At 42.9% G+C, this 230686-nt stretch carries 198 protein-coding genes, 6 tRNA genes and 2 pseudogenes (1 of these 206 cut by a window edge); 86 read left to right on the plus strand and 120 right to left on the minus strand.

Annotated elements, in window-relative coordinates:
- Window positions 1-94: 94 nt before the first annotated feature.
- Window positions 95-1630 (minus strand): type II secretion system ATPase GspE, encoded by a 1536-nt coding sequence (gene gspE / locus JMY06_RS00005; RefSeq protein ID WP_201615452.1) that lies wholly within the window; start codon window positions 1628-1630, stop codon window positions 95-97.
- A 274-nt stretch (window positions 1631-1904) separates the two neighbouring features.
- On the opposite strand from gspE, the gene JMY06_RS00010 reads away from it, so the two are divergent.
- Together JMY06_RS00010 and JMY06_RS00015 are read left to right on the plus strand one after the other, a co-directional pair.
- A complete protein-coding gene (locus tag JMY06_RS00010) occupies window positions 1905-2741 on the plus strand; it encodes a thiazole synthase (RefSeq protein WP_201615453.1) in 837 nt (278 codons plus the stop codon).
- Window positions 2742-2899: 158 nt separating this feature from the next.
- Window positions 2900-4294: a WS/DGAT/MGAT family O-acyltransferase gene (locus JMY06_RS00015; protein ID WP_201529236.1), complete on the plus strand. Its 1395-nt coding sequence runs from the start codon at window positions 2900-2902 to the stop codon at window positions 4292-4294.
- Window positions 4295-4405: 111 nt separating this feature from the next.
- Here JMY06_RS00015 and JMY06_RS00020 read toward each other — a convergent pair whose 3' ends face one another.
- The gene (locus JMY06_RS00020; protein ID WP_201529238.1) at window positions 4406-5233 is read right to left on the minus strand and encodes an inositol monophosphatase family protein; all 828 of its coding nucleotides are present in this window, start codon (window positions 5231-5233) and stop codon (window positions 4406-4408) included.
- Between the two features lie 370 nt (window positions 5234-5603).
- Complete coding sequence (gene dxs, locus JMY06_RS00025; RefSeq protein ID WP_201615454.1) at window positions 5604-7697, minus strand: 1-deoxy-D-xylulose-5-phosphate synthase; 2094 nt, start codon at window positions 7695-7697, stop codon at window positions 5604-5606.
- Between the two features lie 612 nt (window positions 7698-8309).
- Between dxs and ribA the strand changes: the two genes are divergently transcribed.
- The 3 genes from ribA (at window position 8310) to JMY06_RS00040 (ending at window position 10887) form a co-directional block, all read left to right on the plus strand.
- Window positions 8310-8984 carry a GTP cyclohydrolase II gene (gene ribA / locus JMY06_RS00030; protein WP_201615455.1) on the plus strand — a complete coding sequence of 225 codons (675 nt, stop codon included), beginning with the start codon at window positions 8310-8312 and terminating at the stop codon, window positions 8982-8984.
- A gap of 107 nt (window positions 8985-9091) precedes the next feature.
- Complete coding sequence (gene hemF / locus JMY06_RS00035; protein WP_201615456.1) at window positions 9092-10078, plus strand: oxygen-dependent coproporphyrinogen oxidase; 987 nt, start codon at window positions 9092-9094, stop codon at window positions 10076-10078.
- Window positions 10079-10416: 338 nt separating this feature from the next.
- Complete coding sequence (locus tag JMY06_RS00040) at window positions 10417-10887, plus strand: c-type cytochrome (protein WP_201615457.1); 471 nt, start codon at window positions 10417-10419, stop codon at window positions 10885-10887.
- A 283-nt stretch (window positions 10888-11170) separates the two neighbouring features.
- Here JMY06_RS00040 and JMY06_RS00045 read toward each other — a convergent pair.
- The 3 genes and pseudogenes from JMY06_RS00045 to JMY06_RS00055 form a co-directional block, all read right to left on the minus strand.
- Window positions 11171-11404 (minus strand): annotated as a pseudogene (locus JMY06_RS00045) (mechanosensitive ion channel domain-containing protein); the annotation flags it as partial.
- Between the two features lie 116 nt (window positions 11405-11520).
- Complete coding sequence (gene gloA, locus JMY06_RS00050) at window positions 11521-12084, minus strand: lactoylglutathione lyase (RefSeq protein ID WP_201615458.1); 564 nt, start codon at window positions 12082-12084, stop codon at window positions 11521-11523.
- A 204-nt stretch (window positions 12085-12288) separates the two neighbouring features.
- Complete coding sequence (locus tag JMY06_RS00055) at window positions 12289-12927, minus strand: carbonic anhydrase (protein ID WP_201615459.1); 639 nt, start codon at window positions 12925-12927, stop codon at window positions 12289-12291.
- Window positions 12928-13342: 415 nt separating this feature from the next.
- Here JMY06_RS00055 and potA point away from each other — a divergent pair, with 415 nt between their 5' ends.
- The 4 genes from potA to JMY06_RS00075 all read left to right on the plus strand — a co-directional run bounded on the left by potA (window position 13343) and on the right by JMY06_RS00075 (window position 17462).
- On the plus strand, window positions 13343-14650 hold the full coding sequence (potA, locus tag JMY06_RS00060; RefSeq protein ID WP_201615460.1) for a spermidine/putrescine ABC transporter ATP-binding protein PotA: 1308 nt from the start codon (window positions 13343-13345) through the stop codon (window positions 14648-14650).
- Complete coding sequence (potB, locus tag JMY06_RS00065) at window positions 14650-15537, plus strand: spermidine/putrescine ABC transporter permease PotB (protein WP_201529254.1); 888 nt, start codon at window positions 14650-14652, stop codon at window positions 15535-15537. The genes potA and potB overlap by 1 nt, the downstream gene beginning before the upstream one ends.
- Window positions 15537-16397: a spermidine/putrescine ABC transporter permease PotC gene (gene potC / locus JMY06_RS00070; protein WP_227672080.1), complete on the plus strand. Its 861-nt coding sequence runs from the start codon at window positions 15537-15539 to the stop codon at window positions 16395-16397. The genes potB and potC overlap by 1 nt, the downstream gene beginning before the upstream one ends.
- A 174-nt stretch (window positions 16398-16571) precedes the next feature.
- Complete coding sequence (locus JMY06_RS00075) at window positions 16572-17462, plus strand: LysR family transcriptional regulator (RefSeq protein ID WP_201529256.1); 891 nt, start codon at window positions 16572-16574, stop codon at window positions 17460-17462.
- Between the two features lie 166 nt (window positions 17463-17628).
- On the opposite strand, the gene JMY06_RS00080 is transcribed toward JMY06_RS00075, so the two are convergent.
- The 4 genes from JMY06_RS00080 to JMY06_RS00095 form a co-directional block, all read right to left on the minus strand.
- Window positions 17629-18003, minus strand: coding sequence for a CrcB family protein (locus tag JMY06_RS00080; RefSeq protein WP_201615461.1), 375 nt, complete (start codon window positions 18001-18003; stop codon window positions 17629-17631).
- A gap of 106 nt (window positions 18004-18109) precedes the next feature.
- The gene (tsaD, locus tag JMY06_RS00085) at window positions 18110-19171 is read right to left on the minus strand and encodes a tRNA (adenosine(37)-N6)-threonylcarbamoyltransferase complex transferase subunit TsaD (protein WP_201615462.1); all 1062 of its coding nucleotides are present in this window, start codon (window positions 19169-19171) and stop codon (window positions 18110-18112) included.
- Between the two features lie 194 nt (window positions 19172-19365).
- On the minus strand, window positions 19366-19956 hold the full coding sequence (locus JMY06_RS00090) for a c-type cytochrome (RefSeq protein ID WP_201615463.1): 591 nt from the start codon (window positions 19954-19956) through the stop codon (window positions 19366-19368).
- Window positions 19957-20080: 124 nt separating this feature from the next.
- Entirely contained in the window at window positions 20081-20470 is a 390-nt protein-coding gene (locus JMY06_RS00095) for a hypothetical protein (protein ID WP_201615464.1), read from the minus strand.
- A 408-nt stretch (window positions 20471-20878) separates the two neighbouring features.
- On the opposite strand from JMY06_RS00095, the gene rpsU reads away from it, so the two are divergent.
- The gene (gene rpsU, locus JMY06_RS00100) at window positions 20879-21094 is read left to right on the plus strand and encodes a 30S ribosomal protein S21 (protein ID WP_201529266.1); all 216 of its coding nucleotides are present in this window, start codon (window positions 20879-20881) and stop codon (window positions 21092-21094) included.
- A gap of 256 nt (window positions 21095-21350) precedes the next feature.
- Entirely contained in the window at window positions 21351-21800 is a 450-nt protein-coding gene (locus JMY06_RS00105; protein ID WP_201615465.1) for a GatB/YqeY domain-containing protein, read from the plus strand.
- A 71-nt stretch (window positions 21801-21871) separates the two neighbouring features.
- Here JMY06_RS00105 and JMY06_RS00110 read toward each other — a convergent pair whose 3' ends face one another.
- The gene (locus JMY06_RS00110) at window positions 21872-23521 is read right to left on the minus strand and encodes a M48 family metalloprotease (RefSeq protein WP_201615466.1); all 1650 of its coding nucleotides are present in this window, start codon (window positions 23519-23521) and stop codon (window positions 21872-21874) included.
- A 482-nt stretch (window positions 23522-24003) separates the two neighbouring features.
- Here JMY06_RS00110 and JMY06_RS00115 point away from each other — a divergent pair, with 482 nt between their 5' ends.
- The 4 genes from JMY06_RS00115 to thiS all read left to right on the plus strand — a co-directional run bounded on the left by JMY06_RS00115 (window position 24004) and on the right by thiS (window position 26352).
- Window positions 24004-24492, plus strand: coding sequence for a sulfurtransferase TusA family protein (locus tag JMY06_RS00115; protein ID WP_201529272.1), 489 nt, complete (start codon window positions 24004-24006; stop codon window positions 24490-24492).
- Window positions 24493-24775: 283 nt separating this feature from the next.
- Entirely contained in the window at window positions 24776-25639 is an 864-nt protein-coding gene (rpoH, locus tag JMY06_RS00120; RefSeq protein WP_201529284.1) for an RNA polymerase sigma factor RpoH, read from the plus strand.
- A gap of 50 nt (window positions 25640-25689) precedes the next feature.
- Window positions 25690-26064 (plus strand): DUF423 domain-containing protein, encoded by a 375-nt coding sequence (locus JMY06_RS00125; RefSeq protein ID WP_201615467.1) that lies wholly within the window; start codon window positions 25690-25692, stop codon window positions 26062-26064.
- 87 nt (window positions 26065-26151) lie between these two features.
- Window positions 26152-26352 (plus strand): sulfur carrier protein ThiS, encoded by a 201-nt coding sequence (gene thiS, locus JMY06_RS00130; RefSeq protein WP_201529276.1) that lies wholly within the window; start codon window positions 26152-26154, stop codon window positions 26350-26352.
- A gap of 349 nt (window positions 26353-26701) precedes the next feature.
- Here the strand turns inward: thiS and hpf are convergent, their stop codons facing one another.
- Together hpf and rpoN are read right to left on the minus strand one after the other, a co-directional pair.
- The gene (gene hpf, locus JMY06_RS00135; RefSeq protein ID WP_201529885.1) at window positions 26702-27082 is read right to left on the minus strand and encodes a ribosome hibernation-promoting factor, HPF/YfiA family; all 381 of its coding nucleotides are present in this window, start codon (window positions 27080-27082) and stop codon (window positions 26702-26704) included.
- A 378-nt stretch (window positions 27083-27460) separates the two neighbouring features.
- Window positions 27461-29098 carry an RNA polymerase factor sigma-54 gene (gene rpoN, locus JMY06_RS00140; protein ID WP_201615468.1) on the minus strand — a complete coding sequence of 546 codons (1638 nt, stop codon included), beginning with the start codon at window positions 29096-29098 and terminating at the stop codon, window positions 27461-27463.
- Window positions 29099-29524: 426 nt separating this feature from the next.
- Between rpoN and JMY06_RS00145 the strand changes: the two genes are divergently transcribed.
- Entirely contained in the window at window positions 29525-30388 is an 864-nt protein-coding gene (locus JMY06_RS00145) for a nitrilase-related carbon-nitrogen hydrolase (protein WP_201615622.1), read from the plus strand.
- A 29-nt stretch (window positions 30389-30417) separates the two neighbouring features.
- Here JMY06_RS00145 and JMY06_RS00150 read toward each other — a convergent pair whose 3' ends face one another.
- From JMY06_RS00150 to JMY06_RS00165, 4 genes are all read right to left on the minus strand, one after another.
- Entirely contained in the window at window positions 30418-31437 is a 1020-nt protein-coding gene (locus JMY06_RS00150; RefSeq protein WP_227672082.1) for a tyrosine recombinase XerC, read from the minus strand.
- A gap of 48 nt (window positions 31438-31485) precedes the next feature.
- Complete coding sequence (gene dapF, locus JMY06_RS00155; protein WP_201615469.1) at window positions 31486-32379, minus strand: diaminopimelate epimerase; 894 nt, start codon at window positions 32377-32379, stop codon at window positions 31486-31488.
- Window positions 32380-32601: 222 nt separating this feature from the next.
- Window positions 32602-33987 carry a diaminopimelate decarboxylase gene (gene lysA, locus JMY06_RS00160; protein ID WP_201615470.1) on the minus strand — a complete coding sequence of 462 codons (1386 nt, stop codon included), beginning with the start codon at window positions 33985-33987 and terminating at the stop codon, window positions 32602-32604.
- Between the two features lie 53 nt (window positions 33988-34040).
- Entirely contained in the window at window positions 34041-34439 is a 399-nt protein-coding gene (locus JMY06_RS00165; protein ID WP_201615471.1) for a lipoprotein, read from the minus strand.
- 688 nt (window positions 34440-35127) lie between these two features.
- On the opposite strand from JMY06_RS00165, the gene JMY06_RS00170 reads away from it, so the two are divergent.
- The 8 genes from JMY06_RS00170 (at window position 35128) to JMY06_RS00205 (ending at window position 43240) form a co-directional block, all read left to right on the plus strand.
- The gene (locus JMY06_RS00170; RefSeq protein WP_201615472.1) at window positions 35128-36363 is read left to right on the plus strand and encodes an acetate/propionate family kinase; all 1236 of its coding nucleotides are present in this window, start codon (window positions 35128-35130) and stop codon (window positions 36361-36363) included.
- 138 nt (window positions 36364-36501) lie between these two features.
- Window positions 36502-38649, plus strand: a complete 2148-nt coding sequence (gene pta, locus JMY06_RS00175) for a phosphate acetyltransferase (protein WP_201615473.1) — start codon at window positions 36502-36504, stop codon at window positions 38647-38649.
- Window positions 38650-38833: 184 nt separating this feature from the next.
- A complete protein-coding gene (locus tag JMY06_RS00180) occupies window positions 38834-39703 on the plus strand; it encodes a nicotinate-nicotinamide nucleotide adenylyltransferase (protein WP_201615474.1) in 870 nt (289 codons plus the stop codon).
- A 116-nt stretch (window positions 39704-39819) separates the two neighbouring features.
- The gene (rsfS, locus tag JMY06_RS00185; RefSeq protein ID WP_201615475.1) at window positions 39820-40233 is read left to right on the plus strand and encodes a ribosome silencing factor; all 414 of its coding nucleotides are present in this window, start codon (window positions 39820-39822) and stop codon (window positions 40231-40233) included.
- Between the two features lie 214 nt (window positions 40234-40447).
- Complete coding sequence (locus JMY06_RS00190; RefSeq protein WP_201615476.1) at window positions 40448-41218, plus strand: MOSC domain-containing protein; 771 nt, start codon at window positions 40448-40450, stop codon at window positions 41216-41218.
- Between the two features lie 59 nt (window positions 41219-41277).
- On the plus strand, window positions 41278-42147 hold the full coding sequence (locus JMY06_RS00195; RefSeq protein ID WP_201615477.1) for an N-acetylmuramoyl-L-alanine amidase: 870 nt from the start codon (window positions 41278-41280) through the stop codon (window positions 42145-42147).
- A 129-nt stretch (window positions 42148-42276) separates the two neighbouring features.
- Window positions 42277-43023, plus strand: coding sequence for a type 1 glutamine amidotransferase (locus tag JMY06_RS00200; protein WP_201615478.1), 747 nt, complete (start codon window positions 42277-42279; stop codon window positions 43021-43023).
- Window positions 43024-43048: 25 nt separating this feature from the next.
- Window positions 43049-43240, plus strand: coding sequence for a hypothetical protein (locus JMY06_RS00205; RefSeq protein ID WP_201615479.1), 192 nt, complete (start codon window positions 43049-43051; stop codon window positions 43238-43240).
- 235 nt (window positions 43241-43475) lie between these two features.
- Here the strand turns inward: JMY06_RS00205 and JMY06_RS00210 are convergent, their stop codons facing one another.
- The 4 genes from JMY06_RS00210 to purL form a co-directional block, all read right to left on the minus strand.
- The gene (locus tag JMY06_RS00210; protein ID WP_201615480.1) at window positions 43476-45266 is read right to left on the minus strand and encodes a DUF2326 domain-containing protein; all 1791 of its coding nucleotides are present in this window, start codon (window positions 45264-45266) and stop codon (window positions 43476-43478) included.
- A complete protein-coding gene (locus tag JMY06_RS00215) occupies window positions 45266-45505 on the minus strand; it encodes an ABC-three component system middle component 8 (protein WP_201615481.1) in 240 nt (79 codons plus the stop codon). Before JMY06_RS00215 ends, JMY06_RS00210 begins: the two co-directional genes overlap by 1 nt.
- Entirely contained in the window at window positions 45498-46448 is a 951-nt protein-coding gene (locus JMY06_RS00220; protein ID WP_201615482.1) for an ABC-three component system protein, read from the minus strand. The genes JMY06_RS00215 and JMY06_RS00220 overlap by 8 nt, the downstream gene beginning before the upstream one ends.
- Window positions 46449-47000: 552 nt before the next feature.
- On the minus strand, window positions 47001-51017 hold the full coding sequence (gene purL, locus JMY06_RS00225; protein ID WP_201615623.1) for a phosphoribosylformylglycinamidine synthase: 4017 nt from the start codon (window positions 51015-51017) through the stop codon (window positions 47001-47003).
- A 432-nt stretch (window positions 51018-51449) separates the two neighbouring features.
- Here purL and JMY06_RS00230 point away from each other — a divergent pair, with 432 nt between their 5' ends.
- A complete protein-coding gene (locus JMY06_RS00230) occupies window positions 51450-51944 on the plus strand; it encodes a pyridoxamine 5'-phosphate oxidase family protein (RefSeq protein ID WP_201615483.1) in 495 nt (164 codons plus the stop codon).
- A gap of 265 nt (window positions 51945-52209) precedes the next feature.
- On the opposite strand, the gene pgsA is transcribed toward JMY06_RS00230, so the two are convergent.
- The 6 genes from pgsA to acs form a co-directional block, all read right to left on the minus strand.
- A complete protein-coding gene (gene pgsA / locus JMY06_RS00235) occupies window positions 52210-52890 on the minus strand; it encodes a CDP-diacylglycerol--glycerol-3-phosphate 3-phosphatidyltransferase (protein WP_201615484.1) in 681 nt (226 codons plus the stop codon).
- A 498-nt stretch (window positions 52891-53388) separates the two neighbouring features.
- Complete coding sequence (locus JMY06_RS00240) at window positions 53389-54162, minus strand: abortive infection family protein (protein ID WP_201615485.1); 774 nt, start codon at window positions 54160-54162, stop codon at window positions 53389-53391.
- A gap of 267 nt (window positions 54163-54429) precedes the next feature.
- Window positions 54430-55956 (minus strand): acetyl-CoA hydrolase/transferase family protein, encoded by a 1527-nt coding sequence (locus tag JMY06_RS00245; RefSeq protein ID WP_201615486.1) that lies wholly within the window; start codon window positions 55954-55956, stop codon window positions 54430-54432.
- 654 nt (window positions 55957-56610) lie between these two features.
- A complete protein-coding gene (locus JMY06_RS00250; protein ID WP_227672083.1) occupies window positions 56611-57453 on the minus strand; it encodes a hypothetical protein in 843 nt (280 codons plus the stop codon).
- A complete protein-coding gene (locus JMY06_RS11725; RefSeq protein ID WP_227672084.1) occupies window positions 57432-57806 on the minus strand; it encodes an NAD(P)-binding protein in 375 nt (124 codons plus the stop codon). The genes JMY06_RS00250 and JMY06_RS11725 overlap by 22 nt, the downstream gene beginning before the upstream one ends.
- Window positions 57807-57974: 168 nt before the next feature.
- Window positions 57975-59939, minus strand: coding sequence for an acetate--CoA ligase (gene acs, locus JMY06_RS00255; protein WP_201615487.1), 1965 nt, complete (start codon window positions 59937-59939; stop codon window positions 57975-57977).
- A 234-nt stretch (window positions 59940-60173) separates the two neighbouring features.
- On the opposite strand from acs, the gene JMY06_RS00260 reads away from it, so the two are divergent.
- Window positions 60174-61451 carry an NAD(P)/FAD-dependent oxidoreductase gene (locus JMY06_RS00260; protein WP_201615488.1) on the plus strand — a complete coding sequence of 426 codons (1278 nt, stop codon included), beginning with the start codon at window positions 60174-60176 and terminating at the stop codon, window positions 61449-61451.
- Window positions 61452-61606: 155 nt separating this feature from the next.
- On the opposite strand, the gene JMY06_RS00265 is transcribed toward JMY06_RS00260, so the two are convergent.
- A complete protein-coding gene (locus JMY06_RS00265) occupies window positions 61607-62713 on the minus strand; it encodes an alkene reductase (protein ID WP_201615489.1) in 1107 nt (368 codons plus the stop codon).
- A gap of 253 nt (window positions 62714-62966) precedes the next feature.
- On the opposite strand from JMY06_RS00265, the gene JMY06_RS00270 reads away from it, so the two are divergent.
- The 4 genes from JMY06_RS00270 (at window position 62967) to JMY06_RS00285 (ending at window position 67340) form a co-directional block, all read left to right on the plus strand.
- Window positions 62967-64124, plus strand: a complete 1158-nt coding sequence (locus JMY06_RS00270) for a hypothetical protein (protein WP_201615490.1) — start codon at window positions 62967-62969, stop codon at window positions 64122-64124.
- A 151-nt stretch (window positions 64125-64275) separates the two neighbouring features.
- On the plus strand, window positions 64276-65295 hold the full coding sequence (locus JMY06_RS00275; RefSeq protein WP_201615491.1) for a lipoate--protein ligase: 1020 nt from the start codon (window positions 64276-64278) through the stop codon (window positions 65293-65295).
- A 106-nt stretch (window positions 65296-65401) separates the two neighbouring features.
- The gene (locus JMY06_RS00280; RefSeq protein WP_201615492.1) at window positions 65402-65818 is read left to right on the plus strand and encodes a VOC family protein; all 417 of its coding nucleotides are present in this window, start codon (window positions 65402-65404) and stop codon (window positions 65816-65818) included.
- A 151-nt stretch (window positions 65819-65969) separates the two neighbouring features.
- Complete coding sequence (locus tag JMY06_RS00285; protein WP_201615493.1) at window positions 65970-67340, plus strand: HEPN domain-containing protein; 1371 nt, start codon at window positions 65970-65972, stop codon at window positions 67338-67340.
- Window positions 67341-67395: 55 nt separating this feature from the next.
- On the opposite strand, the gene JMY06_RS00290 is transcribed toward JMY06_RS00285, so the two are convergent.
- Window positions 67396-69597 carry an NADPH-dependent 2,4-dienoyl-CoA reductase gene (locus JMY06_RS00290; protein ID WP_227672085.1) on the minus strand — a complete coding sequence of 734 codons (2202 nt, stop codon included), beginning with the start codon at window positions 69595-69597 and terminating at the stop codon, window positions 67396-67398.
- Between the two features lie 303 nt (window positions 69598-69900).
- Between JMY06_RS00290 and JMY06_RS00295 the strand changes: the two genes are divergently transcribed.
- On the plus strand, window positions 69901-71565 hold the full coding sequence (locus JMY06_RS00295) for an AMP-binding protein (protein WP_201615494.1): 1665 nt from the start codon (window positions 69901-69903) through the stop codon (window positions 71563-71565).
- A 194-nt stretch (window positions 71566-71759) separates the two neighbouring features.
- On the opposite strand, the gene JMY06_RS00300 is transcribed toward JMY06_RS00295, so the two are convergent.
- The 4 genes from JMY06_RS00300 to hemA all read right to left on the minus strand — a co-directional run bounded on the left by JMY06_RS00300 (window position 71760) and on the right by hemA (window position 76038).
- Window positions 71760-72179, minus strand: coding sequence for a DUF6691 family protein (locus tag JMY06_RS00300; RefSeq protein WP_201615495.1), 420 nt, complete (start codon window positions 72177-72179; stop codon window positions 71760-71762).
- A gap of 95 nt (window positions 72180-72274) precedes the next feature.
- Window positions 72275-72712, minus strand: coding sequence for a YeeE/YedE family protein (locus JMY06_RS00305; RefSeq protein ID WP_201615496.1), 438 nt, complete (start codon window positions 72710-72712; stop codon window positions 72275-72277).
- A gap of 188 nt (window positions 72713-72900) precedes the next feature.
- Complete coding sequence (locus tag JMY06_RS00310; RefSeq protein ID WP_201615497.1) at window positions 72901-74037, minus strand: aminotransferase class V-fold PLP-dependent enzyme; 1137 nt, start codon at window positions 74035-74037, stop codon at window positions 72901-72903.
- Between the two features lie 621 nt (window positions 74038-74658).
- On the minus strand, window positions 74659-76038 hold the full coding sequence (gene hemA / locus JMY06_RS00315; protein WP_201615498.1) for a glutamyl-tRNA reductase: 1380 nt from the start codon (window positions 76036-76038) through the stop codon (window positions 74659-74661).
- Window positions 76039-76631: 593 nt separating this feature from the next.
- On the opposite strand from hemA, the gene JMY06_RS00320 reads away from it, so the two are divergent.
- The 10 genes from JMY06_RS00320 to JMY06_RS00365 all read left to right on the plus strand — a co-directional run bounded on the left by JMY06_RS00320 (window position 76632) and on the right by JMY06_RS00365 (window position 85827).
- Window positions 76632-78524, plus strand: a complete 1893-nt coding sequence (locus tag JMY06_RS00320; protein ID WP_227672086.1) for a tetratricopeptide repeat protein — start codon at window positions 76632-76634, stop codon at window positions 78522-78524.
- Between the two features lie 189 nt (window positions 78525-78713).
- Window positions 78714-79370 carry a lipoprotein insertase outer membrane protein LolB gene (gene lolB, locus JMY06_RS00325; RefSeq protein WP_201615500.1) on the plus strand — a complete coding sequence of 219 codons (657 nt, stop codon included), beginning with the start codon at window positions 78714-78716 and terminating at the stop codon, window positions 79368-79370.
- Between the two features lie 101 nt (window positions 79371-79471).
- Complete coding sequence (ispE, locus tag JMY06_RS00330) at window positions 79472-80497, plus strand: 4-(cytidine 5'-diphospho)-2-C-methyl-D-erythritol kinase (protein ID WP_201615501.1); 1026 nt, start codon at window positions 79472-79474, stop codon at window positions 80495-80497.
- 150 nt (window positions 80498-80647) lie between these two features.
- Window positions 80648-80723 (plus strand) — tRNA-Gln (locus JMY06_RS00335).
- 270 nt (window positions 80724-80993) lie between these two features.
- Window positions 80994-81069 (plus strand) — tRNA-Gln (locus tag JMY06_RS00340).
- A 97-nt stretch (window positions 81070-81166) separates the two neighbouring features.
- Entirely contained in the window at window positions 81167-82114 is a 948-nt protein-coding gene (locus tag JMY06_RS00345) for a ribose-phosphate pyrophosphokinase (RefSeq protein WP_201615502.1), read from the plus strand.
- Window positions 82115-82611: 497 nt separating this feature from the next.
- The gene (locus JMY06_RS00350) at window positions 82612-83301 is read left to right on the plus strand and encodes a 50S ribosomal protein L25/general stress protein Ctc (RefSeq protein ID WP_201526322.1); all 690 of its coding nucleotides are present in this window, start codon (window positions 82612-82614) and stop codon (window positions 83299-83301) included.
- A gap of 161 nt (window positions 83302-83462) precedes the next feature.
- Window positions 83463-84044: an aminoacyl-tRNA hydrolase gene (gene pth, locus JMY06_RS00355; protein ID WP_201615503.1), complete on the plus strand. Its 582-nt coding sequence runs from the start codon at window positions 83463-83465 to the stop codon at window positions 84042-84044.
- A 215-nt stretch (window positions 84045-84259) separates the two neighbouring features.
- Window positions 84260-84640 carry an aspartate 1-decarboxylase gene (gene panD, locus JMY06_RS00360; protein WP_201526320.1) on the plus strand — a complete coding sequence of 127 codons (381 nt, stop codon included), beginning with the start codon at window positions 84260-84262 and terminating at the stop codon, window positions 84638-84640.
- Window positions 84641-84813: 173 nt separating this feature from the next.
- Window positions 84814-85827, plus strand: coding sequence for a calcium/sodium antiporter (locus JMY06_RS00365; RefSeq protein ID WP_201615504.1), 1014 nt, complete (start codon window positions 84814-84816; stop codon window positions 85825-85827).
- A 39-nt stretch (window positions 85828-85866) separates the two neighbouring features.
- Here JMY06_RS00365 and JMY06_RS00370 read toward each other — a convergent pair whose 3' ends face one another.
- The 3 genes from JMY06_RS00370 to JMY06_RS00380 all read right to left on the minus strand — a co-directional run bounded on the left by JMY06_RS00370 (window position 85867) and on the right by JMY06_RS00380 (window position 87092).
- Window positions 85867-86535 carry an RDD family protein gene (locus tag JMY06_RS00370; protein ID WP_201526412.1) on the minus strand — a complete coding sequence of 223 codons (669 nt, stop codon included), beginning with the start codon at window positions 86533-86535 and terminating at the stop codon, window positions 85867-85869.
- 202 nt (window positions 86536-86737) lie between these two features.
- Window positions 86738-86814 (minus strand) — tRNA-Arg (locus tag JMY06_RS00375).
- A gap of 189 nt (window positions 86815-87003) precedes the next feature.
- Window positions 87004-87092: transfer RNA gene (locus JMY06_RS00380), tRNA-Ser, on the minus strand.
- Between the two features lie 375 nt (window positions 87093-87467).
- Here JMY06_RS00380 and JMY06_RS00385 point away from each other — a divergent pair.
- Window positions 87468-88265, plus strand: coding sequence for a hydroxymethylpyrimidine/phosphomethylpyrimidine kinase (locus JMY06_RS00385; RefSeq protein ID WP_201526316.1), 798 nt, complete (start codon window positions 87468-87470; stop codon window positions 88263-88265).
- Between the two features lie 166 nt (window positions 88266-88431).
- Here JMY06_RS00385 and JMY06_RS00390 read toward each other — a convergent pair whose 3' ends face one another.
- The 5 genes from JMY06_RS00390 to ppx form a co-directional block, all read right to left on the minus strand.
- A complete protein-coding gene (locus JMY06_RS00390) occupies window positions 88432-89001 on the minus strand; it encodes a YggT family protein (RefSeq protein WP_201526314.1) in 570 nt (189 codons plus the stop codon).
- 150 nt (window positions 89002-89151) lie between these two features.
- Window positions 89152-89982: a pyrroline-5-carboxylate reductase gene (gene proC, locus JMY06_RS00395; RefSeq protein WP_201615505.1), complete on the minus strand. Its 831-nt coding sequence runs from the start codon at window positions 89980-89982 to the stop codon at window positions 89152-89154.
- A gap of 231 nt (window positions 89983-90213) precedes the next feature.
- On the minus strand, window positions 90214-91791 hold the full coding sequence (tilS, locus tag JMY06_RS00400) for a tRNA lysidine(34) synthetase TilS (RefSeq protein ID WP_227672087.1): 1578 nt from the start codon (window positions 91789-91791) through the stop codon (window positions 90214-90216).
- 111 nt (window positions 91792-91902) lie between these two features.
- Window positions 91903-92706 (minus strand): acetyl-CoA carboxylase carboxyltransferase subunit alpha, encoded by an 804-nt coding sequence (locus tag JMY06_RS00405; RefSeq protein WP_201526310.1) that lies wholly within the window; start codon window positions 92704-92706, stop codon window positions 91903-91905.
- A 257-nt stretch (window positions 92707-92963) separates the two neighbouring features.
- Window positions 92964-94493 carry an exopolyphosphatase gene (gene ppx, locus JMY06_RS00410; RefSeq protein ID WP_201615626.1) on the minus strand — a complete coding sequence of 510 codons (1530 nt, stop codon included), beginning with the start codon at window positions 94491-94493 and terminating at the stop codon, window positions 92964-92966.
- Window positions 94494-94912: 419 nt separating this feature from the next.
- Between ppx and JMY06_RS00415 the strand changes: the two genes are divergently transcribed.
- A complete protein-coding gene (locus tag JMY06_RS00415; RefSeq protein ID WP_201615506.1) occupies window positions 94913-95347 on the plus strand; it encodes a DUF962 domain-containing protein in 435 nt (144 codons plus the stop codon).
- A 106-nt stretch (window positions 95348-95453) separates the two neighbouring features.
- Here JMY06_RS00415 and hemL read toward each other — a convergent pair whose 3' ends face one another.
- Both hemL and JMY06_RS00425 read right to left on the minus strand, forming a co-directional pair.
- The gene (gene hemL, locus JMY06_RS00420; protein WP_201615507.1) at window positions 95454-96755 is read right to left on the minus strand and encodes a glutamate-1-semialdehyde 2,1-aminomutase; all 1302 of its coding nucleotides are present in this window, start codon (window positions 96753-96755) and stop codon (window positions 95454-95456) included.
- 143 nt (window positions 96756-96898) lie between these two features.
- On the minus strand, window positions 96899-97252 hold the full coding sequence (locus JMY06_RS00425; protein ID WP_320157839.1) for a zinc ribbon domain-containing protein YjdM: 354 nt from the start codon (window positions 97250-97252) through the stop codon (window positions 96899-96901).
- A gap of 310 nt (window positions 97253-97562) precedes the next feature.
- On the opposite strand from JMY06_RS00425, the gene JMY06_RS00430 reads away from it, so the two are divergent.
- Window positions 97563-98288, plus strand: coding sequence for a folate-binding Fe/S cluster repair protein (locus JMY06_RS00430; RefSeq protein ID WP_201526401.1), 726 nt, complete (start codon window positions 97563-97565; stop codon window positions 98286-98288).
- A gap of 547 nt (window positions 98289-98835) precedes the next feature.
- Complete coding sequence (locus JMY06_RS00435; protein ID WP_201615508.1) at window positions 98836-99039, plus strand: CsbD family protein; 204 nt, start codon at window positions 98836-98838, stop codon at window positions 99037-99039.
- Between the two features lie 549 nt (window positions 99040-99588).
- Here the strand turns inward: JMY06_RS00435 and JMY06_RS00440 are convergent.
- Window positions 99589-100296: a ZIP family metal transporter gene (locus tag JMY06_RS00440; RefSeq protein WP_201526303.1), complete on the minus strand. Its 708-nt coding sequence runs from the start codon at window positions 100294-100296 to the stop codon at window positions 99589-99591.
- Window positions 100297-100824: 528 nt separating this feature from the next.
- On the opposite strand from JMY06_RS00440, the gene JMY06_RS00445 reads away from it, so the two are divergent.
- The 3 genes from JMY06_RS00445 (at window position 100825) to JMY06_RS00455 (ending at window position 102738) form a co-directional block, all read left to right on the plus strand.
- On the plus strand, window positions 100825-101478 hold the full coding sequence (locus tag JMY06_RS00445) for a PepSY domain-containing protein (protein WP_201615509.1): 654 nt from the start codon (window positions 100825-100827) through the stop codon (window positions 101476-101478).
- A gap of 245 nt (window positions 101479-101723) precedes the next feature.
- Window positions 101724-102074 (plus strand): hypothetical protein, encoded by a 351-nt coding sequence (locus JMY06_RS00450; protein WP_201615510.1) that lies wholly within the window; start codon window positions 101724-101726, stop codon window positions 102072-102074.
- A 286-nt stretch (window positions 102075-102360) separates the two neighbouring features.
- A complete protein-coding gene (locus JMY06_RS00455) occupies window positions 102361-102738 on the plus strand; it encodes a hypothetical protein (protein WP_201615511.1) in 378 nt (125 codons plus the stop codon).
- A 106-nt stretch (window positions 102739-102844) separates the two neighbouring features.
- Here JMY06_RS00455 and JMY06_RS00460 read toward each other — a convergent pair whose 3' ends face one another.
- From JMY06_RS00460 to JMY06_RS00470, 3 genes are all read right to left on the minus strand, one after another.
- Window positions 102845-103156, minus strand: a complete 312-nt coding sequence (locus tag JMY06_RS00460) for an NGG1p interacting factor NIF3 (protein ID WP_201615512.1) — start codon at window positions 103154-103156, stop codon at window positions 102845-102847.
- 96 nt (window positions 103157-103252) lie between these two features.
- Entirely contained in the window at window positions 103253-103930 is a 678-nt protein-coding gene (locus JMY06_RS00465) for a DNA-3-methyladenine glycosylase (protein ID WP_201526287.1), read from the minus strand.
- A gap of 240 nt (window positions 103931-104170) precedes the next feature.
- Window positions 104171-104410: a hypothetical protein gene (locus JMY06_RS00470; RefSeq protein ID WP_201526285.1), complete on the minus strand. Its 240-nt coding sequence runs from the start codon at window positions 104408-104410 to the stop codon at window positions 104171-104173.
- 546 nt (window positions 104411-104956) lie between these two features.
- On the opposite strand from JMY06_RS00470, the gene JMY06_RS00475 reads away from it, so the two are divergent.
- A complete protein-coding gene (locus JMY06_RS00475) occupies window positions 104957-105337 on the plus strand; it encodes a tetratricopeptide repeat protein (protein ID WP_201615513.1) in 381 nt (126 codons plus the stop codon).
- A gap of 47 nt (window positions 105338-105384) precedes the next feature.
- On the opposite strand, the gene JMY06_RS00480 is transcribed toward JMY06_RS00475, so the two are convergent.
- The 5 genes from JMY06_RS00480 to JMY06_RS00500 all read right to left on the minus strand — a co-directional run bounded on the left by JMY06_RS00480 (window position 105385) and on the right by JMY06_RS00500 (window position 109672).
- Window positions 105385-105654 (minus strand): hypothetical protein, encoded by a 270-nt coding sequence (locus tag JMY06_RS00480; protein WP_201615514.1) that lies wholly within the window; start codon window positions 105652-105654, stop codon window positions 105385-105387.
- A gap of 138 nt (window positions 105655-105792) precedes the next feature.
- The gene (gene purC, locus JMY06_RS00485) at window positions 105793-106506 is read right to left on the minus strand and encodes a phosphoribosylaminoimidazolesuccinocarboxamide synthase (protein ID WP_201615628.1); all 714 of its coding nucleotides are present in this window, start codon (window positions 106504-106506) and stop codon (window positions 105793-105795) included.
- A gap of 119 nt (window positions 106507-106625) precedes the next feature.
- Entirely contained in the window at window positions 106626-106949 is a 324-nt protein-coding gene (locus JMY06_RS00490; RefSeq protein WP_201526277.1) for a hypothetical protein, read from the minus strand.
- A gap of 128 nt (window positions 106950-107077) precedes the next feature.
- Window positions 107078-107983, minus strand: coding sequence for a 4-hydroxy-tetrahydrodipicolinate synthase (gene dapA, locus JMY06_RS00495; protein WP_201526276.1), 906 nt, complete (start codon window positions 107981-107983; stop codon window positions 107078-107080).
- A 315-nt stretch (window positions 107984-108298) separates the two neighbouring features.
- Complete coding sequence (locus JMY06_RS00500) at window positions 108299-109672, minus strand: Do family serine endopeptidase (RefSeq protein WP_413786876.1); 1374 nt, start codon at window positions 109670-109672, stop codon at window positions 108299-108301.
- Window positions 109673-110369: 697 nt separating this feature from the next.
- Here JMY06_RS00500 and JMY06_RS00505 point away from each other — a divergent pair.
- Window positions 110370-112712, plus strand: coding sequence for a cation:proton antiporter (locus JMY06_RS00505; protein WP_201615516.1), 2343 nt, complete (start codon window positions 110370-110372; stop codon window positions 112710-112712).
- Window positions 112713-112840: 128 nt separating this feature from the next.
- Here the strand turns inward: JMY06_RS00505 and tmk are convergent, their stop codons facing one another.
- Complete coding sequence (gene tmk, locus JMY06_RS00510) at window positions 112841-113536, minus strand: dTMP kinase (protein ID WP_201615517.1); 696 nt, start codon at window positions 113534-113536, stop codon at window positions 112841-112843.
- Window positions 113537-113610: 74 nt separating this feature from the next.
- Window positions 113611-114966 carry an endolytic transglycosylase MltG gene (gene mltG / locus JMY06_RS00515; protein WP_201615518.1) on the minus strand — a complete coding sequence of 452 codons (1356 nt, stop codon included), beginning with the start codon at window positions 114964-114966 and terminating at the stop codon, window positions 113611-113613.
- Window positions 114967-115130: 164 nt separating this feature from the next.
- On the opposite strand from mltG, the gene JMY06_RS00520 reads away from it, so the two are divergent.
- Window positions 115131-115895, plus strand: coding sequence for a DpnI domain-containing protein (locus JMY06_RS00520; protein ID WP_201615519.1), 765 nt, complete (start codon window positions 115131-115133; stop codon window positions 115893-115895).
- 10 nt (window positions 115896-115905) lie between these two features.
- Here the strand turns inward: JMY06_RS00520 and JMY06_RS00525 are convergent, their stop codons facing one another.
- Window positions 115906-116475: a hypothetical protein gene (locus JMY06_RS00525; RefSeq protein ID WP_227672089.1), complete on the minus strand. Its 570-nt coding sequence runs from the start codon at window positions 116473-116475 to the stop codon at window positions 115906-115908.
- A gap of 138 nt (window positions 116476-116613) precedes the next feature.
- Between JMY06_RS00525 and JMY06_RS00530 the strand changes: the two genes are divergently transcribed.
- Window positions 116614-116811: a DpnD/PcfM family protein gene (locus JMY06_RS00530; protein WP_227672090.1), complete on the plus strand. Its 198-nt coding sequence runs from the start codon at window positions 116614-116616 to the stop codon at window positions 116809-116811.
- A gap of 4 nt (window positions 116812-116815) precedes the next feature.
- Here the strand turns inward: JMY06_RS00530 and JMY06_RS00535 are convergent, their stop codons facing one another.
- Together JMY06_RS00535 and JMY06_RS00540 are read right to left on the minus strand one after the other, a co-directional pair.
- Window positions 116816-117826 (minus strand): aminotransferase class IV, encoded by a 1011-nt coding sequence (locus tag JMY06_RS00535; RefSeq protein ID WP_201615520.1) that lies wholly within the window; start codon window positions 117824-117826, stop codon window positions 116816-116818.
- Between the two features lie 28 nt (window positions 117827-117854).
- Window positions 117855-118535: a hypothetical protein gene (locus JMY06_RS00540; RefSeq protein WP_201615521.1), complete on the minus strand. Its 681-nt coding sequence runs from the start codon at window positions 118533-118535 to the stop codon at window positions 117855-117857.
- A gap of 591 nt (window positions 118536-119126) precedes the next feature.
- Between JMY06_RS00540 and aroE the strand changes: the two genes are divergently transcribed.
- The gene (gene aroE, locus JMY06_RS00545; RefSeq protein ID WP_201615522.1) at window positions 119127-119969 is read left to right on the plus strand and encodes a shikimate dehydrogenase; all 843 of its coding nucleotides are present in this window, start codon (window positions 119127-119129) and stop codon (window positions 119967-119969) included.
- 23 nt (window positions 119970-119992) lie between these two features.
- On the opposite strand, the gene JMY06_RS00550 is transcribed toward aroE, so the two are convergent.
- On the minus strand, window positions 119993-121087 hold the full coding sequence (locus JMY06_RS00550; RefSeq protein WP_201615523.1) for an FUSC family protein: 1095 nt from the start codon (window positions 121085-121087) through the stop codon (window positions 119993-119995).
- Between the two features lie 421 nt (window positions 121088-121508).
- Here JMY06_RS00550 and JMY06_RS00555 point away from each other — a divergent pair, with 421 nt between their 5' ends.
- Window positions 121509-123329, plus strand: a complete 1821-nt coding sequence (locus JMY06_RS00555; protein WP_201615524.1) for an acyl-CoA dehydrogenase C-terminal domain-containing protein — start codon at window positions 121509-121511, stop codon at window positions 123327-123329.
- Between the two features lie 195 nt (window positions 123330-123524).
- Entirely contained in the window at window positions 123525-123989 is a 465-nt protein-coding gene (locus JMY06_RS00560; protein ID WP_227672091.1) for a hypothetical protein, read from the plus strand.
- A 40-nt stretch (window positions 123990-124029) separates the two neighbouring features.
- On the opposite strand, the gene JMY06_RS00565 is transcribed toward JMY06_RS00560, so the two are convergent.
- Both JMY06_RS00565 and ybaK read right to left on the minus strand, forming a co-directional pair.
- Window positions 124030-124404, minus strand: coding sequence for a 5-carboxymethyl-2-hydroxymuconate Delta-isomerase (locus JMY06_RS00565; protein ID WP_201526243.1), 375 nt, complete (start codon window positions 124402-124404; stop codon window positions 124030-124032).
- A 132-nt stretch (window positions 124405-124536) separates the two neighbouring features.
- Window positions 124537-125013 carry a Cys-tRNA(Pro) deacylase gene (gene ybaK, locus JMY06_RS00570; protein ID WP_201615525.1) on the minus strand — a complete coding sequence of 159 codons (477 nt, stop codon included), beginning with the start codon at window positions 125011-125013 and terminating at the stop codon, window positions 124537-124539.
- 188 nt (window positions 125014-125201) lie between these two features.
- On the opposite strand from ybaK, the gene plsB reads away from it, so the two are divergent.
- Entirely contained in the window at window positions 125202-127982 is a 2781-nt protein-coding gene (gene plsB / locus JMY06_RS00575; RefSeq protein WP_201615631.1) for a glycerol-3-phosphate 1-O-acyltransferase PlsB, read from the plus strand.
- Window positions 127983-128100: 118 nt separating this feature from the next.
- Here plsB and ettA read toward each other — a convergent pair whose 3' ends face one another.
- Window positions 128101-129762: an energy-dependent translational throttle protein EttA gene (ettA, locus tag JMY06_RS00580; RefSeq protein WP_201615526.1), complete on the minus strand. Its 1662-nt coding sequence runs from the start codon at window positions 129760-129762 to the stop codon at window positions 128101-128103.
- 441 nt (window positions 129763-130203) lie between these two features.
- Between ettA and JMY06_RS00585 the strand changes: the two genes are divergently transcribed.
- From JMY06_RS00585 to JMY06_RS00605, 5 genes are all read left to right on the plus strand, one after another.
- Window positions 130204-131397, plus strand: a complete 1194-nt coding sequence (locus tag JMY06_RS00585; protein WP_201615632.1) for a flavin reductase family protein — start codon at window positions 130204-130206, stop codon at window positions 131395-131397.
- Window positions 131398-131654: 257 nt separating this feature from the next.
- The gene (locus tag JMY06_RS00590; protein WP_227672092.1) at window positions 131655-133112 is read left to right on the plus strand and encodes a fatty acid desaturase family protein; all 1458 of its coding nucleotides are present in this window, start codon (window positions 131655-131657) and stop codon (window positions 133110-133112) included.
- A gap of 169 nt (window positions 133113-133281) precedes the next feature.
- Window positions 133282-133575 carry a GNAT family N-acetyltransferase gene (locus JMY06_RS00595; protein ID WP_201526226.1) on the plus strand — a complete coding sequence of 98 codons (294 nt, stop codon included), beginning with the start codon at window positions 133282-133284 and terminating at the stop codon, window positions 133573-133575.
- A 265-nt stretch (window positions 133576-133840) separates the two neighbouring features.
- Window positions 133841-134134: a GNAT family N-acetyltransferase gene (locus tag JMY06_RS00600; protein WP_201615527.1), complete on the plus strand. Its 294-nt coding sequence runs from the start codon at window positions 133841-133843 to the stop codon at window positions 134132-134134.
- Between the two features lie 363 nt (window positions 134135-134497).
- On the plus strand, window positions 134498-134791 hold the full coding sequence (locus tag JMY06_RS00605) for a 4a-hydroxytetrahydrobiopterin dehydratase (protein ID WP_201526222.1): 294 nt from the start codon (window positions 134498-134500) through the stop codon (window positions 134789-134791).
- A 115-nt stretch (window positions 134792-134906) separates the two neighbouring features.
- Here the strand turns inward: JMY06_RS00605 and JMY06_RS00610 are convergent, their stop codons facing one another.
- Window positions 134907-135062, minus strand: coding sequence for a DUF1328 domain-containing protein (locus JMY06_RS00610; protein ID WP_201526219.1), 156 nt, complete (start codon window positions 135060-135062; stop codon window positions 134907-134909).
- Between the two features lie 390 nt (window positions 135063-135452).
- Between JMY06_RS00610 and JMY06_RS00615 the strand changes: the two genes are divergently transcribed.
- The 3 genes from JMY06_RS00615 (at window position 135453) to JMY06_RS00625 (ending at window position 138832) form a co-directional block, all read left to right on the plus strand.
- Entirely contained in the window at window positions 135453-136796 is a 1344-nt protein-coding gene (locus JMY06_RS00615) for a saccharopine dehydrogenase family protein (protein WP_201615528.1), read from the plus strand.
- Window positions 136797-137176: 380 nt separating this feature from the next.
- Window positions 137177-138025: a hypothetical protein gene (locus JMY06_RS00620; protein WP_201615529.1), complete on the plus strand. Its 849-nt coding sequence runs from the start codon at window positions 137177-137179 to the stop codon at window positions 138023-138025.
- Between the two features lie 396 nt (window positions 138026-138421).
- A complete protein-coding gene (locus tag JMY06_RS00625; RefSeq protein ID WP_201615530.1) occupies window positions 138422-138832 on the plus strand; it encodes a hypothetical protein in 411 nt (136 codons plus the stop codon).
- Window positions 138833-139097: 265 nt separating this feature from the next.
- On the opposite strand, the gene JMY06_RS00630 is transcribed toward JMY06_RS00625, so the two are convergent.
- A complete protein-coding gene (locus tag JMY06_RS00630; RefSeq protein WP_201615531.1) occupies window positions 139098-141656 on the minus strand; it encodes a Tex family protein in 2559 nt (852 codons plus the stop codon).
- 369 nt (window positions 141657-142025) lie between these two features.
- On the opposite strand from JMY06_RS00630, the gene ompR reads away from it, so the two are divergent.
- Window positions 142026-142796: a two-component system response regulator OmpR gene (ompR, locus tag JMY06_RS00635; RefSeq protein WP_227672093.1), complete on the plus strand. Its 771-nt coding sequence runs from the start codon at window positions 142026-142028 to the stop codon at window positions 142794-142796.
- 306 nt (window positions 142797-143102) lie between these two features.
- Here the strand turns inward: ompR and JMY06_RS00640 are convergent, their stop codons facing one another.
- From JMY06_RS00640 to ubiG, 4 genes are all read right to left on the minus strand, one after another.
- Complete coding sequence (locus JMY06_RS00640) at window positions 143103-143369, minus strand: DksA/TraR family C4-type zinc finger protein (protein ID WP_201526208.1); 267 nt, start codon at window positions 143367-143369, stop codon at window positions 143103-143105.
- A 181-nt stretch (window positions 143370-143550) separates the two neighbouring features.
- Window positions 143551-144363, minus strand: a complete 813-nt coding sequence (locus JMY06_RS00645; RefSeq protein ID WP_201615532.1) for a YciK family oxidoreductase — start codon at window positions 144361-144363, stop codon at window positions 143551-143553.
- 65 nt (window positions 144364-144428) lie between these two features.
- Window positions 144429-145139: an HAD family hydrolase gene (locus tag JMY06_RS00650; protein ID WP_201526204.1), complete on the minus strand. Its 711-nt coding sequence runs from the start codon at window positions 145137-145139 to the stop codon at window positions 144429-144431.
- Window positions 145140-145204: 65 nt separating this feature from the next.
- On the minus strand, window positions 145205-145963 hold the full coding sequence (ubiG, locus tag JMY06_RS00655; protein WP_201526202.1) for a bifunctional 2-polyprenyl-6-hydroxyphenol methylase/3-demethylubiquinol 3-O-methyltransferase UbiG: 759 nt from the start codon (window positions 145961-145963) through the stop codon (window positions 145205-145207).
- A 444-nt stretch (window positions 145964-146407) separates the two neighbouring features.
- On the opposite strand from ubiG, the gene JMY06_RS00660 reads away from it, so the two are divergent.
- Window positions 146408-147028 (plus strand): thiol:disulfide interchange protein DsbA/DsbL, encoded by a 621-nt coding sequence (locus JMY06_RS00660; protein ID WP_201615533.1) that lies wholly within the window; start codon window positions 146408-146410, stop codon window positions 147026-147028.
- Between the two features lie 231 nt (window positions 147029-147259).
- On the opposite strand, the gene yjgA is transcribed toward JMY06_RS00660, so the two are convergent.
- From yjgA to mazG, 8 genes are all read right to left on the minus strand, one after another.
- The gene (gene yjgA / locus JMY06_RS00665) at window positions 147260-147772 is read right to left on the minus strand and encodes a ribosome biogenesis factor YjgA (protein ID WP_201526198.1); all 513 of its coding nucleotides are present in this window, start codon (window positions 147770-147772) and stop codon (window positions 147260-147262) included.
- 157 nt (window positions 147773-147929) lie between these two features.
- The gene (gene rapZ / locus JMY06_RS00670) at window positions 147930-148883 is read right to left on the minus strand and encodes an RNase adapter RapZ (RefSeq protein WP_201526196.1); all 954 of its coding nucleotides are present in this window, start codon (window positions 148881-148883) and stop codon (window positions 147930-147932) included.
- A gap of 67 nt (window positions 148884-148950) precedes the next feature.
- Window positions 148951-149826: a pantoate--beta-alanine ligase gene (gene panC / locus JMY06_RS00675; protein ID WP_201615534.1), complete on the minus strand. Its 876-nt coding sequence runs from the start codon at window positions 149824-149826 to the stop codon at window positions 148951-148953.
- A 101-nt stretch (window positions 149827-149927) separates the two neighbouring features.
- Window positions 149928-150728 (minus strand): 3-methyl-2-oxobutanoate hydroxymethyltransferase, encoded by an 801-nt coding sequence (panB, locus tag JMY06_RS00680; RefSeq protein WP_201615535.1) that lies wholly within the window; start codon window positions 150726-150728, stop codon window positions 149928-149930.
- A gap of 50 nt (window positions 150729-150778) precedes the next feature.
- On the minus strand, window positions 150779-151333 hold the full coding sequence (folK, locus tag JMY06_RS00685) for a 2-amino-4-hydroxy-6-hydroxymethyldihydropteridine diphosphokinase (protein ID WP_201615536.1): 555 nt from the start codon (window positions 151331-151333) through the stop codon (window positions 150779-150781).
- 20 nt (window positions 151334-151353) lie between these two features.
- Window positions 151354-153759, minus strand: a complete 2406-nt coding sequence (pcnB, locus tag JMY06_RS00690) for a polynucleotide adenylyltransferase PcnB (RefSeq protein WP_201615537.1) — start codon at window positions 153757-153759, stop codon at window positions 151354-151356.
- Between the two features lie 205 nt (window positions 153760-153964).
- Complete coding sequence (locus JMY06_RS00695) at window positions 153965-154342, minus strand: ComEA family DNA-binding protein (RefSeq protein WP_201615538.1); 378 nt, start codon at window positions 154340-154342, stop codon at window positions 153965-153967.
- On the minus strand, window positions 154326-155261 hold the full coding sequence (gene mazG, locus JMY06_RS00700; RefSeq protein WP_413786873.1) for a nucleoside triphosphate pyrophosphohydrolase: 936 nt from the start codon (window positions 155259-155261) through the stop codon (window positions 154326-154328). Before mazG ends, JMY06_RS00695 begins: the two co-directional genes overlap by 17 nt.
- A 243-nt stretch (window positions 155262-155504) precedes the next feature.
- On the opposite strand from mazG, the gene JMY06_RS00705 reads away from it, so the two are divergent.
- Complete coding sequence (locus JMY06_RS00705) at window positions 155505-157010, plus strand: phosphomannomutase CpsG (RefSeq protein ID WP_201615539.1); 1506 nt, start codon at window positions 155505-155507, stop codon at window positions 157008-157010.
- A gap of 147 nt (window positions 157011-157157) precedes the next feature.
- Here the strand turns inward: JMY06_RS00705 and JMY06_RS00710 are convergent, their stop codons facing one another.
- From JMY06_RS00710 to sdhC, 13 genes are all read right to left on the minus strand, one after another.
- A complete protein-coding gene (locus JMY06_RS00710) occupies window positions 157158-158561 on the minus strand; it encodes a UDP-glucose/GDP-mannose dehydrogenase family protein (RefSeq protein ID WP_201615540.1) in 1404 nt (467 codons plus the stop codon).
- Between the two features lie 69 nt (window positions 158562-158630).
- The gene (gene pgi / locus JMY06_RS00715; protein ID WP_227672094.1) at window positions 158631-160280 is read right to left on the minus strand and encodes a glucose-6-phosphate isomerase; all 1650 of its coding nucleotides are present in this window, start codon (window positions 160278-160280) and stop codon (window positions 158631-158633) included.
- 4 nt (window positions 160281-160284) lie between these two features.
- Complete coding sequence (locus JMY06_RS00720; RefSeq protein ID WP_201615542.1) at window positions 160285-161175, minus strand: UTP--glucose-1-phosphate uridylyltransferase; 891 nt, start codon at window positions 161173-161175, stop codon at window positions 160285-160287.
- Window positions 161176-161283: 108 nt separating this feature from the next.
- On the minus strand, window positions 161284-162312 hold the full coding sequence (gene galE, locus JMY06_RS00725; RefSeq protein WP_201615543.1) for a UDP-glucose 4-epimerase GalE: 1029 nt from the start codon (window positions 162310-162312) through the stop codon (window positions 161284-161286).
- 122 nt (window positions 162313-162434) lie between these two features.
- A complete protein-coding gene (gene sucD / locus JMY06_RS00730; RefSeq protein ID WP_201526171.1) occupies window positions 162435-163310 on the minus strand; it encodes a succinate--CoA ligase subunit alpha in 876 nt (291 codons plus the stop codon).
- A gap of 129 nt (window positions 163311-163439) precedes the next feature.
- On the minus strand, window positions 163440-164606 hold the full coding sequence (sucC, locus tag JMY06_RS00735) for an ADP-forming succinate--CoA ligase subunit beta (protein WP_201526170.1): 1167 nt from the start codon (window positions 164604-164606) through the stop codon (window positions 163440-163442).
- A gap of 159 nt (window positions 164607-164765) precedes the next feature.
- Entirely contained in the window at window positions 164766-166217 is a 1452-nt protein-coding gene (gene lpdA / locus JMY06_RS00740; protein WP_201615544.1) for a dihydrolipoyl dehydrogenase, read from the minus strand.
- Between the two features lie 304 nt (window positions 166218-166521).
- Window positions 166522-167763, minus strand: coding sequence for a 2-oxoglutarate dehydrogenase complex dihydrolipoyllysine-residue succinyltransferase (gene odhB / locus JMY06_RS00745; protein WP_201615545.1), 1242 nt, complete (start codon window positions 167761-167763; stop codon window positions 166522-166524).
- A 185-nt stretch (window positions 167764-167948) separates the two neighbouring features.
- Entirely contained in the window at window positions 167949-170828 is a 2880-nt protein-coding gene (locus JMY06_RS00750; protein WP_201615546.1) for a 2-oxoglutarate dehydrogenase E1 component, read from the minus strand.
- 1086 nt (window positions 170829-171914) lie between these two features.
- A complete protein-coding gene (locus JMY06_RS00755) occupies window positions 171915-172625 on the minus strand; it encodes a succinate dehydrogenase iron-sulfur subunit (RefSeq protein ID WP_201526157.1) in 711 nt (236 codons plus the stop codon).
- Window positions 172626-172822: 197 nt separating this feature from the next.
- Window positions 172823-174673: a succinate dehydrogenase flavoprotein subunit gene (sdhA, locus tag JMY06_RS00760; protein WP_201526155.1), complete on the minus strand. Its 1851-nt coding sequence runs from the start codon at window positions 174671-174673 to the stop codon at window positions 172823-172825.
- A gap of 326 nt (window positions 174674-174999) precedes the next feature.
- Window positions 175000-175386: a succinate dehydrogenase, hydrophobic membrane anchor protein gene (sdhD, locus tag JMY06_RS00765; protein WP_227672103.1), complete on the minus strand. Its 387-nt coding sequence runs from the start codon at window positions 175384-175386 to the stop codon at window positions 175000-175002.
- A 20-nt stretch (window positions 175387-175406) separates the two neighbouring features.
- Window positions 175407-175793 carry a succinate dehydrogenase, cytochrome b556 subunit gene (sdhC, locus tag JMY06_RS00770; protein WP_201526151.1) on the minus strand — a complete coding sequence of 129 codons (387 nt, stop codon included), beginning with the start codon at window positions 175791-175793 and terminating at the stop codon, window positions 175407-175409.
- 1042 nt (window positions 175794-176835) lie between these two features.
- Here sdhC and gltA point away from each other — a divergent pair.
- Window positions 176836-178131: a citrate synthase gene (gltA, locus tag JMY06_RS00775; RefSeq protein ID WP_413786874.1), complete on the plus strand. Its 1296-nt coding sequence runs from the start codon at window positions 176836-176838 to the stop codon at window positions 178129-178131.
- A 124-nt stretch (window positions 178132-178255) separates the two neighbouring features.
- Here gltA and JMY06_RS00780 read toward each other — a convergent pair whose 3' ends face one another.
- Together JMY06_RS00780 and JMY06_RS00785 are read right to left on the minus strand one after the other, a co-directional pair.
- The gene (locus tag JMY06_RS00780) at window positions 178256-179230 is read right to left on the minus strand and encodes a hypothetical protein (RefSeq protein ID WP_201615637.1); all 975 of its coding nucleotides are present in this window, start codon (window positions 179228-179230) and stop codon (window positions 178256-178258) included.
- Between the two features lie 165 nt (window positions 179231-179395).
- The gene (locus JMY06_RS00785) at window positions 179396-179920 is read right to left on the minus strand and encodes a type IV secretion protein Rhs (RefSeq protein WP_201615547.1); all 525 of its coding nucleotides are present in this window, start codon (window positions 179918-179920) and stop codon (window positions 179396-179398) included.
- Between the two features lie 265 nt (window positions 179921-180185).
- Here JMY06_RS00785 and JMY06_RS00790 point away from each other — a divergent pair, with 265 nt between their 5' ends.
- Window positions 180186-181475 carry a replication-associated recombination protein A gene (locus JMY06_RS00790; protein ID WP_201615548.1) on the plus strand — a complete coding sequence of 430 codons (1290 nt, stop codon included), beginning with the start codon at window positions 180186-180188 and terminating at the stop codon, window positions 181473-181475.
- A 419-nt stretch (window positions 181476-181894) separates the two neighbouring features.
- Window positions 181895-183010: a bifunctional 3,4-dihydroxy-2-butanone-4-phosphate synthase/GTP cyclohydrolase II gene (ribBA, locus tag JMY06_RS00795; RefSeq protein ID WP_201615549.1), complete on the plus strand. Its 1116-nt coding sequence runs from the start codon at window positions 181895-181897 to the stop codon at window positions 183008-183010.
- Between the two features lie 156 nt (window positions 183011-183166).
- Here the strand turns inward: ribBA and JMY06_RS00800 are convergent, their stop codons facing one another.
- The 7 genes from JMY06_RS00800 to JMY06_RS11735 all read right to left on the minus strand — a co-directional run bounded on the left by JMY06_RS00800 (window position 183167) and on the right by JMY06_RS11735 (window position 189173).
- Window positions 183167-183628, minus strand: coding sequence for an acyl-CoA thioesterase (locus JMY06_RS00800; RefSeq protein ID WP_201615638.1), 462 nt, complete (start codon window positions 183626-183628; stop codon window positions 183167-183169).
- 93 nt (window positions 183629-183721) lie between these two features.
- Complete coding sequence (locus JMY06_RS00805; protein WP_201615550.1) at window positions 183722-184648, minus strand: hypothetical protein; 927 nt, start codon at window positions 184646-184648, stop codon at window positions 183722-183724.
- Between the two features lie 103 nt (window positions 184649-184751).
- On the minus strand, window positions 184752-185666 hold the full coding sequence (locus tag JMY06_RS00810; RefSeq protein ID WP_201615551.1) for a uroporphyrinogen-III synthase: 915 nt from the start codon (window positions 185664-185666) through the stop codon (window positions 184752-184754).
- A 63-nt stretch (window positions 185667-185729) separates the two neighbouring features.
- Window positions 185730-186779, minus strand: a complete 1050-nt coding sequence (gene hemC / locus JMY06_RS00815; RefSeq protein WP_201615552.1) for a hydroxymethylbilane synthase — start codon at window positions 186777-186779, stop codon at window positions 185730-185732.
- A 123-nt stretch (window positions 186780-186902) separates the two neighbouring features.
- On the minus strand, window positions 186903-187640 hold the full coding sequence (locus JMY06_RS00820) for a LytR/AlgR family response regulator transcription factor (RefSeq protein WP_201615553.1): 738 nt from the start codon (window positions 187638-187640) through the stop codon (window positions 186903-186905).
- A 504-nt stretch (window positions 187641-188144) separates the two neighbouring features.
- Window positions 188145-188831: a histidine kinase gene (locus JMY06_RS11730; protein ID WP_227672095.1), complete on the minus strand. Its 687-nt coding sequence runs from the start codon at window positions 188829-188831 to the stop codon at window positions 188145-188147.
- Window positions 188832-188870: 39 nt separating this feature from the next.
- Window positions 188871-189173: a hypothetical protein gene (locus JMY06_RS11735; RefSeq protein ID WP_227672096.1), complete on the minus strand. Its 303-nt coding sequence runs from the start codon at window positions 189171-189173 to the stop codon at window positions 188871-188873.
- Window positions 189174-189271: 98 nt separating this feature from the next.
- Between JMY06_RS11735 and argH the strand changes: the two genes are divergently transcribed.
- From argH to JMY06_RS00840, 3 genes and pseudogenes are all read left to right on the plus strand, one after another.
- Entirely contained in the window at window positions 189272-190780 is a 1509-nt protein-coding gene (gene argH, locus JMY06_RS00830) for an argininosuccinate lyase (RefSeq protein WP_413786875.1), read from the plus strand.
- A gap of 281 nt (window positions 190781-191061) precedes the next feature.
- Window positions 191062-191358, plus strand: coding sequence for an oxidative damage protection protein (locus JMY06_RS00835; protein ID WP_201528681.1), 297 nt, complete (start codon window positions 191062-191064; stop codon window positions 191356-191358).
- Window positions 191359-191511: 153 nt separating this feature from the next.
- A pseudogene (locus JMY06_RS00840) lies at window positions 191512-191760 on the plus strand (phosphomethylpyrimidine synthase ThiC); the annotation flags it as partial.
- A gap of 141 nt (window positions 191761-191901) precedes the next feature.
- On the opposite strand, the gene JMY06_RS00845 reads toward JMY06_RS00840, so the two are convergent.
- A complete protein-coding gene (locus JMY06_RS00845) occupies window positions 191902-192792 on the minus strand; it encodes a fructose bisphosphate aldolase (protein WP_201615554.1) in 891 nt (296 codons plus the stop codon).
- Window positions 192793-192994: 202 nt separating this feature from the next.
- Complete coding sequence (locus tag JMY06_RS00850) at window positions 192995-193882, minus strand: EamA/RhaT family transporter (protein WP_201615555.1); 888 nt, start codon at window positions 193880-193882, stop codon at window positions 192995-192997.
- Between the two features lie 322 nt (window positions 193883-194204).
- On the opposite strand from JMY06_RS00850, the gene JMY06_RS00855 reads away from it, so the two are divergent.
- From JMY06_RS00855 to JMY06_RS00865, 3 genes are all read left to right on the plus strand, one after another.
- Window positions 194205-196109 carry an ABC transporter ATP-binding protein gene (locus tag JMY06_RS00855; RefSeq protein WP_201615556.1) on the plus strand — a complete coding sequence of 635 codons (1905 nt, stop codon included), beginning with the start codon at window positions 194205-194207 and terminating at the stop codon, window positions 196107-196109.
- Window positions 196110-196178: 69 nt separating this feature from the next.
- A complete protein-coding gene (locus JMY06_RS00860; protein ID WP_201615557.1) occupies window positions 196179-197096 on the plus strand; it encodes an alpha/beta fold hydrolase in 918 nt (305 codons plus the stop codon).
- 55 nt (window positions 197097-197151) lie between these two features.
- Window positions 197152-197850 (plus strand): alpha-ketoglutarate-dependent dioxygenase AlkB family protein, encoded by a 699-nt coding sequence (locus JMY06_RS00865; protein ID WP_201615558.1) that lies wholly within the window; start codon window positions 197152-197154, stop codon window positions 197848-197850.
- A gap of 36 nt (window positions 197851-197886) precedes the next feature.
- Here JMY06_RS00865 and JMY06_RS00870 read toward each other — a convergent pair whose 3' ends face one another.
- The 5 genes from JMY06_RS00870 to JMY06_RS00890 form a co-directional block, all read right to left on the minus strand.
- Entirely contained in the window at window positions 197887-198078 is a 192-nt protein-coding gene (locus tag JMY06_RS00870; protein WP_201615559.1) for a hypothetical protein, read from the minus strand.
- A 59-nt stretch (window positions 198079-198137) separates the two neighbouring features.
- Complete coding sequence (locus JMY06_RS00875; protein WP_201615560.1) at window positions 198138-199160, minus strand: NADP-dependent oxidoreductase; 1023 nt, start codon at window positions 199158-199160, stop codon at window positions 198138-198140.
- 135 nt (window positions 199161-199295) lie between these two features.
- Window positions 199296-200057 carry an endonuclease/exonuclease/phosphatase family protein gene (locus tag JMY06_RS00880; RefSeq protein WP_201528697.1) on the minus strand — a complete coding sequence of 254 codons (762 nt, stop codon included), beginning with the start codon at window positions 200055-200057 and terminating at the stop codon, window positions 199296-199298.
- A gap of 231 nt (window positions 200058-200288) precedes the next feature.
- Window positions 200289-201104, minus strand: a complete 816-nt coding sequence (locus tag JMY06_RS00885; RefSeq protein ID WP_227672097.1) for a glutathione S-transferase N-terminal domain-containing protein — start codon at window positions 201102-201104, stop codon at window positions 200289-200291.
- A gap of 245 nt (window positions 201105-201349) precedes the next feature.
- Window positions 201350-202462 carry a hypothetical protein gene (locus JMY06_RS00890; RefSeq protein ID WP_201528699.1) on the minus strand — a complete coding sequence of 371 codons (1113 nt, stop codon included), beginning with the start codon at window positions 202460-202462 and terminating at the stop codon, window positions 201350-201352.
- A 585-nt stretch (window positions 202463-203047) separates the two neighbouring features.
- On the opposite strand from JMY06_RS00890, the gene JMY06_RS00895 reads away from it, so the two are divergent.
- The 4 genes from JMY06_RS00895 (at window position 203048) to JMY06_RS00910 (ending at window position 207585) form a co-directional block, all read left to right on the plus strand.
- The gene (locus tag JMY06_RS00895) at window positions 203048-205237 is read left to right on the plus strand and encodes a M3 family metallopeptidase (protein WP_201615561.1); all 2190 of its coding nucleotides are present in this window, start codon (window positions 203048-203050) and stop codon (window positions 205235-205237) included.
- Entirely contained in the window at window positions 205237-205494 is a 258-nt protein-coding gene (locus JMY06_RS00900) for a YheV family putative metal-binding protein (RefSeq protein WP_201615562.1), read from the plus strand. Before JMY06_RS00895 ends, JMY06_RS00900 begins: the two co-directional genes overlap by 1 nt.
- A gap of 504 nt (window positions 205495-205998) precedes the next feature.
- Complete coding sequence (locus JMY06_RS00905; protein WP_201615563.1) at window positions 205999-206499, plus strand: M48 family metallopeptidase; 501 nt, start codon at window positions 205999-206001, stop codon at window positions 206497-206499.
- 372 nt (window positions 206500-206871) lie between these two features.
- A complete protein-coding gene (locus tag JMY06_RS00910) occupies window positions 206872-207585 on the plus strand; it encodes a VIT family protein (protein WP_201615564.1) in 714 nt (237 codons plus the stop codon).
- Window positions 207586-208224: 639 nt separating this feature from the next.
- On the opposite strand, the gene JMY06_RS00915 is transcribed toward JMY06_RS00910, so the two are convergent.
- On the minus strand, window positions 208225-209226 hold the full coding sequence (locus JMY06_RS00915) for a phosphatase PAP2 family protein (RefSeq protein ID WP_201615565.1): 1002 nt from the start codon (window positions 209224-209226) through the stop codon (window positions 208225-208227).
- Window positions 209227-209280: 54 nt separating this feature from the next.
- Here JMY06_RS00915 and JMY06_RS00920 point away from each other — a divergent pair, with 54 nt between their 5' ends.
- A complete protein-coding gene (locus JMY06_RS00920; protein WP_201615566.1) occupies window positions 209281-209829 on the plus strand; it encodes a manganese efflux pump MntP family protein in 549 nt (182 codons plus the stop codon).
- 365 nt (window positions 209830-210194) lie between these two features.
- Window positions 210195-210557 carry a DUF3817 domain-containing protein gene (locus JMY06_RS00925; RefSeq protein ID WP_201528714.1) on the plus strand — a complete coding sequence of 121 codons (363 nt, stop codon included), beginning with the start codon at window positions 210195-210197 and terminating at the stop codon, window positions 210555-210557.
- A gap of 196 nt (window positions 210558-210753) precedes the next feature.
- Here JMY06_RS00925 and pnp read toward each other — a convergent pair whose 3' ends face one another.
- The 15 genes from pnp to tpiA form a co-directional block, all read right to left on the minus strand.
- On the minus strand, window positions 210754-212856 hold the full coding sequence (pnp, locus tag JMY06_RS00930; RefSeq protein ID WP_201528716.1) for a polyribonucleotide nucleotidyltransferase: 2103 nt from the start codon (window positions 212854-212856) through the stop codon (window positions 210754-210756).
- Between the two features lie 653 nt (window positions 212857-213509).
- Window positions 213510-213776 (minus strand): 30S ribosomal protein S15, encoded by a 267-nt coding sequence (rpsO, locus tag JMY06_RS00935; protein WP_201528718.1) that lies wholly within the window; start codon window positions 213774-213776, stop codon window positions 213510-213512.
- A gap of 297 nt (window positions 213777-214073) precedes the next feature.
- A complete protein-coding gene (locus tag JMY06_RS00940; protein ID WP_201528720.1) occupies window positions 214074-214253 on the minus strand; it encodes a hypothetical protein in 180 nt (59 codons plus the stop codon).
- Between the two features lie 126 nt (window positions 214254-214379).
- Complete coding sequence (locus tag JMY06_RS00945) at window positions 214380-214547, minus strand: hypothetical protein (RefSeq protein WP_201528722.1); 168 nt, start codon at window positions 214545-214547, stop codon at window positions 214380-214382.
- A gap of 97 nt (window positions 214548-214644) precedes the next feature.
- On the minus strand, window positions 214645-215172 hold the full coding sequence (locus tag JMY06_RS00950; RefSeq protein WP_201615567.1) for a type 1 glutamine amidotransferase domain-containing protein: 528 nt from the start codon (window positions 215170-215172) through the stop codon (window positions 214645-214647).
- A 301-nt stretch (window positions 215173-215473) separates the two neighbouring features.
- On the minus strand, window positions 215474-216526 hold the full coding sequence (gene truB, locus JMY06_RS00955; protein ID WP_201615568.1) for a tRNA pseudouridine(55) synthase TruB: 1053 nt from the start codon (window positions 216524-216526) through the stop codon (window positions 215474-215476).
- 9 nt (window positions 216527-216535) lie between these two features.
- The gene (locus JMY06_RS00960; RefSeq protein WP_201615569.1) at window positions 216536-216955 is read right to left on the minus strand and encodes a ribosome-binding factor A; all 420 of its coding nucleotides are present in this window, start codon (window positions 216953-216955) and stop codon (window positions 216536-216538) included.
- A 236-nt stretch (window positions 216956-217191) separates the two neighbouring features.
- Window positions 217192-219918 carry a translation initiation factor IF-2 gene (gene infB / locus JMY06_RS00965; RefSeq protein ID WP_201615570.1) on the minus strand — a complete coding sequence of 909 codons (2727 nt, stop codon included), beginning with the start codon at window positions 219916-219918 and terminating at the stop codon, window positions 217192-217194.
- Between the two features lie 163 nt (window positions 219919-220081).
- Entirely contained in the window at window positions 220082-221566 is a 1485-nt protein-coding gene (gene nusA, locus JMY06_RS00970; RefSeq protein ID WP_201615571.1) for a transcription termination factor NusA, read from the minus strand.
- Window positions 221567-221798: 232 nt separating this feature from the next.
- A complete protein-coding gene (gene rimP, locus JMY06_RS00975; protein ID WP_201615572.1) occupies window positions 221799-222299 on the minus strand; it encodes a ribosome maturation factor RimP in 501 nt (166 codons plus the stop codon).
- Window positions 222300-222854: 555 nt separating this feature from the next.
- Window positions 222855-222931 (minus strand) — tRNA-Met (locus JMY06_RS00980).
- A 129-nt stretch (window positions 222932-223060) separates the two neighbouring features.
- Window positions 223061-223145 (minus strand) — tRNA-Leu (locus JMY06_RS00985).
- A gap of 263 nt (window positions 223146-223408) precedes the next feature.
- Window positions 223409-223717, minus strand: coding sequence for a preprotein translocase subunit SecG (secG, locus tag JMY06_RS00990; protein ID WP_201528736.1), 309 nt, complete (start codon window positions 223715-223717; stop codon window positions 223409-223411).
- Window positions 223718-224122: 405 nt separating this feature from the next.
- Entirely contained in the window at window positions 224123-224656 is a 534-nt protein-coding gene (locus tag JMY06_RS00995) for a DUF2058 domain-containing protein (RefSeq protein ID WP_201615573.1), read from the minus strand.
- Window positions 224657-224930: 274 nt separating this feature from the next.
- Window positions 224931-225770, minus strand: coding sequence for a triose-phosphate isomerase (gene tpiA, locus JMY06_RS01000; protein WP_201528740.1), 840 nt, complete (start codon window positions 225768-225770; stop codon window positions 224931-224933).
- A 330-nt stretch (window positions 225771-226100) separates the two neighbouring features.
- Here tpiA and pilB point away from each other — a divergent pair, with 330 nt between their 5' ends.
- The 4 genes from pilB to coaE form a co-directional block, all read left to right on the plus strand.
- Window positions 226101-227810: a type IV-A pilus assembly ATPase PilB gene (gene pilB / locus JMY06_RS01005; RefSeq protein WP_201615574.1), complete on the plus strand. Its 1710-nt coding sequence runs from the start codon at window positions 226101-226103 to the stop codon at window positions 227808-227810.
- A gap of 280 nt (window positions 227811-228090) precedes the next feature.
- Window positions 228091-229314: a type II secretion system F family protein gene (locus tag JMY06_RS01010; RefSeq protein WP_201615575.1), complete on the plus strand. Its 1224-nt coding sequence runs from the start codon at window positions 228091-228093 to the stop codon at window positions 229312-229314.
- A gap of 41 nt (window positions 229315-229355) precedes the next feature.
- Entirely contained in the window at window positions 229356-230246 is an 891-nt protein-coding gene (locus JMY06_RS01015; RefSeq protein WP_201615576.1) for a prepilin peptidase, read from the plus strand.
- A 184-nt stretch (window positions 230247-230430) separates the two neighbouring features.
- On the plus strand, window positions 230431-230686 hold the 5' portion of the coding sequence (coaE, locus tag JMY06_RS01020; protein WP_201615577.1) for a dephospho-CoA kinase. 446 nt of this gene lie beyond the right edge of the window; 256 of the gene's 702 nt are visible here — the first part of the coding sequence; its start codon is at window positions 230431-230433; its stop codon lies off the right edge, out of view.

Below are 230686 nucleotides of genomic sequence, written 5' to 3' on the forward strand. Positions count from 1 at the left end.
GACAGTTATGAAGCTGCTGTGATTCTAGCCTGTGTCTTTATTTGGCTGCCGCTGATTTGAATTCTATACAGACCCTAACCTCTATCTACTCGAACTAACCAAAGAAAGCGTCATCAAGTATGGCGCTTTCTTTGGTCACCCGTAACACTTCCTCTAACGTCGTGCGTCCTGCTATGACTTTATGCAGCCCGTCAGCACGAATCGATGGCGTTTGCTTGCGTGCGTAAGCTTCCAGCTCATATTCAGCAGTATTACTATGAATCATGCGCCGCAAGGTATCGTCAACCGGAACCACCTCGTATATCGCCGTCCGGCCTTTAAAACCTGATTGATTGCATTTATCACAGCCGACCGCTCTAGGTAGTTTAATCCCAGTGCCATTAACAGTATCAGCGTCAATATTAATTTCAGTAAATAACTTAACCTGTTCAGGGTCAGCTTGTTCCCAAGTATGACAGTGCGTGCATAGCGTACGTACGAGCCGCTGAGCCACGACGCCAATCAATGAGGATGATAATAAGAAGGGCTCGATGCCCATGTCTTGTAGACGAGTGACTGCCCCAATCGCAGTGTTAGTATGTAGAGTCGATAATACCAAATGTCCTGTTAGCGACGCTTGTACGGCAATCTCAGCGGTCTCTATATCTCGAATTTCACCAACCATCACTACGTCTGGATCTTGGCGGAGCATCGCCCGCAGACTTTTGGCAAAGGTCATATCGACTTTATTATTTACTTGGGTTTGCCCAATACCATCGAGCTGAAACTCAATCGGATCTTCGGCGGTCAGAATATTGCGCGTTTGATCATTCAAGTCAGTTAATGCCGCATAAAGAGTGGTGGTTTTACCAGAACCAGTAGGCCCCGTGACTAAAATAATACCATGGGGACGATAGATTAAACGTTTAAGCTCATTATAATCGTTATCTGACAGTCCCAAATAAGTCATATCGAGATGACCGGCTTGTTTATCGAGCAAGCGCATCACCACCCGCTCACCGAAGCTTGATGGTAAGGTAGATACTCGCACATCGACTTCGCGTCCTGCCAGCCGTAGGCTTATTCGCCCATCTTGCGGCACACGTTTTTCGGCGATATCGAGCTTAGCCATCACTTTAATACGTGAGACTAACAACGGGGCCAATTGACGCTTGGGTGTGATAATTTCTTTGAGTTCACCATCCACGCGAAAGCGCACAACCAAACGTTTCTCAAAAGTTTCGATATGAATATCGGAGGCATTGAGACGAATGGCTTCGGACAATAGCGCATTAATCAGACGAATAATGGGCGCATCGTCTTGCTGATCCATCAAGTCTTCAGTTTCAGGAACGCTATCCGCTAAACTATCGAGGTCAGGATGGTCCTCTAACCCAGCGGCAATATGCTGCGACTCGCCGGTATTACCAGCGTAAGCAGCGTTCATGCGTTTTTCAAAATCGTCTGGACTGACGCTATCATAGCTGGGCACACCGCGCACCCCTTGCTGCTGCAAAAACCGCACTGCCTCATTAATAGCCGATAATGGTGTGATTTTCGTTAACACCAAGGTCGGTGGCAATTCAGGATCAATCGCCAAAACAATCAAAAGCTGATGGCGTTTTGCAAAACTATACGGCAGTTGCATCATAAAGACGACCTGATAAACAATGCCTAATAAAGAATACCTTTAAAAAGCGTCACAAATATAAAATAAAAGTGCTGAATGCTTAAATAATTAATCTGAAAAAAGAGTGACAGTAAGCCTCTGTGAGTTTGTTATAATAACATTTTGTTTTGTTTGATAAGCAAAGCTTTTGCGCTATTCTACGATTTGAAAATCGTGTATTGTTATTATCCATCAAGGCCGAATTTTTACTGCTCACTCTATCTTTTATAGTCCGCCCGTTATTAGGATGCCAAATATGTCACAAGTCACGACCCCAGCCGCTACCGATGCTAACGACCCAATTTCTCTGACTAATGATACTTTTACTGTTGGTAGCCGTACCTTTTCGTCGCGCCTATTGGTTGGTACGGGTAAATATAAAGATATGACTGAAACTGGAACTGCGATTGCCGCTTCAGAGGCAGAAATTGTGACGGTTGCTATTCGCCGTACCAATATTGGTCAGAATAGCAACGAGCCTAATTTGCTCGATGTCATCTCGCCGGATAAATATACGATTTTGCCAAACACCGCTGGCTGTTTCGATGCCGAGAGTGCCGTGCGCACTTGTAAGCTTGCCCGCGAGCTATTAGGCGGTCATAACCTAGTTAAGCTTGAAGTCTTAGGCGACGAAAAAAGTCTTTATCCTAATATTATGGAAACCCTTAAAGCGGCAAAAGTACTGGTTGACGATGGTTTTGAGGTGATGGTTTACACCTCGGACGACCCTATTGTCGCCCAAGAGTTAGAGAGTATGGGCTGTGTGGCAATCATGCCATTAGGCAGTCTCATTGGTTCCGGCCTTGGCCTTATTAATCGCCATACGCTAAGTCTCATTATCGAAAATGCTAAAGTACCCATATTGGTTGATGCCGGAGTGGGTACAGCCTCAGATGCCGCGATAGCTATGGAACTAGGCTGTGACGGGGTGCTGATGAACTCGGCGATTGCCAATTCCCAGAACCCAGTACTGATGGCGCAAGCAATGAAGCATGCGATTTGGGCTGGACGTCAAGCGTTCTTAGCCGGACGGATGCCCATGCGCAAAATAGCACAAGCCAGCTCACCGCAAACCGGATACTTTTTTCAATAAAAATTATTAGAAAGCTTTTTAATCAAAATTTTAGTAAACAATAATAGACAGTTAGTAGTGAATTAATAAGATAGACTTAACTTAACTGCTGTTCATATCGATGTGCCGCCATAATGGCGGCCTACAACGCGCAGCTTATTGACTTTAAAGGACACGCCATGCGATTGTTGACGGCAGTCGACCAGTTATTCTTACTGCTGGAATCCCGTAAGCAGCCTATGCATGTTGGCGGCTTATTTTTGTTTGAATTACCAGCAGATGCACAAGGCGCGAATAGCGATTTTGTTTATCAGTTGGTTCAGCAGATGCAAACCTCTAAGGTGCCGCCAAGCTTTCCTTTCAATCAGGTGCTCGACCGTCTGATATTCTGGAAGCAAGATGAGGATTTTGATGTCGAACATCATTTTCGTCATGTTGCTCTGCCTAGGCCGGCGCGCGTTCGCGAATTGCTAATGTATGTGTCAAAAGAGCATGGGCGCCTGCTGGATCGTGCGATGCCATTGTGGGAATGTCACGTTATCGAAGGCATCCAACCAGAAACCATAGGTAGCCCTGAACGTTTTGCGTTATATTTTAAGATTCATCACTCACTGGTCGATGGCATTGCTGCCATGCGCCTGATTCAAAAGTCACTCTCGCAATCACCCAACGAACCGATGACCCTGCCTGTTTGGTCGCTAATGGCTCGCCATCGTAATCAAGTCGATGCGCTGATTCCAGCGGGACGTTCGGTAACGCGTATTATTAAAGAGCAGCTGTCTACTATTAAGCCAGTAGTTACCGAGCTGCTTGACAATATTAAGCATCATGGTGATGACGACTATGTCGGTACCTTTGATGCACCTATGAGCGTCCTGAATCAACGCATCTCAGCCTCACGGCGTATAGCGGCGCAATCGTATGACATGCAGCGCTTTCGTGATATTGCTGATGAGCTTGACGTTAATATGAATGACGTAATTCTAGCGGTCTGTGCCGGAGCTATACGGCATTATCTGCTAGCGATGAACGCCCTACCCAACAAGCCTTTAATTGCTTTTGTACCGATATCACTACGCAGTGATGATAGCGCGACGGGCAATCAAATCTCGTTTTTATTGGCTAATTTAGGGACGCATTTGGACAATCCGATGCGCCGATTGCAATTAATTCATAGTAGTATGAATAGTGGCAAGCGCCGCTTTCGACGTATGAATCAGGCACAAGTGATTAACTATAGTGCTGTTGCTTATGCATGGGAAGGTCTGAATGTCTTAACTGGTTTATTCCCCAAAAAACAAGCCTTTAATTTGATTATCTCTAACGTACCGGGTTCTAAAAAACCACTATATTGGAATGGCGCACCGCTTAAAGCTCTATATCCAGCCTCAATAATAGTAGATGGGCAGGGTATGAATATCACCCTCGCTACTTATTTAGATAAAATTGAGTTTTGTATTACCGCTTGTAGCAGGCTGCTACCGCATGTGCAAGATATACTGATGTTAATTGAAGAAGAGCTGAGTGTGTTGGAAAACATCAACGAAGAGAAACGGTTAGGTTTTCGTGAATAGTCAAACGAGATAATTATAAATACCTAATAAAAACTCAGTAACCGCCCGATAAAAAAGGCTGACTCCAATATGAAGTCAGCCTTTTTTATTGATAAGATTTGCAAAATTAAATTATACTGCATCACGCCATGTCGGTACGACCACTTGCATCAATGGTTTTAATAATTTTACGTTACAGGCAAAGATAGATCCAGTGGTCATAGAATCATGAGCGCCTTTATGATCGACGACCACGCCGCGCGCTTCGGTAACGATGAGCTCACCAGCAGCAATATCCCACGGCTTGATTGACATCTCAAAGTAGCCATCAAAACGACCGGCAGCCACATAGCATAAATCTAGTGCCGCTGACCCCAAACGACGAATTTGACCACCCTGTTCAGAAACCTTTAGCAAACTTTCAAAATGCTCTTTGGCGTAAGAAACCACTTGGCCATTGCGCATGCGTTCTAGCGGATGACCGGTAGTGAAAAGACCGCCATCAATGGTTTTGCGTTCGCTCACTTGCATACGGCGGTTGTTTAAGCGCGCGCCTTTACCGCGACTGGCAGAGAACATCTCATCGCGGACGGGATCATAGACCACACCATGTTCGGTCACGCCTTTATACTGCACCGCAATTGAGACACAAAACTGCGGTACGCCATGAACGAAGTTTTTAGTCCCATCCAACGGATCAATAATCCAGCACCAGTCAGCATCTTCGCCACGACCTTCTTGCATTCCAAACTCTTCACCTAGGAAAGAATGATTTGGGTAGCTGGCTTTTAGCGTCTCAATGGTCAGCTCTTCGCTGAAGCGATCGATGCGCGTCACTAGACCGTCAAGCCCTTTTGACTCAATATCCAGCTCGATTTTGTGGCGGTTTTGATGCGCATATAAAATCTCTTTACCGACTTTTTCGGCAGCACGCGCTGCGATGACGACCATGGGTTCCATAAATAACCTATCTGCTGAATGAATGAAGCGAATGAATAGTACGGATATTTCTGCTAAAAATACTAGGTTTAAAAATATTAAGGCCATTATACAAAAAATATGGCTTTTAAAAAAATAACATAAAAATAAAAAATACGGTCATGCTGCCCACACAATCCAACATCGTTGGTCGTCACCACAAATTACGCAAATTGTAAAAAAAATGAGCACCTACGGCAAGCAGGCGTTATTACTATAAATTCTTTATTAGAACCAGTTAAACTAAAACCAGCTTTATTAACAATGGCTTAAAATAGTTTTGAAACTGTTTTTAAAAGTTACTCTAATCACTTGAAGTAACTTTTTTAGAGTGCATTGATTCAAGACAAATTTACGTTAATAACCGCTGTAATTGTGCCAAAACTCCAACAACGTCTAGGCCGCAATCAGCTAGCTGCTCTGCTTGCGAGCCATGGGATGCAAAGCGATCAGCGATACCAATATTGCAAATTTCTGGACGATTACGTTTGAAGCCAAGTGATTCATTGAGTAAATATTCATTCACCGCACTGCCCGCGCCGCCCATAATCATATGCTCTTCTAAAGTGGCGATATGAGTGACACCTTGTGTTAATAATTGCTCTATCAAGCTGGTATCTAACGGCTTCACCCAGCGCATATTAACGACTTGAACTTGACAGCCAGTTGCGCTGACTGTGTTGTCTGCTTTGATATTATCATCAGTCGTCAATACTTCTAACAAAGCTTCAGCCGCTTGCTGAGCGGTTGCGACCATCGTACCAAACGCTAATAAAGCCAGCTTCACAGGAGCGTTATCGGCACCTAATACTGATTCTACAACAGCTTGGCCAATCTTATAATTCTGGGCAGGTTGTTCAATAGTCGCCCCAGTACCCGTACCGCGTGGATAGCGTACCGCCGTGCTGCCTTTATATTCGTAACAAGTATTTAGCAATTGATAACATTCATTTTCGTCTTTTGGTGCAGCAATCAGCATATTGGGCACGCAGCGTAAAAAGGCAAAATCGAACACTCCAGCATGAGTCGCGCCATCTTCACCGACCAAACCAGCACGATCAATAGCAAACATCACATCTAAATCTTGCAGAGCAACATCATGGATAAGCTGATCATAACCGCGCTGTAAAAAGGTCGAATAGATGGCGACCACTGGTTTAATGCCTTGGGTTGCCATGCCGCCTGCTAACGTGACTGCATGTTGTTCAGCAATCGCTACATCAAAAAAGCGCTCCGGAAATTGACGGGCAAACTCAATCATTCCCGAGCCTTCTTCCATAGCTGGAGTGATGGCCAACAGCTTATCATCTTCTGCTGCTTTATCACATAAAAACTGCCCGAATACTTGCGAGTATTTTAAGGCTGGCGCCGCTTTCGGTTCAGTGCTAATAGGCTGATTAATAGACGACGCGTTTTCATCAATCGGTAACTTACTGATGGCATGATAACCGACAGGATCAAGCTCTGCTGGCGCAAAACCTTTACCCTTGGTGGTATAAATATGTACCAAAACTGGACCATGAACCTGCTTGGCTAATGACAATACCCGCAAGAGCTCAGGAATATTGTGACCATCAAAAGGGCCAAAATAGGTAAAACCAATAGCTTTAAATAAATTATCTTCTAGCTGCGGTACATCACGCTGCTCACGGTGCCGTTTACGTCTATTAAAGGCCTGCATAATCGGACGCTGACGTAATACTGGCGCGCCTGATTCCGAGATATCAACTTGATACCCAGATTCCCAAAGCATTGCTAAATGGCGTGAAAACCCACCGATAGAGCAGGATATCGACATGTCATTATCATTCAAAATCACTAATAAATTAGCGTTTTGCTGTACCGCATCATTCATCGCCTCAAAAGCCATGCCGCCGGTCATTGCGCCATCGCCAATTACGGAAGCCACAGTTTGCTCGCGCCCTTGATAGCGCAGCGCCAAACTCATGCCTAAACCTGCAGAAATAGCAGTGGATGAATGACCAACGCCAAAAGTATCATAGACAGATTCTGCACGTTCAGGGAAGGCCGTTAGACCGTCTTTAGCGCGGATGCTACTAAGATTATCTCGGCGGCCAGTCAGCACTTTATGGGCATAGGCTTGATGCCCGACATCCCAGACAATTTGATCAAGCGGTGTATCTAACAGGTAATGTAGCGCAATAGTCAGCTCGACCACGCCAAGATTGGCCCCAAAATGACCGCCACTTTGACCCGCTGAATACAATAAGAACAGGCGCAGTTCATCCGCCAAGGTTATCAGCTGCTCGATGGTGAGCGATTTTAGGTCGTTGGGGGCATCAATAGCATCCAGAAGAGGTATATTAGGACGCGTGCGCGGTATCACCGTGTAAGTCTGTTGCAAGCCGGATAGGTGCGCAGCAGAATCGGTAGCTGATGGCGTTGATGACGACCAAGACTGTGAGGAATGAGTTGACTGCTGCATAAACCGTACTATACCTACCAATCTGATGACAAGGTGACACCTTATCATATCCTGATGCGCCGTTATCGTCTAGATATGGCAGCATTTAATATTCTACAGCATTAGCTTAGCGGCTAAAATTATAGCCATTGGCTCGCGATGTAGGGATGATGATATGCTTACCACATCAGCGCTAATCGTTCATATTATGCACTATCGTTGTGCACTAATATCCGTGATATAGTGACGATACAGTAATGTAAGGGGAAAGACTTGTCACTGTATCCGTTAAAATAGTATGGCATAATAACATTTTTTTTTAACTATCGTTGAAATCATCGTGCGCTATGTGTGAACTTTATGTGTTTTTATCACAAACTCTATCAACGCGCTCGGTTAATGGAAGTTATGTTTATCAATGCTATCTTAGCAAGGTTATAAAAACTATAACATTAATAAATAATTATAAAATTGAAAAGCTAGACTACTAACCCTATAAATATAAGCAGCCATAAATACCAATTATCATAACTACTAATTATATAGCTATCAGCACGTGGTTTTTAAAACGTAGCTTCGATAACTATGACCATACCCTCTACCGCCACGATAATCGGCCTATGCAGGACATTAATGTCATATCAATTTATTACCAGTGCCACGTTGCCCACTCGTCACGGCGAGTTTGATATTCATATGTTTGAAAATGAAGACGGTAAAGAGCATGTGATGCTTACCGTCGGCCTGTCTGTGGCTGACCCTATATTAGAGGCAGATGCCGCGCTCAATGGTCAGCAGCATAACAAGTCGGCGCATCCTATTCCGCTGGTACGTATTCACTCTGAATGTCTAACGGGCGATGCCTTTAGCTCATTAAAATGCGATTGCGGCCCGCAGCTCAATGCTGCCATGCAAGCCATACAGGAAGATGGTTGCGGCGCTATTCTTTATTTGCGCCAAGAAGGTCGCGGTATTGGCTTGACCAATAAGATTCGCGCCTATGCGCTACAAGATCAAGGCCATGATACCTTAGATGCTAACTTGATGTTAGGGTTTCCGGCCGATGCGCGCACGTATGATATGTGCAGCGCCATGCTGGCTCACGTGGGCGTCACCGAGGTGCGGCTGATTACCAATAATCCAGATAAAGTCGCTTATTTAAACGAGCATGGTATTCATGTGGCCGAACGCGTGCCGCTATTGGTTGGGGTCAATGATATCAATGCCGGTTATATGGCAACCAAGCGTGATCGTATGGGACACCTACTGGATAAAGATATTCATACAAAAGCCCATCATAATAAGTAAGACCAACAGAGTCATTTATTCCTATTATGAATAGCGGTTAGTTATGAATAGCTGCTATAAATGACCCTGTTAAACAACCAACACAATCCATTATAATAGATATTTTTATGAGCATTCCTGATATAAATAACAATACCAATGCTGGCAACTTAACGCCCTGTGAAAACGATATCATGCGCGTACGTGAGTTTTTAGTAGATTTGCAAGCGCGTATTTGCCAAGCATTAGAAGCCCAAGAAGCTGATGGCGGCGGCAATGCAACCTTTGTTCCTGATGATTGGGAGCGCCCCGAGGGTGGCGGCGGTCGTTCATGCATTTTAGCCAATGGCGAGGTTATCGAAAAAGCAGGGGTTATGTTCAGCCATATCCATGTCCATAATTTGCCCGCCTCAGCAACTGCCCGTCATCCTAATATTGCGGGACGCCGAGCGCAAGCGATGGGCGTGTCTTTAGTCGTCCATCCCAAAAACCCTAACGTTCCGACCAGCCATGCCAATGTCCGACTGTTTGTCGCAGAAGCAGAGGGTGAAGATCCCATTTGGTGGTTCGGCGGCGGCTTTGACTTAACTCCCTTTTATCCCGTACTGGCCGATTGTGTGCACTGGCATCAAGTTTGTCATGACCTCTGCGCGCCGTTTGGTGACACTGTTTATCCTGACTTTAAACAATGGTGTGATGAGTACTTTCATCTGCGCCACCGTGATGAGCAGCGCGGTATTGGCGGGCTGTTTTATGATGATGTAAATTTTGAGAGTCGCGGCTGGGACTTCGACACCTGCTTTGACTTTATGAAAGCGGTCGGTAATGGCTATCTTGATGGTATTATTCCGATTTTTGAGCAGCGTAAAGAGGCCCCTTATACAGACGAGCAGCGTGAATTTCAGCTCTATCGCCGTGGACGTTATGTCGAATATAACCTCGTTTATGACCGTGGAACGCTATTCGGTTTACAGAGTAACGGGCGTATCGAATCCATCTTAGTTAGCATGCCACCCCTTGCCAGCTGGCACTATCGCTTTGAGCCGGTCGAAGGTACAGCAGAGTTTGAGCTGACCTATTACTATTTGAAACCGCGAGATTGGTTGACTTTATAGTCTTTATTGGCATAATGTTAGTCTAGATGTTAGACATCTGTTGTAATATATCTTATATTTGCGCTCGTTTTACATCGGTCAGCAAATGCGTTATTTAGCACTGTGATGAATCTATGATTGCCATATAAACATCATGATATTTACAGTGTAAATTAATTAACAATACTAGTTAGTTAATAGTAATAATGAATTAATAATATCAATTAGCTTTATAGATTAATAAAGGTCGGCTGTAATAGCTGACCTTTATTTATGTAATTTCCCAGCATATTCTTATGACTCCTAGCCTTTAGCTATGGAGAGTACATAGTAATAACCAAGTGTAAAGGAGTTCTCGTATGGCACAGGTTCACATCAGTAAATCATTAAAATCAATCTTTGGCATCTCAATGATGACTGCTGTAATAGGTCTAACAGCCTGTACGCCTACTCATCCAGATGTTAAGGCGCGTCAAGATATCATGAAAAACTATGGTGATGCCATGGAAGTTATGGGTGGTATGGTTAAAGCACCGGACACTTTTGACGCAGAAGAATTTCAAGAACAAGCGGCATTCTTAGCAGGAGAAGCCAAAAATCCTTGGAGCCATTTTGAGAATAAAGAAGCGGTAGGTAATGCCACCGATGCCGTTTGGGTAGACGTTGATGGTTTTAAAGCAGACGCTGATAAATTCCAACAAGTAACCGCTGAGCTTAACAGTACGGCGCAGATGGCAACTAGTGCTGACGACATCGAGCCGGCCTTTGGCGCAGTTGGTAAAAGCTGCAAGTCATGCCATGACGACTTCCAAGTTAAAAAAGATGACTAATATTGTCTAATAAATCTTTATTAAATAAGAGTCAGAAAAATAAAAAAACCGCCAACTCAGTTTGAGAATGGCGGTTTTTTATGGGCTAAAATTTATTAATGCTTTAATGCTTTAATGCTTTAATGCTTTAATGTTCAATTCTTCAATAAAAGAAGCAACTTAGACAATCACTTATAGCTATCAACCTACTTCATACTGGTATTTGTAAGAGTATCAGTATCAGCTTCTTGGTTATTAAGCTGTATCACTATCGCTTTTATCGAGGGATCGCTTAAATCTATGCTTTTACCGCCTCAATATCATCCTTATAACCAATGCCCACGTCAACTTGCAGGCGATGCTGCTTATAAGCGGTATTGACCGTCAATACTGAGGTATAAAAATCTGAGTTAGGGATAGCCTCTTACCGACCATCATAAGTTTTAATGGTGGTGGCACGGATTTTAATATCCTCAACCGTACCTTCATACTCGCCTGAAACGATTCGATCGCCAATACGAAACGGCTCTGAAATCAGCGGCCATTGCTAATTCTGCTTCAGAGATGGGCATGCAGTCGTTATTCCCTCAACTTTAATGGTTTGGCTTTTCTGATTTAACCTTGCTCGTTAAATCAGAAAACTTTGGCTATTCACTAACTCATCAAATCCGCTTGTACAATCTCAATCCAGTAGCCATCAACATCTTTAATAAAGGCGATATTTTTCATACTGCCGTCTTCTGGACGTTTTTTAAACGTGACATTATTGTTGTCAAACCAAGCAACCGCCGCATGTAAATCTGGCACGCTAAAGCAAATATGGCCAAAACCCTGAGGGTCTTGGTTACCATCATGATAGCTAAAACCATCTTGATTCTCAGTACCATAATTATGGGTCAGCTCTAAAATACCGCGCTGACGGAAGGTATAAATGGCCAAATCTTCACCAGCTGGTAGATTATCGCGCTCATCATCCGTCAACTTCGCTAGAAAGTACAAATCAAATTCCATCTCAGGGAATTTTTTAATGGCAAGTAAGGTCATACCTAGAACGCCGGTATAAAACTCTAACGACTTTGCTGGATCTTTTACCCGTAACATGGTGTGATTAAAAGTAAAACCACTGGTTTGCATGGCAATAGGCTGAATACCAGATGCCTTGATACTATTAGCCGGTTGCGGACTGATTGCGGTTGAGTTCGATGTGGAATTAGACATAAATATCATTATCCTGTTCATGAGAGTGTGTTAAATAAAGTAAATGCCCAGCTTTAATGATAAAGCCGCTTTATCATTATATTAATACAAGCAACGATATTAGCAGCAATATTAACAATATCAAATCGATAACACGACAGCTGTCTATCGTCATCATAATAACAAAAGTTTTACTGTTAGGGTTTTATACGAGGACTGATTTTATTAGCTGTCTAAAAAACGCACCTTACCAGTATCCACATCATACTCTGCACCGACGATTAATAACTGACCACTGCTAGTTAAGTCCTCTAAAGCACGCGAGCCATGTTTCAGCTGACTGACTGACATACGCACATTAGCACGAATGGAGCGGTCAATCAGCTCATCAGCATCGACATCGTGGCCATTGGCAGTGGCAAGCTCATGCAGGTTATAAACGCTTGGACGAATGCGATCGACGATAGATTGTAGATTGGGTGAGTAATATTTTTCTGGCTTAATTAAGGTTTCTACACAAGCGGTGACCGCACCGCAATGCGAATGCCCAAGTACCACTACTAATTGAGTATTAAACTTTTCGGCAGCAAACTCAATTGAGCCGATTTGGGAGGGCGCAACCACATTACCCGCCACTCGAATGACGAATAAATCACCTAAACCTTGATCAAAAACGATTTCTACTGGCACGCGTGCATCCGAGCAGCCCAATATAATGGCAAGCGGATCTTGATCATTAACCAGCCCGGGGCGGCGTTGCATTGATGGGTCAGAATTGGACAGACTATCTACATAGCGCTCATTGCCTTCTTTAAGCAGTGTCAGCGCTTCTTGTCCTGTTTTTGGGCGAGTGTCTTCAGTCATGAGAGCTCCTTAGTATTACTGGATGATAAAATATTTAAGATGCGTGTTTTAAAGTGCATATGAGCTAAGTCTTTTTTAGCGCTAAAATGATTGTATAGCAATCAGCCCAAAAATTTGATAAAAAATTTAATTTTAATATCCCCTTAATAGCTCGTTAACAAAACCGCTTTTTGCAGATGATAGTTAATGGTTATATCTTGCAGAGCAAATAAAGGCTATAAAAACCCGACAACACAAGGTATGAGCCACGTAACTGGTAACGAGATTGCACTAACTTGAGCGGGCGATTTGTTATAATACGCAGCTTCACGACCGCGCTTATATTTATGACAAAATGCTTCTTTATAAAACAGCTTGCCTAAAACTTGGGTATCAATAGCTACACTGTCATTTTGGTATTTTAGGGAATCATCTCATGACCGACTCGCCCGCAAACTTGCGTACAAGCCTTAAGGCTTCTCACGCTGGCTCTACCATTAAAACTAATAACAATAGTGCTAGCACCGTGCCCACCGATGTACTTCTTCAACTGAGGGGTATTAAAAAAACCTACGATGAAACTGATGTATTGACTGATATTAATCTTAATATCAAGCAAGGTGAGTTTTTGACTTTATTGGGTCCTTCAGGCTGCGGTAAGACCACTCTACTGCGCTTGATTGCAGGCTTTGAGCAATCAAGCGCAGGCTCGATTTATTTAGATGGAGTACAAATGGCGGGACTGCCTGCGGATAAACGCCCTGTAAATACAGTGTTTCAGCAGTATGCGTTATTTCCCCATATGACGGTGGCGCAAAATGTCGCTTATGGGCTTAAGCTTAAAAAAGTACCCAAAGATGAGATTCAAACTCGAGTGCGCGATATGCTAGCACTGGTTCAACTGGGGCATTTAGCCAATCGCAGGCCACAAGACTTGTCCGGTGGTCAGCAACAGCGTGTCGCGATTGCCCGTGCCGTTATAAATCGCCCTAAACTATTATTACTGGACGAGCCGCTATCGGCACTTGATTATAAGCTGCGCTTGCAAATGCAATCAGAGCTGAAGCGTTTACAACGTGAGCTGGGCATTACCTTTGTATTCGTCACCCATGATCAAGAAGAAGCGCTATCGATGTCAGATCGTATTGCCGTGATGAAAGACGGCAAGTTTCAGCAAATTGGCACACCCATTCAAATTTATGAAACGCCTGCCAATTTATTTACCGCCAAGTTTATTGGTGAGACCAATTTATTTAAAGCAGAAGTAAAAGGTGTCAATCCTGACCAGCCAGATCTTGATGGACAGGTGACTAATGGCCGCATTGAAGTCGAAGTCTGCGAGGCGCAAGCGCAAGATGGTCCGACAACCTTACGTAATTTGCGCCGGCCTGATTTTGCTAATGATGTAAGAGTCGGTGATATTGTTAATTTATTATTACGCCCTGAAGATTTGCGCATTTATGACCCTGACGATAGCATTCAAGCCGGACTACTTGGTCGCGTCATCGAAAGTAATTATAAAGGCAGCACGTTGGACTCTATTATTGAATTGAATAACGGCCATATTATCAAGGCATCTGAGTTCTTCGATGAAGATGATCCGAGCTTCGATTATAAAATGGATGAAGCGGTCAAGGTCACTTGGGTCGATGGCTGGGAATGGGTACTGCCAGAAGATGGCTCCATTGATGATGAAGCAGGCCATGAATTGAATAGCGCAACGGTCCAAAAGGATGTGAGTTAATGGCACGCGCAAGCTCAACACACTTAAGCAATAAAAGCCCCTTTCGAACGGCGACGCTGTGGCTGATCTGGGGTTGGCTGCTCATTTTCGCCTTATTACCCAATATATTGGTAATAATAGTCAGCCTTTTGACTCGCGATAGTAGCGAATTTATTAGCTTGCCGGTTAGTATCGACAGTTATGTGCGCATAATCGACCCGCTATACTTTGAAGTGTTTGTCCATTCATTATGGATGGCAGGAATCACGACAGTTATTTGTCTACTACTCGGCTACCCGTTTGCATGGCTGGTATCAAAGACCAAAGCCCGTTGGCAGCCATTATTAATGTTGCTTTTAATATTGCCATTTTGGACCAACTCTTTAGTCAGGGTTTATGCGCTAAAGTTATTGTTTGCTACTAACGGTTTGATCAATAAAGCCCTGTTAGCCATCGGCATTATTGATACCCCGATTGATATGTTATATACCCAAGGCGCGGTGATTGCTGGTCTAACTTACTTGTTGTTTCCCTTTATGGTGTTGCCGTTATATGCCGTATTTACTGACTTGCGCAATGACATGCTGCTGGCCTCGCAGGACTTGGGCGCTTCAAGGACGCAGACGTTTTGGCATGTAGTGCTACCGTTAACCACACCGGGAATTATCTCTGGAATATTATTAGTATTGCTACCCGCAATGGGTATGTTCTATGTGGCGGATATTTTAGGCGGCTCACGCAATTTATTGGTTGGTAATATTATCAAAAACCAGTTCTTAGATGCCCGCGATTGGCCCTTTGGGGCAGCAGCTAGCGTGTTACTAACGCTGGCTATGGCCGTATTATTATTTGCTTATCGGGCCAGTAGCCGCCGTATTGGCAAGACTGACTTCAATGAGGTGGCCTAATGTCTGACTCTCATAACAGCCACATTATCAAAAACAAAGCGCCGCACACGCCTAAAACCTCAAACTCTAAGCAGTTTATTAAACAAAACATCAAGCTTGGCAGTATTGCAGCCAAAGGCTATCTAGGTTTGATTTATACCCTATTATATTTGCCTATTATTGTCTTGGTAGTCATGTCTTTTAATGAGTCAAAAACTGGCTATAACTGGGGTGGTTTTAGCTTAAAGTGGTATGAATCACTATTTAAAAACCAAGCAATGTTGGATGCTTTTTGGCATTCAATCGTTTTAGGCTTAGTCGCGGCTACGGTTTCAGCTTTCATAGGTACCTTGACGGCGCTGGCCTTACATCGCTATAAATTTCGCGGTAAAGGGTTACTTAACGGCTTATTATTTGTGCTGATGATGTCCCCTGAGATTGTGCTGGCGATATCACTATTGGCATTATTTTTATTAATTGGTCTGCAGTTAGGCTTTGTGTCGTTATTATTAGCGCACATTACTTTTTGCCTACCTTTTGTGGTTATCACTGTCTTTGCGCGGTTGAGTAGCTTGGATGAACAGCTGATGGAAGCCGCCCGGGATTTGGGTGCAAGCGAATCGACGATGGTACGCACAGTTTTAATTCCGGTGATATTGCCGGCGGTGCTGGCAGGTTGGTTATTGGCCTTTACCTTATCGCTTGATGATGTGGTAGTCTCCACCTTTGTGACTGGGCCTAGCTATGAGATTCTGCCGCTGCGTATCTATTCAATGGTACGAGTCGGACTCAAACCTGAAGTCAATGCTATCGGTACGCTATTATTAGCGGCGTCGTTAATATTAGTTATCATCTCGCAGCTGTTATTACGTCGACGCTAGTTTCTTATTAAATCGCTGCCAGTTATTAAATATTACTAATTATTAAATCGATGCTAATTGTTACTTACTTATTAAATAGCTACTAATCTTTGAGTGAAAATCAGCATAGTATTAGTTATAATGAATTTTATTCAACTTCAACATTCTTTTGCAACTTAGTGGTTAACCTCTATTATGCTTGAACTCCGTCATCTTAATACCTTAACTGCGCTGCGGGCGCATGGTTCGCTCGCTGCTGCTGCCGATGAGCTGCATGTCACGGCCTCGGCAGTCTCGCATCAGCTTAAGGAGCTGGAAAACTACTACGATATCAGTCTGGTTAATCGTCGGACCCGTCCGCTATCCTTTACGCCTGCTGGCAAAACTGTACTCGCATTGGCCGATAGTATTATGCCGCAAGTCACTCGTACTAAAGCCAATCTCAAGCGCTTAGCCCACGGGCAAGCTGGCAGAATGCGCTTGGCATCTGAGTGTCATAGCTGCTTTGACTGGTTAATGCCGATACTGAATCAATATCGCCGTGAGTGGTCGGATGTGGAGCTGGACTTTGCTACTGGTTTTGAGCCTGAGCCGCATCATTTATTGATGGAAGGTGATATTGACCTGCTGATTACTACCAGTAATTTACCGATAGACGGTATTAGCTATCAGTCGCTATTTGAATACGAAAGCCGTTTGGTGCTCTCGCCGCTGCATAATTTAGCGGAGCAAGCATTTATATGCCCAGAAGACTTGCGCGATGAAACCTTGATTGCCTATCCGGTCGAAGCCAAGCGCCTTGATATTATTGCCAACTTTATGACCCCAGCGCAGGAAACCTTTAAGCGAATTCGTACTACTGAGCTAACAGCTATGCTGATTCAATTGGTTGCTAGTGAGCGCGGAGTGGCGGCATTACCAGATTGGGTAGTCGCTGAATACGAGAAGAAAGGCTGGGTAGTTTCTCGACCGCTAGGTGACGGCGTCCATTGTCAGCTGTATGCCGCAACCCGTGCCTCGAGTAAGGATACGGCTTATATGCAAGGCTTTGCGAGTTTATTAGAAGGAATCGTTAAGCCTTTGTAGCTACTAATCATAGTTAATATAGTTGGTCTACTCTAAAACAGATAGAGCGCAGCTGTGAGAGATTTTCAAAGTATCGAAAAGTGGCGCAGCTACACGGCAAGCAAGAAAATTTCGCCAGCCACGAGTCTTGTAGCTTAATTTTGTCCCTACTTTTATGATGATAGAATCAAAAAACCAGCCTAAACAAAAAAATCCCCGCAGCAGTTGCTAATAACGTCAGTCCTACATGTAGTCCGACTAAGCTTAACCCTGATAGCATACGCCCGTCGTCGATTAAGCTATAGACTTCAACACTAAAGGTACTAAAAGTGGTCAGTCCGCCGCAAAATCCAGTAATAAAAAACAGTTTTCCATTGAGTGATACTGTCCCGCTGCCCATACGCTCAAACCAAACCAGCGCCAGTCCTATTAGCAGGCCGCCTAAAATATTGGCACCGAGTGTTCCAACCGGTATCCAACTATGTAACAAGTTAAAGCGCCCTAGCCACGCGCGCAGACAAGCACCGATTGCGGCTCCTAAGCCGATAGCCAACCATTGCATGATGTCATCCTTCTTTTAATAAAGACTGTTAATGAGTGCTGTCAATAAATGTCATTTTAAATCAGCAGTATTTCTGATAAGCAGGTATTACTCATCCGTAACGCCATTATAGCGCTGGTAACTCGGTCATCGGCCAACGCGGTACACAGCTGACAGCCAAATCATCTGACTGCCCTGCTTGCAAGCGCTGGAAACCCGCATAGGCAATCATCGCGCCATTATCGGTACATAAGGCTGGAGGTGCATAGTGTACGGTCGCATTTATCTTTGTCAGCTCCGTCTCTAACATTTCGCGCAAATGGCTATTAGCACTAACCCCGCCAGCAATCACCAAACGGCTCATACCTACTTGCTTAAGCGCTTTGACGCATTTCTTCACTAAAGTATCGACCATCGCATGCTGAAAACTGGCAGCAATATCGGCACGCACTTGCGGATCACTATCGGAACCCGTACCTGAGCCTATACCTGAACCAGGGGTATCTTTAATAAGATTATGTACCGCAGTCTTCATGCCACTAAATGAGAAGTCTAAACCGCGATGCAGCATGGGCCGTGGTAAATTATAAGCATTTATATTTCCAGTTTCAGCAAGCTTGGCAATATTAGGGCCGCCCGGGTATTCTAAGCCGAGCATTTTTGCCGCCTTATCAAAACACTCTCCTGCCGCATCATCAATAGATTCGCCCAATATTTCATACTGACCCACGCCTTGGGCAGCAATAAGTAATGTATGACCGCCAGACACCAATAGCGAGACAAAAGGAAAAGCAGGTGGATTAGCACCCATCAACGGTGCCAGTAGGTGCCCTTCCATATGGTGAATACCAATCGCAGGAATACCCAAGCCATAAGCCAAACTGCGTCCAAATAATGCGCCAGTCATCAGCGCGCCAATCAACCCTGGGCCTTTAGTGTAGGCAACGGCATCAATCTCATTTTTACTAATGCCGCATTGCTCTAACAGCTCATGAAATAAAGGTACCAGCTTACGAATGTGATCGCGACTGGCAAGCTCAGGAACCACCCCACCGTAAAGGGCATGCAGCTCTATTTGTGAATACAGCACTTGCCCAAGCAAACCTTTATTGTCGCTATTTATCAGCTCGCTATCAAAAATCGCCAGACCGGTCTCATCACAAGAGGTCTCTAAACCCAATACTTTCATGCTTTTGCCTTTATGTCGTCGTTATCGCTCATCTTAAAAAAAGCAGTGATTTATTATAGCCTTGACAGCCTTGTAGTTACTCACAAAGCCCATCAACAAAGTTTATCCGTGTAGTGGCTTGCAAAACCACCCACAAAAAAACCGCCATTGTGAACCACAATGACGGCTAGTTTAGCAAATTTCAATAGCTAATATTAGCTGACAGCTGCAACCATATAGTCAACCGCTGCATGAACTTGGGCTTCGCTAACATCAGCGTTGGCTTGTGCTGGCATCTTATTAAAGCCTTTGGCTGAGTGCATGTGGAGCGTGTCGATATCTTTGACAAGATGTGGTGCCCAATCTTCCTTATTACCAAGTTTCGGCGCTTCTAGTAGGCCAGTGGCATGACAGACGTGACATTGTGTCTCATAGAGCTGTTTACCAGCATCAGCTGCCAATACTTCTGGTTCAGCGGCAGCATCAGTCTCTACCACGTCCCCGTCATTTGCTGGCATCTCTGGAGTTTCTACTACAGGGACGGTTTCTTCAGCAGGTGCTGGTACGGCATCTACTGTAGGTTCTTCTACTTCTACCACTGTGGTTTCTGTTTCACTGATAGGAGCAGCAGCCTCGTCAGCAGCAGTATTGTCACCGCCACTACAAGCGCTCAGGGCCAATACTGCGCTAAGGCCTAGTGTTGACCAAGTTAGTTTACCTAGTACATTTAAGCCAGTATTAGAGACTTGCTGTCCATCATTACTTTTAAGCGATTTTTTATTCATAGCCTGTTGATTGTTACTCATTGTCATTCCTTTGCCGGTTAGGTTAGCATTTTTTTAATCGTTCTTTTTTTGTCCCATGCTTACTGTTTGTTAATACTCATATTATTAGTACTCATACATTTTATTGCGTCATCAATGCTCTCTGCTATTGACTTACTGTGGGTTCAGCATCTGCTGTATCCATTTCTTCGTCTGCTTTCTCGGCAGTGTCAGTTACTGGTATATCGGTTGCTGTATTATCATTAGCCTCTGGCATGTCAGTGGCTACGGTATCATCTTCAGCAGTCACGGTCGTCTCTGTGTCGGCATCTGCTGCCATCGGAGCCGTTTCTGGAAACTCCATGTCTTCAGCTTCAGGGCCATTTTTACGGGCAAGCTCAGCTGCAGCGTCGACCCGATCGACTGCCATGACTTCCCCTGATTCGGATTCTGCTTCTTTATCACTGCTACAGGCGCTAACGCTCACACCAAGTGTAACTGCAAACACTGCCCATAATGCTGTACGTAATGAGGTGTTTAATGCTGTTTTTTTCATCCCAATATCCTTAATAAAACTGACAAAAAAGCGTAAAGATGCCTACTGCTGTGAAAATTAAATTATCATAGCATAAACTCAAACCAATACGTTATAGACAGTCAGGGTTTTTTATAAGTTATTTTTTACTCATTTAGCACAAATTTATCGACAGTATACTGAACTATTTGCTATAAAAACACATCGATGAGCCCATCATCTTAGATGGCTAAAGTCTACTCTATATCCTGAACAAACACATTAAAGGCTTTGACTTTACTGACATTTTTCATTATAATAACTGCCCTTGTACTACCGCACAAGATTATCCTAGTTTGAGCTGATGTCTGTAATTTTGAGGTATTGCGACTACATACTAATATACAGCCAAGCTAATGCCCTTGTATCTCATCCCCAAAAGGAGTCTTCATGCCTGCAGTTAAGGTTAAAGAGAACGAACCAGTTGATATCGCTATCCGCCGTTTTAAGCGTGCTTGCGAAAAAGCTGGTGTTTTATCAGATGTTCGTAAACGTGAATTTTATGAAAAACCAACGCAAGAGCGTAAGCGTAAAAAAGCCGCTGCCGTAAAGCGTTATAAGAAAAAATTACAACGTGAAACTATCCGTACCACACGTCTGTACTAAAATTAATGATGTGAAATTAAGTATTTAAAAGCTTAATTTCAATCCTCATTAACAGAAATGCACCAAAATTTTGAAGCTTATCCGCCCTATATATACCAACGCCGCTGCTATCCATTGATATCAGCGGCGTTTTTTATGCTACAATTTTGACTATCAGCAACTTCTATTTGCGACTGTTCAGTATACTTTAATTAAGAAAATATCATTAACCAATTTTTATTTAGAACTTTTTTATTAATAAGGAAGAATAATAATCATGAGCCCACTTAAACAAAACTTAGCAGACACTATCATAAAGTCTATGAAAGCCCGTGAGATTGAGCGCGTTAAAGTCTTACGTAACGTCCAAGCAGTCATCAAACAAATCGAAGTTGATCGTCGAGTAGAGCTTGATGATGCTGATGTCTTAGAAGTATTACAAAAGCAGCTCAAGCAGCGTCATGAATCATTGACGATCTTTACCGAAAATGACCGTGATGACTTAGCAGCCAAAGAGCAGTTTGAGATTAATATTATTAATGAATTCATGCCCAAGCAAATGGATGATACTGAGCTTGCCGCTTTAGTGAATGCAGAAATTGCTGAGCAAGGCGCAAAATCCATGCGTGATATGGGCAGTGTAATGGGCGTTCTAAAAACTAAAACTGCTGGTCGTGCAGATCCAGCGATTATCTCAAAGTTAGTAAGAAAAGCGCTACAACCTTAAAAACTGAGCCATTTGCTTAAGACTATAGATTCTTAAAGCTTAAGCCACTTAAAAGCATAAAGCACAACCGCCTAAGGCTTAAAGTCTTTGGCGGTTTTTACGTCTTTAATTTCCTGGGTTATGTTTGCTAATAGCGGACGGGCGCTACTGGCTTGAGCGCTAGTTTGCAACTGCTCGGTCAGCTTTTTAGCTTGGATAAGCGATATCAGCGCGGCATCATAACGCCCATTCCATAATTGGTCATGGCTGCGATAACGTAGTGCATTAATAGTAGCAATACGCGCCAGCTGCGGTGAAGTCGAGGTTTTGGCAAGTTTTTCATTGGCCAGTTGTAAGCTTTGCCAAGCATAACGGTCACTGGGATGCTGCAAAGTGAGTGGTTTTAACAATATTTGTGCTTGGGTTGGCTGATTGCTATTGGTCAGTGCCTCGGCTAAATATAAGCGCAAATCGCGACGTTCAGGATAAAGACGCTGCTGAGCTGCTAATACTTCGGCAGCTTGTTGCCATTTATTTTGCTCGCTAAGTACTTGGCTATGCGTAATAGACAATAGCGGCTCCAATGCTTGCATTTGCGAGTTCGGCAAGGCTTGCAGCTGCGCCATAATAGAACTGGCCTCATCAAAACGCTGCTGCTGCCCATACCAATGCATTAGTGCCACTTTTGCACCAACACTGTTCTTCGCAGCAGTGGTCAGCTCAGTTTGTGAGGCATGCTTGCCGGTAATTTGTATCCGCCAATAGAGTAAGTCAAATAATGCTTGATGACGCTGCTGCTTCGCAAGCGATAGTGTAGGATAGCGTTGTGCACGGCTTTGGGCTTCACTAAGGCGCTCATTGCTTAAAGGATGCGAGCGCACAAAGCTGGGCAAAAACCGATTTTCGACTTGATTGAGCTGGCTTTGTTTATTCATCGTCGCAAAAAACCGAGGCATCGCTCGTGGGTCATAGCCAGCTTGGGTCATAATCTGCATTCCCACTCGATCCGCTTCGCGCTCATTACTACGACTAAAGGCCATGTTGTTGTTCATAGCAGCAGTCTGACTGCCCATCATCACCGCCGCTGCTGCATCGCCACCACTATTAACGGCTGATGCGGCAATCGCTGCCAGCATACCACCGATTTGTATTAATAGCGCTTGGCGACGCTCATCCGCTCCATGTTCATAATGGCGCTGACTGATGTGCGCGACCTCATGCGCCACTACGCTTGCCAGCTCATCCATACTGCTTGCCGCCAATATCGTGCCGGTATTGATACCAATGACCCCGCCCGGTGCTGCAAAAGCATTGATACTGGGATTATCGATAATGACCATCCCCAGTGGTGCTTGCTGCCGTGCTTGCGCATTAAGCCGCCACGTCATCTCTTTTACGGTCTCTTGGACCCAAGGGTCGTGCTCCATCTTGGTACGGCCATTGATGTTTTGTAGCGACCACTCACCGATGAGTTTATTTTGATATTGATCAGCAAAGCTCAACCCTTGGCCATCTAAACTTGGCAGCACCAATTCTTCTGCATCCGGCTGCCGCCATAAACCGGTCATAGGACTAGGGCTGGTATCAGATGTCGACGCGTTTGCCATCAAAGACGCCGCCTGACTGTGGTTGCTGGCGCTGCTGAGCATAAGCGCTGAAGCACTCAATAGTAATACTCCAGCATAGCGGTGCGCCTGCCGTGGGTACAACGACGTTCGGGCGCTTGAGCTTAGTCTATCCATGAAATGCCTATTGGTTAAGGGACCATGCTGCTGATTAAGAGGGTGCTAATGGTTACAGATATTAGAATAGTTGAATTAAATATAATCTTATTTTCGACTATACGAGCTTGATTGCATGAGGTCAATTTTAGTGTGGTTTTGAGTACCAATATCTAGGTGACCGTCACTTTTATGCAACATTGTTTTATAAGCCTCATGATCTTATCAAGCCTAACGCATATCTCTTAAATATTCATAGGTATGGTAACGACATTCAGGCTTGCAATATATGACGGCAACATATGACTGCAATTGCTTGCCGCTGATTTGTTATAATAGACAAACCATCTCCATACTATTTACTTTTAATACCGTTATGAAAATAGCTGTTTTAAGAAGCTATTTCTTTAAAAATTGTCGTTCTAACAACTACTGTTCTAAAAAACGATTACTTTTAACAGTAACGTTTAAAAACTGAATATTAAGCCTCCAAGGATTTCATTATGTCCGCTGACCCTCACTCGACAATTACTTTGCACGCCCCTGCTCATATCTGTTTGACGCAGACATTACCTGAGGCGACAAAAACGACTATTACCTCTCTACTGAGTTTATTACCAGCGGACTGCATTGGTGCTGTAAAAATAATTGACAGTGTCCAGCTAGACGATAATGATGTGCTGGCGACATCAGCTATTCACATTAAAAGTATAGTCGACGGTCGCGGACTGGCTTGCCCAATGCCGCTACTAAAAACCAAAGTGGCATTGCGCGAGGTTAATATCGGCGAATCACTGTATGTGGTCGCAACCGACCCCAATTCGCAAGCTGATATCACCGCATTTTGCCAGCAGACTCAGCAACCAAATACTGCTCAAAGCCTGTCATTAGTGCTCAATCAAACCACTGCTGGCCTTAAAAATAATAGACTGCCTGCTCATACGTCCGATACAATATTTCACTTCATCATTACCAAAACCGATAGCAACTAAGTGGCGCTATCCTTTACAATTAAGACCATCAGATTTTTCATCGATAATTTTGCTTATTTATTCCATTTAAATCAAGGTCAAGAATATGGCTACTGACTCGACGACAACCAAAACGACAAAAGCGACAAAAGCGCAAGACAAAGGTAATGACAGTCAGGACAAAACTACTCCTGCTGCTGCAACCAACCCAGCCCGTGAAGCTGCACTGAAGGCTGCGGCACAGCGTCCACCTTATGATGCTAGTGCGCTAGAAGATACTAGCACGCGCGATTTAGTACCGGCTATGCCCACGCATCTGTCTGCGCCTGGGGTAAATGTGGGCGCGTATATCAATACGGTACATCAAATACCCATTTTGACCCCCACCCAAGAGCAAGAGCTGGCGCATCGCTATTATGATGAAGGCGATGTTGAGGCGGCGCGTTTGCTAGTGATGTCACATCTACGTTTTGTGATTCATATTGCCCGCAGTTATTCAGGCTATGGTTTACCGCAAGCGGATTTAATCCAAGAAGGTAATCTGGGCTTAATGAAAGCGGTCAAACGCTTTGACCCCAATAAGGGTGTGCGCTTAGTGTCCTTTGCGGTGCATTGGATTAAGGCGGAAATTCACGAATTTGTGATTCGCAACTGGCGCATTGTCAAAGTTGCGACTACCAAGGCGCATCGTAAATTATTCTTTAATCTACGTAGCCTTAAAAAGACCAATAATCAGCTGACCTTAGAAGAAGCGGATGCCATTGCCAATGACTTGAATGTCACGCGCAAACAAGTGCTGGAGATGGAGTCGCGCCTTACCTCTTATGATGCCTCGTTTGAGACCCAATCGAGTGATGACGACGACGGGCGTTACGCGCCGCAGCTCTTCTTAGAAGACGGTATCGATCCTGCCGAGATGGTAGAAGAATCCGACTGGGAAGAAAATAATTCTTCAGCACTGATAGCAGCAATGGATACTCTAGATGATCGCTCACGAGATATCGTCGAGCAACGCTGGCTTACTGAGCAAAAATCTACCTTACACGAGCTGGCAGCAGTCTATTCTATCTCTGCGGAACGGGTACGCCAAATCGAGAAAAATGCCATGGATAAAATTCGTGATGCCATGACCATCGATAGTGTGATTTTGCCGGATGACATTCAATAAATGGGCAGTCAGTAGGCAATAGCGGACTATTAAGAAAATAAGGTTTGATAATGATCAATTGGATAGGTATTGCAGCGATTAATCTTGCCATTGCAGTAGGCTTAGGAGCATTTGGTGCCCATAGTATTAAAAATATAGCCAATGCTCAGCAGCTTGAATGGTGGCACACCGCGACGCTATATCTATTTATCCACGCGCTGGGGTTATTACTGGTAGGTTTACTAATTCGCCTTAATGTTGCCTCGCAAACGACCGCATGGCTATTACAAATTGGCGTTATTATCTTTGCGGGTAGCCTATATGCTATGACCCTTGGCGCGCCGCGTTGGTTTGGTGCTATCACGCCTATTGGCGGCGTTTTAATGATTGCCGGCTGGATATGGTTGGCAGTCACTACTTTTCGACTGGGTAATCAAGCGAGCTAAACGAAAATATCATCATTAGTTGATTAAAAACTGTCAATAAAGGAATTACTAATAAAAGATCGCTACAATAATCAGGGAGCAAGTATTATGAGTCTCGTTAGTGTCAATGGAAAAACCTTACAGACTACCCATCAGAGCGTGCAATTGGTGGTTAATGAGCTGGGGCTAAGTGCCGGGCGTTATGCCGTTGAAGTTAATGGTGAGCTTATTCCTAAAAGCGAGCTTGGACAGTTACGTATTGTCGACGGTATGATTATAGAAGTCGTTCAAGCGGTTGGTGGCGGTTAATGTTTAATTATTTTTGAGCAATCCTAATTTTAAATAGTTCTATAAAATAAAAAGAACCGCAAGCGCATGATACGTTTGCGGTCCTTTTTATTATTGATGCTCCATTATCTATATTTTCTTATTGGTGGCTAGCTTTTAATAAATCTAACAATAATGGTTAGTCTGATAGGACAGTAATTATAGGTCTATTATTATAGTTATTGTTAATCACTATCGCTATCAAACTAGCCAAGAGGTTAAAGAGCTAAATGCTATGTTGTAAAGTTTAACTAATCCTTATATTGGCTGATTGTCCAATAACGCTGGCTACCTAATTTATTGAACTGGTTCATTAAACTACTGTATTAAATTAGGACACTGGCTCGATATCAGCAACTTCATTGTCTGCATAGCGTCCGTCACGACCAGCCCCTTGAATTTTCTTACGCTCTTGACGGGTTTTATATTTGCGCACTTGTCTCTCAAGTTTGTCCGCCATCTCATTAATGGCTTTATACATATCATCGTCAAATGCTTGAACGAACATTTCTTGGCCTGATACTCGCATGATGGCTTCTGCTTTATTGCTCTTTTTACCACCATCGCTGGCACCACTATTATCCAGCGACAAAATCACTTGAATACTTTGTATCTGATCAAAGTGACGTCCTATTTTGGTTAATTTGTCATGGACAGCGGTGTTCATGGCTTCAGTTACGGTGATGTGGTGTCCACTGATAGAAACATTCATATTATTGTCCTTATAGTTATCTCTGAAAGTACAACCGATGATTAAGAATTCCCATCTTAATTACCTTACCTTATCAATAGCTCTGTTCGATTTGACACATTGTTAATGATATATCCTGTCATTATTATGTACGACTGTCATAGATAAACCGATTGGCAGTTATTATTGATATGCCTCTAATTTGTCATGAAAGTACGGTAGTGGCAAGACAGTAAAATGTAATTAAATGTAATTAAAGCTAGGTCTGCTTATACAACTCTATATAATCAGGAATTTTTATTTTTTATATATGAGTTTAGGTATAATGATGTTACAGATGAACAATTAGAATTATTGATGAACGCTCAAAGCTTGTAATATACGTTCACTTTTTAAAATCTAATATTTCTGTTTGCGCTGGGTTGACGAATTAATGTTCATGGCTTCGCGATATTTGGCAACGGTACGCCGCGCGATATCGATACCATCAGCAAATAGAGTAGCTTGAATACGGCTATCGGACAGAGGTTTTTTAGGGTTTTCGTCGGCTATTATCTGCTTAATCATCGCGCTAATGGCCGTGGAAGAGATATCGCCGTCACTGCTATTAACATGCGATGAAAAGAAGTGCTTAAGTGAAAATAAACCTTGCGGAGTCAAGATAGTTTTACTGGTGGTCAGGCGCGAAACGGTGGACTCATGCAAGTCCACTTCTTCTGCAATGTCCTTTAGAATAAGGGGCTGCATAGCGGTTGCCCCGTGTTGCAAATACTCTTGCTGATAGCGCACTATGCTGGTTGCAACCTTTAGTAAGTTTCGATTGCGCTCCTCAATACTGCGGATAAATAACCGCGCATCGACGAGATTATCACGCAAATATTGATTGTCAGGGCTGTCATCACCGCGTTTGACCAAGCTTGCATATTCCTTATTGACCCGCAGTTTGGGCAAGGTCTCAGGATTGAGGCGCACATGCCAGCCGTCCTCTTGGCCTTGCGCGCTGTTAGCGCTATCGCTACGACGTATCGGCGACACTAACACGTCCGGAATATCATAGCTGGCAGGCGGCTGGGTGTAATCAGGCTGGCTACTCTGAAAAGATAAGCCCGGCGCAGGATTTAGGGTGCGCAATAACGTCAGCGCTGGGGTAATGTGCTCAGGGAGCAGTCCAGTAGCAGCAGTTAAGGCTTTAATATTATTGCTGACTAAATGCTCGCTTGCTGATAGTAAAGCTTGTGCATATGCTAAATATGGGGTATCAGGGTTAAGTTTAGACAATTGAATAGCAAGGCATTCGTTCAGATTACGAGCGCCTACCCCTAGTGGATCACAGGATTGAATAACACGTAGCACCGCTCTTATCTCATCATGCTCAACGTAGCTGTCCCATTGATAAAAGCTGGCCATAGTCTCAAAGCTTTGCAGTAACTCATCAATATCTAGCTGCACAAAGCCCATATCATCCATAGAATCCATCAGATAATTGGCAATAAGCATATCAATATCAGATAAATGCTTAAAGTTGAGCTGCCAGCGTACATGGTCTTGAATGCTAGCGCTGGTACTGCCTTGATAGCTGTCAAGCTCGTCGCTATCTACACGGGCAGCGCTAGAGAATGCTTGCGTATTAAAGCTATCACTATCAAAACTATCTGACCCAAAGTTGCTGTCCAATGAGCCGTCATTATCGACCGCATCGTTATTAATATTAGTCTGCTGTAATCTATCTAAACTATCGCTTGATATATCATCATAATCAGCATCGCTGCTAGTGTTAGTCTTTACATCGGCTTGCGCATTGCTATTCCACATCTCAAGGGTTAAAGGCTCAGTTTTCTCAACGGATAGATCATCATTATGGTCGTCAGCCTCATCGTCTTCAATACGCTCAAGCAGCGGATTACTGTCCAGTTTTATCTGAACTTCTTGTGCCAGCTCAAGACTAGAGAGCTGCAACAACTTGATAGCCTGCTGCATCTGCGGAGTGAGCTTTTGCGAGGTGTTCAGCGTGGCGGCTAACCCGAACGACATACTCATGATTTGTGGTTTATACTCCGATATTTTATAGCTTTTGTTATTATTAATCTTTTAATTATTGCTAATTTGATTGTACAAAGTTGCCATTACTACTTATATTGTTATTCATAATAGTGAGCAAGACAGCATCCAGACATGACCCTATCATTCTTTATAGTAAGGTTGCCATGATAATTTACAGCGATAATTTATATCATATTATATTTTATACGCCATAGCGATATTCTTATATTTTATCAACAGAAGTAGGCAGATATATAAGCGCGCTACTAAATCCTTAAAAATTGTCATGTTAATATCTGATAGTAGAGCTACCATTAATAGCCCTTTAATAAAACTCTACTAATGCTAACCAAGTATTACTGAGACTATATATCACTATATTACTGAAACCCTACACTACTGAGAGCATATATGAAAAATCAGATGACCATTGCCGCCGTACAGATGAATAGCCAACAAGATGTCGAGGCCAATCTTGCCACTATTAAAGCAGCGATTAGCGATGCGAGCGCGCAAGGAGCTAGCCTTGTTGTGCTGCCGGAGAACTGTTGCAGTATGGGTGAGCAGCGGGCAACCGCTGAGCGTTTTGAGGCCTTATCAGCGACTTTGGCAGACTATGCTCGCACATATGGGGTATATGTCCTTGCCGGCTCACTGCCATGCCCTTATCGTCCTGATGGCCTTATCATTCCCGACGGTCGTATGCGTCAAGTTAGCCTGCTGTTTGCCCCAGACGGTATGCAAGTAGCCCGTTATGACAAGATTCATTTATTTACCGCTACGGTTGCTGACAAACAAGGCAGCTATAACGAGGCGGCGACCTTTGAGCCTGGCACGCAGACGGTGGTTACGCCAATTGAGGTAAACGATGCGGTTTGTCAATTGGGCATGATGGTATGTTTTGATTTACGTTTCCCAGCGCTGGCTCAACGTTTGCGTCAAGCAGGTGCCGATATGTTAAGCGCTCCTTCTGCTTTTACTTATTTGACCGGTCAGGCGAATTGGTCGCTACTCTTACAGGCACGAGCTTTAGACAGTCAATGTATGGTCATTGGGGCGGCGCAAGGCGGTGAGCATATCTATAAAACCGGCAATCCACGCCAAACGTGGGGCCATGCCGCGATTACTGCTTTTGATGGAAGTGTGGTTAATAGCTATGAGGAGAGTGCGCTTCAAGGTCAAGCGGCGACTAAAAATTACGCGCTCGTATTAGCATGCTTAGATAAATCAGCACAACGGCAAGGACGACAAAAGATGCCTATTTTTCAGTGCCATCGCTTGGCATGATTTAGCTTTTATACTTTGAACGTTCAAAATTAATCGTTGTCGTTATCTTTATTATTGTGGTTCCTCTGTGAATGCATTGCCCGTGGATGGGCGCGGTCATAGACTTGGGTAAGTTTGGCAAAGTCGACGTGAGTGTAAATCTGCGTGGTACTGATATCACTATGCCCCAGCATTTCTTGTACGGCGCGTAAATCACCGCTGCCAGATAACATGTGCGAAGCAAAGCAATGACGTAATAAATGCGGATACATATTTTGGACAATACCCGCCCGTGTTGCCGCAACTTTTAGGCGTTGCTGGACCGCGCGGGTTGATAGCCGCGTACCCAGCTTTTCGCTGATAAATAAAGCAGCATCGCACTGCTCGACCCATAAGTTACGATGCGGAAGATAACGATTGATAGCAGCGGCTGCTTTAGCCCCTAAAGGTATCAAGCGGGTTTTATTACCTTTGCCAGTGACCCGTACCCGCAAATCAGATAGGTCAACATCTGCCATATCAAGCGCTACTAACTCACCCACGCGTAGACCACTGCTATACAGGAGCTCAAACATTGCTTTATCACGTAGCCACAATCGTGCCTGCTCTGGCGTATCCGGCATCGGCTGATCCAGCAATTGGGTGAGCAAGTCAATATCAGCGATTGAGGGCAAAGGTCTAGGACTGCGTTTAAGTTGATAACCAGTAGTAGGATTGATACGTGCCAGCCTCTCCTCAATCAGCCAGCCATAAAAATGACGAATAGCGGACAGTTCTTGCTGGACGCTGGCAAGAGCTAATTTATCCTCATCAAGACGCTGACTGATATGCTGCGCTAATTGGCGTTTATCACAGCGCGTCCATGTCAGCTGCTTGCCGCGCAGAAACAATGCCAACTGATTTACCCCAGCAAAGTAGGCCTCTAGAGTATGCTTAGAATGATTGCGAATCGCCAACACCTGTAGCCAGCGCTGTAATGGTGTGAGTAGCTCAACTAGCGCTGTATCCACCTCTGTATTTGCAGCCGCTAGAGTCTGAGCTTCTTTAGCATTATTAGTAGTAATAGACACAGCATTTACCTAAGATTAAATTACCTAGCATCCAAAAGCGTCGCATCTTTAGCTCGCAGCATTAGCATTAGGCTTAATTCCTGCCTGCGCCATCAAGCCATCTGGACTGAATACCCCTTCATAAACAAAAGCGGTCGGACCGGTCATCATCACGGAATAACCCGGCTGCCAGCGCACCATCATACTACCACCATACAACTGCGCGCGCACATCTTCACCCTCATCGAGCCAACCTTCGCGCACGCCAACGGCAACTGCTGCACAAGCGCCGGTGCCGCAAGCTTGTGTCTCACCCACGCCACGCTCATAAACACGCAAACGAATATGACGCTGATTCATCACTTGCATAAAGCCGACATTAACGCGCGCCGGAAACGCCGGATGCGATTCAATCGCCTTACCCAGTTTTTCAACATCCGCATCGAGCACGTCATCGACTTTAATAACGGCATGCGGGTTACCCATATTGGCAATATAAAGTTGCACTGGTGTGCCAGCGACATCTAGATGGTAAGCATTTTGAATTTTGGTAATGGCTTTGGGGGTAAATGGAATCTCAGCCGGCTCAAATTTAGGCTTGCCCATATCGACTTCTACCCAGCCGTAACGGTCGGTGGTCAAAGAGATAATGCCACTGGCCGTCTCAACCCGCAAACGTTGCTTAAATGACAGCTTTCGCGCTTGCACAAAACGGGCAAAACAGCGCGCGCCATTACCGCACTGCTCAACCTCGTTTCCATCGGTATTAAAAATGCGATAACTAAAATCAACATCAGGACGCATCGGTGGCTCAACCACCAATAGCTGATCAAAGCCAATACCCAAATGACGATCACCCAATAGTTGCACCAACTCTGTGGTCAAGTCCAAGCGCTGGGTTACCAAGTCGATGACCATAAAATCATTGCCCAGACCATGCATTTTAGTAAATTCTATTAGCATATCCCTTTATCCTATTCTATTATTATGTGTCAGTTATAGTAGCACGCTGACTGTTACAAAGATAACTATCAGCACCGCTTTAGCTCATGTATACGGATAAAAATCACCCATAAAAAACCCATCGTCATGACAACAATGGGTCCTTTATTAATCATCAAAATATGAGCGGTTACTATTGTTAAGTAACGCGGCTACTTTTTATATAAGTTGCTTCTATTTTCACTATTGTTTATCGTTTTGCCACAAGCTCTCGCCAGCATATAAGTCTGCAATCGTTTCACGTTTACCTATCAGCTGATGGCAATTGCCAGCGACCATCACCTCGGCGGCACGCGGACGTGAATTATAGTTGCTACTCATCGCAAAGCCATAAGCGCCTGCCCCGGTTATCGCTAAAACATCACCAGTTACTAACGACAATAGACGGTCTTTTGCCAAAAAATCACCGGTTTCACAAATAGCGCCGACGATATCCCATGACTGCGTGCCCTCAGTATCGATACCATCACTCGGTAATACTTCAGGAATCACTGCCATCTCCGCTTGATACAGCGCCGGACGAATCAAGTCATTCATCGCCGCATCAACGATAGCGAAGTTTTTATGTTCGGTCGGCTTAAGTACATCAACACGGGTCAATAATACCCCAGCATTGGCCACCATACTACGACCAGGCTCAAAAAATACTGGCAAGCCCAGCTCAATTAGTTTTGGCAGTAATGCTTGCGCAAACTCATCAATAGTAACTGGGGTCTCATCGATATAACGCACGCCTAAACCACCACCCAAATCCACATGACGCAGCTCAATGCCTTTATCACGTAAGCTATGAATAAGCTCAACAACTTTGTCCAAAGCCGCAATAAAGGGCGCAACCTCGGTTAATTGCGAGCCAATATGACAGTCAATACCGATAATATCAATATGCGATAGCGTTGCGGCATGTTCGTATACAGCTAGAGCTTTATCGTGAGCAATACCAAATTTATTGTCTTTAAGGCCAGTGGAGATATACGGATGAGTCTGGGCATCGACGTCTGGATTGACACGAAGCGATATCGGTGCAGGCTTATCCAGCTGCTTTGCTATCGTATTGATTAAGGTCAGCTCACTTATCGATTCAACATTAAAGCAGCTGATACCTTGGGTGAGTGCAAACTCAATATCGTCGCGAGTTTTACCAACCCCTGAGAACACCACCCGACTCGCTTGCCCACCCGCTGCCAAAACTCGCATCAGCTCACCGCGCGAGACAATATCGAATCCAGCGCCTGCCTGCGCAAGTACGCCCAATACTGCAAGGTTAGAGTTAGCCTTTACCGCATAGCAAATCTGATGCTTAACCGCAGCAAAGCTATCGCTATAAGCGCGATATACATCCAAAATCGCTTGCTGTGAATACACATAGCATGGCGTATCGTAGCACTTCACCAGTTCGCTAATACTGACAGACTCCATATATAACGCCTCGTCGCGATATTGCAGCGCCGGCAGATGGGCGGTTAACGCTTCAGGATCGATATATAACCCCTGTTCAGTTTGGGTGGTTACTGATTCGCCAGTTACGGTTTGGACAGTCTCGCAATCTTGCGACTTAGAATTATTCATATAGGTTTCTCTAATTTAATCAAGTTATCAAGGTTAAAATGTATGTGTACTTATTAATAATCGTTCGGGCCGTCACTGATGTCAGGTAACACCTGCTTTTGTTCCAAGTAGCGCGTCTTTTGGTAATCGTCATCATCGATACCCGCAAAGGCAGCGTCTTGTGGATTACTGGTGCTGTCTAGCACCTCTGAGGCGACATCAGATGTGACGTTCGGACCACTGCTACCTGCTAGATATAAGGTGCCTTTTTGACCACAGCCCGTGATTCCTATTATGACCGCACCACCAATTAGTAGCGTACCGATAATGCGGTAGCGCGCCTTAGTAATAAGTGTTGGAACACGGATACTGGCAATATTATCAGCATTATCAAAGCCGATATCATTGGTTTGAGTATTATCTATAGATAATTGAGTGCCATAGTTATCGGCAAGCTGAGGAGTAATTAGCATAAGGACAAACAACCTTGCAACAGTATGGTGGTAATAAAGAACGATAAGAAAGACCGTTTAAGAGCGTTAATTAATATCTCAAAAAAAATAGGCGACTTAACCTAAATTATGGCTTAGCGTCAATAAGACAATTTGCCGCTGTCGGCATCGATTGAATCATAGCATTAATCGATAAAGCTGTGCGCGTCTGCCCTTTATTTAACCGATAATTTAAGTCACCTTTAAATCCATAGCTTTAGTAATAAGAACTCCATTTATATTCCCATATGCGGTAATATTGAGACGAATCATCTCATTTATTGCGAATCTGACAAACTTTCTTACAATTTAGCTGGCGCTCTATTGTGCCTTTATAGCAACGGATAATTAGCAATAACAGCATCTTGACGGTTGCTACTGTTAAACCTTATAGTTAGTATGGTTTAATCATGAGAAAATGTTACCTTACAGTCAGACTCCTCGTCTGTTAAGGACTACAAGCATAATCCTCATAGTGAATATAGAGGAGTGAGATTTATAAACAGTTACATAACAATGTCAGGCTCTATTAATAATGTGCTATTTTCAACATTATTAATAGATAAAAAATGCAAACTATCATGGGACTAGAGCAGCGGGTTTTTGTTTGTTCAATCGCTGTTAATCCGTTATGATTTACTACTTACTACACATAATCTAAGGATAGAGCATGAGCGACAGCGTAAGCACCCCCACCTTTAGTGACCCTACCACTGACCACTCTCAACTGGTTAATCCTACTTTGGTTTTGAACTGCGGCTCCTCTTCAATCAAATACGCGCTGATCAGCGAAGATGAAACCACTCGTATTACTGGCCTTGCAGAAAACTTGGGCCTCGATACTGCTCGTATTAAACACACCACTTTAAATGGCGAAAAACTTGAGATTGCCATTCCTGGTGGTCGTCATGAATTGGCCTTACAAAAAATCCTTGCCTTACTTGAACAATATCACTTCGTTGCAGTTGGACATCGGGTGGTTCACGGTGGCCGTGAATACTCAGAAGCCGTGCGCGTCAATGAGCATGTGTTAGAAGAAGTGAAACGCCTAAAAATTCTAGCGCCGCTACACAACCCTGCTAACGCTTTAGGCATCGAAGCCGTTCAAGCTATTTATCCTGATATCCCGCAAGTCGTGGTTTTTGACACTGCCTTTCACCAAACCATGCCCCCTGTCGCCTATCGCTATCCGATTCCAAAAGCTCTGTATACGGAAGAAAAAATTCGTCGCTACGGTTTCCATGGTACTTCGCACGCCTACGTATCAGAATGTGCCAGCCAAATAACTGAAGCCAAAGGGCCGCATGGCTGGCTGACCGCGCATTTAGGTAATGGTTGTTCGGCCGCCGCTGTTTATGATGGCAAAAGCTTGGATACCAGCATGGGTCTAACGCCACTTGAAGGCCTGATGATGGGCACGCGTAGTGGCGATGTAGATCCTGGTCTACATATCCATCTAAAGCGTCTCCTTGGTATGAGCCTAGAAGAGATCAATGACATGCTCAATCACGACAGTGGTCTACTCGGTATCTCAGGGTTATCAAACGACTTGCGTACCATTGAGCAAGCCGCTGATGAAGGACATAAAGATGCCTTACTGGCCATCGAGATGTTCTCCTACCGTGCCGGTAAATACCTTGCTAGCCTCAGCTGTGCGTTACCTGAATTTACCGGTATTGTTTTCACTGGCGGTATCGGCGAAAACTCAGCGACTACCCGTACGCGTATCTTAAATGTGATGCGTCACTTCGGTATCAAGTTCGATGCTGATGAAAATACGGCTCTTGTTGGCGGCGCAGAAGGTAGTTTCCACAGTAAAGACAGCAGCATTGAGCTGTGGGTTGTCCCAACCGATGAAGAGTGCCAGATTGCCAAAGAAACGCGTCAAACCTTGGGCTTGAAATAACTGAGCTTGGAATAATTAGGCTTAAAATAAGAATTCAATGTAAAAAAAGGAATGCTGCTTGTAAGTGGCATCCCTGATTTAAACAGTACCTTATTTAAGCAATACCCCTCAAGGATATAATAAACAGCAGGATACGCTATGCAAACTATTTTACTTGTCCCAATCAGCCGTGGTATCGGTGTGACCTCAGCCGCGCTAGGGTTAATTCGTGCCTTCGATTATAACGGTATCAAAGCCGGCTTTATGAAGCCATTTTTGCAAGACGATACCCTCGATAAACAAAACAGCTTAGACAGCTCAAGCGCGCTGATCATGCATGCTTTTGGTCTTACGCCGCCCAAGTCTATCAATCGTCAACGCGTCGAGCGTATGATTGGTGATGGCAATCTTGATGACTTGATGGAAGAAGTGGTCATCAACTACCACACTATAGATGGCGACCAAGATGTCATCATTTGCGAAGGCTTAGTACCAACAACCGAAGCGTCGTATGCCTCCCAGATTAACCGTGCCATCGCCCATGCTTTAGATGCCAAAATTATCTTTGTAAGTACCGTTGATACTAAAAATCCAGCACATTTAGCGGATAAAATCGACATGCACGCCCGTGAGTTCGGTGGTATGGCCAATGAGCGTACTCTAGGCTGCATTTTGATGCGGGTTCAAAATGTGCCGAATACCTTTGAGAACCAGCCTGTTGCTCCCGGTGAAGCAGTGGTGAGCTTAGACAAAGGCTTTATGCAAGAAGCCCAACGTCTGTCACCCCACTTCAATACTGAGCAGTTCCGCTTAATTGGGGTGGTACCGTTCAGCGATTCGCTATCCGTGCCACGGACATGGGATATCGCCGCCGAGCTTGACGCCACATGGCTGAACGTCGGTGAAGCCAAAACCCGCCGTATTAATCATATCAGCTTAACCGCGCGTTCAATAGCACGCGTCGATGAAGTGTTCAAACGCGGCACGCTTCTTGTAGTACCCGGCGACCGTGATGACTTATTATTAGCCGCCGCCTTAGCTTGTATTAACGGTATTCCACTTGCCGGCTTAGTATTAACCGGTGGCGTTGCCCCTAATGCTACTGTCGCTGAATTATGGCAGTCAGCACTTAAAACGGGCGTCCCAGTGATGAGCGTTGAGTCTGATAGTTTTGAGACTGTTCAAAGCCTCATGCACATGAGTTCTGAGATCCCAAGTGACGATATTGAGCGTGCCCAAGAAGTCACTCGTTACGTGGCCGCACACTTAGACCTGAGCTGGATTAAAGAATATTTTAGCCATGACTATACGCCGCGCTTATCACCTGCCGCCTTCCGTCATCAAGTGGTTAAAAAAGCCCAAAATGCTGAAAAGCGCGTGGTATTACCAGAAGGTTCTGAACCGCGTACCGTAGAAGCTGCTTGTATTTGCCAAAGTCGTGGTATCGCCGATTGCGTGCTACTGGCCAAGCGTGTTGACGTCGAACAAGTCGCCAAAAATCGCGATCTAGTGTTGCCTGAAGGTCTAGAAATCCTTGATCCTGACTCTCTCGATATGAGCAAATATATCGCTGCCGTGGTTGAGCGCCGTAAAGGTAAAACCACCGAAATTGCTGCTGCTGAAAAGCTTAAAGATACTGTCTTTTTAGGGACGGTGATGCTTGAGATGGACGAAGTTGATGGATTGGTCTCAGGTGCCATTCACACTACAGCGAGCACTGTACGCCCAGCCTTCCAGTTGATTAAGACCGCGCCGCAGTATTCCTTGGTATCTTCTATCTTCTTTATGCTATTGCCTGAGCAAGTGGTGGTCTATGGTGACTGCGCCATTAACCCTGACCCAACTGCTGAAGAATTGGCTGAGATTGCGATTCAGTCTGCCGAATCTGCCGCCGCCTTTGGCATTGAGCCCAAAGTTGCCATGATCAGCTATTCAACCGGCGCTTCAGGAACGGGCGCTGATGTCGAAAAAGTCACTCGTGCGACTCACATCGTCCGTGAGCGCATGCCAAATCTCGCCGTCGATGGCCCATTGCAATATGATGCGGCCTCAGTCATGAGCGTAGGGAAACAAAAAGCCCCAGACTCACCCGTTGCTGGGCAAGCCAACGTGTTTATTTTTCCAGACCTCAACACCGGTAACACCACTTATAAAGCGGTGCAACGTAGCGCCAATGTAATAAGTGTTGGTCCGATGCTGCAAGGCTTGAACAAGCCTGTTAACGATTTGTCACGCGGCGCACTGGTCGATGATATTATCTACACCATCGCCCTAACTGCCATCCAAGCGGACAGCGACGAGGTTTAATACTATAAGTTAAGTGCTCAGCTCCTTTAATATCGAGCGCTTCGCTTAAAATTTTACCTTATACTTAGCCGACCGTCGTACAATTATGATGGTCGGCTTTTTAATGGCTGGCTGTTGATGACAAGTGCACGCGCGCGCTCTACAATAGATACTCAGTTTGCTTATTAAAGGGTGTTCTATTTCAATGTCTACCGCACCTGCTATCCGCGCCTATCTTGGCGGCTCCTTTAATCCGGTGCATAATGGTCATATCCAAATGGCGCTGCACGTTTATGACTGCCTTGCGCCTATCGCTACCAAGCAACAGTGCCCGCTACATATCTCATTGCTACCCAATGCGCGCTCACCCTTTAAAAAACACAGCACGGATCCGGCCTTCCGTTTAGCAATGTTAGAGTTAGCTATTAAAGGGACGCCGCTACAAATCAGCGAGCTTGAGCTTTGGCAAACGCCGCCAGTCTATAGCATCGATAGTGTGCACGCGCTTCGTCAACGCTATCCTAATGATACTCTGATATTTATCATGGGAATGGACAGCGCACGCAGTTTGGAGAAGTGGAAAGACGGTTTACAATTGACTAATTATGTGCATCTTTGGATATTTAGTCGGTCTAATAGCTCTGATTCATTGCAACCTAAGCAAATAATTAATAACAGCGATAACACTGATGAAAGCGATAACACTCAGAATCTTTCTGCACAAGATATTACCGCTTTATGTCAGGAGCTACCGAGTCAGCTGCAAACACAAGTGACTGACAAATTGATAGATTTAGCGCAGCCGGTAGCTTATCCATTAAATCTGACTTTCAAAGACAGCAAACCCTTGAAAGACTATCAGTATTTGAAAGCCTCTCATCCCTTGAAAAACAGGCCTCAAGGACGCATTTATATAGACTCGCGACAAGTGACTGCGGTATCGAGTACTAATATCAGACAACAACTACGAACAGGCAGCCGCATTGCCAATAACAGGGCCAATTTCCCAACTAAATTATTAAATCCTACAGTTTATCAATATATTATCGCCCATCAGCTATATTCTGCTGTCTAATTCCGTTAAAATCGCCCTATCGGTGTCATTTTGCATTTAATGTGCTCATTCACGGCCAGTTAATGTAGAGCGACCATTTATACCTTTATTATCGATTATTGAAGAGACCACTATTTATGATTACAACCATGACTGACGAACGCCTAGCAGAGTGCCTAGCACTGGTAAAGACTGCTCTAGACGATATGAAAGCCAAGAACATCACCGTTCTTGATGTAGAGGACTTAACTGACGTAATGGAACGTATCGTTATCGCTGACGGCACTTCTAAACGCCACGTACGCGCAATGGCCGATAGCCTTGGCGCTGAAGCAAAAGAAGCTGGCTTTATACCACTTGGTCGTGAAGGCGGTAGTGATTCTGACTGGACCTTGATCGATTTAGGGGCAGTAGTCATACATATGATGATGCCAGCAGCCCGCGAGTTCTATGACTTAGAAGGTCTATGGTCATCACCTGAACAGCTGGCTGAGCTAGTCGCAGTCCCACGTGAAAAGAAAACAGCCGGTCGCCGTAATAAAAACAAATAAGACTGTCTATTTGAACTGCAATTTATTAAAACTGCAATGCTAGACCAAAAAGGCCGGATTAAATATCTGGCTTTTTTTATTTTTGCATTTCAAAAGATAGGTTGGATAATTTTAATGGGGCAAATAAGCTGAAAGTCGCTAATGATTGCGCTAAGATAATGCTACTATTTGAACACTATTTATTCATTAAAATAACTACCGACTAGGATGTCTAATGAGTTCAGGATTAAATAAGCCGTCAGAGCAAAAGCTCAAAACCGACACTACTGACTTTAATAAAGCCCTACCCTTGCATATCGCTACCTTAATCGATGTCCGTGCAGGTAAGGCGATGCCATTCGCCCGTGAGCAAATGAGTGCCATTGATAAAGCACCAATTAAAGCACCGGTTACCGTTAACTTTATGGGACTGACTACTGATGAGCAAGCTGACCGTAGACATCATGGTGGCCCCCTCAAAGCGGTGCATCAAATGCCTACCGCTACTTATGGGAAGGTTAACGCAGAGTTTAATCTCAATGTTCGTATCGGTACCTTGGGAGAAAACCTTATCTCTGAAGCCGTCGACGGTCTACCAGAAATGGACGAAACCACCGTCTGTATTGGTGACGTTTTTCAATACGGTAATGAAAAAGTAGATGGTAGCGCTAGTGTGCAGTTACGACTCGTCCAACCGCGTCGACCTTGCTATAAAATTAATGACCAAATCGGGCAATTTACTAAAGTGCCCAACATAGCCTCGTGGATTACTAAACAAGGCATCGCAGGCTGGTATTTTGAAGTGGTGCGGGATGGGATAATTAGTGCTGATTTGCCTGTGTATTTGATCGAACGCCCCTATCCATTTGCCACTCTTGATGTGCTTTGGCAGCTGTCTAATTCAAAAGACAAATTTGATGCTGAAATTATCGAGCCATGGCTGACGATTGAGTGCTTAGAGGACAGTTGGAAGAAGGTATTGGCGAAGAAGGTTAAGCAGGTTTGAGTCTATAACCCTAAAACTTATCGCATATTTTGTATTATTTATTTTACATTGAGCATTTCATGGCAAAAAATACCACCTCTTTAGCGCTAGCATTATGCTTAACCATGCCTCTAATCGGCTGCGTAGCAACCATAGAACCACGTTATGTTATCGACAGCGAAACCTATCAAGCGACTGGCAAAAGTGAGCGGATTAAGTTTATCATCTTGCACTATACTGTCAGCGATAATGAACGCTCAATCAAACTGCTGACTACTGGTAACGTGAGCGCTCATTATCTTATTTTATCTGACGACGATGATAAAATTTATAGCTTAGTACCTGAAAGTGAACGCGCTTGGCATGCCGGTAATGGCGAATTTGCTGGGAGAACCATCTTAAACGACACTTCTATTGGCATAGAGATCGTCAATGATGGTATTAAACCAGAGTATAGAAAGGCGCTTAAACAAGGCGTCCAAGACTACCATCCTTACGGGCACTATGTAGAATTTGATGAGTTACAGATTAAAAAAGTTGCCCAGCTAGTACAAGATCTAGCATTGAAATATAAGATTTCACCAAAGGATATTATTGGGCATTCTGATATGGCGCCCTCGCGCAAAACCGACCCAGGTGCAAAGTTTCCTTGGCAACGCCTGTATGAGCAATATGGTATTGGCGCTTGGTATGACGAGCAAGATAAGCAGTTTTTTATGAATCAGGATGAGTTTGACGCAGCAACGATACCGGAAATAAAGCAAGAATTTAGAGACTACGGATATCGAATCAATGATACCAACACGTGGGACAAGAAAAGCCATGATGTCATTTATGCGTTTCAGCTACATTTCAGTCCACAGCATTTGACCGCGACCATGGATTTGGAAACCTATGCTATTTTAAAGGCATTGAATAAGAAGTATGCTGGTACAGATAATTTTTATTGAGTGGCGTAAGGTGTGTTAGTTTTGCCAAATTCTAGTAGAGAATGCAGACAAGACCTAAACTACTCTACGCTATTAATAAGCGACTTCTAATCCTAAGCTATTTCTAAGCAAAGGTAACACAGGTATCCCATGACTCTACGCATCCACGCCCTATTCCATACGGATTATGAAGACCTTAGTTTCATCAAACAGTGGGCAAATAGCCACCATCATCAGATTAGTTATACTCGGTCTTATAATAATGATTTATTGCCAGAGCCCGACAGTTTTGATTGGCTAATAGTGATGGGTGGGCCAATGAGTGTCCATGATGATGAAAAATATCCTTGGTTAGTAGATGAAAAACGTTTGATTAAACAAAGTCTTGATAATGGAAAAACGGTTATCGGAATTTGTTTGGGTGCGCAACTTATCGCGCATTGTTTGGGTGCTACTGTCCAGCCGTCTAGCGTAAAAGAGATTGGTTGGTTGCCCATTCGGTTGACGGAAGAAGGTCAGTCACATCCTTTATTACAAGATTTGCCAAAGCAAGCTTTTACCGTATTTCATTGGCACGGTGATGGTTTTGACTGTCCACAAGGCGCAACCGCTATTGCCACTTCGGAGGCATGGGTCAATCAAGGATTTATTTATCAAACACCGCTACATAAAGAGCTTGGCACTTGGATTATGTGCTGGCAGTGTCACTTTGAAGTAACTAAAGAAAGTCTCGTCAAGATGGTAGCGAATGGACATGATGCTATACAGAGTGGCCTTATCGACTATCCCAAAACCGTACAATCAGCTGATGAGATAATAAAGGGTGGTAATAAGTATATTAAAGACAGTAACGCAAGGTTAGCAACCATGCTAAATCGCATAGCAAAAGATAGCTGAAACTAAATAATAAGAGGAATCAACTATGAGTAACTCTCAAAAAGAAAACCTTGAAAACTATTTGAGCGAAAAGGCCAAACAAGATCAAGAGAGCGAGCAGCAACCTAAGCCAAAATCTGCGTATGAAACATGTGTTTTAGCTGAAAGTGCTAAGATACATGAGTTAATAGCTGAATCGCAAAGAGAGGCTAAAGAACGTTCGTTAGAAGATGAGTAACTATATAAAAATATATTTTAAACGAGGGTTCCGCATCAACTTGCTTTAAGTTGAGCAACTGCCACATTGCTTTTTCATAAAAATAAATTGAGTTGTATAGGGTGGGTTAGTTTTGTCAAATTCTCATAGAGAATGAAGGCAAAGTATAACCCACCGTTCGTATTGTTATTTTTATACATTTAGGGTAGGTTACGCTATTACTAAAATATTTTGTACATAAAAAATATAGCAATAATTACCAAGCAGGCATTTTGAATAATCTACCATTTTTTCCATCATCATGAAATGTTAAAACAATCTCTTTATCATTGAATGGATTTTGAGGAAAACCTGAAGTTTCAGAGCTAATTGTAGTAATAATAATTTGGATTCCTAAACTGCTATACTCACGAAGAACTTCTAGCAAAAGCTTCCTTTTCCTATCATCAAGCACTTCAAGCGCTCCATCAATATAGAGGAATTTAGGATAATTTTTATCAAGGTATGCACGGGCAACAGCTAAGTCAAAGGCAATACATAAAAACTTCCCATAAGTATTCCCATCACCTTCACTAGTATTATTACCTTGGAAATCTTGATAAGTAGCATCAAATTCAAAATTACCGTTTTTATTTAGATAAACAGTAATTGAACCCTCTTTATTAAAGACTTTGGATATGATTTCGTTAAAATAAATACGTACGTTTGAAAACACACTGTCTGTAACTTCATTAACTTCCGTTAAATTAACCTGCATATCATCTTGAATGCTATCGAGTTCAGTTTCTAAAGCTCTTTTACCTTTAGTAAGAGATTGAATTTCATCTATATTTTCTTTCTGTTTATCTAAAAATGCAATTTCTGCTTGAACTCTTGCTATCTCTTTATTGGATTCTCTAAATTTGGTAACCAATTTTGTTTCAGATAAGAAACTCAAATGGTTAGCTCGTTCAAGATTAAGTGACTCTAACTGATCTTCAATGAATACTAACTCTGATTGTAGCTCTGATAATTCTTCTTTTAGAAATTTTTTTCTTTCTTTAGTAATCGCCTTATTAAAATCAATTAATTGGTTAAAATCTTTACTGACTTCTTCAGGGAATAATATATTGGCTTCTTTAAAAAGATTTTCTATTTCACTAGTATTAAATTTTATACTAACAGTATTCAGAGATTCATTTATACGGTGAATGTTATTTTTGATACTATATTCCCGCATGTTCAGGTTAGCAATCTCATTATCAATACTATTAACTAATTGCTCAATTTTTTCTTGGTCAATTTCGTCAAAGTTGAAGTTATCAATGAATTCTTGCAATTTCGTCAATTCTTTTTGACGCAATAAAAGCTTGTTATCAATTTTACTAAGCTCTTTGGTCACATTGTCCATATCAGATAACGAAATTGCTGAAATCTTATCTTTCAGCTTATTAACTTCAGCTAGCTTCTCGTAATGTTGCTTTGCTAAATCTCCATCGAAGCCTAGTAGGTCTGCCATATAAGGCTTCCAATATAAGTCTTTACCAGCCTCTTTGTTTAATTTGAATACATTCCTAAAGTCTTCTTGAGTTCTAACTAAGTAACCAATGATCTTTCGATAAGGATACTGGCTTAATATATCGAAATGCAACCAACCCTCAAGTAAAACTTTCGCATTATCTATAGCCACATCTCCATGGCTCCATAAGTTATCAGTCAATGAAGAAAAGTCTTGCTGTTTTTCGTTATGTTTTTTGAAAAATATTCTTGTATTTTCTTTTATACTTCGCCTTATAGTGAGATAAGAACCATCGGCAAGTTCAAGCTCTAAGAAAAAAATAAACTCTGCGAATCGTTCTTCATGCTTGAATAAGAATTGCTTAGGATGCCGCTTAGCTAAAAACATGAAGTCTAATAATTTAGCTAAAGTGGTTTTACCAAGATTGTGTGTATCTAACTCATATCTTTCAGGGTGTCTAATATCACCATACACAACGTTAAACCCATTGTTAAAAACGATAGGTTCAAAAATAGTATTTTGGTTGCTGTATAGTTTGGATAATTTCATTATTTTTTCTCAATATACTCAATTGAGTCAGTTTTTGCCTTATACTCAATCAAGCCAAGCAAAAACAAAAGATTTAGTGTGGGCATAAAAAGAAACTCACCACTAGTAACTTTGTCTTTTATAAGCTGAAACAAATCAGAATAACCAATTACTCGCTTCTTACGTAGTTCTTTCAACATAATAAAACTAACATAAATTACAGTTTTGTCAGGGTGGCTATGTTTTGTAGGTTTAATCATCGTTTGACTTCCCTATGTCGCAATTGAAATACATATAGAAAACTAGTATCCGAGTTAGTCTTTTATTTACTTTCAAAATATAGTCTCTGTCAATTAGCAAAGCTACTAATTCATTAAAGACTTCATCAAAATACTTCAATTCTCTTTGGCGAGGAATAATAAATGTCTGCTGAAACTCTTCTATAGCATTTTGATATAAGTTTTGTAAATTTGTATTTTGAGGGTCATTCAGGAACTCTTGAACCTGAAAAGCATAACTCATATAACTTTTGCGTAATGACTTAGCAAACTCATCACTCATATTATTTATTTGATTTTTTTCTTCATAACTCGTTCTATTGACGGGTCTAAAATCTTTATGTTTAACACTGATATCGAAAACATTAGCAAAGTGTGGGATGATTTCGGCTAAATCGTCAGGGCGTATTATAGGAGACATTGTCAATGGTGATAATTTCACCATCTCGACTATATATCTGTATCGACTCAACCAACTGTTCAGGTCATCAATACCAAAAACGCCAATATTGCCGATATCTAATCCTGTATTTTCAGATATATATTTTTTTATTTGTGGTTCAGCACCCCCTGTTAGCTTCCTATTTGCAAACAGCATATAGTTATCAAGCTCATTTTTATCTATAAGCTTCTTTATTTTAACCACCTCTTCGCTAAGAGTAGCACCTTTAGAGCCTTCACTAAAAAAACTTGAGTCAAGAAAATGTTGGTTTATACCAGAAGTATGTTTAGCTTGAATAATTGTTATACCTGTCCAAGGCTTACTTCTACTGGGATATTCATTTGCTGTGCCTACAAATTTTCCATCACGCCCACCGTCAGGACCGGGAGCAAAACCTTGAGTTGCTTCTCCTAATGTTTCTTTACAAATTTGAACCGCAAGAACTTCAAAGTCCAGTTCATTCATGTCTTGATATTGGTACATAATCGCTCTTACTTTGATACTTATTTGTTTATTATAGTCTAATAATACTTGTTTTTCTCTAGCAACTTTCTTACAGGGTTAAGTGGCTTTTAATGTAAACGTAGCTCTCCAATTTTGACTCTGCTCCTGCCCTTCGACGAGGGACGGACATAGCCATTAAAGAGCGATTAGCTTTGCCCCGCATATTTGTCTCCTTCTAAAGAACTCCAATATTCAGGCTCATCTTTTAGTATTTAATCTTTTTTGGTAAAAGTTATATATATATTCAAATAAACTAGTGTAGCACCTAGCCCTGAGAGTTTCTGAATCTAAACTTAATAAGATTATCACAGATTTAATCTGGCTCAATGTACGTGTTACTAGAAACTTACTATATCACTCATCAGGTGTGCACGTGGAGCAAGCGACGATCCAAACAGTAGCCAGCGCCTCGCCCAGACTGGCAGATACAAGCGGAAGGCGGGAATCAGCTCCCCTACCTTAAAAACCCAAAATTCAAACCCAAAAAAGGTGAGCCAAGCCCACCTTTTTTTTATCTAAAACAATTACTTTTTAACGAACCCAAGCCCGCGCATTACGGAACATCCGCATCCACGCGCCGTCTTCGTCCCAGACCGCCGGTTTCCAGCTGTGATTGTACGCACGTAATGTACGCTCAGGATGCGGCATCATAATCGTGACGCGACCATCAGTGCTACATAAACCAGTGACACCGCCGACCGAACCGTTTGGATTGAGCGGATACGTCTCAGTTGGCTGACCTTGACTGTCTACGTAACGCATGGCGAGTTGACCATGTTTTGCCATGCCATCGATTTCTGTAGCATTAAGTGTGGCAAAGCCTTCACCGTGGGCAACAGCGATCGGTAAGATACTGTCTTGCATGCCTTTAAATAATATCGATTTAGTGCGCTCAACTTTTACGTTGACCGTACGCGCTTCAAAGCGAGCCGATTTATTCGCGATAAAGCGTGGGAAGTTCTCCGCACCAGGGATTAAGTCTTTGAGCTGTGCCATCATTTGACAGCCGTTACAGACGCCAAGGGTAAAGGTTTCTGGACGCGAGAAGAAGCGTACAAACTGCATGCGCAAATCGTCATGGAACAGGATAGAGTTCGCCCAGCCCGAGCCTGCGCCCAATACATCACCGTAGCTAAAGCCGCCACAGGTCACCAACCCTTCGAAGTCGCGTAGATTAATACGGCCTTTTAGCAAGTCGCTCATATGGACGTCTACTGCTTCAAAGCCTGCTTGGGTAAAGCCTGCTGCCATTTCTAACTGACCATTAACACCTTGCTCACGCAAGATAGCGACTTTTGGTTTATTGGCACGGCTATTTAGATAAGGCGCTTCAATCGCTTGGCTCAAATCAAAGTTTGGCGTGGCAATCAGACCTTGATAGCTGCTATCAGTAATCAAGTCATATTCTTGTTGTACGCACGCAGGATTGTCACGGCGACGGGCGATTTGATAGCTGACCTGACTCCACTCTTGCTGTAATTTGCCACGGCTAAAGCTTAGGGTTTTATCACCCATTAACGTTGGGGTTTGGATAAGTAAACTTTCTTCTTCAGAGCTCTGACCGACTAGGCTCAGCATATCGCTAACATTAAACTCTTCTGCCAATTGCATCAATGCTGGCACGTCTTCTGGCATAACTTGAATAACCGCGCCTAACTCTTCACTGAACAGTTGACCTAATAAGTTGTCATCGGTTAATGACAGCTTGATACCTTGACGACTGGTGAATTGCATCTCAGCGATAGTGGCAAGCAAGCCGCCATCACCGATATCATGATAGGCACTGATAACATCTTGTGCGTTACCGGCTTGGATAAAGTTAAAGAAATCAACCAAGTCGCTCGGCTGCGTTAAATCTGGGCAGTCGTTACCTAATTGGCTAAGCGTTTGCGCAAGGATTGAACCGCCTAAACGCAATTTCCCTTTGGACAAATCAATTCGATAAAACGCGCTATCGCCATTGATTAGCTCAGGGGTTAGGGTTTGCGCGACATCAACTACTGGCGCAAAGGCGGTAATGACCAAGCTCATTGGCGAGACAATTGATTTGTCTTGTGCGCCTGCTTCTGCACTATTATCCGTCCAATTGGCACGCATCGATAGCGAATCTTTACCCACTGGAATAGCAATACCGAGTGCCGGACATAATTCTTCACCAATCGCATGTACCGCATCAAATAATGCGGCATCTTCTACATCATCACCGCAAGCCGCCATCCAGTTTGCTGACATCGTAATGTCTGACAATTGCGCAATACACGCGCCAGCAATATTGGTAATGGCTTCACCAACCGCTAATCGTGCAGAAGCGGTTGGGCTAATCAAGGCGACCGGCGTACGCTCACCGACACTCATGGCTTCACCGCTCATCGGTTGCCCATCAAGATTGAGCAAGCTAGATGCCGTTACCGCACAGTCAGCGACGGGTACTTGATAACGACCAACATATTGATCACGCACTACCATACCGGAGATAGAACGGTCACCAATGCTAATTAGGAACGACTTGCTAGCAACGGTAGGATGACGTAAGACGTCAGTAATAGATTCAGCTAGATTAACCTCACCAAGTTCCAACGCTGGCAAGGTTGACTCTTGACGGCTAAAGCTACGCTTCATTTGCGGCGTGCCACCAAGCAATACTTGCATCGGCATATCGACTGGCTGTTCAGCTAGCAATTCATCATCGACGATTAGCTGACGCACATCAGTTGCGGTACCCAAGATGGCATACGGGCAGCGCTCACGCGCACAAATAGCATCGAACTGCGCTTCGCTTTCAGGATGAATCGCTAGCACATAACGCTCTTGCGCTTCATTCGACCAAATTGCCATTGGCGACATGCCAGCCTCTAACGAAGGAATGCGACGTAGGTTTAGATGCGCGCCCATTTCATGGTCATTAACCAATTCTGGCATGGCATTTGATAAGCCGCCTGCGCCGACATCATGGAGCGAGACAATTGGGTTACCATCTTTACCAGCATTACTAACATCGACATCATTACCCGCTAGTGCCCAGCAGCGATCCATCACTTCTTGACAGCGACGTTCCATCTCAGCATTATCACGCTGTACCGAGGCAAAGTCTAAGCCTTCATCTAATGAGCCACTATCGACTGAAGATGCGGCACCACCACCCAAACCAATTTGCATCGCTGGGCCACCAAGGACGATTAATAAATCACCTTGCTGAATACTGTTTTTTTCAATTAGGTTGCGTTTGATATTGCCATAACCACCCGCCAGCATAATTGGCTTATGATAACCACGCATTTGACTACCATCTTTTGCCGCTGAGGTATCAAGCTGGAAGCTACGGAAATAACCGCATAGACTCGCGCGACCAAACTCATTTGAGAAGTTGGCACTTCCTAAAGGCGCTTCCGTCATAATCTCAAGGCTGGTGGCCATACGCTCGGGCGTACCATAATCTTTTGTGCTTACATTGCCTGACTGCTCCCACTTTTCTGCTAGCTCAGGAATATGGAGATGCGAGACATGGAAACCAGTTAAGCCTGCTTTAGGCTTACCGCCACGACCGGTTGCGCCTTCATCACGAATCTCACCACCAGCGCCAGTAGCTGCACCCGCATAAGGAGCAATCGCCGTTGGGTGATTATGAGTTTCAACTTTCATTAAGATATCGATTTCTTCTTGATGGAAGCTATATGGATGCGCTGACTGCTCATTCTTGGCATCTTCAGGAACCGGACAAAAACGCCAGCCTTCAGACCCGGCCATAACCGCCGCGTTGTCTTTATAAGCCGACAAAATACCTTGTGGATTTTTCTGATAAGTATTCTTAATCATTTGGAATAATGATTTGGCTTGTACTTCGCCATCAATCGTCCACTGCGCATTAAATATTTTATGACGGCAATGCTCAGAGTTGGCCTGCGCAAACATCATTAGCTCAACATCAGTCGGATTGCGTTTCAGCTCATCGACATAGGCATTCATTAAATAGTCAATATCTTCGCTAGATAATGCAAAACCAAATTCTATATTAGCTGATTCTAGAGCTGTACGCCCTTCTTCCATCACATCGATATGATTCAATGACGCTGGCGGTTGGTCGTCAAATAATTTACTAGTTTCTGTTAAGTCATAAGATAAGCTTTGGGTCATACGGTCAAATAATAACTGCTCGCCCACTTTAGGTAGCTTCTTATTAACCTGAATATCAGCCACATTATCTGCAAGCGTTAAGGTATAAACAATCACCCGCTCAACCCGATTAATCTTAATCTCACAGTTATTAAAAATATCGGTCGCTTTACTGGCCCACGGCGATATCGTGCCAAAGCGTGGTCCAACTATCACTTGTAATTGATTGTTTTGCGGTGCATCAAGTTCGAGACTAGCCTCAACACCTAATAGATCCAACGCCTTTTTATGCTCATCACCCTCTAATTCCCGTGATAGCACATAGACTTGCTGAGTGCTAATCTGGGTAACATTTAGATTGGTTTTTTGCTGAAACTGACTGATGAGTTGCTGCGTCTGAAAATCGGTCAAAAACGGTTGTCCGGCGATGGTCATCATAAAGGCATATTCCATGGGATTAGACAAAAGAGGCATCACTGCCATACAAAGTAAAGAGTCTGCGCATTATAACAAGAAGACCTCTAATAAGCAGGTATAAACCACTATAAATCCTCCCTTTTCTTATCTACTTAACACTTAAAATTTATAACATAGACACGCTTCCATCGATAACAATCGACACATTTGACTAGCATCCGTACACAACTGCTTTCCGTTTTACCTAACCCTCGTATACCTTACAAACATTCACACCCTATTACTGGTAACCTATATAACTATGTTAGCAAATCTCGCTATTCTAGAGAACGTTAATTACCAGCCGAATTTATTCATTTTAAATTAAAGTATAAATTTACAAAATCAAGTTACTGTAATAAGTAGTTATAATAATTTTTCTAACCCCAATTCACCATCACAAGGATAGTCATTATGAGTAATCAAAAAAGTATCGATAAGATTCAAGAAGTCATAAAAGACGTTAAATTTGCCATGATGAGCACAGTTAATAAAAAAGGTGATATTCACGCTTGGCCAATGACTACGACTGAAACGAGCCTTGGTACCAAAGAGATCTGGTTCATTGGTGATAAAACCTCAGATGTGGTGAAAGATATTCAGGATAACAAAAAAGTAGGCCTGTCTTACGCGACGCAAGATGCGAAAAACTATGTCTCTATCAGTGGTGATGCAGAGCTATCGACAGACAAAGACAAGCTAGATGAGCTGTGGTCAGCGATGGACAGCGCCTTTTTTGAAGAAGGTAAAGACGATGAGGATGTTCAACTTATTAAGGTTGTGCCTCATGGTGCAGAATGTTGGATCAGCGGTAGTTCTACAGTAAATATATTCAAAATGGCGGCAGCAGCGGTACAAGAAGGCAAAACGGCTGAAGATATCGGCGAAGTATTCTCAGTATCTTTATAGAGTAAGAAGATTATCTACACTTTTGTCCGATGAATACGACTGAAACGAGCATTAATGCTAAGGAGGTTGGGTTCATTGGGTATAAACCCTCTAAATGCGTTGAAAATATCAAGAAGCATCCAGAAGTGAACAATGCAGAAATAGTATTTCATGATAAAAAAAATAATAGCATAATATGTTAACAACGAATAAAAGACCTATGAAAAACGCCAGTAGCGATAAGCCTACTGGCGTTCTTTTAATATTTAATGTTAATCTTTTAAAATTAACCGCTTTGCTTCAAATAGGGCCACGCTGCTTTCAGGTAAATAAACATCGACCACAATGTTAGAATAACTGCTGCTACCATCAAACCATAACCAATGAGCTCAAGTGACTCCCAGTTTAGTAACAGCACCGTGATAGCAATCATTTGAAAAACAGTCTTTAACTTACCAACGTAAGATACCGCCACACTGGTACGATTCCCTAATTCTGCCATCCATTCGCGCAGTGCTGACACCGCAATCTCACGTGAAATAATGACAATCGCCGCTATCGCCATAATGATATTTGGATGCCACTGCACTAAGATAATTAGCGCGGCTGCCACCATGAGCTTATCAGCGACAGGATCCAAAAACTGCCCAAAGGCTGACACCACCTTAAACTTACGGGCAAAATAACCATCTAGCCAATCGGTAATCGCTGCAATTATAAATACGCCAGTTAACAATAAATGCCGTAGCAAGCTATCGCTAAACTCACTCATTCCTACCCGTGCGATGACGTTATCCGAAATCGGAGGCATGCCAATACCCATTGCTGGCGGCCAGTAGGCAATCGCCACGAATAGCGGAATCATTAAGATACGCGCAATGGTGAGGTTATTGGGTAAATTAAAAATACTTTTATTGTTTTGCGCAGGTTGTGAGTCTTGCGCGTGCAGTTGTGTGCTCTCGGTCATGAAAAACCCAGTTTAATATAGACTTGAGGATGGCGGTTAGCTTAGCATTTTTCAGCCATGCCGTCATGCCATCTCTGTATGTTCATCGATACTGATAATACTTTATAAAACAAGTTATTTTCTCTTCTAAAACCATACTAGGAGTACTGCCATTAGTATTAGTAATTCTCCTAAAAGCTATACATATCGGGACCTATAAAAGGTGGCTATGTTAGATTGAATATCTCTCGAAGAGTGACACTGTATTAAAACTTTCTTTAACGTAATATCATGTAACTAAGCTGACTCAATAGGAATTACTTCCGCTATGATGGATATATCGAAATACACGTGTATACTAAAATTTATAAGTAGCTATAAAAAAGTATCGAATCAATATCAATTCCTCTCATCTCGGCAATTAATAATAATCCCTGTATTCGTAATTTAACTATATAACCTGTTTTCCTCAGCCCACAGTTTCCTCCTCTGTGGGCCTTTTTTTGCCCGTTAAACAATTCATGATCCCCTGCCTTTATAACTTTCAGTGTAACTAGACAATAAGAAGTGTGACATCGCACCAGCCAAATTTACTGAAAGTTCCGCATGTCTAGGTTTTGGCTTGATATTTACTACACCTTGTCCGTGAGCATCACCAACATTGTTACGTAGCTGGCCTAAGCCATTCACTATACCTGAACAACCGCCAAGGATTTGTTTAAACACTAGGTTTGTCTCGTATTGACTAGCTGACATTTTCAGCAATTTAGAGGTTAGCTTGTACAGTTCTGACAAATCAGAGTTCTTATCATATAGAGCCTTTTCAATATCTAGAATATGTTTACAAACAGACTCAATGAGACTTCTAGAGAGAGTAATTGCACCTTCTGGATCATTAGCTTTACGCTCTATAGCTTTCTTCCACATATCATCTATATATCCAGAGTCGATAATCTCAATAGACTTTTCGAAGGCAGGACGCATTCCTGTTTTGTCAAACTCTATCGCATTGATTAAAGCTGAAAACTCGCTATAAATAAAACTTCTGCGCTCTGCATAAGAAGCGTATTTAGCTTTAATCATTTGCCAAAACTGATTTAAATCTCTCGCATGTTTTACAAAGTCAGGCACTAAGCTACTAAATTTTGAGTTTAGAACCACTCTTCTCAAAACAACATAATCGCTATCAGTACAATTACCCCCAGTAGCCCTAGAAATCAAAATATTCTGAAGCCCTTTTGATTGATCATAAAGCGTCGGTAAATCGCTTAGAATATTATTTTTTACATCCATTACCATTCCTATTTTTTTATCAATTTATGAAATTAGAAAGTATTCGCATTGAGCAAAATGCTTGGGATTATAGTGCACATTGGAAGATTGAATAAGGGCTATAGCAGATAAGGACATAGGGTGCGTTTTACACACCATTTGACTTACTCTAAGTTTTTGGCGCATGGAGTGCGCCCTACTAAGCTAAAAGATACTATCACCACAAAGAAATGCCCCTTACCTGAATAACAGATAAGAGGCGCTTTATTTTACCTTATAGCTATAAGCTTATTTTATGCGCATATCGCCGGTTTCAACGTAACGCTGATGCCATGACAACGCTTCGTTGAGCATATGAGGCGTTTGCATGCCAGCCGTTTTGGAGGCGCGATCAAAATAATCTCGCAGCATCGGACGATAGTCTGGATGCGCACAATTATCGATAATCGCTTTGGCACGTTGACGTGGGGCAAGACCGCGCAGGTCAGCTAAACCTTGCTCAGTCACAATCACCATCACATCATGCTCAGTATGGTCAACGTGGGATACCATCGGTGTGATACAAGAGATAGCGCCATCTTTGGCCACTGATGGCGATACGAAGAATGATGTGTAAGCATTACGCGCAAAGTCGCCTGAACCGCCCAAACCATTCATCATGCTAGTGCCCATGACGTGGGTTGAGTTGACGTTACCATAGAGATCACACTCGATCATGGCATTGATCGCAAGTACGCCTAAGCGACGCGACACTTCAGGGTGATTGGTGATCTCTTGTGGACGCAAAACAATGCGGGCACGCAGCTCTTCAATATTGGCATTAAACAGATCAAGTGCATCTGGGCTTAACGACAGCGCAGTGGCAGACGCCATGGTCATTTTTCCAGACATAATTAGATCTAACATACCATCTTGTAACACTTCAGTATAACCCGATAAGTTCTCAAATGGGCTGTTTTCTAGTCCTGCCAATACCGCATTGGCCACGTTACCCACACCAGATTGTATCGGTAATAAGTTAGCTGGCAGACGGCCTTTTTTGACCTCATCATGGAAAAAGTCAATGATATGGTTGGCAATTTTGTTGGAGTTTTCATCCGGATCAGCGAACTTGCTATTACGATCTGGCGAGTCGGTTAAGACAATACCCACAACTTTATCTAAATCACAAGTCAAGTACGGATCGCCAATGCGCCCGCCTGGGGTAACCAGTGGAATTGGTTTGCGATTCGGCGGCATACCAATATCATTATAAACGTCGTGCATGCCCTCAAGCATTAAGCTTTGTTGGCTGTTGACTTCTAAAATGATCTTATCGGCATTATTTAACCACGCGTTGCTAGTGCCAATTGAGGTCGATGGTATAAGGCGTCCATCTGGCAAAATACCTGCCACTTCAACGACAGCCATATGCATATCGCCATAAAACCCAATGGTACTTTGTTGGGCGACATGTGATAAATGCATATCAAAATATAAGGCTTCACCAGCATTGATTTGTTTACGAAGCGCAGGTTCTGATTGATAAGGGGTGCGCCATTTGATGCCATTGGCATCAGCCAACACACCATCACACTCAGTAGCAGTAGAGGCGCCAGTTAACAAGCCAATTTGAAAATCTTCACCGCGCGCGTGGGCAGCTTCCATGTGTTTGGCAAGCGCCGCTGGTATGGCTTTGGGGTAACCTGCTCCGGTGAACCCACTCATACCGACATTCATATCGTTTTTGATAAAGGAGGCCGCTTCATCAGCAGACATGATTTTATTGCGCAAACCTTCGTGAAGTACGCGCCCTTCATGGTTAATTGAACTCATACTGTTTCTCCTAGTAACTTCCATATTAAAATTAATCCTCATTGCAATGAGGAAAAGTTTAAACGAGACTGTATTTGCAGTTTCGTTTCAGAGTTTTGAACCATTTTATAATAAAAAACCCCAGACCTGAGGTACTTGGCGTGAGCACTATTATAACGATACTGGTGGTCTCAACAACCATTTTTTTATATTGGCTTGGGTATCGTAAATTACCCTAACAGCTCATAAAATATGCTGAACAAGTTTAGCGAGATTATAATTTTAAGCAAGCGTGTCTATCAACTACTTATCAAAGGAGCCTTGTAGCGTTTCAATAGGTTATAGACAACGTGTTTGTTCACGTTGCTATTGGCGCTAGTACTGCTCTATCAGAACTGCCAAAACGATGTCAACGGTTGAAGCTTTGGGGTAAGCTGATCACATTCTATTAGCTCGCCTCATGTTGGACCGTATTATAAAGCAGTTAATCTTTTTTAGCTCTTACGTTTTCAATTATGAGCGATAAAGCCATGACTGCGAGACGCATAAAGGCTGTGGTATTTGCAGTTGGTAAATAGTGGGCGGACTGGTCTGCTGCTTTTCTGCTTTCATCATATAGAGCCAGCCATAAAAAATTGCTACTAAATACCCAATGTTTAATGACAGGCTAATTTATTAGTTCAGAGTAGCCGTTATCGCTTGCACCGTATCTGCCGCCATCTGATAGCAGCTTTCGATATTACCTTGCCCACACCAATCGCCACTAACGATCCATTGATGACTATTATCCACTAAGATGCCCAGTTCTTTATCGGTTTCATTATTATTAACGGTTGCGGCATAACGCCAGCGGTGACAGTCTATTTGGCTGGGTGCAGTATCGCTATTCCACTTAAGGGCTTGCTGGGCCGCTTCTAACAACTTTTCTTTTACCGTTTCGATATCATCATCAACATTCTTTTGTGACCAGTCATTACGCGCATGAATGGTGATGCTAGGTAGCAGGTCACCATGCGCGGGTTTATGATGTTCAATAAATATTCTATCGAGTGGCGAGTCATTTACATAAGCCACATCCCATATTGGCGTGGCTGTACTTTTTAAAATATCCGGTAGCTGTTCAATACTATCCCAACCGAGCATCAGTGTATAACAGGCCTGCATTTGCGGTTTACAGATTTGCGCTTGTTTAGTGAAGCCGCTATCTGCCATCAGTTCTACTGCTTGCTGATTTGGCACGGTACAAACCACCCAGTCAAACCAGCCTAAACTTACACCAGTTTCGTCAAACAGTTCAGTTTTTTTGTCGGTAGTATTCTTTGATTTACTAAGTGGCGCGACATGGGTTTTAAACTTAACTGTGGTCAGACGTAAATTATCCGCCAACGCTCGCCCCCAACTGGTCATTTTTAAGGTGCTGATATAACGCGCATGAGTGGTATTCCATTGCTCTTTTTGCTTAATACTGGGCGATTGCTGCTTGTCATTGGCAGGCGTTAACTCAACCACTTGCACCATGGCTGCAATAAACCTGACTCTAGCCACGGCTTAATAAATTGCGAAAAGCTATCAGACTTGGCGGTAAAAAACTGCGCGCCAAACGCCCATTGCCAGTTTTTATTAGTCCGCTCATTAGTACGATAACGGGTGGCCAAACGACCCACGCTACGTGATTTTTCAAAGATTGTAATCTGTGGCAAGCTTGATTTACTTTTTTGCTGAGCTGATAGTTGGTTACAAGCTTGCTCTAACAATGTGGCGGTAAATAAGCCGGTTAAACCACCGCCAACGATTGCTATTTTCGATGCCGTCTGTGGTGTGTTTTTATTATTAGAACTGTTATTAGAGTCGGATACGGAGTGATCAGTCATAATGACAATGTGCCTGAAATATGGGTAAGTAATTAGAAAAGAGGTAGGTCTGTTAAATAAACGTCATGTTAATAAATATTTTTATAATAGACCTTCAATAAAAAGTCATGCTATTTTTAATAACATGACTTTTTTGGAAGTTTAACAATGATTACTTATTAGGAACTATCAACAGGCCTTACGTTCCGCCTTAACCACCTCAATAATTTTATTAATCACTGAGCTATCTGCCAAAGTGGACAAGTCGCCAAGGCCAACATATTGACCCGCAGCAAGGTTACGCAAGATACGGCGCATAATTTTACCGGAACGAGTTTTGGGTAAAACGTCAACGATATAGATAGCATCCAGATTGGCAATTGGGCCTATCTCAGAATGGACGTGTCGATTTAGCTCCAACTTCAGATGGTCGCTGACCACCTCTCCTGACTTAAGAATAATAAAAGCAGCGATACCTTCGCCTTTAATGTCATGCGGCATCCCAACGACCGCCGCTTCAACGGTAGAGGGATGCGCATCAATTGAGCTTTCGACTTCAGCAGTACCTAGCCTATGCCCGGAGACATTGAGTACATCATCGACGCGGCCCGTAATCCAGTAATGGCCGTCTTCGTCGCGCTGGACGCCATCACCGGTAAAGTAACTGCCAGGATACTCAGTAAAGTAGGTCTCCAAAAAGCGCTCATGATCGTTGTAGATGGTGCGCATCTGTCCCGGCCAACTGTTACTAATCACTAGATTGCCGTGAGCAGGGCCTTCAAGCGCAGTGCCGTCGGTATCCATGACGTCCGGCTTGATGCCATATAGTGGATTCATCGCAGCGCCCGGCTTCAGTGCTACCGTACCTGGTATAGGTGCCAGCATGATGCCGCCTGTTTCGGTCTGCCACCACGTATCGACAATCGGACACTGACCACGGCCGACGACATTATAGTACCAATCCCATGCTTCCGGATTGATCGGCTCACCGACCGTACCGAGCAAGCGCAGGCTTGAGCGCTTCGATTCACGGACAAAGGCGTCACCCTCTTTCATCATCGCCCGAATAGCGGTAGGCGCGGTATATAAAATACTAATATTGTGCTTATCAACAATGTGCCCGACTCGCGCCCACGTTGGATATTCTGGCACGCCCTCGAACATGACCGTCGTCGTGCCATTAGCGAGGGGCGCATACGTGGCATAGGTATGACCGGTAATCCAACCGACATCAGCGGTACACCAATAGATGTCATCTTCTTTGATATCGAATACATCACGGAAGGTGGATAGCGCGTAGGTGATATAGCCACCAGTGGTGTGTAGCACGCCTTTGGGCTGACCTGTCGAGCCCGAGGTATATAATAAAAATAGCGGATCTTCAGCGTTCATGACTTCTGGTTCGCACTGCTCGCTTTCACCGTCGACTAAAGTATGATACCAAACATCACGGCGACCGCTCATCGGCACTGAGTTGCCAGTACGATGTACTACGATGACATTTTCGACACTATCGGTGCCTTCCATATCTAGCGCTCGGTCAACGTTCGCTTTTAACGGAGTGCGCTTATTACCACGCAAGCCTTCATCGGCAGTAATGACTAGCTTAGACTGGCTATCAACGATACGGTTGCCGAGACTTTCCGCAGAAAAGCCGCCAAACACTACCGAATGTACCGCACCAATACGGGTACAGGCCAGCATCGCCATCATGGCTTCTGGTATCATCGGCATATAAAGAGAGACTCGGTCGCCTCTTTTGATACCTAGTTTACGCATGGCGTTACCGAGGCGGCAAACCTCAGCATGTAATTCTTTAAACGAGATAATTTTATGTAGGGAAGGATGATCGCCCTCCCAAATAATAGCGGGCTTATAAGGATTGGTTTTTAAATGCCGATCTAAACAGTTGACCGAAATATTCAGCTCACCGTCTTCGAACCATTTAATACGGAAGTCATCTAAATCATAATTAATATCACTAATTTTGGTTGGCTTTTTTATCCAGTCGATAAGCTCAGCACGTTTGGCCCAAAAGTCATCATTGTCCTCATAGGAGGCGACAGACTGTTTATAGTCACGGGCGTATTGCTCAGAGGTAGTATTAGCAGCAGCGACAAATTCAGCTGCAATAGGAAAAGATTTCTGGGTCATGATAATTTCCTTTTTTAATTATTATTACCTGCATGGGCTGACGATAATAATAGCTAACAGTCAATAACTGCAAGCGATACAGACGTATAGGGTGTCATCTTCCATAATGAATGACTCCCAATTCTAGTTTGACAAATAAGAGCAGCTGATGCAAGGCATCAAGCGCTAATTACAACATTATCATTTATAATAGCTCTCTTGTATAACAAATGCCTTCTATAAACCGGAATCGCTATGAGTAATCCCCATACCCATTATGATGTCATTATTATTGGTGCAGGCGCGTCAGGACTATACTGCGCGCTGACTGCCGGTCGCCGTGGTCGCCGTGTACTGGTGCTGGATCATGCCAATAAAGTCGGCAAAAAAATCCTAATGTCAGGGGGTGGACGCTGTAACTTTACCAATTATTTCGTTGAGCCTGAACATTTTATCAGCGCCAATCAACACTTCTGCAAATCCGCGCTAAGCCGCTACCCGAGTTGGGAATTTATTAGCATGGTTGAGCAGCATAAAATCGCCTACCATGAGCGTGAGCACGGCCAGCTATTCTGCGATGATTCTGCGCAAGATATTGTCACTATGTTGCTTGATGAATGTGCAGCGGCTGGAGTACAAGTAAGGCTTAATACCCAAATTGAGCAAGTTGAAGTTAATAAAAGTGATGACAATCATAATAAAGCACGCTTTCATTTATTGACGGGCAAAAAACTCAGTAAGAAAGAAACGGCAAATAACGCAAATGCACCTCAGACTAACTATAGCTGCGAGTCATTGGTCATCGCGACTGGTGGTTTATCTATCCCGACCATGGGCGCTAGTGGCCTTGGTTATGAATTAGCACAGCAGTTTGGGCACACTTTAGCATCTATAGATCCCAGCCTAGTGCCGTTTACGTTTACGGATAAAACAGGCGATCTGCTTCGAGCTTTAGCGGGCATTAGCTTACCGGTAATTGCTAGCAATACGCGCACCTCATTTAAATTACCCTTATTATTTACCCATCGCGGTTTGTCTGGTCCTGCCATGTTGCAGCTGTCCAATTATTGGCAAACGGGTGAGTATATCGAAATCAATCTGCTTCCTGACACCGATATTACAGCATTACTGCTCGACCATAAAAAATCGCATCCAAGACAATTAATTCGTACTGTTCTAGCAGATTATACCGATAATGCCTTGCCCAAAAAATTACTGACTGCCCTACAAACAACTTTATGGGAGGATATAAAAGATACTGAACTGGCCAATATTAAAGATGAACGCTTAATCGCACTTGGAGCCGCTATTAATGGTTGGCAACTTAAACCGTCTGGCACTGAAGGCTATCGCACGGCGGAGGTGACACGCGGCGGGGTCACAACCGATGAAGTGTCATCTAAGACTATGCAAAGTAATCATCAAGATGGCTTATATTTCATTGGTGAAGTTCTTGATGTTACGGGATGGCTTGGTGGTTATAACTTCCAATGGGCTTGGGCCAGCGGTTTTGTTTGCGGTGAAGTGGTTTAACTGCGTTTCGTTTATCCTAAAAGACTCACAATAAAAAGCCACCTCACTAATAATAGCAAGGCGGCCTTTTTATTGGATATTATTGATGCTTTAATAGCCATGTCTAAGTAACTACTTCTAAATAACTTCTTAGATGGTTGTCTTTAAAATATCAACTATTGAGCTTTATCCATAAACGGATAATCAGTATAGCCTACCGTGGTGCCACCATAAAAGCTCTCTGGATGCTGCTCATTAAGCGGTGCATCTTGGCGGATACGCTCAGCCAAATCAGGGTTGGCAATATAATCACGACCAAAAGCCACGGCATCAATATAACCTTCTCGAATATTTCGTTCAGCTTTCTCAACGCTATAACCACCCGCTGCGATAATCATCTGATCAAAAGCTTTACGGACACGCTGGCGGAAGTCGTCGCTATAAGGCGTACCCCCTGCCCAATCGGGCTCAGATAAATGCAGATACATGATACCGCGTTTATTCATTTGCTCGAATAACCATATATTTTCATCTTCATGATAGCCAGCTTCAACATTATTAAAAGTACCCAGCGGAGACACTCGAATACCCACATGATCGGCGTCCCAAGCCCCAACGCAGGCATCGATAACTTCTAACATCAAGCGCGCGCGATTGTCGCGACTGCCACCGTACTCATCATCACGCTGGTTGGTATGTTCCGCCCAGAATTGATGTAGGAGGTAGCCATGAGCACCATGAATCTCGACACCATCAAAACCTGCCTCATGAGCATTTTTGGTGGCATGAGCAAAGTCAGCCGCGACTTGCTTGATCTCATCAATAGTCGCGGGGCGCGGCGTAGTGGCATCAACCCGAATGGCTTGATTTCTGCTGTCGCGAAGCGAGGTACGAATGCCTACATTAACATTGGAGGCAGAGATGGGCGCTTTACCATCAGGCTGCACACTTTTATGCGCGACAAGGCCAGTGTGCCAAAGCTGTAGTACAATTTTGCCACCTTTAGAATGGACATTATTGACAATCACTTTCCAAGCAGTCATCTGATCTTGGGTATGAACGCCAGGCGCGCCAGCATAGCCTTTTGCTTGAAAAGATACTTGCGTGGCTTCTGCGATAATCAAGCCTGCACCAGCACGTTGCGAGTAATATTCACCTGCTAATGCCGTTGGCACGTCGCCTGGTTCGACCGCACGCAGGCGAGTCAAAGGTGCCATAATAATGCGGTTGTTTAAAGTTTGAGTACCCATTTTCAGGGGTTCAAATAATAGATCGTGTGCCATGGTGTGCCTTATGTAAACTTGGTATTTACTTGGTTTATTACTATGTATAAAACATATTAGCGCTAGAAATCTTGCTTAAAAATGCCAGCAAATATGCTTTCATCGTTTTCCTTTATAGGGGATAGGTAGGCTTATTCAAGTAAATTTCACAAACAAAAACACCGATATAGCATGATATCGATATTTATAATACTCATTGTTCAAGTACTCTTATAACCGTATTAAGCTAATAAGATAATTTAAAGGATCCACTATGCAAAAGACCACCTTAGCACTCATGATGGGAGCAAGCCTATTATTTGCTATGAGCGCTTGCCAGCCTCCAGCGGATATGCCAGAAACATCAGACAACTCAGACACAACAGTATCAACGTCCACGCAAACTGTAAAACAGCCAAACACACAACCATTAATAGAAGCAAAAACGCCAAGAGCATTAACTAATGCATTGGTAGAATTGTCCGAAAAACAGCTAACAAATAAACTGGTTTGCACCAAGCTCAGTAATGCTATGAAAGACATTGATGATAAAAGTAAAATTGAAGATATTCATGCTATCCAACGACAATTAAATGCTTGCTTGCCAATTGCTGATAACGTCGAAATACTGCAATGGCTGAAGGAATATCAAGCGCTGTACGGACGCTTTTTGGGGTCTACTGATTATATGGACAACGAAGGCTTTTACGATGCAGTAGATACCATGGAACAAGGCAAAAGATTATCCGTTAAGCAACTAAAAGCCCTGAGCCCACGTAGACGATATCTCATTGAACTGGTGCAGAGTAACGCTGACGTTAGCGTGCTGGATGTAGGCGAAGGCATGTTTATGTTTCATCATGACCTAAAGGCGATGGCAGGCCTATTTATCCCCTATCTACCCAACGACCAAGCCAAGTTTATTCAGCGTATGGCAATAGACAATCAAGATATCTTTTGGAATGATGCGGCGGTTGCGGTCTCTTTTAACGAAGTGGTTGCACGCGCTGTGTTTTGGGAGAATTATATCCAGCGCTACCCAAAAGGTTATTTTAGCCAAGATGCCAAATATTTATTAGATCTGTATCGTTATGTCCTCTTTTTTGGTTCAGACAATACTCAATGGACAGACGACGCTATTCATGAGTTTTTGGAGCCCGAATACAAGCGAATGATAATGCAATTAACTAAGCGCCCTAATAGTATCTTGGCTCAAGACGCTCAAAAGTTTCTTAAATTTGCCGTGCTGTCCGATAGCGAGCGTCAGAAAAAGTACCCCGTGCCAAGTAAAGATGATAATGGCTATAAGATAGACGATTGGGCAATTCCACGCTATCAGCTAACAGAAGCGCTGCCAATACCTTCACCATGGGAAAATAATGATAGAAACTGCTTACGTAGCGTGATTTGTGTAGATTATAACGTTGAATAACGGTGTTGATTGCCACAAGCCAATCGTCCGTTAATAGCGTGAATGCAATAATAATAAATTTATGCCTGATACACTGTTGCTTGCTTGCATCGCATCGCATTACACATCAGTAAGAATGAATGTATTTAATCTAAAAAGGACGAATAAATAAATGAAACTACGCATCTTAAAGTCTGCTGTGACTAACCCTTGGTTTAACCTTGCGACCGAGGATTGGATATTCCAAGCGCTTGGCTCTGATCAAAAAGCCCCTGATACGCACACGCTATTCTTATGGCGTAATGCGGAAACTGTGGTCATTGGGCGTTCGCAAAACCCTTGGGTAGAATGTAAAACCGATAAAATGGCCGAAGACAATGTCTTTCTAGCTCGGCGTCAAAGTGGTGGCGGGGCTGTATTTCATGATTTGGGCAATACCAACTTTACCTTTTTATCGCCTAAAGAGGGCTACGATCAAACAGCTAACTTTACCATCATTATCAATGCGCTAAAAAAATTAGGCATAGACGCCACGCTGTCTGGCCGTAACGATATGCAAGTTGGTGATCGCAAGATATCAGGCAGCGCCTTCAAACATACAGCTGACCGAAGCTTCCATCACGGCACTTTACTGGTGAACGCCGACATGCAAAAGCTTGGCGATTATCTCAATCCGCACCCATTAAAATTAAAAGCAAAAGGTATCAAGTCCGTCCGCTCGCGTGTCGCAAACTTAGTTGAATTCAATGAAGACATTACTCACGACACGCTCTCTACAGCGATCATCGAGGCATTTTGTGAGTACTATGGGCAAGAAGCTAATGTAGAAGAGTTGGATGAAGCCAGTCTCGCCAAGCAGCCTACTCTGAATAAATACTATCAGCAAATGTCAGACTGGGATTGGCGCTTTGGCAAAACCCCTGAGTTCTCGCATCGTATCGAAACTCGGTTTGATTGGGGAATGATTGATTTACATATGGATGTGAAACAAGCAGTGATTGAAGAAGTGGTTATTTTCTCTGATGCGTTAAATGTTGAGTTGATTGATACCTTAAAAGAGTCACTGACAGGAATTAAATATAATAAGGGTGATATCAGAGCTAAGCTTGATGGGTTGAAACAAGCGCAACCTGATTTGGCAGCGCAAGTTGATGATTTTTGTGGCTGGTTGGTTGGCGAGATGGAGAGTTAGGGTTTTTGGGTTTGTTGGAATATGAATTTTTCCGTAGTATCGTAAATATAAATTAAAACTTCACAGCTAAATCTTTTTAGACAATAATAAATTATAAGGGTTTTTTATGAAATACTTACACGCCATGATTAGAACCAATAAACCAGAGGACACCTTATTCTTTTATTGTGAGCTTATGGGATTGAAACTTCTTAGGAAGAAGGATTCTGAAGCAGGTAGATTCAGCTTGTACTTTTTAGCGACTCATGAAGGCGCTCCAGAGATTGAGGTTACTCATAACTGGGACGAGAAAGAGTATACCAACGGCGACAACTTTGGGCACTTTGCCTTTAGAGTCGATAGCATATATGAGCAATGCGAAAAATTTATGCAAGCGGGTGTCGATATATTAAGACCGCCTAGAGATGGGTATATGGCTTTCGTTAAAGACCCTAACAATATCTCAATTGAGCTACTGCAAGATGGTGAGCGATTAGAACCTATTGAACCTTGGATTTCGATGGAAAATATTGGGAGTTGGTAAGTAGGTAAGGCTAGATTAAGCTTCTTAAGCTTTCATAAGTATTAAGGGTTAAACGCAACCTACCGTTAGATATCTAAAGATTTGGTATATTACGCTTGAGCTAGTCCGCCCTACATTTGATTACTTTATTAAATTTTTAAGAGTTTAATTTATGAGTGCATCTAAACAAAACACTGAAGACTTTAAGTTTATTATTAATGAAGCAATAAGGTTAATTCAATTAAGAAATCAATCCTATAAATTATATAAAAATGACTTTGATAGCGACTTCCACTTAATGACAGCTGCTTTAGATCCACCTCGGGATATTGTTGAAATAAACCCTCAACAAAGGCAGTTTTTACTTTCATCAAAAGCACAAAAAAAACTGCGAAATATTGCCACTAGACAAATTAAATCAAATGGCTTACTTAATGCTATTACTGTAAACGAATTCACTCTTGATATTAGAGATTCAATATATATACATATAAAAAACTCTGGAAAACTTGACTCATCTGGATTTTCATCACTACTATCTAAAGCTCGTAAAAGAGCAAACAATAAAATGCAGGAAGTAACATACTTCTTTCCTTTTAATGCACCTAGCCTCAGTCCTGAAAAAGAGATACAGATAGGTAGTGTAAAAATAATTCACAAAGATAGTATTTACGCAAAAGTCAGCGATAATAGTAACTATGATCTCTTCGTAAATAATAATAATAGAAACAGCTTTAATTGCCTGCTCAGTATTACTATACCAAAGTGCTCGAATAAAATTAGTAAAAATCGAGCGCAAAATACTGCGGAATTTATATTTGGTGTGATTAAGGTTTTCACTACTTCTTATAAGCTTAAAGCTAATCAGATAAACTTAATTAGCCACCCTACTAAAAGTAATATTAACCATTATATTGCTAACAAGAATGATGACTACTGGATTGGTGGTTCATATTCATTTGGCGAAGATTTACAAGATTTCTGGAAATTTTTTGAAGAAGATTTAGAAAAAGATTTAGGGCTCGTGATTAAAAAACTTACATTGCAAGCAGTATCCCCTAGTAATAAAGAGTGTTTGGCAGACCGTTTAATTGATGCTTTTTATTGGTTTGGTGATGCTTCTAGAGACACTAACAGTAGCGCCCAAGTTGTTAAGCTGGTCACAGCAATGGAAAGGTTAGTAACTGTGAAAGATAAAGAGAAAAATGAAGGTATAACAGAAAACTTTTGTCGCAGAGTTTCTTGCTTAATTGCTATATATCATAATGAAATTAACGAGTGGTATAACAAAGCCAGAAAGGTATATAACTTAAGATCAAATTTTGTTCATGGGTCAAAAAGCATTTACAAGACTTATGAAACAGATCTAGGTTTTGACCCGTTTCAACTTGCGTGTCCAACTATACTTTCTGCATGCATACTATTTTACAAGATAGGTTTAGAACTTAGCCCTTATGAAGAAAAATTAAAAAACATATATTTTGAATTATCTGAAATATGTGAAAATGAGAAATACAAAATGAAAAAAAATATTAATTTATAGAATTATAATGATGGGTTAGGCAGCTGCTAACCCACCCTAAACTTTAATCTATCTACTAAATCCCCGCCGCAACCTCCGCGCCATCACGAATCGCACGTTTGGCATCCAGCTCAGCCGCCAGTTTTGCGCCACCAATAAGATGATATTGCGCGTCAGGTGCATCACCAACATTTGGCATCAGCTCCACCACTGACTCCTGACCGGCACAGACCACCACGCTATCGACTCGTAACAGCTGACTTTGACCTTGGTTATTGGTTATCCAAATGCCCTCGGCTGTGATTTTTTCATACTGCACCCCCGATACTTGGATAACACCATGCGACTTAACATGGGCGCGATGTACCCAGCCAGTGGTTTTATTGAGACCTCTGCCCAAACGTCCTTTGGTACGCTGTACCAGATACACTTGCCGAACGGGCGTAATCGCTTCAGGTTTAATTAAGCCACCCTCGCTTTGATAATTCAACTCTTCGGTCACGCCCCACTCTTCACGCCATTCGCTAACTGATTGGGCTTTTGGACGGTAGCTTGGGTCTTTTAGGGTTTCAGGTGCCAGCTCATCTAACGCCTGACCATGATTAGCGGTGAGATACTCACTAACATCAAAGCCAATACCGCCAGCACCAATCACTGCAATGGTATTACCAACAGATTTTTGCCCTGATAGCAGCTCTGCATAGCTCATCACTTGTGGCATATCAGCGCCCTCTAACGTACCCGCTAGACTTCTGGGCACCACACCAGTAGCTACGATGACATGGTGGAACTTGCCAGCTTCAAGCAGTGCTTTATCGACCTTAGTATTCAGCTTAACCTCAACGCCTAAATGCTCAAGCTCATTAATATAGTAGCGAATGGTCTCAAAGAATTCTTCTTTACCAGGGATAACTTTGGCATAGTTAAACTGTCCACCCAAGATATCTTTGGCCTCAAATAAAGTCACTTCATGTCCGCGCAAAGCTGCCACATGTGCTGCTGACATTCCCGCTACTCCGCCACCGATAACGGCCACCTTTTTAGGCTTTTTAGTCTTCTTATAGACCAATTCAGTCTCGTAGCAAGCTTGTGGATTGACCAGACAAGTGGAGCGTTTACTCTCAAAAGTATGATCGAGGCACGCTTGGTTACAGGCGATACAAGTGTTAATACGGTCGGCTTCACCATTTTTAGCTTTATTAACCCAATGTGGATCGGCTAGGAATGGACGCGCCATTTGAATCAAATCTGCTTGGCCACTAGCGACAATTGCTTCTGCGGTGTCCGGCATATTAATACGGTTGGCTGCCATTACCGGAATGCTAACGTGCTTTTTTACCTCAGCGGTGAAATCCACAAAGGCGGCACGCGGCACGCTAGTGACAATCGTTGGTACGCGCGCTTCATGCCAGCCAATACCAGTATTGATAATAGTCACGCCAGCGGCCTCTAACGCTTTAGCAACGATGATGACTTCATCCATGACGTTGCCGTCTTTGACCAAATCAATGACTGATAAGCGAAATAGGATAATAAAATCCTCACCAGCAGCAGCGCGAACGGCTTTGACAATATCAACCGCCAGCTTCATACGTCCTTCAATATCACCGCCATAAATATCTTTGCGCTTATTCACATGGCGTGATAAAAACTGATTAAGCAGGTAACCTTCAGAGCCCATAATCTCGACGCCGTCATAACCGGCTTGCTCGGCTAAACGTGCAGCACGTGCAAAATCATCGACCGTCTGTTCGATATTTTTAATGCTCATTTTGCGCGGTTTAAACGGTGAGATTGGTGATTTAATCGGGCTGGCTGATACCACAAATGGGTGGTAGCCGTAACGTCCACTATGCAAGATTTGCATGATCATTTTGCTATCATATTTGTGCGCCGCGCGAGTGACGCGTTGGTGGTTGATGACATCCAGCTTACTATTCATTGTGCCGCCGGCCGGTAGCAACCAACCTTCACGATTAGGCGAGATACCACCAGTAATCATCATCGCCGCGCCGCCTTTGGCACGCTCAGCGAAATAGGCAGCAAGCTTGCCGTAGTTATAAAATCGGTCTTCTAAGCCAGTATGCATCGAGCCCATAACTACGCGATTCTTTAAGGTGGTAAAGCCTAAATCTAATGGTTGGAACAAATGCGGGTAGCTTTCGGATACTTTCTCAGATTCGTTCTCGTAGGTATTGGCAGCATTATTAGTTTCAATACGCTCGCTATTTTCAATACTTTTTTTTGCTTGGCTGGCGGTATTCAGGGAGGCAATCATCTCATTATCCTTATGAATCTATGGGTTATTATTCTAAAAACAGCTCAAAAATCAGTATTCGTTCTATCGTAACATAACGGCTTTATTAGCAGCTACGCAGACAGGCGACTGATGAGTGGGCACTATATTATTAGGGTCTATTGCTAAGCAAACTTATAATGTCCCAAAGTTAAATAAACCTCACAAATCAGACTTATTTCTTTGATGCCTTTGCTTATAATGGTTAAGCGACTAAGTAAACTGCTATAGTTATAAAGTGGCTAGAAAGCAATTAGAACCAAAATATGATAAAGGACTATCTCTATGACCGACTTCCATACGGGACTTGGCAAAAATCCTGCCAACTATCAACCGCTGACTCCTATTGATTTTATTATCCGTAGCGCACAAGTTTATCCTGATAAGACCGCTATTATTTACGATGACTTTGAGCATAATAACCTGACCCAAACTTGGCAGCAGACCTATACGCGCTGCCGACAATTGGCGGATGGCCTACGTAAATTGGGTATCGATAAAAATGATACCGTCGCAGTCATGATGCCCAATACTCCAGCGATGGTTGAGTGTGCCTTTGGCGTGCCGATGTCAAGTGGGGTTCTTTGCACCCTAAATACGCGGCTCGATATTAATGCGCTGACCTTTTGTCTGCAACACTCTGAAGCCAAAGTCTTAATCATGGACAGTGAGTTTGCGAATCTTGCGGAGATTATCGATGAGACTTTCCCTAATTTAATCGTTATCCATGCGACCGATGCCGCGGTTGATATTGAGCGTTTTGGACAAATGAGCTATGAAGAACTGCTTGCCAGCTCTGACAGTTTAGATAATTGGGAGAAGCCATTAGACGAATGGGATGCCATATCACTCAACTATACTTCTGGCACTACTGGCACCCCCAAAGGCGTGGTCTATCATCATCGCGGTGCGGCACTGAATGCCGTCTCAAACATTTTAGATTGGGATATGCCTAAACACCCGATGTATCTGTGGACGCTGCCTTTATTCCATTGTAATGGCTGGTGCTTTCCGTGGTCTATCGCCGAGCGTGCCGGCGTTAACGTCTGCCTGCGTAAGATGGATGCCGATTTAATTTTGCAGCTGATTGCCAAGTATAAAGTCAGTCATTATTGCTCAGCGCCTGTGGTGCACAACATGCTTGCGAGTGGTAAACCTGAGCTTAAAGATGCTATCAATCACGAAGTCAAAGGTTGGGTTGCCGGAGCCCCGCCATCAGAGACGATGCTGGCAGCAATGGAAGATATGGGCTTTAATATCACCCATACTTACGGCCTTACCGAAGTATATGGACCAGTGACTATCTGCGCTGAGCAAGAAGAATGGCGCGATCTTGATATTGCCGAACGTGCGCAAAAGAAATCTCGCCAAGGCGTAACCTCGCATTTAATGACCGGTTTTGATGTGTTTAAACAAGGAACAATGGAACCAATAAAAGCCGATGGCGAAGAAATGGGCGAGTTAGCCCTACGCGGTAATATGGTGATGAAAGGTTACCTCAAAAGCCGCAAAGCTACCGAAGCCGCATTTGCTGGCGGCTGGTTCCGCACGGGTGATTTGGGCGTTAAATACCCGGATGGCTATATCAAAATTATGGATAGACTAAAAGACGTCATCATCTCCGGCGGTGAGAACATCTCTAGTATTGAAGTCGAAAATATCTTATATAAACTATCTGAAATTCAAAGTTGCGCCGTGGTTGCCGCACCCGATGATAAATGGGGCGAAGTGCCAATTGCCTTTATTGAGATTTATGACGGCAGTACCTTACAGCGCGAAACGGTTATTGAACATTGCCGCCAACACTTAGCGGGCTTTAAAGTGCCCAAGCATATTATCTTTGCCGAAATACCTAAGACCAGTACGGGTAAAGTGCAAAAATTTGAGCTGCGCCAAGCCGCCAAATCTTTGGCACATGAAACGTCTAAAGCCTTGCGTCAGCCAAAATAAATAGCTCGTCAATATCTTTTAATAAAGAGCTGGTCGATATAGATTTAGTAAAGATAAGCGAGCGACTTTGAGAGCTTGTGAACAACGGAGTCAAGCGCTCTTTACTAAATCTTTATTCTTAAGAAATAATTTTTATATTTAATAAATTATAAAAATATCAGTATATTCACATTCAAGTTTTCTCAGTCTCTTTATTAATCAAGCTTCGGCTCAAGCCACTGATATATCACCATACCAACCACCATCGCAGGAACGAACACATAGGCTTGCCACTGTCCAGTACCGAGCAATACTATCCCTGGTCCTGGGCAAATACCGACCAAGCCCCAACCAATACCGAATAGTATCGCACCGATTAATAGCTTTTTATTAATGGTCGTACTGGTGGGCATGTCAATTGGGGTACCAATCCAGCTGTTGCGCTGACGCTTAGCCAGTTGCACACCAACGATGGCCACCATTAATCCGCCGCCCATGACTAGCGCTAATGAGATATCCCAAGCCCCAAACACGTCAAAAAACCCTTGTACTTTAGCAGGGTCAGTCATGCCCGATATCAGTAAGCCAAACCCGAATAATAACCCTGCCACTAACCCAATTATATTTTTTAGCATTGTCGTCTCTTATTGTCATTGTCTTTTATTATTAATATTAAAATCTGTTGTAGAAGATTTTTTATTATCAAAATACGCTATGTATCAGTAAGCGTTTAAATCAGCCCAAGCACATGCCGGCCAATATAAACGGTGATAACGCCAAACAGCATAAAGGTCACCGTCGCCGCCATTGAACGTGGCGACAAGCGCGCATTACCGCAAATACCATGACCACTAGTACAACCTGAACCTAAACGCGTACCAAAACCAACCAGCAAGCCCGCACCAATTAATAATGGTAAGGAGCTGGTCATTTGCATGATAGGAAGCGGTGCAACCAGTCTGTATAACAAGGGCGAGACAATAAGTCCGAGTATAAAGAGGACTTGCCATGGCTCTACCCGTTTGGGTTTGAGTAGGCTGGCACCAATACCGCTGATACCCGCAATGCGTCCAATACCTAATAGTAAGATGACGGTCGCCACCCCCAACATCAAACCCCCGACTAACGAGATCGAGGTAAATGCCTGCCAGTCTACTTGTATACTCATAATGGATTACCTAGCCTAATTTTCATCAAGTATTGATTTAAAATTCTATTTATAAAAATACATTATATAATAAAGTATAATAAAAAGGTAAAAAAATACTGAACCCAGTATTTATAACAGGGGCTCAGTATTTTTCTTAGTACTAGTTGTCTATATTATTCAGCAAATTATCTGCCAAATGAATAAGCTTATTTTGCCAATACTTTTTCAAGTACTGATTCAAAGCGCTCAACGGCACCGTCAACATCAGTCAATTTATCTAAGCCAAATAGACCTAAGCGGAAAGTTTTGAAGCTCTCAGGCTCGCCACATTTAAGCGGAACACCGGCTGCGATTTGCATGCCAAGCTCAGCGAACGCGGTACCTTTATGCATGTCATCACGACTGGTATAAGAAACCACAACACCTGGGGCTTTATAGCCTTCAGCTGCAACGCTCTCAATACCTTTGTCTTCTAGTACTTTACGGATACGTTTGCCCAATTCCCACTGCGCGTCACGTAGTTTCTCGAGGCCAACTTCTTTGGCTTCATTAATAGTGTCACGGAACTGACGTAGGCTATCAGTAGGCAACGTTGCATGATAAGCATGACCGCCATTCTCATAAGCGCGCATGATGTTTAACCACTGCTTAAGATCAAGACTGAAGCAGTCTGACTCAGTGCTGTCTACTTTCTTAACAGCCGCGTCGCTTAACATAACGAGACCGGCACAAGGTGTGCTGCTCCAGCCTTTTTGCGGGGCACTGATCAGGACGTCAATACTAAGATCTTTCATATCAAGCCAGATACAACCTGATGCGATAGCGTCAATAACGAGCAAGCCACCAACGCTATGTACTGCTTCGCCTAGGGCTTTGATGTAATCTTCTTGTAGAATAATGCCCGCTGAAGTTTCAACGTGTGGTGCAAAAACAATCGCTGGCTTAGTTTCTTTGATTTTAGCAACGGCTATTTCAATATCAACTGGTGCAAATGGTTTTGGCGCATCTGTTTCTTCAGTGCGATCGGCAGCCAATACAGTAGAAGATTTAGCAATATTGCCTTTATCAATGATTTGCGTCCAGCGATAGCTAAACCAACCATTACGGATGATTAGGCAATCTTGGTCTTTAGCCAATTGGCGGGCAACCGCTTCCATGCCATAAGTACCAGAACCTGGGACAATAGCCACGGCATCAGCGTTATAAACTGATTTTAGGTTGCTAGATAAGTCATTCATCACTTTCTGGAAAGCTTTTGACATGTGATTTAAAGAGCGGTCAGTATAAACTACTGAATATTCTGATAAGCCTTCTGGATCGATATCTTGACGTAATGCTGACATAGGACATTCCTTGTTTGTTGTTGGATTATTTAGAGGGTATTACTAGTTGGGCACAGCTAAAATCTGAATATAACCATACGAAGTGACACAAAGACACTGGATATTGTTATAGGTACTACTAGCTATCGTTACTGCTAAGGGTGTTGCTAGAAGATACTACTCGGGTATTACTAGAAGGTACGACGTGGGATTGACGATATAGCACTTTATCCTAGCGCTATTGCCGTTAGTAAATGTATGTCTGATGCAATATTGCATATGACATCAGCGTCGTTATAGTTGCTGCACGGCGGCAGGCAGAGGATAACGGGCTGGTTTAGCTAATGTCCATTTTTTAACTAATATAACTTTTAATTAATCTAGATTTTCGACTGCTACTTGCAGTTTGACGACATTAAATACAATGCTAGTAGCTGACAACAGTTATAACATGACTAGATATTTCAGTTGATAGCAGACTTAATTAACAAAAACGATAAGACAAGTAAGCGCTTTTTGCTGCTTATCTTATCGTTTTATGGCCACATAAACTTTAGCTACATGAACCTAAATTTATAGACTCAGACCAATCATGACCACTTGATATTAACATTGATTCTCAAAGTTAACAATGGTCTGTTGCTATTTGCGCCGGCGATAAGCGTCATGTAACCCTGAGACCACAAAATTAAGCAAGTCACTATCGCCCTCGCGTGCCGCCTTACGCATGAGCTTCGATGGTGCGTGGCTTAGCGTCTGGGTCAGACGCCGCGATAATTCAGTAATGACTTCCTCAGCACCGACCTCACCTCGCTCAAGCTGGGCAATGGAGGCGTTCAATAGCTGCTCTACTTGCTCGTGAGTACGCATGCGATATTGCTGAATATCAGTACCCACTTGGCGTACCTGAAAGCTGCGTTCCATCTCAACCACTAACTGGCTCACCAACAGTTCGGCATCAACCGCTGCTTGCCTGCGCTGCTCGAGGTTGCCGGCGATAACATGCTGCAAATCATCAACTGAATAAAGATAAACGTCATCCATCCGGCTAATGGTCGAATCAATATCGCGCGGTACGGCCAAATCAATCATCAGCATTGGCTGATAACGGCGACGTTTAAGCGCTTGCGCCGTCATATTTTTATTAATCAGTATGTCCATACTGCCGCTACAGCTGCTGATAATGTCCGCCTCTGCCAAAACTTGCGGCAGATCTGCTAGCGAGCAAACATCCACCTGCCGGTTAGGTTGACGCAGCGCAGCAGCTAGAATCTCGGCGCGCTCAGGACTACGGTTGCAGATAATAATCCGCCCAACCCCAAGCCCTGCGATATGAGTAGCCACTAAGCGATTCATCTCGCCTGCAGCCACCACCAATAAGGTACGACTGGGTAGATTATCAAAAATCTGCGTCACTAATTTTGCAGCAGCAAAGCCTAGTGATACCGCATGTGCACCCACATTAGTTTCATTACGCACCCGCTTGGACGCCGCGAATACCTGATCAATAATCCAGCTCAATTGACTGCTCAATGCGTGCTCAGACTGCGCCAAATGTACAGACTGCTTAATCTGACCGAGTATCTGCGGCTCACCTAATATCATTGAGTCCAGACCTGCTGCTACCCGTAACCAATGGGTGAGCGCATGGGTGTCACGGTGCACATACAGATACGGATCAATCTCAGCGAGCGGTAACTTTTTAAAGTCAGCCAACCATGTCTTAATATGAGTGATATGGTCATTCATTGCCGCGGCCGTAACTCCGAAGCTTGCCGTGATATCAGTTTTATTACTCGCTTGAGTGCTCTTAGACTGGCCATTAGCGGCTGGGAGGTTATCAGCTTGCGGTACCAGCGCATAGATTTCAGTACGATTACAGGTCGACACAATCACACTGCCATCAGTAAAACCTTTGAGTTGCCCAAGCGCGGCATTCAAATCCTCACCCACAAACGCCAGTCGCTCACGTAGAGCGACTGGTGCGGTTTTGTGATTGACCCCAATGACCACTAATCTCATTATTGATAGACCATAAACATAACGCTCACTTACTTGCTATGCCGCCGCTTTGTCGTTAAAAACAGATTCTAAAATTTGTTTTCAGGAAAACTTTAAAAGTCATTAGAAATCCTTGTTAACAACAGCTTTCAGCGCACGGCCAGCAGACACAAATTATTGCGTCATTCATGCGGCGTTATAGATTCGAATAGGTTAAAAAACAGATACGGTAAATATAAAACCGCCTATTATATCATTGTTACGGGTTTTATTTAATACTCACCGTAGCGCCCCTGTGCTAATTGTCTGTATTTGGGCTAACGCGCTACAAATCAACACCGATTTACTAACGATTACCAATCTTATAGTGATAGGTGTAACATGAGTGGTGTTGTTTACTAACGCTGTCCACTTCTATAATACTTTTGTTGCATATCAAATAAGCTGTATCTTAGTAAGATTAGAACTCTATAACGTCTTCACAATAATGGCTTTATAGCAACCAGTATCTTTATGGGCGAACAACATTATCTATGACTTTTTTTGGCTTTCAGTTCCACTTTATTCCTATACATAAGCGCCAGTCTAGCTCTCAAATTTTATTGCCAGCTATTATGAATAGGCTGCGACTACGCCGCAAGCGAGCATTATTGTTGGCCGCCTTTCTGTGCCTTGGTACACCTGCCCACGCGCACCTACTTAGTCCGTTGTTTGATGCTTTATTGCCTGATAGCTTATCATCTAATAGACCCTCATCGAAAAATTCAAAACTACAAACTAGCACTACTCAGAATAATAGCGTGAGTGAGACAACCGACAACAACAATTTTTACCGCAATAATGATAAGGCACAAACCGCAGGACAGCTGGTAAATGTGAAGGGCTTGCCAGCTCTCACAGTATTAAAGCCTATGCTGAATGAACCTAGCCTCTATGCGCTGTTAGATGCTGAGTTTGCCGCTGCTCGCGGTAATGATCGTCGTGCCGTTGCTATCTATAAACAACAGTCATTTAAAGAAGATGCCACCGTTGTCTTTGAGCGAGCGCTAGGTTTATCGCTGCGCAATGAAGATATCGACAGCTCGCTACAGTTTGCTAACACTTGGCTAGACCAAAATCCTGACCATGTCCCCGCGTGGTTTTATGTGGCGCATTTAGCTTTAAAGGCGCATAACTATAGCTTAGCTGGCGAGACCTTAAATCGTATTTTACGTTATGATCCACGCGCAGATTTGAGTGAAATATTAATTGGTATTTATCCTAATACCGACAGTGATCAGCGCGAGCTGCTTGCCGCCCTGCAACCTATTGATAGTGAACAAAACGCCTCATTGTCGGTACTAAAAGCCGGACTACTCTATCAATTTAATGAACCAGAAGTAGCACTCGTGCATATTGAGCGCGCCTTAGTGCGGCAGCCGGATTATGTGCCTTTTATCACTTTAAAAGCAGATATCTTACGCAAAATCGAACCGCCGCCAACGGTCCTTAATTATGTCAACCAAGCGCGTTTGCGTAATCCAGGTAGCAAAAACCTCTATCTATATGAGATTCGCTATTTGCTCGATCTTAAACAAAGTACAGAGGCGTGGGAGCTGTTACTTGAGGCGCATAATCGTTTCGACGATGATTCTGAGATTACTTTATTAGCTGCGCTGGTGAGTTTAGATATTGAAGAGTATCGCAGTGCAGATCAACTGCTTAATATGCTGGCAAAAAATCCCAACTATCTCGATCAAGCTTATTACTACTTAGGCATTAGTGCTGAGCGTCAGCAGCGCTTTGAGCAAGCCAAATACTACTTAAATGGCGTCATGCAAGAAGATTTGGTGCTGGCAGCGCGTAAAAAAGTCGTTGCTTTTGAGCTGCTTAATAATAACGTCGATGCCGCTCTAGCAACCCTACAGACTTTGCGCCAGCAATTTGAAGTCTTTGCCCCTGAAAGCTATGTATTACAAGCGGATGTTTTATGGCAGCAAGGCGAGGCGGATGAAGCCCTGCGTCTACTCACTCGTGCCAGCCGCAAATATCCTAACAGCGAGGTGATATTATTTGCTCGTGCCCAACTGCTTGATGACGTAAAGGATTATGTGATCAAGCGTACCTTACTCAATCACTTGCAGGCGCTAGACCCAAGAAACTTATCTTATCAGCTGAGTTTCGCGCAATTATTATTATCCAATGACCGCAGCTCTGAGCAAGGATTAAACTTGGCAACCGCCATTATACAGATTCACTATGATGACCCGCGCTATGCTAATGAGTTGCATCTGCAAGCGTTAAATGTGCTGGCCAGCAGTGCCTTGGCTAACGACGAATACGCCCAAGTTATCAACTATCTACAGACGCCGTACGATGTATTACCAACGCTGCGTTCAGGCGAATTGTTACTACGTGCCTATCAAGGTTTGGGCGACAGTGACAGAGTCGAGGCGCTATTGGCTGATTTACAGCAACGCTTCTCATTTGGACAGCATAATGTTAATGACCGGATTCAGCTGTATTAAATAGCGTTTACTAATGATTATTTATTAGTAGTTATCTATTAGTGATTATCTATTAGTGATTATCAATTATACAAGCGACTGGTAAGAAAACAATAACAGGCCATAACTGAGTAACAAAAAACGGTTAAGCTAAGCTGTTAAAAATTAAGAATTAGAAACTTTTAGATTTGCACATTTTGAGGAAAAACCATGTCAGCTATACATACGAGCCTACATAGAATCACAAATAAAACTACGAAATTAGCCACGTTTGGCGCGCTTACGGCGATGCTGGCATTTACCGCCGGTTGTCAGTCGCTACCGGGCACCACTGCCACCAGCAAGCCTACGCCTACTGTCCAAGCCCAGAAACTCGATAACTTTAATATTAACGGTAAAATCGGTGTCACTATGCCAAAAAGCACACCTGCAGATACTGGTACTGATGTTGGTACTGAAGGCGGCAGTGCCTTTTATGCATGGGGTCAACAAAACGAGCGTTTTGCCATTGAATTGATAGGTGCACTGGGTATTGGTAAAACCAATATTGAATATGACGGCCAAACCGCAACTTTGGTCAGTGAAAAAACCGGTACTCTTACCGCTAATAATCCTGAAACTTTGCTACAAAAAGCCACCGGCTGGCAAGCGCCTATCTCACAAATGCCGTATTGGATTTCTGGTCGTTCTGCCCCATCAGATAGCGCCCCACAAGTCGATGCCCAAAACCGTCTAATCAGCTCAGTCAATGGCGCATGGACTGCAAACTTTACTTATAAAGGCAACGATAAGCTGCCTAATAAAATCAGCGCCGTACAGTCCCAAGGTCAAAAGGTGGTCATGACCATCAATCACCAAAACCGATAAATAAATCACTATTTCATTAAATACTAGTTATGTATAAACACTAATTACTTATAAAAATTGACTGCTGATAAAGACTAAATTGCTTATAAAGACCGCTATTTATGACTGAGAATACGACTATTTTACACGCCCCAATCACCCGCTTATCACCGGCAAAGATTAATTTATTTTTGCATATTACCGGTAAGCGTGCAGATGGCTATCATAATCTGCAAACGGTATTTCGCTTGCTTGATTGGGGTGATTATTTGCATTTTTTGCCAACAGCATGGATAAATCTAAAAAATTTATCGACACTAAATACTAGTCTCGAGCAACAAGCAGCCACGCTATCGAACACACTGGCAGACAAGCTATGCGCTCAATTAGTAACGCTGGCCGGTACCAATAATATTACTGATAGCATAGATGATAATTTAATTATTAAAGCCACCCGCGCGCTACTTACGTATGTTATTCAGCAGCGAAAGCTCCCCAGCCAATTGCAGCAAGTCACTATCACTCTTGATAAGCAACTGCCAATGGGAGCAGGTTTAGGCGGCGGCTCGTCCAATGCAGCAACTACCCTCCTCGTATTAAATGAGCTTTGGCAACTGGATTTTAGCAATGAGCAACTGCGTGCGCTTGGCGCGACACTGGGCGCTGATGTGCCGATATTTATCTTTGGCCGCGATGCCATTGCGATGGGTATTGGTGAGCAGCTGACGCCGATTGAGTTGCCTGATCAGCATTATTTGTTGTTAACGCCTAGCGCGCATATCAATACCGCACAGTTATTTGCCCATCCTCTATTGAGCCGCGATATTAGGCCGCTTAGTGCTACGATTATTAACGAGCAATCCGCGCACTATACTCAAATGTTGAGCGCCCCTTATCATAATGTCTTTACCCCTATCGTTGAAAATCTAGCACCAGCAGTGACACAGGCATTACAGTATTTACGCGAATTAGAGCCGCAAGCCTTAGCAGTCGCTCGAATGACCGGTTCGGGTAGCGCAGTATTTTTGCCGTTAAACGCTGGTACTTCAAACAAACGTACTGCGGATAATAGAGAACTTTTAATAAAATGGGTCAAAAATGCGCCCTGTCAGGCTTATATTGTTAATAATTTGCGCCTTTCAATGTAAACGACGCAATGTAAATAGTGGACAGTGGTAGGTTTCATGCTATTAATTTGCTAGAATAGCGTCAGCATTAACTTATTATGAATAAAAGCTAGAAAAAAGCGCAAATGACTTGCAAAAGCAAATTATTTACTTATAATAGGTCGCCATAATAGGGGTATAGCCAAGTTGGTAAGGCATCAGGTTTTGATCCTGACATCCGTTGGTTCGAGTCCAGCTACCCCTACCATATTTTTAGTTTGTATTGCGTATAATGCAACTATTGATAAAATATGATTGTTTTTATCAAAATCATGTTTATTGAATAGTTAGTTTTCTTATAGCAATTGACAATCACCATCCTGCTTCAGTATAGTTCGCAACGAACACCGTTAGGAAAAGTTATTTTTAAATGTTTTTATCATTTTTAGATAACTCAAAAGGTAATAGTACCATTACGATATTTATATCTAACCATATTAATATCTAACAAGGGTACTCATTACAGCCTACACAGTATAGGGGTATAGCCAAGTTGGTAAGGCATCAGGTTTTGATCCTGACATCCGTTGGTTCGAGTCCAGCTACCCCTACCATTTTCCTAGAGTTACGTTCACCACACTTTTCTTAATTTGAGCAGTTTGACACTGCTTAGCGGTCGCTGCTTGAGTCAATCAATAGGACACTTCAGTCATGCCTTATTTGGCGATTTTTACGGGCAATGCCCACCCTGAATTAGCGAAAACCGTAGCCGACCACCTCCACATCCCTCTTGGTAAAGCTGACGTCGCCCGTTTTTCTGATGGCGAAATTGCTGTGGAAATTAGAGAACACGTACGCGGTAAAGACGTGTTTATCATGCAGCCTACCTGTGCACCGACCAACGATAATTTGATGGAAATCATGATGATGGCCGACGCATTGCGTCGCTCAAGTGCTGGGCGTATCACCGCAGTGATGCCCTACTTTGGTTATGCCCGTCAAGACCGTCGTCCCCGTTCTGCCCGTGTGCCTATCTCTGCTAAAGTCGTCGCTGATATGCTCAATATCGTCAGTATTGATCGAGTCATGACTGTTGATTTGCACTCAGATCAGATTCAGGGCTTCTTTGACATCCCAGTTGATAATATATATGCCACCCCTGTTCTGCTTAATGATCTTAAAAAACAGGATTATGACAACATTATGGTGGTCTCGCCTGACGTTGGTGGTGTCGTTCGTGCCCGCGCAATGGCCAAGCAATTAGGCGATACCGACTTAGCTATTATTGATAAACGCCGTGCGCGTGCCAATGAGTCACAAGTGATGAATATCATCGGTGACGTTCGTGACCGCGATTGCGTCATTGTTGATGATATGGTCGATACCGCAGGTACGTTATGTAAAGCTGCTCAAGCGCTAAAGGACAGCGGTGCACGCCGCGTGATGGCTTACATTACTCACCCTGTTTTATCCGGTAATGCGCTTAAAAATATCAGCGAATCAGAACTAGATGAAATTGTTGTCACCGATACCATTCCTTTATCTGCTGCGGCAAAAGCTTGTAGCAAAATTCGCCAAATTTCTATTGCGCCAATGCTCGCTGAGAGCTTACGCCGCATTAATAACGAAGAATCTATTAGCGCTATGTTTGATGCATAAGCATTTGAATTGTAAGTATTGAACTGCTTAAATTAGTATTGAACGGCTTAAATAAATAATGTAGCTCATCATCTATATATAATAACTGTTATTAGCATTAGCTGTTAAAACCTAGCATTAAGACCTAATCGCAATATTAAGGTCCTGATGCTAGGTTTTTTTGTAAGCCTTTATTATTACACCAAAACCACGTATAATGCGCGCCTATACTTGCCATTTATTCTATTTGAATAGAGTGAGTATTATCAAAGGTGCTGAGCACGCTAAATAATAATGTCGCCAATGCTATTAATATCAGTCATCGTATTGATACTCTTGTGCACATTCTGTCGTCATTTTAATTTAGCAGATAGCTTTTATGATGGTTATTATTAGTAGTTATTTCTATTTATAGTTTATTGCTATAAATCATCGCTATCATCATGCATTAGTGGATTGGTCGCAAATCCACTTTTTTACTATCAGACCCGTCATTTATCTTTTATAGGATTATATCCATGAGCACTAATCATTTTGCATTAAACGCTGTTGACCGTTCTACAGTCCAGCAAGGTAAAGGTGCGAGCCGCCGCCTACGCAAGCAGAACCTTGTTCCTGCTATCATTTATGGTGGTAACGAAGAGCCAACCGCCATCGCTCTCAAACTTAATGAGTTGGTAAAAGCGCTTGAATTCGAAGCCTTCTTCTCACATATTTTGACCGTTACTGTTGATGGCGAAGAACATCAAGCCGTTATCAAAGACTTACAACGCCATCCAGCCAAAGGCTTTCCAATGCATGCTGACTTCCAGCGCATTGTAAAAGGTCAGAAAATCAACATGAATGTCCCTGTGCATTTCACTGGTAGAGAAGACGCTCCTGGTACTGAAAAAGGCGGCATTCTATCTACGCTCGTATCTGACATCGAAATCGTTTGCTTACCATCAAATCTACCTCAATACCTACAGGTCGATGTATCTGGTATGGAAATCGGTGATCTATTCCGTCTATCGGATATCAACTTACCTGAAGGCGTGGTTATCTTTGATCTTGATATGGAAGATGCGCACGATCGTACTATCGTTAACATGCAGCCACCAACGGTTGAAGAAGTCGACGAAGATGCTGACGACGTTGATGCTGCTGAAGTTCCAGCTAGCGAGCAAAGCGACAAGGCTACTGACGACGCAGACAAAGACGCCGAATAATTAGTCCATTAGTTTTGGCTTTGGTATTTATATCAATAAGCTATTTATGTTAAAAAACAGCAGGGGATAAATGTCTCCTGCTGTTTTTGTAAGTGCGGTTTGTGAATATCAACGCAAAAAGTGTTATCCCTTTATTTATTAAATTAAAGCAGAGTACAATCATGTCCCTAAAGCTTATCGTTGGTCTTGGTAATCCTGGTCAGGAATATATGTTTACACGCCATAATGCTGGATTTTGGTTGGTGCATCATTTAGCGCAGCAGTTTAATATTACACTGAGCCCTGACAAAAAATTCCACGGGGTAACAGGACGCGGACAGATTCACGGTCATGATATCCGGCTCTTGTTACCACTGACCTTTATGAATAAGTCTGGTCAATCGGTCGTACCTATGGTTAATTTTTATAACATTGATAACGACCAGTTGCTGATTGCTCATGATGAGCTCGATATTCCTGCTGGTAGCATCAAGCTTAAGACTGGCGGTGGTCATGGTGGTCATAATGGCCTGCGTGATATTACTCCGCATATTGGCAATGACTTTCATCGTCTGCGCGTGGGTATTGGTCATCCAGGGCATAAGTCTAAAGTCAGCGGTCATGTGCTCTCCAAAGCCTCACCTAATGAACAAATCGCAATTGATAGCGCGCTTACTGCCGCCTTTGAATCGCTACCGCTATTGTTAGATGGTGATGTCGAACGCGCCCGTACGCAAATTAATGGCTTTAAACTACCGGATTAACACGGTATGATAGCCACTGTTTTACTATCGAGTCTGTTCTTAATTAATAGTAAATCACAATAGTAAGTGCTGCTAGCAAGTTTAGGTAAATGGCTCATGCTGGGCTATTGATGGCTTTATTTAGCCTTCTATTTCATCTATTATGGCCCATTAATTTTTCAATCCAGTTACTTGATACCAAGTACTTAATATTAGTTACGCTAAGGAAGCAATCTATGCTACTTAATATGCTTAAATGCAAATTGCACCGTGCCCGCGTCACGCATGCTGAGCTCCATTATGAAGGCTCATGCGGTATCGACGGCGATTTATTAGACTTAGCCGGTCTACGTGAAAATGAGTCTATTGACATCTATAACGTTACCAATGGCAAGCGTTTTCGAACCTATGCGATACGTGCTGAAGCTGGCTCTGGCATTATCTCGTTAAATGGCGCAGCTGCGCATATGGCCGACTTAGGGGATATCGTGATTATTTGCGCTTATGCCCATTTTGACGAAGCCGAGGCAGACACTTACTTGCCAAAACTGGTCTATTGTAACGAAGACAATACCGTTAAAGACACGGCCAATGTCATTCCGGTACAAGTTGCCTAACTTTAAACGTTAAACCTTAAAGTTTCTTTTAGAGCTACATGAATATAGCTGCATAAATACAACGACATAAAAAACTGATACTAATACGAAAACTGAGGTCATATTGGCGCTCAGTTTTTTTATGGCTTTTAATATCGTACGTGAACAGTTTTTATTAAAAAAGGAACACTCTAATGTGGTTGGCAGCTATTGCAGTACTGATTGGACTTGCAATTTTAGTTTGGAGTGCGGATATTTTTATTGATGGGGCGACCGCTTTAGCAAAAAATCTACGCGTACCAAGTTTCTTGATAGGAGTGTTGATCTTAGGATTGGGGACTTCTGCGCCTGAGATGGTGGTGTCAGTGTTAGCAGCGTTAGAGGGTAGCCCAGATTTGGCGTTAGGTAATGCTTATGGCTCTAATATTATCAATATTGCGTTAGTATTGGGGGTAACAGTATTTATTAGCCCCATTATCATTCATGAAGGCATCGTCAAGCGCGATCTGCCCCTACTAGCACTAATCACCGCTTTAGCAGCATGGCAGCTACGTGATGGCGAGTTGAGTCAAGCCGACGGCATACTATTATTAGTAGTGTTGGTGATAGTTCTAGGTATTCAAATTACGCTGAGTCTACGCGAAGGTAATTCAGCAAATGGTATTCAGCATAAAGATAATGGCATTGTAGAAAACAGTCTGATAGATAAAACAGGTTCTGCGTCTGCGCAGACAACACCAAGCTTAGCACGGGGACTAGTCAGCTTGTTCATAGGTATGCTGATGTTAGTACTAGGATCGCGGGCTATCGTTTGGGGCGCAGTCGAGCTGGCAACCCTTTGGGGTTTAAGCGAGCTGATTATTGGTTTGACTATTATCGCTGTTGGGACGTCCTTGCCTGAGCTGGTATCGAGTTTATCAGCTGCCCGTAAAGGCGAGCACGATATGGCACTCGGTAATATCATTGGCTCTAATATCTTTAATACCTTGGCGGTAGTAGGGCTGGCGGCGCTTATCGAACCAATTACCGCCAACCCAATGATCTTAGCGCGCGATGTTTTAGCGGTAGTATTGCTAACCTTATTACTGGTTGCAATGAGCACCTTTGCCTTTGTGACTAAGCGCCAATTCGGCCGAACATCTGGGGCTACCTTGATACTCTTCTTTGTGGGTTACACTGTATGGCTGATACAAACGGCCAATATGTGACCAGCGATTAAGTCGCTTTTGTTTATTATAATTAATCTGTTATTTCTGCTGTTTTTTACGGTTTTTAAAGCCACTCCATAATCCTTCATGCTCAACTTTAGGTATTTTTAAAGTAATGGTGTTGGATAACATATCTTGCACTGCCAAGCCGCGACGGTTGAACAAGCAGAAAACATAGTTAAATATAAAGCCAAAAAATACGCTCGTTAATAATACAGCACGTGAGCCGCCAATCAAGCTACCTATGATACCGCACAATAACGGCATCAAGCATGCTGCTAAAATACGTTTAAATGACTGCCCCCAAGTTAATAAGTGACCCGCATTATTGACTGTCTTCAGTCGCCACGTTTGCATCCCTAATGTCTGACCACCTCGACGCCAAAACATGCCATAAAACCCTACTAGCGTCAGAATAAATGATGGGGTCATAATAAAGTTCTGATACCACGTTGGCAGCGCTTGCGCCTGTGCTGAATCGGTACCCGTTTGCATCGTCAGTAATGTGCCAATGACTGTCAGCACCGTCCCTACCAAGAACAATAACGCCAATATCAACATCCCATCATAAACAATAGCGATAACACGCTCCATCGGCTTAGCAATCGTCGGCTCTTCGACTTCAGAGTTGCGATTAGATGGCGCTCTTCGTTGGGATTTAGACTTCACAGCAGCTTTTGGTGTAGCTTTCGGCGTGCTTTTTGACATACTTTTTGGCATGATACAAGCTCATAGCAGGCGGAGAATAGTGCTGCTATTGTACCGTAATTTGGCACCTTAGCGTATCTTATCCGACCTGAGTAACTAGTCAACGACTACAAAAACGACAGACATAAAAAAACCGCCAAAATGTCATAAGACAGGCGATTAAGTTAGTATACAAGTATTGGCATATAAGTAATAATGCAAATGGTGCGCCTGGAGAGATTCGAACTCCCGACCCCTTAGTTCGTAGCCAAGTGCTCTATCCAACTGAGCTACAGGCGCGTATTTTGCAAATCATTTACTGCATGTTTAACAATAACATTTACAGTAAATTAGGTTAGCTATTATATAGACAATACAGACGATGTCAATATTTTTTATTCATTAAATTAGGATAATTTCTAATCTAGCTACTAAATTATATTTGCCATCAAATTACTATATAATTAATCCAGCAATAACCAAATATAATGGAGGTGAAGGAGGGATTCGAACCCTCGATACGCGAAACGTATGGTTCCTTAGCAGGGAACTGGTTTAAGCCACTCACCCACTTCACCAAACGATGTAAGACTTTTTGTGTTCCAAAGATTTTATCTTTACAAGAACGGTATCAATGCTAATGATACGTCTTATGTCGTGGGCAAGTAGTATAACAAAGCCAAAATAAAATGCAAGCATCGGATGTGGTTTTTATCTCTTTTTTAGCATATTTTTATTCATCGATTATTATAATCATTAAATCTTAGCCATTTTGATAGACGGACAAGCACTGATGGTTTGCTTATTAGTGACCTATTAAGCCTGTATAAGTTAAAAGAGATATGAGCAAAAGCCTACTGTTATAGCTTTTTGAGCTTAGGGTGGCTATAGTGATTGGCAGTTATTAAAAGCAACATTCAGCATGGATAAGAAAATATAAAAAAGGAGATTTTATGCGACCGGTAGTATTGTGTTTTTCAGGATTAGACCCCTCAGGCGGTGCAGGGCTGCAAGCAGATATTGAAGCGATTGGTCAGGCCGGCGCTCATGCAGCGGTCGCCTGTACCGCTATCACCGTACAAAGCTCGCAGCAGGTATTTAGTTTTGATGCCTGTACCGCCAAGTTGGTCGCAGCGCAAGCGACGACGGTACTCGATGACTTACCAGTCAGCGTCATTAAGTCAGGCATGCTTGGCACAATTGCTAATATAGCAATGTTGACGCGCTTATTTGCTGAGCAAACTATTCCCAAAGGCACGCCTTTTGTGCTTGATCCCGTGTTAGTAGCTAATAGTGGTGGCTGTTTAGGCGATGAGCGAACCTTGGTAGCAGCGTTCAGAAAATTGCTGCCTTATGCGACCTTAATCACTCCCAATACTCACGAGCTGCGGGCATTAAGTGGTGAGCAAGATCTGCATATTGGTGCGCAAAAGTTATGTGCACAAGGGACACGGTCAGTATTAGTCAAAACGTCACATGATTTTGATAGCGGTGATATTGAGCAGTATTTATATATAGATGGCGAGATGGTCCATCCAAGTATCTTGCCCCGCTTAGACGGTGAATTTCATGGTTCAGGCTGCTCACTTGCCAGCTTTATCGCTGGGCGCTTAGCCATGGGTGATGATTTGATTACAGCCGTTATAGCAGCAGATAGCTGGATTACCCAGACATTAATGGCCGCTGATACCCCGCACCCTGGCGATGCCAGCGCACAATTAATACCCAATCGCTTTGTAAAAGTAAAATAAGCTTAGAAATATAGCGCTCATAAGTTTAATAAAGTAAAAAAAAGACGCGCTATCCTTAATGATAGCGCGTCTTTTTTGGTCAAGATTTTATTTAGAGGGCTATCATTTAATCAAGTGGTATTTAACCTAACCTCTCTTAAATTGGCCTAACCTACCTTAAATTAGTCTAACCTAGCATCGGCATAAGGCTTGAAGCCAAACCACTGATAAGAATTTCAAGCAAATAAAAGGCAAAAAATGCGACCATAGGTGATAAATCAAGCATCCCTAGATTTGGCGTGATACGGCGAAACGGTGCCAAAATCGGCTCGGCTAGACGCATGATGATACCGACGATAGGGTGCACAGAGTTAGTAAACACCACAATCCAACTGACAATGATAGACCCTATTACTAAATAGCGGCACATGCGTAAAAAGTCTAAAACCAGACTTACTGAGCCGGTGAAGAATAGGGGAACAGGCGCGATACCTCTGTGGGTCAAAGCTGCCTTACCGGCGATATCAATCAGTCGAATCAAAAACATCAGTACAATCGCCGCAATGCTGATGCGGCCTTGGGCAACCGTCGGGAAAATACGCCCAAACACATCCACAATATGCGTGGCCTTGTAAGCAGGGCTTATCATCGGATCGCGTGCGTCCATTCCCGCAAACTGCAGCATGAAACGGATAAACACCAGCAGCATAGCGAAGGTGGTAATCAAATCAAAAATTTGTAATAACGTATTGTTCATGAAGCGCTACTCAATTTGCCTGTGTTAATAAATATTAATAATAGCCAGATTAACAATGGCCAGATAATCCACACCAGCATTGCTACCACTATTAACCTTTTATAATGACAACCACTATCATCACCGTGGTAGGTTATTTTATTATGACGTTTATTTCATCTCTTCGCTGAGCGCTTGGCTACGGTCGTAACAGGCTTGCATGGCCTCGCTGATTTGACGACCAATCTCATTACTCTGCATCGACTCAATCGCTGCTTGGGTCGTACCTTTGGGTGACATGACTTTGCGGCGTAACTCGCCCGGACTATCATCACTACCGATAGCCATTTTTGCTGCGCCCAATACGGTTTGCATGGCGAGCGCTGAAGCTTGTTCTTGGTCTAAACCTAAGGCGACTGCGCCATCAATCATCGATTCAATAAAGTAAAAGACATACGCCGGCGCAGATCCTGACACTGCAGTTACCGCATGCATTTGCTCTTCATTATCGACCCACATCACCAAACCTGAGGCTTCCATCACTACCGTCGCCAGCTGTTTTTGTGCCTCGGTGGTGTCGTCAGTACCATATAGACCGGTTGCACCCATTTGAATCATTGCAGGTGTATTAGGCATCGCACGCACGATATTGCGATAGCCACCCAGCATGTCGGATAACAGGTCAGTCGATAAGCCAGCAGCTACTGAGATTACCAGTTGATTGTCTAAAGCATCCGCAAACTCACTGACTACTTTTTTCATCACTTGCGGCTTGACCGCGAGTATGACCACATCAGCATCGATAACAGCCGCTTTAGGGTCAGCAGTTGCATCAACAGTATTCATCTGCTGAGCTGTGAACTGCTGACGCGTCTCTATGCTGGGCGCTGACACAGTAATTAGCTCAGGTTTAACGCCGCAGCTAATAAGCCCGCTAATCAAAGCCTGCGCCATGTTCCCACCACCAATAAAACTTATTTTTTTATTATCTAATACTGACATTGTTGTCCTCTATTGGCAAAATTCAAAGGTCTTCAAAGTAACATAAAGGTATTTAAAAGGACACTTAGTTTACCATACTGCCACTGATACCGTTTGACATATTGATGACGCTGAAAGTAACGTTAACCACGCTATATGGTTAGGCTAAGCCTTTAAGTGAGGATAGAATTATTAGATGTTTAACAGAGCTTAGTAGGAAGGATGTTTTGGCACTATTAAGTCTCGTTCTGCTTAATCTAGTACTTGTAGAATACTGCTAAAACCATTCCCTAAAAGCTCATTTATCATATTATCTGTCATTGATACATCCAGTCCTAATACCCAGCTATTAAATGGTGATACTAATAATAATGGCAATTCCTCATCGTCATTAGACACCATGTTAGATACCACGCTGACAACGACTAAACTATCCCGCAACCAAACGGGTATTCCCAGTGTTTGGTAAAGCTTTTTGCCTGATTTTGGGCGTGTAGCGAGGGCAGTTTGTAGTCGCTGCTTACGACCTAATAGTGCAACTTTTAGCAATGCATGCTTATTATTGCTAATTAGGTCGTTATTGATTGCGTCGTTATTGATTGCATTTTCCGTTATTTGTAGTTGCCATTTATAACGCTCGTTTGATCGTAGTGTAATTGTCGTGGGGTCGCTGGATACATTATTTTTATACGTCATGATTGTAGGTAACGATTGCGTTTGCTCAGCAATCGGTAACGTTAACCAGTTTAGAAACGACTGACTTAGCCGATATAGATGCTGACGGTAACAGCGAATGGTGTATGCATGCCTGCGACCTTGCCATTGCAGTTGGGTTTGATGGTCATAGTCATGACGCTGGCTTAAGCTCAATACATCATCGATTAATTGCTTCGATGGCGGTAATGGCTCATCTTGGCTCAGCCAAAAATGCAATAATTGGCGCTGTCGATAAGGCGGTAAAGTCTGAATTTCATCAATATTGAGCACGCGCTGGGCAGGTGGATAGCTTAGGGATTCAATAGCCGTTTGTTGCAAGTCCTGCTCGGCCTGCGCATTAACAATAGCTTGCGCATCAGCAAGCAGCTGTGCACTACGGGCAATATTATCAATAACGTTGGGATTATAAGCGGCTAAGGCCGGTATGACTTCAAGTCGCAAACCGCTACGCACATTATCGCCGCTATCATTAGTAGGATCATCAATATAAGGCAATTTAAGTTGTTCAGCATAGGCTGTAATTGCTGTACGCCGTACGGTGAGCCATGGCCGCCAGAGGATATTAGTATGCGCTCCTTGCGCCTGCTCACGCCACGGTTGCATACCTGCCAAGCCTTTAACTCCCGCCCCTTGAATCAGACGCATCAAAATCGTTTCAGCTTGGTCATCGGCATGATGGGCTAATAATAAAACATCGCCCTGATTAATCTGTGCAAGCATCACCCGATAACGCGCTTGCCGCGCCGCCTGCTCATCATGACCGTTTACTTGCGCTGATAAAATGTGACACGGCATCTGCTGTATGTATGCCCAATCAGCAACGTGCTGCGCCCAATGACTACTATCTGCTTGCAAGCCATGATTAACATGTAATAGCTGCGGTAGAAACGGTAGTTTTCCCTGCTGATATAGCTGTAAACACAAAGCAGCTAACGCCAATGAATCGCGCCCGCCACTACAAGCCAGCCAAATTCGGCGACCTTGTAGCTGGTCACGATATTCAGCCAAACTTACCAATAAAGCTTCAGTAAGCTGTTGCTTATCTACTGATTCTAAACATGCATTTGCTACTGGCGCGATAGGATATTGGCGAATGGCTTTACTGGTTATCATTAGCTACGAATTACCTTAAAATTAATCTACAAAAAAGCGTGCCACAAAGTAGCACGCTTTTTATCATTTAGGTCGAGATTTATTCATTCACAGTTAGAGCATTATAACTATTTAACAAGGCAACATGACTTCTGAGTTAAAGGACTTAAGCTTAGCATAACGCTGCTCAGAGCGATCTGTAGTATCCATATCTTGCAACTCATCTAACTGCTCAATGAGCAGCGCTTTAAGTGAATTCATGACCGGCTGCGGATGAATATGCGCGCCCTCACCTTCTTCGATGACTGCATCAATCAAACCCATTTGATATAAATTAATGGCATTTAATTTGAGTGCTTCACTGGCATCTTGTGCTTTTTCAGCGGTTTTCCATAAAATTGAGGCACAGCCTTCAGGAGAGATAACTGAATAAATGCTGTTTTGTAGCATGTTCACTTTATCGCCAACCCCAATAGCCAAAGCGCCACCTGAACCGCCCTCACCGATGATAGTCACGATAATAGGCACTTTTAGACTAGAGAATACGGCGATGCTCTCAGCGATAGCTTGTGCCTGTCCGCGCTCTTCAGCACCAATACCAGGATAGGCACCTTGGGTATCGACAAAGGTCATGACGGGAATATTAAAGCGCTCAGCCATTTTTACCAAGCGGATAACTTTGCGATAGCCTTCAGGGTTCGCCATACCGAAGTTATGGGCGATACGCTCGCGTGTACTGCGACCACGATGCTGACCGACCACCATAACGGGCTTACCATCTAAGCGTGCCAGACCGCCAATAATGGCTTTATCGTCTGCAAAGGCACGGTCACCGTGCAACGCATCAAACTCGGTAAACAGCTGATTAATATAATCCATAAATAATGGACGCTTGGCATGTCTTGCCAGCTGAACGCTATCCCAGACGGTACTCATAGACGCTTCCTTTTTGTCATTTTATAGGGGTAATAATTTATAAGAGTGCTAACGATGTATTTTAAGAGGTATTTTGACTGATTTGAGTAGCAATACAGTACAGCTGTAAACTCAATAAAAGCTATAGTAGCACAGTTAATATGCCGTGACATTACTGACAACGCCGCTTTTGTAATGCTTTTATGAGGGTAAATAATAGCGCAATCTATATATTATAGGTTAAAAAATATAAACCATAATAATGCTAGGATTGACGCTTATGCCGTTTCAATAACGCTTAGTTTAATACCCCATTTAGCAAATTGCTCAATATCAGCGTAAAGATCGGAATATAAAAATGCATAATGCTGTTTGTCAGTACTGACGGTAATTTGCCAACAGTTAGTATCTGTGACGACCAGCTGCATCTGAGGCAACTCAAATTCACTACGGCTATGATGAGCCAATACGGCAAGTCTTAGCAGCAAGCACAAATAGACCAGTTGATTACCACCCAAGATACAAGCTTGCTCGAGCATGTCAGCTTTTAACTTACGCCTATGGCTCAGCATCAATTGTGCCATACGCTTTTGATCCACTTGTGAAAAACCAGGAATATCCGAGTTTTCAAGTAGATAAGCACTGTGCCGATGATAGTTGCTGTGACTGATCGCAAGTCCGATCTCATGCAAATAGGCAGCCCGTCTCAATACATCCGCATCATCGCCAGTCAACTGTAAGTCATTTTGGACTTGCTTGAGTAAATGACGGCTGGTTCTGACCACTTGGCGGGCTTGTTTTTTGTCCACAGAATAGCGTTTGATGAGTGCTAGTACGCTACGGTCACGTACATCCTCACTGGCAAAGCGCCCGAGCATGTCATACATGACGCCTTCGCGTAGCGCCCCATCAGAGTAAGTAATGGTGTCAATACCGAGCACTTTCATAGCGGCACGAAGGACGGCGACACCTGCCGGAAAGACAGATTTGCGATGCTCTTTGACCCCTTCTAGCTCAATATCATTGACGTCGCCGATTTTTATTAATAATTTCTCTAATTTTTTAATACCTTGGTAAGTGATGCGCTCTTGACCATCGGCCCAACCTTTAGAAACCAGCACGTTTTTGACTGCCTTAATCGTCCCACTTGAGCCGACAACACTGCTCCAGCCAGTCTTTTGATACTGACCATTAATGGCCCATACTTCTTTACGAGCTGCCGCAACAGCCTTATTAAAAGCACTTTCAGTAATCTGGCCATCGGCAAAAAATGCCTGTGTAAAGGCGACACACCCCATCTGTAAGCTTTCGGTCAATAGCGGATCAAAACCTTTTCCAATGATAAATTCCGTTGAACCGCCACCGATATCAATCACCAAACGCTTATCGCTACTGGCATTGGTATGAGAAACACCCAAATAAATCAGCCGCGCCTCTTCACGTCCTGCAATGACTTCAATTGGCTTAGGCAAAATTTCGTTAGCGCGTGAAATAAAGTCGTTAGCGTTTTTGGCTTGGCGCAGCGCGTTGGTTGCCACAATACGAATACGCTCAGGCGGCACCGAATCAAGACGGGCCACAAAACGACTTAGGCACTCAAGACCGCGACGCTCAGCGGCAGCACCTAAAATATTATGCTCATTCAATCCTGCCGCTAGCTGTACCTTTTCAGACATTGAGGTCACTTTTCGCACCTCACCGTGATCAAGTCGAGCAATGGCCAAATGAAAACTGTTCGAGCCAATATCAATGGCAGCCATCAGTTCGTCATCGGCAAGTGGTAGGTTTGCAAGATAGTTATTGAGCATAGGAGAAATAGTTACCATGAGTGATGGATTGGATGGGAGCAATGGTCAAATAAAAGAAGATGCCAAAATGGATAAAAGTTGCATAGGGCACACTACGGCATTCACTATAGTAACCTAGTTTAATGGCAGCTAGCCCCACGCCTATCGGCGGGTTCGCCATTAAAGCATTTATGCCAAACACTGGCAAGCAACAGCCCTTGCTTATTTAGCCACCAGTTTAACACTTATAAAAAAATGCATGAAATAACCAGTGAAATACCAACCCTGAGTACGCCTTTAGTGCTTGTATTCACCTTAGGCCTTTGCTACCTTTTATTTCAGCAATATTATAATATATAACGAGCACTTACCCAATAAGAGTAAATACTACTATATATTAATAACAAGCAAAACAATAACCAGCAAAGGACGCTATCAATATGAACCACTCTAACCACTACCCTAGTAACCAAACTAAACACCAATCGCAGACTGCCGCTAATGATGATATAGGATCAAATAGCAATACGGATGTCATAAAAACGGATGAACAAGAAAAGCAGAAATTCTATGATTTTTATTTAGACGAACATCAAAGCATCGCCTGCCGTCGCCTGCATTTTGCCGGTAGTAGCTTTGGACTATTGGGTCTGGCAAAATCAGTTAAAACCCTTTCTCCAAAGCCACTACTCAAAGGTATCGCTGCCGGTTATGCTTGCGCGTGGATCGGACACTTTTTCTTTGAAAAGAACAAACCAGCCACCTTTAAATATCCACTGCAAAGCTTCGGTGGTGATATAAGCATGTTCAGTGACGTGCTGCGCGGTAACATAAGCTTAAAAGATACTAAACTTGATAAGGTTAAGCAGAAATAAACCCTAAGCGTTAATCATAAGTCATAAAAAAATCAGCATAACTGTCTGTTACGCTGATTTTTACTTAATGCTGAGAATTAAAAATAATAATTACACAGTAACTAAATTACGCTTTAGCCATTTTTGCAAATACTTCGTCAGCGGCTTTAATGGAAGCATCTAAATCTTTATTGCTATGTTTAATAGACATAAAGCCCGCTTCATAAGCCGATGGCGCGAGATAAATACCGCGATCAAGCATACCGTGGAAGAAAGTATTAAAGGCGTCGATATTGCATTCAGTGACGTCATCAAAATCAAGTGGGGTTTTGGTATCGCTATCTTTTACAAAGAACATGCCGAACATACCACCAAGCTTATTGGTGCGTAAGTGTATGCCGTATTTGTCAGCCGATGCCTGAATGCCATCAACCAAGTAGTCAACTTTCGCAGACAGATCATCATAAAAACCAGCTACAGTTAAGTCTTCAAACATCGCAATACCAGCGCGCATGGCTAGTGGATTACCAGATAAGGTACCCGCTTGATAAACACCTCCAAGTGGCGCGATGCAAGACATGATTTCACGCTTACCACCGAAAGCACCGACCGGTAGACCCGCGCCAATAATTTTACCAAAACAGGTCACATCAGGCTTAATACCAAAGTGTGCTTGGGCGCCGCCAAGTCCGACCCGAAAGCCAGTCATCACTTCATCAAAGATAAGCACGGCGCCGTGTTCGGTACATTGGGCGCGCAAAGTATCATGGAACGCTTGCTCAGGGATAACCATATTCATGTTACCAGCGATAGGCTCGACGATAACGCAGGCAATGGTATCACCCCACTTCTCAAAACAGTCTTTAATCGCTTGTGGGTCATTATAAGGTAGCGTAATCGTATGCTTAGCGAAGTCTGCTGGCACGCCTTTTGAGGTAGGCTCACCAATATCAAGCATTCCTGAGCCGGCTTTTACTAACAGGCTATCTGAATGTCCGTGATAACAGCCTTCGAATTTGACGATATTGTCACGCTCAGTGAACCCGCGTGCTAGACGAATCGCGCTCATGGTCGCTTCAGTACCCGAGCTGGTCATGCGTATCATCTCAACGCTAGGGACGATGTCACAAATCTTGTCCGCAACCGTGGTTTCAAATGGGGTTGGTGTCCCAAAGCTCAAACCATCATCAGCCGCTTTTTTGACCGCATCGATCACTTTTGGATGTGCATGACCCAAAATCATTGGCCCCCAAGAGCCTACATAGTCGATATAAGCATTATCTTCGGTGTCATAAATTTTGCTGCCATTAGCGCGGTGCATAAATACTGGCGTACCACCTACCCCTGCGAAGGCGCGAACGGGCGAGTTGACACCGCCAGGAATATGTTTGCGGGCTTGGGCAAAAAGTTGTTCGTTTTTAGTACTCATAAGTATTCTCTATTATTTTTGGAGAGAAGCATAAAGCGGCGATTTAATAAAGATAATCAAGCGACTTTGGGAATAACAAGTCGAAGACTCTTTACTAAATCATTATTAAATCTGCGTATTAGTTTCTTATTGAATTTAATATATTAAGCTTTTTTAACAAAAGATGATTTAAGCTTCATAGGGCCAAAACCGTCAACTTTGCAGTCAATATCATGACCATCGGAGGCATCATGAAGCAAACGGATACTTTTTACTTTAGTACCTACTTTGATAGATGATGAAGAGCCTTTCACTTTTAGGTCTTTAATGACGGTGACGGCATCGCCATCTTGCAGCTCATTGCCAACCGCATCATGAATTACTGACTCTTGCTCATCAGTCTGTGCCACGTCAGTTTCAGCCGCTGTCCATTCATGGGTGCACATCGGGCACACTAGCAGCGCGCCGTCTTCATAAGTATAGTTTTCATCACATGCTGGGCAATTGGGTAAGCTCATAATATCCTCGTTAGCCATCATAAATTGGGTCTTTTCTTGAACGCCCATTGTACCGTAAGCTGCTCATTTTAACCAATCTGTTCACTATTAAACCAAACGCTATGTCCAACCGTTATTCTAAATCACTGTGATAAGTGATGTGCTTTTTGTGAGCTTGTTTTTTATGCTACTCTTCTTCTCTTAGGCCTTATTTAATTTTCTATGCGCTTAATTCTTTATAAACCTGCCTGCATAACCTTACTTTTAAAATCCAACATAAGAATATAACTTTATTATAGGAATAATAACTATGAGTCAATCCCAACCCACCATGCCACAGTTTCAACAATTAAGCATCCAAGGCGACGACGCCGAAAAATTTTTGCAAGGTCAATTGACCTGCGATGTGACTAAGCTCGGTCTTAGCTATCAAGCCGCTGCTATCGGTAACCTAAAAGGTCGTATTGAGTTTGGTATGTGGATTAAAAAACAAGCTGAGAAGCAATATGACGTGGTTATCAGTGCTGATTGTGCTCAATCTCTAAAAGCCCATCTTGATAAATACGGCGCATTTTCAAAGTTTGAAACCAGTGCACCAATAGCAGTTTATCCTTGCGTGTTCGATGATGAGCCGACCTTTAGCCATAAGGACACCCACAATACCCCAGAGGATACTCAGGCATGGATGCAATCTAGTATTGCTACTGGTAACTATTGGATAGTCAGCAATACCCAAGGCGAATTTCAACCACAAGAGTTGCGTCTACACCAGCGCGGCGGTATGGATTACGATAAAGGCTGCTATTTAGGCCAAGAAGTTATCGCCCGTATTTATTTTAAATCAGCACCCAAAGCCTTTTTACATTATATCCAAGGCTCAGGTGACGTGCCAGCAGCCGGAGACAAATTAGGCAAAATCCAAGTAGTCAATGCGATGGCAAGCACAAAAGGCTTCGAGGCTTTAGTCGTGGCGCGTTCAGAACATCTTGCTGACAGTGATCTGACCATACTCGAATTACCCTCAGCTCTACAAGCTGATGTCGCCCGTCCTAAATAAAAAGCGCTTAATTAGACAAACATAGCAGAAAGCCAAAGCCCTATGATCCACATTGCGGTATTCGGAGCAGGAGTAGTGGGTGTGACCACCGCATGATATCTTGGGTATATAAAAATGCGGGTAGTCATATATAGTATGACTATATAATGATGTAGGGCTAATGGCTATTAACATCAATTATAGCCAAGAAGGTTGAGTGATAACTCTTAAGTAATTCAGAATAAAAATAAGATTTTGCTAACGAGTGGCATAGTATTGAAAAATTATCATTACGTATTTTCAGCAATGATCGACGCGACTTACAACATAACTTGTGCACCTATAACATAGCTGGCGTATTTACTATAATTAAGTAACATTATGAACACTGCGTATACAGACAACATAGCTGCAACTATCTATATTAGTAATTACAAGTTGGCTATTAGCTAATTGTGAAGTACCAAATAATAGATATAAACATCACAGCGTTAAAAATTCTGTCGATAAAATGAATTTTGAAAAAAGACACAATAAAAACGCAATAACTAAAATAAGGAATATAACGATGAACGAACATACTCTAAAAGGCGAATGGAAACAAATGAAAGGCGCAGTAAAACAAAAATGGGCGGATTTCACCGATGATGATTTACAACATATCGATGGTAGCCGTGATAAGCTAGTTGGTCGGGTCCAAGAACGCTATGGCCATAGTAAAGATGATGCTGAGCGTGAAGTAGACGAATGGCGCCGCGACAACAAATACTAATTCATATCTATAATAAGATATGAGTTAATAGTACAAATAAAAACCGCATGGTGATTCCATGCGGTTTTTATTTGTACTATTCCTTAAGAATTAATATTCTGATAAACTAACTTTAGTAATATATATAATAGGTTCTCTACTAATTAGAAATTTCGTAAAACCCAGACACGATAAAACCGCATAGCAATTAATTGTTATGCGGTTTTATGGTTAACAATCCCTGTTACCTATCACGACTGTAAACACTGCATCCTTGCAATATAATCAGTATATTGTGACAGTTGGGCATCCTACCCACTTCTTACAACAGCTCTTGGCAAGTTCTGCCATCAGCACAGGTTATGCATCCTTACTTCAGTCGCCGTTATCATCCTGATGTTAGCGTCTGAACCATTATCCATAATGCGGTAAACTCAATCCTTGAGTCACATTCCCTGATGCCGTGTAGCTATAATGCCAAATTGTTACCCTGTTGTTAAGTCGCATTAGCGTCATTGCTTGTAAGCATATGCTTACAAGCATATGCAAATAAATTATTAACCTTTAACTTTAGAGTAACATCTCACCCACAATACCGACTAAGAATCCAAGCGATGCGCCCAATGGGGTCAGATAATTGTTATTTAGCTTGCTCTCAGGAATAATATCTTGAATGAGTAAATATAAGATCCCACCACTGGCAAAAATCATCAGATGGGCAGTCAAGTCAGGATGCTTACTCAATAGGAAGTGTCCAATCAGCGCTGAAATAATGCCAAAAAAGCTCAGAATAAAAAATATAACTAAGGTTTTTTTCACACTAAAGCCGCTTTGTACCAAGTCACGAAACGAGTTAAACGATTCCGGTAGATTCTGGAGACCAATAAATACCGCCAGTAATAAAGCCATCTGTGGCTCAATCGCAAACACTGCGCCTAAAGCAATAGATTCTGGAACGAAGTCCATCATCATCGCCAGTAATGTCGCTTGCTGACCACCTGACTTCGCCAAATAGCGATCAATCCCCATGAATAGCACAGCACCAAATAAAAATGAACCCATCACCCCCCAAACGCTAAGCGTCTCCATGCCTTTGGGCACCAGTACTAATGCTAACGCGGATAGAATTATTCCAGCACCAAATGACATTAAAGTATGAGTGACTTCATATTTAATAGGACTGTCTTCGACATGGTGATTAAATAGATTGGCTAATACCCCTCCAATAAATACCGTGGCTCCTGCAAAACCTGAAAATAAAATAAGCTTTAATAGCATTGTCTTTCCTTTTTCCTCTCTTATTATAAGGTCACGCACCTGCTTTTATGACATATGTTGACTATAGTATTAGTAATAAACAATATGACTATTAAATAATATAAGCGGTAAGCAGTGTTAGCGATAAACGCATTTATTGGCAACCCTATTATCACCAGAAACACTGAAATCTTACGCAAGCACGTGCTTTTTTACAACTTATTAACGCTAATGACATCTATTATCAAGTTTTGCACTCTATCATAGGCATGTAAGAAATTATTTCAAAATATTTGAGACAGATAAGTTAGATGAGCATAAATTCTCATCTATCGCAGGTAACCAGTTTTTAATACCAATTAATATTATGCCATGTGGGGTTATGCACAGCTTAATTAACATGGTTGCTTAATCATCATGTGGGATTAAATGGCTACTGGCTCAACAAATATCATCAGATTAAACCGTTCTTAGCCCTCGTAACAACCAAATGACTTTATAAAAAATGTTAAAAACACTGAGCTGCGCAACATTATAGGACACTTTATTATGAAATTTTTACCACGCTCAACACTGAAAACTGCAATATCTTCTGCCTTAGCAGTTGCTTTATTAAGCACTGCTATTGGTGGCACGGCGATGGCTTCAAATCATGGCCAACAACAAATCTATCGCGGCGATAGTAACAATAACTTTGGTCAAATCAGTAATCAGTTGCGTCAGAATCTACGTCGTAGTGGTTACTACGTAATGGATATCCAAGCCGATGGCGCGCAAAGGCTAAATGTCTATGCCAAAAGGAACAATCAGCCTTATGAGCTCAAATATACTTACCCTAGCCTAAAGCTCATCAGCTCAAACAAAAAAGACTGGTCGAACGTTTGGCAGGATAAAAACAACCATCATCAAAATGGTAATGGCTACAACAATAACCAATATAACAACCATAACGGCAATGGCTATTATGGCCAAAACAAACAAGATGACGTCGAAGATAGAATCAAAAAAGAGGCGCGTTATCCAGCTATCAAACAGCGCGCTGTTAGAAAAGTCAGCGATATGGGCTATCGGGTAAAAGATATCGAGCTTGAGGAAGAAGACAATCGCGGTGTGTTCGAAATTGAGGCCAAACGCGGCTCGCAAGATTACGACATCGTCCTTGGTTATCCTAATTTGAATGTGATTAAGCTTGAAAAAGACTGAGTTTAAAAAATTCTGGCCTTAATCAAGGCCTATCTTAAAAAGTACTGATCTTGAGAAAACAAATACTTACCGATACCTACTTTTTATAGTATTAGGTTAAGATTTTGGCGTCATTTGTGAGTTGACGCCATTGGTCAAATAAATCAGTCCTTGGTTTATTTGACCTTTTTTTATCATTTACTTTTAATCTGCAATATTAAAAACATAGTCATACTAAACAATACAGTATTATAAGGAATTTTATTATGAAAATATTACAACTCTCAGCATTAAAAACCATCCTCTCTGCCGGTCTTGTGGTTGCCTTATTAGGCACCACTGTTGGTTGCACTACTGTGACACCAGGCTACGATAATCAGCAAGTCTATCGTCAAAAGGGTAACAACAATAACCGTAACGGAAATTATAATAAAAGCCGTTATAACAAGCACAATGGCAACCATAACAATAATAACGGTCGTTATAACAATAAAGATGGCCACTACAATGACGATAACGGTCGCTATGATAATCACAATGGCCGCTACAATAATAATAACGAGCGCTATAACAGTAACAAAGGTCGCTATAACAATAATAATTACCGTTATAAGTAAAATAATAATCTTGAAGACGTTATCAAAAAAGCAATACGTGGCGCTTAAGTCTATAAAATTGAACTCGGCTACCCTACTTAATGTATTAAACTTAAAAGAGATTAACGCTCACTAGAATTCACTTTTTTAGTATTTAGCTAAAATTTTGGCACCATTTATGAGTTGACGCCTCCGGTCAAATAAACCATTCTTTGGTTTATTTGACCGTTTTTTATGATGTCATTTTATTCTGGAACAGAAGAAGCATAACCCTATTTATTGCCACAGTATTATAAGGAATTTTATTATGAAAATATTACAGCCTTCCGCCCTAAAAACAGCGGTTACTGGTAGCGTTATTGCCGCTTTATTAGCTGTGACTACAGGCTGTGCTACTACCCCTGGCTACAATGCCTATGGAGACATTTATGAAGATGTCTATAAAGATAGCGGCTTTTATAAAAAAAATAAAAAAGCGATCAAGTCAATTGATAAAGAACTTTATCGTCCTGCCATTGAGCAGACAGCTGCCAACAAAGTCAGCAGCATGGGATACCGCGTCAAAGATGTCAAATACAAAAAAGGCAATCGGACTATCAAGGTCAAAGCTGAGCGAGGCCGCGAAGATTATAAAATCGAGCTTGGCTATCCCAACTATGATGTGATTAAGATTAAAAAAGACTAGCTGTTACTCAAGTCTAAATAATACATATGTCTGTATATTTAAAGCCAAATAAATCGATAACCGGTCTATTTGGCTTTTTTACAGGTCGCTATTATGACCTATTATGTTAAAAATCTAGCACTTTGATCACATCATAAGCTGGGGTTTCATAAGGATGAGCTTCCTTTAACGCTGTAATGACATTATTAACTGCTTCCTCAACAACCACCATCTCAACCCGCCATTCGCTGACGGCTTCAAGACTGTCTTGCGACCCGATATGCGGCATGCTACCAGCCATAGGCATAAACTGCCCTATCCCTTGTACCTGCCAGCAGCAATATTGATAGTTGCCAATAGTTCCGGCTCCAGCTGTGAACAATGCTTTTTTGACTGCTTCTAAAGCGTCGTCAGGAATAAAGACGGTGAGTTTATACATGGAATTACCTTAGCCATTAATGGCGATAAAAGCTGTTGTTAGCTTAACTTTTAAATAGGAGCTTATCTTTGAGTAGCATTAATTTTTGGCTAAATACTACTTTTTTGATAAAGACGGATGATCTGTCCATATATAACGCAGTAGCCAGTCTCTTGCCTCGCCCGCATAATCAATACCGATGCGCGGACGCAGGGTAACTGGTGGCTGGCAACCATCATCTTCAACCCAAACACTTGACTCTGGAGTGATAGTCTTACCATATAAACTACGATCAATTCGGAGACGTTTGGTCAATTTACCGGGGCCTGCTAGCTGTTTAGGATGAATCAGTTGCTTGTCCGCACTAAGGAGTTGCTCTTCTATCAAACGATCACTATCAGCAGTCAAAAACCCAGCTCGTATTAGTACGGCTTCTGGTGACTCCGCAGAGCCACTGACTAAATTAAGCATATGATGGATGCCATAAGTTAGATAGACATAAAATACACCGCCTTGGCTATACATAATCTCGGTACGCGCTGTACGTGTGCCAGCATGAGCATGGCAAGCCGCATCGCCCTCACCGATATAAGCTTCCGTTTCAGAAATACGCATGCGCAGTATCTTTCGCGAGCCATCGCTATCAGTCAGCTGTCGGCATAGTATCTTACCAATTAAATCAGCGGCAACCACACAAGTTGGGCGGGTAAACCATGAGGGTTCTAGTCTCGTTACTTGAGAAGGTGAGGATTGGGAAGGTGCTAACTTGGAAGATAATAGCGTAGACGTTGGCATCAATAAGACCTTTTTCTTGTTTTTATAATATTAATAGCTAATAACTTAGCATAAAAACAAGAAGCAGATAGCGCTAACAATGTTTGAGCTGTGTTTAGAGGATTTTGTGTAAAAACTGAGCGTGTTGAATCGTGACATATACATGCGTAAGGTTTAATAGTCTGTTATAGGCAGTTTCATACAATCGGTTTGTTATAGATGGTCTATTAACTGGATTGAAAGCATGATTAGCTGGTTCTTTTAGGCATAAGCTTGACGCTCTATTTTGGCAAACCTCGCATCGTTCACTTTATCTTTCATTGAGTTAAAGCGGACATATATACCCTCATTATCTTCTGTAGCATACCAATGCCCACCATTAGAACCTGTGCTTATTTCAAAAAACTTCTCGTTTACGATACTACCAACCGTGTAAACCTCTCCTTCTACATAACAAGTATTGCCATCCATACATATTAATTTATCACCAGTATTTATCATATTTTTCTTCTCTATTATCAAGGGCGGAGCGGCAACATAGTATTTCAGTTGCCTATCAAAATAAATTGATAAGGAGTTGAACGGTCGAAAATTTGTGCTGGGCAGTATATTGATGCAGATACGAGTCAAGTTTGGACGCATTTAGTCACTGAGTGACGTAAAATTAATGACATCCACAAAATGTGATTACGTCATTGCCCAAAGTTGGACGTTGAGAACATCACACCCAAAACCCTCGACTGTTCCTATAACAGAGTATATTTCAAACACAGAAACCAATCTTTATACCTAGCAAAGTTCACAGCGTCTAGTTTGGTTGCTTGTGTAGGAGCCAAACTCAATATTATTGACTGGTAGCGACAGAAAAATATTGTTGATAGCAGAAAATCAGAACCTACAATCCCCTAAAAGACTGGGGTTATAATAGCTAGATGCCTGTACAGCGCACCAATCACGATTTGAACTACTTATGAGGAAAACAACGACCATGCAAACACTAAAAAGATGCTTACTTATGGACTGCTAGTTTTAGGATTGTTCTTTGGAATGACGGTATCAGCTATAGCGATTCAAGAATTTGAAGAAGATGATTTTATTGAATGTACCCAACAAACTTTAGAGGACATACGAGATTTTAACGTGTATGAGGCTGCTGCGGAAAAAGGTGATCCAAGCGCTCAATCTGAAGTTGCAGTAATGTACTTTATTGGTCAAGGGGTAATAAAAGACATACCAACAGGCATCAAGTGGCTTGAAAAATCAGCAAATCAAGGTGATGCCACAGCACAGCACCATCTTAGCTTAATGTACAATCGGGGCTACGGTGTCCGTCAAAGCAAAATGGAAGCTAAAAAGTGGTTTGGTAAAGCTTGCGATAATGGCAGCCAAAGTGCCTGCGATGAATATAGGAAGTTAAATCAAAAATAATTCAAGCTATCTCCGAAATAATAATCAGGTGTACACCACGAGATACACTATTCATCATCCAATAAACATGCTTTAGCATCGCTTTGGGCTTTGGGCTTTGGGCTTTGGGCTTTGGGCTTTGGGCTTTGGGCTTTGGCTATTAGTGTATGGATTTTTGCACTTTCGACTGCTACATATAATTCATATTCAATGGTAGGCTTAGGCTTGTCATTTAAAAGGTTTGAAGGGCTTGGAAAATCTGGAATGTTTAAAGGGCTTAGAAGGTTTGCAGTATTTTCTTCTGGCAAATATTCGTTATAATCTGACTTGTCACTCATATTTTGCTCCTTTTAATATTCTTTAGATATTGGAATAATAGCAGACCACCGATAACTTGCATAAAAAAACTGAGCGCGGGGCTCAGTTTTTATTCTTAATTCAGCTTTTTCATAATCAAGACAGCGTTAATAAGATACTTAGTTTAAAGGCACGCCGATACGTTTGGCGACTTCTTCGTAGCCTTCAATCACGTCACCTAATGATTGTCGGAAACGGTCTTTATCTAATTTCTTCTTCGTGTTTTTGTCCCAAATACGGCAGCCGTCTGGTGAGAACTCATCACCTAAAACGATGCGATCATAGAAGACGCCAAACTCTAATTTAAAGTCTACTAACATCAAGTCGCTGGCATCGAACAGCGCTTTTAGAACATCATTGACTTGATGGCTCAATTCTTGCATTTTTGCTAACTGTGCATCCGTTGCCCAATTTAACGTCACCGCAATCGATTCGTTAACCAGCGGATCACCAAGCGCATCGTCTTTGTAAAACAGCTCAAAAGTAGGCGGCGTCAATGCCTGACCTTCCTCTAATCCTAAGCGACGTACCAAACTACCGGCAGCAAAGTTACGTACCACACACTCAACGGGAATCATATCCATACGCTTGACAAGAATTTCGTCACTCGATAGCTGCTTTTCAAAATGGGTCTCAATACCCGCATCTGCTAACTTTTGCATGATAAAAGCATTAAAGCGGTTATTCACTTCACCTTTACGTGCCAACTGCTCGATACGTTTGCCATCAAGAGCTGAGGTATCATCACGGAAGTGTAAAATCAAAAAATCCTCGTCATCGGTTTCGTAGACGGACTTGGCTTTGCCTTTATACAGCAGGTGTTGTCTTTGCATCATAGGGTCCTGTTCGTTCAAGCTTAGGTGGTGAAAACGCGCAGCTACCGCTAAAAAATTCGTATCAATATATTAGTATTTACGACAAGAATCTCAACGGTATAAATAGGGCTTAATGCTTATTTAGCCGGTGCAGCGGTGACAGCAACCGCTCGCTCAGGCTTGGGCAATTGGTACTGCTTACCCGCATCGTTTTGTAGGGTGAGTGTATTTACGCCCATATTTGGGGTGGGATATAAGGGTACAAAAGCAACAGTATCTTGCGCGACTGGTAACTGTATCGGAGCCAGCTTTTTGCTGTCTTGATAATCTAAGCTGCCGTTATCACGTTTGCCAATCCAGCCTTTTGCGGTTTGACAACCACTCAAAACTAAGGTGCTGCCCAATATCAAGGTCAACATAGCAGGGAGCATTTTTGGGGTGGTGAATGATGTTTTCATCATGTTGTCTCTACAGTGTCTATCAGAGTTAGCAATCAGCGCCTATACAGAACTGACGCTGATCGTTTTGTGCTGAACTTAAGCCTATTGCTTAATATTTACAGCAAATTGCCTTTTACAATGGTTCGCTTTTATATCAAGTTAGCTCGTACTAAAGCACTATCAATAGTCGCATGGTGCTCTTCGGCTAACCAAACCAGTGGCAGGCGAATACCAGTGTCTATCATACCCATTTTATGAAGCGCGTATTTAGCAGGTATGGGACTTGACTCAATGAAGAGGTCACGATGTAAGTGCTTGATAACATCGTGTGCGGCTTTAGCAGCAGAAAAGTCGCCACGTAGTGCTGCGGCAAAGGTAGTACTCATTGCTTGCGGCGCCACGTTGGCTGTGACTGAAATATTACCTTTACCACCGACTTTCATTAGTTCTAGAGACGTACCGTCATCACCTGATAGCACGACCATTCTATCGCCGACCGCTTTAATCAATTGCTCACCGCGTGCGACGGAACCGGTCGCATCTTTAATGGACACAATATTATCAATATCGGCTAAACGCTCAACGGTTTCTTGAGCGATATCGACCACGGTACGCCCCGGTACGTTATATAGCATTTGCGGTATATCGACGGCTTGGGCAATGGCTTTATAATGCTGATATAGGCCTTCTTGTGGCGGCTTATTATAATAAGGAGCAACCAGTAACGCGCAGTCCGCGCCGGCATCGGCAGCATCTTGGGTCAGCTTGATGGCTTCGGTAGTATTATTCGCACCCGTACCAGCAATAACAGGCACGCGGCCTTTGACATGCTGGACAAAAAAGCGAATCACATCGCTATGCTCTTGCATAGATAAGGTGGCCGATTCGCCGGTCGTACCCACAGCAACGAGGCAATGGGTGCCGTGCTCGATTTGCCAATCTATGAGGTCTGCCAGACGTTTATAATCGACCGTGCCATTGGGATGCATGGGCGTTACCAAGGCCACCATTGAGCCTTGAAGTCGGGTTTTGATGTCGTCGTATGCTGTGCTCATAACCTTGCCTTACTATATTATCCTAGCTTTTATTAAAGCTATCACATGCATGATAGGTCGCGTACAAGGACATAGCCTTGCTTGATGTTGGGGTCGTTATTGGTGCTATTGTTAATTTTATTGTAAGTATCATTTACTGATATGCGCTATGCTGGCTGACATGCAAGGCAGGTTGCGCCTAGCTATTAGCTTTAGTTATAACATATAATAAACGTCCGTTAGTGTAGCATATTTTGATTTGTCGGCCAGCTATCAATTAAGCAACAATTTGCTATTAATACCGCGAATAGCGTTATTTGTCACCTACTCTTATCACTATTCAATACGTAACCCAATGATAGCTGGGATACCTTGGCGCAGCACTTCAATTGTGACCACCCCTTTTTTGGGTAGCGATGAGATGGCACTAGAAAAGTCCGTCACTTTAGCAATCGGCTTTTGATGTAAGTTAGTGATGACGTCGCCCGCCATTAATCCTGAGCGCGCCGCTAGACCAGTAGGCTCAATGGCAGTGACTAAAATGCCGGTTTTGCCATCGGTTGCGAGCTCAGCTTGCTCATCAGGCGTTAAGTTACGCAGACGCAGACCTAAGCTCACATCACTATCTTGCTCAAGCCCTTTCGCTTGCACATCGCTTGGCGAATTTCCGAGCTTACCCGTCACTATCATCTGTTTACCATCACGCTGCAATTGGGCGCGGAAGTCATCTCCTGGTCGCGCGCGGTTGATGAAGTTCAATAGGTCGGAGGCACGCATAATTTGGCTGTCATTATACTGTAGAATAATATCACCAGATTTTAGTCCTGCTTTTTGGGCTGGTGAGTCTGCGGCAACCCGTGTCAATAGAGCTCCTTGAGGGCGCGATAACTTATAGACTTCAGCCAAATTGCGGTCGATATCTTGCGGATAAATGCCCAGATAGGCACGCTTTACCTCGCCATTGGTTTTGATTTGTTCATAAATATCCATCGCCGCGTCAATCGGGATGGAGAATGACAGCCCCATATAACCGCCGGTACCACTAAATATTCGCGAGTTAATACCGATGACTTCGCCGCGCTGATTGAATAATGGCCCACCTGAGTTACCAGGATTAAGCGCCACGTCGGTTTGAATAAAGGGCACACTGGTCTCGCGTGAAAAACTACGCGATTTGGCGCTGACAATACCGGCAGAAGCTGAGTAATCAAACCCAAATGGTGAGCCAATAGCCAATACCGGTTCCCCAACTTTTAAGACATTAGAATCGCCAATTGGCAGCGCTGGAAACTTATTACCAGTGACTTTTAATACCGCCACATCCGAGCGCTCATCGCTACCAACTAAGGTCACATCCAGCTCCGTGCGGTCATTCAAAGTGACGGTTATTTTATCAGCGCCCTCTACCACATGATGGTTGGTGAGCATATAACCGCTAGGCGTGATAAAAAACGCCGTCCCATAAGCATGCTCAATAGCGGGAGTCGCTGCCTGCTCAGGAATGCGCAAGCGATCGCCAAAGAACTGGCGTAATAGATCAGCTGTTTGCGCTTTGGCAAGCTCCGCCTCACTCACCGTTTTGGTGACGTTAACGCGGGCAACCCCAGGGGTCACTTGCTGCACGAGACCCGAGAAGTCGGCGGTAGAGACTGCAGCCTGAGCACTGGAAGCGATTGCCATATTGAGGCCGGCAGTCAATGTGATGCCCATAGCGACTGCTAACGCACTGCCCCGTAGCCAGTGGTGTACCTTATGTGTAGTCGAGTATCTGTACATATTATCGCCCTTGTGCGCTCTTAATATAGGTAGGTTATTATCAGTTTAGATTTAATTATTAGTCTATCTTTATTAATTAGTATGTCTTAACTTGTTCTTTTTAAACTTAGTTTGTTTAAATTCGGTTGTTTGCCTATTACTAACTTTATTATGCAAGATAACTGCCACTATGGCTATACGTATCATGAGCAGACTAGATTGCCTTTAATACAAGTAAAATAAAATCATGCTATGATAACCAGCCAAATTATTCAAATAGTCAGTCAAGTAACAAACAAATACCAATTAATAAAAGCGTTCAAAAGAAATGCAATAGAGACGTTTATTATACAAAGTTATTTCCTATTAATGACTCAAATTGGCAGTCTTTAACTTACCGTAATTCATTGTCTTTTATTCTATCAAATTAACCCTATTTTTGGGTTTTATTACCGCTGCTATTATATGCCATCATTACATGAAATGACTGGGATGCTAATTTTAATAGTGCTATTAATTTGGTAGTCTTATTGATTATAGCTATATTTGTTATGAGCAGCGCTATTATGGCGGTTTGCAATTTTTGCTATTATGATGTCGAAGTTCATGCCGTTATATGGGCAGCATATCAAGCTTATAAAAGGATTAATTTATGGATACTGCCCTATTGCTATCCGGCGTGGTTGGGATTGGCATCGCCGCCCAATGGTTGGCTTGGTATTTAAAGCAACCGTCCATTTTGTTTTTGTTGTTAATTGGCATTATTGTTGGACCCGTTCTAGGCTACTTTGATCCCGATTTAGTCTTAGGCGATCTGATGTTCCCATTTATCTCTTTGGGCGTCGCTATTATTTTGTTTGAAGGCTCACTGACCTTAGAGTTCGATGAGATTAAGCAACACGGTACTGTGGTACAGATGCTGGTGTCTGTCGGGGTGCTCATTACTATCGCCATCGTGGCCCTATCAACTTATCTGTTGTTCGATGTCGATCCCTTAATTGCCTTATTGTTCGGTGCGCTGGTCTGTGTGACCGGTCCAACCGTGATTATGCCGCTACTGCGCAGTGTCAACCCTAATAAGACTATCTCCAACATCTTAAAGTGGGAAGGTATTATCATCGACCCTATCGGCGCGATTGCGGTGGTACTGGTTTATGAATATATTATTTCTGGTGGCGAGGCCAGCAGCATTTTGCTATTTGCCAAGATTGTAGTACTGGCGACTGTATTAGGCTTGGTCGGGGCGTGGGTGCTCGCATTCTTAATGCGTAAAAATATGGTGCCTGAATTTTTGCGTAATGTCTTCACCCTCGCCTTTGTCCTGCTGCTGTTTTCGATATCTAACCATTTAGAACACGAGTCTGGGCTATTAACGGTCACAGTACTTGGGGTGGCGCTTGCTAACTGGCCAAAATTTCCTCGCGATAATATTTTAGAATTTAACGAATCGCTAACGCTTTTATTAATCTCGGTACTGTTTATCATTCTCGCCGCTCGTGTTGAGCTGGCAAGTCTGTTGAGCGTGGGCTTTGCCGGCCTTGTCTTGTTAGCCATAGTGATGTTTGTCGCCCGTCCCTTATCAGTATGGGCATCTTCTATTGGCTCTAACCTACAAACCAATGAAAAGCTTATGATTAGCTGGATTGGCCCGCGCGGTATTGTTGCCGCCGCCATCTCCTCACTATTCGCTATTCGTTTGCAAGAGTATGATATTCAAGGCGTTGAGCTACTCGTACCGCTGGTATTTATGGTCATTATTGGTACTGTGATGATTCAGGGCCTAGGCGCAAAAATGGTCGGCAACTGGTTAGGCGTCCGCGAACCTGAGACCAACGGTATTCTAGTAGTCGGCTCTAACCCAGTCGCGCTATTAGTCGCGTCCTCCTTAAAAGAGCAAGGCTTCGATGTCATCGTCGCGCACAATAACTATACCAACATTGCGCGCGCGCGTATGAGTGGCCTGCGTACTTACTTTGGTAACCCAATCTCAGATCATGCGGACCATCATCTCGACTTAATTGGTATCGGCCACCTATTTGCCATGAGTATGGATAAGGAGATGAACACCCTATCTGAGATTCATTATCGCCATGAATTCGGTGAGCAAAAACTTTATCGCCTCAAATTCAGTGATGAAAAGGTCAAAAGCGAGCGCGATGATAAGCAAGCTAATTTTCATTCACAATGGCTATTTGGCAAAGACGTAACCTATACCAAGCTTGCCAGCATGCTGTCCAAAAAAGCCCGTATTAAGATTACTAATATCACCGACAGCTATAGTTTTGCTCAATATAAAGCAGATAATAAGCAGTTCGTACCGCTTTATACCCTTGATAAAGAAGGCAAGATTCACGTCATTACTGATAAGTTCGATGGCAATGTCGCGCGTGATCGTAAACTTATCGCCTTGGTGGTTGATGACAATGTCCAACCAAAAGCGGTAGACGTCACTGCTAAACAAGAGCAAGCTCGCGCGGTTGCAGATGCTGACTTTGAGGCCAAATCTAAAGCGCCTGAAAAGCGTAAAGAAAAAGAATTAACTGATGGTATTGTGGACGCACCAGCGCAAGAGTTGTCGGTAGAAGGCAAAGAGAATGTTGAGCAGGATGATTCAGATAGTGCCGCTACGACACCATTGCCAACAAAGTCAGCAGAACAAGCTGTTAAAGTAGCCACCGATAAAGAAGCAGCTTCGAAAGAAAAGCCTACTAGCGTAAAGACGAAAGGCGTCAAGTCTGATAATTCATCCGCAACATCAAAAGATAAGACGGTTATTAAAACCAATGCTAATGGTAGTGGTAGCGCGCCTAAAACCAAAAAAGGCTCGCTTGATCCCAATCGTTTGCCGGATACCGATAATAGTAAAAAAAAGGAAGCTAGCAACATTAATACTGCTGACAGTAATGACACCACTACTGATAACAAAACTGCTGATAACGTTGAAAGTAGTTCCAATGATAATGCCAAGAAAAACAAAGGCAGTCAGGATGAATAGCACAATCAGGATAAGTAGCCCTTTATAAAGAAGCATGTATTCTGAAATTTAAATAAAAACCCCAGCATCAATAGCTGGGGTTTTTATTTAAATTTGATTATCAAAGCATGCAAACGCTATGTATTATGCTAAGAAATATCGAAGCGAGACTGCACCACTTCCCAAACGCGCGCGCTGACCGCGTCCGCACTACCTGCTGCGTCAATGCGTTGGATACGCTCAGGATGCTCGGTAGCAAGCGCAATAAAGCCAGCATGTACACGCGTAAAAAATGCCGCCGCCTGCTGTTCAAAACGATCAGCCGCACTGCGTTTACCCGCACGCGCCATACCTTCAAGCACGGGTAAATCTAACCACAATGTCAATTCAGGCTGACAGGGGATAAACTGCGTCATAAGAGACTCAATTTTGGTCAATACCGCACTATCGCCATCCGCCCGACCAAAGCCTTGATAAGCAATGGTCGAGTCGATAAAGCGGTCGCATATCACCCATGTTCCACGCTGCACGGCCGGTAAGATAATCTGCTGAATATGATCACAGCGCGCTGCAAATAATAACAACAGTTCCGTATCGTCATTAATATCCGTGGCAGGATCTAATAAGATATCACGCAACCGTTCAGCAAATGGGCTACCACCCGGCTCACGCGTGCGTAGATAGTCGATACCAGCGGCTTGCAGTTGCACACATAGCGCTTCGATAGCTGTGGTTTTACCAACGCCTTCGGACCCTTCAAAGCTGATAAAGCGTCCTTTCTGCGCGAACTTATCCACATTATCAGCGTTAGTTCGAATAGATTTAGCGTTTAAAGATGCTGACATGATGTTGCCTTATATAGCTTATCTCTTTGTTACCTGCTCTAACACAGCCTAATAATTACTAACATTATCAGCACTTATTCTGGCGGCGTTTGTGATTTTTTCTCACGCATTACGTTTAGATATTCTTTTACTGCGCGGTTATGATCCGCCAAGCTATTGGTAAACTTATGTCCACCGTTACCGGTCGCCACAAAGTACAGCACATCGCTATCGGCAGGATGCAAGGTAGCTTCAATAGAGGCCGCTGACGGCAACGCGATTGGCGTAGGTGGTAGGCCATCGATTTGGTAAGTGTTATAAGCTGTTTTTTCATCGATATCTTTGCGGCGAATATTACCTTCATAACGACTGCCCATACCATAAATAATGGTCGGATCGGTCTGCATGCGCATGCCCATATTTAGGCGGTTATTGAATACTGCCGATACCAAGGGACGCTCTTCTGCCACGCTGGTTTCTTTTTCGATAATAGAGGCCATAATTAGCGCTTCATAAGGACTGTTATAAGGCAAGTTTGGCGCGCGATTCTCCCACGCTTTGGTGAGCGCTTGCTGCTGTAGCTTATACAAATCCGTCAGCACCTGTTTATCCGTTGCGCCCTCGCCATAATAATAGGTATCAGGGGCAAACCAACCCTCAAGATTATGATTGACGATATAATCATCACTATTAGTCACCGAGTCCGGCAACACGCCATTGAGATCAAGCGCCTGTGCGATACTGGCATTATCTGCATCATCGGTGAGTACTTCTTTTTTGATACCTTTGATATCACGTAGGGTTTGGTATAAGTCTTTTGAGGTTTTGCCCTCGATAAGTTGTACCTTAAGCATCGCCACTTTTGCGCCTTGCTCTAGCACTTGCAAAGCTTCGGCTATCGTTGGGTTCTCAGGTAATTGATAAATACCTGCGTGTAATGGCGCGTCCACTTGCGACTTAATATAAAGCTTAGCAATGCTGGCAGAAAACAGAGGAACATGCTGCCACTGCGGCAATAAGCCATAATAGGTATCACCCTGCTCAATTGTCACCATCTGTTGCGGTTGGTGAATGCGTCCAAATAAAGTCTGATATACCATCACCAACAAGAATGCGGCAATCAGCCCGAGCACCAGCAATATCTGATAGCCGCGCTGCATAAAAAATGACGGATTATCTGTTTTGTAGTGCCGTTTGGTACTTTGTTCATTGATGAGAGAGATATCAGTCACCGGTACTTTATCTTTATCTGCGTCCGCCCTACTCGCGCTATTATTATGATTTGCCTGAGTCTGCTCCGCACGCGCCTCGTCAGCCGTCACTGGGTCAGAAGTTAACGGCGTATCGGTACGTTCATTCGTATTAGCGCTCTCATTAACGGTACTGTCTTTTTTATTTGAATCGTTATCATTAGATTGATTAGGCGGCGTTTCGGGTGTCGGCGTGCTCATGGCTACTCATAAGGCAGAAGTTTGTTAGAATTTAGCATTGAACTGTGGGATTTTCAATGTTATTTGCTCAGTCGTTAATAATTTGCTAATTAATGTCTTATTTAATTTAGCATTTAGCTTACTCTTTAATGTAATTTTCTACCTCTATAACACGGCTTTTTACTATGGATTTAAACTTTAATCAAACGCTGGCTGCTAACTATCGCTCACCATCACAAATCATTCGCGTGCTTAGTGAGGCGTGGGTGAAAGACAATGGCTACTGTCCTAATTGTAGCGCCCAGCCGTTAGCTGAATTTGCCAATAACCAACCGGTTGCTGATTTTTATTGCGCCAACTGTACCGAACAATTTGAGCTGAAAAGTAAAAAGGCTAAGTTAAGCAATATGATTAACGATGGCGCTTATGACACTATGATGCAGCGCATTAATAGTGAAGACAATCCCAGCTTTTTCTTTTTAACCTACTCTAAAGAACTCAGCGTAAATAACTTTTTAATCATTCCTAAGCATTTTTTTAAGTCCGACATGATTATTAAACGTAAGCCTTTATCACCGACAGCAAAACGCGCAGGCTGGATCAGCTGTAATATTGATTTACGCAAAGTACCTGAATCCGGCAAAGTATTTTTGGTCAAAAACCAACAAGTGATATCACGAGATACTGTCACTCAAAAATTCCAGCAAACGCTATTTCTACGTGAGCTATCTGTACAATCTCGTGGTTGGACACTTGACGTTATGCAGTGTGTAGACAAACTACCTGAGCGTTTTACGCTTGCGCAAGTTTATAGCTTTAGCGATATTCTACAAGCTCTCCATATGAACAATAACAATGTACACGCCAAAATCCGTCAACAGCTCCAAATTTTACGCGATAAAGGGATTATTGAGTTTTTGAGTCGCGGTCATTACCGAAAGACAATATGAATCGCTCTATTCATACTAAGCGCTTTTCAGGATAGCCTTTAGGTCTTAGGCGCCCTTTTGTATCAAAATAAGCGGGTGTAGTTAGTATTTTTTGCTCATCCCAAAGCGGCAAGCACTTGGTTGCAACAAGACGCTCATGATATCTATGAGGCGGATAATCCATCTCTAACTCATCATTGATAGGGAAAAAATGTTGAGCATCGTCATCTAAACAAGTATAGCGTCTATTTTTCACATAGTTTTGCCACTGCCATAATAGCGCAATGGGCGTACGAACAGGTTTAGTGAATGCTTGCCTTCTCACAGTAATAGCGCACATGACATACTCGTAATGAGGTAGACGATGGACACCTTGCTCAATCACCTCCCTGCGTATATGCGCGTATTCAAACATCCCACCATAGGCGATATATTTTCTACAGTCCTGTAAATACATAACGCCGAACGCTAGTTTTGTATGCTGTGATAAATGAACAACTTTATTTGGTTTGTTCTTCGCTTTCCGGCAAATTTCATTAAATATCATCAATCGGCGAACATGCAATGGGATGATGGTTTGTTCATAAATAGGACGCATCATTTTCTCCTTTTAAAAAAGGATCATTGATCAACTGGCATCAAGACACAAGCCTGCGTAACAAAAGACGATCACTTCTTTTGATATCCTAAAGAACTTAAGAAAGATGACTAAAATCGTTTGTTGAGCTTAAGAGTAGATATGATGAACAAAAAGGTAAAGGTAGCAAAAACGTTTCACATCGAAATCGTCGAGACGTTAAGCCGGATTATTGACATTGTATCTGAGGACGAGCAACCCGCACTTTTAAAAGCGCAGGAACTTTATAGAAACGAAGAAGTTGTTCTAGATTCAGAAGACTATATAGATACCAAGTACAATGTTTTTGAACGGGAATAGACCGTCAAATTGAGAAACAAATCTTCTCACCCGTCAGCAGGCTAAGCGCGGACACCGGAGTAATCCCACGCACCGCATTACAGAAGAACATCTGAAATAGATTTGGCAAATCAGTATCGGTAAGTGGTCGCTCGACAACCGGAGTAGCTGAAGCCGCAAAAGCATCCATAATCACAGCGCGCATGACTCCATGCACACCAGAACACTTAAGCGGCGGTGTAAACCACTGCGCTGGTGCTTGATTATCAGTTTTGGAGGGATATTGAGTTTGAGAGTTGAGCTGATAGAACATATTGCTCATCGTACCCTCGACCCAATTGCCAGTCATATCACGAACCAGCCCTTCGCCCCATTCTCCACTTAAACCCTTGCCGCTAACCAATTGCAATTGCGCCGCTTTGATACGCTGTAGCTCGCCACTGGCAAGGACACTATCAAGACGATTGAGGCTTTTTAGACCTGCCAAAGTTGGTGGTAAACAGGCCAGCTGGGCAGTTAGGCACACAGCAGAAATAGCCGGCTGCATGGGTACCGAGTGACCATTAAGCAGATGCCAATGTTTGATAGTGGCTATGGTCATGTTTGTTGCTTTTAGCCGAACCTCGCACTGACTACCAGCGGCACTTGCTGTAAAGCCATAACCGCGAACGCTTTGCGCAGCACGGGTGACGATTAATTTAAGCACGCCGTTTCGCATCTGCTGGGCATGAGATTGCAGGCTCATCAATAGCGCGTCACTATCAATATCGAGCTGCAAGGCTTGCGCATGCGAACAGAGACGCTGATGATGATAGTCGTGCCACAATATCGCGCCATCGATGACGCCCATAGTGGTAAAGAATCCGTCACCATACGCCAGTCCCCGATTATCGAGGCTGAAGGTATTGCTTGAACTGTTGTTTAAACCGTTATTTAAGCTACCCGCATCTTGCGACCGCAAGCATGTCCAGCCATCACAACTGTCCAAATTATCATGTCTATCGCAACTATCCGAGCTATCAAGGTCATTTATCATAGCTAAGTTATCTTATCTTTTCTATATTCTATTCAGCGGTAACTCCTGACTCTTCAACTTTTACCCCTGATTTATTAAGTATCAGCATACAGCTATAAAACTCGCATTTCGCCAGTTCTATTTTTTGATTGCCAGTTGATTTATTTTTTATGATTTGACCGCCGAGTATGTCTGCCAGCACTTTGCCGCCCTCATCGCCCATGAGTTGCCGCGCCAGCTTATACGCTTTTTCGGCATGGGAACGACTCAAATCTTTTTCTTTATCGGTATCGGTTGGATTGGCATAATACCAGCCAAGCTCAAGGTATTTTTTAGAATCAATCAAATCTAAATACGGCTCGTCAGTATCCATAAAACGATATTTGGTCGCAGGACTACTGGTGTAGTCTAAGCTATTCTCATCCGTGCTCAAAACCTTGCCAAAAGTAGATTTAATCTTATCAAGCTCATCAACATTAAGCGAATCAACACTGTCTTTGCCCCATGCGGACACATCATAGCTGACGGGCACGCCTTGCTCGACGGTGGCCCCATCTAAATCGCCATCTAGAGCAGGACTGCCTTGTACCGGCGCTGCTGATTGTTCGCCACTAATATCAGAGGCAACTTCTTCGACGGTGTTTTGTTTTGAGCCATCACATGCGCTCAATGAAACGCCGGCTGCCATCATTATACTGACCGCAAGGGTCTGTAGGGGTTTATTCCACATGGGCAATTTACTCACACTTTTTGGGTTGGTCTCAGGATAGTATTAACGAGCCGGCAACGCTGCCGCTGATAATGAAGAATAATATTTTATAAAGATTTGTCATCGATAGCTAGAGTCATATTTCATGTTATAAATAGCTAAACCACATAAACAGCGAACTTATATAGAATTGATACGCCAAGAGTGCTCGCATGACCATTATGTTAATAGCTATATTGATGGCATATTTATACCTACATAGATACCGAATTAATATCGAAGTTTTCTGACTTACAGTTTACCCAACTGCCTAGCCGTTGACTACCTCTTACGTTACGCATAACAATCGCCGAGGGTACAAATTTGTTAAAAACCTGGTTATCACCTATGATGATTGTGGCCTATTGTTTTATGGTAGAAGTACAACAGGTATTAATAGTAAAAAATTTACCTGACAAACAGTTAGTCAATAACTGGCAATTCGATAGAAGATGACTTAACACCTGAATTAATATGTAATTTAACATGTGACTGAACAACAGCAACTTAACAATAAGTACCAGCAATTTTATAATTTTTGACCTTTCACCGATTACAGGCAGCAGGTAGGCTATGAAGCAAACGACCATCCATTTTATCGTTATTGGCAATCCAATTGCCCACAGTAAGTCTCCTGAGATCCATCAAGTATTTGCCGCGCAACCGGAGCTTGATATCAGCTATCAGCGCCAGTACTGTCCGGACGATGCTGAGAGCTTTACCGCTGTAGTCGAGGCATTTTTTCATGGTGGCGGCGTGGGTGCAAATGTAACTGTACCTTTTAAGCAGGTAGCTTATAATATCTGTCTAACCCGTGGCGGCTTATCTGAGCATGCTAAAGTCGCTGGTGCAGTCAATACGCTGCTGACAAAGGATGGTGCGCTATATGGCGATAATACCGATGGGCAAGGACTGGTCAATCATATGACTCGACTGGGCTGGCCGCTTGCTAGCATGCGAGTGGCACTCCTTGGCGCAGGCGGTGCAGCGCGTGGCGTGGTATTGCCACTTATTCAAGCTAGTATTGGCGAGCTCACTATTGCTAACCGCACCCCAAGTAAGGCAGAAACCTTAGTAGCTGAACTCAGCGCTGCTAGCCCTACCATTAATAAGCATGACATCAATACTTGCGCGACAGCTGAGCTAACCGGTGAGTTTGATTTGATTATTAATGCCACATCGATTGGTCTATCAGGTGATACTTTGCCTTTAGCTGATAATCTAAACTGTCATTATGCTTACGATATGATGTATGGACGCGAGCTGCCATTTTTACAGCATTTTGCCGCACGCGAAGCTCAAGTATCTGAAGGTTATGGCATGCTCATTGGACAAGCCGCATTAAGTTTTAAGCGTTGGACGGGACAGTCTATTGATGTGGCGCAGGCGACTACAACATTGAAAATGTTGCATTAAAAAATCAATATGCATAACTAATTCTAACTAAAGCGCGTCAGCAGCCAGCTCTCCACTCGCCGTAAAGGAGTGCGTAGCGTAGCTGAATGCATAACCAAACCGCCGCTCAGACCAACCATGCAACCAAGCGCAGTATCAAGCAAACGTGCACGAACAACCCCTTGATACATTTCTGGAGCAAGGGGTAAGCCGCTACCATATTCCGCAATAAATATCGTCAGCGGAGTAATAAATATCACTGCCATGCCATAATGACGGTCAACCAGTGACTCAATGCACAGTATGATCATTAATAAGGCAGCCGCCACGCCCCACATTGACAAACCCCACGATAACATCCAACTCGCCAGCCCAATACCTATCAAAGTTCCAAGCAAACGATGTAGCTGCTTAATCCATATCGTCCGCAGATGAATACCTTGAATAATAATAAAACAACTCACAGCCGCCCAATAGGGATTAGACATCTTCAGTATTAATGCTATTAATAACGACAGACTGACAAAGCTGGCCACAATGATACTTTCACTGATGGTATCCGGCTCATAGCTATAAGTTGGTGCCGGCTGCGTTGGTCGTGTGGCAAGTAAAAACAGCGAGTATAGCAGCCCCATAAATATCGCAAAACCACTTCCTAACATCACCAAACCCGTCGCCGGTAATATTTGCGCCAGTGGCAGCGGAATAAACAGCGCAATGGCACTCGCCATCATAATGAATAAACCAGCGGGAGGCGGCTGACGATAATAGCGCCCCAAAACCACGATACCAAAGGCCACTGCTGTAAATACTGGCAGCCTCAAAATAGGCACTTGCTGCGCGATAAGCCCTAGCGCAAAACACAGCGACATGGCAAAGCCCCATGCCATTAACGTCACCAGCCGATGAGGCAACGACCCCACTAATGGTAAGTTTAAAATCACCATAGCCCCTAAGGATGCCTTAATCCCTGAAGATAACGCACCAAAATAGGCGCCCACAAATACGGGGAAGCTGATCGCAATAGCGGCAATAATCGGCATGTGCCACGGCCGGCGACTTTTATTGATGGTGAGCAGATGCGCAAGCTCTCCATTGATTAGACGCTTAAGCGCGGCCACGTTCTGCGAGGTGTTCATCAACGAAAATCCTAATTTAAATGACTTGACTGTAGTTTGTGTAGCGCTAGTTTAGTAGGTAAGTATTGCACTGTTTAAGGTGGCACACTGGTACGGTATCAACAATTCATTATTTATAACCTTGTTATCACAGATAAAATGGTGAATTATAATATAAGGTAATGACTCTTATATATACATATGAATTTTAGTTATGAATCATAGTTTTGTCTGAACAAAACACTTATACTAAGAAACACCTAACACTGAGTTAACCACTTAAGCAGTACTTAACTTTTATAAATATAAGTAAGTTTATCTTAACAACATCTATTATAAAGACTGCACTTAACACTACTGCGAATACAACTGACAGTAACGTTAATAATACTGATAATGAACTGTTGACTCTACTATAGCTAACCAATTAAAGAGACTGACTATGTTAACTTACAAAGCCCCTTTACGTGATATTAAATTTTTGATTAATGATGTTTTTGACTTTCAAACCCATTATAAAGATTTAGATAACGGCGACAATGCTGACCCTGAAACGGTTGATATGATTTTGCAAGGTATCGCTGACTTTGCCGAAAACGTTCTTGCCCCTATCTATCAGCCTGCAGATGAGGAGGGCTGTCATTTTGATAATGGCGTGGTGACGACGCCAAAAGGCTTTAAAGAAGCTTATAAGCAATTTGTAGATGGCGGCTGGCAAGGTATCTCGTATCCAGAAGAATACGGCGGTATGAACTTACCGATGTCACTGAACCTAATCAAGTCTGAGATGATCGGTACGGCGAACTGGCCGTGGTCAATGTATCCAGGCCTATCGACTGGCTGTATTAATACCTTAATGCAATACGGTACCGATGAGCAAAAAGAAACTTACTTACATAAATTAGTCGAAGGGTCGTGGGCAGGTACCATGTGTCTGACTGAGCCCCAATGTGGTACCGACTTAGGTCAAGTTAAGTCAAAAGCCATTCCGCAAAACGACGATAGCTATAAGCTTAGCGGTACCAAAATATTTATCTCAAGTGGCGAGCATGACCTAACTGAAAACATTATCCATATTGTACTAGCGCGCCTACCAGATGCACCACAAGGCACACGCGGTATCTCATTATTTATCGTACCGAAATTCTTGCCAAATGCGAAAGGCGAAATTGGCGAGCGTAATGGTGTCTCTTGCGGCTCTATTGAGCACAAAATGGGCATCAGCTCATCAGCAACTTGTGTCCTGAACTTTGATGAAGCGATTGGTTACCTAATTGGCGAGCCGAACAAAGGTCTCAAAGCGATGTTCACCTTTATGAATACCGCTCGTATCGGTACTGGTATCGAAGGTCTGGCGCATACTGAATTGTCATTCCAAAACGCACTACCGTATGCTAAAGATCGTCGTTCTATGCGGGCGCTATCAGGTACTAAAGACCCTGAAAAAGTAGCAGATGCGATCATTCATCATGCCGACGTACGCCGCATGTTACTCACCCAAAAAGCCTTTGCTGAAGGCGGTCGCTCCATGATTTATCATGCAGCGCGTTATGCTGACAAGATGTCTCAAGGCGTTGCCAATGGCGATGATGCTGAGTTTGAAAAATGGGATGATAAACTAGGGTTTTACACCCCAATTCTAAAAGGCTTCTTAACCGAATTAGGCATTGAAGCGGCTAAACATGGTCAGCAAATTTATGGTGGTCACGGCTATATTAAAGAATGGGGTATGGAACTCATCGCTCGTGATGCCCGTATTGCTACTCTGTATGAAGGTACTACTGGTATCCAAGCCCTTGATTTATTAGGTCGTAAAGTTATCTTGCAGTCTAAAGGTAAAATCATCCGCGACTATACTTCTAGCATCATGAAATGGTGTAGCGAATATGCGCTTGATAAAGACATGCGTAAATTTGTTTGGGCATTAACCAAACTATGTGCCGAATGGAATACCTTGACTGTGCGCTTGATGCTAATGGCACGTAAAGACCGCGAAATAATCTCAGCGGCATCTGATGACTTCTTAATGTACTCAGGCTACGTGATGATGGGCTACCACTGGGCGCGTATGGCGGCAGTGGCCTATGACAAGCTGGAAAATGGCGGCACCGAAGCACCAGAGTTTTATACGGCTAAAATCCAAACTGCAGAATTCTACTTTGATAAAATATTGCCACGTACCTCAGGCCATGCCGAAGGTATGGTTGCGCCAAGTGAGAGCATGACGGCAATGGCTATCGAAAACTTTGCCTTTTTAGACTAAGATTAAGTCTAATTTGAAGTTTTAATATAAAAAAGCGCCTAGTTATTAATAAACTGGGCGCTTTTTTTGTTTTAAATAAATTTCTTGTCTGAAATACAAAGTAATAAAGGCCTTACTGAAACTAGCAATCATCTTGCCTATACTTAAAATAACTATTATCTTTAATAGGCGGTCTTTTTATAGGTGTTCATCATATTGCAATTATTTGTTAAATCTCTGATATCGGCTGGTGCTATTATTAGTCTGATGCTAACTACTGGCGCACAAGCCAGTGCCAATAACAGTCATTCTGTCCACCCTACAGAGCAACCGATTCGCTTTGCTAAAGGCCAAGTCAGTACTAGTATCAGCGGTAAACTTAGCCCCAAACAACACGAGCGCTGGTATCAGTTTAGCGCAGCAAGTGGACAATATACAGTCATTAATATCACACCTCTTTCAGGTACTCCTGAGACCGCTAATGTTGGCGTATTGCATATGCCAAACGGGTCGCAAGATGGCACTAAAGGCGGTATTATCTATCAAGGCTGTCTGCCAGTTTCTGGTAACTATCGTTTGCGTATCGCCCGTAACCTAATGGCGACTCACGATAAAACGGCAGGCTATACCGTCGAGGTTATTATCCTACCGAAATATGCCAGTCGATCGCTGTGTGAGTAAATACAAGTGAAATGAATACGCAATAGGGAGAATAAGAAACCTAACTATCAAGGATTTTCTTTTGATAGACAGCACTAATTTCTTCTACTTCGACGCATATTTGTAGTGCCGCTCGTCCTGACTGCGCAGCGCCAAGCTTGTCCTCTATGGTAGTGACCAATAGCTCAGCCAATTGATTGCGCACGCTACTATCACGGCCCGCCATTAATTTTAGATGGACATAAATAAAACCATGCTCTTGCTCATCATCTTCGACTCCGACTAAAAATGTCGTTACCGGCAGCATACGCGCTTTAATATCAGTCGGTTTGCCAAAATGACCACTAGCCCAAAGCGCTGTATTAAGCACTTTTAGTAAAGATTCAGCGTGAGGAATACTGACATTAGGCGTGGCTTGGATGGTTAAATGTGGCATGGGTGACGTCCTTGTAGTATGTGTAATATATAGTTATGCATTCAAAGTCAAAACTTAAAGTGTTCGGGTAACCATAATCAATTCGATTTATGAGCTCTTGGTTGTTATCTCCGGCCTATCACTTATTAGCTATTATCTATTAACAGTGACAATCTCAGCAAAGCGCGCATTTAAGGTCTTAGCCAGTTGCTGCGGAGACAGTTCAATCTCAAGCCCGCGACGACCAGCACTGACATAAATAGTGGGCTGGTCTTGCGCTGAGCTATCAATAACGGTTATTAAGCGCTTCTTTTGTCCTAGTGGACTGACCCCGCCCAGTACATAACCCGTACTACGTTCGACTTCCTTTGGGACTGCCATTATTACCTTTTTACTGGCCAATGATTTGGCCATACTTTTAAGATTTAATGTCGTAGCGACAGGCACAATGGCCACCGCTAGCGTGCCCGTTTCAGTTGCGACCACCAAAGTTTTGAAGACTTGCGTGGCGTCAACGCCAAGCTTTTCAGCCGCTTCTAAACCATACGAGGCTGCGCTATTATCATGAGTATATTCGTGCAACTGATAATCGAGATTGAGTTGCTGAGCAAGGTTAATGGCAGGCGTCATAAGCATTCACGTTGAGTAATTAATAATAAAAATGGTGTTCAGTTATCTTACGCAAAAATTTTGCTCATTTAAACAGGCGATAGGTTAACCTGATATATATTAAATAGAGATACGCGTACCATATATCGCTTTGTCTGCTTTTATGGCATCATAAGCGTATTATATTTTACAAAGTTTGACTTTTGATTATGATACCAAAGTTCTTAAAAAAGCGAATTTTTAAAGCGCCAGTCGTCAATGATGCCACTGATACGACTCAGACCTCTGACCGCAATAAAGTGGCAACCACCACTTATACCAAAGCACCGATTAGTCAGCTTTATCGCAAGATATCAGGGCAAGTGCTGGATGTGGCGGTCAAGCCCAAACTATTAGGCGAGCTACCAGAATTTGATGTTGACGATCAAATGCTGACCTGTTATGTGCTACAAGATTATTCACGCTCCAATAGTATTTTGATTGATCTACAAACCCAAGAGTATAAATTGCCACCTGCTCTAGTTGGGGTAAAAGATAGCATCCATCATATCGATGAGAACGCGTCAATTATATTTTTGCATCATCCAAAGGCCAAAGACCACCAGCTGTCACCGCGTCTATCACGTCTGGTTGCCGCCTCCCTGCAATATCCAGATCTGCAAATAAGACTCGTGCCAGTATCTATCCTCTGGGGCCGTGCGCCTGAAAAAGAGGATTCTTTATTTAAATTATTGATGACCGATAACTGGGAAGACCCCAGTATCACTAAGCAGTTATTTAATATTGGGGTGATGGGCCGTGACACCTTTGTACAGTTCCATCCCGCGCAAAATTTGCGCACCATTATTCATGATAGCCTACACGATGGCTTAGAGGAACCGGAAGAGACAGAACAGTCATTAGATTTTGCTAATAGCGCTATGACATCTGACTCCGAAGACAGTGTTGATGCTGATAATGCTGTTACTGATAATAAAGACAACCGCCATGTCTTAGTTCCAGTCGCCGATGCCAATCGTGAGCTGGTACGGTCGTTGCAACAACAGCTAAATGTTTACCTTGATAAACAGCGTGCCAGCATGCTCGGACCTGATTTGTCAGACAGACGTAACTTAGTAGATAAGCTCGTTTACTCGCCAGCCATCAAGCATGCAGTAGAGAGCGAAGCCACTGCGACTGGCATTACCGAGCGTGAGGCACGAAGTGTCGCTAAGGGCTATGCTAATGAGATGGTCAATGACTACTCCTACCCTATTATTCGTATCTTTGATCGGTTTTTAACTTGGTTATGGACGCAGCTCTATGATGGTGTCGAAGTCCATCACTTTGAGCGCGTACGCGAGCTGGCGATGGACTATGAAATTATTTATGTCCCTTGTCATCGTAGCCATGTCGATTATCTCCTACTGTCCTACGTTATTTATAAGCGCGGCTTAAGTATTCCTTATGTTGCCGCTGGTGATAACTTGGATGTGCCAGTATTGGGCCCATTTTTACGCGGTGCAGTCGCTTTCTTTATCCGTCGTAGCTTTCGCGGTAACGCCCTTTATACGGCCGTATTGCGTGAGTATATGCACTCCCTTATCACCCGAAAGACGCCGATTGAATACTTTATTGAAGGGGGCCGTTCACGCTCAGGGCGTTTGCTACCACCAAAGATGGGGATGATAGCGATGACTGTGCACAGCCAGTTGCGCCAAACCAATAAGCCTGTAGTATTTATTCCAACTTATATTGGTTATGAGCGCATCATGGAGGGTGGCACTTATGTTGGTGAGCTCAAAGGAAAGCCCAAGGAGTCAGAATCGTTATTAGGGCTGCTTAAAGTTAGCCGGAAGATTGAGCGCATCTTTGGTAATGTGCATTTGAGTTTTGGTACGCCGCTACATCTTAGCGACTTTATGCAAAAATTTGATGTGCCTGCCGATAGCCTACCTGCGGATCGCACCGATACGCCACTTGATGACAAAGCCAGCGCTATGGTGGATAATATCGGCATAAAAATTATGCAGAATATTAATAAAGCGGCAGTGGTCAATCCCGTATCGCTATTATCATTAGTGCTACTGTCAGCGCCAAAAGCGGCCCTTGATGAGGACATTTGCCGCGAGCAAATCGCCCTTTACCAAAGTATTGCGCGCCAGATGCCTTATTCTGAGGACACGGTCATCACCGATATGAGTCCGCAGCATATTATCGATTATGGTATCAAGCTTAAACTTATCGAACGTATACCGCATATTTTGGGCGACATTATCCAAGTTGCCGAAAAACAAGCCGCGCTGCTCAGCTATTTCCGTAATAATATCTTGCATGTATTTATTCTACTGTCCTTCTTAGCAGCATTAGTGGCGCGCAACGGTCGCATCAAACGCAGTCGCCTCGATGGTATCGTATCGCAGCTGTATCCGTTCTTACAAAGTGAGCTATTTTTACATTATCCAGCGCATGGCTTGACAGAAACCCTCAATCTCAAGATTGAAAACATGCTGTCTCATGGTCTTATTGTGGAATTAGACGATGATGTACTCAGCGTACCGGACGCCAATAGCAGTCATTATCAGCAGTTAGAAGTATTGGCGACGCCCGTTGGCCAAAGCCTCGAGCGTTACTTTATGACCTTAGCTTTACTTGCTCAACAAGGCTCAGGTAACTTAACGGCAGATGAAGTCGTCGACTTATGCCATTTGCTCGGACAGCGTCTGTCTGTATTGTACGCCGATGATATCCCAGATTTCTTCGACCGATCTTTATTCCTCAGTTTCGTGAATGCGCTTTTACGCCTCGATTATCTGCAAAAAAATGAGGAGACTGGCGTATTGACCTTTGATAAGCGGATTGATGATATCGCTCATCATGCCAAATATGTGCTCAGTCCTGATATGATGCAAATTTTGCAACAAGTATCAAGTCTAGATGAGGAAGCAATCATTCATGCTATCACCGAGATTAGCGATAAAAAGCAGCGTAAATTTGGCCGTAAGCGTTAGTTAGAAATAACTTAAAGTTGGCCAAATAAAAATAGCTGCACAATAAAAAAAGACCTCTAATGAATTAGAGGTCTTTTTTTGCATTAAAACAAACCATAGTTTGTTTTTAGTTAATAATTTAACTACTAATTTTCTTATACTTCATGCGTTTAGGACCCGCATTATCACCCAGAGTCTTTTTGCGATAAGTCTCAAACTCAGAGTAGTTACCATCAAACCAGATTGGGCCTTCTTCTTCAAATGCTAAGATATGAGTGGCAATACGGTCAAGGAACCAGCGATCATGCGACACCACCATTACCGTGCCAGGGAAGACTTGAATCGCATCTTCTAGGGCACGTAAGGTCTCAATGTCCAAATCGTTCGATGGCTCATCAAGGAGTAGTACGTTCGCGCCCTGCTTAAGCGTCTTCGCTAACTGTAGACGGTTACGCTCACCACCAGACAGTTGACCGACACGTTTTTGTTGGTCTGAGCCTTTAAAGTTAAAGCGACCGATATAAGCACGGCTTGGGGTGGTATATTCACCAACGGTAATGATATCAAGGCCGTCGGAAACTTCTTCCCAAACGGTTTTGTCATCATCTAAGTTATCGCGAACCTGACCGACATAAGCCACACTGACGCTTTCGCCCAAATCGACTGAACCGGTATCTGGGGTATCACGCTCGGTAATCATGTTAAATAGCGTGGTTTTACCCGCACCATTTGGACCGATAATACCGACGATAGCACCCGCTGGCACGTTAAAGCTGAGATCTTCATACAGTAAACGGTCGCCAAATGATTTGGAGATACCATTCACTTCGATGACTTTATTACCGAGACGAGGGCCGGGTGGAATATAAATCTCAGCAGTCTCGTTACGCTTTTGGAACTCTTGTGAGTTGAGCTCTTCAAAGCGCTGAACGCGAGATTTAGATTTGACTTGTTGGCCTTTTTTATTTTTACGAATCCACTCTAGCTCTTTTTTCAGCGCTTTAGCAAACGATTCTTCTTGCTTATTCTGCTGCTCTAAACGAGTATTCTTTTGTTCGAGCCACTCAGTATAGTTGCCTTCATAAGGATAGCCATGACCACGGTCAAGCTCCAAAATCCACTGGGCGACATTGTCTAAGAAATAACGGTCATGGGTAATGGCAACGATAGTACCGCTATAGTTTTGCAAGAACTGCTCAAGCCACGCAACGGACTCAGCGTCCAAATGGTTGGTTGGCTCGTCAAGTAATAGCATATCAGGGCGTGATAGTAACAAACGGCATAATGCCACACGGCGTTTTTCACCACCGGATAATTTGCTTACATCCGCATCCCATGGTGGCAGGCGCAAGGCATCAGCCGCTTTTTCTAACTGCGAGCTTAAGTTGTGCGCATCCCAAGTTTGTATGATGTTTTCCATCTTGCCTTGTTCTTCAGCGAGCTTATCAAAGTCCGCATCAGGGTCCGCATATTCGCCGTAGATTTCGTCCAGACGCGAAAGTGCATCTAAGGCTTCGCGCATGCCATCTTCGACGTTACCACGTACGTCTTTGCTGTCATCTAACTGCGGCTCTTGCGGTAGATAACCGATTTTAGTACCGGTTTGCGCGCGTGCCTCCCCATTAAATTCAGTGTCCACGCCGGCCATGATGCGTAGTAAGGTTGATTTACCCGAACCATTGATACCCAATACGCCGATTTTGGCACCTGGGTAAAAGGATATATTGATATTTTTTAAAATCTCGCGCTTAGGCGGAACAAGTTTTGACACGTTGTTCATCGTGTAGATATATTGAGCCATTAACACTCCGATAGACTACATAGAAGAGGTCAGCAAATGTTACTCAGCGCTAATGCTAAGAGAGCTGCGCCTCAAAATCAGGGGTACAAATTGTCTGCCATTATCGCATTGTAGCGCATGCCCTGCAAGCTGACAGGCTTTTTCCCACTTTGTTTAACGCCTTTTGCATAAAAGCGCTAAACAAAGCCACTATTTAATATCGCGATACCCACATCTCAATATAACTATATGCTCAGCTGATAAACTTAGGTGAGTTGGCCGCCACAAAAAATTGCAGCAAACCTTTCGCAAAGTTAAGTAATAGTCGTTAAGATATAATTAAGAGCAGTGTGGTTCAAAGCCCTATTTAGATAAAAGTAGTTTAAATAAAGGCTATCATAAAAGGCAATTATTAAGCATTAAGACTAACATTAAAGAAATCAGATATGAGGTATTGTGCCTATGGCCAGTGGCTATCGCCCTGAAATTATCCAACGCGCGTTTGTTGACTTTATCGGCTCGCGCTTGCATCCGTTTTGGTCATTGACCACCCCGAAGCTGCGTCTGCTTGCAAGGGTTGCACTCAGTGAAGACTTAATAACGCTACAGTTTGAGACCAATCGCGCCTTTAAACAGCAAGTATTTAGCTTAAACGGTGGTTGGGAAGGCGGTCAGCATATTAATCTAAGCGTTCCTATCAATGGCATTTATCATCAACGCAGTTACTCGTTAGTAGGGTTACCGCAGCAACCGCTGTGGTGGAACGATGCTGATAATGACAACCATACTAGCAAACAGCAACGCCATACCATTACGATTGCCATTAAGCCGCAGGGGTTAGTTTCTGATTACTTAACCAAACTTGCCCCGATTGGGACTATATTCGATAGTGGTGTCCCGAGTGGCGACTTTACCTTAGCACAAAAGTTAAATGAAACAACACGACTTCATCGACGGCCTGATAAACAGCCGGTACTATTATTTATAGCCGGTGGAAGTGGCATCACTCCAATGCTAGGGCTAATAAAACAGGCGCTACAGGCTGAGCGGGAAGTCACTTTATTACATTATAATCGGACACCCCTTCTAACAACTTATTGGCAAAAGTTAGCTATGAATTACCCGGCTTTTGCTTATCATCTCATCAACACCGATGATCCCAGTACTTACTTAGCAGACACACGGCATTTAAGTGCGCAAAGTTTATTGGCATTAGACTTACCCTTAGCCGATACCCAGATATTTGCTTGCGGTTCACAAACGTTTTTAGCACAGCTACATCGTGTTACCGCTGAGATAGTTCTGACAAATGATCATTCTTTACGTGATAATATCATTGTAGAGCGCTTTAGCACGGCTTTGCCTGAGATGAATAGAGATGGCAAAGATGAAATAGAAGACACTGAATCACAAACTGTTTATTTACGGTCGCGCCAACGGCAATTTATTACTAGCACTACTTTACTGTTAGGCGCTGAGCAAGCAGATATGCGCCTATCTTATGGTTGCCGTCAAGGTATCTGTCAATTGTGCCGCTGCAATAAAATTAGCGGCGTGGTCAAAAACATCCAAACCGGCAAAATAAGCGGCAATGGTACAGAGTCTATTCAGACTTGTATCAACGTGCCGATGACTGATGTGGTGCTCGATATTTAGCAGCACATTTGCAATCAGCAATCACAGCCTTATCTATTCTGTATTTATTAGCTATTATGTACGTAAGTTAGCTAAACTGACCCAAAAACAGCGCTCAGTACCATACGTAAATAGACTAACCCTACCCTATATTGTATGCTAAAACTATTCGACTTATTAAACCGACCCTGTATTTTCAACACTATATTTCCAGAGACATGTTTTCTAAATCAGAAACATGACCTGTAAATCTATAGAGGCTCAGTTAAGGATTACTTATGCGCATGTTACCGCCAATATCCAACGGCCACTCTGCTGTACCCATATTAACTGCATTAACCGATGCGCAGTTGGCGGCAGCTGATCGCTTAGTATTGACAGCGCCGATTGCTGCTCATACAGCGTCTAGTGACTACCAGAATAGCAGCAATCAAACCGGTAACCAAACTCAACCTATTCGCTATCCTACCTTGACCGGTGCGCCATTAGCGAAATCCCAGACCGAAGCGCTAGCGGATGAGCTAGGTGCCTTATATAAAAGTGTGATGGACTCGTTAGGGGCTGATGATGCGCGCTATATTGAGCGCGTTTATAATACCGTGGTCTATAGTGAGCTTGTCGCCCGGGGTCTGCTAGCAGTAGCGGGACGCCTGTCATCAAAACGCAGCCAATTGAGCGTTTGGCTACTAGGTACTGCCATATTGAGCTTTAGCAAAATATTAAACAATATGGAGCTTGGCCATAACGTCATGCACGGGCAATATGATTGGATGCAACATCCGCATCTAAATAGCCAAAAGTTTGACTGGGATATCGTTTGTCCTGCACCTTTATGGCAGCATTCACACAACTACTTGCATCATACCTTTACCAATATCGTTGGCCGTGACCATGATGTTGGCTATCATTTAATTCGAGTTACCGATGAGCAAGCGTGGATACCAGGCGATCGCTATAATCCACTCAAAACTATTATTCTGGCACTCGGCTTTGAGTGGGCCGTGGCATTTCATGATATCCAAATCTGTGTCGATGAATATGCGGATACCCCAGAATTGCATGAGACTCTGCAGCAAAAATCACGTGCTTTATTTGCCAAAATTGGTCGTCAAGTGGGCAAGGATTATGTCGCCCTGCCTGCGATTGCCGGATTGGCATTGGGTCGCCGTAGTGCGATTACGACGCTAAGCGGTAATATCACGGCCAATATCGCTCGCAACTTATGGACGTGGGCCGTTATATTTTGTGGTCACCTCACTGAGCAGGCGCACATTTATACCCATCTCGATGATAATGAGAGCAAAGGTGATTGGTACGTGCGTCAGATTCTGGGTTCTAGTAACATCCAAGGCAGTAAATTATTTCATATTTTAACGGGTAATCTATCGCATCAAATTGAACACCATATCTTTCCTGATATGCCCGCTCACCGCTATGCCAGCATTGCCCCGCAAGTTCAGGCCATATGCCAAAAATATAACATAGCCTATAATACCGGACATTTCGGTACTCAGTTTCGGCAAGTACTGACGCGTATTCAACATTTTAGCAAACCCAGTGCCGATGAATGGAATGCCTACCAGCAATCATTATTAACGTCTGACGCTGATGGCGTGATAGATGCTGAGAAGATTGCTAAAAAAGAACAACGTACAACAACAGCAGGGCATGGTCTTAGTAAATATATTCCAGAAGTGGTGCGTCACTCTTGGTTTTATGCGTGGAAAGTCAAATAAAAATAGCAGTAACATTTCGCCTATCTACTCTTACCATCAGTCACTGGTAACCTCATCAGCATACGCTCATAATGGTGTAATATTATATGCAGTTAATATTGTCATATAAACAAATGGACAAATATAATAGATAAATGGACAAAATTTATAATAAAAAAGGAGTTCTCTTATGAGTACAGCAAGTTCTCAAAAAAACCTAGACATTACCCATAATGAATCAGCCAAACGTTTTGAAACCACTATTGATGAGCAAACGGGCTATATCAGCTATCAAGAACGTGGCGATACGCTAGTCTATGACCATACTATTGTTCCGCAGTCGTTAGGGGGTCGCGGTGTTGGTTCAGCATTGGTTAAGCATGCATTAGACTATGCACACGAACATAACAAAAAAGTCGTGCCTCAGTGTTCGTTTGTGTCTTCATATATTAATAGGCACCCTGACTATCAAGATTTGATATAGTCGAACCTGAACGAATCCGTCTGTTGATTGCAGTTGGAGCCAGTGTCTTCTTAATATAGTGCGCTAAATATCAGTTTATGCTTGACAATATTTGGCTTACCATACAAACATTATTCATTGAACAAAAGTAACATTTAGACTGTCTACTCTCAACACTGGTAATCTTAATGACAACCGTACAAAATGGTTAAATACAGAATACAATAATGGTGCACGATTAAAAACTTAATAAATATAACACCTCATAATAAAAAGGAGTTCTTTTATGAACACACAAAATTCGCAAAAAAACTTAGACATCACCCATAACGAGCAAGACAACCGTTTTGAAACGACTGTTGATGGACAAACAGGCTACGTCAGTTATCAAGATCGCGGTGACACCTTAGTCTATGACCACACTGAAGTGCCACAAGCATTGGAAGGCCAAGGTGTTGGCTCAGCCTTGATTAAGCATGCACTAGATTATGCGCGCGAACATGACAAAAAGGTCGTACCACAATGTCCATTTGTAGCTTCTTATATTGATAAGCACCCTGATTATCAGGATCTGATATAGTCAAACCCGAATAAATCCGCTACAGCGTCATCCTTATCCTTGTATCGAAATTATTCGAAATGGATTATATGACCAAGTCATTATAGAATATGAATAACACTTAAAATAAAAACGCCACATTTATCAATCGCAATGCGACCATTTTCCACTAAAAACCTAAGTAGACCTACCCGCCTATTTGCCTGACACCTCTGCTCATATATCTCTAACCAAATATATGGCAAGATATAAGGTATAGGTGGGTTTTTTGGCCTATAGTATTTGTGTAAGACGTACTAATAATCATATAAAATCTCAGTCACCCCTTCTTAAAACTTAAGCAAATTTCCCCCGATAACATATACAATAACAAAGGATATTCCTATGAGTAGTTTATCTGATCAACAAATTGATTTACAGCTAGAAGCGCTGGCAGGCTGGGAACGCGATGGTAGCAGTATCGTCAAAACCTATCACTTTAGCGACTTTATTGAGGCTATCAGCTTTATGACTCAGGCGGCATTTCATGCCGAAGCACTCGAGCATCACCCTGAATGGCGCAACACTTATAACGTGGTGGAGGTACGCCTAACGACTCATGATACGGGCGGTATTACCAGTCACGATATTCGTTTGGCAAAACGGATGGAGCATATCATCCAGCCCAAGCGTTTATAATTTAGACCCATTTAGCACGCATTTATTCGGCTTTGAAAATAGACTTAAGCTTTAAGTATAAAAAAGTCCTCAATCGAGGACTTTTTTATACTGATTAAATTAGATAGCTAACTTATTACATCTTACGACCAACAAAGGCCACGATAAATAGGATAACAGCAACGACTAGGAAGATATAAGCTAGGTTAGAAGATAAACCAGCGACTCCACCAAAACCTAGTAGACTTGCGAGTAATGCGATAACGGCAAAAATGATAGCCCAACGAAACATAATTATTCTCCTCAGATAAACGATATTGGTACTTATTGTTGATACTTATTTTTTAAACACTTTTGATTTTATACTTACTGCATATGTGAGTAGATTAGCAACATTTAAACGCAATATACGTGCACTTTGGTTATTATCACGCTAAGTTGTGTAACCTTTGTAGTAGTCTTACCTTATTTAGAGCACATTTGAGTTATTTAAAATTTTTTACTTGGCTTTTGACTGCATATGTGTCCATATTGCTTCCGTTTACTTAATTTAAATCACTATGAACAAAAAATCTGCTATAAATATACTCAATATATCGCAATTTTTTTATTTCTCGGCAAAACGTTTGAGTAAAATTATTAGCAATTCATTCTTATCAGTAAAATATCAAGGACAATAATTATGGATAACAATACCGATAATATAGAAAAAAATACCGATAACTCCGAACGACCTTATGCGATTGTTTTATATGGTGCTACCAGCTTTGTTGGACAAATTACTGCCCATTATCTGGCACAATTTTTATCAAACTCAAAGTCTAAAGACGACTCTGACTCTGATTCGAAAGAAAAAGCCCCGCAAACAGTTGCATGGGCGATTGCTGGACGTGATGAAGACAAGCTAAAAAAACTACAAGCTGAGCTTAATGAGGCTCAGAAAGATAATAAATCGAATACCACAGTCGATATCATTATTGCCGATAGCAACGATGATGACAGTCTTGATGCCATGACTAAGCAAACCAAGGTCGTTATTTCAACCGTTGGCCCTTACCTTAAATACGGTGAGCCACTGATTAAATCCTGTGCCAACCACGGTACCGACTATGTGGACCTTACTGGTGAAGCGATTTTCATTAAAGATATGATGGATAAGTACCAAGATGCCGCACAAAAAAGTGGCGCACGCATCGTTAACTCTTGCGGCTTTGATTCTATTCCCTCAGACTTAGGGGTTTATTTCACCCAGCAGCAAGCTGAAGCAAAGTTTGATAAATCCTGCGAAGTCATTAATATGCGCGTGAAAGCGGCCAAAGGTGGCTTGTCCGGCGGTACCATCGCTTCGATGGCCACTATCTTTGCAGAAGTAGGTCAAGATAAGGCGCGTCGTCGCCAACTAGCTAACCCATACCTGCTTAATGATGATGAAAATGTCCCTGATATACGCCAAGATAATGTCAACAAACCAGAATACGATACCGAACATGACCGCTGGCTGGCACCTTTTGTGATGGCCAGTATTAATACCCGCATCGTCCATCGCAGTAATCAGCTACTCGATTACGAATATGGTCGCGACTTTAAATATGACGAAGCGATGTGGATGAAAGATGGGGTTAAAGGCCAGCTGATGAGTGTCGGCATGAGTGTTGGGCTGTTAGGTTTCGCCACTGCTATGAGCTTTAAGCGCAGCCGTGAATTCCTCTCTCAGCATGTTTTACCTAAATCAGGCTCTGGCCCGTCTAAGTCTGAGCAAGAAAACGGCTTTTTTGATATTCGCTTCTTTGGTAAGACTTCCAAACAAGACATTATCAATACCAAGGTCACCAGTGATAAAGATCCCGGCTACGGCAGCACTTCACGCATGTTGGCACAATCAGCGTTGTGTTTAGCACAAGACATTGCTAAAAATGACGTTGGTGGTGGCTTTTGGACGCCGGCATCTGCCATGGGTGATCAGTTATTAACCCGACTTGAAACCTATGCTGGTATTCGCTTTGAAGTAATTGTTAATAAAAGCTAATACAGTTTTGCTATCAGCTGATAACTGACTTTTATTAACTAAAGCCTATTACCTACAGTTAACTAAATCACTGCGTCTTTAAATAAGGACAAGGTTATGACCGCATTCTAATATTAGGATGCGGTTTTTTGCTATTCAAATTAAGGCATCTGGATTTAATAAAATTAACTTATTAACTCGAGCGTTTGAAATATTAGGGATAGAATGTTAATAAATATTAACATTGTATGTATTCAGTAAATAATATTACAGGTTTACTAGTTTTTTATACATTATGATACATATTCTTAGCTTAATGACACAGCCATACTAGACCAGCTCGCGTAACCTTATTAAGGTAAACGTATAAGATTATTAATGACAATTACGAGGAAACTATTATGAAATTGAACATATTAACCGCAGCGATTCTAACTTCTGGTTTAGCTATGTTTGCCAGTTCTGCTAATGCTGGTATGAAAACCGATGGTCATGGTAACGTGGGCTATGATAGCTATGATGAGTGTGTTGCTGCGGTTAAAGATGGCTCTGCCAAATTCTATACCCCTTACACTTACCAAAAGCCAATGCGCCGTGCTGGGGAAGCCTCTATCAAAAAAATGCGGTTATCGGAAGTTATGATTCCACAGAATGTGGTAAGTAGCAATAATCTAGGCACTGCTGATTATGCAGCGGGCGCTTGTGATTTAGGTGTCGGTCAATCAAATGGTCGTTATGGGGTGTCAGGAGCACTTGTTGGTAAATACGTTCCTATCGCCGCTGATATGCCTGTTAACGTCTACATGGACAAGAGCGGCAACCCTACCCGCCTAAGCATGCAGCAGTGTGATAACCATTTCGGTGATAAGTTTCCAACTCCCGTAGTTAGCGAAGTTAAGGCGACTGAGGAAGCAGAAGCGCCGGAAGCACAAATCGCTATCGCTGAAGAACGTAGTGTAGAGCCGGTTATAGTAGAAACCAAACGTGTTATCCGTCCTGCTAAATATCGTGTTAAAGAAGTGATTGTTGCTCCTGAAGACCAAGTGAGACGCGTTAATACCTCTACTGGTACCGCTGTAGCCGTAGAGTCTGGTACAAATCGTAGAATCGTTGTTGGTCAAGAAGCAGGTGATGACATTATTAACAATACCGAAGTCGATCAGGATGTTCCAGTAATCCGCGTACCTGCTAACGAAGTGCAAAGACGCCTTGTGGATCCAAATACTGGTGAATACGTGATTGTTGAATAAGCTTTAACAATAAACGCGTGGACAGTACAATTTAATATTACGAAGGTTGGATATATAAAAAGTAATACCTTCATGCCGTCGTAACAACACGAATACAGGAATTGCACAATGTCACACCAGAACATTGAACCGTTAGACTATTAATCTACGTACTACTGGATCATTAAGGTTATAGTTGCTAGTCTTATGCCTAAAGATTATGACTAATTTAGATTAGCTTATAAGACTTTTAGTTCGAATCGATCATGATAATCACTAGAGTGGTTATCATGATTTTATTTTATATATTTAAAATTATAAATAGATTCGTATTGTAGAAAATAACGTTAAATTGTTTATTGAGTTTAAGAGCGTTTTAAACTGACAATCCAAATCTGTAAATCAAGGAATTAATTAATGCAAAAACGTACTTTACCTCTATCGCTACTCATTGGCGCCGCCCTTACTATTCCAAGTTTAGCAATGGCAGCACCTGCTAATAATAACAATATTACACCAGTGGATATGCCTACTGCGACTGCTGAAAATACGCTCGAGACTGAAGAAAGTACGGATAGTGAGCTACGGTCAACCCAACCTGGTTCGTTTGAGATTAGTGAAACTCAAACTATTTCAGGTGCGCGCATTAATAATGATAATAACAAAGAAGGTTTGGCTACTGAAATAGAAACGATGCAAGCCCCAAAAGAAGCTGTACAAACTCCAGAAGAGACTCTAGGAGATCCACAAGAAGCTGTACAACAGGCTCCACAAGAAGCCGTACAAACCCCCAGAACTGCGACGCAACCGCAATCATTAGCTAGATAAATTGGCATCGCTAATTACTAGCGATTATTAGTGGGATTGACACTAATAGTTTAAAATCTGTCGACAAGCTCATTAAAGTCAACCTTCAATGCTATAAGCAAAAAGAAAAAGTTATCATGGTGGGTTACTAGCCACGCCAATCTATTCATAATGAGACACCTCTTAAATGAAGATTCTAAACTAAAAAAAGGCAGCCCAATGGCTGCCTTTTTTTATTACTCATTATGAACGAGTTATTCAAACACTACTACCTGCCATCGAAGTATTACTTCTTACCTTTAGACACGCCTGCTTCTTTTAATAACGCTCCAAGAGTACCGATTTTAATAGGTGCTTCTGATTTGGTGGCCTTCGGCGTTTTACTACCAGTATTACTAGGCGCGCCTGCGTTACCTTTATCACCTTTATTGTCATTTCTGTCAGAGCGCTTACCACGCGGTGCAGAACGGCGCTTATCATCAGCTGCCGGACGATTGCTACGTGGACGGCTGGCTTTATCATCGCCGCTATCATTACTTGTTGCAGCAGATTTATTGGCGGCGCGAGTAGGTTTTGCGACTTCTGGCTTCATACTAAAGCCAATGCGGCCACGCGACTCATCGATAGCAATGACGCGGACGGAGATAATATCACCCGGTTTGACGCGGTTCATAGGATCTGCGACGAAGTCATTGGCCATCTGCGAGATATGTACCAAGCCATCTTGATGAACGCCAACATCAACGAAGCAACCAAAGGCAGTCACGTTAGTAACCACGCCCTCTAAGGTCATGCCTTCAGTCAAATCCTTAATGCTATTGACGTCATCACGGAAGTTAGCTGTTTTAAACTCAGGACGCGGGTCGCGAGCAGGTTTTGCCAGCTCCTCAATAATAGCTTTAACACTGATATTGTCATCATTGGCAGTGACAGTAGTAATATCGATGCTATTAAGAACCCCATCATTACCTAATACGTCGCTTAAATCTTTGCCGGTTTGCGCTAATAAGCTATCAACCAATGCATAGCTTTCTGGATGCACACCGGTGGCATCGAGCGGATTGCCACCATCATGTACCCGCAGAAAACCTGCGGCTTGCTCAAAGGTTTTGACCCCTAAGCGCGGCACATCTTTAAGCGCTTCACGGCTAGCAAAAGCGCCATGTTCTTTACGGTAGGTAACGATTTGCTGGGCAACGTTGCGATTAAGACCTGCAATGTGTGCCAAGATCGCAGGACTGGCGGTATTAACATCAACACCGACCGCATTCACACTATCTTGAGTGACCTTATCAAGACTGTCTGCCAATTGCGTTTGGTTCACATCATGCTGATATTGACCAACACCGATCGCTTTTGGATCAACCTTGACCAGCTCTGATAAGGGATCTTGGAGACGGCGGGCAATAGATACCGCTCCGCGTACAGAGACGTCCATATTGGCAAGCTCGTCACTGGCAAGCTCACTGGCTGAATAGACCGAAGCCCCAGATTCATTAACGATAACGGCTTTGGCTTGTAGCTTATCATTAGCAGCCAAAATCTCTTTAACCATCGCATCGGTTTCGCGGCTAGCAGTACCATTACCAATAGCGACTAAATCGACGTTATAAGTGCTTAGCAGCTTATCGATAACCGTTTTGGCCTCGCTCATTTTATTATCAGGAGCAAATGGATAGACAGTAGCGATAACTGGCTTGTCAGCGTCATCAAGCATGACATGACCTTGCGCATCGATAATGGCCATTTTAACGCCATGACGGATACCAGGATCAACGCCCAAGATAACTTTACGGCCTGCAGGCGCTGACATTAATAGGTGCTGTAAGTTATTAGCAAACACCTCAATGGCATCCGCTTCTGCAGTCAGACGTTTTTCAGTTAATAGACGATGTTCGATGTGTGGACGCCATTTGTCTTTCCAAAGACTCGTTGCTGCCTCAGCTAAAAACTCGCGACGCGCATCAGGTGCTTTGGCATCAATATCGAAATGCTTGACGATTTTTTCGACAAATGGTGCATCTTCGCCTTCGATTTTTAGACCGAGGACGTTTTCTTGACGACCGCGTAGCATGGCTAATAAGCGGTGATTAGGCAAACGTGCGAGACTTTCGCTATGTTCAAAGTAGTCTTTGAACTTCTCGCCTACTTCGCGCTTCTCATCACTAGCAACGCTTGATACGATATTTGCAGTTTTTGCAAAACCGTTACGCAAGTTATCTAATAAATCTAATGCTTGGGTCCAATCATCGACGATGATGGCTTGCACGCCAGCAAGTTGCTTGTCTATATCGCTGAAATCGACTTCAACCTCATTACCGCTATCGTCAGAGATGCTGGTAGGAACTTGATAGCCCGCCAGCGCATCTGTTGGGGTAATCTCCGTCGTCAAGAGTAATTGAGCTGCCGTATCAAGGCCAGCCGCGCGTGCTTTAGCAGCTGGTGAGCGGCGACGCGGACGGTACGGCAGATAGATGTCCTCTAACTCAAGCTTAGAAGTCGCATTATCGATACGCACTTGCAGCTCATCCGTTAGATTGCCCTGAGTACTGAGCAACTCTACAATTTTGAGCCGGCGGGTTGCCATATCGCGCTCATAGTTGAGCGACTTCTCAAGTGCGCGTAATTGCGCATCATCGAGGTTCTGGGTTTTCTCTTTGCGATAACGCGCAATAAAGGGCACAGTCGCGCCATCATCGTAGAGTTTGACAAATGCGTTGACTTGAGCAGACTTAATGCCAAGCGCGCGAGCAAGTTTGTCGTGAATATTCGCGTGTGTGGTTGCGTCCAAGCCCTGTGCTTTTGTTGGGGCTTGAGAAGACGTTTGGGTTTCAGTGCTACTCATATCCGTATCAATCGTTGAGAAATGTAGCTTGGCATTATAGCAAAAGCGGCATGAATAAAAATTCTTTTTATATTTTCGTTACTTATCATCATTTTTATCACACAAATCCCTATATATTATCAGGTCATAGACCTTATTAAACAAACGCATACAGCATTTATGCACACGAGTGATGCAATTGTCAATGCAATCTTATACACTAAAGCGGTAAACATATAAACGTTGACCAATAATCAGTGGTTACACAAAAGTTGTGATTACTCTACCACTCTGACAATAGTTAATAAACTAACCATTATACTTTTCCCACAATAATTTTTCTGACAACAGTTTTTTTGAAAAAAATAACGTTCATTAAGGGAATTTTGCATGACTGATAATAAAAGCTCCGATAAGATGACTCAGCGTATTTTAGTGGTCGATGATGACGCACGCTTGCGCTCTTTGTTACAACGCTTCCTAGAAGATGACGGCTTTGTGGTACGCACGGCTCATGATGGCAGTCAGATGGATAAATTGATGCAGCGAGAGTTGTTTTCCTTAATAGTATTAGATTTGATGCTACCGGGTGAAGATGGTATCTCTATCTGTAAGCGTTTGCGTGAAGATAATAGCGATATTCCTATTATTATGCTGACTGCAAAAGGCGGTGATGCTGATCGTATTGCCGGTTTAGAGGCTGGAGCGGATGATTACTTACCTAAGCCTTTTAATCCCAAAGAATTATTAGCGCGCATCAAAGCAGTACTACGCCGACAGAACCGTGAGCTGCCCGGTGCGCCAAGCTTCCAGTTAGAAGTGGTTGAATTTGGGCCATGGACGCTTGATTTGTCCACTCGCACGCTTAAACGTGATGGTAGTGTAGTAACACTAACCACGGGTGAATTTTCGGTGCTTAAAGCGCTGGTACAACATCCGCGTGAACCATTGACCCGAGATAAGCTCATGAACCTTGCTCGTGGTCGCGAGTGGGGTGCAATGGAGCGCTCAATCGATGTGCAAGTGTCGCGTCTACGTCGCTTGATTGAAGACAATCCGTCACAAGCGCGCTATATCCAAACCGTATGGGGTGTGGGTTATGTGTTTGTCCCTGACGCCGACGAAGCAGAAACAGTTGCTGCTGCTGAAACGACTGACTAATTTTTAATTTAGTGCTTTATGACAATGCCCCCTAGCATCCAAAACATACCTTGTACTCTCGTGACAGGGTATATTTTGGATGCTGGTAAGGCTAACCTCATTAATCAGCTGCTCGCTACGAAACCTGTTGATGCACGTTAGCCATTATTAATTAATGTGTTTGGGCGCATTGGTATCGCACTAATCCTTTAAAAACACTATCAAATGAAGCTGGTAGCATAATCAAAACAAAAAAAAGCCAACACGGAATCGCAATGTTAGCTTTTTTATTGATTTTTAAGCTTTATTGGTTTTAAACTTAATCAGTTAGCGTAACTGACTGTCCTTACTACCACGGCGATTAAACAACTCAGCCGCTTTGGCGTCTTGCTCAAGCTCAACCTGACAACCAATGCAATGCTGAACACCAGGTACAGCTACCCGCCGCGCCTCTGGTATAGCTTCACCACATTCATCACAAAACTCTGCGCTGTCGCCTTTCGGTAGCGCGCTCCGCACTCGATCCAAGGCATCATTAACCGTGGCATCCATCTGTTCGTGTTCTGCCCCATCTCTTGACCATCCACCTGCCATAATCTTATCCTTTGTTGTAATTGCTTATTATTGATAACTGCTCATTTTTAATAGCATAAAACGCTTTAAGAACAGATAGATGGGGCTAAACTAGACTCGTTTCAATATATAAGCCTGCACAAAAATCATTAGAAACAGACTATTTACATTAAATCCTTCAAGCTAAATTAGCATTCTACAGCTAATCTTTTGGTTGTAGCGCGACCACTTGACCACGCACATTAATACTGGCATCACTCATAAGGTAGACATAGCCTGCCATAATGTCCTCTGGAGTTTTGAGGGACATTGGGTTTTCACCTGGAAAAGCATGAGCGCGCATATTGGTACGCGTGCCACCAGGATTAATACAGTTAAAACGCAGATTGGTCGTATTGCGAGTCTCTTGGGTAAAGATGTCACTCATGCCTTCAACGGCCTGTTTCGATATGGCATAAGCACCCCAAAACGCGCGGGGATGGGTACCAACGGTGCTTGAGGTAAAGACAATAGAGCCGTTCGTAGCGTCTTTAAGTAAAGGCAGTAATGCTTGGGTCAGCATAAAGGTGGCGTTACAGTTTACCTTCATAACTTTGGCGAAAATATCGACATCGTACATCTCAAGCGGCGTCAGCTCACCAAGCAAGCCCGCGTTGTGCAGGATGCCATCAAGTTGCCCGACTTCTTTATCAATCAGATTTTCTAATTGCTGCATCTCAGCATAAGTGGCAAACTCTAAATCCATCGGTAGTACCGCTGGCTGCTTGCCACCCATACTCTCGATCTCATCATAAACCTGTTCAAGCTTGCTGCTGGTACGACCTAATAACAACACAGTGGCACCGTAACGTGCATAGGTTAAGGCAGCTGTACGCCCAATACCAGAACCTGCACCAGTAACCAAGATAGTCTTGCCCTCCAAGCAACTCTCCGCTGCTACAAAACTGCGGATATCATCATGGGATAAGGCTTGATTAGCGTCTAGTTTAATATTTTCATTAGCATTGTCACTCATGGGTTTACTCACTACTTATCGTTTGAAAAATGTCGTTTAATAGAAACTATTTAAGCAAATGTCGTTTATAGATATTCAAACTTACCAGAAGACAATAACAGCTGATTCAACTGTTGCGGGGTGTTAGTAATATAATCTGCACCCCACTTTTTTAAATTATTTTGGTCTTCAGGAGGTATATAACCATAAGCGGCTAAAATCGTTGGCATTCCAGCGGCTCTACCCGCTTCAATATCGCGTACATGGTCGCCCACATAAAGCACACTACCTGCTGCACCGCGCGAAATACCCAGCTTCTCTAACGCCAAATACATAGGCTCTGCATCTGGTTTCTTCCGCGAGACATCTTCAGGGCAGACCAATACTTCATAACGCTCATCTAGCTGCATAATCTTGAGCAGTTGCTCCGCAAGATAACGCGGCTTATTGGTAACAATCCCCCAGGGTACACCTCGACTCTCAAAAGTGGTCAACACTTCTTCAAGCTCAGGGAATACGCAGCTATTCACACAGATCTCTGCCGCATAATCATCCAAAAATTGTTGCCGAAATGTCAGTAAATCCTCTTCGCTGACTTCTGATTGTCCATTGTGGTGCAGCATAAGTTGCACCATCGCTGAGGCTCCAGCAGATACTTGCTCACGAATATCTGCTTCAGGCGGCGCTTGCCAGTTGTTCTCGCTGCTCATTTTGCCAATAATGCGCACAAAATCAGCAGCGGTATCAATTAAAGTGCCGTCAAGATCAAATAATACTGCTTTTACAAACTTGGACATGATAGATGCTCTTATTGTTATTACAAATTACGTTAAACTATAGTAAAGTCGAAATAGCGGGCTAACTATAGTGGCCTTTGTACAGCCAACATATAATTAACATCGACATTCTGTGCCAGCCAGTAGCGTTTGGTCAGCGGATTATAATGGAGCCCAATGATATCTTGGCGGGCAAATCCAGCATTCTGTGCCATTTTATCGAGCTCAGCGGGGGTGATGAATTTAGCATAGTCGTGGGTGCCGCGATCAAGCAAGCGCAGCACATATTCGGCACCAATAATAGCAAAGAGATAGGATTTAGGACTGCGGTTAATAGTAGACAGCACGCAAACGCCGCCTGGCGCTAGCAGCTCAAAACAAGCATCTACAATGGCGCTAGGGTCAGGGACATGCTCCAGCATTTCCATACAGGTCACCACATCGAACTGACCACTATGGGTCGCTGCAAAGGTTTCGACGGGGATATGCTGATAGCGTAAAGTTTGGGAAAGGCCGCTTTGCTCTGCATGGACACTGGCTGCTTTTAGGTTCTCAGCTCCTAAATCAATTCCGGTCACATCAGCGCCGCGCCGCGCCATAGATTCGGCCAAGATACCGCCGCCGCATCCGACGTCGAGGATTTTTTTGCCCGTCAATCCCGTTTCCGCCGTTTTATCAGTGTCTATGCCTTGATAGCCACGTTTGACGTTTTGCTCTATCCAGTTCAGACGTAACGGGTTGATTTGGTGCAAAGTTGCAAATGCACCGGTATTATCCCACCATTCATGCGCCAGCTTATTAAACTTATCAACTTCACTTGGATCAACGTTGGTTGCGGTATTCATAGCACTTTCCTCTATTGTCAGTATATCTTTATTGTCATTATATTATATAGTGTACGTAGTCATACGCTTAATGTTAGCATGAGAGCAGCCGCTTTGTCGTCAGCACATCGTGACCGATTGTGAATAGTATTATTGGACAATTAATCATCATCCAAAGGTAAACGATGCGATTAACTGATCGTACTATATTAATGTGTTATAGGTTATCAACTCGTCATCAGCTGGGTTATTAGCCAGTACAGCGGTTGCTAAAGACCAGCAAGATCTCTTAAATAATGCCTCACAGCTTTACAACCATTGGTTAAGAATGCAGTTCACAAATACCGTCATTTTACGTTATTATAGATAAACTTCGGCAGGCTAACTGCGCTATTTTTTACTACCTTCAAAGCCTAAACTTCAAAATCTAAAAAGTCTTCAGTATTCACTTCTCAAGGAAACAGTATGAAACGTGTCATCGCATTGACTGGTCTGGCTTGCGCCATTGGACTTTCTAACATGGGCGCACAGGCCGCCAACTATGTCGCCGGAAAAGATTATCGCGTGGTCGATAACCCAGAAAATATTAGCGGTAATGCTATTATTGTCCGCGAGTTCTTTTGGTATGGTTGCCCGCATTGCTACACGCTTAATCCGCATATGGAAAAATGGGCAAAAACCAAAGACAAAGACGTGGCATTCTTCAAAACGCCAGCTGCATTGAATCCTGTTTGGGAAGCCAGCGCCCGTGGTTTTTATGCCGCGCAACTATTAGGCTATGAAGATAAAACCCATGATGCATTATTTGAAGCAGTGCATAAAGATGGTAAGCAGTTATTTGATCAAGCGTCACTAAGCAAATGGTATGCGACCAAAGGCATTGACCAAAAGAAATTCAACAGCCTATATAACTCGTTTGCAGTCGGTACTAAGATTGGACGCTCACAGACAGGTGCTAAGCGTTATCAGCTCTCGGGCGTGCCAGCAGTCGTCGTACAAGGTAAATATGTCGTAACCGGTGAAGGCGCTCAAGTAACTAAAGTTGTTGATTATTTGGTTGATAAAGCACGGGCTGAGAAAAAATAGCCGTTTATAGTCTATATATAACTTACTTATATATAGCTAAGTTATATATATTAGCGCTGTTTATGATTAACGCACCTTAATTAACAAGCCGTTATTGATAGACCTTTATTAATAGACAGTTATTAGCGACATAAAAAAGCCAATCATTAGCGATTGGCTTTTTTATAATCAATTATTAGGAATTAATTTTTGCTCGTCTAACTCTCATTTTAGGTAAGCACTTAAAAGAGTTTAATACTTTAACTCAGTTAAAATAGCCACTTCACGAATATAACTGACCAAATCTTCTTTAGACTCTTGCATCAGCTCATCATCCTGCATATGCTTGGCGTATTCAATCCACAATAGCAATTGATATAGGCTATTGCGTTCCGATGCTTTGTACTGCTTAACAAACTGCTTGAGCGTACCCTCATCGTTGATATTCAAACGCTCAGACCAACTTTCGATTTTAGCGACCTGTTCATTAGCAAAGAACGCCTCAAACAGAGCTTTGACCAGTTCGTGACGGTTTTCTTCACTGATTAGTTTGCCAACACGTTTGGTTTGACGATTGCGGGCGTTAGCGCTAGTAATCTCAGCAAGCGCCATCAATTCCGCCATAAAATAATCACTGGCAGGGAGCTTTTTTAGCTGCTTTTTGGATAAGCCTGCCAGCGGTATCGACAGCATCTGCAAGCGCTCATGGGCTTTTTTAAGTTCAGTGCGCGAGACGCGCATGTCCTGTTCTGACCAGTCAATCATTAGAAGCCCTCTAAAACAATAAATAAAATTCGGTGATGGCAGTTACTACGATAAATAATAACGCGTTTTTAATTTAGCAATTTTTTAGCTTAAGCCTGCTCAACCATGCTTATTTTAGCAACAGCCCTGTTACCAGTAACTTTTTACCAATGCTAATCTACCAGCGGCTCTTTTCACGATGCTTGGCAACCACTGTCAACTCCGCTGGCAGGTTAGCAGCAAGCCTATGTTGTAGCTGTTCTGTGATAAATACTGAGCGATGTTTGCCGCCTGTACAGCCAATAGCGACGGTCACGGTATGACGATTGTTATGCAAAAAGTCTGGCAGCCAACGCTGCAAAAACTTAGCAATATCGTCTGTCATCTCAGCAACTTCGGGATAATCTGCAAAAAACCCCCCAACCTCAGAATCAAGCCCCGTAGCACTACGCAGTGCAACGTTCCAATGCGGATTGGGCAAAATTCTGACGTCAAATATAAAGTCAGCATCGATGGGACTGCCATATTTGAAGCCAAAGGATAATAGGTTAATAATCACTTTATTCTCAACGCCGATATGGTCGCGCAAATGCTCTTTTAATTGATGAATATTTAGTTTACTGGTATCAATTTTGATATCGGCACAACTGGAAATAGGCTCTAATAGCGCCTCTTCTTTTTTGATGGCTGCCGGTAAGTTATAAGCGGGATGCATTGGATTTTCAACATCTTGCGCCATTAGCGGATGCACGCGGCGGGTGGCATTAAAGCGTGCCACTAGGATAGACTCTTGCGCGGTCACATAAATGACTTTTGCCGTCTGCTGACCATAAATTTTCTTTAAGTCCTCATAAGTCGCTGCAAAGTTAGACAGATCTGCACGTGGTGAGCGTATATCAACACCCAGCGCGATTCGGCGGATACCACTTTCATTGACCAGTTTATGTACCGCTTCAGGCACTAAAGACAAGGGTAAGTTATCAATAGAATAGTAGCCAAAGTCCTCTAAAATATTTAATACTGAGGTTTTTCCAGATCCTGAACGCCCTGATATCACCAAAATACTGATGTTATCGTCTTTTTTTTGCGGTGGCGTTAGCGTGCGCTGTTGATTATTATCTTCTGCTTTCATGACCCATCACCCTAATTTACTTTTAATTTCAAATGGCTAATTTGTCTGTATTAATCGCTGGCTATTATTAATATATCGTTACCAGCAGATTGTCTAATAAACGCGCCCGTCCCAGCCAAGCGGCAACTACAATAATTAAATCTTGAGAACCCGTTGTTGGCTTTGCGGATTTACTATTTAATGCCTCCAACTCGGCAGTTTTTACCTCTAGATAATCAACAATAAAGCCTGCGGCAGTAATACGCTTACTAGCCTCTACTATAAGCGCCTCAAACCCTTTTTGAGTATGCTGACTTGCGGTGAATTGCTGCGCTAAACGTTGTAATTCTTGCTGCAATAAGGGCGCTATATTGCGCTCTTCTGGACTTAGATATTGATTGCGTGAGGATAAGGCAAGACCATCAGTAGCGCGGACGATAGGCGCAGTGATAATATCAATCGGATAGCTTAGATCGCGTACCAATTGCTTAATAATGGCCAATTGCTGATAGTCTTTTTGACCAAAAATAGCCACATTAGGCTGGACGATGTTGAATAGTTTCGACACTACAATGCCAACGCCATCAAAATGAGTTGGACGCGTCTGTCCGCACAGTTGCGTGGTAATAGCGCCAGCATGTATTGAGGTAGGTAATGGCAATATGGGATACATCTCGTCGCTAGTTGGTGCAAAAACATAGTCGGTGCCAACGGTCGTAAGCTTAGCGACATCGGCTTCTAGCATCCGTGGATAGCTGTTAAAATCTTCTCCAACCCCGAATTGAGTGGGATTGACAAAAATGCTGACTACTACAATATCGGCATGCTGTTTAGCGAGTGTTACCAGTGCTAAATGCCCGTCGTGCAAATTGCCCATCGTCGGTACTAGCGCAATACGCTGCTGGCTACGATAGTGCTTTAAAGTATCTCGCAAAGATGCGATATGATGATGAATAATAGGCATTGCGGAATCTTTTTACCTTTTAAAATAAGCTAACTTAACTTATTATTTAACGATTTGAACACTGTACTTTATAAGCAGCTAGAGCCATTACTCTAGTAAAGCTAGCCAAATTGATGCTGCGCAGTTGGAAAACTGCCCTCACGCACTGATTGCTGATAAAGTGTAAAAGCACTCTCGATGCTGCCTTCGATATTACGTTCATCGGTTAAAAAGTCGTGGACGAAGCGCGGTACACGTCCATGCTTCATACCTAGCATGTCATGCATCACGAGCACTTGCCCGTCGGTATCTGCACCGGCACCAATGCCGATGACTGGTACATTAACTGCTTCGGTCACTGCCTTAGCCAAGTCAGCTGGCACGCACTCCAACACTAACAATGCCGCGCCTGCTGCCACTACCGCTTGCGCATCAATAAATAGCTTATCAGCGCTTTCATCACTGCGGCCTTGAATTTTATAACCACCAAACACATTCACTGATTGCGGGGTCAAACCCAAATGTACACACGTTGGGGTTCCCGCATTAGCAAGAGTAGTAACCAACTCACATAACTCGCGACCGCCTTCAAGCTTAATAACGTGCGCGCCCGCTTGCATCAATTGACGGCTATTGGCAATGGCTTCTGGCAAAGTCACATAACTCATAAATGGTAGGTCAGCCAAAATCAACGCATACTCATTACTACGCGCAACATTGGCAGTATGATAAGCCATATCAGCAACCGTCACCGGTAAGGTCGAGTCATGGCCTTGTATCACCATGCCCAAGCTGTCACCAATTAAGATAGTATCAATCTGTGCTTTATCCATCGTCCGCGCAAACATAGCGTCATAACAGGTGAGGCAGGTAAATTTAATGCCGTTTTTTTTGAATTTATTTAAAGTTGATAATGTCGTCATATGACCCTCAATTTTGCTATTCAGCAACTTGCTTACGGTATATTAATACTCTACCAGTAGCTATTATCAATTAGTTTTAGCCCTTCCCAATTATTACTTTGCGGATAACGGCTTATCGGCTGCTGGGCAATCATAATATCTGGCGCTAATTCTCGCAGTGGTATCAGCACAAAATTGCGTTCAGTCAAGCCTGCATGCGGTACCGTTAATTGCGGCTCGATTATCTGCACTTGACCATACAATAAAATATCCACATCAAGGCTGCGCTCGCCCCAATGGCGCAGGCGCGCACGTTTAGCACTTTCTTCGAGCTGTTGGCAAAGCGCTAACAGATCGAGCGCTGCTAAGGTAGTCTCAAAACCAACCACAGCATTGACAAAGTCAGGCTGATCTTGCGGTCCCATCGGTGCCGAAGCGTAGAAAGAAGACACTCGAAGGTTTCGTACCTTCTCATGCTGACGCAAACTAGCAAACGCTTGCTGTAAATGCTCCACTGGTGAACCCAGCTCATTAGCCAGATTACTGCCCAAACCTAAATAGCAGGTAACCCACATATCAGCTGCAGTGCTATTAAGCTGGGCGCTACTATTCAAAGAAAGACTCATAACTGCATTTTACTCAACGATTAATGATTAGTATCAGAACTGGGCTGGCGACGGCGACGCTTTGTAGGAATAGGTCCTTTATTATTAACGCTTTGGGCGTTGCTTGCTGCTTGACTAATTTTAGCAGCTTTTGTTGCATCAGCCGCAACGCTAACATCCGCTTCTTTACCTTCACCTTTAGCTTTTTTATTGGTCTTAGTAGCATCAGTATCTTGCACTGATTTTGCAGCTGTCACCTTCTTGTCAGACTTAGCTTTAGTTTTCGCCTCGGTTTTAATGTTTGATAGTTCTGCTGGTTTAGGGGCTTTTTTCGCATAGCTGGCCACAGCTGAACTATTATCATCTGCCGCTATTCCAACCGCTATCGCATCTGTGCTTGGCTGACGGCGACGGCGCTGATGTGGTATCGGTGCATTGTTCATGCTTACCAATTGTGGCTTTTGGGCGACTTGCGTTTTTGCAGCTACAGTGCGCGGCGCTTTTGCCTTAATAATAGCTGATTGTTTAGTATCAGACGACTTAGCTTTAGACTGTTTAGCATCATTTGACTGCGCTTTAGCCTTTTCATTATCGGCTGAGCCATTTGCTTTGGCGTCCAGTTTTTCTTGCTGATGCTGACTTTTTTGCTCCGCCGTTTTGTTTTCAGTCGCTTTCGTTTTGTTAGGCTTAGTTTGCTCATCCTTATCAAGCTGCTTCTTTAGAGGCGGTACGACGTTTTCGTGCTCGATCACAAACAGTGGCGCAGGCTTAGGCAGCTTAGACACATTGCGCTTCTTAGACGTGCTATTGCTACTAGCTAAAGACAGCTGTTGCAATTGCGCTAACTCATGGCTGTCTTGCTGCTTATTAGTGGCCTGACTATTGCTGGTTTTTGACGTTACAGCTGTTGTTGACTGCTTCTCTGAAGGTACAGAGCTTTCAATGGCACGGCGACGGCGACGCGCAGGGATATTTGACGCATCATTTATAATGGTTTTTTCACGAGTGCTTGACTCATTGGCGCTTTTATCACGAGTACTTTGTCGTGATGATCCTTGCTTTGCTGCATTTTTATGAGCACTGCCACTGCCTCTATCAGACTTATCATAAGTCTTAATATTGTCTTTATTGCTATCTTTATTATCCATTGGCTTATCATTAGCATGGACCATAGGTTTTTGACGATTACGTTCACGCCCACGCTTATGTGCACCGCGGCGAATGTTTTCATCGAAGTCTTCGATAGCTTGCTGCTGATCTTCTTCAGATAGAGTCTGATAAGACTGCCACCAGTCGCCCATCTCATTGGTAGATTCAGACAATGGATGCTCAGCATCACCGCACTGCTCACGCAATAATAAAAAGTCAAAACCGGCACGGAAACGTGGATGCTCAGAAAGTTGCTCAATCTGCTTGCTACGTGGAGCCGCAAGTTTAGGCTGCAAAATCCAAATATCACGAATAAACTGTTCTGCAAATTTAGGAATAGCGGTCTTTATACGTTGACGGTCAATGACTTTGCTTGCGGCTTGCATTTGGGCATCAGCAAAAGGCATATTGCGTTTTTTAGCTTTCTCTAACTGATGTAGATAATTCTCCCACAACAAGGCGGCATAAAAGAACGCAGGGTTGATACTTTTACCCGCATTAATGCGCTTATCGGTATTGATAGCGACTTGTTTCACTAAGGCATTTGGCTCAGATGGCGGGTAAATAATTAGACTATCAATCGCACCCGACTCAAACAACAACGGCAACAATGGCACCAGATAGCCTCCGGTGAACATCTTCTGAGTTTCATCATAAAGACGATGCGGAGATATTTGCTCAAGTAGCGCCCAGTTACCATCATGAAATTGCTCAGCCAGCTCGTCATCAAACTCAAAGCCTAGCTTAGCTTTGAAACGCAGCGCACGCAGCAGGCGTACAGGGTCTTCTTCAATACGAACCGGTGCATTGCCAAGCAAACGAATGATTTTATTATCAATATCGTTAAGGGCACCGCAAAAGTCATGTACCACGCCTTTTAATGGCTGGTAATAAAGGGCATTGATTGAAAAATCACGACGAGAAAAATCTTGCTTGATATCACCCCAAACATTATCACGAATAATCATGCCATCTTGATTGGTATTGGCATCATTATTTGGCGGCCCACGGAAAGTGGCCACTTCGATTAATTCGCGTCCTGAGTACACATGCGCCAACTGAAAGCGGCGACCGATAATGCGGCAGCGCTTACCGAACACGTCTTTAATCTCGTGCGGCTTGGCGTCGGTGACGGCATCAAAGTCTTTAGGCTTCAGCCCTAACAAAGTATCGCGTACGCCGCCACCAACGATATAGGCATCAAACCCAGCTCGGGACAGGGTCGCAATTACTTCAGTAATGGAATTAGGTAATTGAGATTTATTCAGTTCTAACTGCTTGGCGGCACGCTCGGCCATGCATCTACTCCTCGCCGTTATTTTTAACCACCCCTGATGAACACAGCGTTTATCAGGCGGATGTACCCGCTAGTTTAACAAATTTTGCGCTTGCTGGGTGTGTTATGACCATTACTTGCGTGCTATTTTGTCAATATTGATGTTATTTATAGTTATAGTACAGGCATCTTTAAGTTATCGGGACTATTGTGGCGAATGAAACCAGCTACTCGTGCAGTCGCAAACGCGTACGATTTTTCTCAATAGTTTTTGGTCCAATCCCTTTTACTTTTTCTAATTCTTCAACAGTCTTAAAGTCGCCAAACATCTCTCGATATAAAATAATCGCCTGCGCTTTACTACTGCCAATGCCATGTAGCGACACCAGTTCGCCTTCGCTTGCACGATTAATATTGATGCCCATTTGCGTACGCGCTTGGGTTTCTAACTTTTCTTTCTGCAAAAGATAATTATAAGCTCTTTGAGCATTGTCAAAGCAAGGAGCAGCGTTTGCCGTATTGAGTATAATATTAAAAATAAAGGCTAAGCAAAGAGCGCTGTTCGCCAGCAAATTAATGGCTGGCAATCTATTGTAAGCGCTCATGCTGTTTTGCTTCCTCCCACAGCGTATCCATCTGGATTAAATTACTGTCTTCCAAACGCCTGCCAGCGGCTTCCAGTTGCGCCTCAATATAGCTAAAACGCGACTTAAATTTATGTACGCAAGTCAAGGTTGCCGCTTCGGCATCAAGGTTTAATTTACGTGCCACATTGACCAGTGCAAACATACAATCGCCAAGTTCTTTCTCTATTTCTCGTATATTAGCTTTTATCTCATCTTTTGACTTGTTTATAAGTTCAGCTTTTAGTTCTGCTACCTCTTCATCAAGCTTATCTAGCGCGCCACTGATACCGTCCCAATCAAAGCCTAGTTTGGACGCTTGCTTCTGTATATCTTGCGCTTGCATCAGCGCACTACCCGCCTTGGTTACATCTAAACGCCGCCGAGGCTTACCACGTGCTTCCCGAGCTTGATTTTCCTCTGCTTTAATCTCATTCCAACGTACTTTTACAGCTGCTTCATCCTTAAGGTTTTCGGCCTCAAATACATGCGGATGACGTCGAATTAATTTCTGTTGTAAGGTCGTAATGACGTCGCTAATATCAAAACGTCCTTGCTCTGCGTACAGCTGACAATGAAAAATCACTTGTAATAACACATCGCCAAGCTCACCCTTAATATCTTCGTCATCATCGGTTTGTACCGCCTCACCCAACTCATAAGCTTCTTCGATAGCATACGGAATTAGGCTATGGTTGCTTTGCTTTTGATCCCACGGACAGTCCGCACGCAGCCGCGCCATCAAGCCTAACAAATCAGCCAACTCGCCGCTCGCTGTCGGTGTTCGTTGCACAGGTGCCGGCGCTGTAATCTTATCCTGTTGATTATTGTTAATTACGGAGTCGCTCTTCTTCTGATTACTCGCGTGTTTTTGGTCATTCATATTCTTGGGATCGTTCATAACAGATACTCTTATATTTTTTCTTACTATTTAACAGAAAAGATGTTGGTTTAAATAGCTGATGTAAAACTAGGTCATCTAAATCCAGATAGCAACACGCTTTCACCCTATTCATTTATTGGTTAGTGTATCATTTAATCTTTATTAGCCTATTTTTACCTTTTATTTAAAGCTATTCATCCGATAGCCATTCATCTAACAACCTTTTAATTCATAATTGAGCTCACAAGGAATTTCACTATCATGTCTACTACCGATAACGCAGCTACATCTAGCTATACTCCTGCCCATAACAATTTTACCCCCATTAGCATTGACTCTTTTAAAGCTTATGATATTCGTGGCGAGCTTGATGTTAACCTTGACGAAGATATTGCTTACCGTATCGGTCGCGCCTTTGGCCAAATTTTATCTCAGCGTTATGACTCAGCTGACGCTAATGATGATGGCCTTGATAGCTTGGCAAACTTACAGCCAGCGGTCGTCATCGGTAGTGATATTCGCGACTCTAGCGAGCAATTAAAACAAGCGGCCATTACTGGCATTATGGATGCGGGCGTCGATGTGATCGACTTGGGAATGACCGGTACTGAAGAGGTCTATTTTGCTACCAGTCATTATCAAGCACTGGGCGGTATTGAAGTTACTGCCAGTCATAACCCCATTAACTATAACGGACTAAAATTAGTTAAAGAACATTCAAAACCTATTAGCGCTGATGATGGTTTAGCAGAAATCCAGCAACTAGCAGAATCAGGACAATTCACTACTGGCAACAAACAAGGCAAATTACAGTTATTGACGGATAAAAGCGCTTATATTGACCATGTAATGAGCTTTGTTGATACCGATAAATTAGAACCTTTAAAACTGGTTATCAACTCAGGTAATGGCAGCGCCGGACCAGTAGTTGACTTACTGGTTGATAAACTGATGCAAGCAGGGGCACCGATTGAGGTCATTAAACTGCATCATAGCCCCGATGGCAGCTTCCCAAATGGTATTCCTAATCCTATGATTTTAGCCAATAGAGCCGCCACTCAGCAAGCGGTTATCGACCATAAAGCAGACCTTGGCATTGCCTTTGATGGCGACTTTGATCGCTGCTTTTTATTTGATGAACATGGCGAATTTATTGATGGTAGTTATGTGGTTGGCATGCTCGCCCAAGCGTTTTTAAATAAGTATCCGGGCGAGTCAATCGTCTATGACCCCCGCGTGATTTATAACACCGAAGCAGTCGTCGATGCTCATGATGGCAAAGCGGTAATCAGTAAATCAGGACATTCTTTTATCAAGCAAGTCATGCGCGAATCAGGAGCCGTATATGGCGGTGAGATGTCGGCCCACCATTATTTTCGCGACTTTTGCTACTGTGATAGCGGTATGATTCCATGGCTATTGACCATTGAGCTATTATCAATTACCGGCAAGACGCTTTCAGAATTAGTCACCGGTTATATTAAAGCCTATCCCAGCTCAGGCGAGCTTAACTTTCGTCTGACTGAAAATGATGCAGCGAGCATTATTGATGATATCGAAGAAAAATTCAGCGTCCAAAACCCTACTAAATCAACACTGGATGGGCTAAGTCTCGATTTTGGCGAATGGCGTTTTAATCTACGCGCCTCCAATACTGAACCGTTAATACGGCTTAATATCGAAAGTCGTGGTGATGAAAGCTTACTAGCAAGTAAGACCCAAGATATTCAGCAATGGCTTGCCGATCAAGGCGCTGTACCTGCTTAAGTTGCTGTGCTGTTAACTTGGAGTATACTTCTTAAAGCATAAAAAAAGGCGGCTGTTAGTCACTAAATTAACAGGCGCCTTTTAATATTTTAGATGTTTTATTCAAAAAGTAATTGTATTTAAAGCAATAGTTTATTGATTGATAGGCTATTTAGCGCGACCGATACCGACATAATCACCCACTAAAGCATCAATTTGTAGTCGTGTTAGCGCATTTTGGCCGTCAAATATAGGCAACGCTTGTTGATTGAGCTGTGCCACATCAAGTCGGTGTTGTGTTGGCAAGCTAATAATGAAAATTGCCTGCGCCATATCAAGTTGCTGATAAGGATTGGTAATTAATTGCAGAAGCGGCTGCTGATCATAGCTCGCGGCAAGCTCAGTCTGCGCTTTATCACTATAGACGATAGTTCTAATATTATAAGACCACAGTAGCTTTAATAACGGATGAATGGCTGATCCTGCGGTGCGACCTGACCCTGACTTGTAGCTGCCGCCCCAAATCATCACCGTTTTATTATCGATAAAACCATCAAAGTATTGCCAAAACTTACGGAATATCAGCTCTTTTTGATCTTTGTTGATATGCATGACTGACTGTAATAATGGCATATCTATGCTGTTGACTTTACCCGATTGCTGTAATTTATTAAGTTCAGTCGGTAAAGTATTACCCCCAAAACCCCACCCTGCTTGCAAATAACTACTACCGACACGCTCATCCAAGCCCATAATTCGGCTTACTTGCTGAATATCTACCTGATAACTGTCGGCAAGGCGCGACATCTCATTCATAAAGCTCACCCGCGTGGCCAGCATCGCCATAATACTACTGCGCGCAAATTCTATGGTGGCAATATCGGCATAATGATAAGCGTGAGCCTGCTGCATTAACGGTCGCAATACCGTTAAGTGATGACTACTGTCGGGGGATTTTTCACCTAGTAACCATAACGATGGTGTGAGCATCGAGCTATAAGCCTCACCATCTTGCAAGAATACGAACGGGATATAATAGACCCAAGCCCGCCGTAGGCGCTGCGCCAGGGCCGAAATACTGCCCAGTTGCTCAATGCCACTCATGATGATAGGTCGCGTCTGCTGGTGACTATGGTTAAATGCCGTTATCCAGCTGTCATCCGACCATGTCGTTTTGATACTGTCTAAAAATAACCAATACAGCGCAACTCGAGGGCTTTCAGTTACTTGTGTGCTTTCAGCTATTTTTAAGTTTTCAGTGTTGTTGGCTGACTCATAAACTTGAATGAGATCGTCAGCATTGGCAGGCAAAGGCTGATAGACAATCTGCTGCTGTTGGTCATAGAGCTGCCATAGCGCCTGTAAATGATGTTCAAAGCCATACTGCTGCAGCTGTTGTTCGAGTAGCACACTATTGGCATACAGGTGCACTTTTTGACCTAAGCTTGCCAGCACCACCGCGCTAGTAATGGCTTCGATGCCATGGCCAACGATAACGCAAATTGTAGATGCTTTAGGAAGATGCTGTTTAGAATTGGACGGTTTAAAGCTGTGAATAGAATCAGAAGACATAGGAATACTCTTATATTTTAAATCACTAATCAGCAGACAAACTGCTACTATTTATCGGTTTCGAGAGCACTAAGACAACCGTCTGATATGCGCGAGCAGCTGATTAGTGGAGGTATCAAAGGGGCTTTCTCTGTCCTGTTGCAACGCTTGATAGACAGCTTCTGCCATTTGCTTGCCCATCTCAACGCCCCATTGATCGAACGGGTTAATATCCCAAATACTGGCCATCACGTAGACTTTATGCTCATATAACGCAATCAGCGCCCCTAAGCTATGCGGTGTCAGCTCGTCAATTAATAATGTGGTTGAAGGTTGATTGCCGCGATAGTGCTTATATTTATCCGACTCACAGGCAACAGCCGCATCAGTGATAGCCGCATTACCAAAGGCTAATACACGACTTTGTGCCAAACAGTTAGCGAGCGATAGCTCATGCTGCTGTTGTAGCGATTCATTCTGCGCCTCATCGCTATAGTGACGCACGCAAGCGATAAAGTCGCAAGAGACATGCTGAGTACCTTGATGCAGCAACTGATAAAACGCGTGCTGAGCATTAGAACCAACCTCACCCCATAAAATCGGACAGGTATCGTATTCAATATGCTTGCCATCATGAGTGACGGACTTGCCATTACTTTCCATCTCTAGCTGCGTTAAATAGCTGGGCAGGTAGCCCAAGCGCCCGTCATAAGGCAGCACTGTATGGGCATGAATATGTAAAAAGGTACTGTTCCAAACCGCAAGCAACCCAAGCAATACCGGCAAGTTATTGGCAAAATCAGCGTTGGCAAAATGCACATCCATACTGTGTGCACCTGCTAGAAGCTCGCGGAACTGCACCATACCAATGCGAATGGCAATGGCAAGCCCGATCGCTGACCATAAGGAGAAACGCCCCCCAACCCAGTCCCAAAGCTGCAACTGGTGTTCAGGGTGGATTCCCCACGTGCTCATCTTTTCGCTATTTGCCGAGATACCAATAAAATGTCGGCGCAGTACACTGTCTCGAGTACCCGCGCGCAACGTGGCAGTAGCCAGTAACCACGATAAGGCGGTCTTGGCGTTAGAGAGAGTATCCACTGTCCCAAAAGACTTAGAAGAAATAATAAATAGCGCGGTCTCTGCATTTAGGCGCTTCAGTAAATTATCAAGCTGACTACCGTCCATATTGGAGACAAAATGCACTGCGACGTCAGTATCTGCCCACTCATCAAGCGCAGTAGCTGCCATCAGCGGTCCTAAATCAGAACCACCAACGCCAATGTTGACCACATCGGTAATCGCCTTACCTGAGAATCCGCGCCAAGAGCCACTACGGATACGTGCAGATATTCGCTCAACTTGCGCAAGACTATGATGCACATCAGCAACCACGTCTTGTGTGCCAACTTGCAAGGTTGCAGTAGCTGGCAGACGCAGAGCCGTATGCAAGGCTGCGCGCTCTTCACTGGTATTGACCATTGCCCCTTGCAATAGCGCCTCAATACGGGCAGATAAATTACAGCTCTTAGCTAGATCTAATAAATTTGCCAGCACCGTATCATTAATACACTGTTTGCTATAGTCCATGTAAAGCGTACCGGCTTGGGCACTAAAACGCTGAGTACGTGTCTCATCTTGCGTAAAAAGGGAGGCGATTGACCACTTTTGTTCAGCAAGCTTTTGCAATTGCGTCCAATGCTTTGAGCTGTACGCACTTTTATATGAATTTAAAGGCATTAGTTTACTCATCAGCGGCTAATTGACGTTCGGCAAAATAAATAAATGCCTGCATATAAGAGCGCATATCGCCGGCATCATAACTGTCACCAACCATAGTCGTCACATCGACTCCGTGCTGACTAATTAGTGCATCAATAGCATCCGTTAGCTGAATTTCTCCCCCAACAGAGGCAGTGGTATTTTCTAAATAATCAAATATTTTATTGCTAAACACATAGCGCCCGACCACTGCCAATCGAGAAGGTGCATCTACTAGACTGGGTTTTTCAACAAAGCCTGCCACCTTAAAGCTAGCGTTAGTATCAGTTTGTTTATTAATACCACTGACACTATTAGAACTATCACCCTCACTAAGCTTAGCGATACCGTACTTATGAACCTCGCTATCAGCCACCTTATCAACCAATATTTGTGAATGATCGCTATTGGCAAACTCAGCCAGCATAAAGGCTAAATTGTCTTTATGCATATCGGTAATAAATGGATTAAGCACCACATCAGGCAGTAGCACCGCAAAATCATGATCACCGATAATTGGTCGCGCTGCTAGTACCGCATGTCCGAGACCAAGCGCTTTACCCTGACGTATCATGGATATGGTCACATCCTCTGGCAGCCAGTTTAAGCTATCAGCCAGCTCGTCTTTACCTTTATGACGCAATTGATTATCAAGCTCAGCATTAATATCAAAGTAGTTTTCAATCGCACTTTTTTGTGCATGGCCGACCAGCACAATATGCTTAATACCAGCAGCGATGGCTTCTTCAACCACATAATGAATAGCAGGACGATTGCCTAGCGGTAATAGTTCTTTAGGTACGGCCTTGGACAATGGCAGCATACGCGTACCAAAGCCTGCAACAGGAATAACAGCATGAGTAATTTTTTTCATAATAATAAGGCTACATTAAAAGGATAAAATAAATCTCAATAATAATTCATTATTAAGCCCATATGAGGCAATAAATTCTACGTTACTTTTTTATGTTTTCGGCACTTTTTATACTTTGTACCCATTAGGATTCATACTTTGCCAACGCCAAGTATCTTGGCACATGTCGGTAATGGACAGCTGTGCTTGCCATCCTAATAACGATTGCGCCTTATCCGCACTCGCATAGCAACTGGCAATATCACCAGCGCGGCGTTCCGCAAACTGATAGGGAATATTCTGCCCAGTGACCTCAGCAAAAGCCGTCACTAACTCTAATACTGAGCTACCTGTTCCGCTACCAAGATTAATAGGCATAAAACCTATATTCGACGTTTGTTGCTCTAAATATTTCAAGGCTGCCACATGACCTGCAGCTAAGTCAGTAACGTGAATAAAGTCGCGGACGCCTGTACCATCGACTGTAGGATAATCATTGCCAAAGATACTTAACTTAGCAAGCTTACCTACCGCCACTTGCGAAATATAAGGCATCAAATTATTAGGGATGTCATTTGGATCTTCCCCAATCTGTCCTGATGCATGCGCACCGACTGGATTAAAGTATCTAAGCGTGATTAGATTCCAGTTACTATCTGATACGGCTAAATCTTCTAAAACATGTTCGACGACCAGTTTACTTTGACCATAAGGATTGGTACAAGAGCGTGGAGAATTCTCATCGATAGGCAAAATTTCAGGATCGCCATAGACAGTAGCGGATGATGAGAAGACAAAGTTTTTGACCTTATATTCTGCCATAACTTCAAGTAAAGTAATGGTGCCACTTACGTTATTATTATAATACATCAAGGGTTTGGCAACAGACTCACCAACCGCTTTGAGTCCGGCAAAGTGAATCACTCCAATGAACTGATGTTCAGCAAAGACTTGCCGAAGTGCGTCACTATCACGAATATCACCTTCGATAAACTCAATAGGTGCACAGATAAGCTTAGAGACACGGTTAATGGCCTCACGACTACTATTAGATAAATTATCATAGATAACGATATCGTAACCTGCTTGATGCAAGGCAATGCAAGTATGAGAACCGATATATCCTGCGCCGCCTGTTACTAATATTTTGTTTTTCATACCATCATCCAAAGCTTTTTTTAAAGCAAAAAAAAGACACCCCATTGTAGGGGTGTCCTTGATAATTTTCAATACGATTTTAGTACTTAACCAATAGATTAGCTAATAGACTGGCGTTTATATTACCAACCAGTAACTTCTTTAAGTTTGTCGCCAAGTTTAGATGGGTCACGCGTATACGCGACGCCTGCATCTTCAAAAGCTTTAAACTTCTCTTCAGCTGTACCTTGACCGCCTGAGATGATGGCGCCGGCATGACCCATGCGCTTGCCTTCAGGAGCAGTAACACCAGCGATATAACCAACGACTGGCTTAGTCACATGGTCTTTGATGTAAGCGGCTGCTTCTTCTTCAGCCGTACCACCAATCTCACCGATTAGGATGATAGCTTCAGTTTGTGGATCGTCTTGGAACAATTTCAACGCATCAATCTGGTTCATACCAGGGATAGGATCACCACCAATACCGATACAAGTTGATTGACCAAAGCCAAGCTTAGTAGTCTGAGCTACTGCTTCATAGGTCAAAGTACCAGAGCGTGAGATGATACCCACTTTACCTGGCAGATGGATATGACCTGGCATGATACCAATTTTACATTCGCCTGGCGTGATAACACCTGGGCAGTTAGGACCAACTAAACGCACATCGCCCGCTTCTTCAAGATAGCGCTTGGCTTTTAGCATATCTAAGGTAGGTACGCCTTCAGTGATCACAACAATCAGCTTCACACCAGCATCAATTGCTTCGACGATAGAGTCTAATACGAATGGTGCAGGTACATAGATAACAGATGCATCAGCATGGGTTTCTGCCATAGCTTCTGCCATAGTGTTGAATACTGGCAAACCTAAATGCGTTTGACCACCTTTACCAGGGGTTACGCCGCCGACAACTTTAGTACCGTATTCGATGGCTTGTTCAGAGTGGAACGTACCATTTTTACCGGTGAAACCTTGTACCAATACTTTGGTATTTTTATCAATTAATACACTCATTATTTTATCCTTGTATTCGGTTGTCTTGTAATAGCCGCTTAGTTAATAAAACTCAATAACTAAGTCTCAATAATTAAGCTGCCGCTATTACGCTTTGACTACTATGCTCATGAGCCTACGTTTAAAGGATTAGGCTTTAACCGCATCGACAATTTTGTGGGCCGCGTCTGATAGGCCCTGAGCTGAAATGAGATTCAGACCAGAATCTTGTAGAATCTGAATGCCTTTTTCAGCATTGTTACCTTCTAGGCGCACAACAACGGGTACTTTTACGTCAACTTCTTTGATAGCAGCAATAATGGCTTCTGCAATCATGTCACAGCGTACAATACCACCAAAGATGTTGATTAGAACGCCTTCAACACTGCTGTCTTCAAGGATAATTTTGAACGCTTCAACAACGCGATCTTTGGTTGCGCCGCCGCCAACGTCCAAGAAGTTAGCAGGCTTGCCGTCATACAATTTGATGATGTCCATCGTTGCCATTGCAAGACCGGCACCGTTTACCATACAACCGATATTACCTTCTAAGGCAACATAGTTTAGGTCAAACTCAGCTGCTTTTAGCTCGCGCTCATTTTCTTGAGTTTTATCTTGCAGTGCTACAATTTTAGGCAAACGATATAGAGCGTTTGAATCAATACCAATTTTGCCATCAACACAGACGATTTCGCCGTTTTCACGAACGGCTAATGGGTTGATCTCTAACAGTGCAAAATCGTTCTCAATGAATGCTTGATAAGCACCAGTCATTATTTTAACGAACTGGTTGATTTGCTTGCCTTCCATACCTAATTTGAACGCAACTTCACGCGCTTGGTAAGGCATTAGGCCCACTAAAGGATCAACGCTAACTTTAAAGATTTTTTCTGGCGTCTCGTTAGCAACTTCTTCAATATCAACACCACCTTCGGTTGATGCCATGAAAGTCACGCGACGCGTAGAACGATCGACAACCGCACCAAGATATAGTTCAGTCTGTACTGGGTACATATCTTCTGCGACCAATACGAAGTTGACCGGTTGACCATCAGCGTCAGTTTGGAAGGTAACTAAGTTAGTACCGATAAGCTCATCAGTCACTTGCTTGGCTTCTTCGCGAGTTTTGACAACTTTTACACCGCCCGCTTTACCGCGTCCGCCAGCATGGACTTGCGCTTTGATAACCGCCATATCTGTTGGCGTTTTATCAAAAGCAGCAGCAGCTTCGTCGCCACTATAAGCTATGATGCCTTCTTGAATGGGCAATCCGTAGCTTTTTAGGAGTAGTTTTGCTTGATACTCATGTAAATTCATTGATTGTATCCTTTATTTTTTACAATTAATAAAAAGTGAAAATAAGTGCGCGTTAGTAGCCATTTAGCGCACTTATTATTGCTACTAAAGCGCTAGGATAATAGCAAGCGCTTCAGCACTGTCAGGGATAATTCATACTTGATTTAAGCAACTTGTACTTTATTTGCGTCTTTTGCGCTGGATAGCATGAATAGCGCGGCCATCTGCTGATAAAGCAGCTTCATGAACGGCTTCTGAAATCGTTGGATGCGCAAACGTCATTAGCTGTAAGTCTTCGATACTAGAAACAAATTCCATCGCAATCATACCTTGGTGGACGATATCGCCTGCACCCATTGAGATGGCATGCATACCTAACAAGCGATCTGTCTTGGCATCAGCCACAACTTTAATAGAACCTTGCGCTTCGCTTTGCGCTAGTGCACGGCCGTTAGCAGCTAGGTTGAACGAACCGGTTTTAACTTCGTAGCCGGCTTCTTCAGCTTCTTGCTCAGTCAAACCAACCCATGCGATTTCAGGATGGGTATAGATAACGTTGATAATAGTATCATAGTTAACCTGAGCTTTTTCGCCATGAATACGCTCAACCGCCATCATACCCTCTTCCATTGCTTTGTGCGCAAGCATCGGGCCACGGACCAAGTCACCAATCGCATAGACACCATCAAGGTTAGTTTTACACTGGTCATCAACATCAATTAGCCCGCGTTCGGTCAATTTGATACCGCTGTCATCACCAAGCAATTTTTCAGCATAAGCACGGCGACCGACACAAACAATCAGCTTATCAAAACGATCTTCTGAGGATTCACCTTTTTTATCGCTGGTCACCACTACTTCATCACCCTGCACTTCAGCATTGGTCACTTTAGTGTCAACACGGATATCTAGGCCCTGTTTTTTGAACATCTTACCGGCTTCTTTAGCCACATCTTTATCAGCAGCGGCCAGTAATTTAGGTAGGGCTTCATAGATGATGACCTCGCTACCCAAACGGCGCCATACTGAACCGAGCTCAAGACCGATAACACCGGCACCAATAACACCTAAACGCTTAGGTACTTCGGTAAAATCTAGCGCGCCTGTTGAGTCAACGATACGGTCGCCATCAGTTTTGGCAACCGGAATATCGATAGGCACAGAACCTGCTGCAAGAATAACGTTTTTGGCAGTAATGGTACTTTCTGCTTCGTCTGCAAGGGCAGTAAATTTAACTTTTTTATCTTCACTTTTGCCGTCGAGTAACGTGCCCCAGCCTTGTAGCCAGTCAACGCCATTACCTTTTAGCAATGCCGCGATACCGCCTGTCAACTGCTTAACGATACCTTCTTTACGAGCAATCATTTTTTCGATGTCAATAGTAACGTCACTGGTGCCAATACCATGTTCGTCTAGGTCATGCTTAGTAGCTTCATAGCGATGCGAGGTATCAAGCAAAGCTTTTGATGGAATACAACCAACGTTTAAGCACGTTCCGCCAAGAGCAGGTTCGCCTTTATAAACGCGTTTTTCGACGCAAGCTACACTCATACCTAGCTGTGCTGCACGAATAGCGGCTTCATAACCACCAGGACCGCCGCCAATAACAACTAAATCATAATTATTTTTCATAATAATACGCTTCCATGTTTTATTTATCGTGTGTCTTATTATTCAAATCTTTCGTAAATCTATGAATTTTTAAACAAGCCAAATGCAAACCGGATAGTTAGTATATTAACTAAATAGTGTGCGCCTGTTTATCGTTTATTTATAGTGATAAATAACGGTTAGATTTACTTAGATCGTTGCACGTGGTGCCATAAGATTTGCAGAATAGCTGAGACTAAATATTTGAGTTATTAGATTACTGGGATTGCAAGTATCATAAGGCTAAAAAGCTTGTATCAGCGATTGCCAATACAAGCTTATGAACTTATAGGTCTAATAATAGCATTGCTGGATCTTCAACCAACTCTTTGATAGTGACTAAGAACTGAACCGCTTCTTTACCATCAATCATGCGATGATCGTAAGATAGCGCCAGATACATCATGGGTAAGATTTCAACTTTACCATCGACTGCCATTGGGCGATCATTGATAGCGTGCATACCTAGAATTGCCGTTTGTGGTGGGTTCAAGATAGGTGTTGACATTAATGAGCCGAATACACCGCCATTTGAAATCGTAAACGTACCGCCAATCATGTCATCGAGACCAAGTTTGCCTTTTTGGGCCTGACCACCAAGCTCACGAATTTTACTTTCAACTTCCGCCATGCTCATTTGGTCAGTATCACGTAATACAGGTACTACTAAGCCACGATCTGACGATACAGCAACACCAATATCATAGTAACCATGATAGACGATATCATCGCCATCTAATGACGCATTAACTGCTGGGAAGCGTTTGAGTGCTTCAGTTGCGGCGCGGATGAATAATGACATAAAGCCTAGACGTACACCATGACGTTGCTCAAAACGCTCTTTGTATTGGGCGCGTAGATCCATCAATGGCTTCATGTTAACTTCGTTAAAAGTAGTCAGCATAGCCGTATCTTGCGACGCTGATAACAAGCGTTCAGCAACACGCTTACGCAAGCGAGTCATTGGCACACGTTTTTCGCTACGCTCGCCGGTTGACTCAGCAACGGGACTACCATTGTCAGTAGTGATACTACTGTCAGCTTTTAAGGTTGGGCTTGCCATATCCGTCTTAGTCACACGACCACCGCGGCCACTACCTTCGACATTTTTAGGATCTACGCCATCTTCTTTGGCTGCTTTACGAACTGCTGGGCTTTGATCTTTATGATCTGCTTCAACGCTGTCTTTTTTATCAGTAACTTGTACTGGTTCACCGCCATCGGTAGCTTGTTTTTCTTGAACAGGTGCAGCAGGCTGGTTTGGATCTACAGCAGGAGCAGCACTGGCACTAGCGCCGGATTCAAATTCTGCGATAAGATCTGCAGATTCAACTGTATCATCAACTTGCTTAACAATTTTGGTGACGACGCCATTATCAGGCGCGACTACTTCTAGTACCACTTTATCAGTTTCGATTTCAGCTAATAAGTCATCACGATTAACTTGTTGGCCTTCAGTGACATGCCATTCAACGATTGTACCGTCGGCAACCGATTCTGGAAAAACGGGGGCTTTAATCTCAGCCATCGATATACTCCTTAGATTTATGTATTACTATTTATTATTAAGTCGTGATGAGCAATCAGTATTTATCATACGCCACATCATTAATAATACCGCTTGATGAATAGTTTGATAGGCCTGATTGCCATCGCCTGATTGATATAACTTGTTCTAATAGCTTTTATATCGGTAATCATCGTATAGATAAGTTATTTAGCTATCTCATCGACACTAATACCAAGACCACCGGCAATTAATGCTTGTTGCTGCTGCAGATGCAGTTTTGCAGACCCTGTCGCAGGTGCAGCACTAGCAGGACGCGCGATTGGATCTAATACTTTTGCTTTCGTTGCATGAGGCACTACAATACGATACATATCTGGTGCTAAATAATACCAAGCGCCTTGATTTAGCGGCTCTTCTTGCGTCCAGACAATCTCAGTTAAGTTGCTGTATTTATCAATCTCAGCGATTAAACGTTCTCCTGGAAGCGGATACAGCTGCTCAATTCGCACGATAGCAACATGATCTAGACCTAACGCGCGGCGCTGTTCAAGTAAGTCATAGTAAACCTTGCCACCACACAATACTAAGCGTGTGACCTTATCCGCATTTTGCTGATCTATCTCTGGCAATATCGTCTCAAACTTGCCATTGGCCAGCTCTTCTAACTGTGAAGTTGCAAGCTTATGACGCAGCAAGCTCTTCGGTGACATAACAATTAACGGCTTACGAATTGGGCGCACTGCTTGACGACGTAACGCATGGTATATCTGCGCCGGCGTAGTCGGGGTGATGACCTGCATATTATCTTCTGCACACAGTTGCAAGAAACGTTCAAGACGCGCTGAAGAATGCTCAGGACCTTGACCTTCAAAGCCGTGTGGCAATAGCATGGTTAAGCCACAAACGCGCTGCCACTTGGTCTCGCCACTAGCGATAAACTGATCGATAACGACCTGTGCGCCGTTGACGAAATCACCAAATTGCGCTTCCCAAATTATTAAGGCATTCGGAACTGTGGTTGAATAACCATATTCAAAAGCCAGCACTGCTTCTTCTGATAACAATGAATTATAAGTAGCAAAGCGCGCTTGCGACTCGCTCATATGAGCCAACGGCACATACATGCTACCGTCATTAATATTATATAGCTCGCTATGGCGATGGGCAAAGGTACCACGACCAACGTCTTCACCCGTGATACGGACTAATGTGTTGTCATTATCCACTAAGGTCGCGTAGGCTAAAGTCTCAGCCGCACCCCAGTTCAATGGCTCTTCGCCTGTTTGCATCGCTAGGCGCTGCTCAACGACTTTTTGTACTTGGCGCTGTAGCTTATAGCCTTCTGGCATCTCTGCCATGCGACGACCATAGCCTTTAAGGATTTCAATATCGACGCTGGTATCCCAATCGTCAACTAGATCGTGACCTAAATAAGGTGTCCAATCAACGAACGTCTCAGTATTAGGCTCAAGAACTAAAGAATTCACTACATACTCGCCGCGATCGAGGGATTCACGATATTCATCTTCGTATTTTGTTTCATCATCACTATTAATAACACCATCGGCAATGAGCTTTTGCGCATAAATTGCACGGGTCGTTGGTAGCTTTTTGATGACAGCATACATAAGTGGCTGAGTGGCTGACGGCTCATCGGCTTCGTTATGACCGTTACGGCGATAGCAGAATAAGTCAATAATGATATCTTTACCAAATTCATGACGGTAATCCAGCGCTAGCTGCGCGGCAAACACCACTGATTCAGGGTCATCGCCATTCACGTGTAGGATAGGTGCATGTACCATTTTTGCAACGTCAGTACAGTATTCGGTCGAACGAGCATCTTCTTGACGGCTGGTGGTAAAGCCTACTTGGTTGTTAATGATGATATGTAGCGTGCCGCCCGTGGTATAAGCACGAGTTTGTGACATCTGGAAAGTTTCTTGTACGACGCCTTGGGCTGCAAATGCCGCATCGCCATGAACAACGATAGGCAATACTAAGTTACCATCTGTATCATTATGGCGAACTTGGCGGGCGCGTACTGAGCCTTCTAACACAGGTGATACGATTTCAAGATGTGAGGGGTTAAAGGCCAATGCCAAATGCGCCTCACCGCCTTCGGTCATGACGTTAGAAGAATAGCCGTTGTGATATTTAACGTCGCCTGAGCCTTTTTCCGGCTGCACTTTACCGTCAAATTCATCAAACAGATCAGCTGGGTTTTTACCTAAAACGTTAACCAACAGGTTCAAACGTCCACGGTGAGCCATACCAATGACCATTTCTTTTGTACCATAACCGCCAGCACGTTGGATGATTTCATTGACTGCAGGAATGAAGCTCTCACCGCCTTCTAAGCCGAAACGCTTCACGCCGGTGTATTTACGGGCTAAATACTTCTCAAGGCCTTCAGCAGCAGTCAAACGTTCGAGAATAGACAAACGTTTTTCTTTATCGAATTTGATGTGGCCTAAATTGCTCTCAAGGTATTTTTCCATCCAGCGCTTCTCAACACTGGTAGTCACATGCATATATTCTACACCGATATAACGGCAATAGACGCGCTCCATGATTTCGATAATCTCACATAGCGGTGCTTCAGACTTACCAATGCTTAAATCGTTAGTAGGATATACAGTATCAAGGTCAGCTTCTGATAGGCCATGATAGGCTAAAGTCAGATCTTCAACCTCTGCACGCGGATCCAGCTCTAAAGGATCGAGCTGGGCACGGCGATGACCACGGCGACGATAAGCAGAAATAAGCTGTTGTACGCTCATTTGCTTAGGGTCGATGCAGTTCGCTGCATTAGCAGCGGCTGAATTGCTAGTGGTACCAGTAAAGGCAGTGCCACCTTTATTAGCCGTTTGATTGCGTGCAAGCAATAAAAATTGGTCTTGAATCGCGTTATGCTTAGCATCATTAGGAGATTGGTACTGTTTGAAATAATCCTGCCAATCGGTGTCGACGCTGTCAGGGTCGCCTAAGTATTGCTCATAAAGGGATTCGATATAATGGGCGTTGTCAGCGGCGAGTTCAGTATGTCCTACGTCGGCTGATTTTTTAGTTATACTATTCATAATAATCGTCTATTTGATAGATAAATGAATGGAATCGTGCTTATTGTTGTGTGATCCGTTGTATGCTGGGCGCTTAGACAAATTGGTGTATAACATGGAGTACTGTCTGCTAGGAATTCGATTGCTGATGGTGACTATTGCTGACCATAACGCTGTTTTATTACTTTCAAACTTTATAATATTTGAGTTTATCTTTATAAGGTTTGAGATTATAAAGCTTCATAATGTTATAAGCTTTAGGAATATCATATAGATAAATGGCAAGCTGTCACATTAAGAACGTACTCATAGTCATTATTATTTGCGAACGTCCGGTCTTGTTTCCTGCCTCGTTCCACAAAATTAATTTATATATACTGACATCAGCTATAACCAATATACTAATAGTACTGCTTTACAATAAGAGCGTTAACTACTGATTAGTTAATTTATCCGGTTGTGTCATCCAGCTAGCCGACAGATCAGCTATTCCTGCTGCAAAAGTCTTTCCTTGACTGATAAACGCTATTGTTTTGCCAAACATACATTGCTATCTAGCGTACCATGCATAAAATACCTGACATAGTTTGTTTGTACAATACTGGATATTTACGTAATAAATAGCCATTATTATTCAAATTTTCACTATGTTTTTACCATTTATTACAGCGGTACCAGTCTCAATTCAGACAAACCTAGTCATCGTTAAGAGCAGGTAAATTTTACCATTGCTATGATAGCACCTTTATAACAACATTTTTATCACAAGTTTACAGATATTAGTATTTTTAATGATTTCTTAGCGTTACTGTTGAAGTCATGATAGTGCAAGCTACTCACTGATTCATAACCTATGACGCTGTTACTATGTTATCACCGTCTGCGATGTTGCCGGTTTACTATACCGGCAGACTGTATAAAAAATATGATTACTTACATGCGACCAACGCGACGCTCCTATAGACTCACATAGAGTTAGATCACTGTTACGATTGGATGAATTATTGACTGCTCTATTGGCTATTTTGTTGACCATAAAAAACACCGCCAGATTATCGGACGGTGTTTTTTATGGTCAACTTTAAATAAAACATGTAATCAGAAGTATTAACCAGCTTGGTCAAGCAACATATTACGTAAGTTGCCAATTGCTTTTGTTGGGTTAAGACCTTTTGGACATACCGCTACACAGTTCATGATACCGCGGCAACGAAATAAGCTGAACGGATCGTCTAAGCGTGCTAGACGCGCTTGAGTATCCGTATCTCGGCTATCCATTACAAAGCGATTGGCGTTCAATAATGCTGCTGGACCCAAGAACTTATCAGGATTCCACCAAAATGACGGGCAGCTGGTTGAACAGCAGGCGCATAGGATGCACTCATACAGACCGTTCATCTTTTCACGCTGCTCAGGTGTCTGCAAACGCTCAGTTGGCGGCGCGGGCTGGTCATTGAGTAAGTACGGATGTACCTTTTCATATTGCTCATAGAATTGGTTCATATCGACAACCAAATCACGAACAACAGGCAGGCCTGGTAGTGGACGAACAGTAATATTTTCCGGCAAGGTATTCATGTTAATGAGACATGCCAGGCCATTTTTACCATTAATGTTCATACCATCAGAGCCACAGATGCCTTCACGGCACGAGCGACGGAAAGTGATGGTTTCATCTTGCGTTTTTAAGCGTAATAACACGTCAAGCAACATGCGATCTGAATCAAGTAGCTCGATCGTATAAGTTTGCATACGCGGCGCTGCATCCTGATCAGGATCGTAGCGATAAATTTCGATGGTGCGAGTACCACGGCTCATAAGCTAAACTCCACACATAGATGATGGCCGGCAGACAAAGAATATCTTATATCAGCACTAAAGCAAATTTCGTTATCGCTATAGTGCTGATATGACATTGTCGCTGGCGGTCACCTTTTATTAAAAAAATAAAGGATAAAACGTTTAAGCTATTCGTGCACATAAGACACACGATTGCTTACTAATGATTGCTCTTATTAGTAGACGCGGACTTTGGGCTCAATATAATCTACAGTCAGTGGGATTTTGCGCACTGGCTTATAAACGATTTTGTTACCTTCAGAATACCACAAGGTATGCTTCATCCAGTCGTGATCGTTACGGCCGTTTGGTGCATAGTCATCATCTTCTGGACGATCATAGTCCGCTACACTGTGCGCGCCGCGACTTTCATGACGATGAGCTGCCGATACCATAGTCGCTTTCGCTACCTCATAAAGGTTTGCCACTTCAAAGGCTTCAATACGTGCGGTATTGAATACTTGTGATTTATCAGCCAGATGAATTTGGTCGATTTTTTCGCCCAGGGCTAAGATTTTTGCGACACCTTCGTCCATCATAGCTTGAGTACGGAATACGCTGGCATGCAGTTGCATGGTCGTACGAATCTCATCAGCCACTTCTTGGGCATTATAGCCTTCAGTAGACTGTTGCAACTTATCTAAGCGTTTAACAGTAAAATCGAGCACGTGCGTATCAAGTGGCTTATAAGTATGGTCAGCATGATGATATTCATCAACGATATGTTTGCCCGCTGCACGGCCAAAGACTACCAAGTCAAGCAAGGAGTTAGTACCCAAACGGTTCGCACCGTGGACACTGACGCATGCACATTCACCAATCGCGTAAAGACCTTTAACCACATTGCCTTTTTGATATAAGCCGTCATCATCCGCACCCGCTTCTAGATCAGGGGTAATCACTTGACCATGAATGGTGGTAGGAATACCGCCCATCATATAGTGAATGGTTGGAATAACCGGAATAGGCTCTTTCGTGATATCAATGTTTGCAAAGTTTTTGCCAATCTCAAATACTGATGGCAAACGCTTCATAATCGTTTCAACACCTAAGTGAGTCATATCCATAACGATGTAATCGCCATTAGGACCACAACCACGACCTTCTTTGATTTCTTGGTCCATGGAACGCGATACTAAATCACGTGGTGCTAGATCTTTTACGGTTGGCGCATAACGCTCCATAAAGGCTTCACCATCTTTATTACGTAAGATTGCACCTTCACCGCGGCAACCTTCAGTCAATAGCACGCCAGCACCTGCCACACCTGTTGGGTGGAACTGCCAGAATTCCATGTCTTGTAATGGGATACCTGCACGAACGGCCATGCCAATGCCGTCGCCGGTATTAATATAAGCGTTGGTAGAAGCTGCAAAGATACGACCTGCACCGCCCGTTGCTAATACGGTAATGGGAGACTGGAATACCGCAACCGTACCCGTTTCTTGCTCAATAGCGATAACGCCATTGATATTGCCGGCTTCGTCTTTGATTAAATCAAGTGCAATCCACTCGATGAAAAACTGAGTGCCTTGCTCTAAATTCTTTTGATATAAGGTATGTAATAATGCATGACCTGTACGGTCAGCTGCAGCGCAAGCGCGTTGTACAGCTTTTTCGCCATAGTTTGACGTATGACCACCGAACGGACGCTGATAAATCGTGCCATCCTCGTTACGGTCAAACGGCATGCCCATATGCTCAAGCTCATACACCACTTTTGGTGCTTCGCGGCACATGTACTCAATAGCATCTTGGTCACCCAACCAATCTGACCCTTTGACGGTGTCATAAAAGTGAAAATGCCAGTTATCGTTACTCATGTTACCGAGACTTGCACCGATACCACCTTGAGCGGCAACGGTGTGCGAACGAGTTGGGAATACTTTGGTAATTACCGCAACATTCATGCCCGCTTCAGCCAAATGTAGGGAAGCACGCATACCTGACCCACCACCACCAACGATGACTGCGTCATAGTTGAGGGTTTTGATGTTGCTAATGGTATTATCTTGTCTTGTTGCCATTACGGTTTTCCTAATGCCTGTTGATGCTTGCGAAGTAAATACAAAGATTGTCTAATAAGCTACTATATCTAAACTGCTGGATCTACATTATTAGGCATCTCGCCTATTCAGTTATCGTATGAATGACTTAAACAATCCTCAACCACTTACTAAAATTTGCATATTCATCGTTATGTAGGGCATAGCCCGTTACTTTATAAATAAGCTTGCACAACATAAACTTATGAATTTTATATGGCTATCAACGGACTGCTTTTAAACACATTAAAAGTAAGTAAAGCTGACTGAACAGTCCGTCATTGTTTATGAGCCATAAGGTTTAGAAGTTAGACAGCAACGACACCAAAGCCATTACCCCAGAAAATCATGATGCCCCAGAATAGAAAAACTAAAATGGCAATAATCATTAAGGACTGTAAGACCAAACGTAAGCCTGCAGCGCTTGAACCCATTTGACTAGTGGTAATGTAATCGGTAAATACCGTCCACATCCCAACCCAAGCATGGCCCGCAAGCGCAATAATAGCCACTAAGCTAAATAAACGCATTGGCAAACTGGTCATAAAGTTTGACCATTCATAAAAGTCTACATTACCGTGTGTTAAAAAGAAGCCAAGTAGCACAATGCTGTAGACCGCTAAGACCACTGCACTGATACGCTGAACCACCCAATCACGTGAGCCTGATCCTGTTAGACCGGTGGCGCTTTTGATTCCTGAATCATTTTTAATCATTAGAACATCACCCATATAAATGACGCGACAATTAAGATCGCTGCAATCACGAAGCTGACTACGGTCACCATACGTGCAGATTTCAGCTCTTCGTTACTGCCATTATCAGCAAATAAATGCTTGATACCCATCACAAAGTGATAGGCAATAAAGGCGACGAATACCCACGCTAAAAAGCGGATAAAGATGTTATCGAACACGGTTTCAAAGCTCTCAGGTGATGCCAAAGAGGTTTGTAGTATCCAAAGCATGACAGGAATAAGTAAAAATAACATAATGCCAGAGATACGATGCAGAATTGATGCAATCGCGATCGGTGAGCTGTTAACGCTAATCACTTGGCTCAATGGCAGATTAATGGGTCGGTTGCTTTTCACAGCGGGCATCCTTTTGCGGTTATACTCGGGTATCTGCTAGTAACACTTATTGGCAAGGTTCTACCTTAAAGCATGGGGCAATACACGAGACGAATAAAGTAAGGAAGAGCTAGCTGACCTTGCTAATTTCGTGCGAATTAATAGTTCTAAATGGCGAGCCATTTAGCCAGTGCTCATTCAATAAGGGTGTTTATTCACTACTTGTTATCGATAATGTTACTGATAAAATAAACACTGCAATCAAGTCTTAGTTGAATACATTAGCTATTCTATTGTTAATAAGTCAGTTCCAATGAGTTGCTTAACGCAAAAAAAATAACACATCTCAGTTATCTTTTATTAAGAATAACTACACAACTGCCACTATAAAAATAGAACAAATAACGGTAACATTCAAGCCATAAACTATTGTAATACTTATAAAATACGGAAACAATCGTAACAAAACATGAGGTCATATTCTGTTGCCAAATAAATCCTGTTATTAATTAACCGATATGAGCACTTTCAATTTGCAAAAAATTAACAGCCGTCAATAAGGTCAATTATAAAATGGCTGCCTGCTAATTACAAATTTATCCCCTAAATAGTGAATATATGGCTAACGTCAACAAAAATTCTACCTAGCGCGACTTTTGCTGCAAATTTATTAGCGCTAATTTAGCGCTGACGACCGTTATAGCATTTCGCTGTTAAGCATACCCTGCCTATTTTTGCCAGATTTCTTATGAAAAAAGCCACCAAAATTTTGTTAAAAAGAGACAACTTTTATCATAATAAGCATTATTAAATTAGACGCTGAAAATCTTGAAAATAAGACAGAATAACCAAGCAGACATATTTTGATACAAAAATTAAAGTCAATAAGCGCCCTGAAACCACGTAAATGCGAGGGTCTACTACGAAAACTCTTTTCAAATGTTGCAGGTTTACTGGTAATATAACTAGATTATTAGATTAGTTGAATGGGTATTTGTTCATTTAACTAATAATGACGCGACGATATCCGTCGATAGCACCTTTACTCTAAAAAACCAATGGAGAGGAAATTATGGCTAACAATACTATATCTAGTAGTAATGCCACACTAACCGTAGATGGTAAGGAATACCAACTTCCTATTATTGAAGGCACTTTAGGACGCCCCGTTATCGACGTTGCGGCATTACAAGAATCCGGTTACTGGTCTTATGATCCCGGTTTTAAAGTTACGGCCCCTGTCGAGTCAAAAATCACTTTTATTAATGGTGGTAAAGGCGAGCTCTTATATCGCGGCTATCCTATTGATCAATTAGCAGACAACGCAGAATACTTAGAAGCGGCCTACGCTCTTATTCATGGTGATTTACCTACTAGCGACCAGAAAAAAGAATTTTACGAAAAAATTCGTGAGCATTCAGCGGTTCACGATCAACTGCGTAGGTTCTTTGAAGGCTTCCGCCGTGACGCGCATCCAATGGCTATTATGGTTGGTGTCGTTGGTGCCTTGTCAGCCTTCTACCCTGAAAGCGCCGATGCCGTTGATGATCATCATCGTGAAATCACCGCCATTCGCCTAATCGCTAAAATGCCAACGCTTGCTGCGATGAGTTATAAATACTCACAGGGTGAGCCGTTCGTGTACCCACGTAATGACTTTAGTTACGCAGAAAACTTTTTATACATGATGTTTGCAACCCCAGCAGACGTTGATTATAAAGTGAATCCTATCATTGCTAAAGCGATGGATAAGATCTTTACCTTGCATGCGGATCATGAGCAAAATGCTTCAACGTCTACTGTCCGTTTAGCAGGTTCTACTGGCGCTAACCCTTACGCCTGTATCGCAGCCGGTATTGCTGCTCTTTGGGGCCCATCACATGGCGGCGCGAACGAAGCGGTTCTTAAGATGTTAGATGAAATCGGTTCGGTTGAAAACGTTCCTGAATTCATAGAAAAAGTAAAAAGTCGCGAAGTGAAACTGATGGGCTTTGGTCACCGTGTCTATAAAAACTTTGACCCACGTGCGCAAGTATTGAAAGAGACTTCTGATGAAGTCTTAAACGCATTAGGTATCAATGATCCTAAGCTTGAGCTTGCCATGGCACTTGAGAAAATTGCTCTTGAAGACCCATACTTCATCGAGCGTAACTTGTATCCAAACGTTGACTTCTACTCTGGCATTATCTTAAAAGCCATTGGTATTCCAACGTCAATGTTTACCGTAATTTTCTCCTTAGCTCGTAGCTCAGGTTGGATCAGCCATTGGTTAGAGATGCACAGCGCGCCATTCAAAATCGGTCGTCCGCGTCAGTTATATACTGGTGAAACGCAGCGCGATTTCGTTAAAATTGAAGATCGTAAATAATTATTACTAAATCTTTTATCGACATAATTTACTAAAATCAAAAAAAATCCCGCTACTGTGCGGGATTTTTTGTGAGCGTTTACATTGATTGTTTCTTTGATACTGTCTGCTTTAAAAACTATTTTTATTTACCACCGTCACTGAACTCTTTTAGGGTTTGCTCATACTTAGCAATTTGCTCGTCATAGCCTTCGATGGTCTCATTAAACTTACTCATTAAATTCTCAAACTCTTGCTGTTGTGTTTGTTTCATTCGCCGCATATCTAACGACTGCTGCGCTTCAATTTGTTGCCATACTTGATGCTGTATAATGAGACGTGCTAGCGCGGGGCTTTTAATACTCACGCGTTTAGCGATTTCTGCATGTTCAAATAGCTCGGGTACTAAGGCTACAATATTGAGCAGTGTATCAGTCTCTTGTGCGCTCAAAGCTTCTGCTTCGGGCTGATACAGTGTTTGCAGAACTTGCTGATAGCGCTCAATAATTTGCTCCTCAGTTAGCAACTCAGGCTCCCGAGGCTCAAGACTGATGCGTTTTAACACTTCTAAATCACGCTCACCAACTTCAGTGCTGATATTTATTTCGGCATTAGTTTCCGTATCAGCACTGGCTGAGTTATCAATCGTTACGGTATCAGCGGCTACGGTCGGAGTTTGGGTTGTAAATTTGGGGTCGGCATTTGCGTCGCCAGCAGTCGTCGAAGTAACAGGGTTAGTGAGTAATGATACGTTATCTTCATCAGCCGCATCAGCCGCTTCTAGCGATTTATATTCTGCTTGTAAGCGCCGTTGGAGTCCTTGCATTTGGGTGACATATAATGGTTGTAATTGTGCTATACGCGCGGCGGCAGAGTCACTTTGTGGTGCTGGTTTATTAGCAGCAGCCCGTTTTTGCTCCGCAGTCTGTTTACGGGTCTGACTGCTATTGTCTTCTGTTGTTGGGTCAGCTTGCTGCTGGCAAGCGCTAAGTAATAACGCCCCTGTCAACATAGTCGCCAGCAAGGATCTTGTATGCCGTAAATATTTTGGGAATTTTTGGTTAATAATCGCGGCATCGCGTGGGACAGCATCGGGCTTTGGTGTTAAAAAATTAAACATCACGGCACAGTTCCTGTTCTGAAAGCTCAGAATCATTTAAAAGCTAAAAATTAAGACTAAGCATTAAAAGTTTTAGCGGTCGAAGATAATTTATCATAACGGTTATTAAGTGGTCGCTGACAATAAAACTGCAAATGCACTGTCTTTAAATTCGATGTTTATAAACTATACATTAATAGTGTTTTTCGTCTGCAAAAATGGGATACATGCCACCAGTAGCTGACAATCTTGCCCACGCTGATAGCGTACGAAATAATCTTGCACCATCCGCGCTTGCTGCTCGATACCATAATTAAAAAACGGCTTGCCTGCTATTAATACATAGCTATAACGCCTATTAATAAGTGCCCCACGTACGACCTTTAGACCTTGTTGCAACTGCCAAACGTGGGTCAGCTCATGAATCAACCAGCTTTGCTTATTAATAGACTCCTCACTAAAATCTTCCACCCAATCGGCTGGATTAAAATAGATATTACCGTTAGGACTAACGGCATAGTTTTTTAGTACCCACCATGCGGTTTTGAGCTGTACTCTATCAAGCTGAATACTGTCTCCAAATACCGAACGTGCCAGCGCAATCTCTTTAGCGCTAAGCGGTCGTGACTGTTGCGGATAGACTGGACGGCGTCTAAAAAGAGTGAAATAGCGCTTTTTGATTAGAAACCGTTTAATGGTGAGCCTTGGCATGATGGATTAATCCGTGATTGTTTTTGCGATTTATATTTTTAGTATTATCATACTTGTGACTCTATTTAATATAATTGCACTTCTGATATAGCTGCATTATAGATATCAGTTACGCTATAGATAAGGCTTAGGACGCTAAAATATAAGGGACTAGGACATAAGCTGTACACTTACGTGACTTTTTTTAACGCAATTTTGCGTTAGCCTAGCTTAATCTATTATAAGAATTATTTTAAATGAGCTTATTTTTAATATCGAGAAACTTATGCCGCAACCCTTCCATGCCGATACGCCCCTTGCCCAGCGCATACGCCCTGCTAGCCTTGATGCTATTATTGGTCAGGCGCATCTCTTAGCGGAGGGTGCGCCGCTACGACGTTTGGTTGAGCAAGGCCACCTACCTTCTATTATATTACATGGTGAGGCGGGTATTGGCAAAACGACGATTGCGATGCTATTAGCGGATGCGGTTGGACGACCGTTTCATGCGTTGTCCGCTATTAATACTGGCGTTAAACAATTGAGGGAAGTGCTCGATAGTAAAGACTCGTTAAGCTTTGAGTCACCAGTAGTATTTATTGATGAGATTCACCGTTTCAACAAAGCCCAGCAAGATGCGCTATTGGGCGCCGTAGAGTCTGGCGATATTACTTTGATTGGGGCAACCACTGAAAACCCTTCGTTCAGTGTCAACAACGCACTGCTGTCACGTTGCCAAGTCTATCGCTTGCAGCCGCTGACTAGTGATCAAATTGCGGTGGTGCTACAGCGAGCGATTACAGAAGACAGTATTCTTAAAAAACTTACTATTGATTTGCAGGCGCAAAAATTTATCAGTGAATTGGCCCATGGCGATGCACGTAAAGCGCTGAATCTATTAGAGCTTGCCATTCAGACCGCTGATCCAAATCAATCACCCATTATTATCGATGAAGCGTTGATCGGACGAGTGGCACAGACCGCACTGGTACGCTATGACAAAGATGGTGAGCAGCATTATGATATCGTCTCCGCTCTAATAAAATCAGTGCGCGGCTCCGACCCCGATGCGGCCCTTTACTGGATGGCGCGGATGTTAGTTGGCGGTGAGCCAGCAGACTTTATTGCACGGCGCTTGGTACTTTTAGCCAGTGAAGACATCGGTAATGCCAACCCTAATGCGCTGCTACTTGCCGATGCTGCATTGCGTAGTGTGCAATCCATTGGAATGCCGGAGGCGCGTATTATCTTAGGGCAAGTGGTGGTGTACCTGGCTACTAGCGCTAAAAGTAACAGCAGCTACAAGGCTATTAATGCGGCCATGAAATTAGCAGAAAAGGACGCCTCGCCAGTACCGCTACATCTGCGTAATGGCGTGACCAAATTGATGCGTAATGAAGGTTATGGCGTCGGCTACACCTATCCGCATAATTATCCTAACCACTATTACCTACAATCCTATTTGCCAGATAACTTAATAGGCACGCGCTTTTATGAGTTTGCAGACAATCAGCGTGAGCAGCATAGCAAGCAATTTATGGACTGGTTAAAGACTCAAGCGGCCAGCAATGAATAAGCCAGCCTTATCTATCTTAACTCAATCAGATATAACGCCCATCATTAATAGTAGTTATTAGTAGTTATTTATAGTACCGATCACTTAGTACCCATCACTATTTTTCGAATTATTAGACGCGATGGTGTAGGAATGAGGCAGCACAACCGTGCAAAAACCGTTAAAATAACGGGCCGGTTATAATAAGAGTGGTATCAAAGTGAGAGTCTGATGTTATAGCGTAATATGCGTTTAATTCAGTATTAATATTAAATGAGATGTGAACTAATGCCATGTGATAAAGGCCACATTTAAACAAACGATTTACTTTAATTACTGGGCTCTACAGACCATTGCACCCACTACTGTTACAATGGACAGACCCCTTCTTATATATCACTTATTCCCTTCTAATAAATAATAAAATATTGAGACCTACTATGAGTTTAAATACTGTTCCTGAAATCATCGACGACATTCGTGCCGGCAAAATGGTCATTCTAATGGATGATGAAGATCGCGAAAATGAAGGCGATATCATCATGGCGGCAACCCATGTGCGCCCCGAAGACATTAACTTTATGATTACCCACGCGCGCGGGTTAGTCTGCTTAACATTATCCGAAGCACGCTGCCAACAGCTGGCGTTGCCACTGATGTCTGATCATAACGAAGCTAAATTTAGTACCAACTTTACAGTCTCCATCGAAGCCGCTGAAGGCGTAACCACTGGTATCTCAGCGGCAGATCGCGCTCGTACCGTTCAAGCGGCGGTCGCATCATCTGCGAAACCTGCAGATATCGTGCAGCCGGGCCATATCTTCCCCATTATGGCAAAAAATGGTGGCGTATTACACCGTGCCGGACACACCGAAGCAGGTTGTGACTTAGCCCGCCTTGCGGGTCTTGAGCCAGCAGCGGTCATTGTTGAGGTTATCAATGCCGATGGCACCATGGCGCGCCGTGATGACCTCGAGATATTTGCAAAAGAGCACGGTATTAAAATAGGTACTATCGCTGATTTAATTAACTACCGTATTGCCAATGAACAAACGGTTGAAGAAGTAGAATCTCGTCCTTTTGAAACTGAACACGGTACTTTCACTTTGTACCGTTTTCGCGAGTATGGCGCAGATGAGACCCATTTAGCGTTAGTCAAAGGCGATGTTAGCGCGGGCGTCAGTACCGTCCGTGTGCACGGATTTCATCCATTACGTGATCTGTTTGCCGCTAAAAACGTCACCACTGGACGTAGCAATTGGAGCGTGCAGTCTGCCCTAGAAGAAATCAACGACTCAGAACGTGGCGTGTTGGTTTGGATTGGAAATCACCAACCGATTGATTTAGGGCAAGCTTTAGATAAAGCCGCAGACAATGATGAGTCACTCTCCACCATTACTCAGCAGCCCTATCGCAGCATTGGCGTCGGCGCGCAGATTTTACGGCATTTAGGCGTACGCGATATGCGTCTATTGTCCTCGCCAATGAAATTTTACGCCTTATCAGGCTTCGACTTAAACGTCGTAGAATTTGTTCATTCCCCTAAGGAAAAATAGTGCTATCTAAGTAATTGGGCTACTTTTCTAAAAGCGACCCATTAATTTATAAAAGCCGATAAAAAAGGCGCCCTAACATTAATTAGCGTGCCTTTTTTATCGGCTTTTATATTTGATTTATCATCCAAAACTAAATAAGTTAAATAACGAAAACATTTAGAGTTCAGGGGTATGCCCGACCTTTTCTTCTAATTCCAGCAGGCGAGCACGCTCATCTTCTGTCCACGGAAGTTTATCTTTGCCATCGCTATCTAAACGCACGACAACAGCTTCGGCAGTCGCTACTAGCTCTTGCTGCGCGCAGCTATAATAACTGTATTCCATCACTATGCTGGTGGTACCCAAGCGCTGACAGCGTACCCCCAATAATAAAGTATCGGGATAGGTCACTGGACGCAGATACTGACAGCTAGACTGCGCCAGTACGGTTACCATACTGCCATCGAACATACCCAGCGCCTGTAAATAGGCGATACGCGCGGACTCAGCATAACGATAATAGACCACATTATTCAGATGGCTAAAGGCATCCATCTCGCCCCAATGAATAGGCTGGTTATGAATCACTGGATAATGCGCCAATGCATCGGGAGCTTCAGGGCTGTCTGTAGCTGACATGGATGCGATTGGGTCTAAGCTGTTTTTATTATCGGTCATAAGTTTCCTACCTGATTGATTATTATGTTTTTATAATATTCTTTATTTTTCATACTAAATTTTTGGCTGATCCAAAATCTGCGTGGTCAATAATGGCGTAAGGATTGGGGTACTAGCAATCAGCTTATCTAACCATGTAATCACTTCTGGAACATTCTCTGGCGCTTCCATGGTTGCGATCTTGTTTTGCTTAGTAGTTACAGCTGCCGTGTCTGATGGTTTAGACGGTACTGGTGTCTTATTTTTCAGTATAGTAGCCGAACCTGTTATTAGCGTTTGTAGCTGATTTCGTGCTTGGCGTAAATAGCTGGTCAACTGGTCTTGCTCACGCATATTGCTGGCTTGGCTGGCTAAATTCAGAATCATAATGACTTCATGGATGGTCAGCTGGCGGCGGGTTAGTGCCGTATTACTGCTACCTATACGATCATGGCTGTGCAAAAACTCTTGGATATTTTGGATAGCGATATTTTGTAGTTGCCAAGGACTAGGCTGAGCACTCTGCGCTTGCAGACGTTCAATATCTTCGGCCAAGCTTTGTTTAATCACAATAGTCAGCGCAGGAGCAATCTCATTATTACTTTGTGACAGCTGCCACTGTAAGCCGCGTAATAAATCAATCGCTGCCTTATAATCATTATCAACCAGTAATCTATCCGCCGCTTTATTTTGAATCCGTAATAAATCCAGCTGGTTTTGCGCTTGGCTACTAATCTCTGTACTCGGCTGCGGAACTGACTGCTGACTGATGGCAAAAAGACGATCATCCATCTCATTAAGCCGCGTAACGACTTGCTCATTGCTCTTCAAACGCTCATTAACTTGATTTTGAAAGCGCTGCTGACTGACATATAGCAATAATAATGCGGCAATAAGCAGTACAATAAGTATCCACTGCAAACGCATTAATAAAATACTGGCTTGCCGGCGCTGCTGTCCCGCAGTGGGTGCAGTAGATGACGGCTTAGATTCGGTTGACATAAAGCAGCACCGTTATTAATAGATTGAAATATAGTTAAAAATGAACTATTGCTAACATTTATGGTTGCATTGTTAGTCGTTTTTTGGCTTCATTATTAAACCTTTATAGCTTGATTAAATCGTCGCTCGACTGAATCGCCGCTAAAATCGTTTCGGGTGCAAGGTCTTCTACTCGCCAATAGCTAAGCTGCTGGTCCGCAACCATATCAGCCAAACGTGCACCCAATACCACGTAACTAAAATCTGCTAGCGTAAGTGGTACGCCAGCTTTTGAATTTAGATTTGAATTTGACTCAAAAGAATGCGCTTGCTTAACCACGATTTGCCAATGCTCAAAGGCTGTGCCGCTGCTGATGACTACGATAGGTTTTGGTTGTTGAAGCTGCGACAATTGTAGTTTAGATGCCATATTAAATTGCTGTCGCCACTGCTGATATCGCGCTCTTGCTGCCTCTGGCATGGTACGTTCATACCAAGCGATGCTATCAATATGTACACCGCGTGCCTGTAGGGTATCGACCAATAGCCGCCGACCACCAAGACCGCGCCATACCAGCAGTTTATCACCTACTTGTAGACTTTCAATTTCAGGCATAGCCAGCATACCTTCATTATTAGCAATAGTAGGCTGCAGCACGTCATAGAAGTTGGTCGATAGCTCAGCATCGTTCAATACCGTAGCGGTCGCCTCACCAACAGCGATTAAGTGACTCGGTGCTTTCGCCGAATCAGCTACTGATTTATTATTAACGTCCTGAGTCTTATTGTCGTTTATAAGCGATTGCCAGACTGCCAACCCTGAAGCCGCCGCCGTCGGACTGACGATAACCAGTGCTTGATAATCACCTGTCAGCCATTGACGCATCAACTGCATATCAGAAGTGCTCACCGCTCGCGGCTGCAGTGCCAACATCGGTATATCAACCACCGTAAACCCTGCCGTTTGTAGATGGCAGGTCAATGGCGCGGCCCGCTCAATAGGACGCGTATTAATAATCACTGGCAACGATAAAGACATAAATATACCACTGTATAAAGCTCATGAAATTAAAGTAATGAAAAACAGTTATCCGTTAATTGCTTATTCTTCAGGATGATAAATCGCTGCTAAAATCGCACCAGCACCATCGGCAAGCAGCATTTTAGCAACGTCAATACCCAACTGATTGGCTTGCACTTCTCGCTCGGCTTGGCTACCACTTAAAGTGATACGTTTTTCAGATTTTAGCAGCTCGCTACCATCCGCCTGACCGACCCGACCGCGTAACCACAACATATTACCCGCGTCATTATTTTCTATATAGTTGTTGTTAGGGGCACTGTTTTCGGTGCTCTCATTGTTAGCATCGGGCTTATGTAATACTGCGTAAGCAGCAATTGGAACTTGGCAACCACCTTCTAAATGGCGATTTAAAGCACGCTCAGCAATTAGACGAATACGCGCTTTATCATCATTCAGCGGCGCTAGTAATGCCAATATCTCAGCATCACCTTCGCGACATTCAATCGCCAATGCGCCTTGCCCAACAGCTGGCAGGCAAGTATCAATATCTAATTCACCGCGAATCCGCTCGTCAAGCTCAATACGCTGTAGACCACTGGTCGCCAAAATAATCGCATCGTACTCGCCTGCATCTAATTTGCCCAAGCGCGTGCCAACGTTACCGCGTAAAGTTTTGATTTGTAGGTCTGGACGATGTGCCTTAATTTGACACTGACGGCGCAGACTTGAAGTGCCAACGACCGCGCCTTGTGGTAGCTCATCGATATTATTATAAGTGTTAGACACAAACGCATCTGTCGGCGAGGCGCGCTTGCAATAGACTCCCAACATTAAGCCCTCAGGCAACTGCATAGGCACATCTTTTAACGAGTGCACGGCAATATCTGCTTGATTATCATATAACGCCTGCTCAAGCTCTTTTACAAACAAACCCTTGCCACCGATTTTTGCTAAGGGAGTGTCCAAAATTTTGTCACCCTTAGTGACAATTTTTAGTAGGTTAATCGTCAACTCTGGGTACAACTCCGACAGACGGTCACGAATGTGTTCAGCTTGCCATAATGCCAATGGGCTTTGGCGAGTAGCGATGTTTAAAGTGGTTAAAGCAGGTTGCGGTATGGTGCTCATAAGTGGCCTCAGTAAGGTTGGTGCTATAGGATTTTGCTATACAGGGACGCAAAAAAACACCCCTATTTAAGCATAAATAAGGGTTTTAAGATATGGGCGGTTTAGTAGACCTTAAGCTTTTGGCTACACACTTTGGATTTTATCCCGTAGCGCTGACAAGTGGCGACGACTAACCGATAAGGTCTCATCAATACCCTTAAAGCACACTTGGTATTGACCAGGATCGATAGTCTCTAAGAAATCCAAATAGCTTAAATTAATAAGGGCATTACGATGAACGCGGAATAGTCGCGCTCCAAATTCTTGTTCTAGCTCTTTTAAGGTCTCATCAATCAGTACAAAGCCGTTTTTATGACGAACTTTGACATACTTTTGATCCGCAGTACAATAATAAATATCTGTCAGCTTTATCAACTCAACACCGCGATGCGTACGCGCAGCTATATGCTCACGAATGGGTCGCGCTGTCGGATCTTCTAGCTTACGAATTTCATTCAGTTGCGCCGCATTGAGGCTTTTCGCTTTGCCTAACGCCTCTAGCAGCTCATCTTTATTGGCAGGCTTCAATAAATAACCAACCGCATTGGCCTTAAAGGCGGCAATCGCATAATGATCATAAGCGGTGACGAAGATAATCGCTGGTGGATGCTCAAGCTCATTCAAGGCAGTAGCACAGCGCACCCCGTCCATCTCCGGCATACGAATATCGAGCAAGATCACATCTGGCTGCTGCGTTTTTACCGCAATAATAGCTTCAGCGCCAGTCGTTGCCTGTGCAACCACCTCATGACCTGACTCTTGCACAATTCTGACCAAACGCTCACGGGCCAATGGCTCATCATCACAAACTACAATCCGCATGTACTTTCCTCTTTGATAGCCTACCGGACAAAATTTATTGGCTTTTATTATGGGTTTTAGTCATACCTATCTTTAAACTATTACCTTAGCGCTATCAAGGTTTTCTTGCGACCTTAGCAGCAAATAAGGCTTATTTTACCCCGCCTTTACGCTTTATTCTTGACCTTGCTTGCTACCTATCCGGCCATTCTATTTGCAACCTTTCTATCTATATAGTACGCCCATTCATGAATGAACAATGCATAATTTGCAGAAAGTTTTTATCAGCTGCAGGTTAATAAAAAAGGGTCGAACACCATGATTAAAGATAACTTAATATAGCTTATATCTAAAAGCTGCAATAACTGTGCCATTATTATAGATAAAAATAGGATATGGTGAGAGCAGCTCGTCAAATGCAGCCTGACAAACAAATAACTATGGGCACAACCTAGGTCAGTGCTAAGTATTAGAACTGTATTGATAAAAAATATTAATCAATAGCGAAATTCACCATAAGACCCATTAAAGACCTACATCTTGTAAGGGATAGTCAATAATTGACACAATCCGTTTGCTGGTGACTGTACTCTGAATATCGGCGCTTTGACCAAAACAAGCTCTAAGACGTTCCGTTTGAATATGAAAGTCCATATGTCGGCGCAGGTCATGAACCACCATAAAAGTTTCGGTTGGCAGCTGCACGGTGACGGTGATGCGGTGCTGTCGCCAAGTGACTTTGATATCAATCACAATCGTTTCGGTGGTCATCTCCACCACATTAAGCAGCATCTTCTCTAACATACTTTGTAGCGTCAACGCGGTGATGACCATATCGTACATCACATCATCGTCCGGTAGCTGCCACGTGACCGCCAGCTTATCCGATAAACGGCTCGACTCAATTGCCAGATAGTGTTCACACAGCGCCACTTCTTCCTCAAACCCAATCTCACGCGTCCCATTAAAACTAGCGCGAAATAGCGCTGAGACGTGCTGCAACAGCTCGGAGGCACGCGGAAGGTTGGTCTCTATTAAAGAGACCAGATTATTAATAGTATTAAAGAAAAAATGCGGAGCAAGGCGGGCTTTCATGATATCGTTTTGTGCGGCAAGCTTGTATTCAAAGGATTTTTTGAGTGCCCTCAACTCACAATGCCGGCGCAAAAAGTATAATAAAAGCACCAACGTAAAGCCGCCGGTAGTCACCACATTAAATAGAGCATTGGAGATAAATGCTGGGCGATCATACTAAAGCCAGCCGATATTAATCATCGTCAGCTTGACGAGGGTCGCGGATACCGCAGCGCTACTCATGAGTAGTAGCACAATACGTATGCTGACAATGAGAAAGCTATCGTGTCTAAAGACCGGACGCAGATAGTCTATAAGGTAAAATGCAGGAATAATAGTAATCGTATTTTGTATGATACGGCTGATAAACTTGATTAAAAACTCTGACCACGTCGCCAAATCATGACGATCAATCACGGTGACAAATAGTGACCAAAAAAAGATATATAACAGCCACTGCCAAGGTTTCATCATTTCCATGAACTTGGGGATAAAAAACTCTAGGCGCTCCGCTAGTAAGGTAACCTCATCCTTTGCTATACTCGAGTTCTTATTCTCTTGACTTGTCTTAGACCGATATGAACGCCACTTCCTCAAATCCTAGTAATCCCGAGCAAAATAAAAATTCACGTGCGCCTGATTCTAGCACAGATGCTTCTAGAACAAACAGTCCTGCACAAAACGGCGACGTACAAAATAGCCCAGGCCAGCAAATGTGGGGCGGGCGCTTCAGCGAAGCGACAGACAGCTTCGTGGCGGCCTTTACCGCGTCCGTAGGCTTTGATCAGCGTTTTGCACGCCACGATATCGAAGGCTCAATCGCTCATGCGACCATGCTTAAAGAATGTAATATTTTAAGTAGCGACGACGTTGCCACCATTATTGATGGCCTAAAACAAGTGCTGTCCGAGATTGAAGCGGGTGAGTTTAACTGGTCAATTGCACTAGAAGATGTGCATATGAACGTTGAATCACGCTTGACTGATCTCATTGGCCCAGTAGGTAAAAAGCTGCATACCGGACGCAGTCGTAACGACCAAGTAGCCACCGATATTCGTCTGTGGCTACGTGAAGAAACTGACAACATTATCGCGTTATTAGTACGCCTGCAAAGTGGTCTCTTAGACTTGGCTGAGCAGCATACCGATACTATTATGCCGGGCTTCACACATTTACAAACCGCACAGCCGGTCAGCTTTGGTCATCATGTGATGGCATGGTTTGAGATGCTGTTCCGTGATACTGAGCGCCTTGTTGATGCCCGTCGTCGTATCAACCAATTACCGCTTGGTAGCGCCGCTCTTGCTGGCACGACCTTCCCAATCGACCGCACGATTACTGCAGAATTACTCGGTTTTGAAGGCATTTGCCAAAATTCGCTCGATGCGGTGTCCGACCGTGACTTTGCCATTGAGTTTACTGCCGCGGCTTCTATCCTTATGATGCATTTGTCACGGATGAGTGAAGAGATCATCCTCTGGATGTCGGCACAATTTAACTTTGTGCAGATTCCGGATCGCTTTTGTACCGGCTCATCCATCATGCCGCAAAAGAAAAACCCTGACGTGCCAGAATTAGTTCGCGGTAAAGCTGCACGGGTCTTTGGACAACTGATGACTTTATTAAGCCTGATGAAAAGCCAGCCACTCGCCTATAATAAAGACAACCAAGAAGACAAAGAACCGCTCTTTGACTGTGTTGACACCCTTACCGGCTCGCTATTGGCCTTTGCCGATATGCTACCGAATATTACGCCTAATAAAGAAAATATGCGTGCCGCAACCATGAAAGGCTATGCCACCGCCACCGACTTGGCTGATTATTTGGTAAGAAACGGGGTTGCCTTCCGTGATGCCCATGAAGTGGTAGGTCATGCTGTCGCCCTTGGAATTCGTGAAGGGGTGGATTTAAGCGATTTATCATTAGCACAATTGCAGCAGTTTAGTGATGCTATTGGCGATGATGTGTTTGATTATCTGACTTTAGAAGGCTCATTAGCTGCCCGTGACCATTTAGGTGGCACGGCGCCCAATCAAGTGAAGCAAGCGGTCAGCCTAGGACGTACACGGTTAGAAGTTTTCGCTTAAGCCGAAGCTTTTAATACTCTGCAATACTTTGAATTATTGGCTTAAATTGACACCTTATTATCACCTTAGATGCTTAGTAAGTTGAGCACTTTTACTGGCTTCATGACTCCTATAAAAACACCCGCCCTTGTTGCGGGTGTTTTTGTTACCATAATCAGGTAGAGTAGCTGATAACAGATAGATTTTAATAGACTATTTTTTACTAAGCATTCAATAACTTACTAAGCATTCAATAACAGCCATTTAATAACAACCAATAAATAATAAACAAGGAGCTAACCATGACTGAGAGCTTTAATCCAAAAGCAAACACCGTATTTTGCCGTAAATATCAGCAAGATTTACCAAGGATGTCGTACCCTCCTTTCCCTAATAAAAACGGTCAAGCGCTACAAGAAACGGTATCAGATAAAGCATGGCAAGAGTGGCTTGAACATCAAACTATGCTGATTAATGAAAACCATCTCAGCATGATGGACCCTGAAGCCAAGAAGTTCCTAACCGAGCAACGTGATAAGTTTTTGGACAATCAAGACTACGAGCGCCCACAAGGTTGGACTCCTGAAGCTAAAAGCTAAGCACTTAACCAACTACGGGCCTTATAAATAAAGCGGACAAATGGCTATGAGTCATCATAGCCATTTGTTAGTATGATGTTGGTTTACAACATTGACGGACTCGGGGTGCGATGCATTATTGACTGATTTTATGCAGTCACTATATATTCGCTGAGAAACCGCCCAGGTACACAGGCGCGTGATAATGCGTTATCAAAAGCCCGCTTTGAGTTCCGCTGGGAAGACCGGTTCAATCTAGCGCTCGATCCTGATACGGCGCGTGAATTTCATGATGAGACTTTACCAAAAGATGCGCATAAATCTGCTCACTTTTGCTCGATATGTGGCCCTAATTTTTGTTCAATGAAAATCACCCAAAACGTCCGTGATTATGCGGCGGGTCTTAAGACTAAAGAAGCTTAGAGTTTTATAGAAAGTACTTAAATTAATTAGTACCGCCTTATTTTAGCTCGTAAAAAAGCCCCGATACCCAAAGTATAAACATACTTAGTTATCGGGGCTTTTTTATACTTCTAACTTATCTTTAACGTTCACAGTCCAGCTTTACACCTTCGACGCCTCATAAATCTCATCGATCGAGGTATTAATAGTATCCGCAAATTCTTTATCACTTTGTTGTTTGCTAAGACCTTCAGTAAAGGCACGTGAGAAGCTCGCAATCATACCAGGATTCTGCTTCAGCTTAATGCAAGCATCGCTACGGCTATAGCCACCAGATAACGCGACGACTTTAAGCACTTTTGGATGGTCAATCAGCTCTTGATAGAATCCTGCTTCTTCAGGCAAAGTTAACTTCAGCATCACTTGATGGTCGTCACTTAAGCGCTCAAGGTTATGTAAGAGATTGATTTTTAACAGTAGCTCACAATCATGCTTTTTTGCGCTATTAATATCAATTTCTGGCTCAACGATTGGCATCAGGCCTTTTGAGATAATTTGCTTAGCCACATCAAATTGCTGCTGCACAACCAGCTCGATACCGTCAACATTAGGCTCATAAATGACTGAGCGCATTTTAGTACCAAATACGGGATAATTTTTAGCTTTATCTAATAGTAAGTCTAAATTAGGCATTGGGCGCATCACTTGCACGCCGCTCATCTGTTCTGCTAAGCCTTTATCTACCTTTAAAAAAGGCACGATATTTTTATCTTCCCATAGATAATTGGCAGTCGGCTTACCATTAACTTCACGGTCCATAGTATCTTCAAACAAAATCGCGCCAAGAACACGCTCATTATCAAAGCAGTCGCAAGTCATTATACGGGCACGCATTTCATGTACTTGGTCAAACATAGCCTCATCATTATCATAGGCATCGCCCGTGACGCCATAATTCTCTAACGCTTTAGGCGTACTGCCACCACTTTGATCAAGTGCAGCGATAAATCCTGAACCATTTTTTATACGTTGTAATTGCTTTTGGTATTCCATTGAACGGACATCCTATAATTATTAATCAAGGTTAAATGTGACAAGGGTAGACGGCTAGCTTACAGTTTATGCGCATCTAATTATACGGGCCTAGCCGTTTATAGATAACCTTACCATAGGACGCCTTATGTGCCTATATGTGTTAAGTTAAAGAATCGGTAAAAACCTGCCATCGCACTAAAAAACTATCAAGCTAAAACTATCATGCTAAAAACAGCACCGCCACACAGCTAACCGCTAATAACAAACCAAGCATATTAATACGGTTAAGGTGCTCTTTAAATACGCCAACACCAATAAGGGTTGCGACCGCGATGACCCCAACATTCATACCGGTAAATACTATACTTGGTGACTCAGATAATAGTTGATGGGCACGAATATAAGCATAAATATTACCTATGTTCAACGCCCCAAGCAATAATCCAGCAGCCAATGCGCGACCTTGCCAACGCACACGAATGATAAGCAAATAGATAAATAATAATAAGCCTGCTAGCCCAAAGCTAATAAATAGCGTTAGCGGAAACGCAGCACCTTGCTTGGCAACTTGCTTAAATAAAATATCAATAACACCGTAGCCTGTCCAGACGCCAAATAACCATAAAGGCGTGCGTAAGGCGTGTCTTTGTAGCGTGTTATCAGATTTATTCTCATCGTTAGTAGTAATAGTTTCTAACTGCTGCGGACGATAAATCAGTGCACCAAGTGCCAAGAAACCAAGCACCAACCCAAAGATACGCGTGCCGGTTAACACTTCCCCAAATAATAGAAAAGCGGCAATAATAGGAATAATTAACGATAAACGCTGGGCCGCATCGCTGGCAACCATACCCACTGCCGCAATCGCACGACCAAGAACTACAAATACGGCCGGTAGCAATATACCAAGCGCGAGAATAATACCCCATGCCCCGCCAAGCGTATTAATACCGCTGACATCGGGTTTAAGCAATATCCAAGTCAGCAAAAAGGCAACCGGATAACCAGCAACAATGGTCTGGCGAATATCTATATCACGTTGGCGTAGTACTTTTAACAGAACAGAAACTGCGACACTGCATAGCACCGCAATTATTAAATACAGCATTAGCCTCTACCTTAATTTAGCTCACTTCTATTTAACGTCCTGTCGTTAAATAGTCGCAAAAGCATAGAATGTAACAAAATATTTCATTTACAGCAATCTATATATTTCAGGCTCAACAATTCATTTATAACGTTTATAGCTATCGGCGGCAGATAAGGTCTATAGAAAGGCGTCTGGTGCGTTCAAATTACAATTACCATGCAGGCGCGATTGCGAAGTTTTGCTAAAATAGGGCACTATCCTACTAACATAAGTCACAGTGCAAGATAACGTTTGCTAACGTTTATCTTGGCGTACTGCTATTGATGTATTTCTATTGCCTATGAATGCTCTATTTCGCTTTTTTGAATCCCGCCTATCCGCCTTCCCTGATTCGCCGATGCCTCTGCCCCGTGTTGGGCTGATAAAGTTCCTGTGGGCCTGTACGGAGGGTTTGCGCGGCTGGCTACTCCTGTTTATGATTCTGTCCGCTGGTATTGGCATCTATGAGGCCATGCTGTTTGCGTGGATTGGTAATCTGGTCGATTGGTTAGGTACTTATACGCCGCAGACACTATTAAGCGAAAAAGGCGATATGCTGATGCTGATGCTGGCGGTACTGATTATCAGTCCCTTCTGGATTTCCTTGTCATCCTTGATTCGTTTTCAAGCGATCCAAGGCGTATTTCCGATGCAGATGCGCTGGCGATTTCACCAGCGTATGCTCAGTCAATCGATGCAGTTTTATCAGGACGAGTTTTCTGGTCGAGTCTCAGCTAAGGTGATGCAAACCGCCCTTGCGGTGCGTGATACGGTGATGACGGTCACTGATATGCTGCTGTATGTCCTCGTCTACTTTATCACTACTGGGGTAATTTTATTTAACTTAGACAGCTTATTATTGATTCCGTTTGCGATTTGGTTTGTATTGTTTGGGCTGACGATGTGGTTCTTTATCCCGAGGCTTAAACGTACTGCCATCGTACAAGCTGATGCCCGCGCACTGATGGTTGGCCGTATCACTGATGCTTACGCCAACATTATGACAGTCAAGCTATTCAGTCATTCACGCCGTGAGCTTAGCTATGCTAAAGATGCGATGGGACAGTTTTTGGGCACAGTACATGCACAAATGCGCTGGGTCTCCCAATTAGAAATAGTCAATCATACTATTAGCGTTATTTTAGTCGGCACCACTGCTGGGATTGGCTTATATTTATGGCAAAAGGGAGCGGTTGGCGTCGGTGCGATTGCAGCAGCGACAGCGATGGCGCTACGGTTAAATGGTCTAACACGCATGATTATGTGGCAAACAGCCAGCTTGTTTGAGAGTATCGGTACGGTACAAGATGGCATGCGCACCTTATCCGCACCGCAAACTATCCTTGATATACCCGATGCTAAAGCATTAGTCGTTACGGACGGTAATATTGTATTTGATCATGTCAACTTTAGTTACGAAGAGGGTGATGGCATCGAAGATATCGAAGGCGAGCACATCGATGAAATCGAAACCCCACTTACTGCCTCGCGTGTGAAGTTATTGGACGATTTCTATTTAAATATTAAAGCAGGTGAAAAAATTGGTTTGGTCGGCCGTTCAGGTGCTGGTAAATCAACCTTAGTTAATCTACTGTTACGCTTCTTTGATGTGGATAGCGGTAAAATTTGTGTCGACGGGCAAGCGATTAATGAGGTGACACAAGAATCCTTACGCCAGCAAATAGGTATGGTTACCCAGGATACCTCACTATTGCATCGTACTGTTCGTGAAAATATCGCTTATGGTCGCCCTGATGCCAGTGATGAAGAAATCATGATCGCTGCTAAGCAAGCGCAGGCATGGGATTTTATCGAAGGCTTGTATGATGACAAAGGCAACACTGGACTCGATACTCAAGTCGGCGAACGTGGTGTCAAACTCTCTGGCGGGCAGCGTCAGCGCATTGGTATCTCACGTGTAATGCTCAAAAATGCACCTATTTTACTACTAGATGAGGCGACCAGCGCTCTTGACTCTGAGATTGAATTTGCTATTACTGAAAGCTTAAACGATATCATGAAAGGCAAAACCGTTATCGCCATTGCGCATCGCCTCTCAACTATCGCAGCCCTCGATAGACTGGTAGTGATGGATAAAGGTCATATCATCGAACAAGGCAGCCATAATGAACTATTAGCAATGAAGGGCGTCTACGCAGGGTTATGGCAGCGGCAGAGTGGTGATTTCTTAGGCGATTTAGTGTAGTAAAAATAGAGTAGTAAAAATTAGGCATGAGCGACTCTAAGTTAAAAAACACAAGGATGTGTCACTATCATGGAAGCTTTTGCAAAAAGTATCGAAATTAATGGCAAGCAGGCACGTTATTATCAATTGGACCAGTTAGGTCAATTAGGCAAACTAAACCAATTAGAGCAGCTTAATACATCGGCAGAGATGACTGTGAATAACCGCCCGCCAGCGCATTTTTATGGCGGTAATGGTTTTACAGTCGGTGCCTATGCGCCATTATTAAAAGCGCTGGCGCCTGACTTCGATATGTCATCGCTGGCAATGCGTGGCTATTGGTATGATAAGCCAACCAGCCGCCGCCTCACCCGCCAGCAAGATGCGGATATGTTGATTGAGTTTTTAGAAAAAACCCAAGATGCTCCCATCGTTGCTATTGGTCATTCCCAAGGGGCTACCGCTACTGCGATGGCCGCTGCCAAACGTCCTGATTTATTTTCGCAGTTGTATCTGATAGAGCCAGTCACTTTTACTAAGGCGCAAACGCTACTATATGACCTGATACCACGCGCCCTAAAGCTGTCCCGTGAACCTTTTAAAAATACCCTAACCAAGCAAACAATATGGCCAAGTGTTCAAGAATTTTACGAGCATCTCCGCACGCAGCGTGCCTATCGACGTATCAGTGATGAGCATTTGCACCTATTTGCTAAAAATAGCTTAACCCAACAAGGAGATGGCAGCTATGCCTTAACGTTTGCCCCTGAGCAAGAACTGGCTAATTATTTTGGTACCCCTTATATCGATACTGCCCTTAAGCAACTACGCTGCCCTTATATTCTTATTACTGGCAAGCCCACCTTATTTATCAGTGATAAAGTCCGTAAGAATTGGCAAACCTTTATCCCTGCTGAGCGTATTATTTCTCTACCGGATTATGGGCACTTACTACCCATAGAAGCCCCTGAGCAATGTGCGGATATTATCCTAAATAATTACTCTTAATAAAGTTACTCATAACATTGAACCTTAACACTATATAAAGTAAAAAAGGGCTGAGATGATGGACGATTTATTTGCGCCCAACCCCACCGACAATCTATTACCTTATGACGGCAAGTTGTATGACTTGGGACTGTTGGATATAGAGCACACCCTTTATAATGACAATGACTTATACCAGACACTATTAACCACCTTACCGTGGCAATCCGATGTCGTCACCTTGTTCGGTAAGACCCATATCACTAAGCGCCAAATCGTTTGGATGGGAGATGAAGGTCTAAGCTATAGCTATGCCGGTTATACGCATCTAGCAGCGGGCTGGCATCCTATAGTGTTTCACGTGAAACAGACGATTGAAGATAAAATTCATGTCCTAAATCTCAACGTTGCGGGCTATTCTAACCTCACTGGCGACGCTTATAAAAATTATATTATCGAAGATGAGCGGCCCTACTTTAATGCCTGCTTACTTAATTATTATCCATCAGGTAGCGAGGGTATGGGCTATCATGCCGATGATGAGAAAGAGCTGGGTGCGCAGCCTTTAATCGCATCGCTATCTTTAGGAGCAACACGGAAAATGCTCTTTAAACATAAAAAAACGCAAGATAGAGTAGATCTCTATCTTGCGTCTGGACAGCTTATGGTAATGGCAGGCGTCACCCAAGAGCATTGGAAACACAGTATTGCTAAAACAAAAAAGGTGCATAGCGGGCGTATCAGCCTCACCTTTCGGCGCATGTCCACGCTGTAATGGCTCTGCTTAAAGCTATTGCAAACTACCTTATTTTTATCGTCGTTTAGAGCGCCTTCTTAACCACTGAATGAAAACTAAAATAGTTAATAAAGCCAACAGCGGATAAATAAACAGTAGGTCAATATGAATGGCTGCGGTAGCACCTTGTGCCCATTGCTGCATTATAAAATGGTAAGGCACATACAACACCCACGCACACAAGGTGAAAATTTGCAGCTGGGTCATAAGATTTACCTGTGTTTACGCTTTAACCATAAGTGCTTAAGAGTGTTACTGCACTAGGACTAAGCAGACACTTCCAAAACAATCTTACCAAAGGTACTACCTTTTTGTAATTCGCTATGGGCGGTGACGACTTCAGATAACGGATAGCTTTGTTGGATATGTAGTTTCAAGGTGCCATCAGCAACTTGCTGGAGAACGCGTGCCATAGATTGTCCCGATGGAGTTACTGCAAAACCTTCTATACTCAAGCTTTTATCACCACCCGCTTCTTTAAGCTTATCGACCCAAACTGATGGCAACACATAGACGTTACCATCAGATTTAAGTAGGCTCAGCGCCCGTACGCCTGCATCATCACCAACCAAGTCTAATAGTACATCTGCTTGTAAGTCGGAGAAACTGTCATCTTTAGTATAATCAATCCAGCCTGCCAGCTTACTTTTATCTATCAACTCATCGAGCTTGGCATACTTTCCTGGTGAGCAGATAACGGTGACTTTAATATTATTTTGCGCGACTTTATCCATTAAAATTTGTATCACTAATTGACCAACACCGCCTGCTGGGGCGTTCATCACCACATGCTCCCCGTCTTTGATATTAGCAAACTCAACAAACTGTAGCGCTGTTTGGCCTGCACAAGGTAGTGCACCGGCCTGCTTTAAGGTTACAGACTCAGGTACTGTTGTGAGGAGCTCTGCATCTATTGCCACATACTCAGCGTAACAACCGCCATCAAAATTCAAAGCAGCAACCTTGTCACCGACAGTAAATTGCTCGCTCTCGCTACTGACGACTTCACCGGCCACATCGAAGCCCAAAATCGCAGGCTTATCGTCGGCGAATTTATCTTTACGGATATTATCAGCGCCCCAACCTTTACCTTGGCGCGTTTTATAATCAACCGGATTAATCCCAGCGTAAGCGACTTTTATCAGCACCAGATTGTCGCCAAGCTTAGGAATATCAACACCGCCTTGATAACTCATTACATCAGGTTCGCCAAATTCATTGATGACAACGGCATGTTGCTGATTAGCAAGTTTATTATTAGCGTTTGAAGTTGTAGAAGTATTAGACATAATTCATTATCCTTATATTTTTATTTATAATTGCTACTTTAGTTTATTAGTTTAAGCTGTTATATATTAGTGGCATTTTTAGTAGAACATACTGCCAAAAAATTTCTATCTTTGATATCAATATGGCCTTATTTTCTATATTAATCCTAACTCCGCACTAATAGGCAAGTGATCTGATAGTTGTGACCACGGCTTACCTGTATGAACCCAGGCGCGCTTGACGGACAAATTACGCACATAAATACGGTCTAAGCTTAATACGGGTAATTTAGCGGGAAAGGTCGGTAATAGCTTACCATGACAGCGTTTAAAGGCTTCGGTCATACCAAGGCTGCTTGCTAGCTTGTCACACGACATCTTTTTCCAGTCATTAAAATCTCCTGCCAAAATCAACGGCTGATCAGCGGCAATCTCATGACGCACATAGTCACTAATCGCTTGATATTGCTTGATGCGATCGCGCTCAAATAGATTGAGATGGGCGCACAATACCACTACCGGCATATCCCATCCCACTGGTTGTACCTCACAGTGCAAGACACCGCGCTGCTCAAGCTTATTCACTGTGATATTGACGTTATGCTTAGGATCTAGCGGAAATCGGCTGAGTACTGCATTGCCGTGATGACCATTTTCATATTCTGAATTTTTGCCATAGCTGTTTTGCAAATGCAAAAACTCCCCAAACCACTCATGCTGCGACTGATCCGGATATTCGTTATATTGCATATTGCGCTTGAGATTTTGTCCTTGCACCTCTTGTAAGCACAGCACATCTGAGCCTACCTCTTCTAGTGCTTGGGCGATACCCTGCATTTTTACTTGGCGGTTCAGCGGCGACATGCCTTTATGGATGTTATAGCTGGTTAAGATGAAAGACGATGTTTTATTATTCATAGAATTCGTAGTCATATCACAAGAATTAAAATCAATTATTAGAATTAACAAAGTTACTAGTGTTAGGTCAGCAATGAGTATCAGATCAGCAATAATCACCTTAACTCACAACGATGGGGTTACCTGGTCGTCTTTGCCATGCTGTTAACTATCATAAACCATCGCTATCTAAAACGGTGTAGCAAATAACATAATGCCTAATAAAGGGTTGTTTTGACAGGATTAATACGTCTACCCATAAGTCTTAACTAGATAATCTATAATATCCTGCGACTCGAACATCTCAGTGTCAGTATTAGGGTCAATTAGATAAGGAAATTGCAGCTTACCATTCATTTCTTCATTCATGATACGTTCGCGTTTGCCACCTTTAATAGGTTCATACTTGCCAAGGTTAAGACGCTTTCCGAACACCCCAATATCTTCTATCTGCTCACGTGCCACGTTATGGTTGATGTAGCCGACTTCAAGCGTACTGAGTTTTTCGCGTACCAAACGGCAGAAGGGACTCGCTTCAAAACCATATAAATGTAGCGGCTCATCAGGCTTGCCACGTGCTTTGTTCTTTTTCGGATGAGCAGCTTTAACCCCACGCATCATCGATACAACGCTGGCCGCTTTATTAATTAAAGTCGCGTTATCCTCATCACTCGGTTGTTGGTACTTGTCAGGTGTTGAGCCTTTTTTGGAATAATGGGCAAATAGATGGTCAATGATCGCTTGAGAGTCTAATATTTTATCATCAGTATTTTCATCAACTAAAAAAGGAACTTGTTTCTTACCTGATAACTTCTTAAGCTCATCGCGGTAAACGTGACCTCTATGGGGGCTTGGGCAGCTTTCATAGTCTAAATTAAGATGCGTCATAACTTCACGCACTCGGCGTGAATAGGGACAAGCTTCAAATTCATATAGAACCAGCGATTCCTCCGGCTGCATAGGCGTTGGCGTTCCCATATTGCCACGTCCGCCACGTAACAGGGTTGAAGTAGTCGCTTGCAGACTTTTAATCTTAAAACCGATAGCATTATTTGGAATAATCATCATTAATATCCTTATTTTATAGCTATTATTTTTATGGACGTTGTTTGTTTTCGTTTTTTAAGGAATAAACCAGCTAATAATAAACCAACAGTAGGCAATACAAGCCATACTTAATAAAAAAGGAGCATTAGCTCGTATCGAACCAACGCTCCTCTTTATTAGTACCATTTATTAGCGACAATTATTACTGCCAATAGTCAGTACTAAATTATTGTTGTTAAACCAACTCTTGCAAAACTAGCTTAGTATCAATAGCGGGTGACCAGAGCGATTGGTTGATCTTCACCCATCATTTCTTTGGGCATAAAGACTGCTTCACCGCCATTATGAATCACATGCTCAATGATTAGACCCACTGCATCATCAGTGACGCCATCGGCTGCAGGATCGTCAGCCATAGTTAAGGTTTGTGCTTTTTCATCAACTTTGGCAGGTTGGATATAACCGCGACGGACATAAAGGGTCTCACCAGCACCTTGGAAAGCTAAGCGGTAGACTTCTTGTAAGTCAGTACTTAACATATCGACGCCGCGAGCTTTATCAATCTCGCCGAGAGCTGCTTCATGGAGCGAAGTACGGTAGCTTTCTACGGCTTCTTGTACACCGTCAATAATATGTTGCGCACTACCATCTTCAAGCTCAACCAAGTTAGACACTGTAGCGATGATATTGTCTGGACGGTCACATACTTCTTGATAGTAGCTAATGTTACGCGCGTCACCAACGATAACGAGTGGCATCTTATGCTCGCCCCACAGCTCTTGTACGCTTTTATCCACCTGATTGAAAAACTCTTTGAGATAGCTGTTTTCTTTATCTGCTGAGCGATCAGAACCGGCGTCACCAGTCTTATACAGGCTGTTGTTTTCGATAGGGAATGGAATACTTTCCATATTATTTTGAATATCAGAATCTTTTTGGATTTCGGCCACGACACGATCGTTTGATGCTTCAATTAGACGAGCACCGTCACGGGTAAGAACCACAGTGTAATAATGTACAGCGCTTGCCATATCACGTACTAAATCGCGTGTTGCAAAACGATCTGAAATCATTACCCGCTCTGGGGTATCAAGTGGCATACGAATAATTTTCACGTCATCGGTGCTAGCAAAGATAGCCAAGGTATCTAGGTTGTAATTATGATCGAGCTCGTCAGTTTTAGCGTGAATATTGTCTAAAATCATAGTCGCTGTACGTTTATCATATTCATTAGTAATACGTTCTTCTGCAACTTTTAATTGATTTTTTAGGGCAATAGGGTCTTTATCATTATCAGGATGGTCACGGTGGGTCTTAACAAAAATACTTACCGCTGGATTTGCTTTGGTTTCACGTAAACTCTTGAGGGTCGCTTTCATAAATACTTTTCCTTATATAGTTATCTTTAAATTTTAACATGACGAGTTAATGTTATTAATGTTTTATTATTTACTTTTTTGCTCGGAAATTAAGAAGATTACCATCTTAATTTTCTCAATTAATAACGCTCTTTTATTATGCTTTAAGACTTGTTGTCGACTATTATCTTTTACTTAATTGAGTATTTATTTGATTAATTTACTCACTCGATTAATTCTATCGTATCAACTCTACCCTGTTATCTATACGGTAGCTTTGCAAATAAATGATGACGCTTTGTAAGCGAGGTAATTAAAATCGTGAATTTGCATCCTCTTTTAACTGAGATCTTGCTACTAAAAAACAATGACGAATTTTAGCGTTGCAGAGCAGTACTTGAGGATAATTCAGTAGCTTAGAATAAAGAGACGGCTTACTTTCATTTGGGTTGCATTCTTAACAAATGATACCCATCATTTAGATAGCATCTATATTTAGACAGACCGCTAAAGATGGATAGACCAACAGATAGCTACATAGTTATATAAAATTTATATAAAAATTTCAATCATAAATAAAACCCTTCTTCAATATTGGATACCTCTATGCCTACCCTTGCCCCAGACTTACACCTTGTTGACTTTGCCGACACCGCTACCAGTGATTTACAAACGCAAGTGACCACTGCTATTGATAAGGCCAATACCTTTTTAGATGAGTTGACAGCAATCCCTAGTGATGGCAATACCAGTGACAATAATATTAGTGCTGCACAAGCATTAACCGACGTAATGACCTTTGATCATATTAATTTAGCATTGGATCGCAGCTGGGGCATTTTGTCGCACCTTAATAGTGTGATGAGTAATGACGACATTCGCCATGTGCATCATGAATTGCTACCGAAACTGTCCGCTTATGGGACTCGCGTTGGTCAGCATCAGCCACTCTTTATGCGTTATAAAACCATTGTGAATGATAAGGCGTTTTTAGCAGAGCTTGAGCCTGCTCGTGCGCGTGCTATCGAATTGGCGTTACAAAGCTTTGAGCTATCAGGGGTAGCATTACCAAAAGCCGAGCAAGATAAGTTTGCTATTATTCAAAGTCAGTTATCGACTTTATCTGCCACATTCTCGGATAATATTCTGGATGCGACTCAAGCTTATGCATTGCCTCTTAAAGAGGAGCAATTGGCAGGGTTGACTGACAGTGGTCTTGACCTATTAGCCGATGCTGGCAAACAGTACAAAGCACGCGCGTTAGAAAATGGCACACTATCGCAAGCAGATATTGATGCATTGCCCGAACCCTTTTATGTCGCCACTTTAAATATACCAGTTTATATCGCCGTTATGACTCACGCGGATAATCGCGAACTACGCGAGACGTTATACCGTGCCTATGTCACCCGCGCGTCAGAGTTTGATAAACATACCAATGCCAAAGGTGTGTCTCTAAATAATGCCGACATCATGGGGCAGATATTACAATTGCGCGAACAAAAAGCCCATCTGCTAGGCTTTGCTAATTATGCTGAAGTGTCGTTATCGACTAAAATGGCAGATAACGTGCCAGAAGTTGAGACCTTTTTGCGAAATCTTGCAACTGAAGCAACACCAACTGCCGAGCAAGATTCAGCACAATTACATGACAGTGCTAAAGAGTATGGCATTACCGATTTGCAGCCGTGGGACAGTGCCTATATTGCCGAAAAAGTAAAACAAGATAAATTCAGCTTGTCACAAGAAGAGATTCGTCCGTATTTCCCACTACCGAGAGTCATTGATGGTTTATTTGCCATCGTTGAGCGCCTATACGGCATTACCGTAAAAGAACAACAGCAAGAGCAAAAACATGATGACAACAAGTCTAAAAAAACGGTATCACGTTGGCACGACGAAGTACGTTTTTATCAATTGTTCGATGAAAACAATCATTTAGTTGGCGGTTTTTACTTCGACCTATTTGCCCGCAGTGGCAAACGTGGCGGCGCATGGATGAGTGGCTTTCAGTCGCGCTACAGTCATGATGCGCAAGATTACAAACAGCTACCAGTTTGCTTTATGATCGGCAATTTTACCCCAGCGCTGGACGGTAAACCCAGCCTACTCACCCATGATGAGGTACTGACCTTGTTCCATGAGTTCGGTCACGGTTTACATCACCTGTTAACCCAAGTATCTGTTGGCGATGTGGCAGGGGTGAATGGCGTCGAATGGGATGCGGTCGAGCTACCCAGCCAGTTTATGGAAAACTGGGCGTGGGATGCGGAAGGGATTGCCCTTATCAGTAGTCATGTCGAAACTGGCGAGCCACTGCCAAAAGACAAGCTCGATGCGCTACTCGCTGCTAAAAACTTCCAAAGCGGTATGCAAACCTTGCGTCAGATTGAGTTCGCCTTATTTGATTTACTCATTCATTCGCACACCCCAGCGCTGGATTATGACGGTATTTTGAGCACTTTAGACAGCGTGCGCAGTGATATTGCCATTATGGAAACCCCTGACTACAACCGTTTCGCCAATGGTTTTAGTCATATCTTTGCCGGTGGTTATGCCGCAGGTTATTACTCGTATAAATGGGCGGAGCTATTATCTGCTGATGCGTTCAGTAAGTTCGAAGAAGAAGGTATTTTTAATCCTATAACAGGCAAAGCCTTCCGTGAGACTATTTTATCAGTGGGTGGCAGCTTACCGGCTAAGACCAATTTTAAGAACTTCCGTGGTCGTAGTGCTAGTATCGATGCTTTATTACGGCATAGCGGTTTTCATAATAATAATAGCGAGGCCAGCTGATGCGTTATCAATCTAGCCGCCCAAAACGCCAGTTCTTATCTGGCGTACGTTGTCCTAAATGTCAGGAATTGGATGCAGTAGTACAGGTGCAGATAATGACGCCTGAGCCTGATGAATATATTGAATGTACTCAGTGTGGCCATACAGAGCATCGCCCCGACCCTAATAATATTAGTGCCAAAAACAATCTCGAGGATCAGCTTACACGTGATGCAATGGCAACGGGTACCAGCGGTACGGTAAAATTTAAGACTTAAATGGTTAGTGCTAAAGAATTAGTATTAATACTTAATGAGTCGTCGCGATTACACTATAATGGCGACGACTCATTAAACTTATTTATCAAAGCTACTTATTAAATCAGCGACCCATACGGCAACCGTTATGGCTATTTTACAACTAACCCATGACCCTATTTTAAATAGCAATGCCACTTATACTCTATCAAAGCGTTCGTAAAATAGCGGTACTAGCGCGACATCTTATCTTTACTATGCCACAGAATGATAACTGCCGTACCACAACCAATATATCTATATCTGACACCCTCAACATAGAAACTCTTCTATTTTGTACCTTTAGATTGGCCCTCTGAAACCTTGACGCTATTTACCCAACATTCGCAAGAACTGCCTAAAGTGCATATTGATTTGCACCCTCCTAAAACCATTACTCTTGAAAAAGGCTTTCAGCGCTAGATAAAACAAATAATCTCTTCAGCAACGCGAGAGCGTGACGGCACTATATAAAGGATAAAACTGGTGACTACTTTAACCCCATTAAAATACATCGCTCATTACCCCGAGCAAATTCAAGCCCAAGCGACAATACTTATCAACAATGGTCGGTTGGGGGATTATCTTAAAAAAAAATATCCTATCAAGCATCAAGTACAAAGTGATAAAGCCCTGTATCAGTATATAAATGAGATAAGAAATCAGTATATGCGCAAAAGTGGTTCTCTTTCGCGAGTCAGCTACAACAGTAAACTCACGGCGCTTCAACATGCACTGGGCATTCATACCTATCAATCTCGAGTGCAAGGCAATAAACTTAAATCACATAACAACATCACGGTGGCCAGCTTATTCAAAGAGGCACCGCCTGAATTTTTGCGCATGATCGTCGTGCATGAGCTATCTCATTTCAGAGAGAAGGAGCATAACAAAGCTTTTTATCAATTATGCTGCCATATGGAACCTGATTATCATCAATTTGAGCTAGATACCCGCTTGTGGTTAGAGTGGCGGGAACTGCGATAAACAGCCATTCTCTAGTTAAAGATCCAGATACTGGAGTGAATACTTAAATAATTTTGATAAATATGACCATTTCGATAGCTTAATATAAGTGGTTTTATTATAGCGGTGGATTTTAGGTAGTCTATAAATAAATTTGAGGGATGTAAAAACAGCATAAATTACTGGTAACTCTGAGATATACCTAAAAGAACCAGTATTGACAGATTATTACTCATTTAACATAAATTAAATTAGCTCTTTTAACAAAGGATTTGCAAATATATATATATGGGCTAAGGTTGAAGGTTGGTCAATGCCGCTGTATCACGTGAAGTAAACGTCAAAGCTACCGCGGCTTTCAATAAATAATAACAACTTAGTAGAGTCACATCAATGAAATCGGACATAGAAAAAAAAGAGGACCCGTTACGTAATCACTTTATAGACAAAAGTAATTGGTTAAAAGCGGCTGTCCTTGGCGCTAATGATGGGATTTTATCCACAGCCAGTATTGCAATTGGAGTCGCTGCTGGAACCGACTCCAGAGAGGTTATATTACTGGCAACATTAGCGGGTCTTGCGGCAGGAGCCTTATCAATGACAGCCAGTAATTTTGTGTCGGTAAGCTCTCAAAGAGATACAGAAAAAGCTGATATAGAGCGTGAAAAAGTAGAGTTAAGAGAGACACCAGAATCAGAGTTGCTCGAATTGGCAGGAATTTATGAAGGAAGAGGCTTAAAGAAAGAGACTGCGCTCCTAGTAGCAAAAGAACTTACCGAAAAAGATGCTTTGGCAGCACATGTTAGAGATGAATTGGGAATAGATGAAATCACTCAAGCCAAACCTTTGCAAGCTGCCTTAGTGTCTGGGGCTGCGTTTATTTTGGGAGGTGGCCTTCCTCTTCTCGTCACAATATTCTTGCCCGAAAAAAGTATGGAATATACTTTATATGGATCTGCCATTATTTCCCTAATTATCCTAGGTGTCGTCACGGCCAAAACAGGTGGTTCCAGTATTTGGAAAGGAATAAGCAGAATCATCTTTTGGGGCTCTTTGGCGATGGCAGGTAGTGCGTTAGTTGGGTATATATTCGGAGTAAACATGTAATAAGACAGAGATTTGACAAAAGCTATAAACCCCCTACTAAACAAGTGTAGCCTAATATGACCAGCTAAGCCGTTAAATGTGAATAGTTGTGGATGTCTGCGCGATTAAGACTAAGACGCTGAATTGCTCAGTGCCCCTATTTTGTCTATAGTGCGCAGTTAAACAAATTTAGAGAGCCATTATGAACTTGGATGCCAACGCAGGTTATTACCTAGGTGCTGCCATTGGCACTGCTATGCTCTATGCTTTTCCCGTACTTCTTATTATTATAAGCAAGATTATAAGTAGAGTGAGAAGTAAAAAAATTGTTAAAAATACCTCGATTTTGGTGTACGGAATAATATTTTCTATAGTGATGCTTCTGGGTTTATCTTATATCTCTTTGCTAGGTGCTATATTTACTTTCTTTATGTATTTACTTTGCTTTTATATCGACTACTTATTTTATGAAAGAGCCAGAATTTAGGCGATTATTTATCACTTATTGGTATAGAGCCGAAAATAAAACAAGAAATACCGTAAAAACTGGGTTTATAGCCTGCTGTCTGCCTCCTCATGCCGTCCATACTCAAAATAGCGCCTTAAAAAAGACGCTCCACAGTCTAAGAAACGTCCAATTCGAGTGTATCTCAACTTCATTCAAAGTAAGAATGGAAATTGATAGACTTGAGCATATATTAGAGTGCCAATCAGTACATAAACAACACTGAACCAGACCATATAAACCTGAGAAATCGACCACCGTATTTGCCATGCAATTTTATGCTTCATACTTAACCATTCGGTCACACTAATCGCTATAGTCAGCCATAATGCGCCTATTAAATAACCTCCCAGTACATCACTCAAATAATGTGCATTTAACACAAGTCTGCTTAATCCCACCAGTACAAAAAAAAGGACTGTGGCCGCAAATATACGGACTTGTCGGATAAAGTTTTGACTAAAACGAATCGCTAAGTAAGCAATAAATCCATATACGGCAATGGTAATCGTGGCATGTCCACTCGGGAAGGAGTATGTCCGCGCAAGCTCAAGCAACAAACCATCTGCTGGTCGCACGCGGTGAAATAACATTTTACTAAGGAAGGTAAATGTGGCGCTTCCTAGAGTGGCTACCAGCAATCCTATTAATATATAACGTTGGCGAATTACCCAGCATATGATACCGACTAGAAATATGACTAAGCATGTAATTTTTGTAGAAACTAAACTGGTAATCAGGACGAAAAAACTTACGACGCTTGATTCATTCAGCATACTCATCTGTTGTGAAACAAAGTAGTCGATTGCCACGATAGAATTTGAATTTACTACCTCTTTAACTAGTCCGATAAACAAAGCTAAGATAAAGCCCATTAATAAAAATAAAAGAGTGAGAGGTAAGCCATAAAAATGTTGTCGTTGAAACCTTCTCGATAAAAAATGATAAAACTTTGGATAACTACTTTTTAATCGAATGAAGAGTTTGCTTTGCTCACAATACTGTTTAAGGGTAATGCCATATCGCATAACTTGAGCAAGCATTTTCTTGCCGTAATGGATAATCGCGTACTGCAAAATCCACAAAAGAATAACCACGAATAAAAGAAACATACTCAAGGCAAACAACTGCTTACTTTCTTGAATTAGTGTAATCATAGGTGAAAAACTTTCCTTTTAGATCGCTTTTTTGCAATCATTGAGACTATTATTATGTTAGAAATATTGTTGTTAGCATTAGCACTGGCCGCGGATACCTTCGCTGTTTCAATTACTCTTGGCTCAACTCATCAGGACTATGCTAAGCGGCAATTTTTGAAAATGGCTTTATTGATTGGTATGTATTTTGGGGTGGCTCAGGGCGTGATGCCGATAATCGGTTATGCTTTAGGTTCTACTCTGCTTGGATGGTTAGCTGAGGGTTCGTCTTGGATTGCGTTTTTGATACTTGTAGGACTTGGGGCTAAAATGCTTTATGAGTCGCGCTCAGATAACGGTGATGATGTTCGTATTAATACAAATCATCGCACCTTGTTGTCCTTAGCTATCGCAACAAGCCTTGATGCTATGGCAGCTGGTTTTACTTTAAATCTATTGGCAATTAATGCTTATTTAGCCTGTTTAATTATTGCCCTAGTTACAGGGGTATTGAGTATATTAGGTGCGTATATAGGACGCAAGTCTGTAAACTGGCTCGGGAGTTGGGCTGAAGCAGCCGGTGTATTAGTGCTAATAGCGATTGGTGTGAATATGGTGGTGTAAAGGCAACCTTATATTCAATATTTTTCAGCGTCTAATCAAAAAGATGAGAAGATGAGCGTTTTATGGTAAAAAGTACCCTGATATGTAAACTGGCGCTGTCTCAAAAACCTAAACCATTGGTATCAAAAGTCCCCCTCTGACCGCCCATAAGACGAAGCACAAAGCATTCGATCTCAGCATCGATGGTTACTGAATGCGAGCGAACGCAGAATGATGGCAGAATGGCTAGATCAAGGCGCAACGTACTAATTGGAAGCTGATACAAACTAACACTTAAACACTTCAAAGCCCTGAGCAGAGCCAGTATCATAGCGAGATTGAATGACCCATAAATTATTTGTTGATAATAACAAAAGGAAAATACAGTGTCCCAGGCTCAGCCAACTGCCGAACAAAACCCCAATCTAAGAAAAAAACAAAAAACTGCGTTAAAAAATCTAACCTTCACGGGCTACCTAGAAGGCACCTCTTTCTTATTGCTGCTCTGCATCGCCATGCCACTAAAATACATGATGGGCATCTCAGAAGGTGTAAAATATATCGGTATGGCGCACGGTATATTATTCATCGCCTACATCATGATACTCATAGTCGCAGCCATCAAAATCAAAATGCCTCTCTGGGCTATACCCGCGGGCGTTCTCGGATCGTTCTTACCGTTTGGCCCGTTTATATTCGATCATTTTTTGAAAAAGAGCTTAAAGAAAAGCGTGAAGAAAGAAGCCTAAAATAAACACTGCTACGGATGATGTAAGCCTAAACTAGAGAATGTTTTTCCAGTATAAAAACTTATTGCTGGCTTACTTTATCTAAAATAAGTAATATTTAGCCCATAAAAAAACCGCCTTGAGAAATTGCTCAAAGCGGTCTTTATAATGTTAAGACTATAAGATATTAATTAACAATATATTGCTCAATAATGACCTAGCTCTGCTCAATACCTTTCATAGTCAACTTGATGCGACCACGGTTATCAACGTCTTGGACGAATACTTTAACGACTTGACCTTCTTTTAGGTAGTCTGATACATTCTCAACGCGCTCTTCTGCAATTTGTGAGATGTGTACTAGACCATCAGTATTTGGTAAGACGTTAACAAAGGCACCGAAGTCAACGATACGGGCAACCGTACCTTCATAGGTTTTACCGACTTCAACTTCTGCAGTTAAGGCTTCGATTTTACCGATAGCGGCTTTGGTTGCTGCTTTGTTTTCACCAAAGATGCGAATCGTACCACCATCATCGATATCGATAACCGCGCCAGTCTCTTCGGTTAGCTGACGAATCGTTGCGCCGCCTTTACCGATAACTTCACGAATTTTATCTGGGTTGATCTCGATAACGGCATAGTTAGGCGCATGCGCATTGATTTCGGTACGGCTTTCAGGCAATACTTTATTCATCGCGTCTAAAATGTGGATACGACCAGCATGGGCTTGCTTAAGCGCTTGCTCCATGATGTCTGGGGTAATACCTTCGATTTTGATATCCATCTGAAGGGCGGTAATACCGTCTTTAGAGCCCGCAACTTTAAAGTCCATATCGCCAAGATGATCTTCATCACCTAAGATGTCAGACAATACTGCAAAGCGCTCGCCTTCTTTAACCAGACCCATAGCGATACCAGCAACCGGTGCTTTGATTGGTACGCCCGCATCCATTAATGCCAAGCTTGCGCCGCAAACAGAAGCCATAGAAGAAGAACCGTTTGACTCAGTAATCTCTGATACCACACGGATAACATATGGGAAGCGTTCGCTATCTGGAAGCATCGCTTGTACACCGCGGCGCGCTAGGCGACCATGACCGATTTCGCGACGTTTAGGAATACCTTCACGACCGGTTTCGCCCACTGAAAAATGTGGAAAGTTATAATGCAACATGAAATGGTCACGAATTGTACCGGCTAGCGAGTCAATCATATTGACGTCACGGCTGTTACCAAGCGTAGTGGTGACCAATGCTTGAGTTTCACCGCGAGTAAATAGCGCTGAACCATGAGTAAATGGTAACACGCCGACTTGCACATCAATGGCACGAACGGTTTCAAGGTCACGACCATCAATACGTGGCTTACCAGACAAGATATTGTCACGAACCGTACGGTATTTTAGGTCATTATAGATTTCTTTTAGCTCTGAAACATTGCTGCTATAAGTTTCTGACTCTGCATCACCAGCAAGCGCATCAATAGCGGCTTGTCTAACGTCATCAAGTTTAGTGTAGCGCTCTTGCTTATCAGTGATGGTATAAGCGTCAGCAACTTGTACGCCGAACTGCTCTTTCATGCCATTTTCTAGCGTTTCATCATGCTTAGGAGCGGTAAACTGTTGCTTAGCCGTACCCACTTCTGCTGCTAATGAGGCAATGTTATCAATAACAATTTGCTGCTGCTGATGACCGTATAATACCGCGCCAAGCATTTGATCTTCTGATAGCTCTTTCGCTTCAGATTCAACCATCAATACGGCAGACTTTGTACCAGCAACGATTAAGTCAAGATCACTTTCTTTAAGCTGCTCAAGATTCGGGTTTAGAACATATTCGCCATTAATAAAACCAACGCGTGCACCGGCAACGGGGCCATTAAATGGCGCGTCAGAGATAGCTAGCGCTGCTGATGCACCAATTAGTGCCGCGATATCTGCAGATTGAGTTTTGTCTGATGACACAACCGTAGCCGTAATCTGAATTTCGTTCAGATAACCTTCAGGAAATAAGGGACGAATTGGACGGTCAATTAAACGTGAGGTTAAGGTTTCAAACTCGCTAGCACGGCCTTCACGTTTGCCATAAGCACCTGGAATCTTACCAGCTGCGTACATCTTTTCTTGATAATTGACCGTCAAAGGGAAAAAGTTCTGCCCTGCTTTAGCTTCAGACTTTACGACTGCTGCGACTAGTACAGAAACGCCGCCCATGTGTACCATGATTGAGTTGGCTTGACGAGCAATACGGCCAGTCTCTAAAACGACTTGCTGATCACCGTATTGGAATTCACGCTTAATAGTGTTAAACATTGTCATATAATTTTCCTAATGTTGAATGACGAAAATAATATCAACTATATAAATAATCTGATATCGGTCGTTAAAATTTCTTTGTGCCTTGTAGCCATAACTCAAGCTGTCGTACTTATAAGTGTAATATATATCAGCGCTACGTTCACTAACCCTGCTTACAAGTACCGTCACATTTATCTGTCACACATCTATCTATAGTGCTATTACATCAGTACTGCTGCATTTTATTACAGCTACAAATTCGGTTTTCTATTTTACAGCTCTAGAAAATACAGTATCTACAATATTCGTTGTTTATAAATACCAATCGAATAATCATCTTTATAAGGTTGACGTTTTAATCCTATCTATAACATGCCCCGTGCTATTTACTTCGTTTGACATCCATATTGATGTCTATATAAGCACAGCCGTAAAAACTCACAGTGCACTATTTTACAGGGATTTACATCCCTTGACCAATTAATTCCAGAACTAGATAAATATCCATAGTTCATGGGTTAAGTTATGGTCGTAACGAGGGATAAAAACTATCATGAACCTGCAGGTAGTAGCCATAAAAAAACGGCGTGAAACTATTCCACACCGTTTTTGTACTGCTTAATATTCATATTGGTACTGATATTAGTATTGGCATTTAAACAGCTATTGTTGAATTAACGACGTAGACCAAGCTGGCTGATAACTGTGGTATAACGACTAAGATCTTTACCTTTTAGGTAGTCAAGCAATTTGCGACGGGTGTTAACCATACGGATAAGACCACGGCGGCTATGATGATCCGCTTTGTGTTCTTTAAAATGGTTTTGCAAATCATTAATACGCGCGCTTAACAAAGCCACTTGTACTTCAGGTGAGCCTGTGTCATTTTCGCCACGTTGATATTGGGCGATGATTTGTTCACGGTCAGCGTTAGTTAGCATAAATTTCTCCGGCAATGCTAAAAGCTCCAAAGTAGCTCAATAAGGTTGAGCCGTTATGGAACAGTAGAATAGTATAAATAAAATAGTCTGCTCGCCATTCAGGACAACCCTGCATTACTAGAGTTGACCTAGTGACCAGCAAACACAATATATTAGCGTGGTGCAATTATAACAAAAAACTACTGAACTAACAGCAATTTTCCATGTTAGTTTTCAGCAGTTTTTTTGACAGTAATGTTGATAATTAATCAATTTACATAAAAGCCTTGAGATATTAGTCCAAAAGGCTTTAAACACTTATTTTGATTTACTAACATCATCCTGCGTAGCATTACCACCAAGTGCATCATCGGCTAATGGTACGGTTGTTGCTTCAGCAACACTATCAGGAATAACCTCTTCACTAGGATTGATATCATCAGCTAACTGTTGTATTTTCTTTTCTTCTTTATCCATATCTTTTTTTGGCTTATCCATGATAGTTCTCCTAGTATGTTTTATTATTAAAATTCAACTTTGATAAAACTTGATACTAAAAATGCCAACCTATTAAATAGTCAGCATTTATAGTGGATAGCTTATAGCAGAAACAAAAGTTAAGACTTACTTATCTTTCTTATTCTCAGCTTCTTCTGCATTCTTAGCGATACGGTCTGCTGCTGCTTCAGTATCTTTTGTATAGTTACTTTCAGTTTGATTCTTCAACGATGCAGTAGCTGCATCAGAACGTTCCTGCTCAAGTTTAGTATCGTTTGGATTAGGGTTTGCCATGGTAATGTCCTTTTTCGTTATAGTTAAGTGATTTGAGTTTAATCATTTAGATTAAACTATTTAAGCAGTTAAAAATTGATAGTATTGAATACAATGTTTATGCAGATAACGCTTTATCGATAGCATCAACAAAATTCTTGATATCATCAGGATTACGAGACGTAATTAGATTACCATCGATCTGTACGGTTTTATCTACAAAATTTGCGCCTGCGTTTTCTAAATCAGTCTGCAATGTATTATACGCAGTCAAAGTTTTACCTTTAGCAATTCCAGTATTAATAAGAATCCAAGGAGCATGACAGATGACAGCTAGTGGTTTTTTTGCATCATTAATAGCGTTGACTATATCATGGGCTTCCTTGTTGCCGCGTATAGTATCAGCATTTACAGTACCACCTGGCACTACTAGAGCATCATAATCAGCTACTTTGGCATCTTTGGCAAAAATATCAGCAATAAAAGTATCACCTTTATTGACATCTTGATTCATACCTTGGACTTCTTTGTCCTTATTAGTAGTAATAAGAATAGTTTTATAACCTTTATTTTTTAGTTGGTTATTAACGTCTTCATATTCTGCTTGTTCAAAGTTGTTGTGTAGTAAAAAAGCGATCGTTTTCATAATATTCCTTATTTTTATAATAGTGTTCGTATTATTACGATGTTTATAATGAAATTTATTATATTTATAATTTATTTTTTATAGATTTCACTAATACTTATAGCCATTTTTATAATTTTTGATTATTCTTTTTATTGCAGCCTTCCTTAGATGATTTAATGAGTATATAAAAAAAGCAGATTTTGCGATAGGCGAAAACTGCAATTAAATGTGACGATATGTGATTAATGTAATATGCTAGTAAGTTGTGCGGAGGTTGAGTTAGCAAATCGGAGTGATGATTCCTATAAAGTGCACTGCTCTATAATTGAATGAGTTTCTTAGGTTGCAGACGCCCATTAAGACTGACTGCACCCAAGCCGATGAACTGACCTTGCTCATCAAGCAGGCGAATATCTACCGGTTGCTCATGTTGTAATAGCAGCGCTGGATCATTTTGACTGTCAGCATCTATATCCTCGGCGACGATTGAAGTGCTAGCTTCAGGCTGCATTGCCTGCAAGGTACTCAAAATATACTCTTGCAAGACAACTGTGAGTTGGCCAAATACATTCAGACGCTGACCTTGGCGCACACGTTCGCATTGTCCATCTGTCAGTATCAGTTCAGCTACAATATCTACGCAAGCATCTACCGGTAATAATTGCGCCATCCGACTATCTGGCGCTTGCTCTTCTAATTCTACCAAGGTAATAGAGTCTCTAAGGCGAAACTCGCCGACTTGCAGACGACGTAAGGCAGTCAAATGACCCAATGTGCCTAATGCTTTGGAAATATCTTCTGCTAAAACACGCACGTAGGTGCCTTTAGTACAGGTGACCGTCAGCTGAAGCTGGCTCTCATCAATCCCGATTAGATCAATAGTCTTAATTACAATGTCTCTGGGCGCACGTTCAATCTCTATTCCAGCACGTGCATATTCATAGAGCTTCTTGCCATCTTTTTTTAAGGCAGAATACATCGGTGGAATTTGCTGCTGAGCGCCTAAAAACCGCTTAGAGAGATTGTTCAACACTACCTCATCAAATACTGGTATAGCCATTTCAGCAGTAATCTGCCCATCGGCATCACCCGTATCCGTCTGAGAGCCGAGTAATATGGTTGCTTGATAGGATTTATCAGCATCAAGCTGATAGTGACTGAACTTGGTCGCCTCCCCTAAACAAATAGGCAGTAGTCCGGTTGCCATAGGATCAAGAGTTCCGGTATGACCGGCCTTTTTACTGTCATGTAAAGGTGATTTAAATAAATATTTAACCTTAGACACTACTTGCTGTGAAGTCATACCTTTAGGTTTATCGATTAAGATAACCCCAGAGACTTTTTGTTTAGCTGCTTGCTTCGCAATAGACATAATAGTTACTTATTCGTCAGTTTGTTTCTGATCTATCTCTTGCTCGTCAGCTTCGTTTTGCTCAGTTTTGGTCACTGCTTGGCTAATCAAATCCATCATATAGTTACCACGAGCAGTAACTTCATCATAATGGAAACGCAGACGCGGGGTGGTACGCGTTTTTAGACTATGGCTAAGCTCAGTACGTAAAAATCCAGCCGCTTTATTGAGCATTTTTACACTTTCTTCATGATTGCTTTTAGTCATGGCATCATTAAGCTCTGGTTCCATAATGGTGACATAAACATCGGCATAGCCCAAGTCAGGACTGACTTTAACACTAGAGATAGTCACAAAACCAGTAAGACGAGGATCGTTCACTTCATCACGAATAAGAACAGCAAGCTCGCGTTGAATCTGATCCGCTAAGCGTTGTAAGCGTTGGTTCATATTATTATCCTGTTTTTTAATAATTATTTAATAGCAATTAAATAATAGTTTTATAGCACTTTAATGACTGTTTAATAAATAGGAACTGCTAACAAATATAGTTTTCAATAAAAGGCCAGCAGGCTTGTTATATATAATAAAAAAAGGCCTAGCAGGATGAACCTGTTAGGCCTAAATACAGCATGATATCAGTCAGCAATGCTAAAGATGCTCAGCTGATTAGGCTTATCGCGTGCTTAGATAGTACGCTCGAACTCTTGAATTTCAAAGACTTCGATTTTATCACCAGCTTCAACATCATAGCCCCGAACGGCAAGACCACATTCCATACCAGTGCGCACTTCATTAACATCTTCTTTATAACGACGTAGTGACTGCAATTGACCGGTAAAGATAACTTGGTCATCACGCAGGACACGGATTGGTTTGTTACGATAAATCGTTCCTTCAACCACCATACAACCGGCAGCCGCACCGAACTTACTAGAGCGGAACACTTCACGGACATCAGCAATACCCAAGATTTTCTCGCGATGTTCAGGCGCAAGCAAACCACTCATTGCTGCTTTTACATCATCGATTAAGCCATAGATTACACTGTAATAACGAATATCCATATCAGCGGCATCTGCTTTACGGCGTGCAGTACTATCAGCACGAACGTTAAAGCCTAGGAGCACAGCTTCGCTAGATTCAGCAAGGGTTACATCGGACTCAGAGATTGGACCGACACCTGAGCTAATAACTCTTACTTTAACTTCATCAGTTGATAGCTCATCTAATGCTGCAAGTAACGCTTCGAGTGAACCACGAACATCAGTTTTTAGGACGATATTCAAGAATGACACATCACCTTGTTCCATCTGTTCAAACATGCTCTCTAAGCGCATTTTGTTCTGACGTTCAAGTTGACGCTCACGCTCACGGTTGGCTCTAAAGTCTGCGACTTCGCGGGCTTTTTTCTCATCAGTCACGACTAAGAATTCACTACCCGCAGCTGGAGTTTCAGGTAACCCTAAAATCTCAACAGGGATAGATGGGCCGGCTGATTGAATACGCTGACCATTTTCATCAATCATAGCGCGGACTTTACCATAATATTCGCCCGCTAATACTAAGTCGCCTTGTTTCAAGGTACCTTTTTTAACCAGTACACTCGCAACAGGACCACGACCTTTCTCAAGCCTTGATTCAATGACTACACCTTGAGCGGCGCCATCTAATGGTGCTTCTAATTCCATTAGCTCTGCTTGCAAGCTAATATATTCTAAAAGCTCATCAATCCCTTCGCCAGTTTTGGCTGAGATACGCGCCATTGGCGTATCGCCGCCCCATTCTTCTGACACGACTTGTTTGGCGGTTAATTCATTCAACACGCGATCTGGATCAGCACTGGGCTTGTCCATTTTATTGATGGCAACGATTAGCGGTGTGCCAGCAGCACGGGCGTGATCAATCGCTTCTTCAGTTTGTGGCATCATGCCATCGTCAGCTGCAACTACCAAGACCACGATATCCGTCGCTTGGGCACCACGTGAACGCATGGCGCTAAAGGCCGCATGACCTGGAGTGTCAAGAAAAGTAATGACACCGCGATTGGTCTTAACATGATACGCACCGATATGCTGAGTAATACCACCGGCCTCGCCTGTGGCGACTTTAGTTTCGCGAATTTTGTCTAATAATGATGTTTTACCATGGTCAACATGACCCATAATAGTAACCACTGGAGGGCGCGCTTGGACATTGCTGCTACGCTCATCAACAGCATCATGCAGATCGTCTTCAACTTTAGTATCACTAACGGGTACTGGATTGTGACCCATCTCTTCTACTATCAGACTGGCTGTCGCTTGGTCAATGGTATCTGACTCAGTAGCCATCTCACCCATTTTCATCAACAATTTAGTGACTTGACGAGCTTTAACGGCCATACGCTGAGCCAGATCTGCTACTGCAATTTGCTCGCTAATCTCGACATCATAAACGATTTTTTCAACAGGTTTTTCAAACTTATGCTGTGATGATTGTGTTGAGCGTAAGCCATTTTTACGGTTTTTAACCTCGCGCTCATCTTGGTTCTTACGGCGACGACCACGGGCACCAGTGCTACTTGCGCCACGCTTAATCTCGCGACGTTCTTTCTCAAACGATTCTTCTAACGCATCACCGACCAAACCTTCGGCTAATGGTTCGTCCTTACGAACTTCAGCAGCAGGCTGATCAGTATACTTACCGGCCATTTTACGCATTTGCTCAAGAGTGCGCTTTTGCGCCTCTTTAGCTTGTGCTTGACGAGTTTCTGTTTCGATTTGACGTAAACGATTTTCTTCTTTTTCACGCACTTCGCGCGCTTTACGCTCGGCTGCGGTTTCAACTTTTGGCTTAGTGGCTGCTACTTTTTTCTTCTCTTTTCCTTTAGTCTTGATCTCAACGGTAGCTTTACCGCCTTTTTTGACCACTACTGAAGAGGTCGACGTTTTCTCATTCTTACCTTCTGAGCTCTTGCCTGAGCCGAGACTGCTACGCATCGCTGCTAAGGTTGCTGCTTGACGTTCTCCAGCTTTCTTCTTAGTGGCCTCACGCTCTTCAGCTTCTTTTGCAGCTCGAGCTCGCGATTCAATCATTGCCTGTTCGCGAGCAGCGAGTTCTTCAGCCATTTTTTCTGGATCAGGCTTCTCGAATACTTTCTTTTTGCGCACTTCAACATTAACGCTCTTCGATTTACCTGAAGAACCGGTCACGCGCGCAGTACTGGTCGTCTTAGATTTTAGGCTAATACGGCGCTTGTCTTGCTGGCCATGACTTTGTTTTAAATACGTCACCAACTTCTCTTGCTCAAGTTCGGTGACTGAGTCATCCTCACTACGAGCAGGCAGCCCAGCATCCACTAATTGCTGTTTTACAGCACTCGGGGTTTTGCCTACCATATCTGCCAGTTCTTTGACGGTCTTATCTGCCATTGATTATCACCTACTGTCTATTGTTTGCTATATGTTCAATTCAATTGTTGGCCACAAATGATTGCGTTAAGGCTGATATCTGCGTCATTTATTAACGTAAAAACAATACCAGCGCTTTTTATCGATAGCATATCACCAAAAGACAGCGATATGCAGTTAACGCCTATTCATTGAACCAAGATTCCCGAGCCTTCATAATGAGCTGTCCTGCTGTTTCAGTATCTAAGCCTTCAATATCTTCTAAATCAAATACTGCTTGCTCAGCTAAATCATCAACGGTAACAATGTCTTTTTGTGCCATTTTATAAGCCCAACTGACCGTCATACCTTCAAGATCTTGCAGCTCTTGAGTCGGCTCTTTCATATTCTGTTGTTTAACCAGCTCGTCTGCAATGACCACTTCTTTTGCGCGTTCTTGAACCATATCGATCGCGTCATCATCTAAACCTTCAATATCATAGAAGGTTTCGACCGGTACATACGCCACTTCTTCAACACTGGTAAAACCGATATCTACTAGCGCTTGAGCTAAATCGCGATCTACTTCTAAGCGTTCATAAAATAAATCAATGAACCCTTTGGTCTCATTGGCTTGACGCTGTTGATACTCTTCCTCAAGCATCATATTAAGCTTATAGCCTGTCAGCTCAGAAGCCAAGCGTACGTTTTGACCTTGTGAGCCAATAGCACGAGCCAGCTGATCGTTAGTGCTAAATACAATATCTGCCGTTTGAGTATCTTCATCTAAAATGATACTGCTGACGTCCGCAGGCTCAAGAGAGCTAATAATGAATTGGGCAGGATCATCGGACCAAACCACTACATCAATACGCTCGCCATCAAGCTCTTGCTGTACCGCTTGGATACGCGTACCACGCATACCAATACAAGCGCCCACAGGATCAATGCGATGATCGTTGGTTTTAACTGCTATTTTAGCACGAGTACCCGGCAAGCGAGCAACGTTACGAATTTCAATAATCTGCTCAGCAATCTCAGGCACTTCTTTCTGCATGAGTGCTGAAAGCATCTCAGGATGAGTACGTGATAGCAATAACTGTGCACCGCGATTTTCGCGATTGACATGATATAAAATGGCGTTGATACGTGATTTTACGCGCAGCTGCTCACGTGGGAGCATCTGGTCACGTGACAGATAGCCTTCCGCATTATCACCTAAATCAATAATATAACCATCGCGGGTCTGTTTCTTCACTTCACCATACATCATCTCACCAACACGCGACTCGAAAGCATCTGCCACTAGAGCGCGCTCAGCTTCACGAATTTTTTGGATAATGACCTGCTTAGCTTGGGTGGCAGCAATACGACCAAATTCAATAGACTCAATCTGCTCTTCTTTAATATCCCCAATTGACCATTCTTCTTGGTCAAGATCCGTGATAGCAAGCTGACAGGCTGGCATTTCATGGTCTTCGTCGGCCACAACTGTCCAATAACGATAAGTATCATAGTCACCAGTCTCACGATTAATCGCGACCCGTACCTCAACTTCTGGCTGTTCGGTGTATACTTTTTTCTTGGTCGAAACCACTAAAGCGTCTTCTATAGCCTCAAAGATGTCTTCAGGATTTAAGCCTTTCTCATTACTTACGGTCTCTACTACCGTTAAAATTTCACGACTCATGCTATACCTGTCCTATACTTGCTTAAATTTTATAATTTGTGTATTGACGTTATGTTGCTACTGTAAGCCATACGCTATTTAAAGATTCGACATTCTATCTCTGATGCTAAGTATTCTTATCACTTATATAGTGCTTATTTATTCTATGTTCTTTGCGTAATACTTAGTATTTTACTGACCGATTGTTTCAATAATTAATTTATATCTCTGATTAATTTATATCTCTGATTAATTAAGCATCTTCATAAATTAAGTTGGCTTTATCAATATTACTTAAAGCAATCTCGAACTGCTCACCATCGATGGCTGTCAGCTTTAACATCGTGCCATCTATACTATCTAGGCTACCGGTGGCTTTACGGCGTTTTTTATCGCCTTGTCCTATCGCTTGTATCAAGCGTAGGCTCACTGTTTGTCCGATATAATCATGCATTTGCTCATCGGAAAAAAATGCCCGATCAAACCCAGGTGATGACACTTCTAATATATACTCACCAGCAATGGGGTCAAGCACTTCAAGTATACCGCTGACTTGATGGTTGACTGCTGCACAGTTTTCGATCGTCACATGCTTATCTTGTGCCAGCTCTTCCGGCAACGATTCAATATAGATACGCAATAAAGAGCGCTGCCCTTGTGGTACAAATTCCACACCCCATAGTGCTACATCACAAGCGGCAACAGCTGGGGCGATAATACTGGTCAATTCTGCGACTTTGGTCGAAAGTTTCATAATCTGTTTATAGCTTCCTATTCACTTGTATGTGGAGCTGAGTGAATTATATAATGGGTTGATATGTATTTTTAAAGGGTTACTTAACACTATTTTTAATACTGACTAACCACACTGTTATTATTTATGCTTTTATAATTAATAAAGCACTTTTATTATGGTAGTTACCTATTACAGCTATAGTGGCTATGAATAGGAGCAATATTAAATAGTAGTAATATCGTTATCAACAAAGCAGCTGTCAAAAAATAGATTTCTATAAAATAGCATTTACGACAGTAATACTATAAAGATAACTGCTATAAATTAGAGTTATGAAAGTAGCAGTTATTATGAATAATAGTCATAAACAAGTATGAGGTAAATAAAAGGCAGTGTTGCTTACGAGTCATCGCGCAAGTGGCGGGTATCGTACTCTATGGGCATAGAGCTTAGCATAAGTAGAATAGATACCGCGGTAACACTGACTAGCAGATACAAAAAAACCCACAAACATAATAATGGTGGGCTATTTGTCACTGACAAATTTAGTGTAAAAAATATCAGTATAAAAAGTGGTAGCGGGGGCTGGATTTGAACCAACGACCTTCGGGTTATGAGCCCGACGAGCTACCAGACTGCTCCACCCCGCATCAATCTAGAACGCACATTATAGGGAGGTTTTGTAGAAGTGTCAATCTTTATTTCAAATTAATTAAAATTAAAATTGAAGATTTCTTTTCTGTTATAGCCAACTTAATGTCGTGCTGTGTAAAAAAAGTTGGTGCGATTGGGGGGACTTGAACCCCCACAGCTTGCGCCACCACCCCCTCAAGATGGCGTGTCTACCAATTCCACCACAATCGCCTATGCTTACTTACTACTTTAACTTCTTTTACTAATCTGTTGCTCTCGCTGCATTTATACTATGGTGCTATACCATGAGGATGGTACTTATGATAACTGCAGACCGCTTAAACAGGAAAGCATTGTAAGACTAACCTGCTAAAATAGCAAGGGCTGTCAATAAAAAATGCAAACACTGTAATTCAAGGGCTTACGAGAAGTTAAGAGCTAAGCTGTATAAAAAGCTGAGCTACCGTTTATAAACCATACTTAATAAAAGCAGGCTACTGAGGATTTTCGGTCAAAGGACGTGGCGTTTGCGGTGCTGAGACTGGCGCGTCTAGGCGAAACTGATCTTCTGCCTGCTTACGAGCCTGTACTGCCAATGTCATACTGGTCACAAAAAATATGGCGGTCAATACAGCAGTAGCACGAGTCAAGAAGTTGGCGGTGCCTGCAGCGCCAAATACAGTTCCTGAAGAACCCGCACCAAAAGAAGCCCCAGCGTCTGCCCCTTTACCATGCTGTATCAAAATCAAGCCGGTCATGGCAATTGCCACGATAATATGAAGGGCTAATATAAACGTGTACATGGTGTCCTCTTTTGCCGTGTAATGACGACTGATAACGGTTATTAAATCTTTGGGTTAATACATTGACATTAAAGTATAAAGGGATTAAATAAGGCGCATTGTACACGATTGCAAGGTCACTGTTAAACACACTCATCACAATTTATTAGGGCGCTTTTAGTTGTCTAGCTATTTAGCTTAGGTATTTAATGGATTTAGGGTGTGTCATCATTATTTTTATAGCTTAAAGCAGCGGTTGGGGCAAGAACTCTTATTAGCGACACCAGGTATTCGTCCCGCAGATAGCGACTAAGATTCAAAAGCACGATGATCAAAAGTATATTGTTACAGCACAACAAGTGTAGATATAACTTTAAAAAAGTAAAAATCATCACTTTAAAAAACTATTACCTTAAAAAACAATCACTACCACATTAAATCATCTGGAATCACATAGGCCGCATAAGGATCGTCAGTCGCAAAATCCTCATCTGGTTTATCGTTAGATACAACCATAAAACCTTCCAATTTCGTATTTATACGATCTGCCAAAGGACGAGGGAGCAGAGCATAACTTTCCTCCAATCGTGCAATAACCACATGACCAGCCACTATTTGATCATATAGTTTTTGGGTGATATGGATTTTTTTCACTTTAGAGTAATCAACAAACTGATAGTCTACATCACCCTGTGTATCAGTAATCTGATGCTGCTTAATCATTTGAATAACATTAGCTTTTAGCATTTTCTGTTCTAAAGCTTCTTGTTTTTCCTGATTAAGCTTTAGATCCTTTTTCGTTTTTTTTGCTTGGGCTTCTGCCAAATCTTTTTTAACTTCAGCTGCTGCTGAATCGCCAGTACGCTTGGCATGTTGAGACTGTTTGCTTAGTTGCTTGGCTTTTTTGCTGTCAACTAATCCAGCTTTCAAAAGTTGAGCCTGTAGGGCATTTTTAGCCATAATCCAATCACCTAAATAATAAAACCTAAAAAATATGGTAGCAAATTTTGCTAGACTGTGTCATCAATTAAGTCAAACGACACCAGATGAATAGCACATTGATTATGACTTGCTAACTTATCATATCGGGTTGCAATAGCACGGTATATTCATCGTCAGAGTCTTCAGATAGAAGGCCGAAGACATGCCGTCTTGTCATGGTATCTAGTTTCATGTTCCTAAATATAGGATCAGTATAGCTTATTCTAAAATACGCTTTCTAATTGCTGACACACTAGACTTTAGCACGACTAAAAGCATCCGCAATCGCCAAAAAGCTGTCAGCCTTCAACGCTGCACCGCCGACCAAGGCACCATCTATCATAGGGCTCGCGGCAAAGTTATCTGCGTTATCCGCATTAACACTACCGCCATATAATACGCTAATATTCGAGAGCGGCTTAGCAAAACTGGCAACAGTCTGCTTAATATATTCATGAGTGGCACTGACGTCAGTCACAGTAGGCACTTTGCCGGTACCGATTGCCCATACGGGTTCATAAGCAATGATTAAGCGGGCCGCTAGCTTCTGCGCAAACTCAGGTTCTTGGTTTGGTTGCTGAGCCAGTAACTCTTTTATCACCGCCAGTTGCTCTCCTAATACCTCAAGGGTTTGCTTATCATCATACTGCACTTGGGTTTCGCCCACACACAGCACAACGCCTAAATCTTGCGTGAGTGCATTATTGAGTTTTTGCACGAGAGTTTCATGAGATTCTTGATGATATTGCCTGCGCTCAGAGTGTCCTAATAGCGTCCACGACGCGCCAGCGTCTGCCACTTGCTGGGCGGAGCAGTCTCCAGTATACGCACCGGTGCTAGGACTATGAGCGCTGATATCTTGCGCAGCGCACAACATTGGCGATCCTTGCAGACTCGCGCTGACAGATGCTAAATGAATACAGCTGGGTGCGACCATTAATCGGCAAGCAGGTGTGTTATGTTTATTAACAGCATTTTTATCAACAGCAGCGTTGTCCATGTTAATAGCAGTTAACAAACTATCGATTAGCATATTAACGTCGTGGTTCGTTGCTGGATTTTGCTTCCAATTTCCAATTACCCAAGCTTGCATTATTTATCTACCTTGTGTCGTTTGTCATGGCCAGTGCGGCTGATATGCGCGTCAGTATAACAAATATTTTACAAGTGCTATAGTATAGGCTCTGTTCAATCATGGCTTCGACAATATCTAATCTTTGCTGTTTATAAACCATCCAACCTGTTGGCAATGACATGGTTGCGTCTTGAACCATTTAAATCATTTTTTTAACTCTTTCTTTATTAAAAGGCTATTAGTCACGATTTAGTAACCTCAATTGTCACGTTTCTTGCATATATGTCAGAAAGTAGTTTCAGCATGTTTATTGTTTTTTTGTATATCCAGCATTAAGGAGAGGGCTTTATGTCTACCACAATCATTAAGTTTGGTAGTCTAGCGCAGCAACTGATTAGCGAAGGCGTCATTAATGAAGCACATATGAAAACGGCGCAGACTGAATCGCAGCAGCAGCAAATCGGACTGGTGACGTATCTGATAGACAATAAAATGGCTGATGCCTACTCCTTAGCTCAACTACTGTCGCAGTCATTCGATGCTCCGTTCTTTGATCTCAATGTGCTGAATAACGATGTCACACCCAAAGACTTAGTTGATGAAAAGATCATCCGTAAGTTTAATGCCTTGCCGATATTTAAGCGTGGGCAGCACCTATTTGTGGCGCTCAGTGACCCCACACGCATTGATGCTATTGATGCCATTGCCTTTAACTCAAGACTGTCTGTCGACACGGTGGTGGTCGAAGAAGATAAGCTTAAAAAGCATATTGATAGCATTTATGCTGATACTATGCAAAATTTTGGTGGTTTTGCTGATAGTGATTTAAATGTCGACTTTGAAGATAGCGAAGATGATGAGGGCGAAACCAAACTTAACGACAGCGTTGATGAAGCGCCGGTGGTGAAGTTTGTCAATAAAATGCTGGTGGAAGCCATTCGTATGGATGCCTCCGACTTGCATTTTGAGCCCTATGAAAAGTCCTATCGCGTACGCTTTCGAGTCGATGGGGTGATGCAAAAAATGGCAAATCCACCGGTACAACTTGCTGGTAAAATCGCCGCACGCCTCAAAGTAATGTCACAAATGGACATCTCTGAGCGCCGCGTACCGCAGGATGGCCGTATTAAGCTAAAAGTATCCAAAAATAAAGCCATCGACTTTCGGGTAAGCTGCCTGCCAACCCTATTTGGTGAAAAACTCGTCCTACGTATCTTGGATCCTTCTTCAGCGATGCTAGGTATTGAAGCGTTGGGCTACGAGCCTGATCAAAAAGATATGTTTCTAGAAGCGCTTAATAAACCACAAGGTATGCTCCTGATTACCGGTCCTACCGGCTCGGGTAAAACGGTGTCCCTTTATACGGGGATTAATATTTTAAATACCGGCGAGACCAATATCTCAACCGCCGAAGATCCAGTTGAGATTAACCTTGAAGGCATTAATCAGGTTAACGTTAATCCGAAAGTAGGCCTTACCTTTTCTAACGCTCTCAAATCATTCTTACGTCAAGATCCAGACATTGTGATGGTGGGTGAAATTCGTGACCTTGAGACCGCTGAGATTGCAATTAAAGCAGCACAGACGGGTCACATGGTGCTCTCAACTCTGCATACTAACTCTGCGCCTGAGACCTTAACCCGCCTCCGTAATATGGGCGTGGCGTCATTTAATATTGCCACCTCAGTAAATTTGGTCATTGCCCAAAGGCTGGCACGGCGCTTGTGCAAAAACTGTAAAAAGCCAATTACCGTTCCGCAAAAGAGCTTGCTAGAGCTAGGTTTTAGTGAGGTCGATTTGAATAATCCCGATAATATAATTTATGGGCCTGTTGGCTGTAATGACTGCCGCGACGGCTACAAAGGTCGGGTAGGTATTTATGAGGTGATGAAAATCAGTCCCGACATCTCCCGTATTATTATGGAAGATGGTAATGCGATTGATATTAAAGATGCCGCGCTCAAAAATGGCTTTCGCGATTTACGCCGCTCAGGCATCTTAAAGGTATTACAAGGAGTTACCAGTATCCAAGAGTTGATGCGTGTTACTTCTGAATAGCTAGAAATTCTATAAATGCAATGTACGATAACAGTCTAGACTTAAAATAAAAGCACATAACGGATACTATATTGGGCTAAAATAGTGTTCATTAAAATTTAGCTTAAGACAATGTTAATTTAGAATAACTCTGAATAAACAATTAATTATAAAAAACCCATTAGTAAATATTCGTTAATCAACACTAATTAGATGGTTTATAAAGTTATTACTTATTAATGGTTACGGACCGCATTAAGTAGAAACACCAAGCACAATAGGCAAACTTTGGGGTAGAGACATGGCAAAAGCAAAGACCGACATGCTATTAGACTTTGTCTATGACGGCGTCAATCGGCGTGGTCAAAAAGTGAAAGGTGAAACCACAAGTCGTAGTTTAGAGCTGGCAAAAGCCACGTTACGCAAACAAGGCATCACGGTTAAATCTATTAAGAAAAAGTCTAAGCCACTATATACCTTTAAAAAAGCCATTAAACCAATTGATATTGCTATCTTTTCGCGGCAACTGGCGACCATGATGAAGGCGGGCGTACCGTTAACCCAGTCGTTTGAAATCGTTGCGGATTCGCTAGACAACCCCAGCATGAAAGAGTTGGTCTTACAAATTAAGGGCGATATCGAAGCCGGTGGTACCTTTGCCTCCGCGCTACGTAAGCATCCGCGCTACTTTGACGATCTCTTTTGCTCGCTGGTCGATTCTGGTGAGCAGTCAGGGGCGCTCGAGACTATGTTAGAGCGGGTTGCCACTTATAAAGAAAAAAGTGAGTTACTCAAAGCAAAAATTAAAAAAGCGCTGAAATATCCGATGGCGGTCGTTATCGTGGCAGTCATCGTTACTATGATTTTGCTGATTAAAGTGGTCCCTGTATTTTCTGGACTATTCGAATCTTTCGGAGCCGAACTACCCGCCTTTACCCAAATGGTGGTGGGCATGTCTGAATGGATGCAGTCATGGTGGTTCATTTTGATTATTGCTATTGGTGGCGCTATCGTGGGTTTCTCTGAAGGCAAAAAACGATCTAAGAAATTCCGTGATTTTTTAGATCGGGCGACTTTAAAAGCGCCTATATTTGGCAATATTGCTTACCAAGCCGTTATCGCCCGTTTTGCCCGTACCTTATCCACCACTTTTGCCGCAGGTGTGCCTCTGCTTGATGCGCTAGACTCTACTGCTGGTGCAACCAATAATGTGGTATTTTATAATGCCACTCAACAAATAAAGAACGATGTAGCTACTGGCCAGCAACTACAATTTTCGATGCGTACCACTAACTTATTTCCAAGTTTAGCCATTCAAATGGTGGGTATCGGTGAGGAATCAGGTAGCTTAGAGGAGATGCTTGATAAAGTAGCCGTCTATTACGAAAATGAAGTCGATAATGCCGTTGACGGCCTGACCAGTCTAATGGAGCCACTGATTATGGCAGTGCTCGGGGTATTGGTTGGCGGTTTGGTCATCGCTATGTATTTGCCAATCTTCCAGATGGGCTCAGTGGTAGGATAAATGATAATCATAAACAAAGATAATCATAGGGCAGTCACTTGATGCAATTATTACAAGACAATATGGGCGTAGCGCTAGTCGTATTTATCCTATTAGGGCTTTGTGTGGGCAGTTTTTTAAATGTGGTAATCCACCGCATACCCCTAATGATGCACTACGAATGGCGTCAAGAATGCAGCCAATTTTTGGCGCAACAAAGAGATATGCCAGCTGAGCATACAAGGGTACTGACCAGTGTCGTCGATAATGATGTGCCCGTTACTTTGAGCCTACCTGCCTCACGCTGTCCACACTGCGCGCATAAAATAAAATGGTATGAAAATATACCATTAGTCAGTTGGATGCTATTACGTGGACGCTGCTCAGACTGCAAAGCAGCTATTGGTATACGTTATCCTATAGTGGAGTTGGCCACCGCCCTACTCTCAGGCTTAGTGATTTATCATTTTGGGGTTAACGCAACTGGGCTGTCTGCTTTAGTATTAGTGTGGACACTAATAGCACTGACTGGCATTGATTTTGATACCCAGCTGTTACCCGACCGCTTAACTTTTCCTTTAGCAGGGCTGGGCTTGGCAGTTAATTCACAAGGCTGGTTTGTGAGCCCAACCAAATCTATTTGGGGCTTATTACTGGGATTTTTATCGCTGTGGATAGTGGTTAAGGTATTTTACCTTATCACCAAAAAACATGGCATGGGACAAGGCGACTTTAAATTACTGGCGGTATTGGGTGCATGGCTTGGCCCTGTAATGTTGCCGTTAATCATTCTACTATCCTCCCTGCTAGGCTCGATAGTGGGTATTATCTTGATGAAAATACAAGGGGAGAGTAAACCGTTTGCCTTTGGTCCTTATATTGCTATTGCGGGCATTGTTGCCCTATTATACGGCTCCGATATTGTCAACTGGTACTTGGGAATGTACGTTTAGATAGTTATAAATTACAATACAGTAAAGCAATACCCACATTTTTATTGATAGTAGCCGTTAATCTAAGGAATTGTTAATCTAGGCAATAGCGATTGCTTAGATTAACTTTTTTGCTTTTATAAGCTAATTGCTCATATCTATTTATCCCTACAACCCTATTCTACCAGCCAAATAAGTCATTATTATGTCAAAAAATTCTAATACATCGTCTCATCACGCTGTTGCTAGCACCGGCCTGACACATCAGCAAACTAAAGACAAAACCTTAGTCGTAGGATTAACCGGAGGTATTGGCAGTGGCAAGTCTTCTGCTAGTGACTGGTTTGCGATGCAAGGAATCGATATTATCGACGCTGATGTCATTGCTCACGAGGTAGTTGCAAAAGGCAGTGCTACCTTACGCAAAATTCAGAAAAAATTCGGTGATTGGGTCATTAGCC

The sequence above is a fragment of the Psychrobacter urativorans genome, from assembly GCF_904846675.1.
GTDB classification, from domain to species: Bacteria; Pseudomonadota; Gammaproteobacteria; order Pseudomonadales; family Moraxellaceae; genus Psychrobacter; species Psychrobacter urativorans_B.

Excerpts from the sequence above, each read along its gene's own strand:
- gspE (WP_201615452.1), bottom strand. The coding sequence starts at position 1,630 with ATGATGCAACTGCCGTATAGTTTTGCAAAACGCCATCAGCTTTTGATT.
- JMY06_RS00010 (WP_201615453.1), top strand. The coding sequence starts at position 1,905 with ATGTCACAAGTCACGACCCCAGCCGCTACCGATGCTAACGACCCAATT.
- JMY06_RS00015 (WP_201529236.1), top strand. The coding sequence starts at position 2,900 with ATGCGATTGTTGACGGCAGTCGACCAGTTATTCTTACTGCTGGAATCC.
- JMY06_RS00020 (WP_201529238.1), bottom strand. The coding sequence starts at position 5,233 with ATGGAACCCATGGTCGTCATCGCAGCGCGTGCTGCCGAAAAAGTCGGT.
- dxs (WP_201615454.1), bottom strand. The coding sequence starts at position 7,697 with ATGCAGCAGTCAACTCATTCCTCACAGTCTTGGTCGTCATCAACGCCA.
- ribA (WP_201615455.1), top strand. The coding sequence starts at position 8,310 with ATGTCATATCAATTTATTACCAGTGCCACGTTGCCCACTCGTCACGGC.
- hemF (WP_201615456.1), top strand. The coding sequence starts at position 9,092 with ATGAGCATTCCTGATATAAATAACAATACCAATGCTGGCAACTTAACG.
- JMY06_RS00040 (WP_201615457.1), top strand. The coding sequence starts at position 10,417 with ATGGCACAGGTTCACATCAGTAAATCATTAAAATCAATCTTTGGCATC.
- gloA (WP_201615458.1), bottom strand. The coding sequence starts at position 12,084 with ATGTCTAATTCCACATCGAACTCAACCGCAATCAGTCCGCAACCGGCT.
- JMY06_RS00055 (WP_201615459.1), bottom strand. The coding sequence starts at position 12,927 with ATGACTGAAGACACTCGCCCAAAAACAGGACAAGAAGCGCTGACACTG.
- potA (WP_201615460.1), top strand. The coding sequence starts at position 13,343 with ATGACCGACTCGCCCGCAAACTTGCGTACAAGCCTTAAGGCTTCTCAC.
- potB (WP_201529254.1), top strand. The coding sequence starts at position 14,650 with ATGGCACGCGCAAGCTCAACACACTTAAGCAATAAAAGCCCCTTTCGA.
- potC (WP_227672080.1), top strand. The coding sequence starts at position 15,537 with ATGTCTGACTCTCATAACAGCCACATTATCAAAAACAAAGCGCCGCAC.
- JMY06_RS00075 (WP_201529256.1), top strand. The coding sequence starts at position 16,572 with ATGCTTGAACTCCGTCATCTTAATACCTTAACTGCGCTGCGGGCGCAT.
- JMY06_RS00080 (WP_201615461.1), bottom strand. The coding sequence starts at position 18,003 with ATGCAATGGTTGGCTATCGGCTTAGGAGCCGCAATCGGTGCTTGTCTG.
- tsaD (WP_201615462.1), bottom strand. The coding sequence starts at position 19,171 with ATGAAAGTATTGGGTTTAGAGACCTCTTGTGATGAGACCGGTCTGGCG.
- JMY06_RS00090 (WP_201615463.1), bottom strand. The coding sequence starts at position 19,956 with ATGAGTAACAATCAACAGGCTATGAATAAAAAATCGCTTAAAAGTAAT.
- JMY06_RS00095 (WP_201615464.1), bottom strand. The coding sequence starts at position 20,470 with ATGAAAAAAACAGCATTAAACACCTCATTACGTACAGCATTATGGGCA.
- rpsU (WP_201529266.1), top strand. The coding sequence starts at position 20,879 with ATGCCTGCAGTTAAGGTTAAAGAGAACGAACCAGTTGATATCGCTATC.
- JMY06_RS00105 (WP_201615465.1), top strand. The coding sequence starts at position 21,351 with ATGAGCCCACTTAAACAAAACTTAGCAGACACTATCATAAAGTCTATG.
- JMY06_RS00110 (WP_201615466.1), bottom strand. The coding sequence starts at position 23,521 with ATGGATAGACTAAGCTCAAGCGCCCGAACGTCGTTGTACCCACGGCAG.
- JMY06_RS00115 (WP_201529272.1), top strand. The coding sequence starts at position 24,004 with ATGTCCGCTGACCCTCACTCGACAATTACTTTGCACGCCCCTGCTCAT.
- rpoH (WP_201529284.1), top strand. The coding sequence starts at position 24,776 with ATGCCCACGCATCTGTCTGCGCCTGGGGTAAATGTGGGCGCGTATATC.
- JMY06_RS00125 (WP_201615467.1), top strand. The coding sequence starts at position 25,690 with ATGATCAATTGGATAGGTATTGCAGCGATTAATCTTGCCATTGCAGTA.
- thiS (WP_201529276.1), top strand. The coding sequence starts at position 26,152 with ATGAGTCTCGTTAGTGTCAATGGAAAAACCTTACAGACTACCCATCAG.
- hpf (WP_201529885.1), bottom strand. The coding sequence starts at position 27,082 with ATGAATGTTTCTATCAGTGGACACCACATCACCGTAACTGAAGCCATG.
- rpoN (WP_201615468.1), bottom strand. The coding sequence starts at position 29,098 with ATGAGTATGTCGTTCGGGTTAGCCGCCACGCTGAACACCTCGCAAAAG.
- JMY06_RS00145 (WP_201615622.1), top strand. The coding sequence starts at position 29,525 with ATGACCATTGCCGCCGTACAGATGAATAGCCAACAAGATGTCGAGGCC.
- dapF (WP_201615469.1), bottom strand. The coding sequence starts at position 32,379 with ATGCTAATAGAATTTACTAAAATGCATGGTCTGGGCAATGATTTTATG.
- lysA (WP_201615470.1), bottom strand. The coding sequence starts at position 33,987 with ATGAATAATTCTAAGTCGCAAGATTGCGAGACTGTCCAAACCGTAACT.
- JMY06_RS00165 (WP_201615471.1), bottom strand. The coding sequence starts at position 34,439 with ATGCTAATTACTCCTCAGCTTGCCGATAACTATGGCACTCAATTATCT.
- JMY06_RS00170 (WP_201615472.1), top strand. The coding sequence starts at position 35,128 with ATGAGCGACAGCGTAAGCACCCCCACCTTTAGTGACCCTACCACTGAC.
- pta (WP_201615473.1), top strand. The coding sequence starts at position 36,502 with ATGCAAACTATTTTACTTGTCCCAATCAGCCGTGGTATCGGTGTGACC.
- JMY06_RS00180 (WP_201615474.1), top strand. The coding sequence starts at position 38,834 with ATGTCTACCGCACCTGCTATCCGCGCCTATCTTGGCGGCTCCTTTAAT.
- rsfS (WP_201615475.1), top strand. The coding sequence starts at position 39,820 with ATGATTACAACCATGACTGACGAACGCCTAGCAGAGTGCCTAGCACTG.
- JMY06_RS00190 (WP_201615476.1), top strand. The coding sequence starts at position 40,448 with ATGAGTTCAGGATTAAATAAGCCGTCAGAGCAAAAGCTCAAAACCGAC.
- JMY06_RS00195 (WP_201615477.1), top strand. The coding sequence starts at position 41,278 with ATGGCAAAAAATACCACCTCTTTAGCGCTAGCATTATGCTTAACCATG.
- JMY06_RS00200 (WP_201615478.1), top strand. The coding sequence starts at position 42,277 with ATGACTCTACGCATCCACGCCCTATTCCATACGGATTATGAAGACCTT.
- JMY06_RS00205 (WP_201615479.1), top strand. The coding sequence starts at position 43,049 with ATGAGTAACTCTCAAAAAGAAAACCTTGAAAACTATTTGAGCGAAAAG.
- JMY06_RS00210 (WP_201615480.1), bottom strand. The coding sequence starts at position 45,266 with ATGAAATTATCCAAACTATACAGCAACCAAAATACTATTTTTGAACCT.
- JMY06_RS00215 (WP_201615481.1), bottom strand. The coding sequence starts at position 45,505 with ATGATTAAACCTACAAAACATAGCCACCCTGACAAAACTGTAATTTAT.
- JMY06_RS00220 (WP_201615482.1), bottom strand. The coding sequence starts at position 46,448 with ATGTACCAATATCAAGACATGAATGAACTGGACTTTGAAGTTCTTGCG.
- purL (WP_201615623.1), bottom strand. The coding sequence starts at position 51,017 with ATGATGACCATCGCCGGACAACCGTTTTTGACCGATTTTCAGACGCAG.
- JMY06_RS00230 (WP_201615483.1), top strand. The coding sequence starts at position 51,450 with ATGAGTAATCAAAAAAGTATCGATAAGATTCAAGAAGTCATAAAAGAC.
- pgsA (WP_201615484.1), bottom strand. The coding sequence starts at position 52,890 with ATGACCGAGAGCACACAACTGCACGCGCAAGACTCACAACCTGCGCAA.
- JMY06_RS00240 (WP_201615485.1), bottom strand. The coding sequence starts at position 54,162 with ATGGATGTAAAAAATAATATTCTAAGCGATTTACCGACGCTTTATGAT.
- JMY06_RS00245 (WP_201615486.1), bottom strand. The coding sequence starts at position 55,956 with ATGAGTTCAATTAACCATGAAGGGCGCGTACTTCACGAAGGTTTGCGC.
- JMY06_RS00250 (WP_227672083.1), bottom strand. The coding sequence starts at position 57,453 with ATGGTGCAAGTGGTTGAGTTAACGCCTGCCAATGACAAGCAGCAATCG.
- JMY06_RS11725 (WP_227672084.1), bottom strand. The coding sequence starts at position 57,806 with ATGACTGATCACTCCGTATCCGACTCTAATAACAGTTCTAATAATAAA.
- acs (WP_201615487.1), bottom strand. The coding sequence starts at position 59,939 with ATGACCCAGAAATCTTTTCCTATTGCAGCTGAATTTGTCGCTGCTGCT.
- JMY06_RS00260 (WP_201615488.1), top strand. The coding sequence starts at position 60,174 with ATGAGTAATCCCCATACCCATTATGATGTCATTATTATTGGTGCAGGC.
- JMY06_RS00265 (WP_201615489.1), bottom strand. The coding sequence starts at position 62,713 with ATGGCACACGATCTATTATTTGAACCCCTGAAAATGGGTACTCAAACT.
- JMY06_RS00270 (WP_201615490.1), top strand. The coding sequence starts at position 62,967 with ATGCAAAAGACCACCTTAGCACTCATGATGGGAGCAAGCCTATTATTT.
- JMY06_RS00275 (WP_201615491.1), top strand. The coding sequence starts at position 64,276 with ATGAAACTACGCATCTTAAAGTCTGCTGTGACTAACCCTTGGTTTAAC.
- JMY06_RS00280 (WP_201615492.1), top strand. The coding sequence starts at position 65,402 with ATGAAATACTTACACGCCATGATTAGAACCAATAAACCAGAGGACACC.
- JMY06_RS00285 (WP_201615493.1), top strand. The coding sequence starts at position 65,970 with ATGAGTGCATCTAAACAAAACACTGAAGACTTTAAGTTTATTATTAAT.
- JMY06_RS00290 (WP_227672085.1), bottom strand. The coding sequence starts at position 69,597 with ATGATTGCCTCCCTGAATACCGCCAGCCAAGCAAAAAAAAGTATTGAA.
- JMY06_RS00295 (WP_201615494.1), top strand. The coding sequence starts at position 69,901 with ATGACCGACTTCCATACGGGACTTGGCAAAAATCCTGCCAACTATCAA.
- JMY06_RS00300 (WP_201615495.1), bottom strand. The coding sequence starts at position 72,179 with ATGCTAAAAAATATAATTGGGTTAGTGGCAGGGTTATTATTCGGGTTT.
- JMY06_RS00305 (WP_201615496.1), bottom strand. The coding sequence starts at position 72,712 with ATGAGTATACAAGTAGACTGGCAGGCATTTACCTCGATCTCGTTAGTC.
- JMY06_RS00310 (WP_201615497.1), bottom strand. The coding sequence starts at position 74,037 with ATGTCAGCATTACGTCAAGATATCGATCCAGAAGGCTTATCAGAATAT.
- hemA (WP_201615498.1), bottom strand. The coding sequence starts at position 76,038 with ATGAGATTAGTGGTCATTGGGGTCAATCACAAAACCGCACCAGTCGCT.
- JMY06_RS00320 (WP_227672086.1), top strand. The coding sequence starts at position 76,632 with ATGAATAGGCTGCGACTACGCCGCAAGCGAGCATTATTGTTGGCCGCC.
- lolB (WP_201615500.1), top strand. The coding sequence starts at position 78,714 with ATGTCAGCTATACATACGAGCCTACATAGAATCACAAATAAAACTACG.
- ispE (WP_201615501.1), top strand. The coding sequence starts at position 79,472 with ATGACTGAGAATACGACTATTTTACACGCCCCAATCACCCGCTTATCA.
- JMY06_RS00345 (WP_201615502.1), top strand. The coding sequence starts at position 81,167 with ATGCCTTATTTGGCGATTTTTACGGGCAATGCCCACCCTGAATTAGCG.
- JMY06_RS00350 (WP_201526322.1), top strand. The coding sequence starts at position 82,612 with ATGAGCACTAATCATTTTGCATTAAACGCTGTTGACCGTTCTACAGTC.
- pth (WP_201615503.1), top strand. The coding sequence starts at position 83,463 with ATGTCCCTAAAGCTTATCGTTGGTCTTGGTAATCCTGGTCAGGAATAT.
- panD (WP_201526320.1), top strand. The coding sequence starts at position 84,260 with ATGCTACTTAATATGCTTAAATGCAAATTGCACCGTGCCCGCGTCACG.
- JMY06_RS00365 (WP_201615504.1), top strand. The coding sequence starts at position 84,814 with ATGTGGTTGGCAGCTATTGCAGTACTGATTGGACTTGCAATTTTAGTT.
- JMY06_RS00370 (WP_201526412.1), bottom strand. The coding sequence starts at position 86,535 with ATGTCAAAAAGCACGCCGAAAGCTACACCAAAAGCTGCTGTGAAGTCT.
- JMY06_RS00385 (WP_201526316.1), top strand. The coding sequence starts at position 87,468 with ATGCGACCGGTAGTATTGTGTTTTTCAGGATTAGACCCCTCAGGCGGT.
- JMY06_RS00390 (WP_201526314.1), bottom strand. The coding sequence starts at position 89,001 with ATGAACAATACGTTATTACAAATTTTTGATTTGATTACCACCTTCGCT.
- proC (WP_201615505.1), bottom strand. The coding sequence starts at position 89,982 with ATGTCAGTATTAGATAATAAAAAAATAAGTTTTATTGGTGGTGGGAAC.
- tilS (WP_227672087.1), bottom strand. The coding sequence starts at position 91,791 with ATGATAACCAGTAAAGCCATTCGCCAATATCCTATCGCGCCAGTAGCA.
- JMY06_RS00405 (WP_201526310.1), bottom strand. The coding sequence starts at position 92,706 with ATGAGTACCGTCTGGGATAGCGTTCAGCTGGCAAGACATGCCAAGCGT.
- ppx (WP_201615626.1), bottom strand. The coding sequence starts at position 94,493 with ATGCTCAATAACTATCTTGCAAACCTACCACTTGCCGATGACGAACTG.
- JMY06_RS00415 (WP_201615506.1), top strand. The coding sequence starts at position 94,913 with ATGAACCACTCTAACCACTACCCTAGTAACCAAACTAAACACCAATCG.
- hemL (WP_201615507.1), bottom strand. The coding sequence starts at position 96,755 with ATGAGTACTAAAAACGAACAACTTTTTGCCCAAGCCCGCAAACATATT.
- JMY06_RS00425 (WP_320157839.1), bottom strand. The coding sequence starts at position 97,252 with ATGAGCTTACCCAATTGCCCAGCATGTGATGAAAACTATACTTATGAA.
- JMY06_RS00430 (WP_201526401.1), top strand. The coding sequence starts at position 97,563 with ATGCCACAGTTTCAACAATTAAGCATCCAAGGCGACGACGCCGAAAAA.
- JMY06_RS00435 (WP_201615508.1), top strand. The coding sequence starts at position 98,836 with ATGAACGAACATACTCTAAAAGGCGAATGGAAACAAATGAAAGGCGCA.
- JMY06_RS00440 (WP_201526303.1), bottom strand. The coding sequence starts at position 100,296 with ATGCTATTAAAGCTTATTTTATTTTCAGGTTTTGCAGGAGCCACGGTA.
- JMY06_RS00445 (WP_201615509.1), top strand. The coding sequence starts at position 100,825 with ATGAAATTTTTACCACGCTCAACACTGAAAACTGCAATATCTTCTGCC.
- JMY06_RS00450 (WP_201615510.1), top strand. The coding sequence starts at position 101,724 with ATGAAAATATTACAACTCTCAGCATTAAAAACCATCCTCTCTGCCGGT.
- JMY06_RS00455 (WP_201615511.1), top strand. The coding sequence starts at position 102,361 with ATGAAAATATTACAGCCTTCCGCCCTAAAAACAGCGGTTACTGGTAGC.
- JMY06_RS00460 (WP_201615512.1), bottom strand. The coding sequence starts at position 103,156 with ATGTATAAACTCACCGTCTTTATTCCTGACGACGCTTTAGAAGCAGTC.
- JMY06_RS00465 (WP_201526287.1), bottom strand. The coding sequence starts at position 103,930 with ATGCCAACGTCTACGCTATTATCTTCCAAGTTAGCACCTTCCCAATCC.
- JMY06_RS00470 (WP_201526285.1), bottom strand. The coding sequence starts at position 104,410 with ATGATAAATACTGGTGATAAATTAATATGTATGGATGGCAATACTTGT.
- JMY06_RS00475 (WP_201615513.1), top strand. The coding sequence starts at position 104,957 with ATGACGGTATCAGCTATAGCGATTCAAGAATTTGAAGAAGATGATTTT.
- JMY06_RS00480 (WP_201615514.1), bottom strand. The coding sequence starts at position 105,654 with ATGAGTGACAAGTCAGATTATAACGAATATTTGCCAGAAGAAAATACT.
- purC (WP_201615628.1), bottom strand. The coding sequence starts at position 106,506 with ATGCAAAGACAACACCTGCTGTATAAAGGCAAAGCCAAGTCCGTCTAC.
- JMY06_RS00490 (WP_201526277.1), bottom strand. The coding sequence starts at position 106,949 with ATGATGAAAACATCATTCACCACCCCAAAAATGCTCCCTGCTATGTTG.
- dapA (WP_201526276.1), bottom strand. The coding sequence starts at position 107,983 with ATGAGCACAGCATACGACGACATCAAAACCCGACTTCAAGGCTCAATG.
- JMY06_RS00500 (WP_413786876.1), bottom strand. The coding sequence starts at position 109,672 with ATGGGCATCACATTGACTGCCGGCCTCAATATGGCAATCGCTTCCAGT.
- JMY06_RS00505 (WP_201615516.1), top strand. The coding sequence starts at position 110,370 with ATGGATACTGCCCTATTGCTATCCGGCGTGGTTGGGATTGGCATCGCC.
- tmk (WP_201615517.1), bottom strand. The coding sequence starts at position 113,536 with ATGTCAGCATCTTTAAACGCTAAATCTATTCGAACTAACGCTGATAAT.
- mltG (WP_201615518.1), bottom strand. The coding sequence starts at position 114,966 with ATGAGCACGCCGACACCCGAAACGCCGCCTAATCAATCTAATGATAAC.
- JMY06_RS00520 (WP_201615519.1), top strand. The coding sequence starts at position 115,131 with ATGGATTTAAACTTTAATCAAACGCTGGCTGCTAACTATCGCTCACCA.
- JMY06_RS00525 (WP_227672089.1), bottom strand. The coding sequence starts at position 116,475 with ATGATGCGTCCTATTTATGAACAAACCATCATCCCATTGCATGTTCGC.
- JMY06_RS00530 (WP_227672090.1), top strand. The coding sequence starts at position 116,614 with ATGATGAACAAAAAGGTAAAGGTAGCAAAAACGTTTCACATCGAAATC.
- JMY06_RS00535 (WP_201615520.1), bottom strand. The coding sequence starts at position 117,826 with ATGATAAATGACCTTGATAGCTCGGATAGTTGCGATAGACATGATAAT.
- JMY06_RS00540 (WP_201615521.1), bottom strand. The coding sequence starts at position 118,535 with ATGTGGAATAAACCCCTACAGACCCTTGCGGTCAGTATAATGATGGCA.
- aroE (WP_201615522.1), top strand. The coding sequence starts at position 119,127 with ATGAAGCAAACGACCATCCATTTTATCGTTATTGGCAATCCAATTGCC.
- JMY06_RS00550 (WP_201615523.1), bottom strand. The coding sequence starts at position 121,087 with ATGAACACCTCGCAGAACGTGGCCGCGCTTAAGCGTCTAATCAATGGA.
- JMY06_RS00555 (WP_201615524.1), top strand. The coding sequence starts at position 121,509 with ATGTTAACTTACAAAGCCCCTTTACGTGATATTAAATTTTTGATTAAT.
- JMY06_RS00565 (WP_201526243.1), bottom strand. The coding sequence starts at position 124,404 with ATGCCACATTTAACCATCCAAGCCACGCCTAATGTCAGTATTCCTCAC.
- ybaK (WP_201615525.1), bottom strand. The coding sequence starts at position 125,013 with ATGACGCCTGCCATTAACCTTGCTCAGCAACTCAATCTCGATTATCAG.
- plsB (WP_201615631.1), top strand. The coding sequence starts at position 125,202 with ATGATACCAAAGTTCTTAAAAAAGCGAATTTTTAAAGCGCCAGTCGTC.
- ettA (WP_201615526.1), bottom strand. The coding sequence starts at position 129,762 with ATGGCTCAATATATCTACACGATGAACAACGTGTCAAAACTTGTTCCG.
- JMY06_RS00585 (WP_201615632.1), top strand. The coding sequence starts at position 130,204 with ATGGCCAGTGGCTATCGCCCTGAAATTATCCAACGCGCGTTTGTTGAC.
- JMY06_RS00590 (WP_227672092.1), top strand. The coding sequence starts at position 131,655 with ATGCGCATGTTACCGCCAATATCCAACGGCCACTCTGCTGTACCCATA.
- JMY06_RS00595 (WP_201526226.1), top strand. The coding sequence starts at position 133,282 with ATGAGTACAGCAAGTTCTCAAAAAAACCTAGACATTACCCATAATGAA.
- JMY06_RS00600 (WP_201615527.1), top strand. The coding sequence starts at position 133,841 with ATGAACACACAAAATTCGCAAAAAAACTTAGACATCACCCATAACGAG.
- JMY06_RS00605 (WP_201526222.1), top strand. The coding sequence starts at position 134,498 with ATGAGTAGTTTATCTGATCAACAAATTGATTTACAGCTAGAAGCGCTG.
- JMY06_RS00610 (WP_201526219.1), bottom strand. The coding sequence starts at position 135,062 with ATGTTTCGTTGGGCTATCATTTTTGCCGTTATCGCATTACTCGCAAGT.
- JMY06_RS00615 (WP_201615528.1), top strand. The coding sequence starts at position 135,453 with ATGGATAACAATACCGATAATATAGAAAAAAATACCGATAACTCCGAA.
- JMY06_RS00620 (WP_201615529.1), top strand. The coding sequence starts at position 137,177 with ATGAAATTGAACATATTAACCGCAGCGATTCTAACTTCTGGTTTAGCT.
- JMY06_RS00625 (WP_201615530.1), top strand. The coding sequence starts at position 138,422 with ATGCAAAAACGTACTTTACCTCTATCGCTACTCATTGGCGCCGCCCTT.
- JMY06_RS00630 (WP_201615531.1), bottom strand. The coding sequence starts at position 141,656 with ATGAGTAGCACTGAAACCCAAACGTCTTCTCAAGCCCCAACAAAAGCA.
- ompR (WP_227672093.1), top strand. The coding sequence starts at position 142,026 with ATGACTGATAATAAAAGCTCCGATAAGATGACTCAGCGTATTTTAGTG.
- JMY06_RS00640 (WP_201526208.1), bottom strand. The coding sequence starts at position 143,369 with ATGGCAGGTGGATGGTCAAGAGATGGGGCAGAACACGAACAGATGGAT.
- JMY06_RS00645 (WP_201615532.1), bottom strand. The coding sequence starts at position 144,363 with ATGAGTGACAATGCTAATGAAAATATTAAACTAGACGCTAATCAAGCC.
- JMY06_RS00650 (WP_201526204.1), bottom strand. The coding sequence starts at position 145,139 with ATGTCCAAGTTTGTAAAAGCAGTATTATTTGATCTTGACGGCACTTTA.
- ubiG (WP_201526202.1), bottom strand. The coding sequence starts at position 145,963 with ATGAATACCGCAACCAACGTTGATCCAAGTGAAGTTGATAAGTTTAAT.
- JMY06_RS00660 (WP_201615533.1), top strand. The coding sequence starts at position 146,408 with ATGAAACGTGTCATCGCATTGACTGGTCTGGCTTGCGCCATTGGACTT.
- yjgA (WP_201526198.1), bottom strand. The coding sequence starts at position 147,772 with ATGATTGACTGGTCAGAACAGGACATGCGCGTCTCGCGCACTGAACTT.
- rapZ (WP_201526196.1), bottom strand. The coding sequence starts at position 148,883 with ATGAAAGCAGAAGATAATAATCAACAGCGCACGCTAACGCCACCGCAA.
- panC (WP_201615534.1), bottom strand. The coding sequence starts at position 149,826 with ATGCCTATTATTCATCATCATATCGCATCTTTGCGAGATACTTTAAAG.
- panB (WP_201615535.1), bottom strand. The coding sequence starts at position 150,728 with ATGACGACATTATCAACTTTAAATAAATTCAAAAAAAACGGCATTAAA.
- folK (WP_201615536.1), bottom strand. The coding sequence starts at position 151,333 with ATGAGTCTTTCTTTGAATAGTAGCGCCCAGCTTAATAGCACTGCAGCT.
- pcnB (WP_201615537.1), bottom strand. The coding sequence starts at position 153,759 with ATGGCCGAGCGTGCCGCCAAGCAGTTAGAACTGAATAAATCTCAATTA.
- JMY06_RS00695 (WP_201615538.1), bottom strand. The coding sequence starts at position 154,342 with ATGAGCGCTTACAATAGATTGCCAGCCATTAATTTGCTGGCGAACAGC.
- mazG (WP_413786873.1), bottom strand. The coding sequence starts at position 155,261 with ATGAACGATCCCAAGAATATGAATGACCAAAAACACGCGAGTAATCAG.
- JMY06_RS00705 (WP_201615539.1), top strand. The coding sequence starts at position 155,505 with ATGTCTACTACCGATAACGCAGCTACATCTAGCTATACTCCTGCCCAT.
- JMY06_RS00710 (WP_201615540.1), bottom strand. The coding sequence starts at position 158,561 with ATGTCTTCTGATTCTATTCACAGCTTTAAACCGTCCAATTCTAAACAG.
- pgi (WP_227672094.1), bottom strand. The coding sequence starts at position 160,280 with ATGCCTTTAAATTCATATAAAAGTGCGTACAGCTCAAAGCATTGGACG.
- JMY06_RS00720 (WP_201615542.1), bottom strand. The coding sequence starts at position 161,175 with ATGAAAAAAATTACTCATGCTGTTATTCCTGTTGCAGGCTTTGGTACG.
- galE (WP_201615543.1), bottom strand. The coding sequence starts at position 162,312 with ATGAAAAACAAAATATTAGTAACAGGCGGCGCAGGATATATCGGTTCT.
- sucD (WP_201526171.1), bottom strand. The coding sequence starts at position 163,310 with ATGAGTGTATTAATTGATAAAAATACCAAAGTATTGGTACAAGGTTTC.
- sucC (WP_201526170.1), bottom strand. The coding sequence starts at position 164,606 with ATGAATTTACATGAGTATCAAGCAAAACTACTCCTAAAAAGCTACGGA.
- lpdA (WP_201615544.1), bottom strand. The coding sequence starts at position 166,217 with ATGAAAAATAATTATGATTTAGTTGTTATTGGCGGCGGTCCTGGTGGT.
- odhB (WP_201615545.1), bottom strand. The coding sequence starts at position 167,763 with ATGGCTGAGATTAAAGCCCCCGTTTTTCCAGAATCGGTTGCCGACGGT.
- JMY06_RS00750 (WP_201615546.1), bottom strand. The coding sequence starts at position 170,828 with ATGAATAGTATAACTAAAAAATCAGCCGACGTAGGACATACTGAACTC.
- JMY06_RS00755 (WP_201526157.1), bottom strand. The coding sequence starts at position 172,625 with ATGAGCCGTGGTACTCGCACCATCGAAATTTATCGCTACGATCCTGAT.
- sdhA (WP_201526155.1), bottom strand. The coding sequence starts at position 174,673 with ATGGCAACAAGACAAGATAATACCATTAGCAACATCAAAACCCTCAAC.
- sdhC (WP_201526151.1), bottom strand. The coding sequence starts at position 175,793 with ATGCCCGCTGTGAAAAGCAACCGACCCATTAATCTGCCATTGAGCCAA.
- gltA (WP_413786874.1), top strand. The coding sequence starts at position 176,836 with ATGGCTAACAATACTATATCTAGTAGTAATGCCACACTAACCGTAGAT.
- JMY06_RS00780 (WP_201615637.1), bottom strand. The coding sequence starts at position 179,230 with ATGTTTAATTTTTTAACACCAAAGCCCGATGCTGTCCCACGCGATGCC.
- JMY06_RS00785 (WP_201615547.1), bottom strand. The coding sequence starts at position 179,920 with ATGCCAAGGCTCACCATTAAACGGTTTCTAATCAAAAAGCGCTATTTC.
- JMY06_RS00790 (WP_201615548.1), top strand. The coding sequence starts at position 180,186 with ATGCCGCAACCCTTCCATGCCGATACGCCCCTTGCCCAGCGCATACGC.
- ribBA (WP_201615549.1), top strand. The coding sequence starts at position 181,895 with ATGAGTTTAAATACTGTTCCTGAAATCATCGACGACATTCGTGCCGGC.
- JMY06_RS00800 (WP_201615638.1), bottom strand. The coding sequence starts at position 183,628 with ATGTCAGCTACAGACAGCCCTGAAGCTCCCGATGCATTGGCGCATTAT.
- JMY06_RS00805 (WP_201615550.1), bottom strand. The coding sequence starts at position 184,648 with ATGTCAACCGAATCTAAGCCGTCATCTACTGCACCCACTGCGGGACAG.
- JMY06_RS00810 (WP_201615551.1), bottom strand. The coding sequence starts at position 185,666 with ATGTCTTTATCGTTGCCAGTGATTATTAATACGCGTCCTATTGAGCGG.
- hemC (WP_201615552.1), bottom strand. The coding sequence starts at position 186,779 with ATGAGCACCATACCGCAACCTGCTTTAACCACTTTAAACATCGCTACT.
- JMY06_RS00820 (WP_201615553.1), bottom strand. The coding sequence starts at position 187,640 with ATGCGGATTGTAGTTTGTGATGATGAGCCATTGGCCCGTGAGCGTTTG.
- JMY06_RS11735 (WP_227672096.1), bottom strand. The coding sequence starts at position 189,173 with ATGGAAATGATGAAACCTTGGCAGTGGCTGTTATATATCTTTTTTTGG.
- argH (WP_413786875.1), top strand. The coding sequence starts at position 189,272 with ATGAACGCCACTTCCTCAAATCCTAGTAATCCCGAGCAAAATAAAAAT.
- JMY06_RS00835 (WP_201528681.1), top strand. The coding sequence starts at position 191,062 with ATGACTGAGAGCTTTAATCCAAAAGCAAACACCGTATTTTGCCGTAAA.
- JMY06_RS00845 (WP_201615554.1), bottom strand. The coding sequence starts at position 192,792 with ATGGAATACCAAAAGCAATTACAACGTATAAAAAATGGTTCAGGATTT.
- JMY06_RS00850 (WP_201615555.1), bottom strand. The coding sequence starts at position 193,882 with ATGCTGTATTTAATAATTGCGGTGCTATGCAGTGTCGCAGTTTCTGTT.
- JMY06_RS00855 (WP_201615556.1), top strand. The coding sequence starts at position 194,205 with ATGAATGCTCTATTTCGCTTTTTTGAATCCCGCCTATCCGCCTTCCCT.
- JMY06_RS00860 (WP_201615557.1), top strand. The coding sequence starts at position 196,179 with ATGGAAGCTTTTGCAAAAAGTATCGAAATTAATGGCAAGCAGGCACGT.
- JMY06_RS00865 (WP_201615558.1), top strand. The coding sequence starts at position 197,152 with ATGATGGACGATTTATTTGCGCCCAACCCCACCGACAATCTATTACCT.
- JMY06_RS00870 (WP_201615559.1), bottom strand. The coding sequence starts at position 198,078 with ATGACCCAGCTGCAAATTTTCACCTTGTGTGCGTGGGTGTTGTATGTG.
- JMY06_RS00875 (WP_201615560.1), bottom strand. The coding sequence starts at position 199,160 with ATGTCTAATACTTCTACAACTTCAAACGCTAATAATAAACTTGCTAAT.
- JMY06_RS00880 (WP_201528697.1), bottom strand. The coding sequence starts at position 200,057 with ATGAATAATAAAACATCGTCTTTCATCTTAACCAGCTATAACATCCAT.
- JMY06_RS00885 (WP_227672097.1), bottom strand. The coding sequence starts at position 201,104 with ATGATGATTATTCCAAATAATGCTATCGGTTTTAAGATTAAAAGTCTG.
- JMY06_RS00890 (WP_201528699.1), bottom strand. The coding sequence starts at position 202,462 with ATGAAAGCGACCCTCAAGAGTTTACGTGAAACCAAAGCAAATCCAGCG.
- JMY06_RS00895 (WP_201615561.1), top strand. The coding sequence starts at position 203,048 with ATGCCTACCCTTGCCCCAGACTTACACCTTGTTGACTTTGCCGACACC.
- JMY06_RS00900 (WP_201615562.1), top strand. The coding sequence starts at position 205,237 with ATGCGTTATCAATCTAGCCGCCCAAAACGCCAGTTCTTATCTGGCGTA.
- JMY06_RS00910 (WP_201615564.1), top strand. The coding sequence starts at position 206,872 with ATGAAATCGGACATAGAAAAAAAAGAGGACCCGTTACGTAATCACTTT.
- JMY06_RS00915 (WP_201615565.1), bottom strand. The coding sequence starts at position 209,226 with ATGATTACACTAATTCAAGAAAGTAAGCAGTTGTTTGCCTTGAGTATG.
- JMY06_RS00920 (WP_201615566.1), top strand. The coding sequence starts at position 209,281 with ATGTTAGAAATATTGTTGTTAGCATTAGCACTGGCCGCGGATACCTTC.
- pnp (WP_201528716.1), bottom strand. The coding sequence starts at position 212,856 with ATGACAATGTTTAACACTATTAAGCGTGAATTCCAATACGGTGATCAG.
- rpsO (WP_201528718.1), bottom strand. The coding sequence starts at position 213,776 with ATGCTAACTAACGCTGACCGTGAACAAATCATCGCCCAATATCAACGT.
- JMY06_RS00940 (WP_201528720.1), bottom strand. The coding sequence starts at position 214,253 with ATGGATAAGCCAAAAAAAGATATGGATAAAGAAGAAAAGAAAATACAA.
- JMY06_RS00945 (WP_201528722.1), bottom strand. The coding sequence starts at position 214,547 with ATGGCAAACCCTAATCCAAACGATACTAAACTTGAGCAGGAACGTTCT.
- JMY06_RS00950 (WP_201615567.1), bottom strand. The coding sequence starts at position 215,172 with ATGAAAACGATCGCTTTTTTACTACACAACAACTTTGAACAAGCAGAA.
- truB (WP_201615568.1), bottom strand. The coding sequence starts at position 216,526 with ATGTCTATTGCGAAGCAAGCAGCTAAACAAAAAGTCTCTGGGGTTATC.
- JMY06_RS00960 (WP_201615569.1), bottom strand. The coding sequence starts at position 216,955 with ATGAACCAACGCTTACAACGCTTAGCGGATCAGATTCAACGCGAGCTT.
- infB (WP_201615570.1), bottom strand. The coding sequence starts at position 219,918 with ATGGCAGATAAGACCGTCAAAGAACTGGCAGATATGGTAGGCAAAACC.
- nusA (WP_201615571.1), bottom strand. The coding sequence starts at position 221,566 with ATGAGTCGTGAAATTTTAACGGTAGTAGAGACCGTAAGTAATGAGAAA.
- rimP (WP_201615572.1), bottom strand. The coding sequence starts at position 222,299 with ATGAAACTTTCGACCAAAGTCGCAGAATTGACCAGTATTATCGCCCCA.
- secG (WP_201528736.1), bottom strand. The coding sequence starts at position 223,717 with ATGTACACGTTTATATTAGCCCTTCATATTATCGTGGCAATTGCCATG.
- JMY06_RS00995 (WP_201615573.1), bottom strand. The coding sequence starts at position 224,656 with ATGGCTAAAAATGCCCTACAGGCTCAACTTTTGAAAGCTGGATTAGTT.
- tpiA (WP_201528740.1), bottom strand. The coding sequence starts at position 225,770 with ATGCAAGCTTGGGTAATTGGAAATTGGAAGCAAAATCCAGCAACGAAC.
- pilB (WP_201615574.1), top strand. The coding sequence starts at position 226,101 with ATGTCTACCACAATCATTAAGTTTGGTAGTCTAGCGCAGCAACTGATT.
- JMY06_RS01010 (WP_201615575.1), top strand. The coding sequence starts at position 228,091 with ATGGCAAAAGCAAAGACCGACATGCTATTAGACTTTGTCTATGACGGC.
- JMY06_RS01015 (WP_201615576.1), top strand. The coding sequence starts at position 229,356 with ATGCAATTATTACAAGACAATATGGGCGTAGCGCTAGTCGTATTTATC.